The organism is Pseudomonas syringae KCTC 12500 (assembly GCF_000507185.2).
GTDB classification, from domain to species: Bacteria; Pseudomonadota; Gammaproteobacteria; order Pseudomonadales; family Pseudomonadaceae; genus Aquipseudomonas; species Aquipseudomonas syringae.
Genome location: NZ_AYTM02000002.1, coordinates 2,879,670 through 3,110,355, shown reverse-complemented (window position 1 = coordinate 3,110,355; position 230,686 = coordinate 2,879,670). Strand labels below are relative to the sequence as shown.

Below are 230,686 nucleotides of genomic sequence, written 5' to 3'. Positions count from 1 at the left end.
TGCCCTGTTGACCAGATGGGTGCCGCCGAACATTTTGTAGTACACCCGGCTGAGGAAGCTTTTCGGCGACACGAAGTCAGTCGCCTGGAACGGCTCGCCCAACAGCCTGATCACGTTGGTGGTCTTGCCACGGGTATGCAGCTCGATGCGTCCGCCAGTGGCCTTGTAGAAACCGGTCAGGCAGTTGAAGACCGTGGTCTTGCCTGCACCGTTGGGGCCGATCAGGGCGAAAATCGAATTGCGACGGACCTTGAGGCTGACGTCGCTGAGGGCCTTGATGCCGCCAAAGTGCATCATCAGGTGCTCGACGGAGAGAATCACTTCAGTGCTCATCGCGCAGCCCCCTCTGTCACCAGCGCGCCTTTGCGCGGTTTCACCCCGGTGCGGCTGATGCGAATCAGGCCGCGTGGTCGCCAGATCATCATCAGCACCATCAGAATCCCGAACAGCAGCACGCGGTACTCGGAGAAGCTGCGCAACAGTTCAGGCGCAACGGTCAGCACGAACGCGGCGATCACCACACCGACGGTCGAGCCCATGCCGCCCAGCACCACAATCGCCAGAATCAGCGCCGACTCGAAAAAGGTGAATGAGGTCGGGTTGACGAAGCCCTGGTAGCTGGCAAAAAACACCCCGGCAAGGCCTGCGGTCGATGCGCCAATCGTGAACGCCGACAGCTTGACCAGCACGTGATTGAGGCCCATCGAACGACAGGCGATCTCGTCCTCGCGCAAGGCTTCCCAGGCACGCCCGATCGGCATGCGCGTCAGGCGATGCTTGATGAACAACACCGCCAGCACGACCAGGAACAGCACGGCGTAGATGAAGATGAATTTCAGGTCCGGGTTGTAATCGAAGCCGAAATATTCATGAATCGGCACCCCGCCATCCTTGGCGCGTCGGCCGAATTCCAGCCCGAGGAAGGTGGGCGCGGGCACCGGCACACCGTTCGGGCCGCCGGTGAACGACAGCCAGTTGTTCAGCACCAGGCGAATGATCTCGCCGAACCCGAGGGTCACGATGGCCAGATAGTCGCCATGCATGCGCAACACCGGGAAGCCGAGAATGCATCCGGCCAGCGCCGCCGCAATCGCCGCCAGCGGTAACGCCGACCAGAAGCCCAGGCCCAGATACTGATAGCCCAGCGCCAGACCATAAGCACCGATGGCGTAAAACGCCACGTAGCCAAGGTCGAGCAGCCCCGCCAGACCGACCACGATGTTCAGACCCAGGCCGAGCAGCACGTAGATCAGACCGAGGATGACCACGGTCAGAATGTACTTGTTGGCGAAGATCGGGAACACGATGGCAATCACGATCAGCAGCGGAATGATCCAGTACAAGCGTGATCGATGATCCGGTTTGAGCACATGCACGCCGGAGTCGGAGCTTTCGAAGCTCTGGGAAACACGCAGGCCTCTGGGTGTTTGCAGAAACAGACTGATCAGAAAGCGACCGATCATGACCACGCCCACCAGCCAGGCCACGCGGGTCGGCTGCAGGTTGAAGCTGTAGCCATCGAGCACGATCCCGACGATGGGGCCAAACACGATCAGCGCCAGCAACCCGGCAACCCGGCAACCACGGCGTCTATCAGACTCTTCTTGATTTCAACAGGTTTGGAAACTGGAACAGCAACAGGAGCGGACATACTTATACCTTCGCCACGAGTGGGCGACCCAGCAGGCCTTGGGGACGGAAGATCAGAATCAGCACCAGCAGGCCGAAACTGAACACGTCTTTGTAATCGGAGTTGATCAGACCGGAGAACTGCGACTCGGCAACCCCCAGGATCAAACCGCCCAGCATGGCACCCGGCAACGAACCGATCCCGCCCAGCACGGCCGCAGTAAACGCCTTGATGCCGATGATGAAGCCGGCATAGAAGTCGAACGTGCCGTAATTCATGGTGATCAGCACACCGGCCAGCGCCGCCATGGCAGCGCCGATGATGAACACATAGGAAATGACCCGGTCGGTGTTGATGCCGAGGATCGAGGCCATCTTGCGGTCTTGCTGCGTGGCCCGGCACATGCGGCCCAGCTTGGTGTACTTGATGATGTAGGTCAGCACGCCCATGCCGACGAAGGCGGCAATGAGGATGAAGATCTTGGTGTAGGTGATCTGCACGAAGCCGCTGCCGACTTCAAAGCGCCACGCACCTTCGAGCAGCGTCGGCACGCCTTGCTGGCGCGCGCCCTGGCTGATCTGTGCGTAGTTCTGCAGGATCAGGGAAATGCCGATGGCGCTGATCAGCGGCGCCAGACGGGTCGAGTTGCGCAGTGGCTTGTACGCCACACGCTCGATAACGAAGCCGTAAACGCCAGTGACCACAATGGTAAAGATCAGCGTACCGAGAATCAGGAATGGAAAGGATTCCACGCCGAAGAAAGACAGAACCGCGAGGCCGATGGCGGCCAGGTAGGCGGAAATCATGTACACGTCGCCATGGGCGAAGTTGATCATGCCGATGATGCCGTAGACCATCGTATAACCGATGGCGATGAGGCCGTAGACAGACCCGAGAGTGAGTCCGTTGACCATTTGTTGCAGGAAGATTCCATCCATCACGCACACTCACACAAAAAGGCAGCTCAGCACCCCCCCAGTCACACCCTCGTGAGGCATGACCGACAGGTCCGAAAACGATAGAAGAGATGCAGGCTCGCTCTTGGGCGAGCCCATCATCGGGTCAGCGCCTGACGCGCAGGGCCGACGCGAGGTCTATCTCACTTCTGTTTTTCGAGTTGCTTGTATTTGCCGGCGGCGTCCCACTGGTAAACCACGTAGTCGGAGACTTTCAGGTCACCCTTGGCATCCCAGGCTTTTTCACCCATGACAGTCTTGACCGGGCTGGCCTTGAGCCAGACGGCGGCTGCGTCACCCTTGTTGGACTTGGCGCCGTTGAACCCGGCCGCCAGGGCCTGTACCGAAGCGTAAGCGTACAGGGTGTAACCTTCAGGCTCGTAACCGGCCTTGCGGAACTGTTCCACGACAGCCTTGCTGTCTGGCAATGCGCGCGGGTCAGCGCCGAAGGTCATGTACACGCCATCGACGTACTGTGCGCCACCCGCAGTGGTGACCAGTTCGTCGGTCACGACGCCATCATCGGACATGAACTTGACGTCCTTGAGGCCCTGCTCGCGCATCTGCCGAACCAGCGGACCGGCTTCCGGGTGCAGACCGCCGAAGTACACGACGTCAGCGCCCACCGAACGAATCTTCGTCACCAGCGCACTGAAATCTTTCTCGCCACGGGTCAGACCCTCTTCGAGGATCGGCTTGACGCCACGCGCGGTCAGTTGCTTGGCCGTTGCGTCAGCGAGGCCCTTACCGTAAGTGTCCTTGTCATTGATAACGGCGACTTTCTTGCCTTTGAGCACGTCGACGATGTAGTCACCGGCAACGATACCCTGCTGATCGTCACGACCGCACATGCGGAACATTTCTTTCATGCCTCGCTCGGTCACGGTAGGGTTGGTCGAGCCTGGCGTGATGGCAATCACCCCTGCATCGCTGTAGATATCAGAAGCCGGAATGGTCGACGATGAACAGAAGTGTCCGACCACGCCAATCACCTTGTCCTGATCCACCAGGCGGTTGGCAACCGCCACGGCCTGCTTGGGCTCACAGGCGTCATCGCCCGCGACCAGTACGATTTTCTCCCCGTTGACACCACCTGCCGCATTAATCGCATCGGCTGCTGCCTGCGCGCCCTTCATGTATTGCTGACCAAACGACGCATTCGCGCCGGTCATCGGGCCCGCTACGCCGATTTTCACGTCCGCCTGTGCAAACGAAGACACGCCCAATGCAGTAGCCACTGCAATTGCCAGAAAACCTTTCCTGTAAAACGTATGCGACATAAGTGGTGCTCCTGAGGATATTTTTTTAGTTGGCACTTTCATGATCGAACAGATACAGAGTTGCTCAGAGCAAGGCGCGTGCCATCGCTTTTTAGTTGAAGGAGATGTCGCGTTTTTCGTGTCGATCCATCATGCAACGCCGCGCAACAGGGCACTCTGGTTGCTTCGAGCGCGCAAGGTGCAACCCCGGAAGAAAAAAGAGCAACCCGTGCGCACTCGAGTAGCAACCAGCACATGCCATGATGGGCAACCCACCTGTAACAGCCCACGTCACCGAATTGCACACGCCCGGTGCGCGAACGCTACGAGACGCACCATTTGAGGCTAGCGGATTAAACGCGGCCTGCCGCAGCCATCGTCAGATTCTGAAACGCGCGTCACGCGACGCCAGTAATAACGTCCCTGCATACGCCCGACAAACGACCTTTAAGCGAGATATCATTCCGATAATTCATATTGCTTACGCCAGCCCCTTCGCGCCGCAAACAGAGAAGTCATCATGCTGAACAAACGTCATCTGCCCTCGATAGCCGCATTGCAATGCTTTGAGGCAGTGACTCGGCACCTGAGCTTCACGCGCGCAGCAGAAGAACTCAACCTGACCCAGAGCGCTGTCAGCAAGCAGGTCGCGCAACTCGAAGAGCTGGTTCAGCACCTGCTGTTTCAGCGCGTGCGCCGCCGTCTGCAACTGACGCCAGCCGGGGCGCTGTATCTGGCCGAAGTGCGCAAGATCCTGACCCAGATCGAGATGTCCACCCACTTCCTGCGCTCCTACGGCGGGGAAACCGAGGTGCTGCGGGTCTCCACCCCGTCGACATTCGGCGCCCGCTGGCTGGTGCCGCGCCTCAAGGGCTGGCGCTTGCGTCACCCGCACATTCACCTGGACCTGATCAACGAGCAGGAATCCGATGACCTGATCAAGGGCCGCTGCGACGTGTCGTTCTATTTCGGCCAGGCCGCCATGCCCGGTGCAGAAAGCGTGAAGTTGTTCGGCGAGGAACTGGTGCCGGTGTGCGCCCCCGAAAGCCTGCCCGACGAGCCGCTCGGCGACCCGACGCAACTGAGCGAGCTGGTCCTGCTGCAGAATGCCTTCCGCCCCGAAGCGTGGCATGAATGGTTCGAAAGCCAGGGCTATCACACCGACCACAGCTATCACGGGCCACGCTTTGAAACTTTCTATATGTGCATCCGCGCAGCCCAGGTCGGCTGCGGCGTTGCGCTGCTGCCACGCTTTCTGGTCGAGGAGGAACTGGCCGAGGGCAAACTGGTGATTGCCTGGGATTACGCATTGCCCAGCACTAACAGCGCCTACTACCTGTCCTATCCGGAACACACCGCCGACGTGCCCAAAATCCGGGTTTTTCTACAGTGGATGCTGGAACAGTTGGATCAACCCCCCGCTTAAGGGCGACAATGCACCCCCATCCGGCCGTGAGCCTTCCATGGTGACAGACAGGAAGTCACGCGCCCCACTTTATCCGGCTGCTCTGGAGAGCCTGATTAAATGAGCGAGAGCGCCTTTTCCAATCGCATCGTGCAAAGCCTGCTCGATACCGATTTCTACAAGCTGACCATGATGCAGGCCGTCCTGCACAACTACCCGAACGTGGACGTCGAGTGGGAGTTTCGTTGCCGCAACGGGGAGGACCTTCGCCCCTATCTGGATGAAATCAAGCACCAGATCGAGCTGCTGTGCGAGCTGTCGCTGAGCCCCGAACACCTGGCTTTTCTGGAGCGCATCACCTTCATTAAACCGGATTTCCTGCGCTTTCTCGGGCTGTTCCGCTTCAATACCCGCTACGTGAAAACCACCATCGAGAATGACGAACTGTGCATTCGCCTGCACGGACCGTGGCTGCACGTCATCCTGTTTGAAGTCCCGCTGCTGGCCATCGTCAGCGAAGTGCGCAACCGGCATCGTTACCCGGACACCCTGCTCAGTCAGGCGCGGAATCGTCTGTATGACAAGTTCGAGTGGCTGACCACGCATGCCACGACGGACGAACTGGCCGAGCTGAAAGTGGCAGACTTCGGCACGCGCCGGCGGTTTTCCTACCGCGTGCAGGAAGAAATGCTTGGCGTCCTGAAAAACGACTTCCCCGGGCAGTTCGTCGGCACCAGCAATGTGCATCTGGCGCGCCAGCTCGATCTGAAGCCGCTTGGCACGATGGCCCATGAATGGATCATGGCGCATCAGCAGCTGGGACCGCGCCTGATCGACAGTCAGATTGCCGCGCTCGATTGCTGGGTCCGCGAATATCGCGGCCTGCTGGGGATCGCGCTGACCGACTGCATCACCACCGATGCTTTCCTGAACGACTTCGATCTGTACTTCGCCAAGCTGTTCGACGGTTTGCGCCATGATTCGGGCGATCCGGTGAAGTGGGCCGAAAAATGCATCTCGCATTACCAGAAGCTCGGTATCGATCCGATGAGCAAGACCCTGGTGTTTTCCGATGGGCTGAACCTGCCCAAGGCGCTCGATATCTTTCGCGCACTGCGCGGACGCATCAATGTCAGCTTCGGGATCGGCACCAACCTGACGGCCGACATCCCCGGCATTGCGCCGATGAACATGGTATTGAAAATGACGGCGTGCGCCGGTCAGGCCGTAGCGAAAATCTCTGACGAGCCCGGCAAGACGCAGTGCAAGGACCCGAACTTTGTCGCCTACCTGCGGCATGTGTTCAAGGTGCCGAATTTGCCTAGCCCGGAAAAACCCGCTTGAATTGTCCTATCTACGAGGAGTGAATCATGCACGCCGTACAGCGCCAGATTGCTGAACAGCTCAAGGTCCAGCCACCTTTCGCGGACCAGAACGCGCTGCAGGCCGAGGTCGCCCGCCGCGTCAACTTCATCAAGGAGTGCTTGCAGAACGCACGGCTCAAGACCCTGGTGCTCGGCATCAGCGGCGGGGTCGACTCACTGACGGCGGGTTTGCTCGCCCAGCGTGCGGTCAAGGAGCTACGTGAAAGCACGGGGGACAACGCCTACCGCTTCATCGCAGTGCGCCTGCCTTATGTGGTGCAGGCCGATGAGCACGAAGCCCAGGCCTCTGTCGACTTTATCGAGCCAGACGAGCGCCATACCATCAACATCGGCAGCAGCGTCAAGGCACTGGCCGCCGAGGTGAAGGCATTCGACGGGCTTCCAGCGACCTCGGTGGATTTCGTGCTCGGCAACACCAAAGCACGCATACGCATGGTCGCGCAGTACACCGTCGCCGGGGCGTACCAGGGGCTGGTGATCGGCACCGATCACGCGGCCGAAGCGGTGATGGGTTTCTTCACCAAGTTCGGCGACGGCGCCTGCGACCTGGCACCGTTGAGCGGCCTGGTGAAAAACCAGGTACGCGCCATCGCCCGCCATTTCGGCGCACCGGAATCACTGGTCGAGAAAGTGCCGACTGCGGACCTGGAAGACCTGTCACCTGGCAAACCGGACGAAGCCTCGCACGGCGTGACCTACGCCGAGATCGACGCCTTCCTGCACGGCGAGCCGGTACGCGAGGAAGCCTTCCGGATCATTTGCGAAACCTACGCCAAGACCCAGCACAAACGCGAATTGCCTTACGCACCATGAGTGATCTGCGCGGCACGGATTTGTGACGCTCATTGCTGGCTATCGTGCCGACGCTCTGCGTCGGCATGCAGTTCTGGACGCTACGCGTCCGATCCTGAATCTGCGCAGCAGCTCAGATCTGTGACGCAGAGCGTCACGAACGGCATTCCCACGCGTAGCGTGAGGAACGATACTCTCAGACGCTCCGGAGACCTGCCGTTACTTCAGGGTCACAGCGCCTTTCATCATGCTGATATGGCCCGGGAAGGTGCAGAAAAACTGGTATTTTTCCGCCGGATCAAGCTTCGACACGTCAAACGTCACCGAATCCTTTTCGCCAGCACCGATGACTTTGGTGTGGGCAATGACGCGGGTATCGTCCGGTTTCACGTAATCCTTGTCGATGCCAACCGACATGCCGTCAGTGGTGATCGCCTGAGCGTCGGCTTCTTTGCCCAGTACCCAGTTATGCCCCATGACATTCTTCGGCAGGCTGCCGGAGTGAGTCAGGTTGACGGTGAATTCCTTGCAGCCCTTGTCGATCTCAATGGCTTTGGTGTCGTACATCATTTGATCGGTCGAATCGACTGTGACCGAGCACTCGGCAGCCAGCAATTGACCACTGGCCAATGACAACAGCGAAATCGCTACAAGCTTGCGAATCATTTGAATCTCCAGGGCAGGACTTGATTAACGTAAAACTGATGTAAGAAGAGAGTGCCCGATCAGGGCAGGGGTTCCAAGAACGTGCGTCAAATGGTCCCGCGGACGCTCGCGAGAGAGCGCCCTTTTGAAGAACGATTCACGGGACCCGGTAATTAGCCGCTGACCGGCATCACCGTGACCCGCACATCCGGATCATGCGTGCCGCCGCCCAGAATCACGCCACGCAACGGCGAGACATCGGAGAAATCGCGCCCCCAGGCCAGGCTGATGTGTTCCAGCGCAGGCTGCACATTGTTGGTGGGGTCGAAGTCGACCCAGCCAGAGGCCGGGCAGAATACCGAGACCCAGGCGTGCGAGGCATCGGCACCGATCAGCCGGGGCTGGCCCGGTGGCGGCTGGGTGAGCAGATAGCCGCTCACATAGCGCGCTGCCAGGCCCCGGGAGCGCAGACACGCCAGCATCAAATGGGCGAAGTCCTGGCACACGCCACGCCGCCGCTCCAGCACTTCCACCAGCGGCGTAGCGACCTGAGTGGCCTCTCCATCGAAGGTGAATTCCTCGAAAATCTTTTCCATCAAGGCCTGTACGCACAGCAACAACGGGCGGCCAGGCGGGAAACAGACCTGCGAGAATTCGACGAACGAGCGCTTCAGGTGAACGTAGGGGGATTCGAAGCGATAGCGGCAGGCCTCCAGAATGTCCTCGGTCATCGGCTTGGCGCTGTACGTCAGCGCACTGCGGGTCACCTCCCATTCCGGCGACAGATTGAAGTCCAGAAACGGCTTCTCCATGACCTCGATACGCAACCGCGCATTGACCTGCAACTCATCGTGCGGACGCTCGAAGGCCAGACGAGTCAGCGGGTTGCCGAACACATCCAGCTCATCGCGACGCGTAGTGGGTTCAGGAAGAATCTCCAGCGCCTGCTCGGTGCAACGCTGCCAGGGACTGCTGCGCGGCCACAGGTGCGCCAGTTGCTGGGCCAGCGAAACCGGGCTGTCGTACTTGTAATGCGTGTCATGGAAAATCTGGTAGAAAGCGCTCATCAGACAGACACCGTGCGTTGGCTGACATCATCGACGTGGGCAAAATGGCGCAACGCCAGGCGATCGGACGCCAGGCCACTGCTGTCGCCAATGCTTTGCAGCAAGTCCGCCAGCCCGTCGAGCACGGCATCGATACTGCTCTGGCCAAACAAAGGGTTCTCCAGGCTGCCCAGGTCGAACGCGGCAAGACGCTGCGCCAACACCGACAGGCTGCTGTCGCGTGGCGCATCGAACTCGTCGTTCAAGCGGCGCAACGAGCGCTGCACCAGCTTGAGTTGGAACAGCACCGCATGCGGGTTCTGATCGTCGAGCAGCAACAGGTCGAGCACCGGAATCAGGTGCGGCACGGCCATGTAGCGCGAGCGATAGGTGATGCTGCTGTTGCCCAGCTCCAGCAACCACTCCAGCCCGGCCCGTTCGAAAACCACCAGCCCGCGCAAAAACGCCGACAGACTGGTGCTGAGAAACTTCAGGCGCTCGATCCGTCGCCCGATCATGAGGAAATTCCAGCCTTCGTCACGGGTCATGTCGTCCAGCGCAAAACCGGACAGCGCCGCCAGCGACATCACCAGGCGGTTGAGAAAATCCAGCAGCTCGCCGAAATCCGGCTCTTCGCTTTCCAGGCTCAAGGCTTCGCGCTGCAACTCGACCAGCGCCTGCCAGTTTTCCTTGGATAACTTGCCACGCACTTGCGAAGCGGCCCATTGCAGCCGCTGCAAATTGGCCCGAAGGCTGAACGGCCACTCGTCCCCCAGCAGCGCGACAAGCAGGCGATCCTTCAGCTCTTCGCCCTCCTGCGCCTCGGGCAGCATGCCCAGGCTCTCGGCCAGCGCGACGGCGGCTTGCAGCGCGAGAGGGTCATCATCGTCGACGTAGCGCGTCAGCATGATGCGCAGCAGGCGCGCACTGTCGTCGCAGCGCTCGCAGTAACGTCCGAACCAGAACAGGTTTTCCACCACCCGTGACGGCAGATAAGGGTCGCGACGGATCAAGTCGTAGACACCCAGCTTACGCTGGCCCTTCCACGGCTCGCCGAGGTGCGAGCGCTCGCCCAGCACCCAGGTGTCCTTGCTCGCCCCACCACGCTGCATCGAAACCACGTCGGCATCGGCTTCGGCGGCCACACGGGTCAGGCCGCCCGGCAGCACGCGATAGCCGTCGAGGCTGGCCACTGCATACACCCGCATGCCGATGGCGCGCGGCTGCAAACCGGAGCCATCAGCCTGCAGCACCGGAGCATGGGACAACTGCGCTAGCTCCTGAGCGACGTAGGCATAGGGCCGCGACTGCATGCGCTGGGCAAGTGCAAGGCGTTGCGCCTCATTCAAGTCACGGCCGAACACCGGCGCGAAGTGCTGTGAGGGGAACGCCGGCTTGATCAACAGATCCGGCAGCTTTTCCAGCGCCTGAGCCAGCACCGGCGGCTCTCCGCACCACCAGGTCGCTACCGAGGGCAGAATCAGATCCTCGCCGAACAAGTACTGACTGATTTTCGGCAAAAAGCCCAACAGCCCTGGGGACTCCAGCACACCACTGCCCAACGCGTTGGCGACCAGCACATTGCCCTGACGCACCGCCTCAAGCAGCCCCGGCACACCCAGCGCAGAGTCGGTACGCAATTCCAGAGGGTCGCAGAAGTCATCGTCCAGCCGGCGCATGATGGCGTGAACCCGACGCAAGCCGCTGAGGGTTTTCAGGTAGACCTTGGCATCGCGCACCGTCAGATCGCCACCCTCGACCAGCGGATAGCCCAGTTGCCGCGCCAGGTACAAGTGTTCGAAGTAGCTCTCGTTGAAACGGCCCGGCGTCAGCAGGACGATCAGCGGCGCCTCGTTGCTGGTCGGCGCCTGACGGGCCAGGGTCTGCTGCAGCGCGTCGAAGAAACCCGACAGGTGCCGGACTTGCAGGTCGCGATAGGTTTCCGGCAGGGCACGCGCGACGCTCTGGCGGTTTTCCAGCGCATAACCGGCACCCGAGGGCGCCTGGGTACGGTCGGCAGTGACCCACCAGCGCCCGTCCGGGGTGCGCGCCAGGTCGACGGCATACATGTGCAGGAACGTGTCTTCAGGGGGCTTCACGCCCTGACATGGCCAGAGAAAGTTGTTGTGGCCAAACACCAGTTCGGCGGGCAAAAGGCCATTGGCGATCAGTGTCTGCGGGCCGTAAAGGTCCGCGAGCACTGCGTTGAGCAGCCGTGCACGCTGGGCAATCCCTGCCGCCACGTGCTGCCATTCATCCGCTGCAATGATGTGCGGCAGCAAGTCCAGCTCCCACGGGCGGTCAGCGCCCTTGGGGTCGGCATACACGTTGTAGGTGACACCGTTTTCCTGGATCTGCCGGGTCAGCAGGGCTTGACGCTGGATCAGTTGCGCCGCGCTGCTGCGCCGCATGTGCTCGTACAGACGACGCCAGTGCGGGCGAACGGCTCCGTCGGCGTCGAGCATTTCGTGGTAAGTACCCTCGGACAGCGGGTAGTGGTCAAGCAGGTCGGGCATGGAAGGCTCGGCAGGCAACGTAAGGACTTCAGATTAGTGCAGTCAGATGTCACGTCCGTGTGCATCTGACGCACAGAGCCACTGTTTTTTTAATGCAGACGCATATCCAGCGTCATCGGCAGCTCATCGTTAATGTTGAGCGACGGAACGTCCAGTTTGCCGGGGGTATGGCCGATGCGGAAGAAACGTGACAGGCGACGGCTTTCCGCTTCGTTGGCGTTGACCGGCAAGGTTTCGTAGTTACGGCCGCCCGGATGGGCGACATGATACTCGCAGCCGCCCAGCGAGCGATGCATCCAGGTGTCGAGCAGATCGAAAACCAGCGGCGCATGCACGCCGATGGTCGGTTGCAGGCAGTTGGCCGGCTGCCATGCGCGATAACGCACTCCGGCAACGAACTCACCGGCCCGCCCGGTCGGCTGCAAAGGCACTGCCACGCCGTTACAGGTCAGCACGTAGCGCTGCGGCGGCAACCCGCTGACATGCACTTGCAGACGCTCAAGCGAGGAATCGACGTAGCGTACCGCGCCACCGGCCGAGCCCTCTTCACCCAGGACATGCCAAGGCTCAAGCGCCTGACGCAGTTCCAGTTCGATACCGTTGACGGCGTAATCGCCCACTTTCGGAAAGCGGAATTCCAGGTGCGCAGAGAACCAGTCGGCCTGCACCGGGTAGCCTGCCGCGTTGAGGTCGGCGACCACATCGGCAAAATCCTGCTCGATGAAGTGCGGCAGCATGAAGCGGTCATGCAGTTGCGTGCCCCAGCGCGCCAGCTTGGCGGGTGCATAGGGTTCACGCCAGAAGCGCGCCACCAGCGCGCGCAGCAACAACTGCTGCGCCAGGCTCATGCGTGCATGCGGCGGCATCTCGAACGCACGCAGCTCCAGCAGCCCCAGCCGTCCGGTTGCACCATCGGGCGAGTAAAGCTTGTCGATGCAGAACTCGGCCCGGTGGGTATTGCCGGTGACGTCGATCAGCAGGTTACGCAGCAGACGGTCCACCACCCACGGCGCAACCTCCTCGCCTGGCGCCGGCATCTGCGCAAAAGCGATTTCCATCTCGTAGAGCGAGTCGTTGCGCGCCTCGTCGATGCGCGGAGCCTGGGACGTCGGGCCGATGAACAGGCCGGAAAACAGGTACGACAGCGAAGGATGGTTGTGCCAGTAGCTGATCAGGCTGCGCAGCAGGTCCGGACGCCGCAGAAATGGCGAGTCCGCCGGCGTCGCGCCGCCCAGGACGAAATGGTTGCCCCCGCCGGTGCCGGTGTGACGGCCATCGATCATGAACTTCTCGGTGGTCAGACGCGTGAGGCGTGCCTGTTCATAGAGAAACTCGGTACGCTCGACCAGTTCGTCCCAGCTCGCCGAAGGCTGCACGTTGACCTCGATCACACCAGGGTCCGGGGTGATCCGGAAATTGCACAGCCGCGGATCGCTTGGCGGCTCGTAGCCTTCCAGCAGGACCGGACACTGCAGTTCTTCTGCAGCCGCTTCGATCACAGCCACCAGCTCAAGGTATTCCTCAAGCTTTTGCAGCGGCGGCATGAACAGGTACAGCCGCCCTTCCCGCGCCTCGGCGCACAACGCCGTGCGGGTCAGCCAGTCGGCCGATTCATCGATCTTCGGCGCGCGCTCGGCGTCCGTGTCTGTGGACTTGAGCGCCGAGGCCAACGAGTCGCTGTCGGCCAGTTCGGGGAAGTCCTGGTTATGGTCGGTCGGGTGAATGAACGGGTATTCCGCCGCCTTGACCCAAGGCTGCGACGCCAGCGGCAATCGATAGCCCAGCGCAGAATCCCCTGGCACCAGACGGCAATGCTCGTCACGCAGGTACCAGCGGCCACTCTGCCAGCTGTCACCGTTCGCGTTGCGAGCCAGCGGCAGGACCTGACCGATCATCTTGTCCAGCCCCTGGGCAAAGACCTTGCGCAGGCGTGCACGCTCCAGCTCATCGCCAAGTTGCGAATCTTCGGCCGTGACGTTGACCGGCAACGCGCCTTCGCGCCATAAGTAGTAGAAATTGTCTTCGTAAGCCGGGAAAACGAAGCGCGCCGGCAGCTTCAGGCGCTCGGCAACACTGGCCAGAAAACGCCCCGCCAGTTCGCCGGTCGCGCCGTAGTCACGAGTCTCATCGGCGATCAGCGTGTTATTGCGCCACACCGGCTGGCCGTCCTTGCGCCAGAAGCAGTTCAGCGACCAGCGCGGCAACTGCTCACCCGGATACCATTTGCCTTGCCCGAAATGCACGATGCCCAGCGGCGCGTAATGCCCGCGCATGCGCTGAAACAGCTCGGCGGACAGCTCACGCTTGCGCGGCCCCAGCGCGGCGGTGTTCCATTCGGCACCATCGCGGTCGTCGATGGACACGAAGGTCGGCTCGCCGCCCATGGTCAACCGCACATCGTCGCGCAGCAGATCGGCGTCGATCTGTCGGCCCAGGGCCTGTATGTCCTGCCATTGCGCTTCGGTGTAAGGCTTGGTGACGCGCGGCGCCTCCCAGATGCGCTCGACCGACATTTCGTGGCTGAAATCGGTTTCGCACGGCTCGACCAGTCCACTGATCGGCGCTGCCGAGGAAGGCTCGGGGCTGCACGCCAGAGGAATGTGTCCTTCGCCAGCGAACAGACCGGAAGTGGCATCCAGCCCGACCCAGCCCGCGCCCGGCAGATAGACCTCGCACCAGGCGTGCAGGTCGGTGAAGTCGACATCCGTACCCGACGGCCCGTCGAGCGCCTCGACATCGGCCTTGAGCTGGATGAGGTAGCCCGACACGAACCGCGCCGCCATGCCCAGATGACGCAACAGCTGCACCAGCAGCCACGCGGAGTCACGGCACGAGCCCGATGCGTTTTGCAGGGTGAATTCCGGGGTCTGAACGCCCGGTTCCATGCGGATCAGGTAAGCGACGTCCTGACTCAGGCGCTGGTTGAGGCCGACCAGAAAGTCGATGGCCGGAATCGGCTCGCGACTGATGCTGTCCAGATACGCCTGAAACCTCGGGGTCAGCGGCAGTTTTTCGAGGTACGGCGCCAGCTCGCGCTGCTCTTCGCTGGCATAGGTGAACGGGATGTTCTCGGCGTAGGGCTCGAGGAAGAAGTCGAACGGATTGAACACCGCCATCTCGGCGACCAGATCGACTTCGACGCGGAATTCATCGGTCTTTTCCGGGAAGACCAGGCGCGCCAGGTAATTGCCTTGAGGGTCCTGCTGCCAGTTGATGAAATGGTTTTCAGGCAGGACTTTCAGCGAATACGACAGCACGCGTGTGCGGCTGTGCGCGGCCGGGCGCAGGCGAACGATCTGAGGACCCAGTTCGACCGCGCGGTCGTAGCGATAGTGCGTGACATGGTGCAAGGCAATATGAATCGACACGGCGTGCCTCCTGCGAGCCTGAACGGTAATTGAGCCGCGCAAGACTTATGCCATCCGGTCAAAGTCGTGCGCCAACGAGAGTGGCATTCCCCGCCTGAACAGGCGCAGCACCAAAATCGTGCCGGCCGAAGCCAACGGTGCAAGGGTCGCACAGTAATAAGGCAGACAGTGTGGCAGAGGGATCGAATGGGGGGTGAAGAATTGTGAGCGGTGTGGGTGGGTGGCGTTGATGGATAGAGCGGCGCGGCGCAAGTGGTGTGACGCGGAGCGTCACGAACGGCATTACCACGCTGGAGTGAGGAACGATGATCTCAACTATCGTGCGACGCTCCGCGTCGACATGCCGTTCTGGACGCTCTGCGTCCGCCCCTCTACGAGCAGGCGGCGCTATCGCTGAGCGTTAGCGTGGCACCACTGGCTTGCGCTTGGGCGGTTTGGTGCCTTTGCCTTTGGCTGCATCCATACGCTCCTTGGCGGCCTGCTTGTTGCGCGCCATTGCGGCAGCCTTGGCCTCTTCGCGCTTGTCCCACGGCTTGCTGCCATCGCTTCCACGTGGCGGCAGGCCGGTGTGCTGGGTCTGAATCAGCGTGGTCTTGGCAGTTTTCGCAACCTTGTGGCTGCCCGCCGGCGTCGAGTTCTTGCGGCGCGCACTCTGGTAGCTGTCAGTAACCGGCTGATGCAACGGGATCAGTTGATCCTTGCCCGGCCCGATCAGATCGGCACGACCCATGCGCTCCAGTGCCTCGCGCAGCATCGGCCAGCCTTTCGGGTCGTGATAGCGCAGGAAAGCCTTGTGCAGACGACGCTGCGCTTCGCTCTTCACGATGGTGACCGCATCGCTCTTGTAGGTGACCTTGCGCAGCGGATTCTTGCCCGAGTGGTACATGGCCGTGGCCGTGGCCATCGGCGACGGGTAGAACGCCTGCACCTGGTCCGCGCGGAAACCATTGCCCTTGAGCCACAGCGCCAGGTTCATCATGTCTTCATCAGTGGTGCCCGGGTGGGCAGCGATGAAGTAAGGAATCAGGTACTGCTCCTTGCCAGCTTCCTTGGTGTACTTCTCGAACATGCGCTTGAACTTGTCATAGCTGCCAATGCCCGGCTTCATCATCTGATTGAGCGGACCTTCCTCGGTGTGTTCCGGGGCGATCTTCAGGTAACCACCTACGTGGTGAGTAACCAGTTCCTTGACGTACTCCGGCGACTCGACCGCGAGGTCGTAGCGCAGGCCAGAGGCGATCAGGATCTTTTTCACGCCCGGCAAGGCGCGCGCGCTGCGATACAGCTGGATCAGCGACGAGTGATCGGTATTCAGGTTCGGGCAGATACCCGGGAATACGCAGGACGGCTTGCGGCAGGCCGACTCGATCTCCGGGCTCTTGCAGGCGATGCGATACATGTTCGCGGTCGGCCCGCCCAAGTCGGAAATGACCCCGGTAAAGCCTGGCACCTTGTCGCGGATCTCTTCGATTTCGCGAATGATCGACTCTTCGGAGCGGTTCTGAATGATCCGCCCTTCGTGCTCGGTGATCGAGCAGAAGGTACAGCCACCGAAGCAGCCACGCATGATGTTCACCGAGAAGCGAATCATGTCGTAGGCAGGGATCTTTTCCTTGCCGTACGCAGGATGCGGGACGCGCGCGTAAGGCATGCCAAACACGTAGTCCATTTCTTCAGTGGTCATCGGAATGGGCGGTGGGTTGAACCAGACGTCCACCTCGCCATGCTTCTGTACCAGCGCGCGAGCGTTGCCCGGATTGGTTTCAAGGTGCAACACGCGGTTGGCGTGGGCATACAGCACAGCGTCGTTACGGACCTTTTCTACCGATGGCAGACGGATGACCGTCTTGTCACGGGTCATGCGCGGGCTGGCAAGAATCTGCACCACCTTGGCTTCGTTGGGGTCCTCGACGTTGCCTTTTTCCTGCTCGATGGCGCAGGCCTCGGTGTCCTGGGTGTTGACGTACGGGTTGATGATCTTGTCGACCTTGCCCGGACGGTCGATACGCGTGGAATCGACCTCATACCAGCCCTGCGGCGTGTCACGACGAATGAACGCCGTACCGCGCACGTCGGTGATGTCTTCGATCTTGTGGCCGTAGGACAGACGCTGGGCAACTTCGACAATCGCACGCTCGGCGTTGCCGTACAGCAGGATGTCGGCGCAGGCGTCGATCAGGATCGAGTTGCGAACCTTGTCCTGCCAGTAGTCATAGTGCGCAATGCGGCGCAACGAAGCTTCGATACCACCTAGCACGATTGGTACATGCTTGTAGGCTTCCTTGCAGCGCTGGCTGTAGACCAGACTTGCGCGGTCCGGACGCTTGCCGGCCATGCCGCCCGGGGTATAGGCGTCATCGGAGCGAATCTTCTTGTCCGCGGTATAGCGGTTGATCATCGAGTCCATGTTGCCGGCAGCGACACCGAAAAAAAGATTCGGCTCGCCGAGCTTCATGAAGTCGTCTTTGGACTGCCAGTTGGGCTGCGCAATGATCCCGACCCGAAAGCCCTGGGACTCGAGCAGACGACCGATGATCGCCATGCCGAAAGACGGGTGATCCACGTACGCATCGCCGGTAACGATGATGATGTCGCAGGAATCCCAGCCAAGCAGATCCATTTCTTCCCGGCTCATGGGCAGGAAAGGTGCTGGTCCGAAACATTCGGCCCAGTACTTGGGATAGTCAAATAACGGCTTGGCTGATTGCATGTTCAGGACCTACGTTTGCACGTTGGAAAAATCGCGGGCGCGGAATATAGCACATTTTTTGATCAAGTCCGACCACGGTGGTCGGATTTGATCGGCTCGACCCGAAGTCAATCGTCGTCAAAGTTGTAACTGCCCGGCGCCAGGTTCTCGAAGCGCGTGTATTTACCGATGAACGCCAGACGCGTGGTGCCGATGGGGCCGTTACGCTGCTTGCCGATGATGATCTCGGCAATGCCCTTGTGCTCGGTTTCCGGGTGGTACACCTCGTCCCGGTAGACGAACATGATGACGTCGGCGTCCTGCTCGATCGCTCCGGATTCCCGGAGGTCAGAGTTGATCGGGCGCTTGTTGGGACGCTGTTCAAGGGAACGGTTGAGCTGCGACAGGGCAATGACCGGGCAGTTGAATTCCTTGGCCAGCGCTTTCAACGAGCGCGAGATCTCGGAAATCTCGTTGGTACGGTTGTCACCGCTGGAACCGGGGATCTGCATCAGTTGCAGGTAGTCGATCATGATCATGGCGATGTCGCCATGCTCACGCACGATCCGCCGTGTCCGCGCACGCATTTCAGACGGGCTGATACCGGCCGTGTCATCGATGAACAGTTTGCGGTCATTGAGCAGATTGACCGCCGATGTCAGACGCGGCCAGTCATCGTCATCAAGCCGGCCGGCCCGCACCTTGGTCTGGTCGATGCGCCCCAGCGAGGACAACATACGCATGATCAGCGATTCGCCTGGCATCTCCAGCGAGTAGACCAGCACCACCTTGTCACTGCGCAGTACCGCGTTCTCGACCAGGTTCATGGCGAAGGTGGTCTTACCCATCGACGGACGTCCGGCAACGATGATCAGGTCGGAGGGTTGCAGTCCGCTGGTCTTTTCATCGAGATCGGTATACCCGGTCGACAAGCCGGTAATGGCGTTGTCGCTGTTGAACAGCGTGTCGATACGGTCGATGGCCTTGGTCAGCAGGTCGTTGACGCTGACCGGACCGCCGGTCTTGGGGCGCGCTTCGGCGATCTGGAAGATCTGCCGTTCAGCCTCGTCAAGAATCTCTTCGGCGGTCCGGCCTTCGGGGTTGAACGCACTGTCGGCGATTTCGGTACTGATGCCGATCAACTGCCGCAGCGTGGCCCGGGCCCGGACGATCTGCGCATAGGCCTTGATGTTGGCGACAGAAGGCGTGTTTTTTGCCAGCTCGCTGAGGTAGCCCAGCCCGCCCACTTGCGAGGTCTGCCCTTCCTTGTCCAGCTGTTCAGCCAGGGTGACCACGTCAATCGGGCTGTTCTGATCGGCCAACCGGGCGATGGCGCGGAATATCAGGCGGTGGTCATGTCGATAGAAATCACCATCGGAAACTTGATCGAGCACCCGCTCCCAGGCGTTGTTGTCCAGCATCAGTCCACCGAGTACAGCCTGTTCGGCCTCGATGGAATGTGGCGGCACCTTCAGGGCAGCGGTTTGCAGATCGTATTGTTCGGGGGCGGAAATATCGTTCATGGCCACTTCAATTCGAGGTTTGCAGAATGGGGATGGCACAAAGACAAAGGGCACGACCTGTAAACAGGATCGTGCCCGATGTTAATCCTCTGACGACAATGTCACCAGACGATTACGTGTTGCTTAAGCAGCCACTACGACAACGCGTACGGTCGCTTCTACGTCGCTGTGCAGGTGCACGGCTACGTCGAATTCACCAACGTTGCGGATAGTGCCGTTCGGCAGACGAACTTCGCTTTTTGCAACTTCAACGCCAGAGGCGGTCAGTGCATCAGCGATGTCGTGGGTGCCGATCGAACCGAACAGCTTGCCTTCGTCACCAGCGGTGGCAGTGATAGTCACTTCCAGCTCAGCCAGTTGGGCAGCGCGAGTTTCGGCAGATGCTTTCTTGTCTGCAGCCAGTTTTTCCAGCTCGGCACGACGCTCTTCAAACGCAGCCACGTTGGCAGCGGTTGCAGCGGTTGCTTTGCCGTAAGGCAGCAGGTAGTTACGACCGTAGCCGGCCTTAACGTTTACTTTGTCGCCCAGGTTGCCCAGGTTGGCGACTTTTTCCAGAAGGATCAGTTGCATGTGGAAATCCTCTTAACTTTTAACCTTCACCGTTCGCAGGACCATTGCCGGAATCTTTCGAGCTCCGGCGACCGCGAAAATCAATCAGGCTGTCGACAATGGCAATTACCACGAGCAACGGATAAATCAGCTGCATGAACACCAGCAGCGTGATGTACATCCCCACCAGCCAGAACCTGGACAGACGCTTTTCAGCGGCCAGTCCGTGAATCAGGGCCAGACCCGCAAAGACCAACGGTACGCTGCACAGCGGTGTAAGCATCGCTATCTGCGGACCGAAATTCGGCCCCACCAGCATGCACACCACCAGCACCAACGCCGGCACCAGCGGGAGTTTCACGGCGCGAAATTCACGCCCGAAACCACCAGGGTTGTACATCATCGCTTGCCAGTACCGCCCAAGAATCAGGCACAGCACACTGACGATTTGCAGCACAGCCGCTATCAGGCCATTCAGGACAGGTGCAATCAGTGCCCCCAGACGCGCTCGCTCTTCTACGTTCAACTGCTCGTAGAGCCCGGCCAGCATTGTCGGCAGATGTTTCTGCAACTCCTGCGACATTGCTTCCAGAGGTTCGCGAAAAACCGTGCCCAGAATTACTGCATACACCACACCCAACGCCACGCTGACCAGCAGCACACGGACCCAGGACTCGCTGGCACGCAAAACCATTGCCAAACTCAGTGAACCCGCCAGCACCATGGCTGTACGAGGTTCACCGAAATACCACCAGACCAAAGCCGGCAGCAGAGCCCAGGACAGGACACCAACGGCATCACTGAACCCGCGTCGCAGGAGCACAAGGCACCCTGCGGCAGCACTCAACCAGAACAACAGCGGCAATGCCGCACATCCAGCCACTACGAGAGTGGCCTGCATACGGCCGCGCATGATGAATTCAGCCAGGGCACGCATGCTTTCTATCCTTTGTTACGTTTTGTCGACTACCTGGTCTCAGCGGCCGTGGCTGTCGGTGTAGGCCAGCAGGGCCAGGAAGCGGGCACGCTTGATAGCGGTGGCCAGCTGACGCTGATAACGTGCTTTGGTACCCGTGATACGGCTTGGAACGATTTTGCCGGTCTCGGATACGTAGGCTTTCAGAGTGTTGAGATCTTTGTAATCGATCTCTTTGACGTCTTCAGCGGTGAAGCGGCAGAATTTACGACGACGGAAGAAACGTGCCATGTAATTGGCTCCTCAAAAGGTCCGTGGATTACTCGTCAGCGTTATCGCTAACGTCGCTGTTGTCGCCGTCATCGCCATCGGCGCTGTCGGAGTGCTCAGGACGGTCACGACGCTCACGGCGCTCACTGCGGTTCTCTTCAGCCTTGAGCATCTCGGACTGGCCGGTTACGGCTTCGTCGCGACGGATGACCAGGTTACGGATCACAGCATCGTTGTAACGGAAGTTGTCTTCCAGCTCGGCCAGAGCCTTGCCAGTGCACTCAACGTTCAGCATCACGTAGTGAGCCTTGTGAACATTGTTGATTGCGTAAGCCAGTTGACGACGGCCCCAATCTTCCAGACGGTGGATTTTGCCGCCGTCTTCTTCGATCAGCTTGGTGTAACGCTCTACCATGCCGCCGACTTGCTCGCTTTGATCCGGGTGGACCAAAAAGATAATTTCGTAATGACGCATGAATGCTCCTTACGGGTTGTAGCCTGCCGCTCAAATAGCGGTCAGACAAGGAGTGAATGACACTGTTGGTCTTGCTCAGGGACAGGCACATGCGCGCCTGCCGTGACAGCAAGGGGCGCAAGTGTAGAGAAGGCAGCTGCAAGCTGCAAGTGGAAAGCTACAAACAGGGAAGCAGTTGCAAGCTGCAAGTGGAAAGCTGCAAGTAGAAGCAGTCCGCTTTTAGCTTGAGGCTTGAGGCTTGAGGCTTGCAGCTTTTAGCTTGCAGCTGCTGCTAAGCAGGCTTCCGCTTGGCGGATCGCTGGCGCAGCGCTTCAAACAGACACACGCCGGTCGCGACCGACACATTGAGACTGCTGACACTGCCCGCCATCGGCAGGCGCACCAGATAATCACAATGCTCACGGGTCAGGCGGCGCATGCCCTTGCCTTCCGCGCCCATGATAATGATGGTCGGCCCGGTCAGGTCCTGCTGATACAGCTCGACCTCGGCCTCGCCCGCAGTACCCACTACCCACAATCCGCGCTGCTGCAGTTTTTCCAGCGTACGCGCCAGGTTGGTCACTGCCACAAGCGGGATAACCTCGGCGGCACCGCAGGCGACCTTTCGCACGGCTGGCGTCAGGGTTGCGGATTTGTCCTTGGGCACGATGACCGCCAGCGCACCTGCCGCATCGGCGGTACGCAGGCAAGCGCCGAGATTGTGTGGATCGGTCACGCCGTCCAGCACCAACAACAGCGGCGAGCCTTCACTGCGGTCCAGCAGCTCGTCGAGCATCGCCTCGCCCCAGACCTGACTCGGGCTCACATCGGCAACAACGCCCTGATGCACGCCTTCGACCCAGGCATCCATTTCGCGGCGCTCGGCCTGACCGATAGTCACGCGATTCTCGGCTGCCAGCGCCACCAGCGTCTGGACGCGAGGGTCATTACGACCCTCGGCCAGCCAGATATGCTTGACGCGTTTCGGATGATGACGAAGTAACGCTTCTACGGCGTGAACGCCGTAGATTTTTTCCAGCTGACTCATGACTTGGCCTTGGGTTTACGAGCGCCACTGCTTTTCGCAGCTGGCGCGGAGCCCGTTTTTGACGAGCCTTTACGGTGTTTGCTGGCCGGCTTGCCCGATGAAGGCGCAGAGCCCGACCTGTCAGACTTTCCCGACGATGCCTTGCTACCACCCTTCGCGTCTGCCAGAAGCGCTTTTTTCAGCTCACGGCTTTTACGCACTTCTGCGTTTTTCGCGGCGGCATCGCTCGGGCGATACGCTTCGGGACTGTTGTCCTTGGTCGAAGCGCTACGGCGCGCGGACTTGGCAGGCGCCTTGTCCTTTTCAGCCGTGGCTGTGGCAGCAGGTGCCGCGGTGTCATTACCACGACGCTTGCGAGCCGTCGGCTTCGCAGCCGCTGCCGCTTCGGAGATCTCGAAATCGATCTTGCGTTCGTCCAGATCGACGCGCATGACCCGCACTTCAACGGTGTCGCCCAAGCGGAAGTTACGCCCGGTACGCTCGCCGGCAAGGCGGTGATGCAGCGGATCGAAATGGTAGTAATCGCCTGGCAGAGCCGTGACGTGGACCAGACCTTCGACATAGATGTCGGTCAGCTCGACGAACAGACCAAAGCCCGTTACAGCGGTGATCACGCCCGGGAACGACTCGCCGACGCGATCTTTCATGTACTCGCACTTGAGCCAGTTGACCACGTCGCGCGTAGCCTCGTCGGCACGGCGCTCGCTCATCGAGCATTGTTCGCCCAACTGGTCGAGCAGCGCGTCGTCGTACGGGTAAATGCGCGCCTTCGGAATCGTGGCCGCGCCGGCACGACGAACGTGCGGCGTATCCTGCTTGGAGCGAATGACACTGCGAATCGCGCGATGGGTCAGCAGGTCCGGATAACGACGGATAGGCGACGTGAAGTGCGTGTACGCTTCGTAATTCAGACCGAAGTGACCGTTGTTGTCCGAGCTGTAGACCGCCTGGCTCAACGAACGCAGCATCACGGTCTGGATCAGGTGGTAGTCAGGACGATCGCGAACGGTTTCAAGCAGCGCCTGATAATCCTTCGGTGTCGGGCCTTCCTTGCCTTTGTGCAACGTCAGACCCAGCTCGCCGAGGAACGCACGCAGTTTTTCCAGGCGCTCTGGTGGCGGACCATCGTGAACGCGGTACAACGCAGGAATTTCGTGCTTCTTCAGGAACTGCGCGGTGGCCACGTTGGCAGCCAGCATGCATTCCTCGATCAGCTTGTGGGCATCATTACGGGTGGTCGGACGGATTTCGGCAATCTTGCGCTCGGAACCGAAGATGATCCGGGTTTCCTGAGTTTCGAAATCGATCGCACCACGCACATGACGCGCGCCCAGCAATACCTTGTACATGGCATAAAGCTGTTTGAGGTGCGGCACCACATCGCCGTATTCGCCGCGCAGGCTTTTCGCCTCGGCGGTTTTCGGCTGCTCCAGAATCGTGCTGACCTTGTTGTAGGTCAGGCGAGCGTGGGAGTGGATGATGCCTTCGTAGAACACGTAGTCAGTCATCTCGCCGGTCTTGGAGATGGTCATCTCGCAGACCATGGCCAGACGATCGACATGCGGGTTCAGCGAGCACAGGCCGTTGGACAATTGCTCAGGCAGCATGGGCACGACGCGCTCGGGGAAATACACCGAGTTGCCGCGCACCTGGGATTCAGCATCCAGCGCCGAGCCGATCTTCACGTAGCTCGATACGTCGGCAATCGCCACGTAGAGCTTCCAGCCACCAGAGAACAAACGCAGTTTGCCCGGCTTGGCTTCGCAGTAGACCGCATCGTCGAAGTCACGAGCATCTTCGCCGTCAATGGTCACGAACGGCAGATGGCGCAGATCGACGCGGTGTTCCTTGTCCTTCTCTTCGACTTCCGGTTTGAGCTTGGCAGCTTCCTTGAGGACAGCTTCGGGCCACACGTGCGGAATGTCATAGGTACGCAGCGCTACATCGATCTCCATGCCGGGCGCCATGTAGTTGCCCACCACTTCGATCACGTCACCTTGCGGCTGGAAGCGCGGCGTCGGCCAATGGGTGATTTTCACCTCGACGAACTGGCCGATCTTGGCGCCGTTGTTACGACCCGGCGTCACCAGCACTTCCTGCTGGATTTTCGGGTTGTCGGGCACCACGAAGCCGATGCCGCTTTCTTCGAAATAGCGACCCACGATGCTTTCGTGAGCACGCGAGATCACTTCGACGATCACACCTTCGCGGCGACCGCGACGGTCAAGACCGGAAACACGGGCCAGTGCCCGGTCACCATCGAACACCAGGCGCATTTGCGCCGGGCTCATGAACAGGTCGTCGGAGCCGTCGTCCGGCACCAGAAAGCCGAAGCCATCACGATGCCCGGAGATGCGACCCAGGATCAGGTCAAGCTTGTCTACCGGTGCATAAGTGCCGCGACGCGTGTAGATCAACTGGGCGTCACGCTCCATCGCCCGCAGGCGGCGGCGCAGAGCCTCGAATTGATCTTCGGTGGTCAGGCCGAACTCTTCGACCAGTTGCTCGCGACTGGCCGGCGAACCGCGCTCGGCAAGGTGCTGCAAGATCAGCTCGCGGCTGGGAATAGGGTTTTCGTATTTTTCCGCTTCACGAGCGGCCTCGGGATCGAGGGACTGCCAATCGGCCATTAGATAGTTTTCACCTTGTATATATAGGGGTTAGTTTGGCATAGACCTCATGAAACGGGAAATTTCACGCTCAATCCGCTGGACAAAAAGCCTCTTGGACTCCGCTGAAACACCCGAAACACGCCGTCCGCGATTTTTTTCGAGCTTTTTTGCACTGCCGGGCTTTACAGCCTAAAAGACGCTCCGTATAGTGCGCGCCATCGACAGGTTGATGCCTGTCGATACTGCCCAGATGGTGAAATTGGTAGACACGCCAGCTTCAGGTGCTGGTGACCGCAAGGTCGTGGAAGTTCGAGTCTTCTTCTGGGCACCAATTCAGGCGACAGACTACAACAGTCTCAAGCCTCACAAAAACCCGCGAAAGCGGGTTTTTGCATTTTCAGGGTTTGATTATTAAATCAAAACAGGGGTTTACAGAGTAAAACGATCGCCGTATAGTGCGCCCCATCAACGGCGTACACGCTGCTGATGCTGCCCAGATGGTGAAATTGGTAGACACGCCAGCTTCAGGTGCTGGTGACCGCAAGGTCGTGGAAGTTCGAGTCTTCTTCTGGGCACCAATTCAAAAAAACCGAGCCAATGGCTCGGTTTTTTGCTTTCAGACTCCCGAAAGCTCTCCTCCTGCAGACAGTGCAGCGCCACATTTGCAGCGCCGCACCTGACACTCAAGCCCGAAACTGCCCCAGGCTCGCCTTCAACTGTGCAGCCAGCCCATCGAGCACTTTGCCGCTGGCGGTCGTTTCCACCACCGCCTTGGCAGCACGCTCGGCCTGAGCATGGATCACCTCTACTCGACCACGCACCGCCTGAGCGCCTTCAGCCTGATGAACGGCCGCCCTGGTCGCCAGACCAATGGCCGCATGCACCTGCTCCACGGAAGCTTGCACCGTCTGCTGCCGCTTGGCGCTGTCGCGCAGCACCTCAAGACCTTCCTTGGCCTGGCGCCCGGCGATGCCGATGGCTGCGACCGCCTCTTTCGCGCCGCGCTGCAAGGCCACGATGTGCTCCTGAATATCGCCCGTCGAGCTTTGGGTCTTGCTGGCCAGCGCACGCACTTCGTCAGCCACCACGGCAAAGCCTCTGCCCGTCTCACCTGCGCGAGCCGCTTCGATGGCTGCGTTCAACGCCAGCAGGTTGGTTTGCTCGGCAATACCATGAATGACTTCCAGCACCACCTCGATCTGCTGGCTTTGCTGCGCCAGACGCTCGATCACTTGCGCCCCCGTCTCAACCTGCCCGGCCAGCGCTTCGATCAACCCGCCAACCTGACTGGAGGTACGGGTGTTTTCATCGGTTGCCTGCTTGATATCGATCACCTGACGCAGGGCTGCCTGCATCGCATGGCTTTCCGACTGCGCCTCGTCGGCCATCTGCTCCAGCGCTTTGAGGCTGGCCGCCACTTCGTCCCGCTGCAATTCGGCCGCCGCATCGGCACCGGCGTTACGCTCGCTCATGACACCGATTTCCTGCCCGGTGCGCTGCGCCACCTCACCCGCCTCGCGGACGATAGGTTGCAGCTTGTCGATGAAGCGGTTGACCGCGGCCGACATATCACCAATCTCGTCATTACTGTCCAGCTTGACGCGCTTGGTCAGATCGCCCTCGCCCGCCGCCAGGTCATTGAGTGCCGCGATCAGCAGATGCAGCTTGCTGACGACCCGGCGCCCGAGCACCACCGCCAGTAACAGCAAGACACACAGGCCGACCAGCGCCAGACCCATGCCGATTCTCCAGCGCAGTGTTTCGGCAGCTTCCTGAACCGCAACACGCGTGTTGGCGGTCATCGCCACCCCTGCCGCCTGAGCCGACTGCAGACGCGTGCGCAAGGCCGTCGAGCTGTCTTTCGAGGCACTGGCAAGGCTGTCGGACACCAATTGTTCACCACTGGTGATCAGGGTCGCGAAACGCTTGTCCAGGGCGGCAAGGTTCTCTTCGACCGTTGCCGTGGACACACCCATGCGCACCTTGCCGATCTCGACACCGTTAGGGCTGATGGAAGCTTCAACGTAATACACGGAAGGATCGTTTTTCGCCGCATTGAGGACCTTGTCCATCGCCCGCTCGCCCTCGCCCTTGGCCAGCAGGGCCTTGACCAGCGGATTGTCGCGATTCATGTAACGCGTAAGGTGCTCACCTGCGGCGTCGTCATAAACGACGAACAGTACGTTGGGATTGCGCTGGGCACGGCGTGCGAATTCGGAAAGCGTCGGAGTGTCGTTGTCCCACATGGCGCGCGGAGCGACGGCAGCCAGCAGTTCGGCCATGTCGGTCGCGGACTCGCGAAGGTCTTTCTCCAGCGTGGCACGCAGTTGAGCCTGCTCGTCCTTCAGGCGGGTAGAAAGCCCGACACTCAGGCGCTGACGAGTGCTGGATGACAACGCATCGAGGCTCGATGTCACTTCGCTACTCGCCGACTCCAGCTCTGCGGAAAGATGTTGCGAATCTACCCCGAGACGGTTGGCGAGATCAGCCTCAAGCGCGGTGACCGTGCTCCGGGTAAGCGCAACCGCCACGATGACCTGCACCAAAAGGGCAATGCCCAGCGCAGTAAAGACCGGGCGCAGCAGACGACTTTGCAAGAGAGACAAGACTGCAGACACAGGAGAATCCTTCCACCCACAGCGCCATTAAAATGATGGCACTTTTCTGTCATCTTTGTAGCAAGCGCCGTGCCGTGACACAAGTCTCACTTTTTGCCGGATTGAATCCAACCGACGCGGAACGCAAAAAGGGCCGCAAATGCGGCCCTCTTTGTGGTGCTCGGCGATGGATCAGCCGAACGGATGACGCAGTACGATGGTTTCGTTGCGGTCAGGACCGGTCGAAATGATATCGATAGGCGCACCGACCAGCTCTTCGACGCGCTTGATGTAGGCGCGTGCAGCGGCCGGCAGCTCTTCAAGGGTCTTGGCACCCAGTGTGGACTCGCTCCAGCCCGGCATTTCTTCGTAGACCGGACGCAGGCCGAGGTAGCTGTCCGCGTCGGTAGGCGCGTCGATAACCGCGCCTTCTTCGTTCTCGTAGCCGATGCAGATGTTGATGGTTTCCAGACCGTCGAGCACGTCCAGCTTGGTCAGGCACAGACCCGAAATGCTGTTGATTTCGATAGCGCGACGCAGGATGACAGCATCGAACCAGCCGCAACGGCGGGCTCGACCGGTGGTAGCACCGAACTCGTGACCGCGCTTGGCCAGGAAGGCACCGACATCGTCAAACAGTTCGGTCGGGAACGGACCCGACCCCACGCGCGTGGTGTAGGCCTTGGTGATGCCCAGGATGTAATCCAGGTACATCGGACCAAAACCGGAACCGGTGGCAATGCCGCCCGCAGTGGTGTTGGAGCTGGTGACGTACGGGTAGGTACCGTGGTCTATGTCCAGCAGCGAACCCTGGGCACCTTCGAACATGATGTCTTTGCCGTCGCGACGCATTTCATGCAGCGCAGCGGTGACGTCAAGCATCAGCGGCTTGAGCATGTCAGCGTATTCCATGCACTCGTCGAGTGTCTTCTGGAAGTCGATGGCAGGCTCTTTGTAGTAATTGACCAGCACGAAGTTGTGGTAGTCGAGCAGTTCGCCCAGCTTGGCGGCGAAACGCTCGCGATGGAACAGGTCGCCGATGCGCAGACCGCGACGTGCAACCTTGTCTTCGTAAGCGGGGCCGATGCCGCGACCGGTGGTGCCGATCTTGAACTCGCCACGGGCCTTTTCACGCGCCTGGTCGAGTGCCACGTGATACGACAGGATCAGCGGGCAGGACGGGCTGATGCGCAGGCGCTCGCGCACCGGAATGCCTTTCTCTTCCAGCTTGATGATTTCGCGCAGGAGCGCGTCGGGAGCAACCACCACACCGTTACCGATCAGGCACTGCACGCCTTCGCGCAGCACACCGGACGGAATCAGGTGCAATACGGTTTTCTCACCGTCGATCACCAGTGTGTGGCCAGCGTTGTGGCCACCCTGATAGCGAACTACGGCGGTAGCATGTTCGGTCAGCAGATCAACGATCTTGCCTTTGCCCTCATCACCCCATTGAGTGCCCAGGACTACGACATTCTTACCCATAACACTTGTCCTCATTCACGCAAACTTGGTGCCGGCGGCGGCCGGCAGGAATACTCAAGAAGCCAGCGGCATTACCTGCCAGTGCTCGCCATGCTGAATCAATTGCCGGTCACAGTCGGCTTCACGCGCGGCGCTCGCCTGCTGCCCAGGCAAGGCCTGAACCACACGCTGACCTTCACTGCGCAACTGGCAAACCATCTGCCAGAGTGCCGCATCCGTACTGTCCGGCACCCAGATGCCACCAGACGGTAGGACGATTTCTGCCTGCCCCAGGGTAACCAGGGTTTTCAGGTCGGTGGAAAAGCCGGTCGCCGGGCGGGCACGACCGAAGTCGGCGCCGATGTCATCGTAACGACCGCCCTGAGCGATCGACTGGCCCACGCCCGGTACGAATACCGCGAACACCACACCGGTGTGGTAGTGGTAGCCGCGCAGTTCGCCGAGATCAAAGTACAGCGGCAACTGCGGGAAACGCGCAGTCAGACGCTCGGCGATCGACAGCAGGTCATCCAGCGCGGCCAGCACCGGCGCAGGTGCGCCGGCCAGACGATCACGTGCGGCGTCCAGCACTTCACGACCACCGCACAGATCGACCAGTGCGCGCAGCATCGTTGCCAGCTCTCGCGGCAGATCGGCGGTCAGGGCAATCACCTCATCGATGGCCTTGCGCTGCAGCGCATCGAACAGCTGCTGCTCGACTTCACCCGACAGGCCGGCGGCACGCGCCAGACCACGGTAGATACCGACATGCCCGAGGTCCATGTGCACATCCGGCACATCGGCCAGTTGCAGCATGGCCAGCATCAGGCTGATGACTTCGACGTCGCTGCTCGGGCTCGCATCGCCGTACAACTCGGCACCCAGTTGTATCGGGCTGCGCGAGGACGACAGCGCGCGCGGCTGGGCATGCAGAACGCTGCCCGCGTAGCACAGACGGCTCGGGCCTTCACGTTTCAGGGTGTGAGCATCGATGCGTGCAACCTGCGGCGTGATGTCGGCGCGAAAGCCCATCTGCCGGCCCGATTGCGGGTCGATAACCTTGAAGGTGCGCAGATCCAGATCCGAACCCGCGCCAGTCAGCAGCGACTCGAGATACTCGATATGCGGGGTGACGACAAACTCATAGCCCCAGCTCTGAAACAGATCCAACACCTGACGGCGCGCTACTTCAATGCGCGCCGCTTCCGGTGGCAGTACTTCTTCGATGCCATCTGGTAGCAGCCAGCGGTCGACCGTTGCCATTACGCCATTCCCCTGTGATCCAGGCGGCCAGCCTACGGGCCGACCTTGAGTGAAGCAGAAAGTGGTGCGCCGTATGACGGGCACGACAAATGCCCGAGACAGGCCTTGTAGACCACTTTCCTCGAAAAATCTTGCCGCGTTCCGATTCAGATACGGCCAATCAATCGTGCAGACGCAAAAAAGCCGGGAATTTCCCGGCTGCCGCATGATACACACGTTTCACCGTACGTTCACCCCACCGGGCGGTTTTGCCGCCCGGCGGATGATTAATTACGGCTTGGCTTTTTCCATGTAGCGAAAGAATTCGCTGTTCGGATCAAGCACCATCACGTCGCTCTTGTTCGCAAAGCTTTCGCGGTAGGCACGCAGGCTGCGATAGAACGCGTAGAACTCCTGGTCCTGACCATACGCCTTGGAGTAGATCGCGGCAGCCTGGGCATCACCATCACCACGCGCTTCTTCCGACTCGCGATAGGCTTCGGCCAGCAGCACACGACGCTGACGATCGGCGTCGGCACGGATGCCTTCAGCCAGCTCGTTACCCTTGGCACGGTGCTCGCGCGCTTCACGCTCACGCTCGGTGCTCATACGTTCGAAAACGCTGCGATTCACTTCCTTCGGCAGATCGATGGCCTTGACCCGGACATCGACGACTTCGATACCCAGCTCCTTCTCGGCCATGCGGTTCAGCGAACCGGTGATATCGGCCATCAGCGCGTCTCGCTCACCCGACACGACTTCGTGCAGGGTGCGCTTGCCGAACTGGTCACGCAGGCCGGATTCCAGACGACGCGAAAGACGCTCGTCGGCAATCTGCTTGAGGCCGGAAGTCGCGGTGTAGAAACGCTCCGCATCCTTCACACGCCACTTGGCGTAGGCATCGACCATGACCGCTTTCTTTTCCAGTGTCAGGAAGCGCTGGGTCGGTGCATCGAGGGTCAGCAAACGACCGTCGAACTTGCGCACCTGGTTCACGTAAGGAACCTTCACATGCAGACCCGGCTGAACGTCAGCCTGGACCACACGACCGAATTGCAGCAGGACCGCACGCTCTGTCTGGGACACGATGTAGAAGCTGTTCCAGGCAATGACGGCCAGTATCACGCCAACAATGAGGGCGATCAGCGATTTGTTACTCATCAGCGAGTCTCCCTGGTACGTACTTCACCACGCTGCTGAGCCTCATTCGCCCGGGCAGCGGCGGCAGCAGCGGCAGCATCATTGGCCGACTGCGATGGCGTACCTGAATTGGAGCCATTGCCGTTACTGCTGCGGCTGCTCTCGATCATCTTGTCGAGCGGCAGATAAAGCAGATTGTTCTGCCCCTTGTCGCCGGTCACAAGCACCTTGCTGGTATTGCTGAAGACTTCCTGCATGGTGTCCAGATACAGACGCTGACGGGTGACTTCAGGAGCCTTGCGGTACTCGGCAACCAGTTTGGTAAAGCGATCCGCCTCACCCTTGGCACGCGAAACCACTTCATCGCGGTAACCGTTGGCATCTTCGAGAATACGCTGAGCCTGACCACGGGCTTCCGGGATCACACCATTGGCGTAGCTTTCAGCCTGGTTGCGTGCACGCTGCTCGTCTTCACGGGCGCGGATCACGTCATCAAAGGCTTCCTGCACTTCACGCGGCGCGGCGGCGCTCTGTACGTTCACCTGGGTCACGGTGATGCCGGTGCGGTAGGTATCCAGGAAGCGTTGCAGACGCTCCTTGATTTCGCTGGCCATCAGTTCGCGGCCTTCAGTCAGCACCTGATCCATCGCCGTGGAACCCACGACATGGCGCAACGCACTTTCAGTCGCGTGCTGCAGGCTGATTTCAGGCTGATCGACGTTCAGCACGAACGCCTGAAGATCGCTGATCTTGTATTGCACGGTCAGCGGCACTTCGACGATGTTCTCGTCTTCGGTGAGCATCTGGCCCTGCTTGCTGTAGGCACGCTCGCGAGTCACGTTCTCCATGTACTTGCGATCGAACGGCGGGAAGTAGATGTTAAGACCCGGGCCCACGGTCTCGTGGTACTGACCGAAACGCAGCACGACAGCCTGCTCTTGCTCGTCAACCACATAGATAGCGCTGTAAAGCCAGAAAGCGACGAGCACGACCAGGCCGATGCCGAGCAGGCCGAAGCCGCCGCCCTTGCCTGAACCGCCGCCACTGCCACTGCCGCCGCCATCACTGCCGCGTTTGTTACCGCCGCCGAACAACCCCTTCAGGCTTTCCTGCAGCTTACGGAAGGCCTCGTCGAGATCAGGTGGTCCCTTGCGGTCGCCGCCACGGCGTTTGCCACCCCAGGGATCTTGATTATTCGAGTTGCCACCCGGCTCATTCCAAGCCATAGCGCTCTCCATCTGATAAAGCAAAGACGCGCCCGCGGCGCGCCGACCAATGCTACAGAATGCTCGGGAAAGCCGTACAACGGCTTTCTCGTGCTTTTATTGCAAAGTGTGTTGCTCGATGAACTCCAGCGGCTGCAATCCTTCGCGACTCACCAGTCGATTGAGTTCAACGCGCGGCAGTCGTACGGCCAGCACACTGGCACCTTCCTCATCATGCGTTTCGCTCTGCACCGCACCCAGTTCAAAGAACTGGGCACGCAGCCGGGCAAGACTTTGAGGCAGAAGCAGCGTGCCGACGAACAGGTCGTCGCCGAGCAATTCGGCGATAGCCTGTTTGAGCAGATCAAGCCCTCGACCATCACGGGCAGAAACCCAGACACGCTGCGGCTTGCCGTCGGCATCGCGCTGTATCTGAGGCTCTACGCCTTCAAGCAGATCGAGTTTGTTATAGACCTCGAGGATCGGCAAGCCCTCGGCGCCGATCTCGCCAAGCACCGCCATGACCTGCTCGATCTGCGACATGCGATCCGGCTCGTGGGAGTCGATCACATGCAGCAGTAAATCGGAGTTGCTCGATTCTTCAAGCGTCGCGCGGAAGGCCTCGACCAGCTTGTGCGGCAGATGGCGAATGAAGCCCACTGTATCGGCCAGCACGATAGGGCCCAGGTCATCGAGTTGCAGACGACGCAGGGTCGGATCGAGCGTGGCGAACAGTTGGTCTGCCGCAAACACATCCGAATCGGTTACCGAGTTGAACAGGGTCGATTTGCCGGCGTTGGTATACCCCACCAGTGAAACCGATGGAATATCCGCGCGACGACGCCCGCGACGGGCCTGATCACGCTGGCTGCGAACCTTCTCCAGCCGTCCCTTGATCTGCCGCAGGCGAACCCGCAATAGACGTCGGTCGGTTTCAAGCTGGGTTTCGCCCGGACCGCGCAGGCCGATACCACCTTTCTGTCGCTCAAGGTGGGTCCAGCCACGGACCAGACGGGTACTCATGTGCTCAAGCTGGGCCAGTTCGACCTGAAGCTTGCCTTCGTGAGTACGCGCCCGTTGCGCAAATATATCGAGAATCAGACCGGTGCGATCAAGTACACGACACTCGAAAACGCGTTCGAGGTTGCGTTCCTGACTGGGCGTCAGGGTGTGATTGAAGATGACCAGATCGGCCTGTTCGGCCTTGACCTGATCGCGAAGCTCTTCGACCTTGCCAGAGCCGATCAGATACTTGGCCGAAGGCCGATGACGCGGCACGTTGATAAACGCAACGGTATCGGCACCGGCCGAGATGGCCAATTCCTGAAACTCCTGCGGATCTTCGCGCGCCTCAGGGTCCTGACCATCCAGATGAACGAGAATTGCACGTTCACCACCACTGTGGCGCTCAAAGAACAAGGCAGACTCCTATCAGGCGTTACCTGGCTCGGCGTCCGCACCGTCAGCGTCTGTAGCGCTTGGCAGGCGAATCGGGCGAACCGGTACGACGGTGGAAATAGCGTGTTTGTAGACCATCTGGCTGACCGTGTTCTTCAGCAAAATGACGAACTGGTCGAAAGACTCGATCGTACCCTGCAGCTTGATACCGTTGACCAGATAGATCGATACCCCGACCTTCTCTTTACGCAAGGTATTCAGGTAAGGGTCTTGTAGCGAATGCCCTTTTGACATGTGCCGCACTCCTTTAAGGATCAATAAAATAAAAAATCGAATTCGATTAGCTTGACCGACCACCCCCCAAGGATAGACGGCTATTGCAGGGACTCAGCTCAATATGGAGACCGATCCCAGGTATTTCAAGGCGCGCGACAGATTGTCGCTGGCCAGGCTGTCCAGCCAGTGCAAGTCCTCCCAGCTGCGTAGCCAGGTGAACTGCCTTTTGGCCAGCTGGCGCGTTGCAATGATGCCGCGCTCCTGCATTTCATCCCGCGTCAGCTTCCCATCCAGGTGATCCCAGACCTGGCGATAACCGACGGCTCTTATCGATGGCAACCCCGAATGCAGGTCACCTCTTGAGCGCAATGCCAGTACTTCGTCCAGAAACCCCTGATCCAGCATTTGCTCGAAACGTAGCGCGATGCGTTGGTGCAGCACCTTGCGATCAGCCGGAGCGATGGCAAGGTTCGCGACAGTATAGGGCAATTGCTGGCGCCCTGATGCGGCTGCTTCGGTACTTTGCGCAGTTTGTTGCTCGCGATGTGCCGTCATGCTCATTCCGCTGACGCGATACACCTCGAGCGCCCTGATCAGCCGTTGCGGATCGTTGGGGTGAATACGTGCCGCCGAAACGGGATCGACCACCGCCAATTGATCGTGCAATGCCTGCCAACCGAAGGCCTGTGCATCGGCCTCAAGCTGCGCCCTGACCTGTGCATCGGCCGCCGGCATGTCTGCCAGCCCGTCCAATAGAGCCTTGAAATACAACATAGTGCCGCCGACCAGCAAAGGAATATTTCCGCGTGCGGTAATTTCCGCCATGGCCGCCAGGGCGTCACTGCGAAAATCGGCTGCGGAGTAGCTTTGCGCCGGGTCGAGAATATCGATCAGACGGTGAGGATGTTCAGCCAGCTGCGTCTTCGACGGCTTGGCGGTGCCGATGTCCATGCCGCGATAGACCAGCGCAGAATCGACGCTGATCAACTCGCAGGGCAGCACTTTGGTCAGTTCTATCGCAAGGTCGGTCTTGCCTGCAGCAGTAGGCCCCATGAGAAAGATGGCCGGAGGTAAAGCGTTCATTCATTGACCGCGCAGGAATAATTTATCCAGGTCATTGAGACCCATCTGGGTCCAGGTAGGACGACCGTGGTTGCATTGCCCGCTGCGCTCGGTGTTTTCCATGTCACGCAGCAGGCCGTTCATTTCCGGGATGGCCAGACGCCGATTGGCGCGAATCGCGCCGTGGCAGGCCATGGTGCCGAGCAGCTCGTTCATGTGCGCCTGCACCCGGTCGCTGGTGCCGTATTCCATGAGGTCAGCCAGTACATCGCTGACCAGCCGGTTGGCTTCGGCCTGTTTGAGCAATGCAGGGATCTGGCGGATCGCCAGGGTTTCCGGGCCGAGCCGCTGCAGTTCGAAGCCCAGGCGCTGAAAAGTCGCAAGGTGCTCTTCGGCACAATCCGCTTCACGCTGGCTGACCGCGATGGATTCGGGCACCAGCAATGGCTGGCCGCTCAGGCCTTCGTTGGCCATGGCTATTTTAAGGCGCTCGTACATGATCCGCTCGTGAGCGGCATGCATGTCCACCAGCACCAGGCCGTGGGCATTTTCAGCAAGAATGTAGATACCCTTGAGCTGCGCCAACGCATAACCCAGCGGCGGAATGTCACCGGGCGATTCAGGCAGCGACGCGGGCGCGGCACTGGGCAGCGGCGCGAAGAATTCACGATAAGCGCTTTGTGCTTCGGCCACCGGCACGCCAGCGGTGGGCCGAGGCGTGTATTGATACTGATAACCGCTGCCAGCGCCGCCACCGGCAGCAGGCCGGGAAAACGGCTCGCCCTGGGGCTGCTCCAGCACATTGTTGGCCAGACGCATTTCACCCTGCGGCCCGAATTCACCCGCTTCAGGTCCGCTCGGGCGGGTCTCGGCGACAACCGGCGCGCTGCCACCCAACTGATTTTCAGGGCGCACATCGCCCAGCGCGCAGTAGAGCGTGCCATACAGAAAGTCGTGCACCATGCGCCCGTCGCGGAAGCGCACTTCGTGTTTGGTCGGGTGAACGTTGACGTCCACAGCGGCCGGATCGACCTCGAAGAACAGCACAAAGGTCGGATGACGGCCATTGAACAGCACGTCGCGATACGCCTGACGCACCGCGTGTGCGACCAGCTTGTCGCGCACTGCCCGGCCATTCACGAAGAAGTATTGCAGGTCGGCCTGGCTGCGCGAGAAAGTCGGCAGCCCTACCCAGCCCCACAGATGCAGGCCATTGCGCTCGATCTCGATGGGCAGCGCCTGCTCCAGAAAGCCCGGCCCGCAGATTGCCGAGACACGTCGCGCTCTGGCGGTGTCGTCATGCGCTTCATGCAGGCTCAGCACGGTCTTGCCGTTATGACGCAGGTGGAAGGCCACGTCGAAACGCGCCAGCGCCATGCGCTTGATGACTTCCTGCAAATGATCGAATTCGGTTTTTTCGGCTTTCAGAAACTTGCGTCGGGCCGGCGTGTTGAAGAACAGGTCGCGCACTTCAACGGAGGTGCCTACCGGATGCGCGGCTGGCTGCACGCGTGGCGCCATGTCACGACCTTCGGTTTCGACCTGCCACGCCTGATCGGCGTCGCGGGTGCGCGAGGTCAGGGTCAGACGCGCCACGGAGCTGATCGAAGCCAGCGCTTCGCCGCGAAACCCCAGGCTCATGACCCGCTCGAGGTCTTCCAGGTCGCGAATCTTGCTGGTCGCGTGGCGTGCCAGCGCCAATGGCAGATCGTCCGAAGAGATACCGCCGCCATCGTCACGCACTTTCAACAGTTTGATACCGGCCTGCTCGACGTCGACATCGATGCGCCGCGCGCCGGAATCGAGGCTGTTTTCCAGCAGTTCCTTGATCACCGAAGCCGGACGCTCGACAACTTCGCCCGCCGCAATCTGGTTGGCCAGACGCGGACTGAGCAGTTCGATGCGTGCTGCGTTCAGGGCAGTCTGAGCGTTATCGGCTTCGGCGCCGTCGAGCAGGAGATCGGTCATTACTGAGTCGCCACCTCGGAACTTGGAATACGCAGATCCTGGCCGATCTTCAATTCATCGGACTTCAGATTGTTGGCGCTGCGCAAAGTGGCGATGTTCATGTCGTAGCGCGCGGCGAGCATGGCCAGGGTTTCGCCGGAACGAACGACGTGATTGCGCGGCCCCTGGGCCAGCTTGCCGTTATCACGCAGCCAGGCGATATAGGTGCCCTGCGGCGGGTTCTGCTGGAAGAACTGTTTGACGCCCGACGTGATCGAACGCGCCAGCGCCTGTTGATGCGACGCAGAACCGAGCTTGTTGGCCTCATTGGCGTTGGAGATAAAGCCGGTTTCCACCAGAATCGACGGAATATCCGGCGACTTGAGCACCATGAAGCCCGCCTGCTCGACACGTGACTTGTGCAGCGAGGTCACGCGGCCAATATTGCTCAATACCTTTTGGCCAACGTTCAGGCTCGAAGACAGCGACGCGGTCATGGACAGGTCCAGCAACACGCCCGCGAGCATGCGGTCCTTGTCGTCGAGGCTGACCGCGCCGGCACCACCAATCAGGTCGGAACGGTTTTCACTGTCCGCCAGCCAGCGTGCGGTTTCGGAAGTAGCCCCCCGATCGGACAAGGCAAACACAGATGCGCCGAACGCAGCGGAGGACGGCGCGGCGTCGGCGTGGATCGACACAAACAGATCGGCACCCTTGGAACGGGCGATCTCGGTACGTTTTCGCAACGGAATAAAGTAGTCGCCGGTGCGCGTGAGTTCGGCGCGGTAGCCTTTCTCGGCATTCACCTGGCGCTGCAACTCCTTGGCAATCGACAGCACCACGTTTTTCTCTTTCTGACCGGCACCGCCCGAGGCACCAGGGTCTTCCCCGCCGTGCCCGGCATCGATCACCACGACGATGTCGCGCTTGCCGTTCGGCACCGGGGTCAGCTTGATTTCAGGCTTGGCCGGGCTGACCGGAACCGCGGGCGCGGTGTTGGCTGCGGTGTCGGGAATCACAGGTGTCGGATTGGCATCGGCGGCGTTGTCGTACAGGTCGACCACCAGACGGTTGCCGTATTGCTGATTAGGCGCCAGCGTGAAGCTCTTCGGGGTCACACCCTTTTTCAGGTCGATGACCACGCGCAGGTCGGTAGGCGTGCGCTGCGCAGAACGCATGCTGCTGATCGGCGTATTGGCCGTCGGTACGTTCAAGGGGCCGCCAAGCGTCGCACCATTGATATCGATCACCAGACGGTCAGGCGAAGTCAGGGTAAACAGGCTGTGCTGGACCGGCCCAGTCAGGTCGAAGACCAGACGAGTGTTATCCGGCGCACGCCATAAGCGGACACTTCGTACTTGCGTAGCGGCAACCGCCTCGACAGCCAGGGCCATCAACAGCAGACCAACTACAGTAACCAGCGCGCGCATGCGCATACCTAACCCCATATCTATTTGAATTCCAAAGCCAAAGTGGCACACCAACGTTCGCCACGCGAGCCCAGCGGGCTCAATATCACGGACCGACCTTCTCCGTGCGGCCCAATGGTAATGGTCAGGTCAGGCTTTGGCAAAAAGCCTGCACCACGCTGGGGCCATTCAATCAGACAAAGTGCGTCGCCGTCGAAGTAATCACGCACGCCCATGTACTCGAGTTCTTCCGGATCGACCAGCCGGTAAAGGTCAAAGTGAAACACCTTTATCGCGCCGATTTCGTAAGGTTCGACCAGCGTAAAAGTAGGACTCTTGACGGCCCCGACATGCCCGAAGCCGCGAATCAATCCCCGCGAAAGCGTGGTTTTTCCAGCGCCCAGATCGCCATCCAGAAAGATGACGCCAAGGCCTTCAGTGACCTTGGCCAGACGTGCACCAAAATCCATCATTGCCTCTTCGCCCACCACATGCAGCGTTAAATCAGACACGGTTGCAGCTCCTCCAATAACTGACGAATGGCAGGAATAATATCGCTGGCGGCCAGCCCTCGACCGCACTCACCGACTTTCTGACCGGCGCTTGCGTGGAGCCACACGGCCAGACAGGCCGCGTCGAACGGCTTGAGATGCTGCGCCATCAGCGCGCCGGTCAATCCGGCCAGCACGTCACCCAGCCCCGCGGTGGCCATGGCCGGATGACCGCGGTCGCACAGCGCCAGTTGCCCGCTCGCATCGGCAATCAGGCTGCCGGAGCCCTTGAGCACACAAACCGTATCGAATTTACGCGCCAGCGCCCGCACTGCAGCAGCCCGGTCAGCCTGAACGTCCTTGATGCCCACGCCCAGCAACCGCGCCGCCTCGCCCGGATGCGGGGTGATGACACTGCCTTTGGGCAGGCTGACCAGCCCGGCGGCCAGCATGTTCAGCGCATCGGCGTCCCACACCTGCGGACGATCCGCATTGGCAGCCGCCGACAGCAGGCTGCGCCCCCAGGCCGCCTGCCCCAGTCCGGGACCGACCACCAACACGCTGGCTGGCTCGATCAAGCCCATCAGCTGGTTGGCCGAATGAATCGCCGCGCTCATGATCTCCGGCATGCGCGTCAGGGCGGCCGGAACATGTTCGGGCCTTGTCGCCAGCGTCAGCATGCCTGCACCGCTGCGCAGGGCGCTTTCGGCGCTGAGCAACGCTGCGCCACCAAAACCGTGATCGCCACCGATGACCAGCACCCGGCCAAACATACCTTTATGGGCGGTTCGCGGGCGTGCTGCCAGTTGCGGCAGGTTGTGTTTATCGAGGCGCTTCGCACTGAACGGCGCCTGCGCCACCAACGCCGGGTCTGTACGCAGGTCGTCGAAAATCAGCTCACCTACCAGATCCGCCGCATCGCCCGTCAACAACCCCACTTTGAGGCCGATGAACGTAACGGTCACATCGGCACGCACCGCGACACCCAACGTCTGGCCGGTATCTGCGCTCAAGCCAGACGGAATATCCACCGCCACGACGGGCAGACCACTGTCGTTGATAGCGTTGATGGCCGAGACATAGGGCTCGCGCACCTTGCCTTCGAGCCCGGTGCCGAGCAAGGCATCCAGCACCACACCGGCCAGCGGCTGCCCGGCCCATGCCTGAATATCAATACCGAAAGCCGCAGCATGCGCCGCCGCGGCATCCCCCGTCAGTGCGGCCGGATCGCCGACGGCCAGCACCCTGACCTGCCAGCCGGCCTTGTGCGCCATGGCAGCCACCAGATACCCGTCACCGGCGTTGTTGCCACGCCCGGTCAAGACGGTCAGCTCGTTGGCCTCCGGCCAGCGCCGAAGCAAGGTGTGCCACAACGCTTGCGCAGCACGCAGCATCAATTCCAGGCCGGGTGTACCGGCCGCAATCAGCCGTGCGTCGAGGTCGCGGACCTGCGCAGCGCTGTACAGCGCGTCGGGTAAATGAGGTTTAGTGTCGAACATGCGTCTATGGGCTCCGATGTCTGGCAGAATTATACGCACCTTGGCCCCGGTTTCTCTCTGCGCATGTCCGCTATTACTGCTGTAGTTCCCACTTCCGATGATCTTGCCGCCCTTGCCGTTTCAATCAAGGCGTGGGGGCGTGAGTTGGGCTTTCAGGAAGTCGGGATCAGCGGCCTGGACCTGGCAGAGCACGAGCAGCATCTGCAACGCTGGCTCGATGCAGGCTATCACGGGGAAATGGACTATATGGCAGCCCATGGCAGCAAACGTTCCCACCCCGATGAGCTGGTGCCGGGAACGCTGCGCGTGGTGTCGCTGCGCATGGATTATCTGCCGGGCGACACCGAGATGGCGCAGCGCCTGACCGAGCCGGAAAAAGCCTATGTCTCACGCTACGCGCTGGGCCGTGATTATCACAAACTCATCCGCAAGCGCCTGCAGCAACTGGCCGAGCGTATTCAGCAGGCCATCGGACCGTTTGGCTTTAGGGCCTTCGTGGACAGCGCGCCTGTGCTGGAAAAGGCCATCGCCGAACAGGCCGGGCTGGGCTGGATCGGCAAGAACACGCTGGTGCTCAACCGCAAGGCGGGCAGCTTCTTCTTTCTCGGCGAGCTGTTTGTCGATATCCCGTTGCCGGTGGATGCGCCCCATGCGACCGAACATTGCGGTCGCTGTACAGCCTGCCTGGACATCTGCCCGACCGCCGCGTTTATCGGCCCTTACGTGCTGGACGCGCGGCGCTGCATTTCCTATCTGACCATCGAGCTGAAGACGGCGATCCCCGAAGAGCTGCGGCCATTGATCGGCAACCGGGTGTTCGGGTGCGATGATTGCCAGATCGTCTGCCCGTGGAACCGCTTCGCCCGGCCAACCGAGCAGAGCGACTTTCAGCCGCGTCATAATCTGGACAACGCCGGGCTGGCCGAGCTGTTCCTCTGGGATGAAGAGAAATTCCTCGGCAGCACCGAAGGCTCGCCACTGCGCCGGGCAGGTTATGAGCGCTGGCTACGCAACCTGGCCGTGGGGCTGGGCAATGCGCCCTCTACCATCCCGGTGATCGAGGCCCTGCAAGCACGGCGCGACTATCCTTCGGAACTGGTCAGGGAACATGTGGAATGGGCGCTGCAGAGGCACGGCGTGGCGCCGCTTTAAAGGTACCCCCTGGATATTCCTGTGGGAGCCAACTGCTCGCGAAGAGGCAGGGACAATCGCCGGAGATTTATGCCTCTGTCAGTCAGCCTTCGCGAGCAAGCGAAGCGTAGCCCGGCTCGCTCCTACATGGTTATGACTGAACAACATTGCCTCCCACAAGACTAGCTTGGGCATGCCGCTCGTGGCCTTCTCCCCTCTTCAAGGCTCGTCTTTATAGACAAACTTGGGCATTTCCCAGCGGAAACGAATCGCCAGGAGGCGCAGCAGCAGGCCGCCGAACAGGGTGATCAGCACCGCTTGCTCGTTCGGCAACTGCAGGTACTGGCACAGCAGAAAACACCATGCGGCCAGAAACGACACGCTGGCGTACAGCTCGCGGCGGAAGATCAGCGGGATGTCGTTGCAGAAGATGTCACGCAGGATGCCACCGAAAACCCCGGTGATCACGCCGCAGACTGACGCGATCAGCAGACCGTGCCCGGCCTCCAGCGCGGTCATGCAGCCGATCAGGGTAAAGGCCACCAGCCCCAGTGCGTCGAGCACCAGAAACAGTGAGCGCAGGTGACGCATCAATGGCGCGATGAAGATCGTCACCAGCGCCGCCACACTGGTCAGAACCAGATACTCCGGGTGCTTGACCCAGGTCAGCGGGTAATGACCAATCAGCACGTCGCGCACCGACCCGCCCCCCAGCGCCGTGACGCAGGCAATCAGCACCACGCCGAACCAGTCCATCCCGCGCCGCCCTGCAGACAGGGCTCCCGTCATGGCTTCAGCAGTGATAGCGATCAGATAAAGCATCAGCAACATGGCGGGGACTCTGCGACAAAGGCGCGCAGTCTAACCAGCCGACCAACGCACTGAAAGAGTGCAGCGAAGATTATTCACTGCACGCGCGAGTCTCGATCAGGCCTTGATGAAGTGCTCACGATAAAAGCGCAGCTCGGCAATCGACTCGCGGATGTCGTCGAGCGCCAGGTGGGTGCTGCCTTTCTTGAATTTCAGCTCGGGAGACCAGCGCGCAGCCAGTTCCTTGAGGGTCGAGACATCCAGGTTGCGGTAGTGGAAGTAGTTTTCCAGCGTCGGCATGTGACGATACAGGAAGCGGCGATCCTGGCAGATGCTGTTGCCGCAGATCGGCGAACTGCGCTCTGGCACCCACAGTTTAATGAACTCAAGGGTCTGCGCCTCGGCTTCAGCCAAGCTGACGGTACTTTCCCGCACGCGCTGGGTCAGGCCAGAACCGCCGTGCTGGCGAGTGTTCCACTCGTCCATTTTCGCCAGCGTCTCGTCGCTCTGATGCACAGCGATCACCGGACCTTCGGCCAGGGTGTTCAGCTCGCTATCGGTGATGATCGTGGCCATTTCGATAATGACATCGGTATCAGGGTCCAGACCGGTCATTTCCAGATCGATCCAGATCAGGTTCTGCTTGTTCTGCATGTGTCGACTCCTCAGCGTAGGCGCGCAGTTTAGCTCACCCTGCCGTGCTAGACTCCTGCCGATCCATCGTACTGCCTAATTCATCGGTTACATCACATCGGAACACCCATGGCCAAACGCCAACTCAATCGTCGTCAGAACTGGCGCATCGAAAAAATTCAGGGCGAGCGTGCTGCCCGCGCGGCAAAACGCGAGTCCGCTACGCTTGAAACACTTGAGGGTGGCGACCTCGGCCCCGAGCAGACGGGCCTGGTGATCGCTCACTTCGGCGTGCAAGTCGAAGTCGAGGCCCAGGAAGGCGAAGCGACCGGTCAGGTCTTTCGCTGCCACCTGCGCGCCAACCTGCCTGCATTGGTGACCGGTGATCGCGTGGTATGGCGCGCCGGCAATCAGGGCATTGGCGTCATCGTCGCGCAATTGCCTCGCACCACCGAACTGCGCCGCCCGGATTCACGCGGCCAGCTCAAGCCTGTGGCTGCCAACGTCGACCTGATCGTGATCGTCTTCGCGCCGATGCCCGAGCCGCACGCCAACCTGATCGACCGCTATCTGGTGGCCGCCGAGCATGCCGGGATTCGTCCGTTGCTGCTGCTCAACAAGGCCGACCTGATCGACGAACAGAATGCGCCCGCGCTCAATGCGCTGCTGGCGGTCTACCGCACGCTGGGTTACCCGGTGCTGGAAGTGTCCGCACACCACGGTGATGGCATGCAGAGCCTGCAAAGCCAGCTTGACGGGCACATCAGCGTGTTCGTCGGCCAGTCCGGCGTCGGCAAGTCCTCGCTGGTCAACAGCCTGTTGCCGGAAACGGACACTCGGGTCGGTCCGCTGTCCGAAGTTTCCGGTCAGGGCACACACACCACGACCACCGCCCGCCTGTTCCACTTCCCGCGCGGCGGCGATCTGATCGACTCGCCGGGCATCCGGGAGTTCGGCCTGGGGCACGTCAGTCGTGCCGACGTAGAGGCAGGTTTCATCGAGTTCAACGACCTGATCGGTACCTGCCGCTTTCGTGACTGCAAGCATGACCGCGAACCGGGCTGCGCCCTGCTCAAGGGTCTTGAGGACGGCAGTGTGCAACAGCAGCGCATGAACAGCTACCGCTCGATCATTGCCAGCCTGCCGCAAGACAGCTACTGAAGACCGAACGCCGCACGCAAAAACGCCGCGATGATCGCGGCGTTTTTGTAGCGGTTACCGCTCAGTTCTGGGCCGGCTCGACCCGCAACTTGCCATCGTCAAAGATGTTCAGCTTCTGGCGGATCTCGTGCGGCTGGGCGTAGGCCTGCGGATCGGGCGGCGCCGCTGTCGAAGCCCCCGGAGCAGCAGGTACCGCCGGAGCCGCGGGTGTCGCAGGCGCTGGCGCGGCAGGTGTGACTGGCGCACCACCGGAGTTCTGATCGCCCTCGATGCGGTGTTGGGCCTTTTTGGTCAGCACCACGATATCGATGCGGCGATTGATCGGGTTGGTCGGGTTCTGGTGGTCATAAAGAGCAGACGACGCGTACCCCACTACCCTGGCCACTTGCGAGTCCGGATACGTGCCGGCTACCAGCGCACGGCGTGCAGCGTTCGCACGGTTGGCCGAAAGCTCCCAGTTGCCGAACCCGCCACTGCCCACAAAAGGCGTTGCATCGGTGTGGCCGCTGATACTGACCTTGTTTGGCACGCTTTTAATGGTGTCAGCCAGGGCCAGCAGAATGTCTTCGAAATAAGGCTTGAGGCGCGCGCTGCCCGAGTCGAACATCGGCCGGTTTTCCGCATCCATGATCTGGATACGCAACCCGTCCTGAGTGATCTCGAACAGAATCTGGTCCTTGAACTTCTGCAGTTGCGGATTTTCCTGGACCTTGTTCTGCAGTTCCTGGAGCAGCATCTCCAGACGCTCTTGCTCCACTGCTTCAGCCTTGGTCTCGGCATTTTCCGCTTCGATCGGCACCGTATCCGGCGACGGCGTGGTCTGAACCTCAGGGTTCAGCGTCTGGTTTGGCGACATCTCCGGCGAACCGCCCAGATCGATCACATACGGCGAACCGCTGTCCGAGAAGCCGACCGGGTCTTTGAAATAACCGGCGACCGCGAGCAACTGCTCGGGGGTGGCAGACGACATCAGCCACAGCACCAGAAAGAACGCCATCATCGCGGTCGCGAAGTCGGCAAACGCGATTTTCCAGGCACCGCCGTGATGTCCGCCACCGAAGCGCTTTACGCGCTTGATGATAATCGGCTGATTATTTTCCATGACTTAGCGACCGCGAACCGCTTGTTCCAGCTCGCTGAAGCTGGGGCGATGCAGCGGATAGAGAACCTTGCGGCCGAACTCGACAGCCAGCGAAGGCGGCATGCCGGAGGCCGAAGCAACCAGAGACGCCTTGATGGCCTCGTAGACGTTCATTTCTTCCTTGGCATCATGCGCAAGGCTGGTGGCCAGAGGACCGAAGAAACCGTAAGCCGCGAGAATACCGAAGAACGTACCGACCAGCGCCGCACCTACGTGCATACCGATCGCAGCCTTGTCGCCCGAACCCAGCGACGCCATGGTCACCACGATACCCAGTACCGCAGCCACGATACCGAAGCCGGGCATACCGTCGGCGATACCGGTAATGGCGTGGGATGGATGCTCGAGGTCTTCTTTCATGCTCAGCAGTTCCATGTCGAACAGACCTTCCAGCTCATGGGGAGCCATGTTGCCGGACGACATGATGCGAAGGTAGTCGCAGATGTACGCAGTCATGCGCTCATCCTTGAGCACACCCGGGTATTTGGCGAAGATTGGGCTGGAGGCAGCGTCTTCGATATCCCCTTCGATCGCCATCATGCCTTCACGGCGGCTCTTGTTGAGGATTTCGTACACCAGCCCCAGCACTTCGAGGTAATAGGCATGTGTGAAGCGCGAACCGAACATCTTCAGCGACTTCTTGAACACGTGCATGAACATGTAGCCAGGGTTGGCCTGGAGGAACGCGCCCAGTGCAGCACCGCCGATAATCAAGACCTCGTACGGTTGGAACAGCGCCATGACCTTGCCATGGGACAGCACATATCCGCCGATGACACTTGCGAGAACGACAATGATGCCGATGATTTTAGCCATAGGAAAAAATACTTTACTGAGTCGGGTTCAGGGACAGTCCGGAAGTTGTTGAATCTCTTCTTCTCCTTATCGGCCTAACTGGGCCAGACTATAGCCGGTTCTTTTGAAAAACCCATTTATGCGCCTCCATAAAAGGAGGAAAATGGCCTCAGCACCCCGTACGCTGGCGGTTTCCCAGCTCAGATAATCAGCCGCACAGGCCCTCGAATGCCGACAGTACACGCAGCACATCACCTCGTTCCGAAGACGCTGGATGCCTGGGTCAAACTGCTTGACGGCATCGCGTTGCCGGTCCCTGCCGTCAATCATGGACACGTCCGCGCAGCACTGAACGACAGTCGTCGGTCGCTGCGTGAAATTGCCGAAATGATGCAGGAAAGTCCTGCGCTGGTGCTCAGCGTGATGCGCGAAGCCAACCATCACACCCACGGTTTGACCGAGCAGGCCGAGAGCCTCGAAATTGCGATCAACCGCCTGGGGCTGGCGCGTACCGAAGTCCTTCTGGGCCGTTTGCCGGCCAAGCCGCCCGAAGAAATCCCTGCGGCCTATCGCCAGCTGATTCTGGTCAGCCAGCACGCCACGCAACAGGCCAACGGTCTGTTTGCCAGCCGCCTTGCGCGACTCTGGCAGGACATCCACATGGGCAGCCTGCTGTTTCTGTCGCCGCTCTGGCCAATGGCGCTGGCCTATCCGAAGCTGCTTGAAGAACTGGAACTGCGGGTTATCCACAAGGGCCATTCCAGCGCTGCAGTGGAAAAAGAGCTGTTCGGCGTCAACCTGCTGGAATTGTGCCTGGCACTGGCCGAGTTCTGGCGTCTGCCGATCTGGGTCACGCGTGGCTATAAACTGTTGATCAACGAGCGACGCGATCTGGCCAAGGCGCTGCGCATCGCCCGCGAAGACAACAGCCCGCTGCAGCAGCAACAACTGATGGACGACGACCCCAACCTGCGCCGCTGGCTGAACCAGCCCGCCAATACCGTGTTGCTGGGCAACGGCCTGGCGCTGGCTGCACAACAGGCCTGGAACAGCCCGCATTGCCTGCGCTGGGAACGGCTGACCAGCCTGTACCTGCAACAGTCGATGAGCGAAGTACAGCAACAGGCGCACCAGAATGCTGCCAGCAGCGCCCGCATCCACGCGGAAAAAGACCTCTGGCACCCGGCTGAATCGCTGATCTGGCCGTGGGAAGCACGCCGCGTAAGGCGCGACAATGAACCTGCACCGCCGCCATCGGCCGACGCCCTGCAACTGTGGCGCAAGCAATGCGCCGAGCTGCTGCAGGATCCCAGCCCGTTCATCAATGCCATGCACCTGACCACCTCGGCGCGCGATGCGTTTATCTCGTGTGGCATGGAGCGGGTCATGCTGCTGATGCTGGACAAGACCTCAACGGTGCTGCGCGTCAATCAGACTGCCGGGCTGCCGAAGGACGCCGCAACCTTGCAGCTGTTCATCAAGGAAAGCACCGTGCTGCAACGCCTGCTGACCCAGCCGACGCAGTTACGCATGACACCCGCCAACAGTGCGCAATTTGCCGCGCTGCTGCCCCCGCAGCTGAAAACCCTGTTCAGCGGCCAGCACTGGCTGATCCGCTCGCTGAGCAACAATGGCAAAGTCATGCTGCTGGTGGTCGCCGACCAAGGCGGCGGGGCCTTGTCGGAAATTTCCGTTCAGGCATTCGGAAAAACCGCGCAATGTATTGAACGGGCACTGGGCATCTTTAGTCATCGCAAAGCCTGAGGCCTGGCGTACAATTCGCCCCTTTCCTTTCATCGGAGGCTGCAAATGTCCGCATTCACTGGCTTGTCGCTGGTCATCGAACCCAACGATCTGCTTGAGCGTCTAGACGCCCCGGAACTGATCCTCGTGGATCTGACCAGCAGCGCTCGCTACGAAGCCGGGCACATTCGCGGTGCCCGCTTCGTCGATCCGAAACGTACACAACTGGGCAAGCCTCCTGCCCCCGGCCTGCTGCCCGACACTGCCAGCCTTGAGCAACTGTTCGGCGAGCTGGGCCACAATCCCGACGCCGTGTATGTCGTCTACGATGACGAAGGCGGCGGCTGGGCCGGGCGTTTCATCTGGCTGCTGGATGTCATCGGCCACAGCCGTTATCACTATCTGGACGGTGGACTGCTGGCCTGGGAAGCGCAATTGCTGCCGCTGAGCACCGACGTTCCGCCTGCTGCCGATGCCCCGGTAACGCTGACGCTGCACGACGAACCTACCGCCACGCGTGAGTACCTGCAAAGCCGTCTGGGCGCCGCCGACCTGGCGATCTGGGATGCTCGCGCGCCGACCGAGTATTCGGGCGAAAAAGTGGTCGCGGCCAAAGGCGGGCATATACCCGGCGCCGTCAATTTCGAGTGGACGGCGGGCATGGACAAGGCGCGCAACCTGCGTATTCGCCAGGACATGCCGGAGATCCTTCGCGAGCTGGGCATCACGCCCGACAAGGAAATCATCACGCACTGTCAGACCCATCACCGCTCGGGCTTCACCTATCTGGTGGCCAAGGCGCTGGGCTATCCAAGGGTCAAGGCCTATGCCGGCTCGTGGGGCGAATGGGGCAATCACCCGGAGACACCGGTAGAACTGCCGGACGTGGCCGCCGCGCCCGTCGAGGCAGTCGAGCTTGCGCAACCCGTCGCGCCTGCGCAGCCAGCACCAGCACCAGCACCAGCCGAACGCGTCGAACCGGTCCGCGCCACCGAACCGGGACGGACCTCACAGAAATATTCAGGACACTCATCCTCAGGACCTTCAATGAAAGACCGCTTGTTCATCATCAGCCAGTACCTGCTGCCGCATCACCTGCTGTCCCGACTGGCAGGCTGCGTTGCCGAGTGCCGCGTACGCTGGTTCAAAAACGCTTTCACCGCGTGGTTTGCGCGCCGTTATCAGGTAGACATGTCGCAGGCACTGGTCGAAGACCTGACGTCCTACGAGCACTTCAACGCGTTCTTCACCCGCGCATTGAAAGCCGACGCCCGCCCGCTCGATACCACTCCGGGCGCGATTCTTTCGCCAGCCGACGGTGCCGTCAGCCAGTTGGGCTCCATCGACCACGGCCGGATCTTCCAGGCCAAGGGCCACAGTTTCAGCGTGCTCGAACTGCTCGGCGGTGATCCCAAGCTGTCAGCGCCGTTCATGGGCGGCGAGTTCGCGACCGTTTACCTGTCGCCGAAGGACTATCACCGCGTACACATGCCACTGGCTGGCACGCTGCGCGAGATGGTCTACGTACCGGGCCGCATCTTCTCGGTCAACCAGACCACGGCTGAAAACGTACCCGAGCTGTTCGCCCGTAACGAGCGAGTGGTCTGCCTGTTCGACACCGAGCGCGGGCCAATGGCAGTGGTACTGGTGGGCGCGATGATTGTGGCGTCTGTCGAAACGGTATGGGCCGGGCTGGTCACGCCGCCCAAGCGTGAACTGAAGACGTTCAGCTACGACGAAGCGGCGCGTGCACCGATCCACCTGGAAAAAGGTGCCGAAATGGGTCGGTTCAAGCTGGGCTCTACCGCCATCGTGCTGTTCGGTCCAGGTCAGGTGAAATGGGCCGAACAACTGACCGCTGGCTCCAAGGTTCAAATGGGCCAGGCACTGGCTGTTCCGGCCCAGGCATGATGGAGGCCTGAGCCTCGATGCATGAGTGTCCGATGATGGACAGTGGCGCTCATGCAACGTGCCGCCGGACGGTAATGGCTTAGAGCCATAACTGCTGCGAAGCGATGTCGATACTGGTAAAGTCGTCCGATTGATACTGTAGGATACTTCGCACTTTCATGGGCGTATGCTCGGCACATCGCGGGTGCGCGATAACCTCGGCCCCCTATGAAGCCATCGTCCGCGCCAGTGAGTTGTTGGAGCTTGCCTGTCACATGAGTAATTTTAGCCTCCCTCTGCTATTGCGTGCCCCCACGCCAACGCAGTCGAGCCTGACATTCAGTGAAGCCAACCCCCGCGACCTCAAACGCTGGATCTCCAGATTGCCCAAGGCAAACCTCGGAGAAATGGCGCGCCAGCTCTATCAAGGGCTGACCGAGCTGAACCAGTTGATCACCCCGAGCGAAAACCGCCTGCAACTGCTCGAGCTACTGCGGCCCGAGGTGTACTTCGTCTGCAAGCACCTCGAACGTCACTTTCTCAATCAGGCCATTGTGCTGGACGAGCGACCACGCAAGGTTGCCAACCTCTGCCAGGCGCTGCAAAACCACCTGGCGACCGGTTACAAGCAAATCATTCAGCAGGTCGCCTCGCGCTACACGCGAGACCAGGCCGGGCTGTTCAGCATGGCGCTGCAACGCGCACTGCACGGGCTAAACGGGCCGCTGATTCGCGCCAACCAGCTTTACTGTCCCGTTCAGGACGGCCTGTGGCTCGAACTGCACCAGATCTACCAGATTGCCCGTCAGTACCAGCTACACAACACGCCGGTCGAAGAACCCCTGGCCCATCACAGCAAGGTGCTGAGCGTAGAACAGACCTACGTGATCGCGCTGCTGATGGGCTGCTCGCGCTGCAATCAGATGCGCCAACTGAACATCGGCAAACTGGCCGATGCGCTGGAGGCCTGGAGCCCGCTGGTAAAGCTGCAGTCGCCTGCCACGCAAAGCAGCCTCTTCGCCCTGGACCCGACGGTCGACAAACCGCCGCTGTATCGCACACTGTTCAGCGACGAACAATCGCCTCGGCTGCTGGGTATCAATACCTTCGCGCTGGCGGAAGCGATCAATCAGTACCTGGCCCTGCCGGATGACCAACGCACGCCCTCGCCGCTGCTGATTCCAACTGGCATCAACACCGACCTGCTGCAACATCTGGCGGTCGCCTGGGGCGATGTGGCCGAACGCACCTTTCAACGCACGCCTGGTAAGGGCACGCTGAGACTGTGCATCGGCATGAGCGCGCTGCATTTCTATGTCGCGGGCCAGAAGTCGTTCAGCGAGCTGTTGCAGTTGAACAGCGCCACCAGTGCAGCGAGCTTTTCGTTGAAGATGGCCAATGATGACGTGGACGATCCGTGGGCCTCGGCTTTTGATACGCAGCGCGGCAAGAGCTCATCCGTTCTGCTGCCCTACGAAGAGATCGAATACCCGAAAAATGACGGCGACAGCGAATCGCTTTCCAACAACCAGCACACGTTTCCGACCTTCGACCTGAATATTGTCAACCACAGCCCGGGCGGTTACTGCCTGGCGTGGCAGAAGGACGTGCCTCAGCAATTGCAGGCTGGCGAGCTGGTGGGTATTCAGGATGACGCAGGCCAGGGCTGGAGCATTGCCATGGTGCGCTGGATCCGTCAGGTACGCAGCGGCGGCACACAGATGGGGATCGAACTGATCGCCCCGTTTGCCCTGCCGTGCGGTATGCAGCTGATTCGCGAACAGCAGAACAGCCAGTATCTGCGAACCCTGATGCTGCCCGAAGTACGTGCCATGGGAAAACCGCCCACCGTGCTTGCTCCGCGCCTGCCGTTTCAGGAGGGCAACAAGGTGATGATCAACGTCAACGGTGAGGAGCGCCGCGCATCACTGAGCAATCGGCAGGTCAGCAGCGCCAGTTACAATCAGTTCGAGTATCAGATGTACGACGCCCCGAAAGCCGCCGAGATCGAAAAGGCCAGGCCGGATCAGGAATTCGATTCCTTGTGGGGCACGCTGTAGCGGTCATTGCGGCAGCCGTCGCGATTGGCCCCTCGCCATCAGGGGCAGACCACGACGGCCCCAGCGTCAGTGCTGTCCTTCGCGGTCGCGGAAACCCAACAGGTACAGCACGCCATCGAGTCCCAGCGTCGAAATGGCCTGTTTGGCCGATTGTTTGACCAAAGGCTTGGCACGGAACGCTACACCCAGTCCGGCAATCGCCAGCATCGGCAGGTCATTGGCACCGTCGCCGACCGCGATGGTCTGCTCCAGGCTCAACCCTTCCTTGTGGGCCAGTTCGCGCAACAGATCGGCCTTGCGCTGCGCATTGACGATCGGCTCGACGGCTACGCCGGTTACCTTGCCGTCAACCACTTCCAGTTCATTGGCAAAGACGTAATCGATGCCCAGCTTTGCTTGCAGCTGTTTGGCAAAATAGGTGAAGCCACCCGACAGAATCGCCGTCTTGTAACCTAGTCGCTTGAGCTCGGAGAACAGCGTTTCAGTGCCTTCGGTCAGACGCAGAGAGGCGCCGATTTCATCCAGCACGCTCACATCGAGCCCCTTGAGCAGGGCCAGGCGCTCTTTGAAGCTTTCGCTGAAATCCAGTTCGCCGCGCATGGCACGCTCGGTAATCTCGGAAACCTGCTCGCCGACGCCCGCAGCCTTGGCCAGTTCATCGATAACTTCGGCCTCGATGAGGGTCGAATCCATGTCGAACACCGCCAGGCGTCGGTTACGACGGAACAGCGAATCCTGCTGGAACGCGATATCGACGTTGAGATCCTGGGCAACCGCGAGGAATTCGGCCTGCATGGCTTTCGGGTCGGCAGGCTCGCCGCGCACGGTGAACTCGATGCAGCCCTTGCCCTTGTCGGCCGGAGTGTCGAGCGGCATGCGACCGGACAACCGATCGATCTGATCGATATTCAGCCCATACTTGGCAGTGATGGCGCTGACGCACTGCAATTGCTCGGCCGTGACCTTGCGGGTCAGCAGCGTAACGATGTGACGCGCCTTGCCCTGGCCGTCGACCCAGTGTTGATAGTCGGTTTCGGACACCGCCGTGAAACGGACTTGCTGATCCAGTTCGTAGGCGGTGAACAGGATGTCCTTGAGCACCGAGGATCCCTGCACGGTATCCGGAATTTCAACCAGGATGCCGAACGACAGGGTGTCGTGGATCACCGCCTGACCAATATCGAGAATGTTCACGCCACCCTGGGCGAGGACGCCGGTGATGGCCGCAGTGAGACCGGGACGGTCGACACCAGTGATGTTAATCAGGACGATTTCGCGCAAGGCGCACCCCCGCAGTGGAAAAAAACCGCATTCTAACCACATTCAGTGACCACCGGGCACAGGCAGCGCTTTGCCGCCACTGGGTCGCTCGTTATACTGCGCGACAACTTCACCGAAAGAACCGTGCTCTGTGAACCGGCCCACGCCCGTTAAAACCGATAATTTCTTCCTGCTCATCTTTCGTGCCCTGCGTCATCGCCGTGTACCGATCGCTTTGCGCATTGCCAGCCATAACGTGATCCTGGTCGCTTTGGCGCTGGTGATCTACGCCGGTGTCATGGGCCTGCAGTTCAAGCAGGCCATGCATGAACAGGCTGATGCGCTGGGGCAGGCCCTGACCACCCAGACTGCCACCTCGGCTACCGAGCTGTTGGTGTCCAACGACATCCTCAGTCTCAACGTGCTGCTGGGTAATCTGGTCAAGAATCCGCTGGTAGCGCATGCCGCTATCTACAGTGTGGATAACCGCATCCTCGCGGAGGCCGGCCAGCGCCCGAAAAACGGGCTACTGGGGGAAGCTCAGGGTCTGTATGAAATCAAGATCACGTTCCAGGACGTGATGGCGGGCCATCTGCGCATCAGCCTCGACATGTCGCAGTTCCAGCAGCCGCTGACCATCAGTCTGCAGAGCATGGGCATTCTGGCCGGCATCCTGCTGGCCCTTGCGCTGGCCCTGAGCCTGCGCCTTGGCCGCCATATCTCCACGCCACTGATGCAGATGCGTATCTGGCTACGGAATATTGACCCGTACACACCAGCCACAGATCGCCAGGATGAAATCGGCGATCTGGCGCGGCAGTTGCGTACCTCGTTCGCGCCGCCTGTGCCGGAGCCAGAACCGCTGCCCGAGCCCGAATATGAAGGCGAGGAAGACGACAGCGAAGATCCTTATCTGGAGCCGGAAGAGAAGCCCGCGCCAAAGGTTTCGGCACGCAGCAGCGAAGCAAAACCGCGCTTGCCGGCACCACCTGTGCAGCGCCGCATCGTTGCCGAAGAAGATGAAGACGACGATGACGAGGATCCGTTCGCCGATCTGCGCGACCAATCGGACAACTCGCCAGCCGTTCGCCCGGTGGCTGCCTCGGCAGCGCCGGTCGAACCGCACAACAGCGCAGTGCTGGCCGTGCAGCTCGGTGCGCAGGATCAATTGCGCCGCCTGCCCCGCGCACGCCTGACCGAATTGCTGCAACGCTACCGCGACTGCCTCGATCAGGCCGCTTCGCTGTATGAAAGCGAGCTGCATACGCTGAATGACGGCAGCACGCTGATGCTGTTCCATAGCCACGAAAGCGGTGATGACTACCTGACCAACGCGATCTGCTGCGGCGAGCTGTTGCGCGCACTCAGTCATGCCTTGCAGATCGAGGTGGCCGACAGCGGCATCACCTTGCAACTGCAACTGGGCCTGACGCTGGGCGAAGGCTTGAGTGGTCTGAGCCAGATCGATCTGTTGCTGACCGAAACCGCGCAGGATGCATTGGCACTGTCTCAGCACAGTCGCAACCTGCTGCTGGTCGAGCGCCGCATCAACGACGACCCGCTGATCCGCCAACGCGCCCGCATCCGCCCGATTGCCAGTCCGGAAGGTGCCTGCTGCGTAGAACGCCTGATGGAGCCCTACCCGTCGATGCTCGAACGCCAGTTGGCGCGCATGCACGAATCCAACAAGGCCTGATCGCCTCCTCCGCTCACTCCTCCCTCGTGCCCATGCTCTGCATGGGCACGCCGCTCTGGACGCTCTGCGTCCTATCCTGACGGTGCGGCGCATCAGGAACGCCGAGGTGTGGGAACCAGAGATGAGCGCCCAACAAAAAGCCCGCATCGCTGCGGGCTTTTTGTTGGGCCGATCCTAGAAGCGGAACACTTCAAGATCGGTGCGTATAGGGGACGCCAGTGGAATTCTTGGCTTGTCAGGCTCTTTGGCCTTGGCGACAGGTGTTTTTTTCGGCTCTTCGAGCGCCTGCCAGGAAATCGGCTTGATGGCTGTGCTGACCTGATCAGCCAGGCGCTGCAGCAGCATACCCTGGGCCTTGACCTGATCGGCAGAGCTGCCGGCATGGACTTGTTCCAGGTGGACCAGTCGGCTGTCACGCACATGGCCTTTGCGGTCCACAAGTCGCCATTGTGCGTCCAGTACTGCGGGCTGTTTGGCACCGGAGTCCAGGCGAGTGATGGACAGCACGACCTGAACATCGGGCGTGAAGCTGGCCGTTGCGGGCGCCATGACGACGCGCTGGCTGTCCAGCTTCCAGGCCAGCTGACGCAATAGCAACTGGTCGATATCCGAAGACAGGTTACCTGCCCAGCGCCCATCGGACGAGGCGGTCAGGGTACCGTCAGGCTGGCGTTGCAGCAGGGTTTCGCGTTGCAGATAGTCGGCCACCGAAACAGGACCCAGCAGTACTGCCAGACCACTACTCTGTTTCGGCTGACCAGGCTCACCACTATCGAGCTGATAAAGCGCGGTCGGCTGGTGCACACTGCAACCAGCCAGACCCAGAACGCCAGTCATCAGCAGGATCAAGGGAAGGCGTAGAAAATTCATCATCCCATCCAGGTGGCCGTCCAGAGACAAGCCACAGTATAAGTACTTTCAAGACCCATGCAGGCACTGAGCCACGCATGCACCCCAAGACCCCATATCATCCGTGAATATGCACCATGACTCCAGCGATTATGCATCGTACTTCATGGCAAAACGAAGAACCTTGGTGCCAGATCAATGTTTTCAGCTATTTTCCACCAATAATGCGTCGACCCTCTGGAAGCCCCTTGGCAGTTTATTGCCTCGTCGGCCACGTTCCCCCTTGTAATGTTCGAGGTCTTCAGGTTTCAGCGACAGCGTTCTTTTGCCCGCCTGAAGTACCAGCGTAGCGCCTTGTCCGATCACCGCAAGATCAGTCACATACTCTTCACGGCTGGCTACCCGCTCACCCGGAATACCGATGATCTTGTTGCCCTTGCCTTTGCCCAACTGCGGCAAATCGCTGATCTTGAACACCAGCAGGCGGCCTTCGGTGGTCACCGCAGCCAGCCAGTTCTGCTCACGATCAGGCACGGGGCGAGGCAGGATGACTTTCGCCCCGGCCGGCAGGCTCAGCAGCGCCTTGCCCGCCTTGTTCTTGGCTTGCAGGTCTTCGCCTTTGACGACAAAACCATAACCGGCATCCGACGCGATCACGTACAACGCATCATCTTCCGGCAGCAAAACGCACTCGAAGGTCGCACCCGGTGGCGGTTGCAGCTTGCCCGTCAGCGGCTCGCCCTGGCCTCGCGCTGATGGCAGGGTGTGGGCCGCAACCGAGTAGCTGCGCCCGGTCGAGTCGATGAACACGGCGAACTGATTGGAGCGGCCGATGGACGAGGTCTTGAAACCGTCCCCGGCTTTATAGGAAAGCCCGGTAGCGTCGATGTCGTGGCCCTTGGCACAGCGTACCCAGCCTTTTTCCGACAGGACGACAGTCACCGGCTCGGTCGGCATCAATTCGTTTTCAGACAGCGCCTTGGCTTCGGCACGGGCAACGATGGGCGAACGACGGTCGTCGCCATAGGTTTCCGCGTCGGCAATTAGCTCGGCACGCACCAGCTTGCGCAGCTTGGACTCGCTGCCCAGCAACGCCTGAAGCTTGGCCTGCTCCTTGCGCAAGGCGTCCTGCTCGCTGCGCAGTTTCATCTCTTCCAGACGCGCCAACTGACGCAGACGGGTGTCGAGGATGTAATCGGCCTGAATTTCCGACAGATCGAAACGCGCAATCAGCTCCGCCTTCGGATGCTCGGCGGTACGGATGATGTGAATCACTTCATCGAGGTTCAGGTAAGCCGTGAGCAAACCGTCCAACAGGTGCAGACGATGCTCTACCTTGTCCAGGCGGAATTGCAGGCGGCGACGCACCGTACCGATACGGAACGTCAGCCATTCGCCCAGCAGTGTCTTGAGGTTCTTGAGCTGCGGCTTGCCATCCAGACCGATAATGTTGATGTTAACCCGGTAACTGGATTCCAGCTCGGTGGTCGCGAACAGATGCTGCATCAGCTCGTCCAGCTCAACCCGGTTGGAGCGCGGGATGATCACGATACGGCAAGGGTTCTCGTGGTCCGACTCGTCGCGCAGGTCGGCAACCATCGGCAGCTTCTTGGCCTGCATCTGCGCGGCGATCTGTTCCAGCACCTTGGCACCGGATACCTGATGCGGCAGTGAGGTGACGATAATGTCGCCATCTTCGATGCGATAAACCGCACGCATGCGCACCGAGCCACGTCCGGTCTCGTAGATTTTCAGCAGGTCGGCACGCGGCGTGATGATTTCCGCTTCGGTCGGATAGTCCGGCCCCAGAATGTGCTCGCACAGCTCGGCAACCGTGGCCTTGGGATCGTCCAGCAGGCGAACGCAGGCACTGGCGACTTCGCGCAGGTTATGCGGCGGCACATCGGTCGCCATACCGACGGCGATACCGGTAGTGCCATTGAGCAGGATGTTCGGCAAACGTGCCGGCAACACCGCAGGTTCGTCCAGGGTGCCGTCAAAGTTCGGCACCCAGTCAGCAGTGCCCTGACCCAGCTCGCTGAGCAGGACTTCCGAGTAACGCGACAGACGCGCCTCGGTGTAGCGCATGGCCGCAAAGGACTTGGGATCATCCGGCGCACCCCAGTTGCCCTGCCCGTCCACCAGCGTGTAGCGGTAGCTGAACGGCTGAGCCATCAGCACCATCGCTTCGTAACAGGCCGAGTCGCCGTGCGGGTGGAACTTGCCGAGCACGTCGCCGACGGTACGCGCCGACTTCTTGTGCTTGGCGTCGGCACCCAGGCCCAGTTCGCTCATGGCGTAGATGATGCGTCGCTGAACAGGCTTCAGGCCGTCACCGATATGCGGCAAGGCACGGTCCATGATCACGTACATGGAGTAGTTGAGGTAGGCCTGTTCGGTGAAGTCCGCCAATGATCGGCGTTCTACACCATCCAGGCTGAGGTCAAGGGAGTCGCTCATGCGGGCCTCATTATTTCGTTGACTGGCGCAGCAGCAAATTGCCGCCACGCTGTGTGAATTCGAGTTGTTTCATTGCGCTCATACCCAGCAGCACCTGTTCACCGTCCAGACCGGGCGCCACCAGGGCACGCACATTGGTCAGGACGATATCGCCCAGTTGCAAGCGGTCAAGCGTGGTCCGAAAACCCTGACTGTTGCCATTGGCCGTGCTGACCGTGACAGGAAAGCCACGCTTGAGCCCCAGGCGGTCAGCCATATCTCCGGGTACGGCCACATCGGTCGCCCCGGTGTCAATCATGAACTCCACTGTCCGGCCGTTGATCTGGCCGGTGGTGACGAAGTGCCCCTGACGATTGCCTGCCAGCTGCACCTCTATATAGCCGTCACCGTGTTGCGAGGTGACCACGGCGTTGGGGTTCTGCTGCCGGTCTTCCCAATCGCCGAAAAAGCGCGTCGCGAGAAACAGACCGGCCGCCCAGGCCACGATCATCAGCACCTTGCCAGCGCGCTTGCCAGGCTGCACGTCGCTCACTGCCCGGCACCCCAGCCCGCCTCAGGTGCAGCGAAACGCCAGACGATCGGGCGCTTCTCACCGTCGGCACGCACACCGAAGTTATTGTCGATGCCGATCCACGCGCCCGTCTCGTCCACCACCAGTGCCTCGGTCAGCCCGTAGGGTTGATCGTAACGACGCGACGGCACCATGGCTTCCTTGGCAAACGACCAGCAACGCTCGACCTGCCCGGTTTCGAGATCACGCCGACAGATGCGATACACCGCGCGTTCCAGCGTGAACAGCTTGCCGTTGTACAACGACACATCGGAAAAATCCGTCGACACCTTTTTACTGCCCTGCTCTGGCGGCAACGCGTCCAGACCGGACTCGGACAGCAGCACGCAGCTTTGCCCGCAGGTCCACTGCTCCTTGTCGCGTTGCACCACCAGCAAGCCGCGCTTCTCGCGTTCGGCCGCCAGCCACAGACGGTCGCCCGCAGGATTCACGGCAATCCCTTCGAAAATCGCGTTGAAACGCTGCAACATGCCCTGAGTCTGCGCCTGATCCACCAGCGCTTGCGGCAAATCCAGCCAGAACGGTTTACCGCTGACCGGAACCTTGAGCACTGCGCCGTAAGCCTCGCTGACCAGATAGCGATTGCCGGCTGCATCACAGCTGACACCCTCGAAATCCAGACTGCCGCCACGTATCAGCGCGGAAAGACCCGCCATGAAACGCAGCTTAAGCGGCAGATAGCTTTGTGGTGCCGGTGCGTCAATGTGATGTGACTGAGCCTTCCAGGTGTCTTGCGACACATCCAGGCTGTACAGCACATCGTCGTCACGGTCGGACACGGTCCACAACTGGCCGTTGCACATTGCCAGACCTGACAGATTGCCACCGGCCATGTCGTCTACCGGGTGCTCGGATTGCAGCTTAAGGGCCTCGAGTGGCGCAGCGACAACCGGCGCGGCAATCAGGATCAGGGCGGCGAGCCAGGCTCGTATCAAGTCAGGACCTCGGCAAGGTTGCCCTTCGACTCGAGCCAGGACTTGCGATCACCTGCACGCTTCTTCGCCAGCAGCATGTCCATCATTTCCGAGGTGGCGGCGAAATCGTCCAGCGTGAGCTGCACCAGGCGCCGGGTGTTCGGGTCCATGGTGGTTTCGCGCAACTGCGGCGGGTTCATCTCACCCAGCCCCTTGAATCGGGTGACCTGCGGCTTGCCACGTTTCTTTTCAGCGACCAGACGGTCAAGGATCCCGTCACGCTCGGCTTCGTCCAGCGCGTAGTAGATTTCCTTGCCCAGGTCGATCCGGTACAGCGGTGGCATGGCGACGTACACATGCCCGGCGTCGACCAGCGGGCGGAAGTGCTGCACAAACAACGCACACAGCAGCGTCGCAATGTGCAAACCGTCCGAGTCGGCGTCGGCCAGGATGCAGATCTTGCCGTAACGCAACTGGCTGATGTCGGCTGCGCCCGGGTCAACCCCGATGGCCACGGCAATGTTGTGGACTTCCTGACTGGCAAGCACTTCGCCGCCGTCCACTTCCCAAGTGTTGAGGATTTTGCCGCGCAGCGGCAGGATCGCCTGGAATTCCTTGTCGCGAGCCTGCTTGGCGGAACCGCCGGCAGAATCACCCTCGACCAGAAACAGTTCGGAGCGTGCCGGATCCTGTCCGGCACAGTCGGCCAGTTTGCCCGGCAACGCCGGCCCTTGAGTGATGCGCTTGCGCTCGACCTTTTTGCTTGCCTTGAGGCGCCGACCGGCGTTGTTGATCGCCAGATCGGCCAGTTGCAGGCCCAGCTCGGAGTGCGTGTTGAGCCACAGGCTGAACGCATCCTTGACCACACCGGAAACGAAGGCCGCCGCTTCACGGGACGACAGACGTTCTTTGGTCTGCCCGGAGAACTGCGGCTCCTGCATTTTCATCGACAGGACGAAGGCAATGCGTTCCCAGACGTCTTCCGGGGCCAGCTTCACACCACGCGGCAACAGGTTGCGGAACTCGCAGAACTCGCGCATGGCATCCAGCAAGCCCTGACGCAAACCGTTCACGTGGGTGCCGCCCTGCGCGGTCGGGATCAGGTTGACGTAGCTTTCCTGAACGCTGTCGCCCCCTTCGGGCAGCCAGAGCAACGCCCAGTCGACCGCTTCCTTGTTACCGGTGAAGCTGCCGCAGAACGGCTCGTCCGGCAGGCGCAGGAAGTCGGTGACCGAGTCCTGCAGGTAGGAGCGCAGGCCGTCTTCGTAATGCCACTCGACTTTCTCGCCGCTGGATTTGTCTTCGAAGCTGACCAGCAGACCCGGGCACAGAACCGCCTTGGCCTTGAGCACATGCTTGAGACGGCTGACAGAAAACTTCGGTGTATCGAAATACTTCGGATCGGGGGCGAAATAGACGCTGGTCCCGGTGTTGCGCTTGCCAACGGTGCCGACGACCGCCAGTTCGGTGGCCTTGTAGCCGTCAGCGAAGGTCATTTCATATTCGTTGCCATCACGCTTGACCCGCACCCGAACCTGAGTGGACAGCGCGTTGACCACGGAAATGCCCACGCCGTGCAGGCCGCCGGAGAACTGATAGTTCTTGTTGGAAAACTTGCCGCCTGCGTGAAGCTTGGTGAGGATCAGCTCGACGCCGGACACGCCTTCTTCCGGGTGGATGTCCACTGGCATGCCGCGGCCGTCGTCGGAGACTTCGAGCGAATTGTCGGCATGAAGGATGACCTGTACCGAACGCGCGTGCCCGGCCAGGGCTTCGTCGACGCTGTTGTCGATGACTTCCTGAGCCAAGTGGTTGGGCCGCGAGGTGTCGGTGTACATGCCCGGACGTTTGCGAACCGGATCGAGGCCCGAGAGGACTTCGATGGCGTCTGCGTTATAAGAGCTAGCGCTGGGAGTGGCCATGGGTTCTCGTTATCAATCTTTCATGGAGTTTCGGGGGTTCAATGTTCTTGCATTCATGTGACCGGGCATCGATCGCCTACAGCGCCGACAGATCGATCTTCTGCAACAGATCGGGGGCAAATCCGGCAAACGTCAGCAGTGCCGGCATGCGCTCGGCAAAACCCTGAAAACTGTGGTCGCCGCCCGCCTGAATGCGCAAGGCACAGGCCCGGTAAAACTTCTCGGCGCGACGATAATCGAGCGTCTCGTCACCGGTCTGCAGCCACACCTGAAACTGCTGCGGGTCCTGCGGCACGGGTACTTCGAGCTCGGCCAGCGCCCGGATATGGTCTTCGGTCAACTGCCACTGCTCGCCGGTGTACAGGTTCTGTTGCACGCCGAGAAACCCGTCGAACAGCTGATGCGGATTGACTGCCGGGTTGATCAGCACCGCCTTGAGGCCGTGCCGCTGCGCCAAATGAGTCGCATAGTAGCCGCCGAGGGAGCTGCCGACCAGTAATGGCCGTCCCAGCGCCGTGATAGCCGCTTCAAGCTGGAGCATGGCCTGACGCGGATGGTGATGCAGTTCAGGGACTTGCAAACGATCAGCCAGACCCAGGGATTTCATCAGCGCGCTTAATTGACAGGCCTTTCTCGACAAGGCCGAGCTGTTCAAGCCATGGATGTATAGCAGTGAAGGTGTGTCGCTCGTCACGCTGTCGCTCCCGGGTGCAAGGCAAAGCCGTGTAGTTTACAGGGACTTACGCTACAGCACCTCACCGGAAACGTATCCGCCTGCCCGATCAATAGCCGGTGCCGCCGTAATCGACCTCGAATTCCAGGCCGACCACTCGGGAAACAGCCGTTTCCAGCCGTCCATCGTCGTGCAGTCGCAGCCAACGATAGCCCGGCGCCGTGGTGTCCACCTTGAAATCCACACTGCCCGGGGCGAACTGAATGCAGGTCGAAGGCGACGCCAACAGGCGCACGCCGTTACGCATCTGGTCGAACTCTTGATGCACATGCCCCCACAGTATGGCGCGAACCTGCGGAAAACGATCGAGCACGGCAAACAACGCATCGGCATCGCGCAAGCCGATCGGCGCCATCCACTCACAACCAATCGCCACCGGGTGATGGTGCAGGCAGACCAGGTGATGCCGGTCAGGCGCTTCGCTCAGCGACTGTTCCAGCAACTGCAATTGCGCAGCCGCGAGAAAACCCGGCACCGAACCGGGCACCGCTGAATCCAGCAGCGTCACCCGCCATTGACCGATATCCACCACAGGGTCGAGCAGCCCATGATGCTGCGCAACCTGTTCCATCTGCGGCAGTTCGTCGTGATTACCGGCGAACCAGCGCGCTGGCGCATCGATCCGCCCGCTTATCTGACGAAACGCTTCGTAAGACTCGACACTGCCGTCCTGGGAGATATCGCCGCTGGCGACCACAAGATCGATGTGCGGCTGCTCGGCCAGCACCCGATCAACGACTTTTTCCAGACTGTCCCGCGTACTCATGCCCAACAACGCCTCGTCCGCCTCGGCGAACAAGTGGCTATCGGATATCTGCACCAGCAAAACTGACGATGAAAGGGCTGTGCTCGGCAAGACCGTCTCCCAGAGAGGATTCAGCGCGATTATGTGATGCGGCAACGGGCGGGTAAACCGGGAATGTGCGTGCGGACGAGCATTTGGTCACATTTGCTGATTCGCTCGGTGCTTGAGCACAATTGAAGCAATAAGTCCGGCCGACACCATGCCTGCCAGTCCCGCACCCAAGAGATAGCTCAGCACGCGCTCATAAGGCATTCCGGGCCAGAGATATCCCGCCAACAAAAGCTCCAGGGCAACGCCAAGAATCATTCCTGCCAATCCAGCCAGATGAACGATCCACGGCATGAGCCTCAAAGACAGAATACCGATGACCGCTCCGATAATGGCTGCATACAGAGAGTGCTCCCCACGCAGAGCGCTGCCTGTCAGGGTTATCACCTCGATATAGCTGAAAAGGCTGAAAGTGATTCCCGCGAAGCACGCTAACTGACGCCGAGGAGTGCCTAAGTAACTCATTCGTTATACCTGCAAATCAATTCAGGCCGAATGTAAGGCATTGGGTTTCAAATCCAAGGTGCCGGGGTATTTTCAGAAACAACCTACAGGACCGAAGCACACCCACTGTCAGTTGATGTCACTTGCTGGTCAATCAGATGTGGGAGAAATCCAGAGCGAAGCCGGGAAGCGGTAGTACGAGAACAACTGAGGAAAGGAGTTAACGCACCGCCTCAAACTCATGCCCACACGCCAGGCAATGACTCAGCCATTCGCCCAGAAACAGGTTGAGCTGGGCTTTTTCGTCTGGTTGGTGCATGTCGGCGTTGGGGTAGGGATAGATGCCCCGGAAGCGCCGTGCATGTTCGGCGCCGATGACTTCGGCCATGCGTGCGTCGTGATAGACCTGTACTTCGAGCTTGGGCACCGGTAGCCAGGGCAGGCTGTGTTCCTGGCAGACCTGCAAGGTGGTGGTGTACGGGCAGTCGAGCAGTACTTCGACTGCCAGCACGCCCAGCATCTGATCACCCTGGGTAACGGCGACGCGGCGTGAGCGCTGTTCGTTGCGCATGTCGGGCAGCAGGCGCATCAGGCGCGCGTAGTTGGCCTCGCACGCGGCCTGCAGTCCGGCAAGATCGACACGGTAGCGTTCGCGCACTGGACTCACGACCATAAACCCCTTATCTCTGCACGATTCAGCGCCAGCCATTGCAAGGCGATGATCGTCGATGCGTTCTTGATTATTCCGTCTTTCATCGCCTGCATGGCGTCATCGAATGACCAGACCGTGACCCGGATGTCTTCGCCTTCAGATTCCAGCCCGTGCAAGCCGCCCGCGCCTTCGCTCGTGCAGCGCCCCAGAAACAGGTGAACATACTCGTCGCTGCCACCCGGCGAAGGGAAGTATTTGGTGATCGGCCACAATGCTTCGAACTTCAGTCCAGCTTCCTCTTCCGCCTCGCGATGAGCAACTTCTTCCGGCTGCTCGTCCTTGTCGATCAGACCTGCGACCAGTTCGACCAGCCAGGGGTTGTTGGTCTTTTTCATGGCGCCTACGCGAAACTGCTCAATGAGCACGACTTCGTCACGTTTGGCGTCATAAGGCAGCACGCAAACGGCGTCGTGGCGAACGAACAGTTCGCGGCTGATTTCCTTGCTCATCCCGCCCGCGAACAATTCGTGGCGCACATGCAGCTTGTCCAGCTTATAGAAGCCCTTGAAGCAGTTTTCACGCTTTATGGTTTCAAAAGCGCTTGGTGCAGATCGTGTGGTCTGGGTCATGGGTTTCTCGCTTGCCGCCGTGTTTGACATCGGGCCATCCTAACGCGCATCGGCAGTCAGATGCAGCCCCCTTGAAGATGCAGGGTAGACGGCCGGGACTTAAAACAATTCTAATCTGCCATGATCGAACCGAAGACGTTGTTTACAGTCCAACCAGCCTGCATACGTACAACGCAACCGCCTTTACTGACACTGCCAAGGATCAACATGTCGTTATTGAGGATCACTTCACTGGCTTGCCTGGCCCTGTTGCTCGGCGCCTGCCAAAGCCTCTTCACGCCCAACATGCGCACACCGCTGCAAGTCCAGCGCGATGCTTCCGAGCTGATCAAGCCGGGCTGCACCACGGTCGACTGCCCGTTGGTGAACATCGATACCGTGCACTTCCCCGATGAGCCGCGCCTGGACGCCATCGTTCAGAAGACGTTGCTGCAACTGACCGTTGCCGACAGCAGCGAATCGCCGCCTGTGTCGATCAAAGCCTATCAGGAACAGTTTCTGAGCCAGGCCCAGGGTCGCAACGCCAGCTATTTGCAGGCCAAGGTACGCGAGCAGCATGACGGTATCGTAGTGGTCGAACTGTCCAGCTATCTGGAGACCGGCGGTGCCCACGGCAACCCGGGTCGGGCGTTCATCAACTATTCGCGTCAGCAGCAGAAAGTCCTGACCCTGGCTGACATGATCATCCCGGGCAAGGAAGGCGAGTTCTGGCAGAAAGCCCAACTGGCCCACCAGGGCTGGCTGGTATCGACCAAGATGAATGAAGACAGCGAGTTCATGAAGACCTGGCCGTTCAAGCGCACGCCCCACATTGCGCTGACCTACGGTGCAGTGATCCTCAAGTACTCGGTCGATACGATCGCGCCGTATTCGATGGGTCACATCGAGCTGAAGATTCCTTACCCTCAGCTCAATGGCATTCTCAAGCCGGAACTGTTCCCCGGCCGCGGTTGATCGCACCGCCGATCAGCAGCTGCAACACGCCAGCGACAATGAGCGCTGGCAGTGTTGCGCCCACTTCAGGATAAAGATTGGCCAGCAGATGATAGGTGCTGAGCCCGCCGAGCCACGCCAGCAGGCTCATCCAGCGCAAACCGCCCTCCGCTACCTGACCACTGCGACCACGCAGGATGAAATGGTCAACCAGCACGACGCCGAACAGCGGCGCGAATACCGAGCCGATCAATAACAGAAAGTTCTGATACTGCGCCAACGGTGCCAGACAGGCGATCAGCGTACAGACCACGCCAATCGCCAATGCCAGATGCTCGACTTTGATGCGTGACAGCAGAGCACTGGAGACTGCAGCCGAGTGAATATCGGCGAACGCATTTTCCGTCTCGTCCAGCAGAATCAGGAGCAGCGGGATACCCAGGCCTGCGCCGGCCTGCGCCAGCAGCAAGGCATTGACCTCGCCGCTCGGGGCGAACGCCAGGGTGTAGGCGACGCCCAGGCTCATGAGCCAGAAGTTGCCGATAAAAAAGCCAGTAGCGGTGCCAGCGAAGACACTTTTCGCGCGCTGCCCGAAGCGTGAGTAGTCGGCAATCAGCGGCAGCCACGACAGCGGCATGGCGATGGCAATGTCGAACCCGGAGGCAAACGGCAGCGAACCATCGCCGGAGGTTGCCCACAGCGCGGGCAGATCAGCCTTGGTCAGCAGGTTCCAGGTCAGCCATGCACACGCCGTCAAGAGTATCCACAGGCCCCACTTGCGCAGAAACCGGCGCACGAAGGTCAAGGGTCCGCTGACGGCCAACAGCGTGGCCAGTGCGCCGAACAACAGCGTCCAGAGCAGCGGACTGCTCCACAGGCTGCCCTCTGCAAAGGCCCGAGCGCCGAGCAGACTGGCTGCGTCGCGCATGACGATGATCTCGAACGCCCCCCAACCGATCAGTTGCAGCAGGTTCAATACAGCGGGTAGCGACGCGCCCTTGCTGCCCAGGCTGAGTTTGAGCGCAGCCATGGACGACAGGCCGGTATCGCTGCCGATCACGCCAACGCTGGCGAGCAGCAAGACGCCCACCAGCGTGCCGAGGAAGATCGCCAGCATCGAGCCGGACATGCCCAGCCCTGGTGCCAGCAAGGCCCCGGTCTGCAACACCATCAGGCCAATGCCGAGGGAAAACCACAGGGAAAACAGATCCCGCCCGCCGAACACGCGCTGGCTGGCGGGGACTGGGGTATCGGGAGAATAGGTGCCGGGTGTGTTCACAGGGGTGTCTCGTGTGGAAAGTCTAGGAACCGGGTGCAGCGGCACTGCACCTTCAGAATCGGACGCAGAGCGGGCTTCTGGCCGTAGGCCGTAGGAGCGAACTTGTTCGCGAAAGGGTCGTTACATCCGCTGAAGATGTATCGCCCGGAATAAAGCTTTCGCGAACAATGCGGATCGCCGCCCCGGTCGCTCCTACGCCCTTCGGGCAGAAGCGTGCTCTGCGTCCGATGCATCGCTATGCACAAGTCCGCTTCTGATTCTGGCCGAAGGCCGTGGGAGCGAACTTGTTCGCGAAAGGGTCGTTACATCCGCTGAAGATGCATCGCCCGGAATAAAGCTTTCGCGAACAAGTTCGCTTGTATGGTAAGACTTGAAGGGAGGAGGAGGGACTTAGTTCGCTTCTGACTGTTCGCGCAGTACAGACCCGTAGGAGATTTCACCCCTCCTCCTTTCACCCAAGCGCCGATAAAGAATGCTTAAGGCTCACAACCTACGATAGAAACAAGCCTGCGCCTCTGGGTGGCCCCTTCAAGTCTGTAAACCTTATCCCCGAGGAGGCGTTATGGCAATGCGGGTTACTCTGCAAAAACCGATCATCGGTGTAGATGTCGCCAAGAATGAGCTGGTGATCTACCACGATCAATATGATCGACTTGAGGCAATCCCCAATACCAAAGTCGCCATCACCCAATGGCTGAAGGCCTTGGCGAGCAGCTGCGCCATCGCCATCGAAGCCACTAACGTCTATCACGTCCTGTTCGCGGATGCGGCCCACGAAGCAGGCTGTGACATTTATATGGTGGATGGCTATCAGCTCAGTCATTACCGTAAAGGCGTCAACATACGCGCCAAAACCGATGCCCAAGATGCTCGTTTGTTGGCCCGATACCTGAAAAACGAGCTTGATGAGTTGCGGCCCTGGATACCTGCGAGCCCGCTTTATCGGCAGCTTCTGAGCCTGTTCCGACGTCGTGCAGCCTTGGTTCAGGCTCGTACTGGCCTGGTGCAAAGCTGGACCAACGAGCCTTTTCTGAGAACAGCGTTCGCCAATCAGGTCAACTCGATGAAACGATTTGAGGCGCTCGTTGAAAAGAAGATTCGCGATGTACTGCAGGAAGCCGGTCTGATGAGGCAGGTCAACCGCTGTATGAAAGTAGAAGGGATCGGCTTTCTGACTGCAGCTCGTTTGGTCACTTCTTTTCAGCGAGGCGAGTTCAGCGGAGCGAACGCCTTTATCGCGTTTCTTGGGCTGGACCTGAGAGTATCCAAATCAGGGCAAAGTGATGGACCTCGTCGATTGACCAAACGCGGCGATCCAGAAGCCCGACGGTTGCTGCACAACGCGGCTATGTCCGGGAGCCGTACGCCGGCCTGGAAGCCTTTTTATGAAGAGCAGAGAAAGCGTGGCTTTAGTACAACTCAAGCGCTGGTCATGCTCTCCCGAAAGTTGGCTCGAGTAGTCTTCGCTCTGTTAAAGAACCAGAGCGAATATCAAACAAAAGTGGCTTGAGGGCTTTGCCAAAACCATAGAATCTCCTACGCCCTTCGGGCAGAAGCCAAGTATCTCTCCCGGAGTGGCTATCGCTCTCTACACCTTCTTGTACAACTGGCTGCCTTCCTGCTTGAAGCGCTCGGCCTGTTCGGCCAGTCCCTTGGCGACGTCGACGTCTACCGCTTCAATCCGCTGATTGGCGGCGTACTCGCGGACTTCCTGAGTGATCTTCATCGAGCAGAATTTCGGCCCGCACATGGAGCAGAAATGCGCGACCTTGGCCGAATCCTTGGGCAGGGTTTCGTCGTGGTACGAACGCGCAGTGTCCGGGTCCAGGCCGAGGTTGAACTGATCTTCCCAGCGGAACTCGAAACGCGCCTTGCTCAAGGCGTTGTCGCGGATCTGCGCACCCGGATGGCCTTTGGCAAGGTCCGCTGCATGGGCTGCGATCTTGTAGGTGATGATCCCGGTTTTGACATCATCCTTGTTCGGCAACCCCAGATGTTCCTTGGGCGTGACGTAACACAGCATGGCGCAGCCGAACCAGCCGATCATGGCCGCCCCGATGCCCGAGGTGATGTGGTCGTAACCCGGCGCGATGTCGGTGGTCAGCGGGCCAAGGGTGTAGAACGGCGCTTCGTCGCAGCATTCCAGTTGCTTGTCCATGTTCTCCTTGATCAACTGCATCGGCACATGGCCAGGGCCTTCGATCATGGTCTGCACATCATGCTTCCAGGCGATCTTGGTCAGTTCGCCCAGCGTTTCCAGTTCACCGAACTGCGCCGCATCGTTGGCATCGGCAATCGAGCCCGGACGCAGGCCGTCGCCCAGCGAGAAGCTGACGTCGTAGGCCTTCATGATTTCGCAGATGTCTTCGAAATGCGTGTAAAGGAAGTTTTCCTTGTGGTGCGCCAGGCACCATTTGGCCATGATCGAACCGCCACGGCTGACGATACCGGTGACACGCTTGGCAGTCAGCGGCACGTAACGCAGCAGCACCCCGGCATGGATGGTGAAGTAATCGACGCCCTGCTCGGCCTGCTCGATCAGCGTGTCGCGGAACAGCTCCCAGGTCAGGTCCTCGGCTGCACCCCCCACTTTTTCCAGCGCCTGATAGATCGGCACCGTACCGATCGGCACTGGCGAATTGCGGATGATCCACTCACGGGTTTCGTGAATGTGCTTGCCGGTGGACAGGTCCATGACCGTGTCCGAGCCCCAGCGGATGCCCCAGGTCAGCTTGGCGACTTCCTCTTCGATGGAAGAGCCCAGTGCGCTGTTGCCGATGTTGCCGTTGATCTTCACCAGGAAGTTGCGACCGATGATCATCGGCTCAAGCTCGACGTGGTTGATGTTGGCCGGGATGATCGCGCGGCCCCGGGCAATCTCTTCACGCACGAACTCGGCAGTGATTTCTTTCGGAATGCTCGCGCCAAAGCTGTGCCCGGCATGTTGCTGGGTCAGCAGACCTGCGGCGCGGGCTTCCTGGAGCTTCATGTTCTCGCGGATGGCGACGTATTCCATCTCGGCAGTAATGATGCCCTGACGCGCGTAGTGCATCTGGCTGACGTTGGCGCCGGCCTTGGCCCGGCGCGGGTTGCGTACATGAGCAAAGCGCAGCGCGGTGAGTTCGGCATCGCTCAGGCGTTGCTGGCCGAAGTTGGAGCTCAGGCCCGGCAGACGCTCGGTGTCATTGCGCGAGTCGATCCATGGCGAACGCACGTCAGCCAGTCCTTTGCGCACGTCGATGATCACATTGGGGTCGGTGTAGGGGCCGGAGGTGTCATAGACCGTGACCGGGGCGTTAATCTCGCCGCCAAAGTCAGTCGGGGTGACGTCCAGGGTGATTTCGCGCATCGGCACGCGGATGTCCGGGCGCGAGCCCTGAACGTAGATTTTCTGCGAACGGGTAAACGGCTGTACCGATCCGGAATCGACCTGCGCCGACTCACTCAAATGGGCTGCGTTTTTTGCTTTTATACTCATCACGGCTCTCCAGACATCCAGTTGCGGATTTATTGTCGGAGTGACCTGACATGACGGACGGGTGCACCAATGCTGGTGCTGAGTATCGAAAGGAGGCGAAACTGTTCATTATTTGAACAATCGACCCCGGACGGCACTCAAGAGGACTCGCCGGGAGACGAGAAATCTTGTTCCCTACGCAGGCGCTAACCTGATCAGGTTCAACGGGATCCGGTTTAACCGATCTCAGCCTCATAGCAAGGCACCCCGACAAGAACGCCGCCAGTCTATGACGGGGTGCCGTCGCAACGCCAGCCTATTTGCACGGGGCTCGATAAATGGCGCAAATCGACGATTGTTGCCAAAAGCGTCTGACTCTACACTCCCTAGCCCGGTTTCTCTTCAACCCGAGCTCTAATTACTTTCTTCATGAACAGGGAATGCCTCATGTTGCGCAAACTTTCGTTGGTCGTGGCTGTTTCGTTTTCGTCCAGCGGGTTGACCTGGGCAGCCGAATTGCCAAGGCCAACGCAGACAGGGCTGTTGAGCGTTTATCAGCAGGCAGTGGACAACAACGCCGACCTCGCAGCCTCACGCGCCGATTACGATGCACGCAAGGAAGCCGTGCCGCAGGCCCGCGCCGGTTTGCTGCCGAACATTTCCGGCAGCGCCCAGAACAGCAGTACCCGGACCAGCATCGATCAGCCCAGAGCCGTGGCCACCCGCAGCGGCAACCTCTACCAGGCCACGCTGAGCCAGCCAATCTTCCGCGCCGACCGCTGGTTCCAGCTGCAGGCTGCCGAAGCGAGCAACGAACAGGCGGCGCTCGAGCTATCGGCTACCGAGCAGAATCTGATCCTGCAATCGGCGCAAAGCTATTTCAGCGTACTGCGTGCACAGGACAATCTGGCCTCGACCAAGGCCGAGGAAGCGGCCTTCAAGCGCCAACTGGATCAGGCCAACGAGCGCTTCGATGTCGGCCTGTCGGACAAGACCGATGTACTGCAGGCGCAGGCCAGCTTTGACACGTCACGCGCCAGCCGACTCATTGCCCAACGCCAGGTCGACGATGCCTTTCAGGCGCTGGTGACGCTGACCAACCGCGAATACAACTCGATCGAAGGCATCGTGCATACCCTGCCGGTGCTGGCACCGACGCCCAATGACGCCAAGGCCTGGGTCGATACCGCCGCGCAGCAGAACCTCAATCTGCTGGCCAGCAACTACGCAGTCAATGCCGCCGAAGAAACCCTGCGTCAACGCAAGGCCGGACACGCGCCGACGCTCGATGCCGTGGCGACCTATCAGCGTGGCGATAACGATGCACTGGGTTTCAGCAACCCCAACTACACCGGCCGCAACTACGGCGGCGACGTCGAGCAGCGCAGCATTGGCGTGCAGTTGAATATCCCGATCTACAGCGGCGGGCTGACCAGCTCACAGGTACGTGAAGCCTATGCGCGCCTTAGCCAGAGCGAGCAACGCCGTGAAAGCCTGCGTCGTCAGGTGGTGGAAAATACGCGCAACCTGCATCGCGCGGTGAATACCGATGTGGAGCAGGTCCAGGCCCGCAAACAATCGATCATTTCCAACCAGAGCGCGCTGGAAGCCACTGAAATCGGTTATCAGGTCGGCACCCGCAACATCGTCGACGTGCTGGATGCGCAACGCCAGCTGTATGCCTCGGTGCGGGACTACAACAACACGCGTTACGACTACATCCTCGACAACCTGCGCCTCAAGCAGGCAGCAGGCACCCTGAACCCGGGCGACCTGCAGGACCTGTCGCGCTACCTGAAGGCCGACTACAACCCGGACAAGGACTTCCTGCCGCCAGACCTGGCGACTGCCGCGCAGAAGAACTTCGAGCGACCTGCAAAGCGCTGACAGGTGACGCAGAGCGTCACGAAATGCATTCCCACGCTGGAGTGTGAGGAACGAGAATCTCAACTATCGTGCCGACGCTCTGCATCGGCATGCCGTTCCGGACGCTCCGCGTCCTCCCCGACTCAGCGCCTGCTCATCAACCGCCCGATCCCGTCGAGCAGGCGTTGCAGTGCGCCCTGATTGGCTTTCATCACCGCAAGCCCGGCATCGGCCATGTTGCGCGCCTGCTGCGGCTGGTCGAAAAGGCCCTGCACGGCGGCGGCCAGCGCTGCTGCATCGTTGACCTCTTGCAATGCACCGGCCTTGCGCAGCATTGCGGCAATCTCAAGAAAGTTGAACAGGTGCGGACCGCTGAGTACCGGCATGGCCAGTGCTGCAGGCTCCAGCAGGTTGTGCCCGCCGTTGGGCACCAGGCTGCCGCCAACGAAAGCGATGTCAGCCAGCGCATAGAGAAACAGCAATTCCCCCATGGTATCGCCCATCAGCACCGAGACGTCAGGCGTGACAGCCTGTGCGGAGGAACGCCTTACCGTCGCAAAACCCTGTTGCTGACACAACGCATGCACGCTGTCGAAACGTTCGGGGTGGCGCGGCACCAGAATCAGTAGCGCATTGGGGTGACTGGTCAGTAACGTGCGATGAGCCGCCAGCACGCTTTCATCCTCGCCTGCATGCGTGCTGGCCGCGATCCAGACCGGACGCTGCGTGGTCTGCCATTGTTCACGCTGCTGGGCGGCACGCTGCAGAAGCTGCGGGTCGATGCTCAGGTCGAACTTGATCGAGCCGGTCACCGCCACGCACTCGGGGCGTGCGCCCAAATCACGAAAGCGCTGCGCCTCAGCTTCAGTCTGCACCGCGAACCAGGCCATTTCCGCGAGCATCGGTCGCGTCAGCCCGGCAAAGCGCGCGTACCCCCGCGCCGAACGCTCCGACAGCCTCGCATTGGCGAGCACCACGGGGATCCCGCGCAGGGAACACTGGTGGATGTGGTTGGGCCACAGCTCGGTTTCCATGATGATCCCCAGCCGTGGCTGTACCTGATCGAGAAAACCCGCGGCCGCCCACGGCAGGTCGTAGGGCAGGTAGCAATGCTGAATTCGCGGCTCACTGGCGAACAGCGCCTTGATTCGCTCCGAACCTGTGGGCGTCATACAAGTCACAGTGATCGGCAATTGCGGATATTGCACCAGCAGCGAGCGAATCATCGGCGCGGCGGCGATGCTTTCCCCCACTGACACCGCATGCACCCAGATGCCGCCCCGCTGCATGACCGGCAAGCCGCGGGCGAAGCGCTCGCCGATGCGCTGGCGATACGCCGGAGCCTTGCGCGCACGCAACCACAGACGCAGGGCAACCAGCGGCAGGCCGAAATGAAACAGTACGGTATAAAGAGTTCTATTCATGGGCGCGGAGTTTATCAGCCCGCCATCACAAGTCGCTAGAATGCGCAGCCTGACGAAAAGGAATGCACCATGAACGCTTATTACCTGTTGGCTATCGCCGTTTGCGCGGAAGTCATCGCCACCACGTCCATGAAAGCCGTGAAGGGATTCAGCACCCCGCTGCCCCTGGTGCTGTTGATTACCGGCTATGCGATCGCGTTCTGGATGCTGATTCTGGTGATGCGCACGATCCCGGTGGGCATCACTTACGCCATCTGGTCGGGCATGGGCATCGTCATGGTGAGCATCGCGGCGTTCTTCATCTACGGCCAGAAACTCGACCTGCCCGCGCTGCTGGGCATGGGCATGATCGTGGCAGGCGTGGCAGTCATTCAGCTGTTCTCGAAAACCGCCGGGCATTGAAAACCCGATCCTTTATAATGCTGGTACTTTTCGCTCACTGAGGTGCTCATGCCATCGGTTATTTCCACTGACGTGCTGATTGTCGGGGCTGGCGTCGCCGGTCTCTGGCTCAATGCCCGGTTGCGTCGTCAAGGGTTCTCGACAGTGCTGGTAGAAAGCGCCAGCCTGGGTGGCGGGCAAAGCCTCAAGTCTCAGGGGATCATCCACGGCGGCGCCAAGTACGCGCTGCACGGCGCGCTGTCAGGTGCCTCCGAAGCCATTGCCGACATGCCGCGTCGCTGGCGTGAGGCCCTCGATGGCAAGGGCGAGCTGGACCTGTCCGGTGTACGCCTGCTGTCCGAGGCCCATTACCTGTGGTCGCCAGGCACCATCGCCGGCAACCTCACCAGTTTCTTCGCCAGCAAGGCCGTGCGCGGCCGTGTGGATCAGGTCAAGGGCGAGCAACTGCCGCCAGCCCTGCAAAACCCCAAATTCAAAGGCAAGGTCTATCGACTGGCCGAGCTGGTGGTCGATGTACCCAGTCTGATCGGGCGGCTTGCCGAGCTGGCCGGTGACAGCCTGCTGGCCGGTCAGCACATCGAGCCGCTCTTCGAGGGCGATGAACTGATCGGTCTGCGCGTCGATGGTCGCGATATCCATGCGCAGCGCATCGTGCTCAGTGCCGGTGGCGGCAATGCCGATCTGCTGAACGCACTGGGCGTTTCGCAACCGCAGATGCAGCGCCGTCCGTTGCACATGGTGCTGGTCAAGGGGCCGACCTTGAAGCCACTGTACGCTCATTGCCTGGGTGGCGGCCCCAAGCCACGCATTACCGTGACCACGCACCCGGCCGCAGATGGCCAGTGGGTGTGGTATCTGGGTGGCGATCTGGCCGAAGCCGATGGCGTGGCGCGCCAACCGGACGCGCAGATCGCCGTCGCCCGTAAAGAACTTGAGGCGCTGCTGCCGTGGGTCGACCTGAGTCAGGCGCAGTGGGCGACCCTGCGTGTTGATCGTGCCGAGCCGGCTCAATCAGGGCTGGTGCGCCCGGACAACGCCTTCCTCGACAGCCAGCAACGCCTGATGATCGGCTGGCCGACCAAGCTGGCGCTGGCACCGGACTTCGCCGACCGGGTCCTGTCGCAGCTGTCCAGAGACGGCATCCACCCGACCCCGCAAGCTGCGCTGAGCGATGTGCCACGGCCTCCGATGGCCATACCTGTCTGGGATGAACTGCTGCCATGAGCCTGAAAACCCTGCACGATCTGCATCGCCCGCTGGGCAGTACCGGCCTGAACGTATCGCCGCTGGGGCTGGGCACCGTCAAACTGGGGCGCGACCAGGGCGTCAAATACCCCAGCGGCTTCAAGATTCCCGATGACCAGCAGGCGCAGATGCTGCTGCGCATGGCCCGCGACATGGGCATCAACCTGATCGACACGGCACCCGCCTACGGCACCAGCGAAGAGCGCCTGGGGCCGTTGCTGCGCGGTCAGCGCCAGGACTGGGTGATCGTCAGCAAGGTTGGCGAGGAGTTCGTCAACGGCCAGTCGAGCCATGACTTCAGCGCCGCCCATACACGCACATCGGTCGAGCGCAGCCTGAAACGTCTTGAAACTGACTTTCTCGATCTGGTTCTGGTGCATTCGGACGGCAACGATCTGGCGATCCTCAACGACGCCGGGGTTTATCAAACGCTCGCCGACCTCAAGCGCGAAGGCAAGATTCGCGGCTTCGGCTTTTCCGGCAAGACCGTCGAAGGCGGCCTGCTGGCGCTGCTTGACGGTGACTGCGCAATGGTCACTTACAACCTCAACGAGCAGGATGAAAAACCGGTACTGGATTACGCGCAGGCGCATGGCAAAGGCATTCTGGTCAAGAAAGCGCTGGCCAGTGGTCATGTCTGCCTGACACCCGGCATGGACCCGGTCCACGCCAGTTTCCAGCTACTGTTTGAACATCCGGCGGTTGCCAGTGCTATTGTCGGCACCATCAACCCGTTGCACCTGGCACACAACGTTGCAACTGCCGCTGCCGTGATTTGCCGTCAAGCCTGATTGAGGCGGCCGACCCCAACGCAAGAAGGAGCCGTTATGCCGCGAACACTGATCCGGAAGAACCCCAGCAACTTCAAGACCCTGCCGCTGTTTGTCGAGGCCACTGCGGAAAGCCTGAGCTACCAGAGTGTCGGCATGCCGATGAACTTCGCGCAGACCTTGCAGCGGCGGCGCAAGATCGACGTGCCGGACACCGAACGTTTCTCCACCGAACTGGCCAATCTGGGGGTCTCCGTTCGCCTGACCGTCAGTTGGCAGAATCGCGATTACTGGGTACTGGTTCGCCAGCGTCGTCAGGATCGCGGCGACGTCGTGCTCAAGCTGATCTCGGGTTATGTCCCGGCCCATGAGCTGACACTGCCGCTGCACACCGCGATTCAGGAAGTGGCCGAAGAGTGCCTGATCGAAACACCGCAGGGCTGGCTCAGCGGACTGTTCAAGGAGACCTGGCTGCCTGCGCCCTACGCCGCCGCGCTGCACTATCGCGAGGCCATGCCCTTTCGCCTGAGCCCCCTCTCTGGCGCCGCGAGACCGGTGCGAACCGGCAGCCTGACCCTGCTGGAACGTCCACGGGCCTATGTGCATTTGCCCACGGCGTCCTTGCAACTGATTTACGACATGCGCCTGGAAATCCCCAAGGAGGCGCGCCCGGTCAGCCTTTTCCATGTCGACGAAGCTCTGGAAAACGATCAACTGGTCGCCCGCCTCAACCGCAGCAAACCTGACCTGTACCTCATGCCGCTGGAGAATGGCGCGCCCCTGCCCGAGCTGTACACGCTCAAACGCGACAAGCTGATTCCGGCCGGCACGAGAGGGTTGTACCTGGCCGAGAGTTTCGCCGCGCAGGATGGCTGGGTGGTGCGTGAAGAGCGGATTCGCTGGAAAGACTGGCTACGTCAGCAGGGCATGGCCCCGCCAGCGAAGAAGTCAGGGCTGAAACGCCTGACCGGCAAGGCGCGAGAGCTGTTGCACTCCATTAGTGGCAAGCTGTAAGCCTCAAGCCTCAAGCCTCAAGCCTCAAGCCTCAAGCCTCAAGCCTCAAGCCTCAAGCCTCAAGCCTCAAGCCTTTTGATTTGATCTGCTTTGGCTTGCAGCTTGCAGCTAACCCCTACCCCTACCCCTGCCCTCGAATCTTTTCGACGATCGCGGTAGTAGAGCTGTTTTCCACCAGCCCCAGCACACGCACTTCGCCACCGTACGCCTGAACGATATCGGCACCGACCACCTGATCGACACCATAATCACCGCCCTTGACCAGCACGTCGGGCTTGACGTGGGTCAGCAGGTTTTCAGGGGTTCCTTCCGGGAAGCTGATGACCCAGTCCACGGCCCCCAGACCTGCCAGCACCGCCATGCGCCGCTCAACGCTGTTGATCGGTCGGCCTGGCCCTTTCAGGCGGCTGACGGACGCATCGTCGTTGACGGCAACGATCAGGCGATCACCCAGGGCGCGCGCCTGCTCCAGGTAGGTCACATGACCGGCGTGGAGAATGTCGAAGCAGCCGTTGGTGAAAACGATCCTTTCCTTGTGCGCGCGTGCGTCATCGACCGCCAGCAGCAGTTGCTCCAGGCCCAGTACACCGCGCTCGGAGCCCTCTTCACGCTGAATGGCCCGGCGCAATTCAGGGGCACTGATGGCCGCGGTACCCAGCTTGCCGACCACAATGCCCGCCGCCAGGTTGGCCAGAGCCACCGCATGCGGCAACTCTTCGCCGGCAGCAATCGCTGCCGCCAGGGTAGAGATCACCGTATCACCAGCACCGGTCACATCGAACACTTCGCGGGCACGGGCCGGCAGATGCAGCGCCTGCTGATCAGGACGCAGCAGGGTCATGCCATGTTCGCCACGGGTCACCAGCAGCGCGCCGAGATCGAGCTCCTGCATCAACTGCGCACCCTTGGTGACCAGTTGCGCCTCATCGACGCAATGACCGACGATGGCCTCGAATTCGCTGAGGTTCGGCGTGATGAGGCTGGCACCGCGATAGATCGCGAAGTCCTTGCCCTTGGGGTCGGCCAGCACCGGAATGCCGCGCTTGCGGGCGGCCTGAATCAGCGCCTGATGGTTTTTCAGTGCGCCCTTGCCGTAATCCGACAGGACCAGCACCTTGATGCCATCCAGCAGGCTGTAGACCTCTGCACTCAGGGCCAGCGGGTCAGTCCTGAACGGTTCTTCGAAATCGATACGCAACAATTGCTGGTGGCGACTCATGACACGCAGTTTGACGATGGTCGGCTGATCGGCGATGCGCTGAAAGCGCGCCAGCACACCAGCAGCCTTGAGGCTGTTGGTCAGACTCTCGGCAGCTTCGTCATCCCCCGTCACGCCGACCAGCGAAGCGGGTGCGCCCAGCGCAGCGATGTTCAAGGCCACGTTGGCAGCGCCACCCGGACGGTCCTCGATCTGATCGACCTTGACCACAGGCACTGGCGCTTCAGGGGAAATACGCGAGGTACCACCATGCCAGTATCTGTCGAGCATGACATCGCCCACCACCAGGACAGGGGCCTGATCAAAGCGCGGCATGGATAGCTTCATGGAACAACCCGTACTTGAAAAATGGACAGGGGCGGAATCTTAGCACAGGGGTTTGCAACCGACAGGCTGTTGAATCACGCCGCTCAAAAGGCAGGCGGACCGCCTGGGTCCGCCCGGTGAAAGTCAGGTCAGACAGCGCCGACCGGAGCCGGCTCGTCCAGCCCCATGGCATGCAGGCGGGCGTAATAGCCGTTCTGCGCCAGCAGCTCCGAGTGCGTACCGCGTTCGACGATCTGCCCGGCGTCCATGACCAGAATCAGGTCGGCCTTCTCGATGGTCGAAAGGCGGTGGGCGATGACCAGCGTGGTACGGCCCTTCATGACGTGATCCAGCGCCGCCTGAATGTGCCGCTCGGACTCGGTGTCCAGCGCCGAGGTGGCTTCGTCGAGAATCAGCAACGGGGCGTTCTTGAGCAGCGCGCGGGCAATGGCCAGACGCTGGCGTTGACCGCCTGACAGCAGCACACCGTTTTCGCCCACCTGGGTATCGAAACCCTGCGGCAACTGGTCGATGAACTCCTTGGCGTACGCATCAGCGGCGGCCGCTTCGATGTCGGCACGCGGCGCACCGGCCAGATCGCCGTAGGCAATGTTGTTGGCAATCGTGTCGTTGAACAGCGTGACGTTCTGATTGACCTGAGCGATGTGCCTGCGCAGGTTACGCAAGCGATAATCGTTGATCTCGACGCCATCGAGCAGGATGTTGCCCATGTCGTGCCCGTAGAAACGCGGAATCAGGTTGGCCAGGGTCGACTTGCCGCTGCCGGAGCGTCCTACCAGGGCAATCATCTGTCCCGGCGCGGCGGAGAAACTGATGTCGTTCAACACCTGACGCGCCGTCTGCGGGTAGAAGAAGCTGAGGTTCTTCACCTCGAGGTGGCCGGTCACGCGCTCACGCTCGATGGTGCCGGTGTCGACTTCCTCTTCCACATCCAGCTGTTCGAAGATGCTTTCGGCACCGGCGACGCCTTTCTGGATCGTCGAACTGACTTCCGACAGCTGACGAATCGGCTTGGGCAGCAGGCCCGCAGCGGTGATATAGGCGACCAGATCACCCGCAGTCGCTTCACCACGCAGGAACAGCACGAGGAACATCAGCACCGCCATGGCGCTGTAGATCACCAGTTGCAGCATCGGCGTGTAGATGGCGCCGGTCTTGGTCATGCGCAGCTGCTTTTTGGTGTTGCTGTTGCTGGCCTGGGCAAAGCGCGCCTGCTCGTAGGACTCGCCACCGAAGCTGCGGACTACGCGATAGCCCTGAATGGTTTCCGAGGCAACATGCGTGACATCGCCCATCGCCACCTGGATCTTCTTGCTCTGCTTGCGGAATTTCTTGCTCGCGGTGCCGACCATGACGGCAATCAACGGCAAAATCGCGAGCATCACCAGCGTTAGCTTCCAGTTCATCATCAGCAGATAGATGAACAGGAACACCACGGTCAGGCCTTCGCGAATCACCACCTTGATGGCATCGGTGGCTGCACCGGTCACCATCGTGACGTTGAAGGTGATGCGCGAGATCAGATGGCCGGAATTGGTCGTATCGAAGTAGCGATTGGGCAACACCAGCAGCTTGTTGAACAGCTCTACGCGCAGGTCATGCACCAGCCCGAGGGAAACCTTTGCCAGGAAATAGTTGCCCAGAAACGAGCCCAGCCCCTGCCATGCGGCGATCAGCACGATCAGCAGCGGCACGGCCTGCAACAGCTGCAACTCGCGCAGATAAGGAACATTGGGAAACAGCACCGCTTCAGGATTGGTCAGGCCATCGACGAAATATTTCAGGATGCCGGCGAGCATCGGCTGGGTCGAGGCGAAGATCACGAAACCAATGATGCTGAGCAGGAAAATGCCCACATACGGACGCACATAAGACAACAGGCGGAAATAGATTTTCACGCTGGAGGTTGCGGACGATTCGGAGGTTGTCATGAGAATCCGTCGTGTTAAAAAGAGGCCGAATTGTATCACAGCGGTTTTCGCGGCTGCCTGCTGCGGTAACATAGGCGGCTCGTCCATTACCAAGGGCGTAAAAACCGGAGTATCGATGCAAGCGCTTGACCACGCCCATTACCTTGAACAGGTTCAAGGTGCCGAAGTACTTGAAGCCGACGGCACGGGCGACAAGGTACTCCGCCTGCGTGACGGCTCCATGCTGAAACTGTTTCGGCGCAAACGCCTTGTCAGCTCAGCAGCCTGGTACCCCTACGCGCAGCGCTTCGCAGACAACTGTGAAACGCTGGCCAAACGCGACATTCCCTGCCCACGCATACGCTCGGTCAGCCGCATCGCCGAGATCGAGCGCGATGCCGTGCATTATGATCCGCTGGCTGGCTTCACCCTGCGCCAGCTACTGGGCAGTGCGGTGGCCGACGACAAGCTGCGCAGGCAACTGGGAAGCTTTATTGCCGGGCTGCACGAAAAAGGCATCTACTTTCGCTCGGCCCATCTTGGCAACGTGATCCTCACGCCCGAAGGCAGCCTCGGCCTGATTGACATCGCCGACATGAAAACCTATCGCCGCGCCTTGCGCAAAAGCCTTCGCTTGCGCAACTTCAAGCACATGCTGCGCTATCAGGAAGACCGTCAATGGCTGCTAGACAACGGCAACCCGGCCTTTCTCGATGGTTACATGAGCGCTCAGACCCTCTGCGACACCTCTGAACTGGCGCAGGCTGTTCAATAACCTGCCCCATGAAAAATGGCCGCTTTCGAAGCGGCCATTTTTTTGAGGCTATTGCTGCTGCCTGAGCCGATGCGTCTGCACCACTCGCCCCAACACCATGGACGCCGGTAACAGCACCAGTACCCAGAGCTCGTCTGGATTGCCGACCAACTGGGCTCCGTCGAAGTTAAGCATGACCAACGCGCACACAAGGTAAAGACCCCAGGCATCTCCATTGCGCACGGAGTCCCACAGCGTTATCGCCATCACGACCAGAAACATCACCAGCGAAGCGGCGCCGGTGTACAGCCCCAGCGACACGAAAATATTGTGCGGGTGCTGGATCGGTATGCCGCCCGTCAGGGTCTGGGTCGTGTAGAAATCCACACCGCAGCCCAGCATCCAGCCACAGCGACGCCATTCACCGGTCATGATTTCAAACAGCTCGATGCGATAGGAATCACCTCTGACCATCAGCAGGGCGACCCACTGTTCATCCTTGACGAACCAGAAGGCGGCTGCCGCCACGACGCCCAGCGCCAGCAAGACCACTGTCGTGCGCAGCGGGAAACGGTAGAGCGCATAGGCGGTGCAGACAGCAAACAGAACGGCGCAACCCACCAGCGCAGTACGTGTCTGCACGATAAAGGCGGTTATCACCAGCGTGACAAGAACGGCGCAGACGGCCTCGACCCAGCGACGCTCTTTTGCCCACAACGGCATGGCCAACGCGAGGCTGCAGACCAGCCAGGCACTGGCGTAGATCACGTTCTCCATTCGCCCAGGCAGAATCGCCACACGCTGGCCGAACTCGAACTGCCCGGTCACCCAGCTGTGAATACTGCTCAGCAGAATGTACAGGCACAGCGCCCAGAACATGCTGCGCACGAAAACCCCGCGTCTGAAGAAGCCGTTGTCGGTAATCCCGGCGACGACAAAGACAAACAGGCTGACGTAGATGATGTGCTTGTAATACTGGAACTCCTGCGCCTGTAGCGCGGGGACCAGAAAGCAGGCCATGAACACCGCCCAGGCAATGCCCAGAGGCTTGGCAAACACGCCAGCGCCGCGGTACTTGATCAAGAAGAATAAGCCCGGCAGCGCCGTGAATGCATAAAACAGATTGTTGGTGATCTTGGCTGAGGGGTTGAGGATGAAACTCAGCAGGAAGATGACGATGGCAGCCGTAAAATACTGCTGTACTTTGCTGCCGGGCATTCTTATCGGGTCAACTGACATTATTAAGCAACCAACCTGCTACTAGGCCAGCGAGCACAGCGACGATCAGCTTGACGCGATCCCGACGTTTGCGACGCTGTTTGTCAAGCCGCTCCTGCGGCAACTCCACGTGCTCACCAAACCCGGTGTGCAACACGGCATCATTTTCCAGAATCAGAGCGTAACGGTTTTGCGCAGCGAATAATTGTGAAAGTTTCTTCTCACCACCGTGCCCGGCATAAGGCGCATGCTGCAGGTAATCAGCCAGGCGGCGCAGCCCCGGATTGAAGGAAAACCCCTGCCATTCAGGCTTGTGCGAGCCCAGCTTGTAAAACGCAATACCCTCGACCACTTCACGCTCGTTGAGGTAAACGTAAGGGCTGTGGATACGCAGATCGTGATTGTAGCTGCGCAACCAGACCTGTAAGGCTTGCGGATCGTGTTTCAGCAGCGTCATCGACTCTTCGATGAAGTGCGGACGGTAGAAATCCCAATCGTCTTCGCAATGGAACACCCAGGACGTTTCGATCAGCGAATAGGCCGCGTCGACAGAGCGCATCTGCCCCAGCTTGGGGTTGTTGATGATGAAACGCGTATGCGGGTGCCAGTGCTCGGGAATGCACGCCTGGACACGGGCATCGCCGGAGTCTTCGGTAATCAGCACATGGCGTATGGGCGCAGTGTTGAAATGGTCGAACGTTTCCAGGGTGCGCTTCAACAGGTCGAATCGACCACAGCTGGTGACCACCAGCGTAATGTCGCTGTTTTCGCTGAATACCATCATTCGTTCCCAATCATTGAATATTCATAATTCCCTACCATCCCAATCGTGAACGCAGACGATCGATCCAGCTCGCCGCCGGCATGCTGCGCAGTGGCGCATGCATGGCGTCCACGATGGCTTTTCCGAGGGCATGGAATGTAAAGCGTTCCTCGACCAAAGTCTGCCCATTACGAGATATTTCACTGGCCAGTGTGACGTTATCGCGCAATTTCGCCAGCTTTTCGCGAAGTTCGGGAATGTCGCGATAGAGCACGATGTTGTGCATGTCGACAAAGCCCAGCGCGCGGTTTTCTTCAGCGCCCTGATCGAAGGCAAGCAGCACGCAGCCGCACGCCATGGCCTCGAAATTCTTGATCATGTACTCGCCCATGCCCACGTCGGCACTGACGAAAAAACGGATGCGGTTCAGGGTGTCGCAATACTCTTCGCCGGACTTGGTCCGCGTGACGAGCAGATTCTCGACCTGGCCCAACTCATCCAGCAACGCCTTGCGACCGCTGTAGGCCACGCTGTTGGTGCTGCCCACGAAAGCCAGTTCGATGTCACGCTCGCGTGCCTGCAACTGCAGCAGGCTCTGGTCATAGCCCTTGGGCACGAACACCGCATCGAAGCCTTCCTGGCGCAGCCGTTCGCTGACCATGAACCCCGAGCAGATCACTCGCGCCCAAGGCAGCTTGCGATAGTGCGCGCTGAACTTGCCGGTGTATTTGCACGGAATGTAGTTCTGGTAGGCATCGTGTTCGAGGATGACCAGATTGGGAATCGTGCGGATGAAGCCGACCTGACGCACTTCCTGCTTGAAACGCAGGAAAAACACGATCCGGTCATAGCGGCTGACGTCCACCTCACGGCGGAAATAACCACGCAGGTTGCGTTGCTCCGCAGAGCTCAGCCAGCGCACTTCGCATTCACAATGTGCGGCGATGCCGTCATAGAGACGGTCCAGAATCGCACGCTGCTCTTTCTGGACCAGCAGTAGAACTTTCATGGTTTTCCTTGCAGTACTGCGCCTGCTGAATCAGAGATCACGGTTGCACCAGAACAACTCGTGTCGTCGCACCGCCTTGCGGAAGAATTCGTTTTCGCCCTCGGCCGGCCAGTGACGACCGGCCAGAACCCGCTGCAGCGCACGGCGCACACGGCGCTTGAACGGCATCGGCGGCAGCAGGTCATGCATCATCCCCAGCGCCATCGCCTTGTCGCGTTGCGCGGCGACCGACAATTGAAGGCTGTACGGCACCAGCGCCAGAGTGGCATCGAATACCGGCGGCAGGCTGATGCCGCTGTAGGCATCGCCCATCGGCCAGCGGTCGTTGTCGTGCAGGTGATTGGCATAACCGAGCACCACGTCCGGCTGCCATTCGAGCCCGAGCAGGGCTTCACGCACCGCAGCCTGGGCGCAGATGTGATCGGGATGGGGGTCGATGGCAGGGTGCGGCATCACCACAACCTGCGGCCGGGCCTTGAGAATCAGCGCGCGCAGGTCGGCGAGCAGGTTATTCCAGGTCGGCTGGCCGTTGTCGCCGGGCAATGGCAGGGTATTGAACTGACGGAACAGGCGGGTATCGGTCAGATCCGCCTCACGCGAACCAATCGGCGTATCCGGCGCGGCCTGCATGGCAGGCAGTTGCAGGCAGAAATAGCCCAATTGCACACACTGCGACTCGGGCACCCCGCCCCAGCGCGCCACGGCGATACTGTCCCAGGCCCGCAAGCGGCCTTTCATGCGCGCAGCTTCGGCGCGCTCCATGCCCATCTGCTGATAATGCTCGGCCTCGATCTCACCGGCGGTCAGTGTGATGATCCACGCTTCCTCGGCCTGGCTGTAAAGCCCGAAAGCGGCCAGCTCGGCATCGTCGGCGTGCGGTGCGATGACCATGACACGCTGTTTTCGCGCATCCGGCTGACGAAACAGCCAGAGCCGCGGCGTGCCGGCCAGACGGCAGCAACGCCCGCGCAGTTTCAGCACACCTGCGGCCAGCGGCTCGCCCAGCCCGGTGAGGTTCAGATAGCGCACGCCGCAGACGCCACGCTCGAATGCCTGCTGGTCGTTCAGGCCCTGGCCTTGCAGCTCGACCACAGGGTCGAGAAAACGCCCGAGCCAGGTACTTTTGACCGTCAGCGCCAGTATCAGCGTCTCGTCGCCGTTCAGCTGCAAAGCGGGGTCGATCAGCAACGTGCCGCCGTCCAGGCGTACACCCGGCACTTCGCTTTCGGCAGCAAAGGTGTACTGATAGCCGTCAGACGGCGAATAGAACAGATGATCGGCGAACCAGGCCTCATGAGCGACCCAGGCACACACGGCCAGCAGCGGGGCCAGCCACCAAGCCACCAGCACGCCCACCGCGATCAACAGGAGCAGCCCACCCAGCAACGCCAGCCGCTTGTTACGGCGATGGCGTTTGAGCAATTGCTGCTTGCGACTCAAATCTGGAACACCGGAACGGGGTTGCACCATCGGTCCTTGTACTCGCGGTCGGCACGACCGAAGGAAAAACGCAGTGATTTGCCCTGCGCACGGGCGTTCTCCCAGGCGGACTGGGTATTGACGAAGCTGAGCACGCTGCCAGGACTGAAATCACGGGTTTCGGGATCGACACCGCCGTTGACGTACTCGATGCTGACCCACTGCGGCGCTTCGACGCGATACACCAGTTGAATGGCAATAGGCGCATCGTTGAGAAACACCACCGAACCGATCAGCAGCTCGCGCAACAGCTCAATGACCTCGGCCTTGTGCCGGGCACCGGTCGCCTCGAAGCCCCAGCGCCGCTGAAACAGATCGCAGTACATACTTGCCAGCTCGGCGCTACTGAACTCGCTGACAGGCCTTACCGTCCCGCCAGCCTCTTCCAGCAAGCGAAGCTCACGACGCTGGTTGTAACGAAATTTCTTGGACAGCTCTTCAGGCGTACGCGCCATCGCCAAGGATTCGGTCTGTGGCTTGAAGGTACTGATGCGGCCTTCGTTGAGCGACGACACATAGCGGGCCCGGTGCCGGACCGGCACCTCGATATCGTTGGCCACCGGCAGAATCAGCTCGGCATTACCCAGGTCGAACAACCCTTTCTTGCCGTGGCGCTTGAGCTCGTCCTTGGACAGCGCCAGCGAGCGCCCCCAGGTGGCAATCGCCGCCTTCACTTCACCGCCCTGCTCCCAGGCCAGGTAACGCACAGCGATGCCGGAAAATGCCGACAGACGCGCGACCACCAGCGGATGAGTGGCGACGCTGCCGCCAAACCGCTGCCAGGCCTGCTCGTAGGCAGCCGCATCGATCTGCACCCAGCCACGCTCGCGCCAGCCCTTGAATCGATTGAGCATCAGGCCCCCGCTGTCAGGCTGGAGACTTGCGGCAGACGCCAGAAGACATTACGCACAGCGTGATCGGAAAAACGTTCGCGCAAGCGCAACAGCATGCGCTCGGCACAATCCTGACGTTGTTCGGCATCGAGGCCGGCCATATGCACCAGGCCGTGTGCCAGGCTGTGCACATCACCGAGCGGAAACAGCAGGCCAACGTCTTCGACCACTTCCTTCGCGCCGCCGCATGAGGTTGCAACCAACGGGACACCGGCGACCATCGCTTCCAGCAGGACCATGCCGAACGGTTCGTGGTCCGAGCTCAAGGCGAACACGTCGAAGGCCTTGAAGTAGCGGCGCGCGTCAGGCACCTGGCCGAGGAACAGCACCTGCGGGCCGATGCCCAGCTCCAGCGCCAGTGCCTTGAGGTCTTCTTCCAGGCGACCCTTGCCGAGAATCACCAGTTGGCTGTTCTCGGGAAGATCGGGCAGCGCTTCGGCAAAACCGCGCAACAGCGTGGCCTGATCCTTGTCGGGATGCAGGCGACCGACATTGGCGACGATCCAGGCCGACGCCGAAAGGCCCAGCTCTGCGCGGGCATCTTCAGCGGAAAACTGACTGCCCTGCAGTTGCTCGACATCGATCCGGTTGTACAGGGTCTGAATGCGCTCGGCCGGCCACTTGGGCAGGCTGCTGCGCATGTCGTCGCGAACCGCGTCGGAAACCCCCAGCAGGCTCAGGCGCTTACGAAACAGGTTGGCGAACAGCTTGCGACTGCGCCGGTGGTAATCGCCGAACGCATGATGCACACCGATCACCGGCAGCTTCGTTGCCAGCAGGGCGATGTACACCGGCTTGAAGCGGTGCGCGATGCAAAAGCTGAACGAGCGCGTCGCGGCGATCTTGCGCAGGTCGCGGATGGCGCCCAGCTTCAGGCCACGAATGGCACTGGAGCTGTACTCCATGAACAGCACTTCGTCCGAACCGCAGTCAGCCACGACATCCGGATCGGCGGCACCGGTCAGAAACACTGTCGTTACGCGATAGCCCTTGCCGGCGAACAGGCTGGCGTATTGCCGCGCGCAGTCCAGAAACGGCCCGTCATAGCCGTGACAGAACTGCAGTACGTGTCGTTCAACCGAGCGTGTCATAAGCCTCGACGCCCTCTTTGACCACCAGGATGTCTTCCATGATCAGGTACTCGAGGTCCGAGCCGAAGAACATGTTCAGCGCATCGGTCGGCGAGCAGATCATCGGTTCGCCACGGCGGTTCAGCGAGGTGTTCAGGGACACGCCATTGCCGGTCAGGTTTTCCAGCGCTTTCATCATGTCGTAGTAACGCGGGTTGTATTCGCGCTTGAGCACCTGAGCACGGGAGGTGCCATCTTCATGGACGACTTCCGGAACGCGGGTTTTCCACTCTTCGGCCACTTCGAAGGTGAAGGTCATGAACGGCGCCGGGTGATCGATCTTGATCATCTGCGGGGCGACGGTGTCGAGCATCGACGGGCAGAAAGGCCTCCAGCGCTCGCGGAACTTGATCTGATGGTTGATGCGGTCGGCCACGCCGGTGACGCTCGGGCAACCGATGATGGAACGACCGCCCAGCGCGCGCGGACCGAACTCCATGCGCCCCTGGAACCAGGCAACCGGGTTGCCCTTGACCATGATCTCGGCAATCCGCTCCGGCGTGTTGTCGATCTGGCGCCAGACCGGCTTGCTCGGGTGACGGGCACAGGCCGCGATCACGTCTTCGTTGCTGTACGCAGGGCCGAGGTAGACGTGTTCCATCTTCTCGACCGGCACACCGCGGGCGTGCGATACATAAGCCGCAGCACCCACCGCCGTACCCGCATCGCCGGACGCAGGCTGCACGAACAGCTCTTTGACTTCAGGGCGGGCGATGATGCGCTGGTTCAGTTTGACGTTCAGCGCACAGCCACCGGCGAAAGCGATCTTGCCGGTCTCCTTGAGGATGTCGCCCAGGTAGTGATCCATCATCTGCAGCGCGAGCTTTTCGAACAGCGCCTGCATGCTCGCCGCGTAATGAATATAGGGTTCGTCGGCCACGTCGCCAACGCGTTTCGGGCCGAGCCATTCGATCAGCTTCGGCGAGAAGTAGAAGCCCTTGCCGTTCTCTTTGTAGCGACGCAGGCCGATGACGTTGGCCAGCTCGGTATTGATGACCAGTTCGCCATTCTCGAAGGTCGCCAGACGCGAAAAGTCATACTTGCTGGCATCGCCGTACGGCGCCATGCCCATGACCTTGAATTCGCCATCGAGCATCTCGAAACCGAGGAACTCGGTAATCGCGCCGTACAGGCCGCCCAGCGAGTCCGGATCGAAGAATTCCTTGATCTTGTGGATCTTGCCGTTTTCGCCATAGCCGAAGAAGGTCGTGGCGTACTCACCCTTGCCGTCGATGCCCATGATCGCGGTTTTCTCGGTGAAACCGGAGCAGTGGTAGGCGCTGGAAGCGTGGGCCAGGTGGTGCTCGACCGGCTCGATCTTGATCTTCTTCGGATCGAAGCCCAGTTGTTCGAGGCACCAGACAATCTTGTTGCGGTAGCGCTTGTAACGGCGGTTGCCCATCAGCAGCGCATCGAGGGCGCGATCCGGCGCGTACCAGTAACGCTTGGCGTAATGCCAGCGGGCCTTGCCGAACAGGCTGATCGGGGCGAACGGAATCGCGACCACGTCGACGTCCGAAGGCTTGATGCCTGCCTGTTCCAGACAGAACTTCGCCGACTCGTAGGGCATGCGGTTCTTTGCGTGCTTGTCACGAACGAAGCGCTCTTCTTCGGCCGCGGCAATCAGCTTGCCGTCGATGTAAAGCGCTGCGGAAGGATCATGGCTAAGGGCGCCGGACAGGCCAAGGATCGTCAATGCCACTAGTGTCTAGCCTCTTTAGTCTGCATGCAGGCGCAGGGCGCCCGAGAAAAGGTGTGCCCCCGCACAGCGGGCTGAGGGCAGCTAAAGGGCGGGATTATAGCGTAATGACCAACGATTGGCTCGACGCGCTGAAATGTCACCCAAGGCGGCCCGCCAGACGGTGTACGAAACGTCTCTTTCGCCACGCAGCATATTTATCTACGGCGTTGCTGCCCGTTGCATCTGATTAATTGAGGCCTTTAGTCGCAGCCCCCAAGGCCGTCGATCAAACCTCAGCGCCTGGCGCAATGGAAAGCCTGTCATGACACATACACCACTCTCTCTGGATTTCACCCTTTCAACGCCGAGCCCTGTGCCGATGACGCCCGGCGATACTTGGCCTGACGCGTCCGCAGCGCTGAAAAGGCTCGACGAACTGCGCACCCTTCTGGCCAGGGAGCTAAACGCATTGCCCCAGGCTGGCGAAGCCTTGCTAAGCGCACTCACCGGCGCTGACGTGTCCGAGCGCGAACTGGAAATCTTCAGCCTGTTGCAACAGATCGACGACTACTGGACGGACCCGGGCGAAACCGGTGAAAGCCGTCGCGACCGCCTGGTACCGGCCTTGCAACGGGCCATGCTTGACGAAGCCCGCGTCAGGGTTCATGAGCGCGATCTCGACAGTGTCTACCTGGCCTGTTTGCCCGAGTCACCCGAGCAGGCGCACGGCCCGGCGCTCGCCTGCTCGACGCTGTGGGTGCAGCTGCATGATGACGAACAGATTGAAATGGCCGGCGTACTGGTGATTTCCCAGGATCAGGGGCGCACGTTATTGATGCTGCCAGGTCTCGGCATCACCGGTTTTGCCACACAGGCCATGCTGCTCGAAACACTTGCGCAGTGGCTCAACACGCCAACGTTGCGCGATACGCTGCTCGGCAACGCGCAACGACAGCATCAGGAGCGGCTGGCCGAGATAGTTCAGGACGCCGACCTGTACCTGGAGCCCTTCACCGCTGCCGACGTGCAACTGCAGCCCGTTACCACGGCACCGTTCAAGCACGCGTTCGACCGGTTGCTGAACAAGCAGCGCAACGACATCCGTTACGCCTGCGAACAGCCGGGCACGGAGGATCGGCTCAAGCGTCAGTCGCTGATCCAGCAGGCCATCGACATGCCTGGCCTGCTGGGCCCCGCCGCCATGCTTGAACTGCGGGAACTGAGCAACAGACAACGTCAATACCAGCGAGACTTGCCCGAATGGATGAAGATCGCCAGCGCGGCTGACCTGCAGACCTATGCCTTGCACCTGCAACGCTACGACGCGGCACATGCTGCGATGCTGAGCGTACTGGGCGGCGCAGCTTCCCCGGAGCAGTTTGCCGAAATGCAGTTGCGCACGCGCCTGGCCAATGATCTGGGCGAGGATCTGGACCCGCGGGCCTTGACCATCGACACCCGTCGCACGCTGCCAGCGACGAGCGAGACCTACCGCGTGACGCTGCCGCTGACCGAACTGGCGCTCTATGGCCTGCATCCGGGTGACGAGACAGCAGGCTCGGACTTCCTCGACCAGACGCTCATCACCCTCGATGGCCAGCCGCTGGACGCCGCCTACTCGGCCTTGACCCCGGCCTACCTTGCAGGCGTGATTGATGAGCTCAACCTGCGCGCGGTGTTTGCCACGTTTCAACGCGAGGCCTATCAGCAGGAACACAATCAACAGATGCTGCGCGCACTGGCGCGGACCCGACTGACTACGCTGGGCTGGGCGGCGAAGATGCAGGGGCATATCCAGCCCGAGGATTTTGCCATTGTCGCAGCGCTGACCAGCACGCCAGAGAGTGCGCCTGATCCCACGATGCGCGTGCAGCAGATCAAACTGAACGACCGCAACGTGATGGCCAGATTGCTGGTGTTTCGCAAGCAGAATGCTCAAGGCCAGACGCAACGGCTGATCATGTTCGCCAGCGAGGCGCCCGGACACCAGTATTTCAAGGCTTTCGACACCCAAACCCAACTGCTGCATGAGGTGATTGGCTGGACCGCATCGCCCACAATGACTACCTGGCTGCTCGATCAGGTAGAGGTCACTGCGCGCCCGGAACTGGACGCGCAACTGACGGCCCTCCGCGAGAAACCCCAGCCTGCAAAGGAATTTCTGCAGTTCATCGATCACCCCGATTGCGAGACGGCATTGCGCAGTTTTACCGACGAACAGACTCGCGTATTGCTCTCCGAACAGGCCCGCCATACCCCGGACTGGTACCTGCGCGCCAGCCGCGCCCAGCGCCGGGAATTACTCGCCGTTGAACACGCCATCGAGGGCGCCCTCGGCAACTATCAGGCCCAGCCGCACACCAGGGTTCAGCCGTTCCAGGACTACGTACACCAGCGTGCCAGCCAGCAGATCGGCAAACTGCTGGGTGTCCCTGCCGGCACGGTAGACCCTGACCTGATCGTGATCACCAGCGAGCGCGAAACGCTGACCTACACCGACATGCTGCTCAAAGGCTACAACGACAGCATCGACCCCTTGCGCACGTCAGCAGCCACCGACGCCACGTTCAGCGGCCCGGAGGGTATCGACCTGAGCGCGCTGTCACCCGCAGCTGTTGCAGGCTCGGTGCGTGGCCAGTGGCTGGCGGACGAGTACATTGCGCTGATCAGAAACACCCTGCTGAACAGCGAAAACGATGGCTATGCCTACCGTCGCCAGTACAGCGTCATGATCACCCAACTGCAGATGAAGGCGGCTGCGCTGCGCAGCCTGCTGAAAGGTCATGTCGAGCCTGCGCAGTATGTCTGGCTCAAGCAATCACTGGATAACGCACACCTGAGCGACTCGGCCTCACGGGAGCGCTTCCCCCTTTACCCCCTGCAAATACACGTGGATAAACCCCTGATCGCCTCGGGACTGACCGATGTCGATCAACTGGTTATCCCCAGCCCGCTGCTGACCCACATCGAAACCGTTCAGGGTTGCCTGATCATTTTGCCGACGCAGATCCGTCACGCCGCGCTGCTTTATACGCCGCAGGCACCTGACGGTATCGAATTCCGTTTGTTCAGCGATTTCGTGAGCTCGCTGGATAGTGAAGGGATGATCGATTACTACAAGGATCGCTGCCGCATCAAGGCACGCCGCACCCTGTCGTTCTTCCTGCGGGACATGCAGAAGGGCAACGCCAACAAGCCTCCGGCCATCCCCAGGGCATTCATTTCAGACGTTGCCGATACCTGCTTCAACCGGCCGCTGGAGCGCAGGTTGCGCGATGTGGAAGAAACCACCAGCGGCCGCCACGACATGCTGGCCAAGCTGATCTGGGTCAGTGTCGAAATCATTGCCACGGCCCTGACCCTGCCCTTTCCGCCGGCAAGCTTTGCGGTGGGCAGTCTGGTTTCATTGCATGACAGCGGGCAGGCACTGGCAGCGCTGAGCGCAGGCGACCGGGAGCGCGCCACGAACTACATGCTGTCGGCACTGTTCAACGGCCTCGGTGCAGGCAGCGATTTGCTGGTGGGTCTGAAAGGACTGGGCGTTTTGCACCAGCTTGAGAACGGCCAGCATTCGACCCCGGTGTTGCGCTCGTTCCAGCGCCAGCCTTCCCTGCCGCGTTACGAGGACCTGTACCCGGTAGAGCTGCAAGAGCAAGTATTTCTGCTCGGCAAGCCCAACGTTCATGGGCATGCTGCGGTTTTCCAGGCGTCCCATGTCGCCTCGGCACCGCCGCTGGCAACCGGCCAGTTCGCTGCGCGCGATATCGGAGGCGCCTGGCAGCCGCTGCTCCCGTTGCCCCCGACTGCACAGCGCGCGCCATCAGGTTTGCGCATCGATCTGGCCGTCGACATCTCTCTGGAGAACGTGCCACGTATCGCCGAGGGTCACGCAAAAGGCGTGCATGCGATCAATGGAAAATACTATATCCAGCTCTCAGACCAGGCCTTTGAGGTTCAGTACGACGCCTACTGGCGGTACTGGCAGATCATCGACCCGGCCAATCCGTTCGCCTTCTTCGGCAAACAGCCGGTTCGCCTGAATGATCAGGGTCAGTGGCTGCTTGTCGAACGACAGCGCCTGCGCGGCGGCGGGCTGGACACTCCGGGCACTTATCGACCGCTACCTGAGGAAGCCAGCGCAAGCTCAAGCTCGCTGAATACCTTGAGCGACTATGAGATGCCGAGCGGCATGCGCGCGCACCTGGACATTGTCATCAACAAGGAAGTGTTCGACCCGACCGGCGCAGGCCTGGAAGTCTATTTCGAAACGTATTTCACCGAGGTGCGCCAGACCTTCACGGCGCGTCGGGAACAACTCTATCAGGACGCCCAGGCCTTTTTTGCCCGATTCACGCCTCCACCCAGGCCGACCCTGCCCGCCTATGGCCTGCCCGGCAGTGTCGACACGCTCATCAAGCACATCTTCAGTCACAGTAGCGGACTGGTGTTCAGCGAGGCCCCGAAATCGGTGGCCAGCAAGCGTCTGCTGCTGCTCAACATGCCCTTGCTCGCCGAGCAGCGTGTCGAGGTGCTGTACATCGAGCACCTGCTGACCGACAAACACCTGCGCAAGCTGGCCCGGTATCGCCAACTCGGTAAAAAAAGCCGCTCTGGCTCTCATGAACTCAAGTATTACCTGCAAGAGGCCAATCGCGGCGCCCTGAACAACGCAAGTAGCGAATTCGATTACTACCACCTGATCAAGGCAGCCCACCTCTACGGGATCGAAGTGCGCCCGTTCAGTTCGTCGATCAGCTATCCGTTTCTCGGCCACAGCGTGCTGGCGGCTGCCGATGACCCGACAGCGGCCATGAAAATGAGCAATTTCTTCGGGCACAGGCTCATCAGCCACGATATCGAGCCGGCCTCTGCCAAGCGCTGGGTAGCGCTGCTCGACCAGAAGCTGGCCACGACTCACGATCAGGTGCCCGGCATCGCCGAAATGCAGGGAGCCGTCAGTGTTCACGTCAAGGACATTCCCGCCGGACGTCCGACCCGCATCAGGCAAGGCGCGAGTGGGGCGCATGAACACACACCGACGCGCTGCGACTTCAGCATAGCGTTTGCCGACCCGACGCTGCCCGCCAAGCCACTGCCCCCTGCTACCGCTCTGGATAACCTGTTGATCCGCGAGCTGGGCGACCCGACCGCGGTTGCCGAGGGTGAGCGCTGGGCGGGCGAGTACGGGTTTGTTCTGGACGAAAACGATACCTGGCTGCGCGTCGACCCCGATGACTGGAGCGTTGACAGGCCGATGACGGCCATTCAGCAATCGCTGACCGATGCCACCTATGAAATGCCGCTGGAGACCAGAGCAACGCTGCATAACCTGGCGAACTTCGAAAAGAAGGGCCTTGATATGGAGTATTTTTTTGAAGACATCGAACTCGACACTGTGCGTAACACATTCGACCTGCTGCGCAAGAATCTACAACAGGACGCCGCCCGGATCAGCTCAGCTCAACTGCCGCCTCGCCCGACGTTACCAGCCATCGCACCGCAGACAAGCACTGCCGGACTGCTAGAAACCCTGTATCGCCATGCCGAAGGCCTGGTCATTGGCGAGTCACACGCTTCGGTCGCCAGCAAAAAGCTGATCATCGACAACCTGCCGTTGCTGTCACAGCAGAACGTCAAAACGCTGTACATGGAGCACCTGTTGAGCGACCTGCATCAGGCAGATCTGGATCGTTTCCTCGAAACCGGGCAAATGAGTAAAACCTTGCTGCATGACCTGAAAACCCTGGACCGCGGGCATCATACCGATCCGGACGGCATCTACACCTTCGAGCGGCTGATTATCGGGGCGCGGCAGCAGGGTCTGGAAATTCGTGCCATCGATTGCGCAAGCAGTTACCACCTCAAAGGCATTGCCGGGGAACAGTCCATTACCCGCCAGCAAATGATGAATTACTTTGCCTCGCGCACGATCCGCAGGCATCAGGAGGTGATGGGCTCGCACAAGTGGATCGCGCTGGTCGGTAACAGCCATTCCAATACCTATCAGGGCGTCGTGCCTGGCGTCGCCGAACTGCAAGGCGGGATCGGCCTGCGGGTCGTCGATGTGACACAGGGGCATTCGAGGGGGATAACGCTGGATCCGGGGGAGCTCGTCTCGGGTGGCATAACGGATGACAAGGTCTACATCAAAGCTGATTATCGGGTGGAGATGGAGGTGCTGCGGTCACAGCCGGTCAGGCTGCCGAGCATCGAAAACCGCCTTTCCAGGCCGGGAATGTTTCTGGTGCAGGAGGGTGAAGGCAATCTGCCAACCATCATTCATCGCGCACGCGACACCTGGATTCACCACACACCGGTGCTGCGCAATGCCGAAGGCAAGCTGTACATCGAACGCCTGCGCTGGCCGCGCATCCACCTCAAACCCTTCGACGACATCGATGCACTGGTGGCAGCACTCGAAGCGATGAACCTTACGCGCATTACCTGAGGATACCGATGCTCCGCGTCACACAGAGGACGCGGAGCGTCCGGAACGGCATGCCAACGCGGAGCATTGGCACGAGAGTCAGCCACTACGGATGAGCGCTCCGCGCTGGCACGAGGGTCAGCCGGGCTCAGTCCGTCACAAGCTTCGGCAAGCGCTGCTCCAGCAACTGGTGCAGCGCGCTCTGCGTTGGCCAGTTGCGCATGAAGCGGGCCCGGTCACGGGCGTAGGCCGCAGCGAATGACGACTGCGAGTTGTGCTGCTGCATGGCGTCCAGGTCGATCATCGCCCAGCGATCGACGTGCCAGAACAGGTTATGCCCCTTGAAATCACCATGGCTGATGCGCGCCTGGATAAGCTGCGCAAAAAGCCGATCCAGCGCCAGCAGTTCGACCTCTGGTGCATCACCGTTTTCCACATACGGAGCGAAGCGTTCGATGATGTCCGGCCCATCAATGAACTCGGTCACCAGCCAGGCCTTGCTGCGCAAGCCGAGAAAACGCTTTTCCTGCACGGCCAGCGGTTTGGGTGTGGCGATGCCGAGGAACATCAGCCGGTTGCCTTCGCGCCACGAATGCCAGGCCCGGCTGGGGCGCCAGAAGCGCTTGAGCCAATGGCTGAAATTCTTGATGTTGTAGCGCTTGATGACCAGCGGACGACCATTGATCTCAACCCGCCCGACACTCGCAGCGCCACCGGTCTTGTACAGATGGCCCTTGTCGAGCAAGGCATCCGCCTGACTCAGCACCGGCAGCATCGCGGGTTCTTCCTCGCGACGAATAGCGCGGAACACCGAAGCGCTGTCCTCGACACTGAACAGACTGCAGTCGCGCACGGTCTTGCTCATGAAGTCCTTGAGCCGCCAGCTGCGAACCTTGTCGATCTGCTTTTGCAGCGCTTCCATCGGCAAACCATGCTCGGCATTGCTCAACAGGTAATGCACCAACAGCTCTTCAGTAAACGGTTCGAAAGACCTGGGCAACTGGGCAAAGAACACGCCGAGATTTTCCAGAACTTTTTGCCGGGACAACGGCGTACCGGCCTGTTCAGCACGAATGCCGGCGCCATCGATCAGGTACAACTGCCCCTTGTGGCGCAGCAGGTTGTCCAGGTGCAGGTCTTCCTGCCACAGGCCTTTTGCGTGCTGCCGGGTAATGGCCGATAGCGCCTCACCGAGCACCGCTTGCTGCTCGTCTGCCAGCGGTGGCAGGTGCTTAACAGCATTCCAGGCATCGCCCAGGCTTGGCGCCTGCTCCAGAAACTCGAACAACAGCCAGCCACCCTCACCGTCCTGCAAACCGTCGGCCAGCAAAAGCGGTGTGGTCAGGCCCTGTTCGGCAAGCAGCCTTACGCCGGCCAGCTCACGCTGAAAGTGTCGGGCCGCCTTGTCGCCCACCAGCAGTTTTGCCAGCACCGTTCGGCCTCGCCAGACACCGGCGCCGACATAGCGCTGCCCCGGCAATACCCGCAGCAGGGTCAGCAATTGCAGTTCAGCCGATCCGGCAGCATCGGCCAGCGTCAGGCTCATCGGCAACTCGGGGGTACGTCCGGCGGTCTTGAGTTCAGACAGGCGCATCAACGGGTCTCTTTATCATCGCGGTGTTGAAGGTCTCGTTTGTGAGCGCCGCGCTTGCCCAGGCGCGCACTCCAGGCGTCGACCAGCAGGCTGTTCGGCGTGGCTTGCAGATAAGCCGCCAACAGCTCGCGCCGATCGGCCTCATTCCACATGGGCGCGCGGCGCAGCAGCGGTTCGAGGTCGCGGGCAAGGTCACGCTTGCCGAAGATCACCGGACGGGTTTTTTCCAGGTCGATCAGTTGCGCCTGATACCCCGTACCGGCTGCCTGAAGAAAAATATGCTTGGGGTAGAAGCAGCCATGCACCTGTCCGGCGCCGTGCAGCGTGCGCGCCAGCTGGCCGCAGGCGTGCAGTATTGCCTGACGCTGAGGGGCCTCCATCTGGTTCCACTGCTGCAACAGTTCGTCAAGATCGGTCCAGCCGTCCAGCGCACGCGTCATCAGGATCGCCCGGCGTTCGCCGGCGACCTTGCGCTCGCCATAGAACACCGCCTGCAATGCCGGGATGCCCAGTTTGCGATAGCGACTGATGTTACGAAACTCGCGCGAGAACGACGGTTCGCCAAACGGGTGATGCAACGTGTGAGTCAGGTAGTTGCTCTGACGCTTGAGGTAAAACCCCTGACCGTCCAGATCGAGGCGGAACACACTGCTCCAGCCGCCGCGCCCGGTATTGGGCTCATCGACCGCATCGAGTCGGATGTTCCAAAGCGATTCAAAATCAGCCAGGTTGTGACGCGCCAGTAAAGGCTGGTCGGCACTGGCAATAAAAACGCTCATTCACGGCCCTCGAAAAAGCTGACGATATGTCGAATACGTTTTTTGTCGGAGGCGTTCAAACGCGTTCGCTGGCGGTATTGCAGGTAGAAGCGCAGGCGCTGGGTGGCCGATAAGTGATACTTGGCGACCTTGTCCAGGCAGGCCAGATCCTTGGTGATCCGATAGCGCAGCATGAAGCTCCACCAGAATGCACCATTGGGGCAGTCGATGAAAAACAGCTTGCCCTCGTTATCGACCAACAGGTTGCGCCATTTCAAATCGTTATGTGTGAAATGGTTGTCGTGCATGATCCGGGTAAAGGCAGCCAACTGGCGGCTGAGCGCGTCGACCCAGTGGCGATCGGCCAGTCGCGGATCCTTGCGTTGCGCCAGTGCCGACAAGTCTTCGGTGTTCGGCAAGCCACGTGTGATCAGTGCGCCGCGATCATACGCCGCGCCGTTGCGCTCCAGGCCCCAGGCCACGACTTCTGCGGTGGGGATGCCCCATTTAGCAAAGCGCTTGAGGTTCTGCCATTCGGACTTGACCCTCGGCTTGCCCATGTAGCGACGCAGCCCCTTGCCCGCGCCCACGTAGCGTTTGACATAGTAGTAAACCCCGGCGCGCTCGATGCGGATGACGTCGGACAGCGGATCGCGGGTCAACTGCTGTCCCTGCAAGGCAAATACGGCATCCAGGCTGCCAAATTCCGGTTCCAGGAACGCGTACTCGGGCTCGAGCTTCCAGCCCGCCATCAGAGTGCGTCTCCGTAGCGCACTTTACGCTGATACAACTTGTCGGCTTTTTTATCCAGCCAGGTCAGCAGCGTCGCTTCCTTGAGCAGGATTTCGCGCAACGGCTTCTGGAAATAGCCCTGGAGAAAACGCAGTTTGTCGCGGCGGGTCAGGCCGATGTCCAACGCTGAAAAATACAGCGCGGCCAGGTCCTTGTTGCGCCAGCGTGGCGTGATCGCACGGCGGGTCTGGGCACGGTGCAGGTCGATGACCGAGAGTTTGAAATCGTCAGCGGTCACCGGCTTGTCGGTGTGCAGCAAAAAATGGCAGATGTAGCAGTCGCGATGATTGACGCCTGCGCGGTGCATCATGCCGACCAGGCGGGCGACTTCGGCAATGAAGGCTCTCTTCAGACGCGGCTCGGGCGGCTCGTTGCGCCAGTTGAGGCTGACGTCTTCGAGGCTGGTGGTCGGTGCCAGTTCTTCGGTGACGATGAACGAGTGCTGCGCGGCAGGGTTGCTGCCACGCTCGCCATAGGCCACGGCGGTCATGGTCGGGACGCCGACTTCATGCAGGCGCTCGATGGCGTCCCATTCCTTGCCCGCGCCGAGTACCGGCAGCTTGGCGGTCGCCAGGTTCTTGGCGATCTCGCCCCAGCCAATGCCGCGGTGGATCTTGACGAAGTAACCGCGCCCATCGACCTCGGTGCGCAGTGTGCGGCGCCCTTCCAGCTCGCGGTAGACCTCACCGCTCAGGCCTTCGACCTCGACGAACGCATCGCGCCCCGCCCACAGGTTCTTGAACGGCTCAGCAAGGAACAGCTTCATCAATAGTGCTCCGCCAGAATCACATCCGCAGCGTGTTGCGGCATGCTGTAAAGGTCTGCCGTGTCGGCAAAGGTCAGGCCATTGCGCGACCACGCGCTGCGTGCGGCATCGTCCTGAAGCATCTGCGATAGGTAGCGATTGAGCTGCGCCTGCTCGAACGGCTCATCCAGCACCCGCCCGCAATCGGCCTCGGCAATATAGTGAGCGTAACCACAGACCGCACTGACCAGGACCGGCAAACCGGCAACCAGCGCTTCGAGCAGCACGGTCCCGGTGTTTTCGTTATAGGCCGGATGAATCAGCAGGTCGGCGCCCAGCAGAAAACGCGGAATATCGCTGCGCCCTTTCATGAAGGTCACCTGATCACCCAGGCCGAGCGCCGAGCTCTGCAGTTGGAATACTTTGGGGTCGTCCTGCCCGATTACAAACAGTCGCGTGCGTTTCTTCAGCCCGGCGGGCAGAGCCGCGAGCGCCTTTAGGCTGCGATCCACGCCCTTGGTCTTGAAACCGGAGCCGATCTGCACCAATAACAGGTCATCGTCGGCAAGGCAGAACTCCTTGCGAAAGCCTGCACGGATCTCAGGTGCATCCGGCGGCGCACGGCGATCCAGGGAAATCCCCGGCGGCAGCAGATGAAAGCGCGACGGCGGGGTGTCGTAATGCTTGATGAACAGCGGCTGCTGCACTTCGGAAATCATCAGCACCTGGGTTTTCGAGTCCTTGGCGAACACTGCGCGCTCGTAGTCGGCAAAGTGGCGATAACGGCCCCACTTGCGATACAGCGGGCTGCGCAGGTTCTGCGCCTTGTCCTCGAAACAGCCGTCGGCGGCGTAATACACATCCAGGCCGGGCATCTTGTTGAAACCGATCAGGCGGTCCACCGGGCGTTTGGCCAGGTCTGCTTCCATCCAGGCGCTGAGCTTTTCGTTGCGCCGATGATTGAAGAACGCCTTGACCGGCGCCACCAGCACCTCGAAACCGGGAGGCACATCGCCTTCCCAGATCAGGGTATAGACGCGGATCTGATGGCCGCGCTGCTGGCACTCCAGCGCGATGCGCATGAAGTCGCGTTGCAGGCCGCCGAACGGAAAGTATTTGTAGAGTACAAAAGCCAGTTGCATCAGCCAGGTTCCTTTGCCAGCAACAGCGCGCCCAATTGGCTCGCTACTCGCTCGGGATTCAAGCGAGTGAAGCACATCGGCCACTCGCGCTTAAGGTCGAACCGGCGCTGATCGTCGGCGCTCGGTTGGTACGTGCATTTCTTTTGCAGGCACGGCGTACAGCCGGGGTAGTCGCTGGCCAGATGCACCTGCGACTTGCCGTAGGCCCCGGTCAGGCCCGGATTGGTCGGGCCGAACAGGGAAATGGTCGGCACATCCAGTGCAGCAGCCAGGTGGCCGATGCCAGTGTCTACCGCGACGCACGCCTGCGCGCTGGCCAGTACCCGCGCAACCCCTGCCAGATTGAGCTTCGGCAGCACGTGCGCACTGCTCAGACCCTCGGCAATACGCTCGGCACGAGCTTTCTCTGCCGGATTGCCCCACGGCAACTGCACTTGCAGACCGCGCGCTGCCATCAATTCGGCCAGTTGCCGCCAGTACAGCTCGGGCCAGTGCTTGGTGTCCCAGGTCGTGCCATGCAGGAACAGCACGAACGGGGCCTGCAAACTGTCATCCAGGGTCGCCAGTGGCTTGAGACCGTAATCGCCCATGCCGGACGGCTGTGGATAACCCAGCGCCTGAGCGAACAGCTGACGCAGCCGCTCGACCGCATGCTGCCCGCGCGCCACTGGAAAAGCGCGATCATAAGAGCGACTGGCAACCGGCTCGCGTGCCGAATCGCGGTCCAGACCGGCCACCGGCGCATCGACATAGCGTGTCAGCCAGGCACTTTTGAACAGGCCCTGCGCATCGATCACCAGATCATAACGCTGTTCGCGCATCTGCTGTTTGAAACGCCGCCATTCCCCGGACCTGAAGGTCTGCCAGAGGTGCTTGCGCCAGCGGCGAATCGCTACCGGGATGACCCTGTCGACCGCCGGATGCCAGGCGGGAATTTCCGCGAAGCCTTCCTCGACCACCCAGTCGAAGCGAATGCCGGGCAGCGCGCGCGCCGCATCGGTCAGCGCGGGCAAGGCATGGATCACATCACCCAGTGAAGACGTCTTGATCAGCAGTACCCGCAAAATCAGGCAACCTCCACCGGCGTGCTACTCAGGCGGCTGAGCGCCTGAATCACGGCGTCCGGCTCAAGCAGACGCATGCAGTTGTAATGGCCGAAACGGCAGGTGCGCTCGAAGCACGGGCTGCACTCGATGCCGAGTCGCACCACCTCGACTGCGTCGGCCAGCGGCGGCGTAAAGCCCGGCGAGGTCGAGCCGTAGACAGCCACCAGCGGACGGTTCAATGCTGCGGCCACGTGCATCAGGCCGGAATCGTTGGACACCACAGCGTCGGCGCACGACAGCAGGTCAATGGCTTCGGCCAGCGAGGTCTCGCCACTGAGGTTGACGGACTCCTCACGCAGGCCGGGAATCAGTTCCTGGCGAATGCTCTCACCGACCGGGTGATCCTTTTTCGAGCCGAACAGCCAGACCTGCCAGCCTTCGCGAATACTCGCGTCAGCGACCTGTGCGTAATGTTCGGCGGGCCAGCGCTTGGACTCGCCGAACTCCGCGCCGGGGCACAGCGCCAGTACCGGGCGATCCAGCGTGAGGCCGAATTTGCTCAGTGCGGCATCGCGCGTGGTCGGGTCGATGCGCAGGCTCGGTTGCGGGTAAGGACGCGGCAACTCGGCGCCCTTGTCGAAGGCCAGGGCCATGAAACGCTCGATCATCAGCGGGTAACGCTGCTTGTCGAGGGTTCGTACGTCGTTGAGCAGGCCGTAGCGAAACTCCCCGCGCCAACCGGTGCGCTTCGGGATACCGGCAAAAAACGGCACCAGCGCCGATTTCAGCGAATTGGGCAGCAGGATAGCCTGATCGTATTGGCCAGCCAGAGATTTGCCGATCCGGCGACGGGTCGCCAGTTCCAGGGCACCGTGCCCCAGCGGAAAACTGAGCGCAGCACGAACCTCCGGCATGCGCTCCAGTATCGGACGGCTCCATTCAGGGGCCAGCACGTCGATTTCGCACTCGGGATGACGCTGTTTCAGACACTGGAACAGCGTTTGTGCCATCACCATGTCACCGACCCAGCTAGGCCCAACGATCAGAATTTTCATGTTCTATCCAAAAACGACCAGAAACGATCAGGGAGGCCGATCAGACTGCGTGACGTTCCCACACAACCTGTCGCCTCCCTGTCATAGCTTTATAGAGTGTTGCAGCGGAATGTGCCGTTGCCGTGAGGCTCAGCTCAACCCCATCTGCGTCCAGATCCGCATCACCTCACGCCGCTGGGCATGAAACTGATCGCCGCTGACCACGCCCGCCTGCTTCTGCAAGGCCTGGCGATGTGCCGCCGAGCGATACGCCTTATAGGCTTCGCGCAGCAGGCCGGCATCCGTATCCGGCAGCAGCCCGGCCTCTTCCAGCCCTTCGAGAATCCGGATGTTGTCGGTGTATTGCAGCAGCGCGGGATGCTCTCTGGACCACGCCAAGGCGGCGTATTGCACCATAAATTCGATATCGACGATACCTCCGGCGTCCTGCTTGAGGTCGAATGGCACCGCCGCCTCGAAGGCATTGGCCGCCCTGCCGGCCGCTGTCGCGCGGGTCCCGAGGTTGTCACGCATCTTGGCGCGCATTTCGCTGACTTCGGCGCGCAGCTTGTCCAGATCGCGTTCGCGCCCCAGCACATCGGCACGGACCTTCTCGAATTGCTCGCCGACATCCCGACTGCCGGTCATGACCCGCGCACGGACCAGTGCCTGATGCTCCCAGGTCCAGGCTTCATTGGCCTGATAACGGGCGAAAGCGCCCAGAGAGCTGACCAAAAGGCCAGACGCCCCCGAAGGCCGCAGGCGCATGTCGACGTCATACAGCTGACCGGAGTTGGTTTGCGTGGTCAGCAAATGGATCACCCGCTGCCCCAGCCGGGTGAAGAACTGCGCAGTGTCGATCGGTTTGGCACCGTCGGTCTCGGCCTCCAGATCGCCATCATGAATGAACACCAGATCCAGATCGGAGCCGTGCCCCAGCTCGATACCGCCGACCTTGCCGTAGCCGACGATCACGAAGCCCGGATCGCACAACGTGCCGTCCGGACGCAAAGGCGTACCGTGGCGGGCCACGCTGTAGCGCCAGGCCAGCGCGAGCACCTGATCGAGAATCGCCTCGGCCAGCCAGGTCAGGTAATCACTGACTTTCATCAACGGCAGGCTGCCGGATATCTCGGACGCCGCGACGCGCAGGCTGTGCGCCAGCTTGAAATGCCGCAGGGCCTCCATCTGTTGCTCGAGATCGTCCTCGGGGATACGAATCAGCCGCTCGCGCAGCTCGGCCGCCAGTTCCGGGGCCAGCGGCGGATTGAACAGGCGCCCCTCGTTAAGCAACTCATCGAGCAGCAACGGGAAACGCGCGATCTGTTCAGCAATCCACGGGCTGGCGGCACACAGGGTCAGCAGCTGTCGCAGCGCGTCGGGGTTTTCCGTGAGCAGCACCAGGTACGCCGAGCGCCGCGCGACGGCCTCTACCAAGGGCAGCACGCGCTCCAATACCAGGTCGGGCTTCTCATGTTCCACCGCCTGAGCCAGCAGACGGGGGATGAATGCGTCCAGCCGCTCACGGCTCAGACGCTGCATCGAACGCAGGTTGGGACTGCTGCGCAGGTTGGCCAGATGTTTCAGCGCCCTCTCGGCATCGACGAAACCGGCCTGCAACAGTTGGCGACCTGCGGCTTCTTCGTCTTGGGACTCTTCCCACAACGGCAGCCATTCGCCTCCCACCACCACTTCGTCATCTTCATCTTGCTCGTCGTCCGGATCAGCATCGGGGTCAGCAATGACCTGACGGAAGTGCCAGGCCACACGGCCACGCCAGTACATCAGCCTTTCGTGAAAGGCAGCCCAGTCAGCGAAGCCCATGATCAGGGCAACGCGCGCCTGATCCTGTTCGTTGTCCGGGAGCATCTGCGTCTGACGGTCGGCGATCGCCTGAATGGCGTGCTCGGTATAACGCAGAAACTCGTAGCCCTCACGCAGCTCTTCGGTCACGGCCGAGGGCAGATAACCCTGCCCCTCGAGGGTTTTCAGCACTTTGAACAGCGGCCGCTGCTGCAGACTCAGGTCGCGGCCGCCATGAATCAGTTGAAAGGCCTGGGCGATGAACTCCACCTCGCGAATGCCGCCGGCACCCAGCTTGATGTTTTCCGCCATGCCCTTGCGCTTCACTTCCTGCTGAATGAGCTGCTTCATGGTGCGCAGCGCTTCGATGGCCGAGAAGTCCAGATAGCGGCGATACACGAACGGACGCAGCATCGCCAGCAATTCGGCACCGGCCGCCTGATCGCCCCCGACCACGCGCGCCTTGATCATCGCGTAACGTTCCCAGTCCCGGCCTTGGTCCTGGTAATACTGCTCCAACGCATTGAAGCTGAGCACCAGTGCCCCGGAAGAACCGTAAGGGCGCAGGCGCATGTCGACCCGGAACACGAAACCGTCGACGGTCACCGGGTCGAGCGCCTTGATCAGCCGCTGGCCCAGGCGAATGAAAAATTCCTGATTGTCCAGCGCACGCTTGGTGCCGACGGTTTCGCCGCCCTCCGGGTAGCCGAAGATCAGGTCAATGTCCGAGGACAGGTTCAGTTCGACCGCGCCAAGCTTGCCCATGCCCAGAATGACCATGTGCTGCGGCTTTCCGGAATGACGACCGGTCGGGGTGCCGAACTGCTGGCAATGCCGGGGGTACAACCATTGGTAAGCCAGATCGATCGACGCATCGGCCATGTCCGACAGGTCACGGCAGGTTTCGATGAGGTTCGCCTGACGGGTCAGGTCGCGCCAGATAATCCGTACTTGCTGGCGTGCGCGCTGTCGACGTAGATTACGCCCCAGTTCATCCTCGCTGGCGGCGCTCGACAGCGCGTCGGCAAGCTGACCGCGCAATTGGCCGGCAGAGAAGCTACGCTCCAGCTCGCCCGAATCGGCCAGCTGCAGAAGCATCTGCGGATCACGGCAGACTTGTTCGGTTACAAAATCACTGGCGGCGCAGACCCGGTCGAAGGCTGCCTGTCGCGCCTCGGGCCAAGCGTTGAAAGAAGCCAGCGCGTCCTCGGACAGGGCAGTCAGCGCAGCCTGAAACATCTGGCGGGCGCGGCTGATCGATGGCAGTAGAATGGCCGGAAATTCGGCCAGTAAAGGTAGGCTCATGGTCTATCCTTGATCGGCGTGCAGACGCCCGTCCGTCGTTACGGCGAGACGCGTCTGCCAGCACCGCTTGTCGAACAAAGGTTATAAATTGCTGGAAAAATCAAATTAGAAGCATAAAAATCCGCTTTTTACCTGCAAGATATTCAATAGCGATCAACAGTAACGTTTTAAGCTACACGACAACAGGAGCGATTGAGTCGCTTCTCTGTAGTTTTACTACTGGGTCCGATACTCGGAGGGCTGAAATCGTCGTCGATTTGTAGTAAAACTACACGCCGCCGGATCCCACCCTCCGGAAATCCAAGAATTTATGTCGTCTGCCCACAAGGCCAGTCGCAAACTCAGGCAACCGATTCTGGAAGCCTTTCCGCCCTGGAGCAAGCCATGCAAGACCTCGATCCCGTCGAAACCCAGGAATGGCTGGACGCCCTGGAATCGGTTCTCGACAAAGAAGGCGAAGACCGCGCTCACTACCTGATGACCCGTTTGGGCGAGCTGGCCACCCGTAGTGGTTCGCAGCTGCCGTACGCCATCACCACGCCATATCGCAACACCATTCCTGTCACCCACGAAGCACGCATGCCTGGCGACCTGTTCATGGAACGCCGCATTCGCTCGCTGGTGCGCTGGAACGCATTGGCCATGGTTGTCAAAACCAACATCGGCGACCCGGATCTGGGCGGCCACATATCCAGCTTCGCCTCCAGCGCCACGCTGTACGACATCGGCTTCAACTATTTCTTCCAGGCCCCGACCGACGAACACGGCGGCGACCTGATCTACTTCCAGGGTCATGCATCGCCAGGCGTTTACGCCCGTGCATTCATGGAAGGCCGCATCACCGAAGAGCAAATGACCAACTTCCGTCAGGAAGTCGACGGCAATGGCCTGTCGTCTTACCCACACCCGTGGCTGATGAAAGATTTCTGGCAGTTCCCGACCGTATCGATGGGCCTTGGCCCGATCCAGGCGATCTACCAGGCGCGCTTCATGAAGTACCTGGAGCACCGCGGTTACATCCCGGAAGGCAAGCAGAAAGTCTGGTGCTTCCTGGGTGACGGCGAGACCGACGAGCCGGAATCCCTGGGCGCCATTGCCCTGGCCGGTCGCGAGAAGCTCGACAACCTGATCTTCGTCGTCAACTGCAACCTGCAGCGCCTCGACGGTCCGGTTCGCGGCAACGCCAAGATCATCCAGGAACTCGAAGGCGTGTTCCGTGGCGCCCAATGGAACGTCACCAAAGTCATCTGGGGCCGTTTCTGGGACCCACTGCTGGCCAAGGACGTCGACGGTATCCTGCAACGTCGTATGGACGAAGTCATCGACGGCGAATACCAGAACTACAAGGCCAAGGACGGCGCGTTCGTCCGCGAGCACTTCTTCAACTCGCCTGAACTCAAGGCCATGGTTGCCGATCTGTCCGACGACGAGATCTGGAAACTCAACCGTGGCGGCCACGACCCGTACAAGGTCTATGCGGCCTATCACGAAGCCGTCAACCACAAGGGTCAACCGACCGTGGTTCTGGCCAAGACCATCAAGGGTTATGGCACCGGCGCCGGCGAAGCGAAAAACACTGCGCACAACACCAAAAAGGTCGATGTCGACAGCCTGCGTCACTTCCGTGACCGTTTCGACATCCCGGTCAAGGACTCCGAACTCGAAGCCCTGCCGTTCTACAAGCCGGAAGAAGGCAGCGCCGAAGCCCGTTACCTGAGCGAGCGTCGTGCTGCGCTGGGTGGTTTCGTACCGCAGCGTCGTGCGCAGAGCTTCAGCCTGCCGACCCCGCCACTCGAAACCCTCAAGGCCATCCTGGATGGCTCGGGCGATCGCGAAATCTCCACCACCATGGCCTTCGTGCGCATCCTGACGCAACTGGTCAAGGACAAGGAAATCGGCCAGCGCATCGTGCCGATCATCCCGGACGAAGCGCGTACCTTCGGTATGGAAGGCATGTTCCGCCAGTTGGGCATCTACTCGTCGGTCGGCCAGCTCTACGAGCCAGTCGATAAAGAACAAGTGATGTTCTATCGCGAAGACAAGAAAGGCCAGATCCTCGAAGAAGGCATCAACGAAGCGGGCGCCATGTCCTCCTTCATCGCTGCCGGCACTTCGTATTCCAGCCACAACCAGCCGATGATTCCGTTCTACATCTTCTACTCGATGTTCGGTTTCCAGCGTATCGGCGACCTGGCCTGGGCCGCTGGCGACAGCCGCACCCGTGGCTTCCTGGTTGGCGGCACCGCCGGCCGTACCACGCTGAACGGTGAAGGCCTGCAGCACGAAGACGGTCACAGCCACATCCTGGCATCGACCATCCCGAACTGCCGCACCTTCGACCCGACTTACGGTTACGAACTGGCAGTGATCATCCAGGACGGCATGCGCCGGATGTTCGAAGAGCAGCAGGACGTTTTCTACTACCTGACCGTGATGAACGAGTCCTACGCCCAGCCAGCCATGCCGGCCGGTGTGGAAGAAGGCATCGTCAAGGGCATGTACCTGCTCGAAGAAGACACCAAGGAAGCGGCGCACCACGTCCAGTTGCTGGGCTCGGGCACCATCCTGCGTGAAGTTCGCGAAGCGGCGAAGATTCTCCGTGACGAGTTCAACATCGGTGCCGACGTGTGGAGCGTCACCAGCTTCAACGAGCTGCGTCGCGACGGTCTGGCTGCAGAGCGCAACAACCGCCTGCACCCTGGCCAGAAGCCGCAGCTGAGCTATGTCGAGGAATGCCTGAACGGTCGCAAAGGTCCGGTCATCGCATCCACGGATTACATGAAGCTGTTCGCTGATCAGATTCGTCAGTGGGTTCCAACCAAGGAATACAAAGTCCTGGGCACCGACGGTTTCGGCCGTAGCGACAGCCGCAAGAAGCTGCGTCACTTCTTTGAAGTCGATCGTCACTTCGTGGTGCTGGCAGCCCTGGAAGCCTTGGCTGATCGTGGCGATATCGAACCTAAAGTCGTGGCTGAAGCCATCGCCAAGTTCGGCATCGATCCTGAAAAACGCAATCCACTGGACTGCTAAGAGTCTGCTTCAAGAGCGCTGATCAGAGCGTAAACAGCCGAGGATGCGGAATTTACTCGACGTAAATGAGCATCCAACGCTGTTTCGTTGTAACTGAACCAGCGTATTCGTGAGTGAACAGGTTCTCCTAAGGAGAGACATAGTGAGTGAGTTAATTCGTGTACCCGACATCGGCAACGGTGAAGGCGAAGTCATTGAATTGATGGTCAAGGTCGGTGATCGCATCGAAGCCGACCAGAGCGTTCTGACGCTTGAGTCGGACAAGGCGAGCATGGAAATCCCTGCGCCCAAGGCTGGCGTCATCAAGACCATGAAGGTCAAGCTGGGCGACCGCCTGAAAGAAGGCGACGAGCTGTTCGAACTGGAAGTGGAAGGCGAAGCGGCTGCGGCCCCGGCGCCTGCTGCCGAACCTGCCGCAGCCCCTGCTGCTGCCGAAAAGCCGGCTGAAGCGGCACCTGCACCTGCGGCCGCCGCAGAGCCTGCTCCGGCAGCCAGCGCCAGCGTTCAGGACATCCACGTGCCGGACATCGGCTCGTCGGGCAAGGCCAAGATCATCGAACTGATGGTCAAGGTTGGTGACAGCATCCAGGCCGATCAGTCGCTGATCACCCTGGAATCCGACAAGGCCAGCATGGAGATCCCGTCTCCGGCAGCAGGCGTTGTCGAGAGCATCGAAGTCAAGCTGGACCAGGAAGTCGGTACCGGCGACCTGATCCTGAAACTGAAAGTCGAAGGCGCCGCGCCTGCCGCAGCTCCGGCCCCTGCCGCCAGCGCACCCGCTGCTGCCCCGGCCAAGGCTGAGGCCGCAGCTCCTGCTCCCAAGGCAGAGGCAGCACCTGCGCCGGCCGCTTCAGCGGCTCCGGCAAAAGACGGTGCCAAGGTTCATGCAGGCCCGGCCGTTCGTCAGTTGGCTCGCGAATTCGGCGTCGAGCTGAGCGCAGTCAGCGCCACCGGCCCGCACGGCCGCGTGCTGAAAGAAGACGTTCAGGCTTACGTCAAAACCATGATGCAGAAGGCCAAGGAAGCTCCAGCAGGCGGCGCAAGCGGCGGCTCGGGCATCCCGCCGATTCCGGAAGTCGATTTCAGCCGTTTCGGCGAGATCGAAGAAGTACCGATGACGCGCCTGATGCAACTCGGCGCTTCCGGTCTGCACCGCAGCTGGCTGAACATTCCTCACGTCACGCAATTCGACCAGGCCGACATTACCGACCTGGAAGCTTTCCGTGTCGCGCAGAAAGGCGCTGCCGAGAAGGCTGGCGTCAAGCTGACCGTTCTGCCGCTGCTGCTCAAATCCTGCGCCCACCTGCTCAAGGAGCTGCCGGACTTCAACGCGTCGCTGGCACCTAGCGGCAAGGCAGTGATTCGCAAGAAGTACGTGCACATCGGCTTTGCCGTGGACACCCCGGACGGCCTGCTGGTCCCGGTCATCCGCGACGTCGACCAGAAGAGCCTGTTGCAACTGGCCGCCGAAGCCGCCGCACTGGCCGAAAAGGCGCGCAACAAGAAACTGACTGCGAACGACATGCAGGGCGCGTGCTTCACCATCTCCAGCCTCGGCCACATTGGCGGCACCGGCTTCACGCCGATCGTCAACGCGCCGGAAGTGGCGATCCTCGGTGTGTCCAAGGCAACCATCCAGCCCGTCTGGGACGGTAAAGCCTTCCAGCCGAAACTGATGCTGCCGCTGTCGCTGTCCTACGATCACCGCGTGATCAACGGCGCAGCTGCTGCCCGCTTCACCAAGCGCTTGAGCGAATTGCTGGCGGATATCCGCACAATCCTGCTGTAAGCCCTGCAGGCCCGTCCCCGGACGGGCCTTGCTGTACACCTTTGCGAGCTGCCACGCTCGAACCTCAACCCCGCCCTCCAGCGGGGATTTTTTTGTCTGGCTATCGCGCCCATGCTCCGCGCTCATTGCTGGATCCTGTGGGAGTGACCGGGGCGGCGATCCGCATTGCTCACGAAGACCATGGTCCAGACGCCCCATCTTCTGGGACTGTAAGGGCCCCTTCGCGAGCAAGCTCGTTCCCACGCCCTTTATCGCGGTGCCAGGTCTGACTGGCGGGTGATACACTACGCGACATTTTTGTTTTGCAGGTTCACCGTCGTGACTAACACCGCTTTCAATTCTCTGCCTCTGTCCGCTGCCATGCTGGCTAACCTGGAGTCGCTTGGTTATGCCGAAATGACACCGATTCAGGCGCAGAGCCTGCCGGTGATCCTCAAGGGCATGGACCTGATCGCGCAAGCCAAGACCGGCAGCGGCAAGACCGCTGCGTTCGGCATCGGCCTGCTCAACCCGATCAACCCGCGTTTCTTCGGTTGCCAGGCACTGGTCATGTGCCCGACTCGCGAACTGGCGGATCAGGTGGCCAAGGAAATCCGCCGCCTGGCGCGCTCCGAGGACAACATCAAGGTCCTGACCCTGTGTGGCGGCGTTTCGTTCGGCCCGCAGATCGGCTCGCTGGAGCATGGCGCGCACATCATCGTCGGTACTCCGGGTCGCATACAGCAGCACTTGCGCAAGGGCTCGCTGGTCCTGGACGGCCTGAACACGCTGATTCTCGATGAAGCCGACCGCATGCTGGACATGGGTTTCTACGACGCCATCGCCGACATCATCGAGCAGACCCCGCAGCGCCGCCAGACCCTGCTGTTCTCCGCGACCTATCCGGTCGGCATCAAGCAGTTGTCCTCGAAATTCATGCGTGATCCACAGACCGTAAAAGTCGAGGCACTGCACGCCGACAGCCAGATCGAGCAGATTTTCTACGAGATCTCCCCGGAGCAGCGCCTGGAAGCCGTGGTCAAGGTACTCGGCCATTTCCGGCCGACGTCCTGTGTGGCGTTCTGTTTCACCAAGCAGCAGGTGCAGGAAGTGGTCGATCACCTGACCGCCAAGGGCATGTCTGCCGTCGGCCTGCATGGCGATCTGGAACAGCGTGACCGTGATCAAGTGCTGGCGATGTTCGCCAACCGGAGCACTTCGGTACTGGTCGCCACTGATGTGGCCGCGCGCGGTCTGGATATCGACGCGCTGGACATGGTGATCAACGTCGAGCTGGCGCGTGATTCGGAAATCCACATCCACCGTGTCGGCCGTACCGGTCGTGCAGGCGAGAAAGGCATCGCGGTCAGCCTGGTGGCCCCGTCGGAAAGCCAGCGCGCCCGTGCCATCGAAGAGTTGCAGAAAGCGCCGTTGAACTGGCAGCAATACGACAGACTGAGCATCAAGGAAGGCGGCAAACTGCTGCCCGCCATGACCACGCTGTGCATCGGCTCGGGCCGCAAGGACAAGCTGCGTCCAGGCGACATCCTCGGCGCATTGACCGGCGAGGCAGGCATTCCCGGCACTCAGGTCGGCAAGATCGCGATTTTCGACTTCCAGGCCTACGTTGCCGTCGAGCGCAGCATGGCCAAACAGGCCCTGGAACGTTTGAACAATGGCAAGATCAAGGGCAAGTCGCTGCGCGTGCGGATTTTGTAAAGTTTATCGTTGACCCTGATAGTCCCTACACGCCGCGCCGAGCGTCATATACAGGCCCCGAAGGTCCTGAAAACGCGGTTTTCAGGCTTCTGCCCGCAGGGCGTAGGAGCGAACTTGTTCGCGAAGACGGTAGTTCAGACGATAAATCTTCGGAGAATATACCGGCCCTTTCGCGAACACGTTCGCTCCCACGGCCTTCGGCCAGAAAAAAAAAGGCTTGTGCATAGCTTGGTGCGGAGCATGGGAACGATCGTGACCTGAAGATCGAGGAACCACGCTGTGCCCGTTACTGACGTTGTAATCATTGGCGCCGGCGCTGCCGGTCTGATGTGTGCGTTCACCGCTGCCGCTCGCGGGCGCAAGGTGATGTTGATCGACCACGCCAACAAACCCGGCAAGAAGATCCTGATGTCCGGTGGCGGGCGGTGCAACTTCACCAATATGTACACCGAGCCGGCCAACTTCCTGTCGCAGAACCCGCATTTCTGCAAATCGGCCCTGGCCCGCTACACCCAATGGGATTTCATCGCGATGGTCGCCAAACATGGCGTGCCTTATCACGAGAAAAAGCTCGGCCAACTGTTTTGCGACAACAAGTCCAGCGACATTCTGGAAATGCTTCTGGAAGAGTGCCGCCAGGCTGGTGTCAGCCTGCACATGGACACCTCCGTGCAGCAGATCGAAAAGACCGACGCCGGCTACAGCCTGCAGACCACGCTGGGCACCCTGAACTGCCAGTCGCTGGTGATTGCCACGGGCGGGCTGTCTATTCCGACGCTGGGCGCCACCGGCTTTGGCTATCAGGTCGGCAAGCAGTTCGGCCACACGCTGCTGCCGACCCGCGCCGGGCTGGTGCCGTTCACCATCACCGATCAGCTCAAGGAGCTGTGCACCGAGCTGTCAGGCACCTCGGTGGATTGTCTGGTGAGCTGCAACGACACCAGCTTCCGCGAAAACATCCTGTTCACCCACCGCGGCCTCAGTGGCCCGGCGATCCTGCAGATCTCCTCGTTCTGGCAGCCCGGTGACACCGTGGAGATCAACCTGCTGCCCGATCATGACGTGCCCGCCTGGCTCAACCAGCAGCAGGCCGAGCGCCCCAACAGTGAACTGAAAACCTTGCTGGGCGAGATTTTCACCAAGAAGATGGCCAACCTGATCGCCGAACACTGGTTCGTTTCCAAACCGATGAAGCAGTACACCCACGCCGAACTGGCCGAGATCGCCGAAAAGCTGGTGAGCTGGCAGGTGGTCCCGGCGGGCACCGAGGGTTATCGCACGGCCGAAGTGACGCTGGGCGGTATCGACACCCGTGAAGTGTCGTCCAAGACCATGGAATCGCTGAAATCCCCCGGCCTTTATTTCGTGGGCGAAGTGCTGGACGTGAGCGGTCATCTGGGCGGCTTCAACTTTCAGTGGGCGTGGGCGTCAGCCTATGCTGCCGCACATTACGTGTGACGCAGTCGCTGATACGCAACATCACCACACTACAAACCGGTATAAATTTTGCGAGGCGGATGTACAGCCAGTCATTTGGTCTGTACATATCCTCCTGCACGATCGATCAATTGCGAACAGGGCCGTCAAGCTAACCCATGGCATCGAAATCTCTCCGTCATACATTCCGTCGATTGTGGGCGCTGGATAAATTCAGCTATAGCGTTCGAGTCTTTATCGCACTGACCGGCAGCATGGCGCTGTGCTGGTATCAAAACGAAATGGCGTTACTGATCCCGCTGTTTCTGGGGATTATCGCCTGCGCCCTGGCCGAGACCGACGACAGCTGGCAGGGCCGACTCAACGCACTGGCCGTGACACTGGTGTGTTTCAGCATCGCCGCCCTTGCCGTCGAATTGCTCTTCCCCTACCCCATCCTGTTTGTCTGTTCACTGGCGCTGGCCAGCTTCTGCCTGACCATGCTGGGCGCGCTGGGTGAACGCTATGGCGCGATTGCCTACGGCACGTTGATCCTTTCGGTCTACACCATGATCGGCGTCGATCAGCGTGGCGGTGAAGTGCTGGACTTCTGGCATGAACCGATGCTGCTGGTGGCGGGCGCAGCCTGGTACGGCCTGCTGTCGGTGCTGTGGCAGATGCTGTTTTCCAACCAGCCGGTGCAACAGGCGCTGGCGCGACTGTTTCGCGAGCTGGGCCAGTACCTGAAACTCAAGTCGACCCTGTTTGAACCGATTCGCACACTCAACGTGGAGGCCCGTCGCCTGGAACTGGCGCAGCAGAACGGCAAAGTGGTCGCCGCGCTGAACTCCACCAAGGAAATCATCCTGCACCGCGTCGGCAGCGGCCGCCCCGGCTCCAAAGTCAGCCGCTACCTGAAGCTGTACTTCATCGCCCAGGACATCCACGAGCGCGCCAGCTCGTCGCATTACCCCTACAACTCACTGGCCGATGCGTTTTTCCACAGCGACGTGCTGTTCCGCTGCCAGCGCCTGCTGCGTCAACAGGGCGTTGCCTGCCAGGCGCTGTCGGAATCCATCCAGCTGCGGCAGCCGTTCGTGTATGACCCAAGCTTCGCCGAAGCTATGGAAGACCTGCACGCGTCGCTTGAGCACCTGCGCATCCAGAGCAACCCTGCGTGGCGCGGCCTGCTGCGTTCGCTGCGCGCGCTGGCCGCCAACCTTGGCACTCTGGATCGTCTGATCAGCGACGCCAGCAACCCGGACGCCGTGGCCGATGCCACCGACAGCAGCCTGCTGGACCGCTCGCCGCGCAACCTCAAGGATGTCTGGACACGCCTGCGCCTGCAGATGACCCCGACTTCGCTGCTGTTTCGTCACGCGCTACGCCTGCCGCTGGCATTGACCATCGGTTACGCGATGGTGCACCTGATTCACCCGTCACAGGGCTACTGGATCATCCTGACCACGGTGTTCGTCTGCCAGCCCAGCTACGGCGCTACCCGGCTCAAGCTCGGCCAGCGGATCATCGGCACCGCGATTGGCCTGACGGTCGGCTGGGTGCTGTTCGATCTGGTCACCAGCCCGATTCTGCAATCGATGTGCGCCGTGCTGGCCGGGGTGGTGTTCTTCGTCAATCGGACCACGCGCTACACCCTGTCGACTGCCGCCATCACGGTGATGGTGCTGTTCTGCTTCAACCAGGTCGGCGACGGTTACGGCCTGTTCCTGCCGCGGCTGTTCGATACGTTGCTGGGCAGCCTTATTGCTGGCCTGGCAGTGTTCCTGTTTCTGCCGGACTGGCAGGGGCGGCGCCTGAACAAGGTGCTGGCCAACACCCTGACCTGCAACAGCATCTACCTGCGGCAGATCATGCAACAGTACGCCAAGGGCAAGAGTGACGATCTGGCCTACCGACTGGCGCGGCGCAATGCCCACAACGCCGATGCCGCGCTGTCGACCACGCTGGCCAACATGCTCATGGAGCCCGGTCACTTCCGCAAAGAGGCCGACGTGGGCTTTCGCTTTCTGGTGCTGTCGCACACGCTGCTCAGCTACCTTTCAGGCCTCGGCGCGCATCGTGATACGCAATTGCCGAGTGATGTGCGCGAACACCTGATCGATAACGTCGGCGCCACGCTGGCCGCCAGCATCGACGAGATCGCTGCAGGGCTGGCCGAGAAAAAGCCGGTTGCGGTGCAGAGCGATGTCGAGGAAGGGTTAGCCGCGCAACTGGAGCAACTGCCCGAAGACATGGACGAAAGTCAGCGACTGGTGCAAGCCCAACTGGCGCTGATCTGCCGCCAGCTGGCCCCGCTGCGCACCCTCGCCGCGCACTTGATCAAAGCTCCGGAGGCTACTGCAACCCATGCAGTCTGAGCAGTTCATCATAGGTGCCATCCGCTTTCATGGCGGTAATTTCGCGATCGAAGTCGGCGACGATCTTGTCGTGGTGGGGATTTTTCAGGCTGACCAGAATATGCAGGCTGTTCTCGCTCAGCGAGCCCGGTAGAAACTCAACCCGGTCACGAACCTCGTCCGGTTCCATCGCCAGGTTGTAACGGGCGACGTATTCGTCTTCCAGGGTCAGGTCGACACGCTCGGCAGCAAGCATGCGTATGGCGGTGGAGAAGTTTTGCACAGGGACTTTCTGCAACTGGGTGTCGCTGTCAAAAGCAGGGGTATAAGCGTAGCCGCGCACCACAGCGATGACGTACTTGTGCAATTGCTCATGGGTCAGGGCACCAATCGGCGATTCCTTGCGCTTGATGAAGCGCACCCGATTGAGCAGGTATTGCGCAGAAAACTGGCCAACTTTCGTACGCTCCTCGCTGAACCAGGCATTGATCAGCACATCGTGACGCCCTTCACTCAAGCCCAACATCGCTCGCGCCCATGGCACTTGCTCGTACAGCGTGATGTATCCAGCACGGCGCAGCGCCGTATTGACGATATCGGTCGCCAGCCCGCCGTTGAGCAGCAGCGCGTCGGTAAAGGGAGGCCAGGGGTCGGCGACAAGACGCAGCTTTTCAGCTGCGTTGGCCTGAGCCATCAGCAGAACGACCAGCAACCCCACCGCTCGAAGCGACTGCGACATGCTCAGGTTCCTGAAAGGGGCGGCATACCCAATTTAATCCTATCGGCAGGGAAACGCTCGCGCGTTAAGGCGCCTGCCGTTTTTAATTGAAGACCTCAAGCAGGCAGTAGACAAGCCGGGCAAGCAACATGATCAACCGGCGCCCCCTTCAGAACGTTGACGGCGTTTATTGGGAATGTCGCCGGATACGTTTAGACTTCGCTTCTGGTTTCCCTGCGAGTCTGCGACATGTCTATCAAATGGATCTGCAAACATCACACCGAGCTAAGCATCGAGCAACTCTATGCCGTGCTGCAACTGCGTGCCGAAGTGTTTGTGGTCGAGCAGCAATGCGTGTATCTGGACGTCGACGGACAGGACCTGACGGGCGATACCTGCCATCTGATGGCCTGGCAGGAAGACAAGCTGGTCGCCTACCTGCGTTTGCTCGACCCCATCCAGCAAGGCGGCGACGTGACCATCGGCCGGGTGGTGACAGCGCCTTCGATTCGCAGCAGGGGCATCGGCCATGAGCTGATGGAGCAGGCCCTGGAAAACGCCGAACGCAAATGGCCCGACCAGCCCATCTATCTATCGGCCCAGGCGCATCTGCAAGGCTATTACAGCCGCTACGGCTTCAATCCGGTGGGCGAGGTCTACCTGGAAGACGACATTCCGCATATCGGCATGCGTCGCGATCTGGACTGAAAACCGCTCAGGGATACTCCAGCACGGCCTTGATGCGTGGCAGATTGTCGGCAATCCAGCCCTTGTCAACGGCGCCCCAGTCACGGATCCGGTAGCTGCCGGCGTGATTGCGGCCGCCTTCGAGCTGTTCGAAGTCACACACAATATCCAGATCGGCGAGCGCACTGATGGTGTCCTGCGCGGTACGACGCGGCATGCCGGTTGCCGCCATCAGCTCCGGAACGCTGCTGGCGATCTGAGAATCGATCAGGTAAGCCACGTACAGGCGGCGATAGAAACTGCTTTTGGTCTTGCTGACCTGCATCTTCGAATCCTTTTTCAGTGCCTGGCTCAGCATGGCGCTCGTGCGGCCTGCAGATCACGGTACGTCAGGTACACGCGCAAATCGAACTCCAGTTGGTGATAACCGGGCAACATGTACTCGCACAACTGGTAGAACGCCTTGTTGTGATCCGACTCACGAAAATGTGCAAGCTCGTGCACAACGATCATTTTCAGAAATTCCGGCGGTGCTTCTTTGAACAGCGCGGCCACACGAATTTCGTTACTGGCCTTGAGCTTGCCGCCCTGCACTCTGGATATCTTGGTATGCAGGCCCAGCGCGCGATGGGTCAGGTCCAGGCGATTGTCGAAAAGCACCTTCTTGATGGCTGGCGCGTTGCGCAGGTGATCCTGCTTGAGCGCCAGCGCATAGGCGTAAAGGGCCTTGTCGCTCTGGACCTGATGCCGCGCGGGGTAGCGCTGCTGTAGATAATCTGCCAGGCGATCCTCGGCAATCAGCTGCTGCACTTGATCCTGCAGGGCCTGCGGATAGGCCTGCAGGTATTTGAGCGGAGCATGGCTGGATGCAGTCATAGGGCCTTTGCGTGAGATCGAAAAACGCCATTCTACAACAATCCGCTCTGCCTCAAGCCCGCCACGTCAAAGTGCCCGGGAAAGCGCAACGCGTCCTCCGGCACCATCGGATGAGCGATCAGAAAGCCCTGTATGACCTGACAGCCGTTGTCGGCCAGCCACTGATACTGCTCGGCTGTCTCGACGCCTTCGGCAATGACCAGCATGTCGAGGTTGCGGCTCAGGTCGATGATACTGCTGGCCATCGCCGCCTCGCGCTTTGACCCGACGATGTTGGCCACAAAACGCCTGTCCAGCTTCAAGGTGTCGAGTTGCAGATTGCGCAGGTGCGACAACGAGCATTCGCCCGTACCAAAGTCGTCGAGCGCAATGCGCACACCGACCTCATGCAGCAACTTCAGCTGTTTGTGGCTGTGTGTCAGGTTGTTGACCAACGCGGTTTCAGTGATTTCCACTTCTATTTGCCCAGGTTTCAGCTCGAAGCGATCCATGGCGCGTTTTAATTCCGAAGCCAGATTGGGCAGACAGAATTGCGTGGGACTGACGCAGACACTCAGCACCATGTCGGGCGCGAAGATGTGGCTCCATGCCTGACGCTGCTCGGCGCCCTGATCAAAGATCCAGCTGCCGAGCCGATTGATTAGCCTGGTCTCTTCCAGCAGCGGAATGAACAGCGCAGGCGGGACCTCTCCGACCGCAGGATGCTGCCAGCGCAGCAAGGCCTCGAAACCACGCAAGCGACCATCCGCCACGTGAATCTGGGGCTGGTACACCACTGAAAAATCCCGACCGTCGATGGCCGTACGCACGCTTTCCTCAAGCATCAGGCGCGAGCGGGCGCGCCCGTTCATGTTCTGATCATAGAATCGATATTGCTGCCGCCCGGCACGCTTGGCTTCGTACATGGCGATATCTGCCGCGCGCAGAAGACCGTCCAGATTCGAGCCGCAGTCCGGAAAGGTTGCAATACCGACGCTGGCACCCAGCGTGATCTCGACGCCGTCGACCTGGCGCCTTCCGGATACCCGCTCAATGAGCTTTTCGGCGATCTTGGCCGCCTGTTCGGGGTAATCCAGCCCGTCGATCACGACAGTGAATTCATCGCCGCCGATGCGTGCCAGCACATCATAGGGGCGCATGCTGTCCTTGAACTGCTCGGCGACCCAGAGCAATACCTGATCACCCGCTTCATGGCCCAGTGAGTCGTTGATTTGCTTGAAGCCATCCAGATCCATGAACAGCACGACCAGGTATTTATCGGCACGCTCGTTGCGCAATAGCATGCTTTCAACGGCCTGATAAAGCCCTCGGCGATTGAGCAGGCCAGTCAATGCATCGGTGACAGCCTGCTTTTCAAGCTGCTGATAAAGATCACGGACCACCGACATATCGAGAACCGTCAGCACCATTGCCTTCTGTTCGGCAGGCAGCGCCGCGCAGGACAACGCTACGGGCAGTTGCGTGCCTTGCGCCGTACGCAGAATGGCGTCGTGCACGCGATAGGTGTCGGACTTGCGATAGTGCTGGTAAAAACCCGAGTCCAGCCAGTGCCCCACCTTCGGTTCGATGATGTAGTCCAGCACCTGGGTGCCGCGTAGGTGATCGACTGAAGTGTTCAATAACTGACAGATAGCCGGATTGGCAAAGCTGATGGTGCCCGCTTCGTCAACGACCAGAATGCCTTCGGCGACATTGGCCAGCACCGATGCGTTGAACGCACGGGCCGACTCCAGCTCCAGCGACAGCTGTTGCAGCGCACGGCGGTTGCGTTGCTGCTCGAGCAGGGTCTGCACCTTGGGCTTGAGCACATTCGGGTCGAAAGGTTTGAACAGATAGTCCGTCGCACCATTCGCATAGCCCTTTTGCACCGCATCCTGGGTCTGCTCATTGGCGGTGAGAAAGATAATCGGCGTAAGACGGGTGCGCTGACTGCCGCGCATCAGTCGCGCGACCTCGAAGCCGTCCATGCCCGGCATCTGCACATCCAGCAAAACCAGGTCGACTTCCTGCTCGAGCAGTACGGTCAATGCTTCTATTCCGGAACTTGCAGTCACAATGTGCCAGTCCGTTCTTTGCAGAACAGCACACATCGTCACCAGATTTTCCGGGTAATCGTCTACAACAAGTAAAACTGAAGAGCCATCATCTGGCTGGTTTGGCACGCGTTCCATGCTGCTTCTCTTTGTGGGCATGACGCCTGAGACTCAGGACGACCGTCATACTTTGGAATAACTCTAGCCTCGTCTCGCCAAAAGCAGAAGCAAGGCGCCTCTTCCCTACTGTCAAAGTTCGATCTAGCCGACTAACGGTCATTCTCTACACCCCTTGCAGGCTCTGCCCTGCAGAAGAAGTGACAGCACTTTGACGCCATCCGTTCGACATTTTTTTATTAACAAATTGTCCTACAAGTCGTATAAAAGTCGGCTGAAGCCTCGCGCCAGAGGCTTTTTCTATGAGCGATACAAAGACATTTAGGGACGGAGACAAAAATGGTAGATCTTGGATCGTGGAATCTCAGCATCCCGGTGGGGTCACCCCCCAAGACCATCGAAACCGCTCAGTTAGTAAAAGGCTACGACGGTAAATATTTCAAATCCAAAACCGACGCCATTGTGTTCTGGTCGCCCGTCACCGGCAGTAAAACCGAGAACGCAAAATATTCCCGTAGCGAACTTCGGGAAACATGGGCAGACGGCTCTCTGCATAATTGGGTCTATCCGGACGCCGACAACTATCTGAACGCCAAACTGGAAGTCGACCAGGTGCCGTCCAGCGGCAAGATTGTCATCGGACAAATACATGCATACGAAAGCACAGAGCCGCTCCTGAAAGTCGAGTTCCAATACAAGGAAGACACCAAGACCGGCGACATCGTTGCAAAAGTCCGCAACCGCTATGACGACGACGAAAGCAAGGTTTACACCATCGTAGAAGGTGTGAAGCTGAATGAGACATTCAGTTACGTGATCAACCTGAGCAAGGGCGGAAAACTGTCCGTCAGCGCCAAGGATAAGGACTGGAGCACGCGCATCAGCGAGACCTGGCGGGACAAGCCTCTGTACTTCAAGGCGGGGGTGTATACCCAGGACAATACCGGGTACACCTCGGAGGGCGGCAAGGCGACGTTCTACAACCTCGACATCGATCACAACCAGAGCTGATCGGCACGCTGTTCACAGCCCGCATACAAAACGGCCCGCGCTTCACGAAGAAGAACGGGCCGTTTGTGTTTCAGTCAGACCTGTCAGCGGTTAGCTTTGAAATCCTGTTCGGCTGCCAGGAAACGGGTCTGCATGGACGCAGAAGCGGGCTTGCCGATCAGGCTGAACACCACGATAGCGATGCTGGCCAGGATGAACCCGGGGATGATTTCATACAGCCCCATCGTACTGAACTGTTTCCAGAGCACCACAGTGGCCGCCCCCACAATCACCCCGGCCAGTGCGCCGTTACGGGTCATGCCCTTCCACAGTACCGAAATCAGCACCACAGGGCCGAAAGCTGCGCCGAAACCGGCCCAGGCGTAACTCACCAGACCCAGCACGCGGTTTTCAGGATTGGCCGCCAGCAGAATGGCAATGATCGCGATCAGCAGTACCATTGCCCGACCTACCCAGACCAGTTCGACCTGCGAAGCGTCTTTGCGCAAATAAGCCTTGTAGAAGTCCTCGGTCAACGCACTGGAGCACACCAGCAACTGGCAGCTCAGCGTACTCATCACCGCAGCCAGGATGGCCGACAGCAGCACGCCCGCAACCCAAGGGTTGAACAGCAGCTTGGCCAGCTCGATGAACACCCGCTCCGGGTTTTCAGTCACCGGCCCGGCAACATCCGGGTGCGCCGAGAAATAGGCGATGCCGAAGAAACCCACCGCCACGGTGCCGCCCAGGCACAGGATCATCCAGGCCATCGAGATGCGTCGGGCGCTGGCAATCGACTTGACCGAATCGGCCGCCATGAAACGCGCCAGGATGTGCGGCTGGCCGAAATAACCCAGGCCCCAGCCGAGCAGGGAAATGATGCCGATGAAAGTCGTGTTCTTGAACATGTCGAAGCTGGTCGGATCTTTCGCTTCAATTGCCAGAAAGGTGGTATCGACACCGCCCGTTGCCAGCAGAACGATGATCGGCGTAAGGATCAGCGCGAAGATCATCAGCGTGGCCTGCACGGTGTCTGTCCAGCTCACTGCCAGAAAACCACCGACGAAAGTGTAGGCGATGGTCGCCGCAGCACCGGCCCACAGGGCGGTTTCATAGGACATGCCGAAGGTACTTTCAAACAGACGCGCACCCGCAACGATGCCCGATGCGCAATAGATGGTAAAGAACACCAGAATCACGATGGCCGAGATGATGCGCAGCAGGCCACTGTTGTCTTCGAAACGGCTGCTGAAGTAATCCGGCAGGGTCAGTGCGTCGCCGTTGTGCTCTGTCTGCACGCGCAGACGGCCGGCCACGAACAGCCAGTTCAGGTAGGCGCCGATGATCAGGCCAATGGCGATCCAGCTTTCCGACAGGCCGGACATATAGATGGCACCGGGCAAGCCCATCAACAGCCAGCCGCTCATGTCAGAGGCACCTGCTGAAAGAGCGGTGACCACGCTGCCAAGACTGCGTCCGCCGAGGATGTAATCCGAAAGGTTGTTGGTAGAGCGATAGGCCATCAGGCCGATCAATACCATTGCCGCTATATAGATCACGAACGTGATCAAGGTAGGGTTGCTGACACTCATGAGTTCTGCCTTGGCATTATTTTTATGTTGGCACCCGATGCCAAAGGGAATAGCGACCGAAATTCGGCACATCCCTGCTTTTGCACCCGACACCGCGTTGACTGATCGCTCCGCAAGGATTGGCAATCAATGACTGGCGGTTGCACCGCGGGAACGAATCCTATTAAACAAAGCAAACAAGGTGCAACCCATTTCATCATGCAAGTTACACCTGTTACAAAAAACCCGGCGCAGGTGCATTTACGCGCCATCTTAGGGCGTTTTCCGCGCAATCTACAAAAAATCACGCACCAGCATTGAGCGTCGCGCTGGTTTTATGGGGCACTCGCCGGAAACGTCACAAAATATTCTGAAAATATGGTTGCACCCGGTTGCACCTCACCCCGTCCCGAGGCTAATCTGCGCCAAAGCCGATGCCACCTTCGCGTGCCTATAAAGCCTATAAAGAGGACAACACATGGCCACCACCACTCTTGGCGTCAAACTTGACGACCCGACCCGCGAGCGATTGAAAGCCGCAACCCACTCTATCGACCGTACACCGCACTGGTTGATCAAGCAGGCGATCTTCAATTACCTGGAAAAGCTCGAGAGTGGTGCAACCCTGTTGGAGCTCGACGGTGCTGCCGGCAAGGAAAACGAAGACCGCGGCGAGCTGGCAGAAGACGCGGGACTGCAATGCTTTCTGGATTTTGCCGAGAGCATTCAACCGCAGTCCGTATTACGTGCAGCCATCACTTCCGCCTACCGCCGCCCCGAGCAGGAAGTGGTGCCGATGCTGCTCGAACAGGCCCGCCTGAGCGCGCCTGTTGCCGAAGCAACCAACAAGATGGCCGCGTCGATTGCAGAGAAACTGCGTAACCAGAAAAGCGCGGGCGGTCGCGCAGGCATCGTTCAAGGCCTGTTGCAGGAGTTTTCGCTGTCCTCTCAGGAGGGCGTTGCGCTGATGTGTCTGGCCGAAGCGCTGCTGCGTATTCCGGACAAGGGCACCCGCGATGCCTTGATTCGCGACAAGATCAGCAACGGCAACTGGCAGCCGCACCTGGGCAACAGCCCGTCGCTGTTCGTCAACGCCGCCACCTGGGGCCTGCTGCTTACCGGCAGGCTGGTTGCCACTCACAATGAGGCGGGCCTTACGTCCTCGTTGAGCCGCATTATCGGCAAAAGCGGCGAACCGATGATCCGCAAGGGCGTCGACATGGCCATGCGCCTGATGGGCGAGCAATTCGTCACGGGCGAAACCATCGGTGAAGCCCTGGCCAACGCCAGCCGCTTCGAAGCCAAAGGCTTCCGCTATTCCTACGACATGCTGGGTGAAGCGGCGCTGACCGAACATGACGCGCAGAAGTACCTCGCGTCCTACGAGCAGGCTATCCACTCCATCGGCAAGGCCTCCCACGGTCGCGGCATCTACGAAGGCCCGGGGATTTCCATCAAGCTGTCGGCACTGCATCCACGCTACAGCCGTGCCCAGTACGAGCGGGTGATGGATGAGCTGTACCCGCGCCTGCTGTCGCTGACCCTGCTGGCCAAGCAATACGACATCGGTCTGAACATCGACGCCGAAGAAGCCGATCGCCTGGAGCTGTCGCTGGATCTGCTCGAGCGCCTGTGTTTCGAACCACAGCTCACCGGCTGGAACGGCATCGGATTCGTCATTCAGGCGTATCAGAAGCGCTGCCCTTATGTGATCGATTACGTGATCGACCTGGCACGCCGCAGTCGCCATCGTCTGATGATCCGCCTGGTCAAGGGCGCGTACTGGGACAGCGAGATCAAGCGCGCCCAGGTCGAAGGCCTGGAAGGCTATCCGGTGTACACGCGCAAGGTGTACACCGACGTGTCCTACATTGCCTGCGCCCGCAAGTTGCTCGCGGCACCGGAAGTCATCTACCCACAATTCGCCACGCACAACGCCCATACCTTGGCGGCGATCTACCAGATTGCCGGTCAGAATCATTACCCCGGTCAGTACGAGTTCCAGTGTCTGCATGGCATGGGCGAGCCGTTGTACGAGCAGGTCGTGGGCAAAGTCGCCGACGGCAAACTGAATCGCCCTTGCCGCGTGTACGCCCCGGTCGGCACTCATGAAACACTGCTGGCCTATCTGGTGCGTCGCCTGCTGGAAAACGGCGCGAACACGTCGTTCGTCAACCGGATTGCCGACCACTCGATCTCCATTCAGGAACTGGTGGCCGATCCAGTCAGCCAGATCGAACGCATGGCGACCCAGGAAGGCGGTTTCGGCCTGCCGCACCCGCGCATTCCGCTGCCGCGTGATCTGTACGGAACCGAACGCGCCAACTCCAGCGGCATCGACATGGCCAACGAGCATCGTCTGGCTTCGCTGTCTTCGGCCCTGCTGGCTACCGCGCACAACGACTGGAAAGCCGCCCCGATGCTGGGCTGCCCGGCCAGCGCTGGCACGCTGAGTGCTGCGCTGAACCCATCGGATCTGCGCGACGTGGTCGGTCATGTGCAGGAAGCGTCCCTGCCAGATGTCGATAACGCCATCCAGTGCGCCTTGAGCGCCGGTCCGATCTGGCAGGCCACTCCGCCTGGCGAGCGCGCTGCGATTCTGGAGCGTGCCGCTGACTTGATGGAGGCTGAAATCCAGCCGCTGATGGGCCTGCTGGTCCGTGAAGCGGGCAAGACCTTCGCCAACGCCATCGCAGAAGTGCGCGAAGCCGTGGACTTCCTGCGTTACTACGCCGTGCAGGCGCGCAACGACTTCACCAACGACGGCCATCGTCCGCTGGGTCCGGTGGTCTGCATCAGTCCGTGGAACTTCCCGCTGGCGATTTTCAGTGGTCAGGTGGCTGCTGCGCTGGCTGCGGGTAACCCGGTGCTGGCCAAACCTGCCGAGCAGACACCACTGATCGCTGCACAGGCCGTGCGCCTGCTGCTTGAAGCGGGCATTCCGGAAGGCGTGGTGCAATTGCTGCCCGGTCGCGGCGAAACCGTGGGTGCCGGTCTGGTCGGCGACGAGCGTGTCAAAGGCGTCATGTTTACCGGCTCCACCGAAGTCGCCCGGCTGCTGCAGCGCAATGTGGCAGGTCGCCTCGACTCTCAGGGTCGCCCCATTCCGCTGATCGCCGAAACCGGTGGCCAGAACGCGATGATTGTCGACTCTTCGGCGCTGACCGAACAGGTGGTGATCGACGTGGTGTCTTCGGCGTTCGACAGCGCCGGTCAACGCTGCTCGGCACTGCGCGTGCTGTGCCTGCAGGAAGATTCTGCTGACCGCGTCATCGAAATGCTCAAGGGCGCGATGGCCGAGAACCGCCTCGGCAATCCGGAGCGCCTGTCCGTGGACATCGGCCCGGTGATCGACGCAGAGGCCAAGGCCGGTATCGAAAAACACATCCAGGCCATGCGCGACAAGGGCCGCACGGTTTACCAGGTGGCCATTGCCGACAGCGCCGAACTCAAGCGCGGCACTTATGTGATGCCGACCTTGATCGAACTGGAAAGCTTCGATGAGCTGCAACGCGAAATCTTCGGTCCGGTGCTGCACGTGGTGCGCTACAAGCGCAAGGAGCTTGGCCTGCTGATCGATCAGATCAACGCTTCCGGTTATGGCCTGACCCTGGGCGTGCACACCCGCATCGACGAGACCATCGCCAAGGTCATCGACAACGTCAATGCCGGCAACGTCTACGTCAACCGCAACATCGTCGGCGCGGTGGTGGGTGTTCAGCCATTCGGCGGCGAAGGCCTGTCCGGCACCGGCCCCAAAGCCGGTGGCCCGCTGTACCTGTATCGCCTGCTGTCGACGCGCCCGCAGGACGCTATCGAGAAATCGTTCGTCCGCAGCGACGCGCTGTCTGCACCGGATACGCGCCTGCGTGAAGTTCTGGGCAAGCCGTTACAGGCACTCAAGGCCTGGGCTGCCAGCAATCAGCAAAGCGATCTGGACGCCCTGTGCAGTCAATACGCCGAGCAATCGCAAAGCGGCATCACCCGCCAGCTGGCGGGCCCGACCGGCGAACGCAACAGCTATGCGATCCTGCCGCGTGAACACGTACTTTGCCTGGCTGACGACGAGAACGACCTGCTGATTCAACTGGCAGCCGTACTGGCGGTCGGCAGCTCTGCCGTGTGGCCGGAAACCGACATCAGCAAACCGCTCCGGGCTCGCCTGCCAAAGGACGTTCAAGCGCGCATCAAGCTGGTACCTGACTGGGCCAAGGACGAAGTCACCTTCGACGCCGTCCTGCACCACGGCGACTCCGATCAGCTACGTGCCATCTGCCAGCAGATCGCACAACGCAGCGGTGCCATCGTCGGCGTCAACGGCCTGTCCCACGGCGAAACCAACGTGCCACTGGAACGCCTGGTGATCGAGCGGGCATTGAGCGTCAACACTGCGGCGGCGGGTGGCAATGCGAGCCTGATGACGATCGGCTGATGCCGCTCGGTAACAGATGACGCGGAGCGTCACGAACGGCATTCCCACGCTGGAGCGTGCGGAACGAGAGGTGTCCGAAAGACACCGACCGTTCCCATGCTCTGGACTATCCGCGTCCGCTCTCGATACCCCCTGCACACGCTCGACCATCACCCGAATCAATCTTGCTACCCTCCCCCCTCAACCCGACCTAGACTTGAGCCATTCCAAGAACAGGTACGCCATCATGTCCGAGTCGCTGCTCAGTTCCAGAAATCTGGCTTTCGAGCTGTATGAAGTGCTGGACGCCGAAGGTCTGACGCGTCGCGAGCGCTTTGCCGAGCATTCGCGGGAAACCTTTGATGCGGCGCTGGGAACGGCGCGCGCCATTGCGGAAAAGTACTTTGCACCGCACAACCGCAAGGCCGACGAAAACGAGCCACGCTATGAAAATGGCGAAGCCATCCTGATACCGGAAGTCAAACCCGCGATAGACGCGTTTCTCGAGGCCGGCTTTCTCAATGCATCACGCGATTTCGACGCAGGCGGCATGCAGTTGCCTACCCTGCTGTCGCAAGCCTGTTTTGCCCACTTTCAGGCGGCCAATGTCGGGACCACGTCGTACCCGTTTCTGACGATGGGCGCGGCCAATCTGATCGAGAGTTTTGCCGACGACGAGCAGAAGCAGCGTTTTCTGCAACCCATGATCGAAGGCCGCTTCTTCGGCACCATGGCGCTGACCGAGCCGCATGCCGGTTCGTCGCTGTCAGATATCCGCACACGCGCCGAACCGGCAGGCGACGGCACTTATCGGCTGCGTGGCAACAAGATATTCATTTCCTGCGGGGATCATTCGCTGTCGGAGAACATCGTGCACATGGTCCTGGCAAAACTGCCGGATGCGCCGGCCGGGGTCAAAGGTATCTCGCTGTTCATCGTGCCCAAGTTTCTGGTCAACGATGACGGCAGCCTCGGCCAACGCAATGATGTGCTGCTGGCGGGTCTGTTTCACAAGATGGGCTGGAAAGGCACCACCTCCACCGCGCTGAATTTCGGCGATAACGGCGAGTGTGTCGGCTATCTGGTGGGCAAGCCTCATCACGGCCTGAATTACATGTTCCAGATGATGAACGAAGCGCGCATCGGCGTCGGGCTTGGCGCGGCGATGCTGGGTTATTCCGGCTACCTTTATTCACTGGAGTACGCCCGCGAGCGGCCGCAAGGGCGCTTGCCGGACAGCAAAAGCCCGGACAGCAAACCGGTATCCATCATTGAGCATGCTGATGTGCGGCGCATGCTGCTGACCCAGAAAGCCTACGTGGAAGGCGCGTTTGACCTGTGCCTGTACGCCTCGCGGCTGTTCGATGACACACAGACCGGCGAAAGCGAAGACGATCGCAGGCACGCGCATGAATTGCTGGACCTGCTGACCCCGGTGGTCAAGTCATGGCCGTCGGAGTTCTGCCTGAAGGCCAACGAACTGGCGATCCAGGTCCTGGGCGGCCACGGTTACACCCGCGAATACCCGGTCGAGCAGTATTACCGGGATAACCGCCTCAACGCAATTCATGAAGGCACTCACGGTATCCAGTCGCTCGACCTGCTTGGCCGCAAGCTGGCGCAGAATGGCGGCACTGGCCTCAAGCAACTGCTGCGCCTGATCTCCGCGACCTGCGAACGCGCCCAGGCCCATCAGACACTCGACGAACTGCGCCAGCCCCTGCAGCAACTGGTCGCACACGTGCAGGCCGTCACACTCGGGCTGCTGACCGATCTGGCGCAGGGCAGAATCGCCAGCACGCTGGCCAACTCGGCGCTGTACCTCAAGGCATTCGGCCACACGGTAGTCGGTTGGCGATGGCTCGAACAGGCGATCCGCGCAGAAGAAGGTTTGATTGGTGGCAATCAGGCCGACGGCGACTTTTATCGCGGCAAACTGCAGGCAGCCAGGTACTTCCTGACGTGGGAAGTACCGGGTTGCCATCATGAACTGACGATTCTAGAGAACCGCGATGACACGTGCCTGGCAATGCGCGACGACTGGTTCTGATGAAAACCTGGCCAGCGCTTGATCAGTGAAAGCCGAACAGGTCAGCCAGTGGCTCCTGCGGGAAAAACCGGTCGACCAATGGCTTGGCATCATTACCCAGTTTGAGTGCGTACTGATCTCGGCTGAAGGGCTCGCCCGTGCGCATGTCGTAAAGCGCACGCCCTTGAGCCGGACGATCCACCTCCTGCATCTGGATTTTCATGATGCGGTAAAACTCGCCACTCACCTCTTCGATGCTGTCGATCTGAAAGTAGCAGCCGGGCAAAAAGATCGATTCGGCTTCCTCGGGCGAGGCTGAAAACGGTGCAATCGGCGTGGCCCTCAGGTAACGGCCCTTGGGCAACACGAAGACCACCGACGTGTCATCGAAAGTTACCGGGCCAATCATGGCGTTAATGGGCGCACCGGCCCGACTGCTGGCGAAGGCGCTGACCACATAGGGATTTTCGCTGAACGAGGTGACATCGGTATTGACCAGCACATCACCCACCTTGATCTGCCCGTTGCGAAACACGGCGCCCGAAGTCCCTCGATCACCGCTGCCGCCGCGGTACAACTCGACATCATTGTTGTACCCCACCACATGGATGTCATCGGCCAGTCGTTCGATGAGTTGTACCTGATTGGCCCTTTTGCTCTCGCCCGTGCGCAGGAACTGATTGAATTCAGCGTCATCCTGGGTATAGAGCATGATATTTCTGCCGTAATAGTCGTCCTCACCGAGCCTGAAAACCCGATGTTTGCCATGCCAAGGGTCTTTGTACACTTCGTCGCCGTCAGGTGATGAGTCCGACACGGGAGCCTCTTCAGGGTCTGGCTGCCAAATGCTCATGACGCCTTTCTGCCGGGCCAAGGCCACTTCGGCATAGTGCTGCTCACTGAACAGATCCGTTTGCAGATACCTGTCCCAAAAGGCCGAGTGCACGGTCACGTAAGGCTTGCCCGTCGCGGTGGATGCGCTGCTTGACGGCATCGGCACATCCATCGGGGCACCGCCCTGCAGACCGGGCGAGTCAAGTAACGCCCACTCCCCGTCGGTACTCAGACGCACCGGCTTGCTGCCTGCGAATGCAAACGGGTTGTTTGGGTTGACGATAAGCCAGCATTGCTGCTGCTCATTGAACATCACGCGATAGGGCAGTTGCGCAAGCTTGATCCAGGTTTCGCCATTGCCCAGCGTGTAGATGCCGCGAAATCTGCCCTCCGCAGCTGAAGGCGTCAGGCTGTCGAGCAGCAGGTTGCCTTCCATATTGTCCAGTGGATGGGCCGGCGCGCTGCTGCTTTCCAGCACCTCGCTGGAGATCGGTAGGCCTTCGGTTGCGGCCACCGGCACAGGCTGAGGGACAGCACGCAGGGACATCAACAGCGGCAGGTTGAAGAGCAGATAAATAATGTTGTTGATCGCGCCCAACACGCCAGCCTTGCGCTGCGCTGCGGTCTTGCCATTGACCGCCTGATCAATGCTCAAACCGGTATTGGCGAGACTTGCGCCAACCAGCGTCAAGGCGATCGGCCAACCCAAAGCCGCAAGCCCGCCAAACGCCTGCATGAACGCGCCCAGGTAGCCGATCCACATCTGCTTGCGCAGATCCGCGTTGGAAGTCAGCCGTTCACGCGCATCGGCGGTCATGCCCTGTCGAACGACGTCTCGCAGATACACGAAGGGGTCACCCACAATAGGAGCCTGCCCCAGGTTGACGAGTGGGATGTCGGCACGCCAGTCGTGCGCGAGCAACTGGCTCACCGCGCGAAAGAATCGCTCACCGTCCTTTTTACGGGACGTCTCACCACGCAGAAACTGACGTGTTATCGCCTTGTCGGCGTGCTCGCCCATGAACCGGGCCTTGAGCCAGCGGTACACCGCACGTTCGCTATCGAACGCCATGAACGGCTGCTCGGCATCGGGCCAGTAGATGATCTCGCGGCCAGCGGCGGTGACGATACGCAGCATGTCATGGGCCTTGATGCCATCGATATCCAACGTGTGTACCGTAACACCGGGAGTTGCAGGAAGCGGGCCCAGCAAGGCTTTCAGCGTAGGGGGCTGCAAGGGGTCGGCGGTGACGACGCTCGTGACATGCTTGAAATCGACGGCTGAAAGCTGGCCCTTGCGCAGACAATGACTGGCTGCAACCTGATAGCGTGCCTTGGCCAAGGTGCAGAAGTTCTCGCTGTGCAGGCTCCAGAATCGCTCCATACGGCGGGTGTACAGCGTGCTGAAATCAAGTGTCCACATGTCTTTGAGCACGTCCTGAGGCAGCATGGGCACCTCATTGCGCTCGTCGAAAACCCCATGATCCGGGCCATCGGTATAGAAACCGCCGTACAGGGAAAGCTCGTCGCTGGCTTCCTGGTCGTGGGCGCTGAAGTGCCGCATGAGCAACTCGATCAAAGTCATCGACTGCACCGGCACTCCGGAATGCTGCCAGCCGGTAAACGTGCGCGGACTGCTGCTGGCACTGCTGAAACGATGCCAATACACCCGCTCCGGAGCGAACACGCGCTGGGTGTGCTGAAGAATGATCCTGCTGGCGGCGGTGTGGGCCAGATCGTAAAGATCGGGGTAATCCAGAACGAACTGCTGCGCACGTTCGCGCAGCAGTTGCTGGTCGGTTTTAGGTGTTTTCAGCGGGTTAGGTGTCATGACGTCTTCCTGTACGAGAGAAGTCATGCACGTAATCATTCATCAGGGCGTTCGTGGCGCTAACTATCTATACCGCCGCGGACGTGTGAATGCAGGTGGCGGCTCAGCCGACGAGCCGCTGCAAACACTGAAGCCTTACCAACCATTCTCTGAGCCCGGGGAAATTTTCGCCCTGCCCTTGAATGGAAAATAAAAGTCCACGGCCTCGTTCAGGTGTTCGATGTACAACACGGACAAGACCTCATCGACCGGCAAATAGGAACGCTCCAGCAGATCGAAATAGTCAGGTCGCAGCTTTCTCAAGACGTCTGACATGAGTTTGGGACCGGTCAGATCGGAAATGCGCGTCATGTACGGTGTCATTCGGTCTCTGGAGGCGCTACGCGAGGCTTCGCTGCTGTGATCGATGAAAGGTCTGCGCGTACTGAAAAACGCCTTGTTGGTCTGTTTTTCATTCTGGAAACGCATGTTTATTTCTTTCAGGATCCTCTTCAGCACCGGGTTGTCCGGGTGGCTGGCGAAATGGCTGTTACCCGGGCCGGTGTAGCTCAGTTGCGGCGCGTCCAGACGCCTGCCCAGCAATACATCATTGGGCCCTGCTTTCAATGGCGTGCCTGCGAAAGGGACATTGATGGTGTCATCGCAATCCAGATAAATGCCGCCGTATTCGTTGATCAGCCGATAGCGCAGAATGTCCGACGCCGCCGCATAATTACGATTCTCCGAGTGCATGAAATAGTTGAACGCCTCGCCATTTTCACCCTTCAGGAACGTGGGGAAAAACGCTTCTTCCTTGAGCCTGGAAATCCGCATCTGCGGATGTTCGCTGAAGTAATCCAGCAACTGCTGATGCGCCGTCGGGTGGTGGACGTCGATATGCAGTTCGAAGCGCAAGTCCGGGCTGGTGCGCATGTTATCCAGCATCTTTTCCAGCAGGTTATCGCCCGGCATGCGTTCGCCCAGCCATATGTGATGAATCACTCGGCTGATGGGCTCGGCATCTGCAGACAACCTGGGCACGCGAGGGAAAGAATAGATTTCGAACCGGCGGCTCTGTGGCAGTTTTGCCTCTACCTTCCTGAATGCATCCTCCGACCCACTGTTCCAGAAACCGTTGCGGTCCAGCCAGACAAGGCCATTTGAAGACGGGTCAGTGCGCCAGCACGGAATATCGGCATCGTAATAGACGTTCTTCCTGATCCCTCCGATCTGAATGAAGTACTTCTCTACGACCGTCCCTTTTGCCTGGCTCTGTACCTCCTCGACCATGATCTGATCCAGTGGCAACTCGACCTGTACCTTGGGGCCCCAGCGCTGCACCTCGATTGCGGGCTCGTCAGGTATGACCGCCACCACCGCGCTGTCTGCCTCACTGGCCGGCGGTAATCGCGAGCCGTCAAAGCTCTCCCCGCCACGCAAACCAAGCTTGAGGTCCAGATCCCAATAGCCGGCGTCGATAGTCTTCACGTAAGGCCCCCAGACACGCGGATCAGAATCAGAGCGAATCCGGTACTGCTTTTCCTGTGGCACCCACTCGACCCGAAACGCCTGATCATGCAGCTCGATGTAACTTTTGCCTTGCAGCGGATAAATGCCTGCCACTTCTCCCGAGGCCAGCCCTGGCAGGTCTTGAGTCACTTCGAGCGCGCGCAACAGGCGGCGCATTTTGGCATCGAGCGAACGCAAGGCCGGCGGCTCTTCCCTGAACACCGGAATCGGCTCGACCTCGATAACAGGGTCGATCGGTGTGGTGGGGCCAGAAACCTCATAACCGCCTCCCGCCTCGTCAATCAGCCCGGTTTCGGCGCCAGCCTCGACCGCAGCGCCCTCCTCGGCAAGAATCGGCAGCGCGTTCAATACGCCGAAGACAATCCGCCCAAGCCCTGCCTGGCGCTCGTCCAGCGTGCGGCCATTGACCGCCGCGTCGACACCCAGCCCGACCAGTGCAAGGGACAGCCCCGCGATGACCGGAATCAGTTCGGGAAAGACGATGGCAACACCGCCCAGAACAGACACACACTCGCTCAAGCCACTGCTGGCTTCCTCTTTCCAGTAATCGCTATGGCTGCGTATTTTTTGCAGCGCGTCCGCTTCAGACTTCGCCTTGACCCGATCCTTGAAGTGCGAGAACGGCCAGGGCTGTAGCGGCTCGCCGAACTGCACCAGTTTGCGCGGGTTCCACCCGCCGGTCGCCGCGTCCAGCAGTTTCGGGTAGACAGCGAAGCCTCTGAGGGCGGTGGCAACGCCGCTGTAGAAAAAGCCATCGACGTCATCCGCAGCACTGAAATGCCCCTCGAAAGACCGACGTTTGCCTGGATCCTTGCACATCAGCGCGATCCAGTCCTTGAGCGCGTCGGCGTTGGCGAAGGTATGAATCGGTGACGAGTTGCCAGGGATGTAGAGCAGCACGGTCGGCGAATCGGCACTGCGTATGACCATGATGTCGGCGGCGCTGTAGCCATGCACCTGCAACTCGGAAATCGTCACGCGAGTGGAAATCGGCGCGGCGACAAAAGCGTCGAAACTCAGCTGTTTCCAACCCTGATCGGCAGGCAGCCCGAGCGCCTCCAGCACCATGTCCTTGTGCTCGGCCTTGAGCGTGTTTTCCTCGGCTTGCAGCCAGGCCGCCCTGAACAGACCGGCCTTGAGCATCAGGTTGTAGTCGTCGGCGTGCGCCTGCCAGAACTGTTTCAGGTAGGCGAGATAGCCGGCTTGCAGGTTGTGATCCCAGATGTACTGCTTGAACGCCTCGGCAGTCAGGTGCAGTTGCGTCGTCGAATCGTAGTGCTGCGGAGCGGTTTTCCGGTACACCGCTTCATAAGCGACGCAGTCATAGGACGGCAGTTTTTCATCCACGACCTGACAGTCGAGACCGTCCTCATGATGGGGCTGCAAATGCCCGAGGTGATCAAACCAGTCGCCATTACCGTTTTGCTGCCAGTTGCGCAGCAGCGCCTCGGTCAGCGTCATCGAGTGAGCGACATTGGCGCGGTGAGGAGCGGGATAGAGCTTCGGGTCCTCGATATACAGCGTGGCGATCAAAGTGTCGTCCGGATCGATCTCGATACCCCACCTTGACTGGCATTCCTGTGCCACATCCCGCGCAGCAAGGGCGGCAGGTGACTGTAGGCTGATCGGGTTGAGGCGGAAGTAATCGCTGACCGAAGAGTCTTCGTCTACCCGCGCCCAGAACTCTGCGTCAGAGTCATCATCGCCAGCCCTGTCGTCATCGCCGAAGTCGTACTGTGCTGCAAATTCATCGTCCATGATGAAAACCTTCTTGGTGGTTGGAGCCCCTACAGTAGGGGGCAAGAAGGCCTGGTCTGCGGTATATAACTATGTGTCAGCCGCTGGATTGCAACCAATCGTGAGCCCGGAAGCGCCGGTCTGGGTCAATCGCTCGAAATTGCTCTTTGACAGCCAAGCAATTCAACAGGTTAAATCCCTTGGCACGCGGACTGCATGGTCAGCTTTCGCCCTTCCCGCTTCAATTCAGTTTTCTACGGAGTACCGCCTTTGGACGCCACCACCATCAACAGCCTGTTCCTGATCGGCGCGTTGCTGGTAGCCGCGAGCATCCTGGTCAGTTCTCTTTCGTCACGCCTCGGCATTCCGATCCTGGTCATCATCCTCGCAGTGGGCATGGTCGCAGGCGTCGATGGCGGCGGGATCATCTTTGATAACTACGCGACCGCCTACCTGGTCGGCAACCTTGCGCTGGCGGTCATCCTGCTCGACGGCGGGCTGCGAACGCGGGTGGCCAGTTTCCGGGTTGCGCTATGGCCGGCCTTGTCGCTGGCGACGGTGGGCGTGCTGATCACCACGGTACTGACCGGCATGATGGCTGCGTGGCTGTTCAATCTCAGCGTTATTCAGGGCCTGTTGATCGGCGCGATCGTCGGCTCCACAGACGCCGCGGCGGTGTTCTCACTGCTGGGGGGCAAAGGCTTGAACGAGCGCGTTACCGCCAGCCTCGAGATCGAGTCGGGCAGCAACGACCCCATGGCCGTGTTCCTGACCGTCACCCTGATCGGCATGCTGGCCAGTGGGCAGACCGGCTTGCACTGGGGACTGCTGGGGCACCTGATCCAGGAATTCGGTATCGGCAGCTTTATCGGTCTGGGCGGCGGCTGGATCCTGCTGCAGCTGGTCAACCGCATCAATCTGGCCGCCGGCCTCTACCCGATTCTGGTGATTGCCGGTGGCCTGGCAATCTTCGCCCTGACCAACGCCATCCACGGCAGCGGCTTTCTCGCGGTCTACCTGTGCGGTCTGGTGCTCGGCAACCGGCCGATTCGCAGTCGCCACGGCATCCTGCACATGCTCGATGGCATGGCCTGGCTGGCGCAGATCGGCATGTTTCTGGTGCTGGGCCTGCTGGTCACGCCGCACGATCTGCTGCCGATTGCGATACCGGCGCTGGGTCTGGCGCTGTGGATGATTCTGGTGGCACGTCCACTGTCGGTGATGGTCGGCCTGCTGCCGTTCAAGGCCTTCCATGATCGCGAAAAAGCCTTTATCGCCTGGGTCGGCCTGCGTGGCGCGGTACCGATCATCCTCGCGGTGTTCCCGCTGATGGCCGGCCTGCCCAACGCACAGCTGTACTTCAACCTGGCGTTCTTTATCGTGCTGGTTTCGCTGTTGCTGCAAGGCACCAGCCTGCCGTGGATGGCCAAACTGCTCAAAGTGACGGTTCCGCCTGATCCCGCGCCGATTTCCCGGGCCGCGCTGGAGGTGCACGTCACCAGCGAATGGGAGTTGTTCGTCTACCGCCTGGGCGCCGAAAAGTGGTGCATTGGCGCGGCTCTGCGTGAACTGAAGATGCCGGAAGGCACGCGTATCGCGGCACTGTTCCGCGGCCAGCAACTGCTCCATCCGTCCGGCAGCACGACGCTGGAAGTGGGTGATCTGCTGTGCGTGATAGGCCACGAACATGACCTTCCAGCGCTGGGCAAATTGTTCAGCCAGGCACCGCAGCGTGGGCTGGACCTGCGTTTCTTCGGCGACTTCGTGCTTGAAGGCGACGCAAGGCTGGGTGAAGTGGCGGCCCTGTATGGCCTGAAACTCGACGGCATCGACCCAGGCATGCCGCTCAGCCAGTTCATTGTGCAGAAGAACCGTGGCGAGCCGGTGGTGGGCGACCAGATTGAATGGAATGGAACTATTTGGACAGTTGCCGTCATGGACGGGAACAAGATCCAGAAAGTGGGCGTCAAATTCCCCGAAGGAACCCGCCCGGGCCCCGGACTGTTCCTTTAAACTGCCAACCCACACGTATCATCATGCGACCGGTGTCTATGTTTTCCCTGCGTTCCTTTTGTGCTGCCGCACTGTTTGCGCTCTGCCTGTCTTCCTTCCCGGTGCTCGCCGCCGACCCGCCCAGCAGCGACGCTGTTCAGCAAAGCCTCGACAAGATTGCCGACCGCAAGCTGCCAGACGCCGAGCAAAAGGCACTGCAACAAGTCCTCGAGCAGACACTGGCTTTCCTGGCCAGCAAGAAGGACAGCGAACAGAAACTCGAAGCGCTCAAACAGCAGCTTGCCCAGGCGCCAAAACAGACGTCGGAAAACCAGCGTGAACTGGCCCGCCTGAAAGAAAGCAAAGTGGTGCCCGTGGCCCAGCGTTATGGCGGCCTCGACGTACCGCAGCTGGAGCAACTGCTCAGTCAGCGCAGCACCCAGCAAAGTGATCTGCAGAGCGAACTCAACGACGCCAACAGCCTGGCCATTACCGCGCAAACGCGGCCGGAGCGTGCGCAGACTGAGATCAGCGCCAACCAGACGCGCATCCAGCAGATCAACGCCATCCTCAAGAATGGCAAGGACAACGGCAAACCGCTGAGCGCCGACCAAAGAAACCTGCTCAATGCAGAGCTGGCCTCGATCAACGCCCTCAACCTGCTGCGTCGCCAGGAACTGGCCGGCAACAGCCAATTACAAGACCTGGGCAACAGCCAGCATGACTTGCTGACCGAGAAGGTCGCGCGCCAGGAGCAGGAAATTCAGGACCTGCAGACCCTGATCAACGACAAGCGTCGTGCCCAGTCGCAAAAAACGGTCGCCGACCTGTCCCTGGAAGCGCAGAAGTCCGGCGGCAGCAGCCTGCTGGCCACCGAGAGCGCCGCCAACCTCAAGCTGTCGGACTACCTGTTGCGCGGCACCGATCGCCTCAACGAGCTAACTCAGCAGAACCTCAAGACCAAGCAGCAACTCGACAACCTGACCCAGACCGATCAAGCCCTCAGCGAGCAGATCAACGTACTGAGCGGCAGCCTGCTGCTGTCCAAGATTCTCTACAAGCAGAAGCAGGCGTTGCCGCATCTGGAGCTGGACAAGGGCCTGGCCGACGAAATCGCCAACATCCGCCTGTATCAGTTCGACATCAACCAGCAACGCGAACAGATGAGCACGCCGACTGCTTACGTCGAGCGGCTGCTCGCTACCCAGCCGCCTGAAAACGTCACCCTGCAACTGCGCCGGACGCTGCTGGACCTGGCCATCACCCGCAGTGACTTGCTGGAGCGCCTCAATCGCGAGCTAAGCGCGTTGCTCAACGAATCCATCACGCTGCAATTGAACCAGAAACAGCTGACCAGCACCGCTCAGGGGCTGCGCGCCACACTCGACGAGCAGATGTTCTGGATCCCCAGCAACAAGCCGCTGGACGTGGAATGGTTTCAGAATATCTGGCCACGCCTGCAAAAGCAGGTCTCCACCCTGCCCTGGACGTCCAGCCTAAGCGAACTGTCAGACGGCCTGACCCAGCGCCCGCTGCTGTTCCTGCCCTTGCTGCTGTTGATCGGCATACTGACCTGGAGACGCAAGGCGCTGTACCAGAAGCTCAATCGCCTGCACGCCGATATCGGTCACTTCAAGCGTGACAGTCAATGGAAAACGCCACTGGCGCTGTTGTTCAACGTACTGCTGGCCATGCCCGTCGCACTGGGACTGGCCCTGTGCGGCTACGCCCTGCAGATCGACGCCCGCGGTCAAAACGCCAACCTCGGCGAGGCCTTGCTGCAGATCGCACTCGCCTGGCTGGTGTTCTACACCGCCTATCGCGTACTTGCACCGCAAGGCGTTGCGCAGTTGCACTTCCGCTGGGAGACCGCGCAGGTCGAGTTCCTGCGTGGCTGGGTACGGCGTCTGGGGCTGGTCGTTCTGGCCCTGGTGGCGGTGGTGGCCGTTGCTGAACACCAGCCTGCCGCACTGGCCGACGACGTACTGGGGATCGGCGTAGTTCTGACCTGTTACGCCCTGATGACCTGGCTGCTCGCCCGCCTGCTGATCTCCAGCCCCACGCATCACAATGCCTCACTGTTCCGCAAAACCGTCGGCGTGGTGTTCACGGCATTGCCGGTCGCGCTCTTCCTCGCGGTTTGCTTTGGCTACTATTACACCGCGCTCAAGCTCAGCGACCGCCTGATCGACACCCTGTACCTGATGATGATCTGGCTGATGGTCGAGGCGACGTTCGTCCGTGGCCTGAGCGTGGCCGCCCGGCGTCTGGCCTATCAGCGCGCGCTGGCCAAGCGTCAGGCAGCCAGAGAAAACGGCGACAGCGACATTCCGGTCGAAGAACCCAAGCTGGACATTGAACAGGTCAACCAGCAGTCGCTGCGCCTGATCCGTCTGGCCCTGTTGGCAGGATTCGTCGGCGCGCTGTACCTGGTGTGGGCCGAGCTGATCACCGTGTTCGCCTACCTGGACAACATCATTCTCTACGAATACACCAGTGGCACCGGGGCCAACATGAGCATGGTGCCGATCAGCCTGAGCGACTTCCTCGGCGCGGGGGTGATCATCGTCATCACCTTCGTACTCGCCGGCAACCTGCCCGGCCTGCTGGAAGTGCTGGTGCTGTCACGCATGAACCTCGCGCAGGGCAGTGCCTACGCGACAACCACGCTGCTGTCATACACCATCGCCGGCGTCGGCTTCGTCACCACGCTGTCGACGCTGGGCGTGAGCTGGGACAAATTGCAGTGGCTGGTCGCGGCGCTGTCGGTGGGTCTGGGCTTCGGCATGCAGGAAATCTTCGCCAACTTCATTTCCGGCATCATGATCCTCTTCGAACGTCCGGTGCGGATCGGCGACACCATCACCATCGGCGCCCTGTCGGGGACGGTCAGCAAGATCCGCATCCGTGCCACGACCATCACCGACTTCGACCGCAAGGACATCATCGTCCCGAACAAGACGTTCATCACCGGCCAGCTCATCAACTGGTCGCTGACCGACACCGTCACCCGCGTAACCCTCAAGCTGGGCGTGGATTACGGCTCGGACCTGGACCTGGTGCGCTCCCTGCTGCTGCAAGCCGCCCGGGAAAACCCTCGGGTGCTCAAGGAGCCAGAACCGATCGTCTACTTCCTGAACTTCGGCGAAAGCACCCTCGACCACGAACTGCGCATGCACGTACGCGACCTGGGCGACCGCAACCCGGTGCTCGACGAGATCAACCGCTTCATCAATCGCGAGTTCAAGAAGCAGCACATCAACATCTCGTTCCGCCAGATGGAGATCTACCTCAAGAACACCCAGGGCCTGGAATACAAACTGGTGCCCGCAGAGCCCGGTGACAAGCACGGCGCACCGGCTGGGCAGACGACCCTGCAACCGGTGAATACCCAAGTGACCCCGGCGACCAAAGATGCGCCCGAGCCGCCTGAGTTGCGGCTGGATTGAGAAGAGTGAAAGTGTGTGTCGACCGGGCTACAGCACGGTCGACACACTAGCGATTAGCGATTAAATCAGGCCTCAACCCGCCCAATCACCACCTTCGCCTCCAGATACCCCCCAGGCTCCTTGCTGATCTGCACGGTTCCGGCACACGGTGCCAGTATCGATGTTTCCATCTTCATCGCCTCCATGATGGCGATCACCTGTCCCTTCTCTACCGTCGCACCGTCTTCAACCGCCCAGGCATGCAGGTTGCCCGCGACCGGTGTCAGCACTGCGTGCGGGTCCTGAGCATCGGCGACTGGCTGGCTGGCGTCAGCCGGGGCGGCAGCGTTCAGGCTCATGCCGGCCAGCAGCGCAGCAGGCAGGCCCAGTTCGTGGCGTTTGCCGTCGATTTCAACGAAGGTACGCAGCACGCCGGGGTCGACCGGTTCTGCGTTGCGCGGGGCGATGGTGACGTGCTCGGCGAAGTCGGTTTCGATCCAGCGGGTGTGGACGGCGAAGGTATTGGCCGCGGTGAAGTCGTCATGGTCCATGACCGCCCGGTGGAACGGCAGCACGGTGGCCACGCCTTCCACCTTGAACTCGGCCAGCGCACGGCGGGCGCGGCTGATGGCCTGTTCGCGGGTTGCGCCGGTGACGATCAGCTTGGCGATCATCGAGTCGAAGTTCGGTGAGACCCTTGAGCCTTCTGCAACGCCGGTGTCCAGGCGTACGCCCGGACCGGACGGCGGCTGAAATAAAGTGATAGACCCCGGCGTCGGCAGAAAGCCGTTGCCCGCGTCCTCAGCGTTGATACGGAATTCAAAGCTATGGCCGCGTGGCACAGGCGTGCCATCGAACGACAGCGGCAGGCCGTCGGCGACGCGAAGTTGTTCGATGACCAGGTCCACGCCGCTGGTTTCTTCCGTCACCGGGTGCTCGACCTGCAAACGCGTGTTGACCTCCAGGAACGACAGGGTGCCATCGCCGCTGAGCAGGAACTCCACCGTACCGGCACCGACATAGCCCGCTTCGGCGCAGACCGCGCGAGCCGACTCGTGAATGCGCTGGCGCAGTTCGTCATTCAGATAAGGCGCTGGCGCTTCTTCGATCAGCTTCTGGTTGCGACGCTGCAACGAGCAATCACGGGTGCCGACCACAACCGCCCGGCCATGACGATCGGCGATGATCTGCGCTTCGATGTGCCGTGGGCGGTCCAGAAAGCGCTCGACGAAGCACTCGCCACGACCGAACGCGGTCACCGCTTCACGCACCGCAGACTCGTACAGCTCGGCGACTTCATCGAGCTTCCAGGCGACTTTCAGGCCGCGACCACCGCCGCCAAAGGCTGCCTTGATGGCAATCGGCAGGCCGTGCTGCTCGGCAAACGCGACCACTTCAGAGGCATCTTTTACCGGGTCTTCTGTACCGGCCACCAGCGGTGCGCCGACTTTCAGGGCAATGCGCCGGGCCTGGACCTTGTCGCCCAGTGCGTCGATGGTCGCTGGATCGGGACCGATCCAGATCAGACCGGCGTCGATCACCGCGCGGGCGAATTCGGCGCGCTCCGAGAGAAAGCCGTAGCCTGGGTGAACCGCGTCGGCACCGGCGCGCGCGGCAACCGCCAGCAGCTTTTCGATGTTCAGGTAGGTGTCGGTCGGGCGCTCACCCTGCAGCCCATAGGCTTCATCGGCCTGACGCACGTGCAGCGCGTCGATATCGGCATCGGCGTACACCGCCACCGAGGCGACTCCGTAGTCACGGCAGGCACGGGCAATACGAACGGCAATTTCGCCACGATTGGCAATCAGAACCTTTTTCATCTGTTCTTGGTCTCGTCTGAAGTGGCGGGGCGCACTGGCTCGAAGGCGCTCAGCGGGTTGAAGCGAATGCGGGCATTGACCGGAATCTGCCCGGCCTTGTCCAGGTGGTAGGTGGCGACTGCGCCGATGACCGGGTAACCGCCGGTCAACGGGTGATCGGCCAGGAACAGCACCGGCTGGCCACTGGGCGGCACCTGAATGGCGCCGACCGTGGTGCCCTCGCTGGGCAACTCGCCATCGACGGCACGTTGCAGCGATTGCTCGCCTGCCAGGCGAATGCCGATACGGTTGGATTGCGGCGTGACCAGCCAGGTCTGTTGCGCCAGCAGTTGCTGGGCTTCGGCGCTGAACCAGTCACTGCGCGGGCCCATGACCACATCCAGGATGATGACCTCATCGCTACGCGGCATCTCGAAGGCCGGTTGTTCGGCAGTCGACACCGCAGGGCCACCGGTTCTGCGCGTGAAGCCCAGCCGGTCACCCGCGGCCAGCGCGGCGGGCCCAACCTGGGCCAGCGTGTCTGTGGACAGACTGCCAAGCACCGGCTCATGAATGAAACCGCCACGAACCGCCAGATAATTGCGCAGGCCGGCGCTGGGCGAACCGATGCTCACCTGATCGCCGTTCTGCAAAGCCAGCGGTGCATACAAGGGCGCCTGCAACTTTTGCCCTTCGGCGGTCTGCACTTCTACGCGGGCCTGAGCACCGGTAATCGCCACAACGGTCTGCCCCTGACAGGTGAAGGTCAGGCCGCCCATGAGAATTTCCAGACACGCCGTCGCCGGATCGTTACCCACCGCGCGGTTGGCAGCGCGCAAGGCGCCGCGATCCAGCGCGCCCGATGCGGAAACACCCTGCCCCGCCCGACCGGGACGCCCCATGTCCTGAAACAGGGTTTGCAGACCTGGCGTCTCGATCTGCAGATAGTCTTCGCTGACCGTCGTCGCCTGCGGTCGGACAGGTGCAGCAACCTGCACACGGGTCTCCGGGAGCGGACCGGCATCCTGGAAACGCACGCGGTAGCCAGGCTGGAGCAAGGCGGGCTCGTCGCGGCCCAGATCCCACATGGTTGAGGTGGTCACCCCGATAATCTGCCAGCCGCCGGGGCTGGCCTGAGGATAAATGCCACTGAAACCACCGGCCAGTGCCACGGCGCCAGCCGGAATACGTGTGCGCGGCGTGCTGCGCCGTGGCACCACAAACCCGGCACCGCCGCTGAGGTAGGCAAAACCGGGTGCAAAGCCGCAGAAGGCAACGTTGTAGTCGCTGCCGGTGTGGCGCTTGATCACTTCCTCGACGCTGATGTCCAGCTCGCGGGCGACATCGGCCAGGTCTTCGCCGTTGTAATGCACAGGTATTTCGATCAGCTTGCCCGCCTCGCGGGCCTTGCCACGAATGTCGCGCGAGGCGATCTGTGTGGCGAGCGCTTTGAAACCGATGGCTGACGGACGAAAGTGCACCAGCAACGTTCGGGCGGCCGGGACGATTTCCTCGACGCCAGCGATGGGCATCTGCTGTAACGATTCGAACAGGGCCAGGGTCTCGTCCAGATTCGACAGTTCAACCAGGAGTGCATCCAGGTTGGCCGGGTAGAAACGCATGAGCCTCTCCTATACGTGGTAGTAGCTGTCCGGAATATCGGTAATGAACATGTGGCCCGGCGCGTGGGAAACCGCAAACGGCACACGGGACGCCATGACCACCGCCTGCGGGGTCACGCCGCAGGCCCAGAACACCGGAATCTCGCCGGGCCTGATCGTCACCGCATCACCAAAATCAGGGCTCGCCAGGTCGTTGATGCCGAGCAGTCCAGGCTCGCCGACATGTACCGGCGCGCCGTGCACACCGGGGTAGCGACCGGTGATGCGCGCCGCTTCGGCAACCCGGTCCGCGGCGATCGGGCGCATCGACACCACCATGTTGCCCTGCAGGCGTCCGGCCGGGCGGCAGACGCGGTTGCTGCGGTACATCGGCACATTGCAGCCTTCGCTGATGTGGCGCACATCGATGCCGGCGTGCATCAGGTCGGTTTCGAAGGTGAAACTGCAGCCAATCAGAAAGCTGACCAGATCAGTGTGCTGCGCCCAGATGTGGCTCACGTCACTCAGTTCTTCGGCGAGTTGCCCGTCGCGCCAGACCCGGTACAGCGGCAGGTCGGTGCGCAGATCAGCCTGCTCGGCCAACAGCGTGGTGTGGCTGCCGGGCTCGGTCACATCCAGCACCGGGCAGGCTTGCGGGTTACGCTGCGCGAACAGCAGAAAGTCATACGCCCATTCACGCGGCAGCGTGATCATGTTGCACTGGGTCAGACCGGGCGCTTGGCCAGCGGTCGGCGCGACGAATCCCTGGCGATAACGGGCACGGGCGGCGCTGGCTGCCTCGCGGGCGAGTTGCAGTGAATTCATGATCAGCCTCGATTGAATGCGCGGACAGTGACGCCTGCGTCGTGCAAACGGTCTTTCAGAATACGCGCGATGTTCACCGCGCCCGGACTGTCGCCATGCACGCAGATCGAATCGGCCTGCAGGCTGATTTCGCGGCCATCTTCAGCCTCGATGACGCCTTCGCGCACCAGGCGCAGCATGCGCTCGGCGATCCGTTCGGCGTCGTGCAGCACGGCACCGGGCCGCGAGCGCGAGACCAGCTTGCCTTCAGCGGTATAGGCGCGGTCGGCGAACGCTTCGGCAACGCAGGAAAGCCCGGCTTCGCGTGCCCAGTCGAGCAGCGGCGAGTTGGCCAGGCACACCAGCTTCAGCGCGGGATCAATGCGCAGCAGCGCCTGAATGACCGCCGCGGCCTGACGCTGATCACCAGCGATGGTGTTGTACAGCGCGCCGTGGGGTTTGACGTAGCTCACGCGGGTCCCGGCGCTGCGGGCCAGGCCCTGAAGCGCACCGATCTGATAAATGACATCGGCGGTCAGCTGGTCGGACGGGACGTCCATGTTGCGGCGGCCAAACCCTACCAGGTCCGGGTAGGCCACATGCGCGCCGATGGCAACGCCCCGGGCCGCAGCGGCCTCGAGGGTACGCAGGATCCCGGCCGGGTCACCGGCATGGAAACCGCAGGCCACGTTGGCGCTGCTGACCACATCGAGAATCGCCTCGTCATCGCCCATGCTCCAGGCGCCGAAGCTTTCACCGAGATCACTGTTGAGGTCTATTGCAGACATTTTTATTCTCCGAAATCAGGCTGCATTGATGAAGGCAAAGATAGGACCGACTGATTTGAACGCCATGTACCACGACAGCAGACAGGTCAGCACGCCCAGTACCAGCAGCCAGCGCGGGTAGTGGTAGCCGTCCATCATGTCGGACCGGCGCCAGCCGACGTACATGAAAATGCTCAGGCCCAGTGGCAAGATCAAGCCGTTGAAGCCCCCGGCAAAGACCAGCAGCGCGGCCGGTGGTTTGCCCCACATGACGTATACGACCACGGTGATCAGGATAAAGCCGACAGTCGCGAGGTTGCGCGCGCGTTCGGTGATGCGCTTGGAAAACACCGTGATGAACGACATCGACGTATAGGACGCGCCGATCACGCTGCTGATGCCGGCCGCCCAGAGCACCAGGCCGAACATGATCAGGCCGAAGTTGCCAGCGGCAGCGGTGAACGCCTGGGCTGCGGGGTTTGCACCCTTGCCGGACACATCGATGACGACGCCGCTGGCGACCACGCCGAGGATCGCCAGAAACAGTATGTAACGAACAACGCCGGTGACCAGAATACCGGTCAGCGCCGCCTTGGACACCACATCGATGTTCTCGACCCCGACGGTGCCGCGATCCAGCAATCGGTGAGCACCGGCGTAAGTGATATAGCCGCCGACCGTGCCACCGACAATGGTGGTGATGGCCGCGAAATCGACCATGTCCGGCAGGATGGTCTGGCGCAGCGCTTCACCCAGCGGCGGGTGCGAGGCAAAGGCAGCGAACAGAATCAGGCAGACCTTCAGGGTGCCCAGCACCATCATGATGCGGTCCATGGCGATGCCGGCGCGGTGCGACGAGAAGATCGCAATGGCGATCAGCGCGCTCAAGGCGCCACCCCATTTGGGGTCAAGACCGGTCAACGCATTCAAACCCAGACCCGCACCCGCGATGTTGCCCAGACTGAACACTAGGCCGCCGAAGATGACCAGTACCGCGAGCAGATAACCGCTGCCCGGAATCGCCGCGTTGGCCAGATCGGCCGCGCGCATTTTGGTCAACGTGACGATGCGCCAGACATTCAGCTGCACCACGAAATCGATCAGGATCGAGGCCAGGATGCCGAAAGCGAACGCCGCCCCCAGCGTCGCAGTAAACGTAGCTGTCTGGGTCAGAAAGCCAGGACCGATGGCAGACGTCGCCATCATGAAGATCGCGGCGATCAAAGAGGCGCGGCGCGCCTTGGTGAACTCATTGGCAGTCTGTGTCACGGCGGCATTCCTGAGATGAGAGGTATTATGCCAGAGCAATGACCATGCCAAAGGTCATTCAAGTACGCCAACTTGTAGATACATAAAGATAGTATTGTTGAACAATACAAGCGATATAGATCAACCACATGCACCATGTTGTTACGCAGGGACTCAGATGTGCTACCTGATGATGCATCTGCTGACCTTCGTCCTTGCCAGCCAAAGAGCTGTCGTGGAATATCGACCTGGCTTTTCTTTCTCTGGACCCTTTATGAACGACGCTGCCTCTGCCCTCCCTCGCACCCTCGGAGAATCGATCACCACTGAGCTTCGCAGAATGCTAGTCGAGGGCGAGCTGGTACCTGGTCAGCGCCTCTCGGAAGCCGCTCTCGCCGAGAGTCTGGATATTTCCCGTAACACCCTGAGAGAAGCCTTCAGAGTGTTGACCCGCGAAGGGCTGCTGACCCACGAGCCCAATCGCGGGGTCACCGTGGCCAAGCCTGATATGGCTTCGATCATCGATATCTACCGCATTCGACGCTTCATCGAATGTGGAGCGATTGCCCAGGCTTATCCACAGCATCCCGGTGTGCTGCACATGCGCAATGCGGTCGAGGCCGGCGTGCAGGCGCGTCAAGCGAAGGACTGGATTGCCGTGGGCACCGCCAACATGATGTTTCACAAGGCCATCGTCGAGCGGTCCGACAGCCCGCGACTGGTGGCGTTTTATGCGCAGATATCGGCAGAGTTGCGGCTGGCCTTCGGCTTGCTCAACAATCCGGAGCTTCTGCATTCGCCTTATCTGGACATGAATGCTGCGGTACTCGGGCGCCTGGACGCGGGCAAGACCGATGAGGCGACGCGCATGCTCGAGGATTATCTGGTGCAATCGGAACGAACGATTCTGGCCGCCTTCGAGCGAAGCCGGAACCGGTAGTCCGGGCGCAGGCCCGATCACCAGAACTACCACCCAGGGACCCGGTCTACGGGTTCTGACCGTTGCAACACGCCCGACGAGCCAGGCAGGCCGCCGCTTCGTTGAAAGCCTGAAATTCCCCTCTGGAGGCGATACGCTTTGAAAGCACTCGACGAACTCATTTTCGACAACCGCTTTGCCCGTCTGGGCGATGCGTTTTCTACTTCCGTGCTGCCTGAGCCCATCGATGCGCCGCAGCTTGTGGTTGCCAGCCAGTCAGCGCTGGCACTGCTGGACCTGGCGCCTGGACAGGCCGATCTGCCGTTGTTCGCGGAAATCTTCAGCGGCCACAAGCTGTGGTCCGAAGCAGAGCCTCGGGCGATGGTGTATTCCGGGCATCAGTTCGGCTCCTACAACCCGCGCCTGGGGGATGGCCGTGGCCTGCTGCTAGGCGAGGTGTACAACGACGCCGGCGAGCACTGGGACCTGCACCTCAAGGGCGCCGGCCGCACGCCGTATTCGCGGATGGGTGACGGGCGCGCCGTACTGCGCTCGTCGATCCGCGAGTTTCTGGCTTCCGAGGCGCTGCACGCACTGGGCATCCCCAGCAGCCGCGCGGGGTGTGTGGTCAGCTCCAGCACGCCGGTATGGCGCGAAACCCAGGAACATGCCGCTATGGTGCTGCGTCTGGCACAGAGTCATGTGCGCTTCGGCAGTCTGGAATACTTCTTCTACACCAAGCAGCCAGAGCAGTTGAAGACCCTCGCCGAGCATGTGCTGACGATGCATTACCCGCATTGCCAGGAGCAGCCGGAGCCGTATCTGGCGATGTTCCGGGAAATCGTCGAGCGCAACGCCGAGCTGATTGCCAAGTGGCAGGCCTACGGCTTCTGCCATGGTGTGATGAACACCGACAACATGTCGATTCTGGGCATTACCTTCGATTTCGGACCGTTCGCGTTTCTGGACGATTTCGATGAGCACTTCATCTGCAACCACTCCGATCACGAAGGTCGCTACTCCTTCAGCAATCAGGTGCCTATCGCGCAATGGAACCTCAGCGCGCTGGCACAGGCGCTGACCCCGTTCATCAGCGTGGAAGCGCTGCGTGAGGCCATCGGTTTGTTCCTGCCGCTGTATCAGGCCCACTACCTGGACCTGATGCGCCGCCGACTGGGCCTGACCGTTGCTCAGGAGCAGGATGAACAACTGGTCAGCCAGTTGCTGAAATTGATGCAGAACAGCGGCGTGGATTACACCCTGTTCTTCCGCCGCCTGGGTGATCAGCCAGCCGCCGAGGCGTTGCGCACGTTGCGTGACGACTTTGTCGATATCAAGGGCTTCGATGGCTGGGCGCAAGCGTATCAAGCGCGTATTGCCCTTGAGGACAACGGCACCGAGCAGGAGCGTCAGACCCGCATGCATGCAGTCAATCCGCTGTACATCCTGCGCAACTACCTGGCGCAGAACGCCATCGCTGCTGCGGAAAAAGGCGACTACGAAGAAGTCCGCCGCCTGCATCAGGTGCTCTGCACCCCCTTCACCGAACAGCCCGGCATGCAAGGCTACGCCCAACGCCCGCCGGACTGGGGCAAGCACCTGGAAATCAGCTGTTCGTCGTGAGGCTTTGATTCCCTATCGTGCCCATGCTCAGCGTGCTCCGCGTCCTGCCTTGAGTGTGCGGCGCGGCGCAGATCTGTGACGCGGAGCGTCACGCACGGCATTCCCACGCTGTGCGTGAGGAACGATCATCACCCTATCGTGCGGCGCTACGCGTCGCATGCCGTTCTGGACGCTCCGCGTCCTCTTTAACTATGACAGCCCTGCATCCACCAACCATTGTTCCAGCCCTTCGAGGTCGGGAATGCGGGCTACGGTTTCGCCGATCTGTACGGCGGCCAGTTCCAGTTCGGCCAGCGGGACGTCGACGTAGCTCAACTGGCTGTCGACCTTGCACGAGCGCGGGATGCCCTGAGTCAGCAGGGCGATGAATCTGACATCGTTGCGTCCGCCCAGCGCGTTGAGCACCACGATCCGGGCTCGACCGCCAACGCGGGTGCGGCCTCCGCAGGCAGCTTCGAAGCTGAGCAGTGGCAAGGTCAGTTCGCGCCAGCTGATCGGCCCGAGGTACCACTCAGGGGCATCCGGCTCTGCGCTGCAATCCTGATAATCGATCAACTCGGCGACCGCGACATTGGGCAGCAGCAGATGCCGGTCACTCAACGGCACCAGCAAGCCGGTCAGGCTGGTCAGACGGCTTGTCTGAAACGTGCCTTCAGACATGTGCCGGGCTCCAGTAAGCGATGCTCTCCAGCAATACGGTTTCCTGATACGGCTTGCTCAGGTACTCGTTGACGCCCACCGCCATCGCCCGATCGCGATGCTTCTGGCCCGAGCGGGAGGTGATCATGATGATAGGCAATTCCTTGAGCTGTTCGTCCTGGCGGATCTGGCTGGCGACTTCAAAGCCGTCCATGCGCGGCATTTCGATATCGAGCAGCATGATGTCAGGCGTGTGCTCCTGCAACAGGGTCATGGCATCGACACCGTCCTTGGCGGTCAGCACGTGCATGCCGTGGCGTTCCAGCAAGCGGCTGGTAACTTTGCGCACCGTCACCGAATCGTCCACTACCATCACCAACAGCGGTCTGGCGTGCTCGGCTTCGTGGTAGGCAGGCGCCATGCCTCCTCTTAAAGGCAAGCCCTGCAAGGTACGAATCTTCGCCATCAGATCAAGAATCAGCACCACTTGCCCGTCACCCAGGATGGTCGCACCGGAAATGCCCTGCACCCTGGAGAACTGCGGGCCGAGGCTCTTGACCACGATCTCGCGCGAGCCTGCCAGCGCATCGACCTGCACCGCCACCCACTGATCCTGCAGATGCACCAGCAGCACCGGCAGCGGCTGCAATTGCCCGGCCAGCCGGGGCGGACTGCTGCCCAGCAACTCGCCCAGATAGCGCAACTCGTAACTGCGCCCACCATATTGATAGCGCGGCGGGGTGGTCTGGTAATAGCCGTCCAGTTCATTGGCCATGACGCGCACGATGCCATCGACGGTATTGAGCGGCACCGCATACTGTTCTTCGCCGCACGTCACCATCAACGCCCGGTTGACCGACACCGAAATCGGCAGTCGAATACGGAAGCGCGTGCCCTGGCCCGGTACCGAGTCGATGACCATCGAACCGCCCAGTTGCTTGACCTCGGCGTGCACCACATCCATGCCCACGCCACGGCCGGAAATCTGGGTGATGATCTCGCTGGTGGAAAAACCCGCCTGCAGGATGAACGGCAGCACTTCATGGTCGGACAGATCGGCATCCGGATGGATCATGCCGCGCTTGATGGCCTTGCGGCGTACCGCTGCGAGGTCAACGCCCGAGCCGTCATCGCTCAGTTCGATGACCATATCGCCGCCTTCGTACATCAATTCCAGACTGATATGGCCCTGTTCCGGCTTGCCGGCAGCGATGCGTTTTTCGGTGCTTTCAAGCCCGTGATCGACGGCATTGCGCAGCATGTGCTCCAGTGGCGCGACCATTCGTTCCAGCACGTTGCGGTCCATTTCACCGTCGGCGTTGCCCACTTCGAAATGGACTTTCTTGTGCAGTTCCGAGGCCACCTGGCGCACCACGCGACGCAGGCGCGGCACCAATCGTTCGAACGGCACCATGCGCGTACGCATCAGGCCTTCCTGAAGCTGGGTGTTGACCCTGGCCTGTTGCGACAGCAGCGTTTCCGCGTCGCGGGCGCGCGCACCGAGGGTTTCCTTGAGGTCCATCAGGTCGGACGCCGATTCGAACAAAGCGCGCGACAACTGCTGCAACTGGGAATGGCGGTCCATTTCCAGCGGGTCGAACTCTTCATAGCCCAGCCGCTCGGCCTGAACCTGCTCACGGCTGAGAATGCGCCCCTGGGTTTCCATATCAAGACGACGCAACTGATCGCGCATCCGCTCGATGGTGGTTTCCATCTCTACCAGGGCGATCTGTGAATCAATAATCTGCTGTTCAATACGTCCACGGAAGATGGAGGTTTCGCCGGCCAGGTTGACCAGGTCTTCCAGTTGCTCGGCAGGCACCTTGACCATTTCCGGGCCGCTGCGCTCGACCTCGCCCTCGGCGACCGGGGCCACGGCGACCACCGACTCCGGATGGATCTCCAGGCCCTGCGCAGCCAGCACTGCGCCCGACGGCTCGTCGGTGGCCAGTCTGCGAATGCTCTCAATCAGCAAGGTCGCGTCAGGCAGCGGCTTGTCACTGCGCACGGCATCAAGCATGTCGGCCAGCACATCCTGGCCGCTCTGCAACAGCCCCATCATCAACGGCGCGGGCTGCAGGCTGCCGGCGGAAAGCCCCTCGTAAAGCGTCTCCAGCTCGTGGGCGAGGTCGCCTATCGGAGCAATTTCCACCATCCGCGCGCCGCCCTTGAGGGTGTGCAGGTCGCGCAGCAGGTTTTCGACTTCCAGCATGTTGTGCGGATCGGCCTGCCAGCGCGCCAATGCCGCGCCCGAGCTTTCCATGATGTCGAAACCTTCCTCGAGGAAGACTTCACGCAGCTCGGTGTCATGCTCTGGAGGATCTTCACTGGCGGCAGGCGAGGCCTGCGCCTCAGGCCCGGCGCTCTCGAGCGTGCGGCAGCTGCGCAGCGCCTCGATCAAGGCCGAAGGGTCGCTGAGCGCCTCCTGCCGATACAGTTGCTCGAGCAGAATCGCCAGATGGTCGTGGCTCTCGTGCAGCAGCTCGGCCAGCGTCGGCGAATGGTTGAAGCGCCGGTCGATCAAGCCTTCGTAGAGGTTTTCCAGTTCGTGGGCCAGATCGCCCACCTCGGCCACCTCAGCCATCCGCGCACCGCCCTTGAGGGTGTGCAGGTCGCGCTGCAGCGAGGCCAGCGGCGCGGGGTTTTCCGGATCGGCCAGCCAACGCTGCAAGGCTTGACCGGCGCTGTCGAGGATATCGACGGCCTCTTCCAGAAATATCTCGACGATTTCGTCGTCCGGCCCGGCAACCTCAGTCTCAGTGTGCCCGGCCTCGCTGGCCAGCTGCGCGGTGGCGGCGTTGAGCTCGGTAACGCTCAAGGTGCGGTGGCCGTCGCTCTTGACCAGCCCGGTCGCCGAAGGGTCAAGCGCCTGATCCAGCAACTGGTTCAAGGCACGCACGCATTCGGGACGTGGCTCGACATCCTGACCAGCGGCCACCTGATCAAGCATGTTGATAAGCGCTTCGTGAGCATTTTCTGCCACATCGAAAAAGCGCTCGCTGACTGCCAGACTGCTTTCCTCGACCGCGCCGTAGAGGTCGAGCAAGGCCTCGCACAGCTCATCGACCTGCGGCAGGTCGGCCAGATGCGCGCCATGACCGAGGGTGGTCAGCTCGTCGAGCAGCGCGCTCAGTTCCTGGCGTTCGCCGGGGTGCTGCCGCCAGCCCCGCAGCAGGTTTTCCGCATCCAGCACGATGTCCATGCCTTCGGCCAGAAAACTGGCAAGCAGCGTGGGGTTGCGCTTGATACGCAGGCCGCTGTCCGACTCACGCAGCACCACGGTGAGGCGGTCGTTGAGCATCGCCAGGGCAGCCTCGATCAGCGGCGCGGCGCCCGGAATATCGGCCAGCGGCGTGCTGTCCAGTTGTTCGAGGCCCTTGTGCAGCAACGGTTCGGCGCTGCGCAGCAGGACGAGCTCCGGTGAACCGATATCGATCAGGTTGGCCTTGTATTCACGCACTAACTGGTCGAGCGGGCTGGCCAGTTCGGCAATCGGCAGCACCCCGGCCATGTGCGCGCTGCCCTTGAGCGTATGCAACGCACGCAGCACCGCGTCGCTGATCGCCGGCGACGCTGATTGTTCGGCATTGTCGAGGAAGCGGCCGAGGGTATTCAGATGGCCGAGCGCTTCCTGACGGAAAATCTCCAGCAACTGTGGATCGAGCGGTTCGTCGGCAACAGGTTTGCCTGGCGCGGGATCATCCACGGCCGGCAGCGTCGGTGGCTCCAGCCCATTGGCCAACGCATGGGCGCGAGCCGCCAACAGGTCGACATCGTCGCGCTGGCGCTGCGCATCTTCGGCAAAATCGCGGATGACCGACGGCAGAAGCGCCTGCACTTCGCTCATCAGTTGTTGCACTTCGATGCCCGGCAGCACATCGCCTTCCAGCACCCGGTTGAGCAGGTTTTCCACCGACCAGGCCAGTTCGCTGAGGATCAGCGCACGCACCATACGGCCGCTGCCCTTGAGGGTATGAAACGCACGACGCACTTCGGTCAGCGCCGTGCTGTCCCAGTGGCCGTCGCGGCCGAGCGAGGTGAACCAGCGCGGCAGGTACTCGCGCAGCGCGTCGAGCACCTCGTCGGCCTCTTCGAGAAACACATCGCGCAACTCGTCGTCCACCGCCTCTTCCCCGGCGGAGGGCGGCAACAGGCTGGTGGGTACGTTACGGGCGGGAGGGTTGACGGCCGAGACCGGACTGGCGAGGACCTGGGCAATGGTTTGCGTGGGGCTGACCAGCGCCTTGCGGTCATCCAGTTCCAGCAACTCGTCCTGAGTGATGATCTCTTCGAGCAACGGCACTTCGAGGGTGTCCGCAGCAGGCGTATAGCCCAGCCGTGCCAGGCTTTGCTGGGCCATATCCAGCACTTGGTCGCCCGGCGCCTGATGGTCTTCGAGCATGCGTTCCAGGTAATACTCGATACCGGTGATGGTGTCGGCCAGGCAATCGAGCTGAACCCAGGTGGGACGGGTTTCGTCCACCAGCAGGTGTTCCTGAATGTATTCGTTGCAGGCGGCCAGCAGGCTGGCCGCACGGGCCAGCGGGATCATGGCCAGCGCACCACGAACCTGCACGATCAGCGCGCACAGCGGATCGAGCCGCTGCCGGTCCCACTCGCCGTCGATGTAATCGAGGATCACATCCTTGGCCTGCTGCAACACGGTGCGGGCTTCGCGAATCACCAGTTGATGAATCTGCGTCAGGTCGGTGGTCGGCAGGCGGCTTTCTTCGCGGCTGACCTGCTCGTGGCTCCCGGCCATGCCGGCAAGGGTCGATTCGACGTAGAGCAAGGCACCCGCGACATCCATCAGCGCCGCGTCGCTGGGTTCGCGCTGCCCCTGCGCCAGACCAAGGACCACAGACAACTGATCAATGATCACCTTGCGCGGCTGGCCGAAACCCAGCACCGCCAGGGTATCGGCAATCTGCCGCAACGGCGGCAGCAACGCGTTCAGCTCGCTGACATGCTGACGGTCGCCGCGCACGAACACGTCGAGCCGTTCCTTGACCCTGACCAGCCCTTCGCACAAGGCCACGATCACCGAACGCATGGCGTCTCGGTCCGGACCGGCCATGCGGGCGCGCTCTTCGTTGACCACGTCGTTGCCGGGCAAGGCATCGGCCAGCGCGTACTGATCCTTTAGGTCGAGCATCTTCGGCGCCAGGCTGTCGGACTTGGCGATGTAGAACAGTAGGCTTTTCAACAGCTCTTCGGGGGCGGGCTGATTGATGCCGATGACGCCCTGCTCGGCCAGACGCTTGAGTTCCTTGTCGGCGTCCTTCAACAGACTGCGCAGCGCCGGACTGTTGGTGAAGTTGCCGTTGAGCATGGTTTCGACCAGTGCCGAGGCGATCCGCCAGAGCGCACCGAGCGGCGCGTCTTCGCACAACTGCTCAAGCCGGGCAAACACCTTGGCCATGTAACCGAGCTGGGTCTGCACGCCCTGCTCGCGCATCAGGCCGGCCAGCGCCGCCTGCAGCGTCTGGCGCAGCTTGCGCAGCAGGTTGGGCAATTCCGGGGTATTGCGCCGCGCCAGCTCCTGCTCATCAAGCGGCGGCACGACGACCAGCTGCGGGGCGAACAGGCTGGTTTCCGAGAGCAGACTTTCGCCCCGCGCGCTGCGCAGGTCATTGAGCAGTGGCAAGACCACCAGCGGCAGATCGCGGCGCGCGGAATGAATGCGTTCCAGGTAAACTGGCAACTGACTCATGGCCTGGATCAACAGCTGCTCGGACTCGACCGGATGGCTGACACGGTTCTGCTGGACCGCCAGCGCCAGTTGCTCGATTTCCTCGGCCAGCAACGCGGCGCCGTAGAACTCGATCATCTGCAGACTGCCGTGAACCTGATGCACCAGTTTCAGGCACTCGGCCATCGCAGCAGCATTGGCCGGGTCTTCGATGAACAGGTCCAGCGCCTGACGGGCCTGGCGCAACGTTTCGGCGATCTCGCCCTTCAGCCACTCAAGAGCAACGTAATCGTGACGATCAGCCATGACGAGTACCGTCCGTTACCCAATCAAGGTTGTTCATGTGCGGTACATCATCCGGCTTTCTTCGATGACGGCAGGGCAAAGCCCGATACCGAGCGCCGCATTTCGCTGGCCATTTTCGCCAGGTTGCCAATGCTTTCAGCAGTGGCCGAGGTGCCCGAGGTGGTCTGCGAAGTGGTCTGTTGAATGACGGTCATGATCTGCGAAATCTGCCCGGCAGACTCGGCCTGTTGGTGGGCGGCATCGGTGATACTTTCGATCAGTTCGGCCAGCACCCTGGACACCCCTTCGATTTCCCCCAGCGCCACCCCGGCGTCCTGCGCCAGGCGTGCGCCGCGTACCACTTCGCTGGTGGTCTGCTCCATGGAGATAACCGCCTCGTTGGTGTCGTTCTGGATGGCCCGGACCAGCGTTTCGATCTGCTTGGTCGCAGAGGACGAACGCTCGGCCAGCCGTTGTACTTCGTCGGCCACCACGGCAAACCCTCGTCCGGCATCACCGGCCATCGACGCCTGAATGGCAGCGTTCAAGGCCAGAATATTGGTCTGGTCGGCAATGTCGTCGATCAGGCTGACGATGTCGCCAATCTCCTGGGATGACTCGCCCAGACGTTTGATGCGCTTGGAGGTGTCTTGAATCTGCTCGCGAATGTTGTCCATGCCGTGAATGGTGTTTTGCACGACCTCGTTGCCTTTATTGGCAATCGTCACGGAACGCTCCGCCACGGCCGAGGACTCCGAGGCGTTGGTCGACACCTGATCGATGGACGCCGCCATGTCGTTGATCGCTGTCGACGCCGCACTGATCTGCAACGCCTGATGCTCTGAGGCAGCCGACAACTGCATGGCCGTCGCCTGGGTTTCGGTCACCGCAGCGGCTACCTGCTCGGCGGTCAGGTTGATGGTCACCACCAGCTCGCGCAACTGGTCGATGGAGTAATTGATGGAGTCGGCAATCGCCCCGGTGAAGTCCTCGGTCACCGAGGCCGTGACCGTCAGGTCGCCGTCGGCGAGGTTCTCGATCTCGTCCAGCAGGCGCATGATCGCCGTCTGGTTGCGCTCGCTCTTCTGCGCGGTTTCGCGCAACTGGCGATTGGTCTCGCGCACCATGACCAGACCGATGAGGATGATCGAGGCCAGTGCCAGCAAGCCCAGCACATAGCCGCCGACGGTGTTCACGGTGCGGCGCTTGGCGAGGTTTTCCAGGCTGTTGGCGAGTACCGAGGTTTCATCCAGCAGGGTTTGTGAAGTGTTGAAGATGTTGCCCGAGGCCTCGCGCACCTGATACAGCTCGGGCGAGGTTTCGAGAATCTCGTCCACGGAGCCTGAGACGAATTCGAACAGTTCAGCGATCTCCGCCAGCCGCGCCCGCGCATCGCGGTCCTCGACCTGGGAGATGCGCAGCGTGGCGTTGCCCTCCAGCATGCCGTTAAGCACACGCCCGAACTGGCTGGCATCGCGGCCAAAGGCATCGGCGGCCTGCACAGCCGTTTCATCGCCAGCCAGCACGGTGTTGACCGAGCCGAGAATTCGTTCTGCGAGCAATGCCTGACGTTGCGCAACCACCACCTGTGCGGCAGGGGCACGGCTTTGCAGGAGGTTCTCGACGACTTTTTCGTATTCGGCCTGCAATTGCGGAATGGTTTCGGCCAGCGTCGCCGCCACTTGATGCAGCGACAGAACGGTTTGTTCGCTGGCCAGAATCACGTCGGTGCTCTTGCGCAGCCCTTCCCAGTCACGTTGCACGGTGCGCAATTCGTCGCGTATCAGATCAGGAGCCGCAGGCAGGCCGGTGGCCGGGTCGCCTTTTCTCAGGTAGCCCCAGCGCACGTCGAAATCATTGCGCGCATCGGCCAGCAACTTGAACGCCTGGGTTTTGCCGGCAGCCGCTTCGGTGGCGTTTTTCGCGATACGTTGCGACAGGACGCGCAGCTCACCAGCGTGCCCGATGTACTGTTTGTCGTAGTTGGACTGAGTGTTGAGGTAGGCGAAGTTGGCGAACAGCAACATGATGAAAACGATAAGCGCCACGAACAGCAGAATAATCTGCGTCCGGCTTCTTGCGCCGTCCCTTGACCGGTCTGTACTACTCATTAATCAGGCCCCCGCCTGGATCAATTGTGAAACACACCAGGCCCGACATGCTAGGACGCCAGGTCCATGAAATCCGCAGACTGCACCAGCGCCCACGGGCTGAATATCTGCCACGCCTGCTCGCGGATAAATTGCCCGCGCAGGAACGGCACCATACGCTGATCCATGTCCTGCGAGGTCTGGGGTATGAGGCTCAACTGACTGAAACGTTGCATGCCGAACACTTCATCGACCAGCAGACCGGCAAATACGTCATGGTGCTCGACCACCAGCACCCGGCGCTGTTTACGCACCGGCGCCAGTTCGTGGCCGAAAAACCCGCACAGATCCATGAGTGGCAGCAACCGACCGCGCAGATTGGCGATACCCGCCACCCAGAACTTCACCCCGGGCATTACCGCATGATGGGGTTCGTGGAGGATTTCGGCGATCTCGCCAATCGGCGCGACAAAGCGTTGCTCGCCCATGCGAAAACCGATGCCGACCCAGTCCTGCTGATGGGCTTCCTGCAGCGGCAGGCCCGCCGCCAGCGAACGACAGCGTCGATCCATATCCAGAAGCAGTTCAAAAGCGGTGCGCGGCTCGGCCATGGCGATTCCGGCAATCAGCCGGCCAGCACCGCATTCAGGGTTTTCATCAGGGTTTCTTCGTCCACCGGCTTGGTCAGGTAATCCCGCGCGCCCTGGCGTTTACCCCAGACCTTGTCGGTCTCCTGATCCTTGGTGGTGATCATGATCACCGGGATCATGCTGGTGTCGGCATCCTTGGTCAGCTGGCGCGTGGCCTGAAAACCGTTGAGCCCCGGCATGACGATATCCATCAGCACGGCATCGGGCTTTTCCTGACGGGCCAGGGCCACGCCATCAGCGCCGTTTTCGGCCTTGAGCACTTCATGACCGTGCTTTTCCAGCATGCCGGTGAGTTTGTACATTTCAGTCGGCGAGTCATCGACGATCAATATTCGAGCCATGGGTGTTCCCCGTCAGATTACGAGCGCGCTACATCAGGCGCGGGCGTCATGATATGTGTTGTTCTGCTGCAACGAAGCCCGGCACATGAGCCTTGATCGCGCTGAGCAGTTCTTCCTTGCTGAAAGGCTTGGTCAAAAACTGATCGGAACCGACAATCCGCCCCTTGGCCTTGTCGAACAGACCGTCCTTGGAGGACAGCATGATGACCGGCGTCGACTTGAATGCCCGGTTGTTCTTGATCAGCGCGCAGGTCTGATAACCGTCCAGACGCGGCATCATGATATCGACGAATATGATTCGCGGGTGGTTATCGGCAATCTTGGCCAGCGCGTCGAAACCGTCTATCGCAGTGATGACTTCACAACCTGCGTTCTTGAGCAGTGTTTCGGCGGTGCGGCGGATGGTCTTCGAATCATCGATGACCATGACTTTCAGGGCGGAGGCGTGTTGTTCCATAGCTGCTCTTCCATCGCCGCAGCGAATTTTTGCGCATTCTGCGAGGCACTGGGAGCCTGACGGTATCGCTTCGTTGATCGACTGGGACCGAAGACCGGATGCCGAGCCTTTTTAGCACACTCTCCAGACGCAATCCATAAAGTGCACCTTGGCGCATCGCGGCAGGCCTGCCCCTTGACCGGGAGCAATCGGAGCGCCACCCTGATGCCAATTTTACGGCCGTTGCGGCCCTTACCGATCAGAGGATATTGCCCATGAGCGTTCGCCTAGGGATTGTCATGGACCCCATTGAGCGCATTTCCTATAAAAAGGACAGCTCGCTGGCCATGCTGCTTGCCGCCCAGGAACGCGGCTGGTCACTGTTCTATATGGAACAGAAAGACCTGTATCAGAACGCTGGTCAGGCCCGCGCACGCATGAAGCCGCTCAAGGTATTTGCCGATCCGGCCAAGTGGTTCGAGTTCGAAGCCGAAGTCGACGCAGGTCTCGAAGACCTGGACGTGATCCTGATGCGCAAGGATCCGCCGTTCGATATGGAATTCGTCTACGCCACTTACCTGCTGGAGCAGGCCGAGCGTGCCGGGGTACTGGTGGTCAACAAGCCTCAGAGCCTGCGCGACTGCAACGAGAAGCTGTTCGCCACACTGTTTCCGCAGTGCACGCCGCCGACGCTGGTCAGCCGCCGCGCGGACATCATCCGTGAATTCGCCGAACAGCACGGCGACGTGATCCTCAAGCCGCTGGACGGCATGGGCGGCGCGTCGATCTTCCGCCACCGTGCGGGCGATCCGAACCTGTCAGTGATCCTCGAAACCCTGACCGCCCACGGCACGCAGCAAATCATGGCGCAGGGTTACCTGCCGGCCATCAAGGACGGCGACAAACGCATTCTGATGGTCGATGGCGAACCGGTCCCGTATTGCCTGGCGCGCATCCCGGCAGCCGGCGAGACGCGTGGCAACCTGGCGGCCGGTGGACGTGGCGAGGCCCGTCCGTTGAGCGACAAGGACCGCTGGATCGCCGAACAGATCGGCCCGACCCTGCGTGAAAAAGGCCTGCTGTTCGTCGGCCTCGACGTGATTGGTGAGCACCTGACCGAAATCAACGTCACCAGCCCGACCTGCATCCGCGAGATCGACAACGCCTTCGGCACCAACATTGGTGGCCTGCTGATGGACGCGATCGAGAAGAAGCTGCAAGCGCGCAAGGGCTGATCAGCCGCTGACGCCGCTGGCCACGGGCAACACCGTGCGCCACGGCGCCAGATCGATTCCCTTGGTCCGATCCGCAGCAGAGCGGCGCGGCACATTGCGTTATCATGCGCCACCTGTAACACGACACGGATTTTGACATGCAGGCTGACGAGATGCTGAACCGCCAATGACATCCATGGCCAACAACGACCTCCCCCCGGAACTCGCCAACGCCGGTGTGCGCCCTGCCGATCGCCTGGGTTTTACCATGATGATCGCGGCGCTGATTCACCTCGCGGTGATCCTTGGCGTGGGCTTCACCTATGTAAAGCCGGAGCAGATCTCGCAGACGCTGGAAATCACCCTGGCCAGCTTCAAAAGCGAAGAAAAGCCCAAACAGGCTGACTTTCTGGCGCAAGACGATCAGCAGGGCAGCGGCACTCTGGACAAGGCCGAAACGCTCAAGACCACTGAGCTGGCGCCCTATCAGGACACCAAGGTCAACAAGGTCACGCCGCCCCCGGCCAGCAAGCCGGTGGTCAAACAGGAAGCACCGAAGACCGCCGTCGCGACCACCGCGCCCAGCCAGCAGAAAACCGTTGCCAAGCGCGATGAAGTCAAGCCCGAGCCCACCACCAAGGCCGCACCGACCTTCGACAGCTCGGAACTGAGCAACGAAATTGCCAGCCTCGAAGCCGAACTGTCGACCGAACAGCAGCTTTACGCCAAGCGCCCGAAGATCCACCGCCTCAATGCGGCCTCGACCATGCGCGACAAAGGTGCCTGGTACAAGGATGACTGGCGCAAGAAGGTCGAGCGGGTCGGAAACCTGAACTATCCTGAGGAAGCACGACGCAAGCAGATCTACGGTAATTTGCGACTTCTTGTGTCAATCAATCGGGACGGCTCGTTGTATGAAGTGCTGGTGCTCGAATCTTCAGGACAGCCTTTGCTGGATCAGGCCGCACAGCGGATCGTGCGTCTGGCGGCGCCTTTTGCGCCGTTCACCGGCGATCTGGCGGATATCGATCGACTGGAGATCATTCGCACCTGGAAATTTGCACGCGGAGACAAGCTGTCAAGCAACTGAACTTTTTGCCAGCTGACGCCCGACACACACACGTGTCAGTTGTCAGCCGGGCAAGGCAACGCCAAACTAGGGCTCATGAAAAAAGTCTCTCCGAGTTATCTCAAGCATCATTTCCTCATCGCCATGCCTCATATGCACGATGAGAACTTTGCTCAGACCTTGACCTACATTGTCGAGCACAACGCCAATGGCGCCATGGGGCTGGTGATCAACCGCCCGCAAAGCCTGACCCTGGCCGATGTGCTCGAACAACTGCGACCGGAGCTTCCGGCGCCGAGACACTGCCAGGACATCGTCATTCATACCGGCGGGCCGGTGCAGACCGATCGGGGCTTTGTCCTGCATCCCAGCGGCCAGACCTTTCAGGCGACGGTCAATCTTCCGGGCGGGATTTCCTTGTCGACCTCTCAGGATGTGCTGTTCTCCATCGCCGATGGCTACGGGCCTGATCAAAATGTGATCACTCTGGGCTACGCGGGATGGGATGCCGGTCAACTGGATGCTGAAATGGCCGACAATGCCTGGCTGACCTGCTCGTTCGACCCGGCCATCCTGTTCGATGTCGACAGCGAGCAGCGTCTGGATGCTGCCGCCAGACGCCTGGGCATCAACCTCAACCTGATCTCGACCCAGGCGGGGCACGCTTGATGGTCGCCTTACGGCTGCTGCTGGGCATTGATTACGGCACCAAACAGATCGGCGTTGCGGTCGGCCAGGCGATTACCGGCCAGGCACGTGAACTCTGTACGCTCAAGGCGCAGAATGGCGTGCCGGACTGGGACAAGGTCCAGGCGCTGATCAACGAGTGGAAACCTGATGCGATCGTGGTCGGCCTGCCGTTGAACATGGACGGCACGCCCAGCGACATGAGCGCGCGCGCGGAAAAGTTTTCGCGCAAGCTCAACGGACGCTTTGGTGTAACGGTCTACACCCATGATGAACGCCTGACCACCTTCGAAGCCAAGGGCGAGCGCATGGCGCGCGGCGGCCAGAAAGGCAGCTATCGCGACAATCCGGTGGACGCCATTGCCGCTGCGCTGTTGCTGCAAGGCTGGCTGGATGAGCACCCAGAACTGTTGAATGTGTGACTTTTTCTGCCTTTATCGCTTCGAGATACCCGGATTCCACGTTATCGCTTGAGCATCGCGCCACGGACCGACGCTGCCCGAGCCTCTAAGGAGCAACCATGAGCCTGCCCGATCCCGCCGAACTGATTCGTCAGATGGCCACTGACCTGAACGCTCACCTGAGCAAGCGCGGCATCAGCGACCCTCGTTTCATCGGCATCCGCACCGGCGGTGTCTGGATTGCCCAGGCGCTGCTCAAGGCACTGAACAACCCCGCTCCGCTGGGCACGCTGGACGTTTCGTTCTATCGCGATGATTTCAGCCAGAACGGCCTGCACCCTCAAGTGCGCCCTTCTGAACTGCCGTTCGAGATCGAAGGCCAGCACCTGGTGCTGATCGATGACGTGCTGATGAGCGGCCGTACTGTCCGTGCCGCACTCAACGAACTGTTCGATTACGGCCGCCCGGCCAGTGTCACGCTGGTCTGCCTGCTGGACCTGGACGCCGGTGAACTGCCGGTACGTCCGAACGTGGTCGGCGCCACCCTGGCGCTGGCACCGAATGAACGCATCAAGCTGTCCGGCCCCGAGCCGCTGGCGCTCGAACTTCAAGACCTCTCCACCGCCCTTTAAGAGTCCATTGCGATGACGCCTCTCGACGCCAAGCGCCCGCTGCAGCTCAACCACCTGGGCCAGCTGCGCCATTTCCTGTCTCTGGACGGCTTGCCCCGCGAGCTGCTCACCGAAATTCTCGACACGGCCGACTCGTTCCTCGAAGTCGGCGCCCGGGCGGTCAAGAAAGTCCCATTGTTGCGCGGCAAGACGGTGTGCAACGTGTTCTTCGAGAACTCCACGCGCACCCGGACCACTTTTGAGCTGGCGGCCCAGCGCCTGTCAGCCGACGTGATCACGCTGAACGTCTCAACCTCGTCCACCAGCAAAGGTGAAACGCTCTTCGACACCCTACGCAACCTCGAAGCGATGGCCGCCGACATGTTCGTCGTGCGCCACGCGGATTCAGGTGCGGCGCACTTCATTGCCGAGCACGTCTGCCCGGACGTCGCGATCATCAACGGCGGCGACGGCCGCCATGCTCACCCGACCCAGGGCATGCTCGACATGCTGACCATCCGCCGCCACAAGGGCGGTTTCGAGAACCTGTCGGTGGCCATCGTCGGCGACATCCTGCATTCACGGGTGGCACGCTCCAATATGCTTGCGCTCAAGGCGCTGGGCTGCCCGGATATCCGCGTGATCGGGCCGAAAACCCTGCTGCCGGTGGGCGTCGAACAATACGGGGTCAAGGTCTACACCGACCTCAACGAAGGTTTGAAGGACGTGGACGTGGTCATCATGCTGCGTCTGCAGCGCGAACGCATGACCGGTGGCCTGCTGCCCAGCGAAGGCGAGTTCTATCGCCTGTTCGGCCTGACCACTGCGCGTCTGGAAGCCGCGAAGCCGGATGCGATAGTCATGCACCCCGGCCCGATCAACCGCGGCGTGGAGATCGAATCGGCAGTGGCCGACGGCGCGCATTCGGTGATTCTCAATCAAGTGACTTACGGTATCGCGATCCGCATGGCGGTGCTGTCCATGGCCATGAGCGGACAGAACGCACAACGCCAATTCGAACAGGAGAACGCCCAGTGAAGCTCAGCATCCTCGGCGCTCGCGTCATCGACCCGGTCAGCGGGCTGGATCAAATCACTGACCTGCACCTCGAAGCAGGCAAACTCAGCGCCATCGGTTCGGCACCGGCGGGTTTCGAGCCCACCCAGACCATCGACGCTACCGGGCTGGTTGCAGCACCGGGCCTGGTCGACCTCAACGTATCCCTGCGCGAGCCGGGCTACAGCCGCAAGGGCAGCATTGCCAGCGAAACCCGCGCGGCGGTGGCAGGCGGCGTGACCAGCCTGTGCTGCCCGCCACGTACCAAACCGGTGCTCGACACCTCGGCGGTGGCCGAGCTGATCCTGGATCGCGCCCGTGAGGCCGGGTTCAGCAAGGTGTTCCCCATCGGGGCGCTGAGCAAGGGCCTGGAAGGCGAACAGCTGGCAGAACTGATCGCCCTGCGCGACGCAGGCTGCGTGGCCTTCGGCAACGGCCTGAGCAGCTTCAGCAACACCCGCACGCTGTGCCGGGCGCTGGAATATGCGGCGACCTTTGACCTGACGGTGATTTTCAACTCGCAGGATCGTGATCTGGCCGAAGGCGGTCTGGCGCACGACGGTCCGACGGCCAGTTTCCTGGGCCTGGCGGGCATTCCCGAGACGGCCGAGACCGTGGCGCTGGCTCGCGACCTGTTGCTGGTCGAACAGAGCGGTGTACGCGCGCACTTCAGCCAGCTGACCAGTGCACGTGGCGCGGCGCTGATCGCCCAGGCGCAGGCGCGCGGTCTGCCGGTGACGGCGGACGTCGCGCTGTATCAGTTGATTCTGACTGACGAGGCGCTGATCGACTTCTCCAGCCTCTATCACGTGCAGCCGCCACTGCGCACCCGCGCTGATCGCGATGGCCTGCGTGAAGCGGTGAAGAGTGGTGTCATTCAGGCGATTTCCAGCCATCACCAGCCGCACGAACGCGATGCCAAGCTGGCACCGTTTGGCGCTACGGAACCAGGCATCAGCAGCGTCGAACTACTGCTGCCGCTGGCCATGACGCTGGTGGATGACGGCCTGCTGGACCTGCCGACCCTGATCGCCCGCCTGAGCAGCGGCCCTGCCGCCGCGCTGCGCCTGCCAGCCGGCAAGCTGAGTGCAGGAGCGCCGGCCGACATCGTCCTGTTCGACCCTGCCGCCTCGACGGTTGCCGGCGAGACCTGGCTGTCAAAAGGCGAAAACTGCCCCTTCATCGGCCACTGCCTGCCCGGCTCGGTACGCTACACACTGGTGGATGGACGGATCAGCTACAGCCGTTGAGCCCGCTCCGGGCTCTCGCTCCCGCACAGAGTGCTCATCGTTATGCACAAGTCCGCTTTTGATTCTGGCCGAAGGCCGTAGGAGCGAACTTGTTCGCGAAGGGTTTCGACTATCGTGCGACGCTCCGCGTCGGCATGCAGTTCTGGACGCTCTGCGTCCGGTCTTGAGCATGCGGCGCGGCGCAGATTTGTGACGCGGAACGTCACGACAGGCATTCCCACGCGAGCGTGAGGAACGATAGGTGTCCGGGCCGCGCTCTGCGTCAGCCCTTCGTCCCAGCCTTACCCGCGTCGGGCGTTCTTCATCGAGATCTGGTCATTCAATGTCCAGAAGTCATAGAGGATACCGACCAGAAACAACCCGCCGGTAAACAGGTAGATGATCCCGGTGATCCACTTGCCCTGGTACATGCGGTGCACACCGAACAGGCCGAGGAAGGTCAACAGCACCCACGCCACGCTGTAGTCGGTGGAGCCAGGTGTAAAGCGCAGGTCGGCGTCACGGTCCATCGACGGGATCAGGAACAGGTCGATCAGCCAGCCGATGCCAAACAGACCGAATGTGAAGAACCAGATGGTCCCGGTGACCGGCTTGCCGTAGTAGAAGCGATGCGCTCCCAGGAAGCCGAAAATCCACATCAGGTAGCCCATGACCTTGCTGTGTGTGTCTGAACGATAGGCGTTCATTTTTGCCCTCTTTGTGCTGATAGAAAAAAATACATAACAAAATTGTGACTTGGTTTCCCTATTCCGACGTATGGCACATGAGGCGGTTTAATGCCGCCAAGCCCTTGTCGCTAAAGGGATTGGGCCAAAAAAAGAAAGAGTCTGTCGCATAAAACGCAATGATGCCACTGTGATGCGCTCGACAAATGGGGTCAGTTTTTTTCAAAAAGCTGTTATAAAGTTGCGCGCTGACCACCATGAGCCCTGCCGAATGCGTCCTTTTTTCAAGACATGGCTAACCATTTGCCTATTTATGCCTCTGGCCGCCCACGCCACCAATCGTGAGCAACAACTTCCTGCGAGCTTCTCGGGCTACACCGCCAAAAGCCACTCTTCACCGGCACTCGCGACTCGCAATGCACCCCAGGAAGCCACCACCACCCGAACTCAGTACGGCACTGGTACCCACGCCGTCCAGAAGCCGCTTTCACGCAAGAACGCCAAGAAAGTCGCGGCCTTGCAGGCTTCTGCCCCTGCCAAGCAAGGCAACGCCGTTGTAAAGCGCGCCTTGCAGGCTGTGGGCACGCCTTATCGCTGGGGCGGCAACACGCCCGGTAAAGGCCTGGATTGCAGCGGACTGGTCAAATACGCCTACACGGATGTCCGTGAGGTCGACCTGCCACGCACCTCCAATGCCATGGCCCAGGGTCATGGTCAAACGGTGGATCGCAAGGATCTGAAACCCGGTGATCTGCTGTTCTTCAACATCAAGAGCCGCAACATCAACCACGTCGCCATTTACCTGGGCGACAACAAGTTCGTTCATGCGCCGCGCCGTGGCAAGGCCGTAACTGTCGATACGCTGAACAAACCGTATTGGAACAGCCACTACAAGATTGCCAAGCGTGTGTTGCCCAAGCAACCAGGGCAGATGCGTGTGGTTCAGCGCTGATCCTGGCCTGAATCTACGGTCTGCAAGCTGCATCTGAAAAAGGGGTCTTGAACGCGTTCAAGACCCCTTTTTCGTTCCTGCAGCATCCCTGTGATCAGAAGTTATCCGGCACCTTGGCGCGTTCGCGTGCGCTTTCGCGGGTGATCAGCCCCTTCTTCACCAGATCGGCCAGGCACATGTCCAGCGTCTGCATGCCCATCGAGCCGCCCGTCTGGATCGACGAATACATCTGCGCCACCTTGTCCTCACGGATCAGGTTACGAATCGCCGGGGTGCCCATCATGATTTCGTGCGCCGCCACGCGTCCGCCGCCGACCTTCTTGAGCAACGCCTGCGAGACCACGGCGTGCAGCGATTCGGAGAGCATCGAGCGAATCATCGATTTTTCCTGAGCAGGAAACACGTCGACGATCCGGTCGATGGTCTTGGCCGCTGACGTGGTGTGCAGCGTGCCGAATACCAGATGGCCGGTCTCAGCAGCGGTCAGCGCCAGGCGGATGGTCTCCAGGTCACGCATTTCACCGACCAGAATCACGTCCGGGTCTTCACGCAACGCCGAGCGCAGCGCCTCCGAGAAGCCCAGCGTGTCGCGGTGCACCTCGCGCTGGTTGACCAGGCACTTCTTCGACTCGTGGACGAATTCGATCGGGTCCTCGATGGTCAGGATATGGTGATGCTTGTTGCAATTGAGGTAGTCGATCATCGCCGCCAGGGTGGTCGACTTGCCTGAGCCGGTCGGACCGGTGACCAGGATCAGGCCTCGCGCCACGTCGGTAATCTTGCGAAACACATTGCCCATGCCCAAGTCTTCCATGCTCAGGATTTTCGAGGGAATGGTCCGGAATACCGCGCCGGCACCGCGATTCTGGTTGAAGGCGTTGACCCGAAACCGCGCCACGCCCGGCACTTCGAAGGAAAAGTCGGTTTCCAGACGCTCTTCGAAGTCTTGCCGTTGCTTGTCGTTCATGATGTCGTAGATCAGCGCCTTGACCTCCTTCGCGTCCAGCGGGGGCAGGTTGATACGCCGTACATCGCCGTCGACGCGGATCATCGGCGGCAGACCTGCAGAGAGGTGCAAGTCCGACGCGCCCTGTTTGGCACTGAAGGCCAGCAGCTCGGTAATATCCATACAGCTCCTCAATCACATAGAATGCCGCAGACTTTAGCCCTGCTGGCGCAAATCAATGTCTACGATAGCAGCGAACATTTCAACGCTCGAACAGCGAATTCGCGACGCAGCGCTTGCCGCTGAGCGCGATCCGGCGTCCGTCGGCCTGCTGGCGGTGAGCAAAACCAAGCCCGCCAGTGACCTGCGTGAAGCTTACACCGCAGGTTTGCGCGATTTTGGCGAAAATTATCTACAGGAAGCACTGGGCAAACAGCTCGAACTGAGCGACCTGCCCTTGTGCTGGCACTTCATTGGCCCCATTCAATCGAACAAGACGCGAGCTATCGCCGAGAACTTCGACTGGGTACATTCCGTGGACCGCCTGAAAATCGCTCAACGCCTGTCCGAGCAACGCCCCGAAGCGCTTGAACCGCTGAACATCTGCATTCAGGTGAACGTCAGTGGCGAAGCCAGCAAGTCGGGCTGCACGCCTCAGGACCTGCCTGCACTGGCCGCGGCCATCATCGCCCTGCCGCGACTCAGGTTGCGCGGCCTGATGGCCATCCCCGAGCCCACAGACGATCCTGCGGCGCAGGATGCATCCTTCGCCGCAGTGCGCACGCTGCAGGAGCAGTTGAACCTGCCGCTCGACACACTTTCCATGGGCATGAGCCACGACCTGGAAGCCGCCATTGCACAAGGCGCGACCTGGGTACGCATCGGCACCGCTCTTTTTGGTGCCCGCGACTATGGCCAGCCATAACCTCTTCATAAGGACCCCTTCATGAGCAAGACCCGTATTGCCTTCGTCGGTGCCGGAAACATGGCCGCCAGCCTGATCGGCGGCCTGCGCGCCCAGGGCGTGGAGGCGGCACTGATCAGTGCCAGTGCGCCGGGTGCCGAAACCCGCGAGCGCATCGCCAACGACCACGGTATCAAGGTATTCGCTGACAACGCCGAGGCGATCCAAGGCGCCGACGTGGTGGTGCTGGCGGTCAAGCCGCAGATGATGAAAGACGTCTGCCAGGGCTTGAAGTCCAGTCTCGAACCTCACCAGCTGATTGTTTCGGTCGCGGCCGGCATCACCTGCGCCAGCATGACGCAATGGCTGGGCGAGCAGCCGGTGGTGCGTTGCATGCCCAACACGCCCTCGCTGCTGCGTCAGGGTGCCAGCGGGCTGTACGCGACCGACAACGTCACGTCCGAGCAGCGTGAACAGGCCGAGACGTTGTTGGCCGCGGTCGGCGTCGCGGTCTGGGTCGAGCAGGAAAAACACATGGACGCTGTTACGGCAGTGTCCGGCAGCGGTCCGGCGTATTTCTTTTTGATGATGGAGGCGATGACCGCGGCAGGCGTGAAACTGGGGCTGCCGGAGGACATCGCTAAAAAGCTGACCCTGCAAACAGCGCTGGGCTCGGCCTTGATCGCGACCGGCAGTGATGTGGACGCAGGCGAACTGCGGCGGCGTGTCGCCTCACCGGGCGGGACCACCGAGGCCGCCATCAAGGCATTCCAGGCGGGCGGTTTCGAGGCACTGGTGGAAACGGCACTGACCGCCGCAGACCATCGTGCAGCCGAGCTGGCTGAACAACTGGGCAAATAATTTTCGGGTTTTCTGGAGCAGATCGATGATCGGATTGAACACCGCTGCAATTTACGTCCTGCAGACGCTTGGCAGTCTTTACCTGCTGATCGTGCTGTTGCGCTTCGTCCTGCAACTGGTACGGGCCAACTTCTACAACCCGCTGTGCCAGTTCATCGTGCGCGCCACCCAACCGCTGCTCAAGCCGCTGCGGCGCATCATCCCCAGCCTGTTCGGGCTGGACATGTCGTCGCTGGTGCTGGCGATCATCGTGCAGATGATCCTGATGGCTCTGACCCTGCTGCTGATGTTCGGCACCACGGGCGACCCGCTGCACCTGCTGCTGTGGTCGATCATCAGCGTCACCGCGCTGTTCCTGAAGATCTTCTTCTTTGCCCTGATCATCAGCGTGATTCTGTCGTGGGTCGCACCGGGCAGCCATAACCCTGGCGCGGAACTGGTCAACCAGATCTGCGAACCGGCACTGGCACCGTTCCGCAAGATCGTCCCGAACCTTGGCGGTCTGGATATCTCGCCGATCCTCGCATTCCTGGTGCTCAAGCTGCTGGACATGCTGGTCATCAACAACCTCGCCGCCATGAGCGGCATGCCGGATGTGCTGCGGCTGTTGATGTAAGCATTCCTGTTCCCACGTTCCAATGCTCGACGTTACACACAAGTCCGCTTTTGATTCTGGCCGTAGGCCGTAGGAGCGAACTTGTTCGCGAAGGGGTAGGTACATCCAAAGAGGATATATCGACCCAAGCAACGCCTTCGCGAACAAGTTCGCTCCTACAACAGCCTTAACTATCGTGCCGTTGATTTACGCCTCACAACATCCCTTATTGCCGCTGCACCCCGCGGTCTTTAGACTTACGCCTCATTCACGCGAGAGCAGGGTCGATGCCCACGGTATTCCCCCACGATTCTGTCGGACTGGTCACACCGCAAACGGCGCATTTCAGCGAGCCTCTGGCGCTGGCCTGCGGTCGTTCGTTGCCAGCCTATGACCTGATTTACGAAACCTACGGTCAACTCAACGCCGCACGCAGCAATGCCGTGCTGATCTGTCATGCGCTGTCCGGGCATCACCATGCCGCAGGCTTCCACAGCGCCGATGATCGAAAACCCGGTTGGTGGGACAGCTGTATCGGTCCCGGCAAGCCTATCGACACCCAAAAATTCTTTGTCGTCAGCCTGAACAATCTGGGCGGTTGCAACGGTTCGACCGGGCCGAGCAGCATTGATCCGGACACCGGCAAGCCGTTCGGCGCCAACTTCCCGGTGGTGACCGTGGAAGACTGGGTCAACAGCCAGGCCCGGCTGGCCGACCTGCTCGGTATCGACACCTGGGCTGCGGTGATTGGCGGCAGCCTGGGCGGCATGCAGGCGCTGCAATGGACCATCAGCTATCCGCACCGAGTGCGCCACTGCCTGGCGATCGCCTCGGCGCCCAAGCTGTCGGCACAGAACATCGCGTTCAACGAGGTGGCCCGCCAGGCCATTCTTACCGACCCGGAATTTCACGGTGGTTCGTTCCAGGAACGCGGCGTGATTCCCAAACGCGGCCTGATGCTGGCGCGGATGGTCGGGCACATCACCTACCTGTCGGATGACTCGATGGGCGAAAAATTCGGCCGTGGCCTGAAGAGCGAAAAACTCAACTACGACTTCCACAGTGTCGAGTTCCAGGTCGAAAGCTATCTGCGCTATCAGGGTGAGGAGTTTTCCGGGCGTTTCGACGCCAATACCTACCTGTTGATGACCAAGGCACTGGATTACTTCGATCCTGCGGCGAACTTCAACGACGACCTGGCCAAGACATTTGCCAACGCCACCGCCAAATTCTGTGTGATGTCGTTCACCACCGACTGGCGCTTCTCGCCGGCCCGCTCGCGGGAACTGGTGGACGCGCTGATGGCCGCGCGCAAGGACGTCTGCTACCTGGAAATCGACGCACCGCAGGGCCACGACGCCTTTCTGATCCCGATTCCGCGCTACTTGCAGGCTTTCGGCAATTACATGAACCGAATTTCGTTGTGAGGACGCCATGAGAGCCGATCTGGAAATCATTCAGGAATGGATTCCCGCGGGCAGCCGCGTGCTCGACCTGGGCTGCGGTGACGGCGAATTGCTGACCTGGCTGCGTGACCACAAGCAGGTCACTGGCTACGGACTGGAAAACGACGCGGCCAACATTGCCGAGTGCGTCGCCAAGGGCATCAACGTCATCGAGCAGGACCTCGACAAGGGGCTGGGCAACTTTGCCAGCAACAGCTTCGACGTCGTGGTCATGACCCAGGCCCTGCAAGCGGTGCATTACCCGGACCGAATCCTCGACGAGATGCTGCGCGTCGGTCGCCAGTGCATCATCACCTTCCCGAATTTCGGTCACTGGCGCTGCCGCTGGTACCTGGCGAGCAAGGGCCGCATGCCAGTGTCCGAATTCCTGCCGTACACCTGGTACAACACGCCGAACATTCACTTCTGTACCTTCGGCGACTTCGAAGAGCTGTGCCGCGAGCGCGATGCGCAGGTGCTCGACAGGCTGGCGGTCGACCAGCAGCACCGTCATGGCTGGGCCAGCAAGCTCTGGCCCAATCTGCTCGGCGAGATCGGTATCTACCGCGTCACCAGCCCCGGGTTGACGGACCACAGGATTGCCGTTTAATCGACCGTTTTCATGCACCACGACAGGCCAACCATGAACCTCACACAACTCGTACTGGCCAGCCACAATGGCGGCAAACTCAAGGAACTCCAGGCCATGCTCGGCGGCAGCGTAACGCTGCGCTCGGTCAGCGAATTCAGCCTGATTGAGCCTGAAGAAACCGGCCTGTCATTCGTCGAGAATGCAATCCTCAAGGCACGCAACGCCGCGCGCCTGTCCGGCCTGCCTGCGCTGGCCGACGACTCGGGGCTGGCAGTGGACTTTCTCGGCGGCGCGCCGGGTATCTATTCCGCCCGCTACGCCGACGGCCAGGGCGATGCTGCCAACAACGCCAAGCTGCTGGAGGCGCTGAAAGACGTGCCGGACGACCAGCGTGGTGCGCAGTTCGTGTGCGTGTTGGCGCTGGTACGCCACGCCGACGACCCATTGCCGATCCTCTGTGAAGGGCTGTGGCACGGGCGCATTCTGCATGCCGCCAGCGGTGAACACGGCTTCGGCTATGACCCGCTGTTCTGGGTGCCGGAGCGCAACTGCTCGAGCGCCGAACTGGGCCCGACCGAGAAAAACCAGCTCAGCCACCGCGCCCGCGCCATGGTCCTGTTGCGGCAACGCCTGGGTCTGCAATGACCCACGACTCGCCTGCGCAGCCGCTGTTTCTCGGCGAGAGCGGCTTCTCGTCAGAGAGCCCGCGCCCTGCACTGCCGCACCTGCCGCCGCTGTCGCTGTACATCCATATTCCGTGGTGCGTGCGCAAATGCCCGTACTGCGACTTCAACTCGCACACCGCCAGCCCGGTGCTGCCGGAACAGGAATACGTCGACGCCCTGCTCGCCGACCTTGACCTTGACCTGCCGCACGTCTATGGCCGCGAGCTGCAATCGATCTTCTTTGGTGGGGGTACGCCAAGCCTGTTCAGCGCCGATGCGCTGGGGCGCCTGCTAAAAGGCGTCGAACAGCGCATCCGCTTTGCCAGCGACATCGAGATCACCCTGGAAGCCAACCCCGGCACCTTCGAACAGGCCAAGTTCAGCGCCTATCGCGGCTTGGGCATCAATCGACTGTCGATCGGCATCCAGAGCTTCGAAGAGTCCAAACTCAAGGCGCTGGGCCGCATTCACAACGGCGACGAAGCGATTCGTGCTGCCGACATGGCGCGCCAGGCCGGTTTCGACAACTTCAATCTGGACCTGATGCACGGCCTGCCGGATCAATCCCAAGACGAAGCGCTGGCTGATCTGCGCCAGGCCATTGCCCTCGCACCGACCCACCTGTCCTGGTATCAACTGACCCTGGAGCCCAACACGGTATTCTGGAATCAGCCACCGGTGCTGCCCGAAGACGACATTCTCTGGGACATTCAGGAAACCGGACAGCAGTTGCTGGCCACTCATGGCTACGCGCAATACGAAGTGTCGGCTTATGCACAGCCCGGGAAACCGGCGCGGCATAACCTCAACTATTGGGCGTTCGGTGATTTCATCGGCATCGGCGCAGGCGCACACGGCAAGCTGAGCCACCCGGACGGGCGCATCATGCGCACCTGGAAAACCCGGCTGCCCAAGGATTACCTGAATCCGGACAAGCCGTTTCAGGCCGGTTCCAAGCTGTTGCCGCTCGATGAATTACCGTTCGAATTCCTGATGAACGCACTGCGACTGACAAATGGTGTGGACGCTGCGTTATTTCGCGAAAGAACCGGTCTAAGCCTCGATTCGCTGGCCGAGGCGCGTCGACAGGCTGAACAAAAGGGGTTGCTGCACCAGGACCCGACACGCCTGATCGCCACGCCACAAGGCCAGCTGTTCCTCAACGACCTGCTGCAATACTTTCTGATCTAAGGACCCTGCATGGATTTCGTACTCGATTTGCTCGCCACCGTCTCGCGCTGGAGCCGCAGCAATCTCTCGGAAATCGCGCTCGCGTTGGTGGGCTGCCTGCTGGTGCTGTTCGGCTCGGACATCAAAGGCTGGCTGGAACAGCGAATCAGCGGCATTACCGGAGCCCTGCGCATCCCGCTCATCGCCCTGCTGTGCGCAGTCGGCAGTGGCGCAGCGCTGATCTACGCCACGCCGTGGGTGGTACGCGGCCTCAGCCAGTTCAACAACTACAGCCTGGCGCCAGTGCTGCTGGTGGTGCTGGTGTTGATCGGGGTGATTGCGGACAGGAAGTGAGCCTTTTCTGGATCAACCTTCTGTCGCACTACTGAACGATGAGGCAACTGGCAAACGTGCATGCCCCGGATTTTCCGGTAAATGTCACAAACTTTATGCTCGGTGTGCCACTGACAGGCGTGATACTCAGTGGGTAAGTGGCGGCGCTACTGACGACGTAGGTGCCTTTGCTCGCCACGTCCTGCTTCACGCCCTTCTGTATGACGTAGATCGCGAACGCACTGTTATTGCGTACCTGTACCGCAGTATCCACTTCCTGAGGCGGCGCAACTTGAGCAGTATCGGGGGGCGGCGCTGTTTCGTTCTGGACAGCGTCTGTTGAATCGAGTGCGTATGCGCCGAGGCAGACGCTCATGAACAATGTTGGTGCCAATAGCCATGCTTTCATCACGCTCTCCATAAAAGTCGATAGCGGTTAACCGCGGCAGATCACACGCGGCTATTGGCCCAATATATAGCGCCCACGCGCGCTCGACAGCTGTCAGAAATAGCAGTAAGAAAGCCCGCCGGTCGTTCTCTCCAGACAAAAAAACACCCCGACTGGCGGGGTGTTTTCGCTGCGTCGCCGAACGTTACGGCACCAGCTTGTCCAGCAACGCCTTGTCACGCACCGCGCCCTTGTCGGCGCTGGTCGCCAGCAGGGCATAGGCCTTGAGGGCGGTGGTCACTTTGCGTGGACGCGACTCGACAGGCTTCCAGCCTTTCTTGTCCTGTTCGGCGCGACGCTCGGCCATTTCGGCATCGTCAATCAGCAGGTTGATCGAGCGGTTGGGGATGTCGATCAGCACCTTGTCACCGTCGCGCACCAGACCGATCGCTCCGCCTGCCGCAGCTTCCGGTGAGGCGTGACCAATGGACAGGCCGGACGTACCGCCCGAGAAGCGGCCGTCAGTCAGCAGCGCACAATCCTTGCCCAGTCCCTTGGACTTCAAGTAGGACGTCGGGTAGAGCATTTCCTGCATGCCCGGACCGCCTTTCGGGCCTTCGTAGCGGATGATGACAATGTCGCCCGCTTTGACTTCGTCAGCGAGAATCCCGCGCACCGCGCTGTCCTGGCTTTCGAAGATCTTCGCGTTGCCTTCGAAGACGTGGATCGACTCGTCGACACCAGCGGTTTTCACCACGCAGCCGTCCAGTGCGATGTTGCCGTACAGCACGGCCAGGCCACCTTCTTGTGAATAGGCGTGCTCGACACTGCGGATGCAGCCGTTTTCACGGTCGTCATCCAGGCTTTCCCAGCGGGTCGACTGGCTGAACGCGGTCTGCGTCGGGATGCCCGCCGGGCCTGCCTTGAAGAAGGTGTGCACGGCTTCGTCGTCCGTCTGGGTGATGTCCCATTTGGCGATGCCTTCGGCCAGGGTCTTGCTGTGTACGGTCGGCAGGTCGGTGTGCAGCAGACCGCCACGGGCCAGCTCGCCGAGGATGCTGAAGATCCCGCCCGCGCGGTGCACGTCTTCCATGTGGTACTTCTGGATGTTCGGCGCGACCTTGCACAGCTGCGGCACCTTGCGCGACAGATGATCAATGTGGCGCAGGTCGAAGTCGATCTCGGCTTCCTGAGCCGCCGCCAGCAAGTGCAGGATGGTGTTGGTCGAACCGCCCATGGCGATGTCCAGCGTCATGGCGTTCTCGAACGCCTTGAAGTTGGCGATGTTGCGCGGCAACACCGAGTCATCGTTTTCCTTGTAGTACTGACGGCACAGGTCAACGATGGTGCGGCCGGCCTGCAGGAACAGTTGCTCGCGGTCGCTGTGGGTGGCGAGTGCGGAACCGTTGCCTGGCAGGGCCAGGCCCAGTGCTTCGGTCAGGCAGTTCATCGAGTTGGCGGTGAACATGCCGGAACACGACCCGCAGGTCGGACAGGCGCTGCGCTCGTACTCGGCGACTTTTTCATCGCTGGCGGTCGAATCGGCGGCGATGACCATCGCATCGACCAGATCCAGGCCGTGGCTGGCCAGCTTGGTCTTGCCCGCTTCCATTGGCCCGCCGGAGACGAAGATCACCGGAATGTTCAGGCGCAACGACGCCATCAGCATGCCCGGGGTGATCTTGTCGCAGTTGGAAATGCACACGATGGCGTCGGCGCAATGCGCGTTGACCATGTATTCGACCGAGTCGGCGATGATCTCGCGGCTCGGCAGCGAATAGAGCATGCCGTCGTGGCCCATGGCGATGCCGTCGTCGACCGCAATGGTGTTGAATTCCTTGGCCACGCCACCGGCGCGTTCGACTTCACGCGCGACCAGCTGGCCCATGTCCTTTAGGTGGACATGGCCCGGTACGAACTGGGTGAAGGAGTTGGCGATGGCGATGATCGGTTTCTTGAAATCTTCGTCTTTCATGCCCGTGGCGCGCCACAGGGCACGGGCGCCGGCCATGTTGCGGCCGTGGGTAGACGTTTTCGAGCGGTAATCAGGCATTGGAGCACTCCGGCAAACATTAAGGCTATCAGGAAGGGAGTGAGCTTCTATTGACGTCGCAGGCGTGCGGCAGTGACCGCAGGCAGCGAAGAAACCGAACACCACGGGATCACCGTGTACTCGGCCTGAGCTCATAAACCCGCCGGGGGATGACTGGCGATGAATAACGCCGATTCTACACCGCCGAATCATTCGATGGGGTCCGAATATCGCCACCGGCCATGCGCTGCAAATCCCGGTGGACAAAAGGCTATCAGCCCATCTATCTTCCTCGGCAGGCCGCCTCATGTGGCCACGTCGCTCGGACGGTTCCGGGCGCTTACGTACGCGAGATACTCATGGCAGACCAAGGTTCGCCGCGCCGCTTTGCGCGCATCGATCGACTCCCCCCTTACGTGTTCAACATCACCGCCGAGCTGAAAATGGCTGCTCGTCGTCGCGGTGAGGACATTATCGACCTGAGCATGGGCAACCCCGATGGGGCCACACCGCCGCACATTGTCGAAAAACTGATCACCGTCGCCCAGCGCGAAGACACCCACGGCTACTCCACCTCGCGCGGCATTCCACGCCTGCGTCGGGCGATTTCCAACTGGTACAAGAAGCGCTACGAGGTCGACATCGACCCCGAAAGCGAAGCGATCGTGACCATTGGTTCCAAGGAAGGCCTGGCCCACCTGATGCTCGCCACGCTGGATCAGGGCGACACGGTGCTGGTGCCCAACCCCAGTTACCCGATCCACATCTACGGTGCCGTGATTGCCGGCGCCCAGGTGCGATCGGTGCCGCTGGTGCCAGGCGTGGACTTCTTCGACGAACTGGAAAAAGCCATTCGCGGCTCGATCCCCAAGCCGAAGATGATGATTCTGGGCTTCCCGTCCAACCCGACCGCGCAATGCGTGGAGCTGGATTTCTTCGAGCGCGTGGTGGCCCTGGCCAAACAGTACGACGTGCTGGTGGTGCATGATCTGGCGTACGCCGATATCGTCTACGATGGCTGGAAAGCCCCGTCGATCATGCAGGTGCCGGGTGCCAAGGACATTGCCGTCGAGTTCTTCACCCTGTCCAAGAGCTACAACATGGCAGGCTGGCGGATTGGCTTCATGGTCGGCAACCCCGAGCTGGTGAATGCACTGGCGCGGATCAAGAGTTACCACGACTACGGTACCTTCACGCCACTGCAGGTGGCGGCGATTGCCGCACTGGAAGGCGACCAGCAATGCGTGCTCGACATTGCCGAGCAGTATCGCCAGCGCCGCAATGTGCTGGTCAAGGGCTTGCACGAGCTGGGCTGGATGGTCGAGAACCCCAAGGCTTCGATGTACGTCTGGGCGAAGATCCCCCAAGCTTATGCACACCTGGGTTCGCTGGAGTTCGCCAAGAAGCTGCTGGCCGAAGCCAAGGTCTGTGTCTCGCCGGGCATCGGTTTCGGCGAGTACGGCGACGATCACGTGCGCTTCGCCCTGATCGAGAATCAGGACCGCATCCGCCAGGCCGTTCGTGGCATCCGCAGCATGTTCAGGGCCGACGACAAGCTCAAGTCCTGAGTGCCTTCTGATACACCGCGCCTGCTGACCGACTGCGCTCGGCAGGCGCGGACGCTGCAGCCGACTGCCTGCCCACACCTGACCGACAGTCGCCTCGGCAATTTTTGATTTCTGCAAATCGCTGCAGACCGGTATGATCGCGCGCCCCGATACACCCGGAAGCCTGACATAAAATGAAACCCACCTTGATCGCCGCCGCAGAACTCGATCGCATCGACACCTGGGCCAAATACTCCAGCCACATGTGCGGGGGCTGCGTGTCCAGTTGCTGCACGTTGCCGGTCGAAGTGAAGATCAAGGACCTGATCCGCATCGGCATCGTCGATGAGTTCGAACGCGGCGACCCGGCGAAGAACATCGCCAAGCGGCTGCAGAAAGAAGGCATCGTCGAGCGCTACAACCAGAAGTCCGAGATCTTAACCTTGCAGCGCATGAGCAACAACGACTGCCTGTACCTGGACCGCAAAAGCCGCCTGTGCACCATCTATGACAAGCGCCCGGACACCTGCCGCAACCACCCGAAAGTCGGGCCGCGCCCCGGTTATTGCGCGTACAAGCCCAAAGAAGTCGTGCGTCAGGAAAGCGGCTCACTGCGAAATGCCACCAGCGCGCCAGTGCCGAAATTCTGATTCGTGAAAGACGGCGCAGCACGCCGAACATCATGGTTTTCAATCAAGCCCCGCACAGGGGCTTTTTTGTGCACGATGGAAAAAGCCTATCGATGTTAAATTTTGTGAAAAATAAAAATACTTAACATTATTTACTCATTGATTCACTATCCGATTCACAGATCAGAACAATAACGTCCGAATGCCGGCTTCACAGGCATCGGCACTGACTTCGAGGATTACTGCATGACTGGCAAGAACGTTGGCGTTATCGGCCTGGGTGCGATGGGTCTGGGCATTGCCCGCTCGTTGCTACGTAGCGGCTTCACTGTGCATGCCTGTGATGTGCGCACCAGCGTGACCGAAGCATTCGCCCAGGAAGGCGGGGTTGCCTGTGATTCTCCGGCCAGCATGGCCGCTGCCTGCGATGTGATCATCACCGTTGTGGTCAACGCCGAGCAGACCGAAACCGTGCTGTTTGGCGAGAACGGCGCCATTGCCGCGCTACGTCCGGGCTGCCTGGTCATCGGTTGCGCCACCGTCGCGCCCACCTTCGCCGTCGAACTGGGCGAGCGTCTGGCCGCACAGAACCTGCTGTACCTTGATGCGCCTATCTCCGGCGGTGCCGCCAAGGCTGCCGCTGGCCAAATGACCATGATGACCTCCGGCCCGGCCGAGTCCTACGCCAAGGCAGAAGCCATCCTCAACGGCATGGCCGGCAAGGTCTATCGCCTGGGCGACGTCCACGGTCTGGGCTCGAAAGTCAAAATCATCAATCAGCTTCTCGCTGGCGTACACATCGCAGCCAGCGCCGAAGCCATGGCCCTCGGCCTGCGCGAAGGTGTCGACGCTGACGCGCTGTATGAAGTGATCACCAACAGTGCCGGTAACTCGTGGATGTTCGAGAACCGCGTGCCGCACATCCTCAATGCCGATTACACGCCGCTGTCGGCCGTGGACATCTTCGTCAAGGACCTGGGTCTGGTGCTGGATACCGCACGCAGCAGCAAATTCCCGCTGCCACTCTCGGCCACCGCGCACCAGATGTTCATGCAGGCATCCAGCGCCGGCTTCGGTCGTGAAGATGACTCGGCCGTGATCAAGATTTTCCCGGGCATCGAGTTGCCGAAAGCCAAGCCAGAAAAAGCCTGAGGAGCGACTGATGAGCCTGAATAACGCTCGCCCGCTGCTGGGCTGCATTGCCGATGACTTCACCGGCGCCACCGACCTGGCCAACATGCTGGTGCGGGGCGGCATGCGCACCGTGCAGAGCATTGGCATCCCCAGCGCCGAGATGGCTGCCGGTCTGGACGCCGACGCGATTGTCATCGCGCTGAAATCGCGTACCACGCCCAGCGCCGACGCGGTGGCTGAATCCCTGGCGGCTCTGGAATGGCTGCGCGAGCGCGGCTGCGAGCAGATTTTCTTCAAATACTGCTCGACCTTCGATTCCACTGCCGCGGGCAACATCGGCCAGGTCAGCGAAGCACTGCTGGAGCAACTGGGCAGCGATTTCACCCTCGCCTGCCCGGCCTTCCCGGAAAACGGCCGCACGATCTTCCGTGGTCACCTGTTCGTGCAGGACCAGTTGCTCAGCGAATCGGGCATGCAGAACCACCCGCTGACGCCCATGACCGATGCCAATCTGGTGCGTGTGCTGCAAGCGCAGACCCGCCACAAGGTCGGCCTGTTGCGCTATGACAGCATTGCCCAGGGCGTCGAAGGCGTGCGTAACAGAATTGCCGAGCTGCGCGCCGAAGGTGTGAGCATGGCAATTGCCGATGCCCTGTCGGATGCGGATTTGTACACCTTGGGCGAAGCCTGCGCCGACTTGCCGCTGCTGACCGGTGGCTCGGGGCTGGCGCTGGGCCTGCCGGGCAACTTCCGCAAAGCGGGCAAGCTGCGCGATATCGATGCCGCCAAACAGGTCGCCATCAGTGGCGGCGAAGTGGTACTGGCGGGTAGCGCATCGGTCGCCACCAATGGTCAGGTTGCGGCCTGGCTGGAAGCTGATCGCCCTGCGCTGCGCATCAATCCGCTGGACCTGGCCGCTGGCAAGCCAGTGGTCGAGCAGGCGCTGGCCTTCGCCAAAGATGCCGGGCAGACCGTATTGATCTACGCCACCAGCACCCCGGACGAAGTCAAAGCCGTGCAGAAAGAACTGGGCGTTGAACGCTCCGGGGCCATGGTCGAAGCCGCACTTGGTGAAATCGCCAAAGGGCTGCTGGACGCAGGCGTACGCCGTTTCGTGGTGGCCGGTGGCGAAACCTCCGGTGCCGTGGTTCAGGCACTGGGCGTGCAGTTGCTGCAAATCGGCGCACAGATCGATCCGGGCGTTCCGGCCACCGTGAGCAGCGGCGCACAACCGCTGGCCCTGGCCCTCAAATCCGGCAACTTCGGTGCGCGCGACTTCTTCGCCAAGGCGCTCAAGCAACTGGCGGGGGTTGCCTGATGATCGATGAAAACGCACTGCGTCAGGAAATCTGCGACGTCGGCCGTTTGCTGTATGGCCGTGGCTATACGGTTGGCAGCGCCGGCAACATCAGCGCACGACTCGACGACGGCTGGCTGATTACCCCGACCGACGCCTGCCTGGGCCGCATGGACCCGGCCGATATTGCCAAGGTCAATCTGGCCGGTGAATGGGTGTCCGGCAGCAAGCCGTCCAAGACCCTGGCCCTGCACCGCGAAGTCTACGACCGCAACCCGCAGGTCGGCGGCGTGGTGCACACGCACTCGACGCATCTGGTCGCCTTGACCCTGGCCGGGGTGTGGCAGGAAGACGACATTCTTCCACCACTGACGCCGTATCAGGTCATGAAGGTTGGGCACATCCCCTTGATCCCTTACGAACGTCCGGGCTCGCCGAAAGTCGCCGAGCGTGTGGCGGAACTGGCCAACAGCGTGCGCGGCGTGATGCTCGAGCGCCTCGGTCCGGTGGTCTGGGAAAGCTCGGTGGCCAAGGCTTGCTATGCCCTGGAAGAGCTGGAAGAGACTGCCCGCCTGTGGCTGATGAGCAACCCCAAACCTGCACCGCTGGACCCGGCGGCGCTTGAAGAGCTGCGTCAGGTGTTCGGCGCCAGGTGGTAACGAACACACGGTGATCGGGGAGTGCATTGCGCCTCCCGGTCGAACAACAATAACAACAGGAATCGAGAGCATGACTCACCCCTACCCCGCTGTTTCGTTGTCAGCCTTTACCGCTATTGACCGGAGTGCGCGGGTATGACGCCGCTCATGTTGATGGTCGTGGCCGGTGCGGGCATCGCACTGCTGTTGTTTCTGGTGCTCAAGTACAAATTCCAGCCCTTTGTCGCCCTGATGCTGGTCAGCATTATCGTGGCGCTGGTCGCCGGCGTTAAACCGGCCGACCTGGTTGCCACCATCGAAGGCGGCATGGGCAAGACGCTCGGCCATATCGCGATCATCATCGCCTTGGGTGCAATGATCGGGCGCATCATCGAGCTGTCCGGCGGGGCCGAAGCGCTGGCCAAGACCCTGATCAACCGCTTCGGCAACAGGCGCACGCCTCTGGCGCTGACCGTTGCCGGCTTCATGGTCGGTATTCCGGTGTTCTTCGAGGTCGGCGTGATCATCCTCATGCCGCTGGCCTACGGTGTCGCACGGGCGGCACGCAAGCCGCTGCTGATTTTCGCGCTGCCGATGTGCGCCGCACTGCTCGCCGTGCATGCGTTTCTGCCGCCGCATCCGGGTGCTGTCGCCGCCGCCAGCCAGTTGGGCGCGGACCTGGGCCGGGTGCTGATGCTGGGCATTCCGATCGTTGCCGTGCTGTGCATGATCGGCTACTTCGTCGCGGGTCGCATGACCCGCAAGACTTACCCGATGACCGATGACATCCGTACCGAAGTCTATGGCCCGCATGTGACCAACGAAGATCTGGAAGCCTGGGCGCGCAACGATTATTCCGCTGTGCGCGAAGCGACCGAAACCCGAACAATGGACGTCGAAGAGAGCGCCAGCAGCCTGGCAAGCAAGCTGCCGCCCGCGCCCGCACCGGGTTTCGGACTGATCATCGCGCTGATCCTGCTGCCGATCGTGCTGATTCTGATGGGCACGCTGGCCACTACCATGTTGCCGGACACTTCCACGCTGCGTGCTGTGCTGACCGTGCTCGGCGCGCCTCTGGTTGCGCTGCTGATCGATACTCTGTTGTGCGCCTGGCTGCTGGGCTCGCGTCGCGGCTGGAGCCGTACTCAGGTGTCCGATGTGATCGGCTCGGCCTTGCCGGGTGTGGCGATGGTGATCCTGATTGCCGGCGCCGGTGGCGTATTCGGCAAGGTGCTGGTCGACACCGGCATTGGTGCCGTGGTCTCCGAGGCGCTGCGCAACACCGGTCTGCCGGTACTCGCGCTGGGCTTCCTGTTGACCCTGCTGCTGCGCGCCGTTCAAGGATCGACCACCGTTGCACTGGTCACCACCGCAGGCATTCTCAGCCCGCTGATCGCCACGCTGGACCTGAGCGCCAACCACCTGGCCCTGCTGTGTCTGGCCATGGGCGGTGGCGGTCTGGCCATGTCGCACATCAACGATGCCGGTTACTGGATGTTCACCAAGCTGGCGGGCCTCAACGTCGCCGACGGCTTGCGCACCTGGACTGTACTGGTCACGCTGCTTGGCACACTGGGCTTCGTGATCACCCTGCTGCTTTGGCCATTCGTCTGACCTTTTGAAGACTGGAGTTAACATGCCTCGTTTTGCCGCCAACCTCAGCATGCTGTACCCGCAGCATGATTTTCTTGAGCGCTTTGCCGCAGCCGCTGCCGATGGTTTCGGCGCGGTCGAGTATCTGTTCCCTTACGCCTACAGCACTCAGGAACTCAAGCAGCGCCTGAGCGACAACGGTCTGGTGCAGGCGCTGTTCAACGCTCCGCCGGGCGACTGGGAGGCAGGCGAGCGAGGCATTGCCACGCTGCCGGGCCGCGAAACGGAATTTCGCAGCGGTATCGAGCGGGCGCTGGAATATGCGCAGGTGCTGGGCAATGACCGTGTGCACGTCATGGCCGGCCTGCTGCCCAATGAAAGCTTGCGTGAGCGTCATCAGGCGGTCTACCTGGAAAACCTGGCGTTCGCGGCTGAGCAAGCCAAGGGCGCAGGCGTCACCATTCTCATCGAGCCGATCAACACCCGCGACATGCCGGGCTTCTTCCTCAACCGTCAGGATCAGGCACAGGACATCTGCAAGCTGGTGGGCGCCGACAACCTGAAAGTGCAGTTCGACTGCTATCACTGCCAGATCGTCGAAGGCGACCTGACCAGCAAGCTGCGTCGTGACTTTGCAGGCATTGGCCACATCCAGATCGCCGGGGTGCCGGATCGCCATGAGCCGGACCTGGGTGAGCTGAACTACGAGCACCTGTTCAACGTCATCGACGAACTGGGCTACAGCGGCTGGATCGGTTGCGAATATCGCCCGAAAGGCGATACCAGCGCGGGGCTCGCGTGGTTGCGCGCGTTGCAGGCCAGGGGCTGAAACCTGCTTTTATGGATGACGCGGAGCGTCATGAAAGGCATTCCCACGCGGAGCGTGAGGAACGATCATTCTGTAACGGTCGTGTCGGACGCTATGCGTCCGATGTTCAGCGACCTGAGCGTCAGTCCTCTACGTCGAACTGGTCCTTGATGTAGCGGATTTCAGTCCGGCCATGCGGCGCAGGCTGGCCGTCTTCGTCGAGGTTGACGAAGACGATCTTGTCGACGGTCAAAATGCTTTTGCGGGTGATCTTGTTGCGCACCTGGCATTTGAGGGTGATCGAGGTGCGACCGAAATCCGTGGCGGTGATGCCCAGTTCGATGATGTCGCCCTGACGCGAGGCACTGACGAAGTTGATTTCAGAGATGTACTTGGTGACCACCCGCTGATTACCCAGTTGAACGATCGCGTAGATCGCCGCCTCTTCATCGATCCAGCGCAGCAGGCTGCCGCCGAACAATGTGCCGTTGGGGTTGAGGTCTTCGGGCTTTACCCACTTGCGGGTGTGGAAATTCATAGTCACTCCTGAGCGTCTGGCCGATGGATAGCTGCATGATGGCAGAGCTGGCGACCCGCGCCCATGCCTGCGTCATAGCGACTGTGCATCGACCCTATTACAGAAAGATGGTAATTGGATGGCCTTTAAACCGACAGAAAGCCTTGGGTAGAATCGCGAGCACCGCTATACTGCCAAACGTTTCAAAACGGTCATCTACGCTTGATACCGTTCCCGCCACCTGTCCGAGGGGCGCTGCAGCAGGTTTTCCCTGTCAGGCTCGGATGGGGCGTTGTTTGCCAGGACGATCCTCGACCGGCAAACCTTAAACGCACAACGGCGCCCATTCGCATTTTTATGGAATGGAGACTCTCAATGAGTGCTGTAATGACGCCCGCAGAATTCAATGACTACAAGGTTGCCGATATTTCCCTGGCTGCCTGGGGCCGCCGCGAAACCATCATCGCCGAATCCGAAATGCCTGCCCTGATGGGTCTGCGTCGCAAATACGCCGGTGATCAGCCGCTGAAAGGCGCGAAGATTCTCGGCTGCATCCACATGACCATTCAGACCGCCGTACTGATCGAAACCCTGGTTGCCCTCGGTGCCGAAGTTCGCTGGTCGTCGTGCAACATTTTCTCCACTCAGGACCAGGCTGCTGCGGCCATCGCTGCTGCCGGCATTCCTGTGTTCGCCTGGAAAGGCGAAACCGAAGAAGAGTACGAGTGGTGCATCGAGCAGACCATCCTCAAGGATGGCCAGCCATGGGACGCCAACATGATCCTCGACGACGGCGGCGACCTGACCGAGATCATCCACAAGAAATACCCGGCGATGCTGGACAAGATCCACGGCGTCACCGAAGAAACCACCACTGGCGTGCACCGCCTGCTGGACATGCTGGCCAAGGGCGAGCTGAAAATCCCGGCCATCAACGTCAACGACTCGGTGACCAAGAGCAAGAACGACAACAAGTACGGCTGCCGTCACAGCCTGAACGACGCCATCAAGCGCGGCACCGACCACTTGCTGTCCGGCAAGCAGGCGCTGGTGATCGGCTATGGTGACGTGGGCAAGGGCTCGGCTCAGTCCCTGCGTCAGGAAGGCATGATCGTCAAAGTGACCGAAGTCGACCCGATCTGCGCCATGCAGGCCTGCATGGACGGTTTCGAGCTGGTCTCGCCGTTCATCGACGGTGAAAACGACGGCACCGAAGCGAGCATCGACAAGGCCCTGCTGGGCAAGATCGATCTGATCGTGACCACCACCGGTAACGTCAACGTTTGCGACTCCAACATGCTCAAGGCGCTGAAAAAGCGTGCTGTGGTGTGCAACATCGGTCACTTCGACAACGAAATCGACACCGCTTTCATGCGCAAGAACTGGGCATGGGAAGAAGTGAAGCCACAGGTTCACAAGATCCATCGTACCGGCCCAGGCTCGTTCGACGCACAGAACGACGACTACCTGATCCTGCTGGCCGAAGGCCGTCTGGTAAACCTGGGTAACGCCACTGGCCACCCAAGCCGCATCATGGATGGCTCGTTCGCCAACCAGGTTCTGGCGCAGATCTTCCTCTTCGAGCAGAAGTACGCCGACCTGGCACCTGCCAAGAAAGCCGAGCGTCTGACCGTTGAAGTACTGCCGAAGAAGCTCGACGAAGAAGTGGCCCTGGAAATGGTCCGCGGCTTCGGTGGCGTTGTGACCAAGCTGACCAAGACCCAGGCCGATTACATCGGCGTGACCGTCGAAGGTCCGTTCAAGCCAGACGCTTATCGCTATTGATAGATAGCTGCAAGCGATAAGCTTCAAGCTGCAAGCAAGTGCATTTCTCTTGTTTGCAGCTTGAGCTTGACGCTCGTTTCTTTATCGTTATTACACAGCCGTGAGCGGTAAGCATAAGGCTGCAGAGCCAGGCATACAGCCCTCTTGCAGCTTGTAGCTTGCAGCTAAAAGCTGGAGGCCTCCTCCCCCATGTCTCAAGAACGCCGCTTCAGCTTCGAGTTCTTTCCTACCAAAACCGACGCTGGACACGAAAAGCTGCTGACCGTCGCTCGTCAGTTGGCCACGTACAACCCCGATTTTTTCTCCTGCACCTATGGTGCCGGTGGCTCGACCCGCGACCGCACGCTCAATACCGTGCTACAGCTGGAAAACGAGATCAAAGTCCCTGCTGCGCCGCATTTGTCCTGCGTGGGCGACAGCAAGGACGACCTGCGCAACCTGTTGGCGCAGTACAAGGATGCGGGCATCAAACGCATCGTGGCACTGCGCGGCGACCTGCCTTCCGGCATGGGCATGGCCAGCGGTGAGCTGCGTCACGCCAATGACCTGGTGAGCTTCATTCGCCAGGAAAGCGGCAGCCATTTCCACATTGAAGTCGCCGCCTACCCGGAAATGCATCCGCAGGCGCGCAATTTCGAAGACGACCTCAAGCACTTCGTCAACAAGGCCAATGCCGGCGCCGACAGTGCGATCACGCAGTACTTCTTCAACGCCGACAGCTATTTCAACTTCGTCGAGCGGGTCGAGAAGATGGGCGTCAGCATTCCGATCGTGCCGGGCATTATGCCGATCACCAACTACAGCAAGCTGGCGCGTTTCTCGGATGCCTGCGGTGCGGAAATCCCGCGCTGGATCCGTAAACAGCTGGAAGCCTACGGCGATGACGTGCAAAGCATCCAGGCGTTTGGCGAAGAAGTCATCACGCAGATGTGCGAACGACTGCTGCAAGGCGGCGCCCCCGGTCTGCACTTCTACACGCTGAACCAGGCAGAACCGAGCCTGGCGGTGTGGAACAACCTGCAACTGCCACGCTGAAAACGGCTGTGGCACCGCGATCCAACCGGCAGTTTCCGGGGGATCGCGGCCTCATACACCGTTGGGCAGCAGGAAAGCGGCGTATTGCGCTCGCTCTGTTATACTCCAGCCTTCCCGCCAGGCTTACGCCCGGACGCCCGGTCTTGCAATCGTCATCCGTTCACGCCAACAGCGCAATTTTCATCAAGCGCAGACGTCACGGAATGCACTGAAGACCCGGCAGGACCGGACGGGATCGCGTTGTCTTTACACGCCATTCGCGCCAGGCAAGACATCCCTTGAGCTTAAGCTCCAACAGAACAGGATTACTCATGTCCTTTGCTTCCCTCGGTCTCTCCGAGGCTTTAGTCCGCGCCATCGAGGCAGCGGGCTATACCCAGCCTACCCCCGTGCAACAGCGGGCCATTCCCGCCGTGTTGCAAGGTCGCGACCTGATGGTTGCGGCACAGACCGGTACTGGTAAAACCGGTGGTTTCGCCCTCCCTATTCTGGAGCGGCTGTTTCCCAATGGTGTTCCGGACAAATCCCAGCGTCACGGCCCGCGTCAACCACGCGTCCTGGTCCTGACCCCGACCCGCGAACTGGCCGCACAGGTGCACGAGAGCTTCAAGCTCTATGCCCGCGACCTGAAGTTCGTCAGCGCCTGCATCTTCGGCGGCGTCGGCATGAACCCGCAGGTTCAGGCCATGTCCCGTGGTGTGGACGTCCTGGTGGCCTGCCCTGGCCGCCTGCTCGACCTGGCCGGTCAAGGCAGTGTCGACCTCTCCCACGTCGAAATCCTGGTGCTCGATGAAGCAGACCGGATGCTCGACATGGGCTTCGTGCATGACGTCAAGAAGGTTCTCGCGCGGCTGCCGGCCAAGCGCCAGAACCTGCTGTTCTCGGCTACCTTCTCCAATGACATCACGTCGTTGGCCGGCAAGCTGCTGCACAACCCCGAGCGCATCGAAGTCACGCCGCCGAACACCACGGTCGAGCGTATCGAGCAACGGGTTTTCCGCCTGGCAGCCAACCACAAGCGTTCGCTGCTGGCGCACCTGATTACCGTCGGTGCCTGGGAACAGGTGCTGGTCTTCACCCGCACCAAGCACGGTGCCAACCGTCTGGCCGAGTACTTGGACAAGCACGGCCTTGCGGCTGTCGCGATCCACGGCAACAAGAGCCAGAACGCCCGGACCAAGGCGCTGGCCGACTTCAAGGCAGGCGATGTACGCATCATGGTCGCGACCGATATCGCCGCACGCGGCCTGGATATCGATCAGTTGCCGCATGTCGTCAACTTCGAGCTACCCAACGTCGACGAAGACTACGTTCACCGTATCGGGCGTACCGGCCGTGCCGGTCGCTCTGGTGAAGCCATTTCGCTGGTTGCGCCGGACGAAGAGAAGCTGCTCAAAAGCATCGAGCGCATGACCAAGCAGAAGATCGCCGACGGCGACCTGATGGGCTTCGACATCACTGCAGTCGAGGCTGAGAAGCCGGAAGTGCGTGAGCGTCCGGATGTTCGCAACTCGCGTGGCGCACGTCCTGCACGTGGCGATGGCGACAAGAACAACGGTGGTCGTCGCGACAAGGGCAAGGATAAAGGCAAGGAAAAACCTGCTGCTGCCTCCGCCACTGGCGAACGTCCTGCAAGGCAGCCACGCGAAAAAAAACCTCGTGAGGGCACGCCTCGCAGCGAACAGCGTGCATCGCAACCCGCCACACCGCGTCCGGCAGCCGATCGCGCCCCTGACGAGTTCCGTGACGATGAAGTAGACAACTTTGGCAACCGTGCTGACTACGTCAGTCCTTATCAGGGCAAAGGCCAGAACCGTGGTCGTCGCCCTGCTGCCGCGCCTGGCGCAGCCGCACCGGCCGCTGGCGGCGCTGCTCGCCCGGCCAATCCGGGTCGCCCTGCCGGTGGCGCTCGCAACGGCTCGGGCAGTGGCGCGCCAAAGCGCAACGGCTCGGGTTCATCGGCACCCCGCTCGCGTGATGGTCAGCCACGTGGCCGTCGCCCGGCACGTGAAGAGCAACCCTTGCCACGTGAAGGTCAGGAGCCAGTCGCACGCGCACCCCGCGACGGCCAGCCTCAGCCGAAGATCGTGCACAAGGAGTCCAAGATCGACCGCTTCCCTTCTGCCGAGCAACTGGACCAGTTGCCAAGCCGTCCACGCGGTGAAAAACCGGCCCTGCTGACCCGCAATCGCGACAGCTGACAGCCACGCAACACTAAAAACGCCCCGACTTGCTCGGGGCGTTTTTGTTTGTTGTATCGATGATCGTCGTGCGAGATGATCGCTCCCGCACTCTGCGTATACGTAAATCTGTTTTTGATTCTGGCCGAAGGCCGTAGGAGCGAACTTGTTCGCGAAGGCTTCAGCTCAGACGATGCATTTTCGGTGAATATACAGGCCCTTTCGCGAACAAGCGAAGCGTCGCCCGGTCCGCTCCCACGCCCTGCGGGCAGAAACCTGAAAGCGCCGTCCTCCGAGCTTTTCAGGGCTTGTATATGAAGATAAGCGCTCCGCGTAGTAGCGCAGCCTTGGACGCTCCGCGTTCGATCCAGGGCAGCACCAACAAAAACGCCGACCCAAGGGTCGGCGTTCTGTCGATCAAGCGTGCAATTACTTCTTCTGTACGCCTTCGAAGCTGATGTCCAGATCCAGCGTCTGCGACGTCGGGCCTGGGCCTTTGATGCCGAAGTCGTTCAGATTCAGCGTCGAAGTACCGTTGAAGCCGGCACGGTAGCCGCCCCATGGATCCTTGCCTTCGCCGTTGAAGGTTGCCTTGATGACGATTGGCTTGGTCACGCCGTGCAGGGTCAGGTCGCCAGTGACGTCAGCCGTTTTCTCGCCAGTCGATTTGACTGCGGTGGAAACGAATTTGGCCTCAGGGTATTTGGCAACGTCCAGGAAGTCTTTGCTGGAGATGTGTTTGTCGCGCTCAGCGTGGTTGGTGAACAGGCTGGCGGTTTTCAGATCGACGTTGATTTTACTGGCTTCAGGCTTGGCAGCATCGAAGCTGAACGTGCCGTCCCAGTCCTTGAAGGTACCGTGGATGAAGCTGTAACCCAGGTGGCTGATCTTGAAGTCAACGAATGCGTGTTGACCTTCCTTGTCGATAACGTAGTCGGCAGCCATGGCCTGGCCAGCAGACAACAATGCGGTACCCAGAGCCAGAGCGGCGAGAGACTTCTTCAACATGCGTTTATTCCCGTTTTGGTTGAACAATCAATTACGACCCAGCATACGCTTGAGGGTCACATCGCGATCGATGAAGTGGTGTTTCAATGCAGCAAGACCATGGAGCCCCGCGAATATCACGATGACCCAGGCCAGATACAGGTGAATCCAGCCAGCCGTTTCTGCCTGATCAGGAAGGCCCGAAACCAGCGCGGGCACATCGAACAGGCCGAATATCGGAATCCCCACGCCATCGGCGGTGGAAATGAGATACCCGGCGAACATCACGGCAAACAGTGCGACGTACAAAAACAGATGGCCGAATGCGGCACCGATGCGCGTCAACTTACTGTAGCTGGTCAACGGCGGCGGTGGCGGACTGAGCAGACGCCAGACCACGCGGATCAACATGACCGCAAACAACGTGATGCCGATGCTCTTGTGCAGATCAGGACCCGCCTTGCGCCACGTGTCGTAGTAATCCAGCCCAACCATCCACAGCCCCAGCGCAAACACTCCAAACACGACAGCTGCCACACCCCAGTGCAGCACTATGCTGACCAGACCGTAGCGAGAGGATGAATTACGTAGCTGCATTACCAGTACCTTGTCAGAAGTGTTACCAGACTAGCTTTTTATCTATCGAATGAAAGCGCAAAATTTCGCTCGGACGCATCGAACAATACGATAGGTCTGGTGGGCAGTTCGTACCTCGATTCTGTTGCTTCCCTCAACACCTGAACCTCTGTTCAGCGGTGTCAGGCTGTCCGCGCTGCAGCAGCATCCCGATAATTTGCCGTCAGTAACACTTTGCAATGACCATCGGCCTTTCGATACCGATGAACGGCACGATCAGGCCCGACAAGGGCTACCCACAGGGATAGAACGAATCGAGCGCGCATAAAAAAAGGGATGCGGTATGAACCGCATCCCTTTCAGTCAGCCATCGGACGGTCAGTTATTGGCGTCTGCAGGCGCTGCTTCAGCAGGGGCCTTGGCTGGCGCCGGTTTGCTCTGAGCCTTTTTCGCGGCCTCTTTTTTGGCCGCTTCCTTCTTCGCAGCCTCTTTTTTAGCCGCTTCTTTCCTGGCCGCTTCCTTGCTTTGCACTTTCTTCGCAGGCTCAGCCTTGGTCGCTGGTTTCTTCGCTGGCTCGGCTTTTACCGGCGGTTTGGCAGGCTGGACAACCGGCGCAACCACGGGTGCCGGAGGGGCAGCCGGTGCAGGCGCTGGAGCAGGCTCTACAGCTTTCTCTGCCGGAGCAGGTGCCGGGGCCGGTTCTTCACCGCCACCGAACATGCGCGAGAAGAAACCTGGCTTGCCAGCCTGCGGCTTGGCAGGTTCAGCCGGTTTGTCGGAGGAACCGCCGAACAGGTTGCTGAAGAAATTGCCATCGGACTTCTGCGCAGCAGGGGCCGGTGCTTTCGGCGGTGCAACCTTGACCGGCTCGAACGACTTGCCAGCGGCCAGATCCTGCACCTGACCGGCTGCACGCTGACCGCTGCGCAGGGCGCCTTCCAGAGTGCCGGGGTACAAGGTGTCGGTGTGCTCGCCAGCAAAGGCTACGCGCAGGATCGGCCGTTCCCACAAGCGCCAGTATTTGCTGATCTGGCCGGGACCGAACGCCAGGTAAGAACCGCCGGTGGAAGGATCGACGCTGTAACGGCGGATTTCATAGCCGGTGTAGGCGCCGCGTGCCTCAGGGTAGAACGCATGCAGACGGATCAGCACCTGATCGACCATCTGCTTGTCACCGAAGGCCTGCATGATGCGTGCGTTGTCGCCAGACAGGTTGATCACCACGTTGGCGCCACCTTTAAGCGCCGGCTCTACCCACAACATGCCCAGACCGGTGTTACTGAACACTTCACCGGACATGCGCGCCTTGCTGTCCCAGACCGGAGTCTTGAACTTGAGCATGATCTGGTCGCGCCAGCCGTAGTTGGTACTCTTGATCGCGCCCATGTGCTGCGCGTCCAGTGCAGGCGTCATCTGGATCTTGCCCAGCGAACGCAACGGCACGGCCATCACTACATAGTCTGCTGTATAGCTGGTGGCGCCAGCCTTGACCGTGACCTTGTCCTTCTCTTGAATGACTGCCGTCACCGGCGAGTTGGTCTTGACGGTCTTGAGTTGCTTGACGAACGCCTGGGTCAGCACCGCACTGCCACCGGGCAGGCGCGCAGCACGCAAGTCACGCTCGTCGACCGAGCGATAAACCCGCGATTGCTGGGCGAGGTACAGCAGCGACAGGCGCGAAGGCTCGTCGTAGCGGGTACGGATCTGCTGATTGATTAACTGACGCGCAGTGACAGGCAGGTTCAGGCGGTCCAGCCAGTTGGCAACGTTGATCTGGTCGAGCGCAAACAGCGTGCTGTTGGACGCCGGGTTTTCCGGGTCGTCAACTGAACGCGCGAGGTTATCCAGCGTGTCGTTGTAGCGCTTGATGGCTTCGGCGGTCGCCGGCTGTTTGACGGCCAGGTCAGCCTGGGTGAAGTACACACCATCGATCAGGTAACTGGGCGTGCGCACGAATTCAGGCGCAGGCACGGTAGACAGCTTGAAGCTGTCCAGATAGCGGTTCAGCACAGGCTGAGCCTTGGTGTTGCCGATCCACTCGCTGGTCGCCAGACCGGAGCGGCCACCCAGGCTCGGCTTGGCTTCCAGCACCGTCACCTGCCAGCCTTTGGCCTGCAGTTCATAGGCGGCAGTCAAACCTGCCAGACCACCACCGACGACAATGGCGGTTCGTTGTTTTTCATCGGCGAGCGTCGAAACGCTGACCAACCCTGCCACTATCAGCGCACACGCGCGCAGCCAACCAGAAAGCATTCGGCGAACTCCAGAAAACATAGGGAAGATAGGGCAAGTCAGCCCGACACATCGACTCGCTGCGCAGGATACGCGAGCCATCAAATAGCCGCCAGCAATGTCCATCGACCGTTAAAACTGCATCAAAGGTTGTTCCGCAGGCGGGCATTGCATAGGCTTGCGCGATTGTTCGTCCTCGCATCAGGCGAGTCGCTACCCGGAGATTGAAAATGGGCCTCAATGACCAGTGGATGCAACGTGACCTGAAGGTCCTGTGGCACCCCTGCACCCAGATGAAAGACCACGAAAATCTGCCGTTGATACCGATCAAGCGCGGTGAAGGCGTATGGCTTGAAGACTTCGAGGGCAAGCGTTATCTGGACGCTGTCAGCTCCTGGTGGGTCAACGTTTTCGGACACGCCAACCCGCGCATCAATCAGCGCATCAAGGATCAGGTCGACCAGCTGGAGCACGTGATCCTCGCCGGTTTCAGCCATCAGCCGGTGATCGAGCTGTCCGAGCGGCTGGTCAAACTCACGCCTGACGGCCTGACCCGCTGCTTCTACGCCGATAACGGTTCTTCGTGCATCGAAGTTGCGCTGAAAATGAGCTTTCACTACTGGCTCAATCGAGGTCAGCCGGACAAGAAACGCTTCGTCACCCTGACCAACAGCTACCACGGCGAGACCGTGGCGGCGATGTCGGTCGGTGACGTGCCGCTGTTCACCGAAACCTACAAGGCGCTGCTGCTCGACACCATCAAGGTGCCGAGCCCCGATTGCTACCACCGCCCGGACGGCATGAGCTGGGAAGAGCATTCGCGCAACATGTTCGCCGCCATGGAGCAGACCCTCGCCGAACACCACGCCAGCGTTGCGGCAGTGATCGTCGAACCGCTGATCCAGGGTGCAGGCGGCATGCGCATGTATCACCCGATCTACCTCAAGCTTCTGCGCGACGCCTGCGACCGCTATGGCGTGCACTTGATCCACGATGAAATCGCTGTCGGTTTCGGCCGTACCGGGACCATGTTCGCCTGCGAACAGGCCGGCATTCGTCCGGACTTCCTGTGCCTGTCCAAAGCGTTGACCGGTGGCTACCTGCCGCTGGCCGCCTGCCTGACCACCGATGATGTATACGACGCGTTCTACGACGACTACCCGACCCTGCGTGCGTTCCTGCACTCGCACAGTTACACCGGCAACCCGCTGGCCTGTGCGGCGGCGCTGGCGACCCTGGATATCTTCGAGCAGGACAACGTCATCGAAAACAACAAGGCTTTGGCGCAACGCATGGCGACGGCCACTGCGCATCTGGTCGATCACCCGCACGTCGCGGAAGTGCGTCAGACCGGCATGGCCATCGCCATTGAAATGGTTCAGGACAAGGCCACCAAGACCGCCTACCCGTGGCAGGAACGCCGCGGCATGAAAGTCTTCCAGCACGCACTGGAGCGTGGCGCACTGCTGCGGCCGCTGGGCAGTGTGGTGTATTTCCTGCCGCCGTATGTGATCACGCCGGAGCAGATCGACTTCCTCGCCGAAGTGGCCAGCGAAGGTATTGATATCGCGACACGCAGCAGTGTCAGCGTTGCCGTGCGCGAGAACTTTCATCCGGATTTCAGGGATCCGGGTTAAGGCTGGAAATTGCGGCGTCATGACTGACGCCTTCGCGGACAAGTCCGCTCCTACAGGGGCCTGGCTGCACATGCGGGAGCGAGCCGGGTGACGGCGTCATCACAAAACGAACACTGGAACCGAGACACACCATGAGACTGTCCCGCTTTTTTACTGAAACGCCGCTGAGTCTGGGCGAGCATGAACTGCCTGAGGCCCAGGCGCATTACATCAGCCGCGTGCTGCGCATGACCGAAGGTGACGCGCTGCAACTGTTTGACGGTTCGGGTCAGGAGTTTCGCGGCACCTTGCTGGAAGTCGGCAAGAAGCGCGTGCATGTGCAGCTCACTGAAAGCTTCGCGGGCCAGGTAGAGTCAGGCCTGCGCATTCATCTCGGTCAAGGCCTGTCGCGGGGCGAGCGGATGGACTGGGCCATTCAAAAGGCCACCGAACTGGGCGTCAGCGAAATCACGCCGATTGTCAGCGAACGCTGCGAGGTGCGCCTGAAAGACGAACGTGCCGAGAAGCGTCAGGCGCACTGGCAGCAGATCGCGATCAGCGCCTGCGAGCAATGTGGCCGCTCCGTGGTGCCGGTGATTCATGCGCCGATGCCGCTGGCCGAGTGGATCAAGCACACCGAGGCCGACCTGAAACTGGTCCTGCACCCGGTGGCCGAACCCCTGACCAGCCATGACAAGCCCGCCAGCCTGGCCTTTCTGATTGGTCCGGAAGGCGGTCTGAACGATGCGGAAGTCGCCCAGGCGCAAGACGCCGGCTTCCACGCCGCGCGCCTCGGCCCACGCGTGCTGCGCACTGAAACCGCTCCCGTTGTCGCGCTCAGCGTGGCGCAGCAGTTGTGGGGCGATTTCTGATCGCTGATGATGGTCCCCACGCTCATGCGCTCATCGTTATACACAAGTCCTGATGGGCTTCTGCCCGGAGGGCGTAGGAGCGAACTTGTTCGCGAAGACAGTTATTCAGGCGATGCATTTTCGACGAATATAGTGGCCCTTTCGCGAACAATGCGGATCGCCGCCCCGGTCGCTCCTACGGCCTTCGGCCAGAATCAGAAGCAGACTTACGTATAACGCAGAACGCTGGAGCGTGGTAACGGGTGTCAGGTCCCGACCGCCCCTCCTCACAGCACATAAAAACAAATCGCCACGAAGTGCATCAAACTGCCGCCGATGACGAACAGGTGCCAGATGCCGTGAAAGTGGCGGATCTGGTCGTAGGCGAAGAACAGGATGCCGACGGTGTACAGCACGCCGCCTCCGGCCAGCCAGATGAAACCCGATACACCGAGCGCAGCCAGCAGTGGCTTGACGGCCACCAGCACGATCCAGCCCATCACCGCGTAGATCACGATGGACATGATGCGCGCTTCGGAGCGCGGTTTTATCTCTTGCAGGATGCCGATCAGCGCCAGCCCCCAGACAATTCCGAACAGGGTCCAGCCCCACGCGCCGCGTAATGTCACCAGACAAAACGGGGTGTAGCTGCCGGCAATCATCAGGTAGATCGAAAAATGATCGACCTTCTGCATGATCGATTTCGAGCGTCCCTTGACGCTGTGGTAGACCGTCGAGACGCTGTACAGCGTCACCAGACACACTCCATAAATGGCCATACTGACCACTTTCCAGACATCACCATGCAGACACGCCATGACCAATAACCAGATCGCACCGACGGCCGCCAGTACAGCGCCAACCAGGTGCGACCAGGCGTTGAATTTTTCTCCGTAGTACATCCGCTCAATACCCCTCTCAATGGCGAAAACACTGGAAACAGAGACTCCGGGTTATTGAAACAAACCGCAACACCCGTGTCAGTGACGGATATTTTAAGCAGCTATCGACGTATGAGTTGTGCACAATCAGCGCACCTCAACCATAAGCGCCACGACATGCAGATCGATGACGAACTGACGCTCAAGAAACTGGAAATATTCCTGGCCTTCATGCGCACCGGCAATCTGGCGCGGGCGGCGGAGGAGTTGCAGACCAGTAACGTCAGCGTACACCGCGCCATTCACTCGCTGGAAAGCGCGCTGCGTTGCCCGTTGTTCAAACATGAGGGACGCAACCTGACGCCGCTGGAAAGCGCGTATGTGCTGGAAGAACGTGCACAAAAACTGGTCCAGGATGTGCTCGCCACGGTAGAGCTGACCCGTCAGGCGGCAGGCTTCTCAGCGGCGCGGTTTCGCCTGGGGGCGTTGTATTCGCTGACGGTCAAGACGGTGCCGCAGTTGATCATGGGCCTGAAGATCCGCCGCAGCGAGCTGAATATCGACCTGATTCTGGGCTCGAACATGGACCTGCTCTACAAGCTCAAGAACATGGAAGTCGATGCGATGCTGGTGTCGCTGGATGAAAGCACCCATGACCCGGACTGCGAGCACCTGGCGCTGTTTTCCGATGACATCTTTCTCGCCGTCCCCACCGACTCACCGTTCGCCGAACACCCTGAAGTGGACCTGGGCGACCTGCGCGAAGCGACCTTCATCACCCTGACCCAAGGCTTCGCCACGCACCGCGACGGGATCCGGGTGTTTCAGCAGGCCGGTTTCGAGCCCAAGGTGGCGATGCAGGTCAATGACATCTTCACCCTGCTGAGCATGGTCAGCTCCGGCGTCGGCTATGCACTGCTGCCGGGAAGAATCGCCGCAGTCTATGAAAACCGCGTGCGCCTGATCCCGTTGCAGAGCCGCTACCGGATGCAGCAACACATCGGCATTGTTTTTCTCAAGTCCAAACAGCGCGATCCCAACCTGCTCGCGCTGTTGGCCGAGTGCCGGATGTACACCAACCGGCTGCTGGAACAGACGACCTGACCTTGGCTCTGTACGAAAAGTCGGCGAGCGAAGGTCAGGCGAGGCAAAAACAGGCGAGGAAGCGGAGTCTACGTGTTGTAAATGAGCATTCCGAGCCTGTTTTTAACGAAGCATCACCGAGCGCAGCCACTTTTAGTACAGAGCCTAGCCGACGATGGCGCGCACGATGAAATACAGCACCGATGGCCCGAGCAGGCAGCCCAGACCAGTGTGGAACGTGGCGGTCAGCGCGCCATAGGGCACCAGACGCCGGTCGGTTGCCGCCAGCCCTGCGGTAACGCCACTGACAGTACCCGCCAGACCACCGAAAACCATCGCCGAGCGCGGATTGTCCAGCCCCATCCAGCGCGCCGCCATGGGCGTGCCGACCATCACCAGAATTGCCTTGATCAGGCCGGTGGCAATCGATAGCGCCATCACATCGGAGGTGGCACCCAGCGCAGCACCGGTCACCGGGCCGACAATGTAGGTTACTGCCCCGGCACCGATGGTGGTCATGCTGATCGCGTCCCGATAACCGAATACCCAGGCAATGCTCGCGCCGACGATAAACGGCAGAATCGTGCCCAACAGCAAGGCAATCACACCGATCAGTCCGGCCTTGCGCGCTTCGGTGGCCTGCACTTCGAAAGCAGTGGCAACGATGGCAAAGTCACGCAGCATCGCCCCGCCCATCAGGCCTATGCCCGAGAACAGCGTGATATCCGCCAGCCCTTTCTGGCCGCCGGTCAGGGTGCCGCCGACCCAAGCCAGAATCAGCCCGATGACAATCGCAATGGCCGAACCATGCACCCGGCCAAACGTCAGGCGTCTGGAAAACACCACCGAGACCCACATGATGATGCCGACGAAGGCGAAAGCGGTGATCAGGCCGTTGTGTTCAAGTCCCTTCTCGATGAGGTCCCACATATCAGCGACCTCCGGCCGGGGCGATTTCAGGCGTCAGCAGCGGCTCTTCCTTGGGTAACGGCTCACCGCGATTGGTGCGGCTGATCACTGCGATGGTGCAGGCACACAGCACCACCGAACCCACAGCGGCCAGTACCGCCACCGGCCCGCCCTTGAGCGCGGTGACAACGTTTTGTTGTGCGGCCATCGCCACGACGACCGGAATGTATAGCGCGCCCCAGAAACCCACGCCCATTTCGCAGTCCTTGGTCATACCGCCGTGTTTCTGCATCCACAGACGTGCGCAGATCAACAGGATCATGGCGATCCCGACCCCGCCCACATTGGATTTCACGCCCAGCAGAACGCCGAGCATGTCGCCGAGAATCACGCCCGCAAGCGTGCAGATGGCCAGTAGTGCAACACCGTAGATAATCATTGTTGTTATTCCTCTGTTTGCATTGCTGAAGTTGTTGTTTTTGTCCTTCGTAGCAGCTGCACGGCGGCTCTATGGAGTGCGGCGACCCTCCTCGTGCGACAGCGCGACCAGGCTGTCCAGACGCGCAGCCTGAAAAGCCAGCGCGGTGCCCTGCTGGAATACCTTGCGCGCCAGCCCGGTCAGCACGCTGCCGGGCGGCAATTCGATGTGCAGGCGCACGCCCCGCTCCCAGGCGGTTTCCACGGTGCTGCGCCAGTCGATGACCCGGCACATGTTGAACGCCAGGTCGTCACGCAGCTTTTCGGCATTCAACACAGGTCGCGCCGTGCTGCCGCTGAGGTAACGTATCGTGGGTGCCTGCAGCGCAACGCTCGAAAACGCCTCGGCCAGTTGCTGCGCGGGAGCGTCCAGCAAGGCGCAATGCGACGGCACGCTGACCGCAAGACGCTTGACCGCTGCCGCGCCGGCGGCCTTGGCCAGTTGACCGACCTGCTGCATCGCCTCGGTACTGCCGGAGATCACCATCTGGTTGTCGGCGTTGATGTTGGCGAGAAATACCGGCGTCTTCGCGCTGTGTACCTGCGCGATCAGCGCTTCTACCTGCGTCTGGTCCAGACCGATGAGCGCGGTCATGCCGTAACCCTGCGGCCAGGCGCTTTGCATCAGCTCGCCACGCAGCGCGACCAGGCGCACGGCGTCGTCAAAGGCCAGCGCACCCGAAATCACTGCTGCCGGATAAGCGCCGATGGACAGCCCTGCCAGGTAGTCCGGCACACAATCACGCGCCTGCAGTACGCGCGCGCATGCGACGCCAGCGATCAGCAGGCAAAGCTGAACGGCACGGGTGGCTTGCAGTGCCTCGGCGGTGTCCAGCGCAAGCACGTCTTCGCCCAGCGCATCGGCGGCTTCCTGCAGGCAGTCGCGCACCGCAGCATCGTCCGGTAACTGATGCAGCATGCCGGCCTGTTGCGCGCCCTGGCCGGGAAATACCCACAGGCTGCTCATGCGCACACCTGACCCAGGTGCCATGGGTCTGCAACCAGCCGCGCGCCAGTGGCGGTCTTGAGCAGCACGCGCCCCGATGGCCGTGCCCACTCACGCAGCGCCACGGCACCCTGTTCGAGTTGCAGCTGGACGTCGACCCGACAGACCGAGGTTTCCAGCGCCTCGACCAGCTCGGCGGCACAGCGGCGATTCAGGCGCACAGGGGTGCGCAGAATCAGATCCAGATCGCTGTCCTGATGCAACGCTGCAATACCGCTGGCCAGCTCGAATCCGGCACTGCCGCCGACGCCCCAGTCCAGCTCCAGCGCCTCCATGACTGGACGGATCTGGCGCAAAGCATGCAACGCCGGCCAATGCTGATGGCGCTCGGTCGGGGCGTCGATCAACTGCTCGGGCACGACCCTTCGGCAGACGTCGGCCAACGGCATGCTCGCGGCATAGCGCTGCTCCCGACCACGACCGCGCAAGCCCACGGCCACCTGACCGACGGGCATTGCCTGACGCCGGACCACCACCGGGTGCCCTGCAAGCACGGCGTCGACCGCCCATTTGGGCGCATCATCCGGCAACGCAGTCAGCGGCATGCCCCACAACAAATCATGGGGCTGCACTGCGCCAGTGTTGCTGATCACCATTGCGCGCGCAGCAACTGGCGCACATTGGTCGACGCCGCACGGTTGCTCGCGCCCAGGCGGCTACTCAGATCGACGCCACGGGCCTGCACGTCCTTGATCGCCCTGCTCAGCACATCGAGCACCTGGGTGAGATCATCAGCAGCGGGCTGTTCGATCTGGCTGACCGCCAGGGTTTCCCAGAGCAGACCGAGACTGGCGTAGCTGTCGATGTCGTAAGCCATCGGCGGGATGCTGGCGGCGAGCTTTTCCAGATCCTCGACGCTGCGCAGGGTTACGCGGGCTGCCGAGGCCTTGCCCATCGCATGCACCATCACGCCGGGATCACGCAGCGCGATCAATCGATTGGCTTGATAGCCGTGGGCCAGGAATGCGCCGGACATCGCTTTGCCGACCAAAAGGCCGATCACCGGGTGCCCCGCCAGACGTGCTCGCGCGTAACTGTCCACGGCACCGGCCAATGCCTGATGGATACCGAGCGCTTCCTCGCGACGCCCGTAGGCCTGGCTCGGTACGTCAACGATGGCAATCAGCGCGCGCTTTGCGGCGCGGTCACGATCCTGCTCGATGGCCTCGTCCACCGCCTTGGCCAGGCCCCAGCCTTCCAGCAGACCGACTTCACCCTGACGCGCCCGGGGAAAGCGGTTGTCGGTATCGGCAATCACCGCAACTAAACGCACCTCCTGCTCGCCGAGAAAACCGTCGGCTACCTTGAGTGAGGCAGGCAGGCCAGCGACTTCACGGGCGCCAGCGCTCAAGGCGTTGAACCAGTTCAAACCCCGCTGTGAAAGACTCATGACCGGGCTCCTTGGTAGAGGGTGCGCACACTTTGCGGATCGATTTGCGGCTCAGTGTCGAGGCTGGCCAGGCGTTGCAGGAACAGTGGGTACTGACTGCTGCGATGCGTGTCGGGCATACCCTGCTTTAGCCAGCCGCTGACCTGCTGGCGGACATCGGCGACATCATCGGCAGCAAAACCATCCACCAGAGCGCTGGCAAAGCGTTGCTCGCCACCGGTAAGGCTCCAGATGAACGGACGGTCGCGGGAGTCGTATTCTTCGATGCCGGCTTCCTGCTCGATCACCTGCGGACCGTTCAGGCCCAGACGCGCTTCCTGTGTCACCAGTAGGTAACTGCACAGCCCTGCGGCGATGGACATCCCGCCAAAGCAGCCGACGCTGCCGGCCACCACGCCAATCACTGGCTGGTACTGACGCAGGTCGACTATCGCGGCATGAATCTCGGCAATCGCCGCCAGGCCCAGATTGGCTTCCTGCAAACGCACGCCACCGGTTTCCAGCAGCACGATCGCGGCAGTGGGAATGCCGTTGCGGTTGTCTTCGGCGGCCAGTTCCAGCGCGCCGGCCATCTTCGCGCCGCCGACTTCGCCCATGCTGCCGCCCTGAAACGAGCCTTCGATGGCGGCAATGACCACCGGCCGACCATCGACAGTACCTTTGGCGACCACCACGCCATCATCCGCCTGGGGCACCACGCCCTGCATGGCCAGCCATGGCGACATGACCCGATCGAACGGACCGAGCAATTCGCGGAAGCTGCCAGCATCCAGCAAGGCGCGGGCGCGCTGTCTGGCACCCAGTTCGATGAAACTGTGCTGATTCAGCAAACGTGCATTATCAGTCATGACCGATCTCCTCGAAGCCTTGCTCCAGGCGCAAACGCACGACGCCGGGCGTCGCGCCGAAGTCATGAATATCGATGCTCAGCGCAGGCGGGGTCTGACCGTCGAACATGCGCTGGAACAGATGCTGCCAGCGCAGCGCGGCACCGTTGACCGACGTCACCACCTGAATCGACAAGGTGCCCGGTTTGCCGGGTTCCAACAGCACCTCCAGATCACCGGAGCCCACCACACCCACCAGCGCACGACCCTTGGGCGGCTGTCCGGCAGGAAATTCAAAAGACAGGGTTTCCATTTCAGGCACTCCTCGAAACAGGGCCGAGCGCAGGCTCAAGGCCATCGATGAACAGGCAGGCAGCCAGCAGATCCGCCGCGCCACCGGGCGAAGCATTGAGGGCCAGCAGGTGCTGATCCAGCGCGTTCAGTGCGCGGCGGCCCGCCAGACTGGCGCTGCCTCCGGCGTCCAGCACGCGCTGTGCTCCGTGCTGCATGGCGTTCAGCCCTTCGATGCCGGCGCGATGCAGCACGCAGGTGTCGTCCAGCGTAGTCATGATTGCCAGCAGCGCGTCCAGCCGGGCGTTCTGCTCGCCGCTGCCTGCCGCACGGCTGCGTTGCAGTTGCGGCAAGGCGAACAGCCTGACCGCCGGGAAACCTTGCTGTGCCTGCTCTCTGGCGCCCATGACACCGTAACGACGAACCACCTGATCACCGTGGCTGTTTTGCCTGAGCACCTGGCGGTCCTTGATCTGGGCCAACGCAGCAGCGCGCGCACAGATGGCATCGGGCGCGCATTCCTGAGGATCCAGCGCGGCAGCGGTTACCAGCAGGCCCAGCGCCCAGATCGCGCCGCGATGCGTATTCACCCCACTGGTGGTGCGCAGCATCGTGGCTTCGCCTTCACGGCCCAGCCTGCCCAATGCCTCACGCAATGGCTGGCCCACGGCACCGAACTGCGTGGCGGCATCCGCCATCCACTTGAAAGTCGGCCACAACGACAGCGCCGAAGAATGCATCAACCCCAGGTGCAGGTCGCTGTGCGCGCCGCTGCCACGTCGGTCCACCAGAGCCGGTTTGGGCGACAGATCGGCTTCGTCGATCAAAGCATCGACCGCCAGATCGGCCAGTCGTACTGCCAGCGAGGCCGATTGCAGTGTCCATTGAAGTGCGCTCATTACCAGCTCCTGAATTTGGCGGGCGGGTTGTAAAGGCCGCCGGACCACTGAACCAGGTCGGCAATGCTCTTGGCGGCCAGCAGTTCACGGCTGGCATCGGTGCGCCGGATACCAAGGTCTTCAGGCAGCGCGATCAGCCCTTCACGGCGCATGCGCGCGGTGTCCTTGGGGTTATGGCGCAAACCGATCACGGTCACGCCCGCCACTGCCGCAATCATCGCCTGGCGTTCCTCAAGGCTTCGCGCCTTGTAGAGGTAGGCGATGCCTTCTTCCGTCAGCAGGTGAGTCACGTCGTCGCCGTAGATCATGATCGGTGCCAGCGGCATGCCGCTTTTCTTCGCCACCTCGACGGCGTCCAGGGTTTCGACGAAGGTCGGTTTGCCACCCTCCTGGAACGTCTCGACCATCTGCACCACCAGTTTCTTGCCGCGCTCCAGGTAGGCAGCAGGGCCGTCATCGTGCTGCTGACGCATGTCGAGCCAGGCGGGCGTGGCATGACGCCGGCCGCGTGGGTCATGGCCCATGTTCGGCGCGCCACCAAAGCCGGCCAGACGACCACGGGTGACCGTCGAGGAATGCCCGTCGCCATCGACCTGCAAGGTTGCGCCGATGAACAGGTCCACCGCGTACTGCCCGGCCAGCTGGCAGAGCTGGCGGTTGGAACGCAGCGAGCCGTCGCGTCCGGTGAAGAACACATCCGGGCGCGCGGCGATGTAGTTCTCCATGCCCAGCTCGGTGCCGAAACAATGCACGCTCTCGACCCAGCCGCTTTCGATGGCCGGGATCAGCGTCGGATGCGGGTTGAGTGTCCAATTGCGACAGATCTTGCCCTTCAGGCCCAGCGACTCGCCGTAGGTCGGCAGAATCAACTCAATGGCGGCGGTATTGAAACCAATGCCGTGGTTCAACGACTGAACGTTGTGTTTCTCGTAAATGCCACGAATGGCCATCATCGCCATCAGCACATGCACCGGCTTGATGTGGCGCGGGTCGCGAGTGAACAGCGGCTCGATATAGAACGGCTTATCGGCGACCACCACAAAGTCGACCCATGAGGCCGGGATGTCCACGCGTGGCAGCTCGCTGACGTCATCGACCAACTGATTGACCTGCACGATGACGATGCCGTCGCTGAATGCCGCCGGTTCGATAAGTGCGGGGGTGTCTTCGGTGCTGGGCCCGGTGTAGATGTTGCCGGCACGGTCGGCCATGAAGCCTGCCGCCAGCACCACGTTGGGGATGAGGTCCACCACCAGCCGTGAATAGAGTTCGATGTAGGTGTGGATCGCACCGATTTCCAGCAGGCCGTCTTCCAGCAGCTGACTGATGCGCAGGCTTTGCGTACCGGCGAACGAAAAGTCCAGCTTGCGCGCAATGCCCTGCTCGAACAGGTCCAGGTGCTCGGCACGGCCGACGCTCGGCATGATCATGTGCAGGTCATGCACCTTGCCCGGATCGACTTTGGCCAGCGCGCGGGAGAGGAAGTCCGCCTGCTTCTGGTTGTTGCCTTCAAGCACCACGCGGTCGCCGGAAACCAGCAGGGCCTCCAGCGCAGCGACGATGTTGTCGGTCGGCAACACCACACCGTCGGCCAACGCCCGCACTTGCTCCAGACGCCGCTGCTTCTCGCTGCGACGACGTGTCCAGCGCGCGTCGGGGGAAGTTGTTGTTGTCATGATCGCTCCACGATTTTGCTGTCGTCGGCCACCTTAGGAGCCAGGGTGTGTAAAAACGTCACGAGCGAAGGCAAGACAAGGCAAAAACAGGCGAAAACGGCCGGGGTCGCGATCGACTCTAGGTGTTCTAAATGAGCATTTTTCGCCTGTTTTTAACGCAGTATTGCCAAGCGCAGTAGTTTTTACACATCCTGGAGCGATAGCGGTCGGGCATCAATCAAGCAGCGCGTCGAATCATTACGGCTGGAGTAACGATAATGGAACGGACATTTCGCCGAGCGCGTCGTTGCGCGTGCAACATGCTCGAAACGCCCGGCTGGTAATTGCGTAGGACCGGTCCTTAAAGGACCTGGGGTGCTATCGGAATCTGTGTTTGCGCCTAGCCTTGAGGTTTTCCGTAACCCAGAGGCAGTAGCGCGATGTCATTTATAGTCAGGGAAGGCGATCTCACCACCACCGGCGGCTTCGTGCTGGCCGCATCGGCAAGCGAAGTCATCGAACGGCGTCGTGTGGCGCGTATGGGGGACCCGGTGTGGTGCCCAGCCTGCAAGCAGATTGGCTTCATCGCCCAAGGCAACCCCACCTACATAGACGAACGTGTGGCGGTCGCCACTCAGGGTCATGAAGTGCAGTGTGGCTGCACACCCGGCAGCAACACGCTGACCACCTCGCAGGAGCATGTCCAGGCCGACATGGACGCGACCATCACCATCCCCGAAGAACTGGCCAACACTGCCCGCCAGCATGCCGAACACCTGGCCCGTTCGATGAAGGATGGCAGCTTCACGCCTGATGTATTGAGGCCGCTGACGTAGCGAGAGTTGCGCGGTAGAAACGCACGTCAAAGGGCTTAGGGGCGAACCGGGAGTTTGCGGTGCCCTGTAGGAGCGGACTTGTCCGCGAAGAGGGCGTCATAGTCGATGGATTTTCTGCGTCAGGAATATAGCCTTCGCGAACAAGGCGGGTCGCCGCCCCGGTCGCTTCTGCGGGTGTTTGCGGTGTCCTGTAGGAGCGGACTTGTCCGCGAAGAGGGCGTCACAGTCGATGGATTTTCTGCGTCAGGAATATAGCCTTCGCGAACAAGGCGGATCGCTGACCCGGTCGCTCCTGCGGGTGTTTGCGGTGTCCTGTAGGAGCGGACTTGTCCGCGAAGAGGGCGTCACAGTCGATGGATTTTCTGCGTCAGGAATATAGCCTTCGCGAACAAGACGGATCGCTGACCCGATCGCTCCTGCGGGTGTTTGCGGTGTCCTGTAGGAGCGGACTTGTCCGCGAAGAGGGCGTCATAGTCGATGGATTTTCTGCGTCAGGAATATAGCCTTCGCGAACAAGGCGGGTCGCCGCCCCGGTCGCTCCTACGGCCTTCGGCCAGAATCAAGAGCGGACTTGGGTATGACGAGTGCTCTCACCGTGGCTCATCACGGATGGGCGTTGGTCTCGAGCAAGTGATGCAGTTCCACGAACTGCTGCGTCAGTTTGTGCCGTGGGTCGAGGTGGATCAGCGGCAGGTTGGCCTGATGCGACTCGCGCATTTTTACCGAGGCGTTGAGGTATACCGGCAGCACCGGCAAGCCTTCGGCAATCAGTTCGTCGAGCATTTGCTGCGGCAGGCTGGCCCTGGGCTGGAACTGGTTGACGATGATGCCTTCCACCTGAAGGCCTTCGTTGTGGTCCTCTTTCAATTCCTCGATCTCGCGCATCAGCCCGTACAGCGCCTGTCGCGAGAAGCTGTCGCAGTCAAAAGGGATCAGCACCCGATCCGACGCGATCAACGCCGAAACCGCATAAAAATTCAGCGCTGGCGGCGTATCCAGATAGATACGCTCGTAATCTTCGCTCAACTCGTCGAGCAGTTTGCGCAGCTTGTTGATCTTGTGCTTGGCCTCGAGCTTGGGCTGCAGGTCAGCAAGCTCTGCAGTCGCGGTCACCACATGCAGGTTGTCGAACGGTGTTTCGTAGATATCGACATGGTTCTTCTTCGCGACCGGTGAGCCGGACAGCGTGTTCTTGAAGAACTCGGCAATCCCCATCGGAATATCCTGACCGGTGAGGCCGGTGAGGTACTGAGTCGAGTTGGCCTGGGCATCGAGATCGATCAATAACGTCCGATAGCCTTCGTGAGCGCTGACTGCAGCCAGATTGCAGGCGATGCTCGATTTGCCGACACCGCCCTTCTGATTGAATACCACGCGACGCATGCTTTGGATTCCTTGAAAGATGAAGAAACAGCAGCAGTGGCCGATAACGACCGTAAGAGGAGGTCGATTCTAGACAGCGCATATGACAACGGTGAGCTTAACGCAAAACAGTTGCCAGCCGGTTGTCATACAGAAAAACGACTTCAACCTTAAAATACACGCCTGTAAACGGTTTTTATGTAACAAATTTGCTAGTAATGAGCCCCATCAGGATAATGCGCGCACTGGTCAATTACCGCACCCAGGCTGATATCGACCTGATATCGATGTAGCGAGAAACAAGCCCGCAGGGGCGGGAAGAGAAGCCTTGATCACCTTCAACATTGCACGATGGCAAGCCTGGGCGCCGGGCCTGGCGAGCGCGGAAGACTGGCAGAGATGGAGCCTCGATCCGACGTTGCTGGAAACCAGTGACGCAGCGCCAGACGTGTCTTTTCTTCCTGCGATGCAACGCCGCCGCCTGGGCCGTATGGCAAGAATGGCGTTTGCCGTCGGCTGGCCGTTGACCGAAGGGCTTGAGCGCGTCCCGCTGGTGTTTGTCTCGCGCCACGGAGAAACCCCGAGGACCTTTGAAATCCTGCGTGATCTGGCCGCCAACGAGCCGCTTTCACCGACGCAGTTCAGCCTTTCAGTGCATAACGCCGTCATTGGTCTGTGGTCGATCATGCGCGGTGAAACAAGTGAGATGACAGCCCTGGCCGCCACAGGCGACGGGCTGGAGTATGGAGCATTCGAGGCCGCAGCGTTGCTGGCCGAGGGAGCAGAAGCAGTATTGCTTGTGGTGACTGAAGAACAGCCGCCGCAAGCCTATGCCCAATGGATTGATGACGTGCCCTTTCCCTACGCGGTCGGCTTGCTGCTGACACCGGGGAATGAGTGGCAACTGTCTCTGAACACCGATACGCAAGGCACAAAGCGCACTCAGTGGCCTCACGCCCTGAACCTGCTGCGGGCCTTGCACACTGATCAATCCGTCTGCCTGCACCCTTGGAATAACCGGTTATGGAACTGGCAACGCAGTCACTGAAGAAAGGTCGGGACGCCTATTACTGGCGTCTGCTGGCAACAGGCATCAGCTTTGCCCTGTTCGGGTTGAGCGGTTTATGCCTGCGGTTGTTCGTTTTTCCAGTATTGGGTTGCCTGCCTGGCAGTGTGGCCAGCCATCAGCGTCGCGCGCGGCGGACCATCAGCCGCCTGTTCTGGCTGTTCATCCGCATCATGGCGCGCATGCGTGTGCTGACCTATGACGTTCAAGGCGCCGAAAAGCTTGGCCGTCCCGGGCAGATGATCATCGCCAACCACCCGTCACTGATCGATGTGGTGTTCCTGATCGGGCTGGTGCGTGACGCCAACTGCGTGGTCAAACGCAGCCTCTGGGAAAACCCGTTCACCCGCGGCCCTGTGCGCTCCACCGGTTACATCAGTAACGACGGCAGCATGGACATGCTCGACGCCGCCGTAGAGCGCCTGCAAAGCGGCCAGACACTGATCATCTTCCCGGAAGGCACGCGCACCCAGCCGGGTCAGCCGCCGGTCTTTCACCGCGGCGCGGCAGCCATTGCGCTGCGTGGCGCAAGCGTCATCACCCCGGTGACGATCAAGGTCCAGCCGACCACCCTGACCAAGGCCGAACCCTGGTATCGCATTCCGCAACGCCGCGTGCACTTCACTTTGCGCGTCGGTGCCGATATAGACCCAACCGCCTTCAGTGCGCTAGGCCCACCACCCCTGGCGTCCCGCAAGCTCAACGATTACCTGCATGACTATTTCACCAAGGAGCTCGCCTCAGATGAGCGATCTGCACCAGGACATTAAATTGTTGATCATCGATGCCCTGGGCCTCGAAGACATCACCCCGGAAGATATCGGCAACGATATGACGCTGTTTGGCGAAGGACTGGGACTGGACTCGGTGGATGCACTCGAATTGGGCCTGGCCATCCAGAAGCGTTATGGCATCAGAATCGATGCCGATGCAAAGGACACCCGTAACCATTTCGCCAGCGTCGACAGCCTTGCGGCCTTCGTCAGCGCCAGACAACCGGCCTGAGAATTGAACATGCAAACCCGTGAAGACATCTTCGAAATCCTGCGCACCGCAATGGTGGAACTGTTCGAACTGGAGCCTGAGCGAGTCACGCTTAAAGCCAATCTGTATCAGGACCTGGAAATCGACAGTATCGATGCCGTGGACCTGATCGATCACATCAAACGCAAGACCGGCAAGAAGATTGCAGCTGAAGAATTCAAGTCGGTGAGAACCGTAAACGACGTGGTAGAGGCCGTCTACAAACTGGTCAACAGCGCCGAATGAAGCGGCTGATTGGCCTGATTCTGGTGCTGGCCGGCGTGCTCTATCCATTCGCCGTCTATTGGGGGACCGAGCATTTCGCCCCCTGGCAGTTCGCGCTGCTACTCGGCAGCCTGTGGCTGGCGCGCGCCCTGACCGGAGAGCGCAAGCAAGGCAGCCTGGCGATGGCGATTGTCGCGCTGATCTTTTGCGTGGTGCTCGGCGCCCTCGACAGTCACATGATGCTGCGCTGGTACCCGGTACTGGTCAGCACCTTCATGCTCGGCCTGTTCGGCTCAAGCCTGGTCTACGGCTCGCCGATCGTGGAAAAGATGGCGCGCCTGAACCGCCCCGATCTGCCTGAGGCCGGTATCCGCTACACCCGTAGAGTCACGCAGATTTGGTGCCTGTTCTTCCTCGTCAACGGCCTCACCTCAGCCATCCTGACGCTGTGGGCACCGTTGTCATGGTGGACGCTGTACACCGGCCTGATTTCCTACGGCCTGATGGGCGTGTTGTTCGCTGTCGAATGGATCGTCCGCCCACCCTCTGCGGGCGGCAAATGAAATGGATCGCATGAACTGGTTGAACCTGGAACACCTGCTGCTCGATGCGCTGCCCGACCGGCTGCTGACGCTGGCCCCGAGCCTGGACCACGCGCAGTTTCGTGATCAGGCGCTCAGCGTGGCCGCTGGACTGCAGGCGCGTGGCATCACGCACCTTGCAGTGCACCTCGAAGATGCCGCCGACCTGGCCATTGCGTTGTTCGCGGCCTGGCGCGCAGGTGTGCACGTGTTGCTGCCCGCCGACTTGCAGGGCCAGACCCGCGAGCGCTGGGCGAATCAGGTCGACCTGTGGCTGACCGACCTGCCGGGTGACACCCACCTGAGCGATCTGCGTGCCGCGCCTCTCCCTGCGGCAGCGCTGGACCTTGACCAGTGCCGGCTGAGCCTGTGCACCTCAGGCTCCAGCGGCGAACCCAAACTGATCGAAAAACGCCTGCGGCAACTGGCCAACGAAGTCTGCGGGCTGGAGCAACTGTGGGGCGCGGAGCTGGGCTCGGCATGCATGATCGGCAGCGTGGCGACGCAACATATTTACGGGCTGCTGTTTCGCTTGCTATGGCCGCTGTGCGCGGCACGCCCGTTCGTGCGCCGTCAGTTGCCGTTCGCCGAAGACCTGCAACGCGCCAGCCGTGAATACCCGTCATTCGCCTGGGTCGCCAGCCCCGCGCTGCTCAAGCGTATGGGCGACAATCTCGACTGGCCGGGTCTTGCGGCCGTGCGCCGGGTATTCTCTTCCGGTGGTGCATTGCCGGCCGAAGCCGCACAAAGCCTGCAGCAACGCCTCGGTCAGTGGCCGACTGAGATTCTCGGCAGTTCGGAAACCGGCGGCATCGCCTGGCGTCAGGGCGGGCAACGCTGGCAGGCCTTCGACGGCGTAGATCTGAGTCAGGATGCGCAAGGTGCGCTGCGCATCAGCTCGCCCTATCTGCCGCCCGGCCATGTCGAGCAGACCGCCGATGCGGCGCTGATCGGTGCAGACGGGCGCTTCGAACTGCTGGGCAGGCTCGACCGCATCGTCAAACTCGAAGAGAAGCGCGTGTCCTTGCCGCTGATCGAGCAGGCCCTTGCGGCTCACGAATGGGTGAGTGAAGCGCGCCTTGGTGTGGTGCAGGCAAACCGTGCCTCGTTGGGCGCGCTGCTGGTGCTGAGCGACGCGGGCTTGCTGGCCCTGCGCAACCAAGGCCGTCGGGCGCTCACTGAAGCCTTGCGACACTACCTGCAGCCGCATTGCGAAACCATCGCCCTGCCGCGTCGTTGGCGGCTGCTGCGGCAGATGCCGCTCAACGCCCAGGGCAAGCTGCCGCAAGCAGACGTCGAGGCGCTGCTGCTGGCGCCACGCTCGAAACAGCCGGAAGTGCTTGAGCAACAGAACATCGAAGGCGAGTTGCACCTGCAATTGAGTGTCCCGCCCGATCTGGCGTTTTTCAGCGGCCACTTTCCCAAGGCGCCGATTTTGCCGGGCGTGGTGCAGGTCGACTGGGCGATCAGCCTGGGCCAGCGACTGCTCGACCTGCCATCGGGATTTGCCGGTATGGAGGTGCTCAAATTCCAGCAACTGGTGCGCCCCGGCGACCGCCTCACGCTGACGCTGCGCTTCGATGCAGCACGCTCCAAGCTGCACTTCGCCTTTCGCAATGCCGACAATGCGCCCTGCTCCAGTGGCCGGATCCTCCTGGAAGACGACCATGCATAAGCCTTGCGTGATCATTCCGGTGTTCGACCACGAGCGGGCCGTGCCCAACGTGGTCAAGGCCGTGCGTAACGCCGGGTTGCCGTGCATCCTGGTGGACGATGCCAGCAGCCCGGCCTGCGAAGCCGTGTTACAGCAGTTGGCGCAGGGTGAGGCTATCTATCTGCTGCGCCTGCCGATCAATCAGGGCAAGGGCGGCGCGGTCATGGCCGGCTTCCGCGAGGCGATCCGGCTGGGTTTCAGTCATGCGTTGCAGGTCGATGCCGATGGCCAGCATGATCTGAGCGATATCCCGGCGTTTCTGGAGCAGTCACGCCAGCACCCGGATGCGCTGATCTGCGGCTATCCGCAATTCGACGAGAGCGTGCCCAAGGGCCGCCTGTATGCGCGTTACCTGACCCACGTCTGGGTGTGGATCAACACCTTGTCGTTGCACATTCGCGATTCCATGTGCGGCTTTCGCCTGTATCCCCTGGCCCCTGTCCTGGCGCTGATCGACAGCGTGCAGATCGGCAGGCGTATGGATTTCGACTCGGAAATCCTCGTGCGCCTGTCCTGGCGCGGTCAGCCGATGCGCTGGCTGCCGACCCGCGTTCACTACCCGCAGGACGGCCTGTCGCATTTCCGCCTGTTTCACGACAACGCCCTGATTTCGAAAATGCACGCCAAACTGTTCTTCGGCATGCTGCTACGTCTGCCAATGATCCTGTGGCGACGGTGGCGGCCATGAGCATCGACAAGTCGCCCAAGGAGCACTGGGCCAGTCATCAGGAACGCGGCAGTTTCATGCTCATGAAACTCACCGCCTGGGGCATGCGGGTGCTCGGTCGGCGCCTGCTCAGCCCGGTGCTGTATGGCATCGTCCTGTACTTCTTTGTCTTCGGCCGACGTGCCCGGCACAGCATCTGGCAATACCAGCAGCACCTGGCGGACTGGAGCGGTAAGCCCGAACTGCGGCCCAGCCAGCGCCGGGTGTTCGGGCAGTTCATGGCATTTGCCGATTCCTTGCTCGACAAGCTCGACGTGTGGAACGGCAGGCTGGGCATCGATCAGATCGAGATCGTCGACCAGGCCCTGCTGCGCCAGAACCTGCGTGGCCAACGCGGACAGATGCTGGTCGGTGCGCACCTGGGCAACCTCGAAGTGTGCCGGGCGCTGGCCGAACTCGGCGAAAAGGTCACCATGAACGTGCTGGTGCACACCAAACACGCCGAACGTTTCAATCGCCTGCTCGGTGAAGCCGGCGCGACCCATCTGCGCCTGATTCAAGTCAGCGAGCTGGACCCGGCCATCATGCTGCAATTAAGCCAGCGCCTGGACGAAGGCGAGTGGCTGGCCATCGCCGGTGACCGCGTCGCGCTGCACGGCGGGCGCAATGTGCGGGTCGACTTTCTCGGCCAGCCGGCGACCTTCCCGCAAGGCCCCTGGCTGCTGGCCGGGCTGCTCAAGTGCCCGGTCAACCTGTTCTTCTGCCTCAAGGGTGCGAAAGGCTATCGGGTGATTCTCGAACCGTTCGCCGACGCCATCGAATGGCGGCGCAGCGACCGTGCTCAGGTCATCGAGCAATGGGCCACACGTTATGCCGAGCGTCTTGGGCACTATTGCCTGGAAGCGCCGCAGCAGTGGTTCAATTTCTACCCATTCTGGGAGTCTGCCGATGAATCGGGCTCATGAGCTGATCGCGCTCGGCGATCATGTGCTGCGTTGTAAAATCAGCGCAGGTCGCCACAGGAGGTTACATGCGCAGTAAGGGTTTTCTGCACATCGACACTGAAATCGTCGTGCCGTTTTTCGACGTCGACATGATGAACATCGTCTGGCACGGGCACTACGTGAAATACCTAGAAGTGGCGCGTTGCGCGCTGCTCGATCATATCGGCCATAACTACATGCAGATGCTCGAATCCGGTTATGGTTGGCCGGTGATCGATCTGCAGTTGCGCTATGTGCGCAGCGCCGTGTTCGGTCAGACACTGAACGTGCGCGCCAGCCTGGTGGAGTGGGAGAACCGTCTGAAGATCAATTACCTGATCACCGATGCACACACCGGTGAGCGCCTGACCCGCGCCAGCACTGTGCAGGTCGCCGTCGACAGCCAGAGCCGGGAAATGCAACTGGCCTCGCCGCAGGTGTTCATCGATGCCGTGAAAAATGCCCTTGAGAGCACAATAGAGAGCGCCTCGCCATGAACCGCCCGCTTCGTACTTTGATCCTGCTGGGTCTGCTGTGCCTTTCTTCCCTGGCGCAGGCGTTCGACCTGCAACAACTGAGCGACCAGCTGGCCAAACCTGCGGTGGTGCAGGGTCGTTTCGTCCAGGAAAAACATCTGCGCGCCTTGCCGCAACCGCTGCTCAGCAAGGGCCGCTTCGTGCTCGCCAGGGATTTCGGGCTGCTCTGGCTGCTGGAAACACCGCTCAAGCAGGATTACCGCATCAATGCCGACGGTATTGCCCGTCGTGAAACCGATGGCAATGTCAGCACCTGGAAGCCGGTGCCGAACAAGAACGCCGGTGCCGAGCAGAACCGTCTGTTCCTGGCGGTCCTGCAAGGCGACAGCAGCGGCCTGCAACGGGATTTCGACTTGCAGCTCAAGGGCGAGGCGAATGCCTGGCACCTCACCCTGACGCCACGCTCGATGCTGCTGCAACAAGTGTTCAAGCAGATCAACATCGACGGCGGCGAACTGGTGCAGCGTATCGAGCTGCTGGAAACCCAGGGCGACAGCACGGTCCTGAAAATGATCGACAGTAGCAGCGCTCCGACCCTGACCGATGCGCAGCGTAATGACTTCAAAGACTGAGCGGCTGTTGCCGCGACTGTTCCTGCTGATTCTGGCAGGCGTACTGGCGCTCGCTGGCTGGCAGTGGCACGACCGCTCGCCGCTGTCGGCCAACCTGATGGAGTTGGTGCCGGGCACCGATAACGACGAACTGGTCGTAAGCGCCGAAAAGCGCATGCAGGAACCGCTCAACCGCGAAATGCTGGTGCTGGTGGGCCACAGCGATCGGCAGAAGGCCGTGGAACTGGCGCGCACGCTGGCTGAACAATGGCAGTCGACTGGCCTGTTCGAGAAGGTCCAGTGGTCGCTGCAGGCCGACCTGCCCGCGTTGCGCACCCAGTTGCTGAAAGGGCGCATCGCCATGTTGCCGACAGCGGACCGCACACTGCTGATCGACGACCCGAAAACTTTTATCGAACAGCGCGTACAGACGCTGTTCGACCCGTTTGCCGGGTTCAGCCTGGTGCCTGGCCAGGATGACTGGCTGGGGCTAACCGGACGTATCCAGAACGGCCTGCCGAAACAGGGCTCGGTCGAGGCAGATCTGGCCAGCGGTGCGCTGGTGGCCAGCGCCGAGGGTAAAAGCTGGGTACTGCTGCGTTCGCGAACCCGAACCGATGCCTTCGATATGCACCTGCCCGGCCAGGTTGCCGACCTGCTGGCGCAAGCGCGGGTGCAGGCCAGTCAGGCAGGTGGTCAATTGCTCGCGGCCAGCGGGCTGCTTTACGCTGCCGACGGGCAGAAGCAGGCCAGCCGGGAAATCACCTGGGTCGGCGGTGGCGCAACGCTCGGTATCCTGTTGTTGCTGTTGCTCGCCTTCCGCCGCTGGAGCGTGCTGCTGGCATTCGTGCCGGTGGTGGTCGGCATGCTCTTCGGCGCGGTGGCCTGCGTCGCGCTATTCGGCAGCATGCACGTCATGACGCTGGTGCTGGGCTCGAGCCTGATCGGGGTGGCGGTGGATTACCCGCTGCATTACCTGTCCAAAAGCTGGAGCCTCAAGCCCTGGCGCAGCTGGCCCGCCTTGCGCCTGACCCTGCCGGGCCTGAGCCTGAGCCTGATCACCAGTTGCATCGGCTACCTGGCGCTGGCCTGGACGCCGTTCCCGGCACTCACGCAAATTGCGGTGTTCTCGGCGGCCGGTTTGATCGGCGCCTACCTGACGGCGGTGTGCCTGCTGCCCGCGCTGCTCGCAAAAGTCGAGATCAGCCCTGCCCAGTGGCCGCTGAAACTGGCGCAATTGATGCTCGATTGCCGCGCCGCCTTGCTGCTGCGCATCAGCACACCGATCCTGCTGGTGCTGCTGTTGGCCTTCTGTGGCGGCGGACTCTGGCACCTGACCACCAAGAACGATATCCGCCAATGGGTGGCAGCGCCTCAGGCGTTGACCGATGAAGCCCAGGCCATCGCGCGGATCACCGGTTATCAGCCCACCAGCCAGTTCTTTCTGGTGCGCGGCAAGGACCAGCAGCAGTTGCTGGATCGGCAGTCCGAATTGACCCAACGGCTCGACCAGTTGGTCAGCATGGACAAGCTGCAAGGCTACATGGCGCTCAATCAGCTGCTCGATTCGCCTGCCGAACAACAGGCCACCCGCGATGCACTGGGCAAATTGCCGCAATACTGGGCGCCGCTGGTAGAACTTGGCGTCCCGGCCAGCGCCTTGAAGGCTGAACTGGCGCAATTGCAGGCACTGCCGACGCAAGATATCGATCACGCGCTTCAAGGCCCGCTGAGCGAACCGTGGCGCACGCTCTGGCTGGGACCGACCCGCGATGACGACGGCGATCAAGGTGTCGCCAGCATTGTCAGCCTGCGTGGCATGAACAGCATGGCGTTGCTGCGCGTGCAGGCCATCGGGCTGGAGGGCGTGCAACTGGTCGACCGCCTGGGTGAGCTCAACGAGGTGTTTGCCCACACGCAGATCAGCGCAGCGCAATTGAAGCTGGCATCGTGCGTCCTGATCGTCCTGCTGCTGATCGCTCCGTTTGGCTTCGGCGGTGCATTGCGCATCGTCGCCCTGCCCCTGCTGGCGGCGCTGTGCAGCCTCGCCAGCCTGGGCTGGCTCGGTCAGCCGCTGACCCTGTTCAGCCTGTTCGGCCTGTTGCTGGTCACGGCGATCAGCGTCGATTACGCCATCCTGATGCGCGAGCAGATAGGCGGCGCGGCGGTCAGCCTGCTGGGCACGCTGCTGGCCGCGCTCACCACCTGGCTGTCGTTCGGCCTGCTGGCCGTTTCCAGCACCCCGGCGATCAGCAACTTCGGCCTGTCGGTCAGCCTGGGGCTGGCGTTCAGCTTCCTGCTGGCGCCCTGGGCCAGCCCGCGTAAAGCGCTTCATTCGCCAGCCAATGCTGAAGGGCCACACGCATGAATCTTGCAGCGCTGTCGTCACTCCCCGCCACCGCCCAACCGAAAAGGAATACCTGTGCCCATCACTGATAGGGAAATTCGTCAGGTCGTCGTCATCGGTGCCGGCCCGGCCGGTTCAATAGCGGCTGCCCTGCTCAAACGCCAGGGCCATGACGTGCTGATCATCGAGCGCCAGCTGTTTCCGCGCTTCTCCATCGGCGAGAGCCTGCTCTGCCATTGCCTGGACTTCGTCGAAGAAGCCGGGATGCTGGAGGCCGTGCAGGCCGCCGGTTTCCAGCCCAAGAATGGCGCAGCCTTCGCGCGTGGCGAGCAATACAGCGATTTCGACTTCAGCGATACGTTCAGCAACGGCAAGCCGACGACCTTTCAGGTGCAGCGCAGCGAGTTCGACAAACTGCTCGCCGATCAGGCCGCACTGCAAGGCGTGGACATCCGCTACCAGGAAGAGATCGTCAGCGCCGACTTCGAGGGCCCGCAGCCGGTTTTGCGTGTGAGGCGTGAGGACGGCAGCGAATACAGCGTGCAGGCCAGCTTCGTACTCGACGCCAGCGGCTATGGCCGCGTGCTGCCGCGCTTGCTGGATCTGGAAGCGCCGTCAGGTTTCCCTGTGCGCCAGGCGGTGTTCACCCATATCGAAGACCGCATCGAAAGCCCGCCCTTCGACCGCCGCAAGATTCTCGTCAGCATCCATCCGCAGCACAGCGATGTGTGGTTCTGGTCGATTCCGTTCAGCGAAGGCCGCTGTTCGATAGGCGTGGTCGCCTCGGCCGAACGCTTCAAGGACAAGCCCGAGGATCTGGATACCTGCCTGCGCGCCTTTATCGATGAAACACCGCAACTGGCCAGCGTGCTGAAAAACGCGGTCTGGGATACGCCAGCGAGAACCATCGGCGGCTACTCGGCCAACGTCAAGACCCTGCACGGCAAGGGCTTTGCGCTGCTGGGCAATGCGGCGGAATTCCTCGACCCGGTGTTTTCTTCGGGCGTGACCATCGCCATGCGTTCGGCGAGCATGGCGGCTGGCGTGCTGAGCCGGCAGTTGCAGGGCGAAAACGTGGATTGGGAAAGCGAGTTCGCGGTGCCGTTGAAGCGTGGCGTCGACACCTTTCGCGCCTATGTCGAGGGCTGGTACGACGGTACGTTCCAGAACGTGATTTTCTACCCCGGCAGCGCTCCGGACATCCGCCGCATGATCAGCTCGATTCTGGCCGGCTATGCCTGGGACGAACGCAATCCATTTGTCAGCGAGCCCAAGCGCCGCCTGCGCACGCTCTCGGAAATCTGCGCGGACAGTGGCCCATGAATCGACCGTTCCTGAGTGACAGTTATGTTGAGGAAACCCGCTTCGGCCTGTGGTTTCTGCGCAGCAACATCTGGCAGTACCGCGTGCTGCGCGTGGCGATAGACGACTTGCGCAGCCTGTTCGCCAGCCCACCGCCGGTTGCGCCGGTAGTGCTCGACGCCGGGTGCGGGCAAGGCCGGTCGTTTCAGCAGTTGAACAAGGTATTTCAGCCGTCCAGGCTCATCGGTGTCGACGCCGACCCGCACAGCCTCGACATGAGTCGTGAAGAGGCGCGGGCCAGAGGCGTAGAGGTCGAACTGATCGGCAGCGACTGCGCAGCCCTGCAAGTACCCGATGCCAGCGTCGATCTGCTGTTCTGCCATCAGACTTTCCATCATCTGGTCGAGCAGGAACAGGCACTGGCCGAGTTTTATCGTGTGCTCAAGCCGGGCGGCTACCTGCTGTTTGCCGAGTCGACCGAAGCGTACATCGACACCTGGGTGATTCGCTGGCTGTTCCGCCACCCGATGCACGTTCAGAAAAGCGCGGCGCAGTATCTGCAGATGATCCGCGACCAGGGTTTCGAGTTCGATGCACAGAATGTTTCGTACCCTTACCTGTGGTGGAGCCGCGCCAAGGACTTCGGGCTGCTCGAAGTCTTGAAACTGCAAAAGCCCAGGCCGTTCGGGCAACGTGAGGAAACGCTGGTCAATGTCGTGGCCCGCAAACCCCTGGAAGTTGGAGCATCATGATTCGCTTACTGTTTTTAGCCTTCCTGCTGCTCGGCGGCTGTGCGGCACAAGCCCCGCTGCCGACCAGCGCACCGACCATGCAATTGCCGATGCAACTGCACATCGAACGTCGCCAGGCCGATCAGCATCAGGACTGGCTGCTGATCATCCAGCGCGAAAACGGCGGATTGCGCTGGTCGATGATGGACCCGCTGGGCATTCCCCAGGCGCGCCAGTTGCTGATCGACGGAAAATGGCAGGCCGATGGTTTGCTGCCGCCCAATCCGGAAGCCCGCGAGCTGTTCGCTGCGCTGATGTTCGCCATGACCCCGGACCTGGAAATGCATGGCCGCTACCCGACGGCTTACCGCCAGGGCATGCAGCGTCGCCTGGATGACCGCTGGCTGGTCGAATACCAGTCGGCCAACGCGTTCACTATCCGCCTCAAGGACAGGCTGAGCTACAAAGTCACACCGCTGAACAACGAGAGCCTGCCATGACCGCCTATCTCAACGCGCTGGGCGTGATCTGCTCGCTGGGCGACAGCCGTGAAGAGGTGTCGCGCAGGCTGTTCGCAGGCGACAGCTCGGGCATGGTGTTCGAAAGCGGCTGGGTGCCGGAACGCGCGTTGCCGGTCGGTGCAGTCAAATCCGCATTGCCACCCATTCCGCCTGCCGTGCATTTGCATCGCAGCCGCAATAACCAGATGCTGCTGGCCGCCGCCCTGCAGATCGAGGAGGACATCAGCCAGGCCATCACCCGCTTCGGCGCCGGGCGGATCGGCGTGATCATCGGCACCAGTACTTCGGGCATTGATGAAGCGAGCGAGAGCATGGCCGTCTGGCTGCGTGAGCGTACCTTCCCCGACGATTACGATTATCGGCAACAGGAACTGGGCGCACCGGCGAATTTTCTCGCCGCCTGGCTGCAATTGAGCGGCCCGGCCTACGTCATCTCGACAGCCTGCACGTCCAGCTCGCGAGCGTTGCTCAGTGCGCGTCGGGCGCTGGACATGGGCCTGTGCGATGCCGTGCTGTGCGGCGGCGTCGACAGCCTGTGTAAGCTGACTCTGCAGGGGTTCTCGGCACTCGAGGCCATGTCGCCGCAACTCTGCAACCCGTTCTCCAGCAACCGCAACGGGATCAATATCGGCGAGGCGGCCGCGCTGTTCCTGATGACTCGTGAAGCCGACAGCAGGCACTCGATTGCCCTGCTGGGCGCGGGTGCCAGCTGCGACGCTCACCACATCTCGGCCCCCGAACCCACCGGACGTGGTGCGCGTGATGCCATGCTGCAAGCGTTGCGTAACGCCCGGCTCGAGGCGGAGCAGATCGGTTATCTGAACCTGCACGGCACCGCCACGCAGCACAACGATGCGATGGAGAGCCTGGCCGTGCAGAGCGTATTTCCCAGCGGCGTGCCCTGCTCGTCGACCAAACCGCTCAGCGGCCACACCCTGGGCGCGGCGGGCGCGCTGGAGGCGGCGTTTTGCTGGCTGAGCCTGGCCCCGCAGAATACCGAACAGGCCCTGCCCCCGCACCTGTGGGACGGCGAGGCCGATCCGCTCTTGCCTGCGCTGCAATGGACACACGCAGGCTCGCGCCTGACACCTGAAAACGCTCGTTACATGATGAGCAATTCGTTTGCCTTCGGTGGCAACAACATCAGCCTGATTATCGGAGATGCCCCATGACCGAGTGGCCGCTCGCCGAACTCATCCCCCATGCCGGCGACATGATTCTCATCGATCAGGTGTTGAGCGTTGACGAAGAACAGATTCGAACCCGCCTGACCGTCCGCGCCGACGGCCTGTTCAATCAAGCCGACGGCAGCCTGCCGGCATGGCTGGGCATAGAGCTGATGGCGCAGAGCGTCGCGGCCTATGCCGGTTGCAAGGCGCGCAACAAGGGCGAAGCGGTCAAGCTGGGTTTTCTGCTTGGCAGTCGCAAGTTCGACTGCAACGTGACGCGCTTTCCGCTGGGCAGTGAACTGCACATCCATGCCGTGCGCTCCCTGCAGGACGACAACGGCATGGGCATGTTCGAATGCACCCTCACCGGACCGGGTATCGAGGCTTTTGCCCGACTCAATGTATATTGCCCGCCCAACACTGCTGACTACCTGGCTGAAGGAGCCCCGGCATGACTGAATCGATACTGGTCACCGGCTCCAGCCGTGGCATCGGCCGCGCCATCGCCCTGCGTCTGGCGCAGGCCGGATACGACCTGATCCTGCATTGCCGCACCGGCCGCAGCGAAGCCGAAGCGGTGCAGGCCGAAGTCGTTGCGCTGGGCCGCCAGGCACGCGTGCTGCAATTCGATGTCTCGGACCGGGCCGCCTGCAAGGCCATTCTGGAAGAGGACGTGGAGACGCACGGCGCCTATTACGGCGTGGTACTCAACGCCGGGCTGACCCGCGACGGCGCGTTCCCGGCACTCAGCGACGATGACTGGGATCAGGTGCTGCGCACCAATCTGGACGGTTTCTATAACGTGCTGCACCCGTTGACGATGCCGATGATTCGCCGTCGAGCAGCAGGGCGCATCGTCTGCATCACCTCGGTTTCCGGGCTGATCGGCAATCGCGGCCAGGTCAATTACAGCGCTTCCAAGGCAGGGCTGATCGGTGCCGCCAAGGCGCTGGCCATCGAACTGGGCAAGCGCAAGATCACCGTCAACTGCGTCGCGCCGGGGCTGATCGATACGGCCATGCTGGACGAGAACGTGCCCGTGGACGAACTGATGAAAATGATCCCGGCACAACGCATGGGCACGCCCGAGGAAGTGGCGGGTGCGGTGAACTTTCTGATGTCGGCCGAAGCGAGCTACATCACTCGTCAGGTTCTGGCCGTCAATGGGGGACTGTGCTGATGAAGCGTGTGGTAGTGACCGGCATGTCCGGCATCACCTCGGTGGGCAGCGACTGGCCGACTATCGATGCCAGCTTCACGGCCAATCGCAGCGGCATTCGCCGGATGGACGAGTGGAACCGTTTTGCCGAGCTCAATACCCGCCTGGCTGGCCCCATCGACGATTTCGCCGTGCCGGGGCACTGGACGCGCAAACAACTGCGCAGCATGGGCCGCGTGTCACGTCTGGCCGTGGCGGCTGCGGAGCAGGCCCTGATCGACGCCGGGCTGCTGAATGACCCGATCATTCGCGATGGCCGCATGGGCACGGCCTGCGGCTCGTCCACCGGCAGCACCGACGAGATCAAGGCCTTCGGCAACATGCTGATCAACTCGGTGGCTGTGGGCCTGAACGCCAACTCCTACGTGCGCATGATGCCGCACACCACGGCCGCCAACATCAGCATTTTCTTCGGCCTGACCGGACGCCTGATTCCGACCTCCAGCGCCTGTACCAGTGGCAGTCAGGGCATCGGCTATGCCTATGAGGCGATCAAGTTCGGCCGTCTGCCGCTGATGCTGGCGGGCGGGGCCGAAGAGCTGTGCCCGACAGAGGCCATGGTCTTCGACGCGCTGTACGCTACCAGCCTCAAGAATGACGCGCCACACACCACGCCACGCCCCTACGACAGCGGACGCGACGGCCTGGTGATCGGTGAAGGTGGCGGCATGCTGGTGCTTGAAGAGCTTGAGCATGCCCAGGCACGTGGCGCGCACATCTACGCCGAGATCGTCGGCTTCGGCAGCAACGCCGACGGCGCCCACAGCACTCGCCCCGAGCAGGCCACCATGCGCCGCGCGATGGAACTGGCCCTCGAAGACGCCGACCTGTCGCCTGACGCCATCGGTTACGTCAACGGTCACGGCACCGCCACCGAACAGGGCGACATCGCCGAGACCCTGGCCACCAGCAGCCTGTTCGGCCCGCGCATGCCGCTCAGCTCGCAGAAAAGCTTTCTCGGTCACACGCTGGGAGCGTGCGGCGCGCTGGAGTCATGGTTCAGCATCGAAATGCTCAACAGCGATCGCTATATCCATACGCTGAACCTGGTCGACATCGACTCACAATGCGGCGAACTGGACTACATCGTCGGCGAACCAAGGCACATGAGCAACGAATACGTGATGAACAACAACTTCGCATTTGGCGGCGTGAACACCTCGCTGATCTTCAGGCGCTGGAGTTGAGCGGCGCCTTCCCGAGCACCTATCGTTCCCTACGCGGCAGCGCAAAGTCATGCTTTGCCTGTAGTCACTGCACATAAAAGCGCTTTTTTCTCGCAGTGGCACTGACGACGCAGAGTGCGACGTCAGTGACGGCTGAGTCCTGGCGCTCAGTGGTCAACAGCCAGAAGAGCCGACAGAACGCACAGAAACAGTACCTTCAGGCTTCTCCTGCTGGCCGCACTTGTCATTTGCAATGATGTTCGTGATCCAGTCCTTGTAGAACGAAATTCGAGTCATCTGACTAGCGTCGAGCAAACCACGACTTACCAGCGCAACGCCGACGTAGCCGCTCTGCGTTTTGAAGAGCAACGGCCCGCCTGAATCGCCGCCGCCAGAAATCTTGCTCGAACACACATTCAAGAGAGGATCAAAGTAGGTAGGTGGATAGCCCGGCGGCACGTCTATGCATTTGCGATCTTCCAGAATCGAGCCGTCAACATGATAAAGCTCGTTCGGCATGGTGCCGGTTTCTCTCATTCCGAAGCCTGCCAGCGTGACGGGCATCCCGACTTCGTGCGCAACCACCTGATCAATGCCGTCCAGCTTGAGGATGTCTTTACTTTCGGTTGGACGCTCAAGTTTCAATAGCGCAATGTCGTAAAGCCCCGATCCCTTTTCGTCGCCTGTTTTAGAGTAAACCTGCCAGTCTTTGAAATCCGCAGGAATAAACGCTTCAGCGATCCTGATCTTGTCCCGGCTGACGACGGGAGGCCCGTACTTCTCTATAGCAATCTGGACAAACGCAGGCGACTGACCACGTATGCAGTGTGCCGCAGTAAGCACCCATTGCGCGGCGATCAATGCGCCCCCGCAGAGGTGCTGGCCATCCTCCTTGGTCAATGAAGTGAAAAAAGGATAAGCACCTGCGGGTGCGGGCGTACCACCGATAATTTTCTCGTCTGCCGCCACTGTCAGCGACAGGCTCAATAAAGCCATCAGCCATATTTGTTTGCGCATGCTTCTCTCCCTGTTCCTGTCATTCCGTCCTGGAGCATCAGGTGCACATAAGATTCAACGCAAAAAACACTGAGCTGCCTACTGTCAATAATGATAGTGAGTACCGGATATACGCCAGGCATTCACCCGACGTTACGCGTTAACAGCTCGGTGAACGCCTTGGCCATGGGCGATTGTTCGTCCTTGCGTTGCACCAGCCACACCGCGCTGGTTGCGCCTGGGTCGAGGACGTTGCGGTAGACCACGCCGTCGATGCGCATTCGCCGGTAGGACGCAGGCAGTACGGTGACGCCCAATCCTGCTGCGACCAGGCCGATGATGGTCATCACTTCGCCCGCTTCCTGGGTGATCAGCGGGCTGAACCCTGCGGCGCGCGCCAGGCTCAGGACTTGCGCGTAGATGCCGCTGCCATAAGTACGCGGGAAGAACACGAACGGCTCGGCGGCCAGCGCCGCCATGTAGATCCCCTCCTCGCTTTCTGCCGCCAGCGGATGGTCGGCACGCATGATCGCCACCAGCGGTTCACTCAGCAATTCGAATACCACCAGTGAATCGGGCAATGCCAGCGGGCGCATGATGCCGACCTGAATGGTTTTGTCCTCAAGACCTGCCGCCACTTCCTGACTGGTGATCTCGGTCAGGGTCAGGTGCACGTCCGGGTAGGCTTGGCGGAAGGCGAAAATCGCCTGCGGGATACTCGACGTAAACGGCGCAGACGAAGTGAAGCCGATCTTCAGCTCGCCGATTTCGCCCAGTTGCGCACGCCGAGCTACGTCGGTGGCTTTGTCGACCTGCGCCAGCACCAGCCGTGCCTCGTCGAGAAACAGCCGCCCGGATTCGCTCAACTCGACGCGCCGGTTGGTGCGCTCGAAAAGACGCGTGCCCAGTTCCTGCTCCAGCGTCTGAATCTGCTGGCTGAGCGGCGGCTGAGAAATCCCCAGCGCCTGCGCTGCGCGGCCAAAATGCAGCTCTTCGGCAACCGCGATGAAGTAACGCAGATGACGCAATTCCATGCGGCCTCCATTAAGTCGTTTTACCTATCAAACAGGTCGAACAATATATTGGATGGAATGATTAGCGAGCTATATGATTTTTTCATTGCCTGCTCAACCTTGCCCTGAGGTCCTTGTGAACCCTGCCGTCGCCCCGTCCACTCCCGACTTGAACACCTCGCCCGTACAGTCGTCGACACTGCCCGGCGATACCTACATCGAAAAGAACACGCCGCTTTTCAAACGCACGGCATTGGCGCTGTTCGCCGGCGGGTTTTCGACCTTTACCCTGCTGTACTGCGTTCAGCCGATGATGCCGACGCTGTCCAGCGAGTTTTCCCTGACAGCGGCGCAAAGCAGCCTGATCCTGTCCGTGGCCACGGCAATGCTCGCCATCGGCCTGCTGATCACCGGGCCGATATCCGATCGGCTGGGGCGCAAGCCGGTGATGGTCATGGCGCTGTTCTGTGCCTCGCTATTCACCATCGCCAGTGCCTTGATGCCCAGCTGGGAGGGCGTACTGATTACCCGCGCCCTGGTAGGCCTGTCACTGAGCGGCCTGGCGGCAGTGGCGATGACCTACCTGAGCGAGGAGATCCACCCCACCCATCTGGGCCTGGCGATGGGGCTGTATATCGGCGGCAGCGCCGTCGGTGGCATGAGCGGAAGGCTGATCGTCGGGGTGATGATCGACTACGTCAGCTGGCACGCGGCGATGCTGGTGGTCGGCGGGCTGGCGCTGATCGCCGCAGCGGTGTTCTGGAGGATCCTGCCGGCGTCGCGCAACTTCCGCCCGCGCTCGCTGCACCCTCGCAGTCTGCTCGACGGGTTTGTCGTGCAGTTTCGCGATGCAGGCTTGCCGCTACTGTTTCTGACCGGCTTCCTGCTGATGGGCGCATTCGTTACGCTGTTCAACTACATCGCCTACCGCTTTCTGAGCGCACCCTACAACTTGAGCCAGGCCGTGGTCGGCGTGTTCTCCGTGGTGTACCTGTCGGGCATCTACAGCTCGGCAAAGATCGGCTCACTGGCTGACCGCCTTGGCCGCCGACAGGTGCTGTGGGCGGTGATCGTGATGATGCTGGCCGGCCTGCTGCTGACCCTGTTCACCCCACTGCCACTGGTGATCGTCGGCGTACTGATCTTCACCTTCGGCTTCTTTGGCGCACATTCAGTGGCCAGCAGCTGGGTCGGACGCAGGGCCACCACCGCCAGAGGCCAGGCCGCGTCCCTTTACCTGTTCTGTTACTACGCAGGCTCGAGCGTGGCCGGAACCGGCGGCGGAGTGTTCTGGCACTACGCGGGCTGGAACGGCATCGGGGTGTTTATCGGCGTGTTGCTGCTGATCGCCCTTGGTGTGGCGTTGAGGTTGGCAAGGTTGCAGCCGCTGGGGGCGCAGGTTTAGACGCACATCGGGCGATGGCAGGTGGGTTGAACCAGAGCGCACTGACGCATCCGCCTATGCTGGCGGACAAGCCCTGCATGGGCTGTTGATCGTAAAAACCGGCGTCTGCGGAGATTCTTTCACAGCGTGTCGTAATGCATTCGTTATTTCTTGGTGGGCGCTACTGTAGCTTGCCAGCCATTAACCAATTGCATGTTTTGAGCGACGATTCGACAGGCTTTACCCGTTGCAACGCGGCAATTGCCGAGCGCTCTTTGTCGGGCTGTCTTGATTGAACGCGCGCCGTAAAACCAGAAGAGCCCATCTGCTTCTGCGGACTTTGCCATGGCCTTTTCGGTAACACTCAGCAGATACGCATTAGCTTCTGCACGGTCGGCGGGGGACAGTTTTGAAAGCAACGGCATTAATGCTTCATCGTCCATACCAGGAAGACGATTGGCCTTTAAGAAGTCCTCGATGTGGGGTTTCAACAGTTTATTGGCCCCATTTTTATAAAGTGTATGACCATCCTGACCAAACGGTGGCAGCGCCACATAATCTGCGTGACCACCCTGCGAGCGATAGCCAGCAACCATCCGTGTAACCAGGTCGGGGCTGAAATACGGATCATTTTCAGCATACATCCAGAGCGTCGGCGTCGGGTTATTTGTGCCGAAGGTGGTGAAGTTTCGTACCAGATCCGCCTGATACAGTGAGCAGTCAGCTTCAGGAGAACCCATCGTGGAGTAGTGATAAACACCGCCGGAGATGTTGATCACCGCTGCCAATGGATGATCAGGTCGAGCGGCCAGGTCCAGCATGGAAGCTCCGCCGATCGAAATCCCTACACCCAGTGCCAAGGATGGATCGACATCCGGACGCTTGCGCAGAGCTGCCAATGCGGCTCCAAGCTCTTCTCCATGTGTATCCAGAAATCGAGCCACATCGGGGTTGGTGCAGCTGCCGGCTTCATCCATGAAGCGTCCGGTCGAGCGGCCATAACCGGGCCACACAATCGATGCGGCAAGCCAGCCCCGGTGCGCAAAGTCATGAGCGATGTGAGCGAGCCAGTCGGCATGTACAGACGAAGGCTGTGCGGCTGAGCCATTAATGATCAATGCAACAGGGAACTTTCCGGCGCGCGCAGGACGGACAATCAATGCTTCGACTTTTTCACGGTGGGCGTTGATGTGAATAGGCAAAAGGAGTTGCTGTTCACGTACTGCTTCATCGGCACAGGCCTGGCCTGAATAAACCAGCAACGCACACACGAGGGTCATCAAACGCAGCATCGATTGCATGATAGAAAACTCGCCCAGGCACTCACCAACTCTCTTCAAGCTAACCCAGATCGTCTTCTGCGGCTTGTGAAGCTTTCGAACAAGTTCTTTCCCAAAGCGCTGCGTCAGGCCTGTCTCATAACACCGGCCTGCCAGCGCCGATGCAGAGGCGACTCAGGATGTGCGCCTACCTGCGCATACTCAAACGAAGACAGGAAAAGAAAGTTATTTTCATATATTTGTTTATATTTCATTTTCGTGTAATTTATTTTCATCACGAAAACAGAGATAAAAATAATGAATACCTGTGATCGCCCTGAAACGCCCCTGCTCCATCTTATTGCGTCGTCCCTGCCGAGTACTCCCGAGTCGCCTTCAGGCTGACAGCTTCAGCTGTTGGTGTTGCGCCCTCGCCTACCCACTTTGCAAGGAACCGTCGCTATGTCGCCGTCACCCGGTATTTCGCTATTGGTCTACGCCGCTGTCGCCATCATCGCCTTGATCGTGCTGATCGCGCGTTACCGCCTCAATCCGTTTATCGTCATTACGCTTGTTTCGGTCGGTCTGGCCCTGGTCGCTGGAATGCCGGCCAGTGGCGTGGTCGCCTCTTATGAAGCGGGGGTTGGCAAAACGCTGGGTCATATCGCGCTGGTCGTGGCACTGGGCACCATGCTTGGCAAGATGATGGCCGAGTCTGGCGGTGCCGAGCAGGTGGCGCGCACCCTGGTCGACCGCTTTGGCGAACGCAACGCGCACTGGGCCATGGTCTGCATTGCGTTTCTGGTGGGCTTGCCACTGTTCTTCGAAGTCGGCTTCGTTCTGCTGGTAC

At 60.8% G+C, this 230,686-nt stretch carries 185 protein-coding genes, 2 tRNA genes, 1 pseudogene and 2 riboswitches (2 of these 190 only partly in view); of the genes and pseudogenes, 85 read left to right on the top strand and 103 right to left on the bottom strand.

Annotated features, from left to right (window positions below):
* The 4 genes from V476_RS14055 to V476_RS14040 all read right to left on the bottom strand — a co-directional run.
* Positions 1 to 333: the 5' end (the start) of an ABC transporter ATP-binding protein gene (locus tag V476_RS14055; RefSeq protein WP_003317225.1), read on the bottom strand. Its footprint begins 543 nt before the window's first position; the window shows 333 of its 876 coding nt (coding positions 1–333); it begins with the start codon at positions 331 to 333; the stop codon falls past the left edge of the window.
* Positions 330 to 1,565 (bottom strand): high-affinity branched-chain amino acid ABC transporter permease LivM, encoded by a 1,236-nt coding sequence (livM, locus tag V476_RS14050; RefSeq protein ID WP_373365901.1) that lies wholly within the window; start codon positions 1,563 to 1,565, stop codon positions 330 to 332. The genes V476_RS14055 and livM overlap by 4 nt, the downstream gene beginning before the upstream one ends.
* An 88-nt stretch (positions 1,566 to 1,653) precedes the next feature.
* Positions 1,654 to 2,568, bottom strand: a complete 915-nt coding sequence (locus V476_RS14045) for an ABC transporter permease subunit (RefSeq protein ID WP_003317221.1) — start codon at positions 2,566 to 2,568, stop codon at positions 1,654 to 1,656.
* Positions 2,569 to 2,729: 161 nt separating this feature from the next.
* Complete coding sequence (locus V476_RS14040; protein WP_024960661.1) at positions 2,730 to 3,866, bottom strand: branched-chain amino acid ABC transporter substrate-binding protein; 1,137 nt, start codon at positions 3,864 to 3,866, stop codon at positions 2,730 to 2,732.
* A gap of 499 nt (positions 3,867 to 4,365) precedes the next feature.
* Here V476_RS14040 and V476_RS14035 point away from each other — a divergent pair, with 499 nt between their 5' ends.
* The 3 genes from V476_RS14035 to nadE all read left to right on the top strand — a co-directional run bounded on the left by V476_RS14035 (position 4,366) and on the right by nadE (position 7,448).
* Entirely contained in the window at positions 4,366 to 5,271 is a 906-nt protein-coding gene (locus tag V476_RS14035; RefSeq protein WP_003393513.1) for a LysR substrate-binding domain-containing protein, read from the top strand.
* Between the two features lie 99 nt (positions 5,272 to 5,370).
* Positions 5,371 to 6,594, top strand: coding sequence for a nicotinate phosphoribosyltransferase (pncB, locus tag V476_RS14030; RefSeq protein ID WP_003393514.1), 1,224 nt, complete (start codon positions 5,371 to 5,373; stop codon positions 6,592 to 6,594).
* 26 nt (positions 6,595 to 6,620) lie between these two features.
* The gene (nadE, locus tag V476_RS14025; protein ID WP_024960662.1) at positions 6,621 to 7,448 is read left to right on the top strand and encodes an NAD(+) synthase; all 828 of its coding nucleotides are present in this window, start codon (positions 6,621 to 6,623) and stop codon (positions 7,446 to 7,448) included.
* A 198-nt stretch (positions 7,449 to 7,646) separates the two neighbouring features.
* Here the strand turns inward: nadE and azu are convergent, their stop codons facing one another.
* The 12 genes from azu to rnr form a co-directional block, all read right to left on the bottom strand.
* A complete protein-coding gene (azu, locus tag V476_RS14020; protein ID WP_003319566.1) occupies positions 7,647 to 8,093 on the bottom strand; it encodes an azurin in 447 nt (148 codons plus the stop codon).
* A 152-nt stretch (positions 8,094 to 8,245) separates the two neighbouring features.
* Positions 8,246 to 9,139, bottom strand: a complete 894-nt coding sequence (locus V476_RS14015; protein WP_024960663.1) for a transglutaminase family protein — start codon at positions 9,137 to 9,139, stop codon at positions 8,246 to 8,248.
* Positions 9,139 to 11,634 (bottom strand): circularly permuted type 2 ATP-grasp protein, encoded by a 2,496-nt coding sequence (locus tag V476_RS14010; protein ID WP_024960664.1) that lies wholly within the window; start codon positions 11,632 to 11,634, stop codon positions 9,139 to 9,141. The genes V476_RS14015 and V476_RS14010 overlap by 1 nt, the downstream gene beginning before the upstream one ends.
* An 89-nt stretch (positions 11,635 to 11,723) precedes the next feature.
* The gene (locus V476_RS14005; protein ID WP_024960665.1) at positions 11,724 to 15,002 is read right to left on the bottom strand and encodes a transglutaminase family protein; all 3,279 of its coding nucleotides are present in this window, start codon (positions 15,000 to 15,002) and stop codon (positions 11,724 to 11,726) included.
* Positions 15,003 to 15,402: 400 nt separating this feature from the next.
* On the bottom strand, positions 15,403 to 17,712 hold the full coding sequence (locus tag V476_RS14000; RefSeq protein ID WP_003422338.1) for a YgiQ family radical SAM protein: 2,310 nt from the start codon (positions 17,710 to 17,712) through the stop codon (positions 15,403 to 15,405).
* Between the two features lie 107 nt (positions 17,713 to 17,819).
* The gene (dnaB, locus tag V476_RS13995; RefSeq protein WP_016567072.1) at positions 17,820 to 19,214 is read right to left on the bottom strand and encodes a replicative DNA helicase; all 1,395 of its coding nucleotides are present in this window, start codon (positions 19,212 to 19,214) and stop codon (positions 17,820 to 17,822) included.
* 123 nt (positions 19,215 to 19,337) lie between these two features.
* On the bottom strand, positions 19,338 to 19,784 hold the full coding sequence (gene rplI / locus V476_RS13990) for a 50S ribosomal protein L9 (RefSeq protein WP_003317208.1): 447 nt from the start codon (positions 19,782 to 19,784) through the stop codon (positions 19,338 to 19,340).
* A 19-nt stretch (positions 19,785 to 19,803) separates the two neighbouring features.
* Positions 19,804 to 20,700: a YybS family protein gene (locus tag V476_RS13985; RefSeq protein WP_024960666.1), complete on the bottom strand. Its 897-nt coding sequence runs from the start codon at positions 20,698 to 20,700 to the stop codon at positions 19,804 to 19,806.
* 39 nt (positions 20,701 to 20,739) lie between these two features.
* Positions 20,740 to 20,970 carry a 30S ribosomal protein S18 gene (gene rpsR / locus V476_RS13980; protein WP_002551829.1) on the bottom strand — a complete coding sequence of 77 codons (231 nt, stop codon included), beginning with the start codon at positions 20,968 to 20,970 and terminating at the stop codon, positions 20,740 to 20,742.
* A 28-nt stretch (positions 20,971 to 20,998) separates the two neighbouring features.
* Positions 20,999 to 21,424: a 30S ribosomal protein S6 gene (gene rpsF, locus V476_RS13975; protein WP_002551828.1), complete on the bottom strand. Its 426-nt coding sequence runs from the start codon at positions 21,422 to 21,424 to the stop codon at positions 20,999 to 21,001.
* 271 nt (positions 21,425 to 21,695) lie between these two features.
* On the bottom strand, positions 21,696 to 22,451 hold the full coding sequence (gene rlmB / locus V476_RS13970) for a 23S rRNA (guanosine(2251)-2'-O)-methyltransferase RlmB (RefSeq protein ID WP_003414481.1): 756 nt from the start codon (positions 22,449 to 22,451) through the stop codon (positions 21,696 to 21,698).
* Positions 22,448 to 25,081: a ribonuclease R gene (rnr, locus tag V476_RS13965; protein ID WP_024960667.1), complete on the bottom strand. Its 2,634-nt coding sequence runs from the start codon at positions 25,079 to 25,081 to the stop codon at positions 22,448 to 22,450. The genes rlmB and rnr overlap by 4 nt, the downstream gene beginning before the upstream one ends.
* Before the next feature lie 226 nt (positions 25,082 to 25,307).
* Here rnr and V476_RS13960 point away from each other — a divergent pair.
* Together V476_RS13960 and V476_RS13955 are read left to right on the top strand one after the other, a co-directional pair.
* Positions 25,308 to 25,394, top strand: a tRNA-Leu gene (locus V476_RS13960).
* A 160-nt stretch (positions 25,395 to 25,554) separates the two neighbouring features.
* Positions 25,555 to 25,641: transfer RNA gene (locus V476_RS13955), tRNA-Leu, on the top strand.
* A gap of 105 nt (positions 25,642 to 25,746) precedes the next feature.
* Here the strand turns inward: V476_RS13955 and V476_RS13950 are convergent.
* The 12 genes from V476_RS13950 to V476_RS13895 all read right to left on the bottom strand — a co-directional run bounded on the left by V476_RS13950 (position 25,747) and on the right by V476_RS13895 (position 40,793).
* On the bottom strand, positions 25,747 to 27,681 hold the full coding sequence (locus V476_RS13950; RefSeq protein WP_024960668.1) for a methyl-accepting chemotaxis protein: 1,935 nt from the start codon (positions 27,679 to 27,681) through the stop codon (positions 25,747 to 25,749).
* A gap of 171 nt (positions 27,682 to 27,852) precedes the next feature.
* Positions 27,853 to 29,145 carry an adenylosuccinate synthase gene (locus V476_RS13945; RefSeq protein WP_003422343.1) on the bottom strand — a complete coding sequence of 431 codons (1,293 nt, stop codon included), beginning with the start codon at positions 29,143 to 29,145 and terminating at the stop codon, positions 27,853 to 27,855.
* Positions 29,146 to 29,199: 54 nt separating this feature from the next.
* Positions 29,200 to 30,387, bottom strand: a complete 1,188-nt coding sequence (locus V476_RS13940; protein ID WP_024960669.1) for an ATP phosphoribosyltransferase regulatory subunit — start codon at positions 30,385 to 30,387, stop codon at positions 29,200 to 29,202.
* A gap of 270 nt (positions 30,388 to 30,657) precedes the next feature.
* Entirely contained in the window at positions 30,658 to 31,527 is an 870-nt protein-coding gene (gene hflC / locus V476_RS13935) for a protease modulator HflC (RefSeq protein ID WP_003393535.1), read from the bottom strand.
* Positions 31,527 to 32,732: an FtsH protease activity modulator HflK gene (gene hflK / locus V476_RS13930; protein ID WP_003393536.1), complete on the bottom strand. Its 1,206-nt coding sequence runs from the start codon at positions 32,730 to 32,732 to the stop codon at positions 31,527 to 31,529. The genes hflC and hflK overlap by 1 nt, the downstream gene beginning before the upstream one ends.
* Positions 32,733 to 32,828: 96 nt before the next feature.
* Positions 32,829 to 34,130 carry a ribosome rescue GTPase HflX gene (gene hflX, locus V476_RS13925; protein WP_002551820.1) on the bottom strand — a complete coding sequence of 434 codons (1,302 nt, stop codon included), beginning with the start codon at positions 34,128 to 34,130 and terminating at the stop codon, positions 32,829 to 32,831.
* Positions 34,131 to 34,142: 12 nt separating this feature from the next.
* Positions 34,143 to 34,403, bottom strand: a complete 261-nt coding sequence (hfq, locus tag V476_RS13920; protein ID WP_002551819.1) for an RNA chaperone Hfq — start codon at positions 34,401 to 34,403, stop codon at positions 34,143 to 34,145.
* 93 nt (positions 34,404 to 34,496) lie between these two features.
* On the bottom strand, positions 34,497 to 35,468 hold the full coding sequence (gene miaA / locus V476_RS13915; protein WP_003393538.1) for a tRNA (adenosine(37)-N6)-dimethylallyltransferase MiaA: 972 nt from the start codon (positions 35,466 to 35,468) through the stop codon (positions 34,497 to 34,499).
* The gene (gene mutL, locus V476_RS13910; protein ID WP_024960670.1) at positions 35,469 to 37,415 is read right to left on the bottom strand and encodes a DNA mismatch repair endonuclease MutL; all 1,947 of its coding nucleotides are present in this window, start codon (positions 37,413 to 37,415) and stop codon (positions 35,469 to 35,471) included.
* On the bottom strand, positions 37,415 to 38,842 hold the full coding sequence (locus V476_RS13905) for an N-acetylmuramoyl-L-alanine amidase (RefSeq protein WP_198702760.1): 1,428 nt from the start codon (positions 38,840 to 38,842) through the stop codon (positions 37,415 to 37,417). Before V476_RS13905 ends, mutL begins: the two co-directional genes overlap by 1 nt.
* 2 nt (positions 38,843 to 38,844) lie before the next feature.
* Entirely contained in the window at positions 38,845 to 39,315 is a 471-nt protein-coding gene (gene tsaE / locus V476_RS13900; protein ID WP_003317192.1) for a tRNA (adenosine(37)-N6)-threonylcarbamoyltransferase complex ATPase subunit type 1 TsaE, read from the bottom strand.
* Entirely contained in the window at positions 39,303 to 40,793 is a 1,491-nt protein-coding gene (locus tag V476_RS13895; RefSeq protein ID WP_024960671.1) for a bifunctional ADP-dependent NAD(P)H-hydrate dehydratase/NAD(P)H-hydrate epimerase, read from the bottom strand. The genes tsaE and V476_RS13895 overlap by 13 nt, the downstream gene beginning before the upstream one ends.
* A gap of 63 nt (positions 40,794 to 40,856) precedes the next feature.
* Between V476_RS13895 and queG the strand changes: the two genes are divergently transcribed.
* Positions 40,857 to 41,945 carry a tRNA epoxyqueuosine(34) reductase QueG gene (queG, locus tag V476_RS13890; protein ID WP_003317191.1) on the top strand — a complete coding sequence of 363 codons (1,089 nt, stop codon included), beginning with the start codon at positions 40,857 to 40,859 and terminating at the stop codon, positions 41,943 to 41,945.
* A gap of 198 nt (positions 41,946 to 42,143) precedes the next feature.
* Here queG and V476_RS13885 read toward each other — a convergent pair whose 3' ends face one another.
* Positions 42,144 to 42,755 carry a trimeric intracellular cation channel family protein gene (locus tag V476_RS13885; RefSeq protein WP_003343002.1) on the bottom strand — a complete coding sequence of 204 codons (612 nt, stop codon included), beginning with the start codon at positions 42,753 to 42,755 and terminating at the stop codon, positions 42,144 to 42,146.
* Between the two features lie 96 nt (positions 42,756 to 42,851).
* Positions 42,852 to 43,388 (bottom strand): oligoribonuclease, encoded by a 537-nt coding sequence (gene orn / locus V476_RS13880; RefSeq protein WP_024960672.1) that lies wholly within the window; start codon positions 43,386 to 43,388, stop codon positions 42,852 to 42,854.
* 108 nt (positions 43,389 to 43,496) lie between these two features.
* Here orn and rsgA point away from each other — a divergent pair, with 108 nt between their 5' ends.
* Entirely contained in the window at positions 43,497 to 44,528 is a 1,032-nt protein-coding gene (rsgA, locus tag V476_RS13875) for a small ribosomal subunit biogenesis GTPase RsgA (RefSeq protein ID WP_024960673.1), read from the top strand.
* A gap of 61 nt (positions 44,529 to 44,589) precedes the next feature.
* Here rsgA and motB read toward each other — a convergent pair whose 3' ends face one another.
* Together motB and motA are read right to left on the bottom strand one after the other, a co-directional pair.
* Positions 44,590 to 45,630, bottom strand: a complete 1,041-nt coding sequence (gene motB, locus V476_RS13870) for a flagellar motor protein MotB (protein WP_003393549.1) — start codon at positions 45,628 to 45,630, stop codon at positions 44,590 to 44,592.
* 3 nt (positions 45,631 to 45,633) lie between these two features.
* Positions 45,634 to 46,485 carry a flagellar motor stator protein MotA gene (gene motA / locus V476_RS13865; RefSeq protein WP_003342993.1) on the bottom strand — a complete coding sequence of 284 codons (852 nt, stop codon included), beginning with the start codon at positions 46,483 to 46,485 and terminating at the stop codon, positions 45,634 to 45,636.
* Positions 46,486 to 46,692: 207 nt separating this feature from the next.
* On the opposite strand from motA, the gene V476_RS13860 reads away from it, so the two are divergent.
* The 4 genes and pseudogenes from V476_RS13860 (at position 46,693) to V476_RS13850 (ending at position 52,157) form a co-directional block, all read left to right on the top strand.
* Entirely contained in the window at positions 46,693 to 48,228 is a 1,536-nt protein-coding gene (locus tag V476_RS13860; RefSeq protein ID WP_024960674.1) for an HDOD domain-containing protein, read from the top strand.
* Positions 48,229 to 48,273: 45 nt separating this feature from the next.
* Positions 48,274 to 49,086 (top strand): annotated as a pseudogene (locus V476_RS28915) (rhodanese-like domain-containing protein); the annotation flags it as partial.
* A 168-nt stretch (positions 49,087 to 49,254) separates the two neighbouring features.
* Positions 49,255 to 50,118 carry an archaetidylserine decarboxylase gene (gene asd, locus V476_RS28910; RefSeq protein WP_003317183.1) on the top strand — a complete coding sequence of 288 codons (864 nt, stop codon included), beginning with the start codon at positions 49,255 to 49,257 and terminating at the stop codon, positions 50,116 to 50,118.
* A gap of 254 nt (positions 50,119 to 50,372) precedes the next feature.
* Positions 50,373 to 52,157, top strand: coding sequence for a hypothetical protein (locus V476_RS13850; protein WP_004414828.1), 1,785 nt, complete (start codon positions 50,373 to 50,375; stop codon positions 52,155 to 52,157).
* 66 nt (positions 52,158 to 52,223) lie between these two features.
* Here the strand turns inward: V476_RS13850 and serB are convergent, their stop codons facing one another.
* The gene (serB, locus tag V476_RS13845; protein WP_024960675.1) at positions 52,224 to 53,438 is read right to left on the bottom strand and encodes a phosphoserine phosphatase SerB; all 1,215 of its coding nucleotides are present in this window, start codon (positions 53,436 to 53,438) and stop codon (positions 52,224 to 52,226) included.
* A gap of 130 nt (positions 53,439 to 53,568) precedes the next feature.
* Between serB and V476_RS13840 the strand changes: the two genes are divergently transcribed.
* Positions 53,569 to 55,113 carry a HAMP domain-containing protein gene (locus V476_RS13840; protein ID WP_003317180.1) on the top strand — a complete coding sequence of 515 codons (1,545 nt, stop codon included), beginning with the start codon at positions 53,569 to 53,571 and terminating at the stop codon, positions 55,111 to 55,113.
* Between the two features lie 174 nt (positions 55,114 to 55,287).
* On the opposite strand, the gene V476_RS13835 is transcribed toward V476_RS13840, so the two are convergent.
* The 10 genes from V476_RS13835 to V476_RS13790 form a co-directional block, all read right to left on the bottom strand.
* Positions 55,288 to 55,983, bottom strand: coding sequence for a PqiC family protein (locus tag V476_RS13835; RefSeq protein ID WP_016567056.1), 696 nt, complete (start codon positions 55,981 to 55,983; stop codon positions 55,288 to 55,290).
* Positions 55,984 to 56,166: 183 nt separating this feature from the next.
* Positions 56,167 to 58,422, bottom strand: a complete 2,256-nt coding sequence (gene parC, locus V476_RS13830) for a DNA topoisomerase IV subunit A (RefSeq protein WP_003317178.1) — start codon at positions 58,420 to 58,422, stop codon at positions 56,167 to 56,169.
* A gap of 10 nt (positions 58,423 to 58,432) precedes the next feature.
* Complete coding sequence (locus V476_RS13825) at positions 58,433 to 58,912, bottom strand: retropepsin-like aspartic protease family protein (protein ID WP_153222477.1); 480 nt, start codon at positions 58,910 to 58,912, stop codon at positions 58,433 to 58,435.
* Positions 58,913 to 58,950: 38 nt separating this feature from the next.
* Positions 58,951 to 59,928, bottom strand: coding sequence for an esterase-like activity of phytase family protein (locus tag V476_RS13820; protein WP_003342974.1), 978 nt, complete (start codon positions 59,926 to 59,928; stop codon positions 58,951 to 58,953).
* Entirely contained in the window at positions 59,925 to 61,829 is a 1,905-nt protein-coding gene (parE, locus tag V476_RS13815; RefSeq protein WP_003414454.1) for a DNA topoisomerase IV subunit B, read from the bottom strand. Before parE ends, V476_RS13820 begins: the two co-directional genes overlap by 4 nt.
* 76 nt (positions 61,830 to 61,905) lie before the next feature.
* On the bottom strand, positions 61,906 to 62,523 hold the full coding sequence (locus V476_RS13810; protein WP_024960676.1) for a YqiA/YcfP family alpha/beta fold hydrolase: 618 nt from the start codon (positions 62,521 to 62,523) through the stop codon (positions 61,906 to 61,908).
* Between the two features lie 88 nt (positions 62,524 to 62,611).
* Positions 62,612 to 63,418: a 3',5'-cyclic-AMP phosphodiesterase gene (gene cpdA, locus V476_RS13805; protein ID WP_032629449.1), complete on the bottom strand. Its 807-nt coding sequence runs from the start codon at positions 63,416 to 63,418 to the stop codon at positions 62,612 to 62,614.
* 87 nt (positions 63,419 to 63,505) lie between these two features.
* The gene (locus tag V476_RS13800; RefSeq protein WP_003317172.1) at positions 63,506 to 63,880 is read right to left on the bottom strand and encodes a hypothetical protein; all 375 of its coding nucleotides are present in this window, start codon (positions 63,878 to 63,880) and stop codon (positions 63,506 to 63,508) included.
* Between the two features lie 199 nt (positions 63,881 to 64,079).
* Entirely contained in the window at positions 64,080 to 64,532 is a 453-nt protein-coding gene (locus V476_RS13795) for a DUF1249 domain-containing protein (RefSeq protein ID WP_003393560.1), read from the bottom strand.
* Complete coding sequence (locus V476_RS13790; protein WP_003342963.1) at positions 64,523 to 65,140, bottom strand: NUDIX domain-containing protein; 618 nt, start codon at positions 65,138 to 65,140, stop codon at positions 64,523 to 64,525. Before V476_RS13790 ends, V476_RS13795 begins: the two co-directional genes overlap by 10 nt.
* A gap of 207 nt (positions 65,141 to 65,347) precedes the next feature.
* On the opposite strand from V476_RS13790, the gene V476_RS13785 reads away from it, so the two are divergent.
* On the top strand, positions 65,348 to 66,094 hold the full coding sequence (locus V476_RS13785; RefSeq protein ID WP_024960678.1) for an RsiV family protein: 747 nt from the start codon (positions 65,348 to 65,350) through the stop codon (positions 66,092 to 66,094).
* Here the strand turns inward: V476_RS13785 and cytX are convergent.
* Entirely contained in the window at positions 66,063 to 67,352 is a 1,290-nt protein-coding gene (gene cytX, locus V476_RS13780) for a putative hydroxymethylpyrimidine transporter CytX (RefSeq protein WP_024960679.1), read from the bottom strand. The genes V476_RS13785 and cytX overlap by 32 nt on opposite strands.
* 562 nt (positions 67,353 to 67,914) lie before the next feature.
* Between cytX and V476_RS13775 the strand changes: the two genes are divergently transcribed.
* Positions 67,915 to 68,862 carry an IS110 family RNA-guided transposase gene (locus V476_RS13775; RefSeq protein ID WP_024961480.1) on the top strand — a complete coding sequence of 316 codons (948 nt, stop codon included), beginning with the start codon at positions 67,915 to 67,917 and terminating at the stop codon, positions 68,860 to 68,862.
* A 78-nt stretch (positions 68,863 to 68,940) separates the two neighbouring features.
* Here V476_RS13775 and thiC read toward each other — a convergent pair whose 3' ends face one another.
* The gene (gene thiC / locus V476_RS13770; protein ID WP_010407496.1) at positions 68,941 to 70,830 is read right to left on the bottom strand and encodes a phosphomethylpyrimidine synthase ThiC; all 1,890 of its coding nucleotides are present in this window, start codon (positions 70,828 to 70,830) and stop codon (positions 68,941 to 68,943) included.
* A gap of 154 nt (positions 70,831 to 70,984) precedes the next feature.
* Positions 70,985 to 71,089, bottom strand: a riboswitch (TPP riboswitch).
* Positions 71,090 to 71,256: 167 nt separating this feature from the next.
* Here thiC and V476_RS13765 point away from each other — a divergent pair.
* Positions 71,257 to 72,696, top strand: coding sequence for a TolC family outer membrane protein (locus V476_RS13765; protein ID WP_024961506.1), 1,440 nt, complete (start codon positions 71,257 to 71,259; stop codon positions 72,694 to 72,696).
* A gap of 122 nt (positions 72,697 to 72,818) precedes the next feature.
* Here the strand turns inward: V476_RS13765 and waaA are convergent, their stop codons facing one another.
* Entirely contained in the window at positions 72,819 to 74,099 is a 1,281-nt protein-coding gene (waaA, locus tag V476_RS13760) for a lipid IV(A) 3-deoxy-D-manno-octulosonic acid transferase (RefSeq protein ID WP_024961505.1), read from the bottom strand.
* A gap of 69 nt (positions 74,100 to 74,168) precedes the next feature.
* Here waaA and V476_RS13755 point away from each other — a divergent pair, with 69 nt between their 5' ends.
* Genes V476_RS13755 through V476_RS13740 form a run of 4 tightly spaced genes read left to right on the top strand, consistent with a single transcriptional unit; the run spans position 74,169 to position 77,530 of the window.
* A complete protein-coding gene (locus tag V476_RS13755; RefSeq protein WP_003346798.1) occupies positions 74,169 to 74,501 on the top strand; it encodes an SMR family transporter in 333 nt (110 codons plus the stop codon).
* Positions 74,502 to 74,549: 48 nt separating this feature from the next.
* Entirely contained in the window at positions 74,550 to 75,725 is a 1,176-nt protein-coding gene (locus V476_RS13750) for an NAD(P)/FAD-dependent oxidoreductase (protein ID WP_003414437.1), read from the top strand.
* The gene (locus tag V476_RS13745) at positions 75,722 to 76,537 is read left to right on the top strand and encodes an aldo/keto reductase (protein WP_024961504.1); all 816 of its coding nucleotides are present in this window, start codon (positions 75,722 to 75,724) and stop codon (positions 76,535 to 76,537) included. The genes V476_RS13750 and V476_RS13745 overlap by 4 nt, the downstream gene beginning before the upstream one ends.
* A gap of 36 nt (positions 76,538 to 76,573) precedes the next feature.
* Positions 76,574 to 77,530 (top strand): hypothetical protein, encoded by a 957-nt coding sequence (locus V476_RS13740; protein ID WP_003414433.1) that lies wholly within the window; start codon positions 76,574 to 76,576, stop codon positions 77,528 to 77,530.
* 121 nt (positions 77,531 to 77,651) lie between these two features.
* Here the strand turns inward: V476_RS13740 and hldE are convergent, their stop codons facing one another.
* Together hldE and msbA are read right to left on the bottom strand one after the other, a co-directional pair.
* Positions 77,652 to 79,076 carry a bifunctional D-glycero-beta-D-manno-heptose-7-phosphate kinase/D-glycero-beta-D-manno-heptose 1-phosphate adenylyltransferase HldE gene (hldE, locus tag V476_RS13735; protein ID WP_003404685.1) on the bottom strand — a complete coding sequence of 475 codons (1,425 nt, stop codon included), beginning with the start codon at positions 79,074 to 79,076 and terminating at the stop codon, positions 77,652 to 77,654.
* Between the two features lie 128 nt (positions 79,077 to 79,204).
* Positions 79,205 to 81,007, bottom strand: a complete 1,803-nt coding sequence (gene msbA, locus V476_RS13730) for a lipid A export permease/ATP-binding protein MsbA (protein WP_003346807.1) — start codon at positions 81,005 to 81,007, stop codon at positions 79,205 to 79,207.
* Between the two features lie 115 nt (positions 81,008 to 81,122).
* On the opposite strand from msbA, the gene V476_RS13725 reads away from it, so the two are divergent.
* A complete protein-coding gene (locus tag V476_RS13725) occupies positions 81,123 to 81,761 on the top strand; it encodes a BUD32 family EKC/KEOPS complex subunit (RefSeq protein ID WP_003346808.1) in 639 nt (212 codons plus the stop codon).
* A gap of 48 nt (positions 81,762 to 81,809) precedes the next feature.
* Here the strand turns inward: V476_RS13725 and V476_RS13720 are convergent, their stop codons facing one another.
* Genes V476_RS13720 through V476_RS13690 form a run of 7 tightly spaced genes read right to left on the bottom strand, consistent with a single transcriptional unit; the run spans position 81,810 to position 89,934 of the window.
* Entirely contained in the window at positions 81,810 to 82,979 is a 1,170-nt protein-coding gene (locus tag V476_RS13720; RefSeq protein WP_004414793.1) for a hypothetical protein, read from the bottom strand.
* On the bottom strand, positions 82,969 to 83,742 hold the full coding sequence (locus V476_RS13715; RefSeq protein WP_024959651.1) for a glycosyltransferase family 2 protein: 774 nt from the start codon (positions 83,740 to 83,742) through the stop codon (positions 82,969 to 82,971). The genes V476_RS13720 and V476_RS13715 overlap by 11 nt, the downstream gene beginning before the upstream one ends.
* A 31-nt stretch (positions 83,743 to 83,773) precedes the next feature.
* Positions 83,774 to 84,730 (bottom strand): glycosyltransferase family protein, encoded by a 957-nt coding sequence (locus V476_RS13710; RefSeq protein ID WP_003414423.1) that lies wholly within the window; start codon positions 84,728 to 84,730, stop codon positions 83,774 to 83,776.
* 30 nt (positions 84,731 to 84,760) lie between these two features.
* Entirely contained in the window at positions 84,761 to 86,170 is a 1,410-nt protein-coding gene (locus V476_RS13705) for a PIG-L family deacetylase (RefSeq protein WP_024959650.1), read from the bottom strand.
* Positions 86,167 to 87,063, bottom strand: coding sequence for an antimicrobial resistance protein Mig-14 (locus V476_RS13700; RefSeq protein WP_024959649.1), 897 nt, complete (start codon positions 87,061 to 87,063; stop codon positions 86,167 to 86,169). The genes V476_RS13705 and V476_RS13700 overlap by 4 nt, the downstream gene beginning before the upstream one ends.
* Positions 87,063 to 88,193: a glycosyltransferase gene (locus V476_RS13695; protein ID WP_004409426.1), complete on the bottom strand. Its 1,131-nt coding sequence runs from the start codon at positions 88,191 to 88,193 to the stop codon at positions 87,063 to 87,065. The genes V476_RS13700 and V476_RS13695 overlap by 1 nt, the downstream gene beginning before the upstream one ends.
* Positions 88,177 to 89,934 carry a carbamoyltransferase family protein gene (locus V476_RS13690; protein ID WP_003431977.1) on the bottom strand — a complete coding sequence of 586 codons (1,758 nt, stop codon included), beginning with the start codon at positions 89,932 to 89,934 and terminating at the stop codon, positions 88,177 to 88,179. The genes V476_RS13695 and V476_RS13690 overlap by 17 nt, the downstream gene beginning before the upstream one ends.
* Before the next feature lie 301 nt (positions 89,935 to 90,235).
* Between V476_RS13690 and V476_RS13685 the strand changes: the two genes are divergently transcribed.
* The gene (locus tag V476_RS13685; protein WP_024959648.1) at positions 90,236 to 96,361 is read left to right on the top strand and encodes a membrane-targeted effector domain-containing toxin; all 6,126 of its coding nucleotides are present in this window, start codon (positions 90,236 to 90,238) and stop codon (positions 96,359 to 96,361) included.
* Positions 96,362 to 96,488: 127 nt separating this feature from the next.
* Here the strand turns inward: V476_RS13685 and V476_RS13680 are convergent, their stop codons facing one another.
* The 8 genes from V476_RS13680 to glnE form a co-directional block, all read right to left on the bottom strand.
* Positions 96,489 to 97,934, bottom strand: coding sequence for a lipopolysaccharide kinase InaA family protein (locus V476_RS13680; RefSeq protein ID WP_024959647.1), 1,446 nt, complete (start codon positions 97,932 to 97,934; stop codon positions 96,489 to 96,491).
* The gene (locus tag V476_RS13675) at positions 97,934 to 98,713 is read right to left on the bottom strand and encodes a lipopolysaccharide kinase InaA family protein (RefSeq protein ID WP_024959646.1); all 780 of its coding nucleotides are present in this window, start codon (positions 98,711 to 98,713) and stop codon (positions 97,934 to 97,936) included. Before V476_RS13675 ends, V476_RS13680 begins: the two co-directional genes overlap by 1 nt.
* Positions 98,710 to 99,444: a lipopolysaccharide kinase InaA family protein gene (locus V476_RS13670; RefSeq protein WP_003392143.1), complete on the bottom strand. Its 735-nt coding sequence runs from the start codon at positions 99,442 to 99,444 to the stop codon at positions 98,710 to 98,712. Before V476_RS13670 ends, V476_RS13675 begins: the two co-directional genes overlap by 4 nt.
* Complete coding sequence (gene rfaP, locus V476_RS13665) at positions 99,444 to 100,250, bottom strand: lipopolysaccharide core heptose(I) kinase RfaP (protein WP_003318176.1); 807 nt, start codon at positions 100,248 to 100,250, stop codon at positions 99,444 to 99,446. Before rfaP ends, V476_RS13670 begins: the two co-directional genes overlap by 1 nt.
* Positions 100,250 to 101,371 carry a glycosyltransferase family 4 protein gene (locus tag V476_RS13660; RefSeq protein ID WP_024959645.1) on the bottom strand — a complete coding sequence of 374 codons (1,122 nt, stop codon included), beginning with the start codon at positions 101,369 to 101,371 and terminating at the stop codon, positions 100,250 to 100,252. The genes rfaP and V476_RS13660 overlap by 1 nt, the downstream gene beginning before the upstream one ends.
* On the bottom strand, positions 101,371 to 102,435 hold the full coding sequence (waaC, locus tag V476_RS13655; protein ID WP_024959644.1) for a lipopolysaccharide heptosyltransferase I: 1,065 nt from the start codon (positions 102,433 to 102,435) through the stop codon (positions 101,371 to 101,373). The genes V476_RS13660 and waaC overlap by 1 nt, the downstream gene beginning before the upstream one ends.
* A 2-nt stretch (positions 102,436 to 102,437) precedes the next feature.
* Entirely contained in the window at positions 102,438 to 103,472 is a 1,035-nt protein-coding gene (waaF, locus tag V476_RS13650; RefSeq protein WP_003318174.1) for a lipopolysaccharide heptosyltransferase II, read from the bottom strand.
* 129 nt (positions 103,473 to 103,601) lie between these two features.
* Positions 103,602 to 106,559, bottom strand: coding sequence for a bifunctional [glutamate--ammonia ligase]-adenylyl-L-tyrosine phosphorylase/[glutamate--ammonia-ligase] adenylyltransferase (gene glnE, locus V476_RS13645; protein ID WP_024663067.1), 2,958 nt, complete (start codon positions 106,557 to 106,559; stop codon positions 103,602 to 103,604).
* A gap of 384 nt (positions 106,560 to 106,943) precedes the next feature.
* Between glnE and aceE the strand changes: the two genes are divergently transcribed.
* The 5 genes from aceE (at position 106,944) to yccS (ending at position 116,870) form a co-directional block, all read left to right on the top strand.
* A complete protein-coding gene (gene aceE / locus V476_RS13640; protein WP_003392156.1) occupies positions 106,944 to 109,589 on the top strand; it encodes a pyruvate dehydrogenase (acetyl-transferring), homodimeric type in 2,646 nt (881 codons plus the stop codon).
* Positions 109,590 to 109,731: 142 nt separating this feature from the next.
* Positions 109,732 to 111,378, top strand: a complete 1,647-nt coding sequence (aceF, locus tag V476_RS13635) for a dihydrolipoyllysine-residue acetyltransferase (RefSeq protein ID WP_024959643.1) — start codon at positions 109,732 to 109,734, stop codon at positions 111,376 to 111,378.
* A gap of 318 nt (positions 111,379 to 111,696) precedes the next feature.
* On the top strand, positions 111,697 to 113,076 hold the full coding sequence (dbpA, locus tag V476_RS13630) for an ATP-dependent RNA helicase DbpA (protein WP_003432003.1): 1,380 nt from the start codon (positions 111,697 to 111,699) through the stop codon (positions 113,074 to 113,076).
* Between the two features lie 279 nt (positions 113,077 to 113,355).
* Positions 113,356 to 114,534 (top strand): BaiN/RdsA family NAD(P)/FAD-dependent oxidoreductase, encoded by a 1,179-nt coding sequence (locus V476_RS13625; RefSeq protein WP_024959642.1) that lies wholly within the window; start codon positions 113,356 to 113,358, stop codon positions 114,532 to 114,534.
* Positions 114,535 to 114,671: 137 nt separating this feature from the next.
* Entirely contained in the window at positions 114,672 to 116,870 is a 2,199-nt protein-coding gene (gene yccS / locus V476_RS13620; protein WP_032607524.1) for a YccS family putative transporter, read from the top strand.
* Here yccS and V476_RS13615 read toward each other — a convergent pair.
* Positions 116,848 to 117,588 carry a substrate-binding periplasmic protein gene (locus V476_RS13615; RefSeq protein ID WP_024959641.1) on the bottom strand — a complete coding sequence of 247 codons (741 nt, stop codon included), beginning with the start codon at positions 117,586 to 117,588 and terminating at the stop codon, positions 116,848 to 116,850. The two genes, yccS and V476_RS13615, sit on opposite strands and share 23 nt — an antisense overlap.
* 228 nt (positions 117,589 to 117,816) lie before the next feature.
* On the opposite strand from V476_RS13615, the gene V476_RS13610 reads away from it, so the two are divergent.
* Positions 117,817 to 118,275 carry a GNAT family N-acetyltransferase gene (locus V476_RS13610; RefSeq protein ID WP_003305636.1) on the top strand — a complete coding sequence of 153 codons (459 nt, stop codon included), beginning with the start codon at positions 117,817 to 117,819 and terminating at the stop codon, positions 118,273 to 118,275.
* 7 nt (positions 118,276 to 118,282) lie between these two features.
* On the opposite strand, the gene V476_RS13605 is transcribed toward V476_RS13610, so the two are convergent.
* From V476_RS13605 to V476_RS13595, 3 genes are read right to left on the bottom strand one after another with little or no spacing between them, the layout of a single operon-like run.
* Positions 118,283 to 118,579 (bottom strand): winged helix-turn-helix domain-containing protein, encoded by a 297-nt coding sequence (locus V476_RS13605; RefSeq protein WP_003392169.1) that lies wholly within the window; start codon positions 118,577 to 118,579, stop codon positions 118,283 to 118,285.
* A gap of 26 nt (positions 118,580 to 118,605) precedes the next feature.
* Positions 118,606 to 119,130, bottom strand: a complete 525-nt coding sequence (locus V476_RS13600; protein ID WP_003392171.1) for a M48 metallopeptidase family protein — start codon at positions 119,128 to 119,130, stop codon at positions 118,606 to 118,608.
* A gap of 32 nt (positions 119,131 to 119,162) precedes the next feature.
* Positions 119,163 to 121,301 (bottom strand): two-component system response regulator, encoded by a 2,139-nt coding sequence (locus tag V476_RS13595; RefSeq protein WP_016567028.1) that lies wholly within the window; start codon positions 121,299 to 121,301, stop codon positions 119,163 to 119,165.
* Between the two features lie 318 nt (positions 121,302 to 121,619).
* Between V476_RS13595 and V476_RS13590 the strand changes: the two genes are divergently transcribed.
* Positions 121,620 to 122,291 carry a polysaccharide lyase family 7 protein gene (locus tag V476_RS13590; protein WP_024959640.1) on the top strand — a complete coding sequence of 224 codons (672 nt, stop codon included), beginning with the start codon at positions 121,620 to 121,622 and terminating at the stop codon, positions 122,289 to 122,291.
* An 83-nt stretch (positions 122,292 to 122,374) separates the two neighbouring features.
* Here V476_RS13590 and putP read toward each other — a convergent pair whose 3' ends face one another.
* Positions 122,375 to 123,862 carry a sodium/proline symporter PutP gene (putP, locus tag V476_RS13585; RefSeq protein WP_010419844.1) on the bottom strand — a complete coding sequence of 496 codons (1,488 nt, stop codon included), beginning with the start codon at positions 123,860 to 123,862 and terminating at the stop codon, positions 122,375 to 122,377.
* A 129-nt stretch (positions 123,863 to 123,991) separates the two neighbouring features.
* Here putP and V476_RS28215 point away from each other — a divergent pair, with 129 nt between their 5' ends.
* From V476_RS28215 to V476_RS13575, 3 genes are all read left to right on the top strand, one after another.
* Complete coding sequence (locus tag V476_RS28215; RefSeq protein WP_154218214.1) at positions 123,992 to 124,162, top strand: hypothetical protein; 171 nt, start codon at positions 123,992 to 123,994, stop codon at positions 124,160 to 124,162.
* Between the two features lie 157 nt (positions 124,163 to 124,319).
* Complete coding sequence (gene putA / locus V476_RS13580; protein ID WP_024959639.1) at positions 124,320 to 128,273, top strand: trifunctional transcriptional regulator/proline dehydrogenase/L-glutamate gamma-semialdehyde dehydrogenase; 3,954 nt, start codon at positions 124,320 to 124,322, stop codon at positions 128,271 to 128,273.
* A 226-nt stretch (positions 128,274 to 128,499) separates the two neighbouring features.
* The gene (locus V476_RS13575; protein WP_024959638.1) at positions 128,500 to 130,302 is read left to right on the top strand and encodes an acyl-CoA dehydrogenase; all 1,803 of its coding nucleotides are present in this window, start codon (positions 128,500 to 128,502) and stop codon (positions 130,300 to 130,302) included.
* 22 nt (positions 130,303 to 130,324) lie between these two features.
* Here the strand turns inward: V476_RS13575 and V476_RS13570 are convergent, their stop codons facing one another.
* Positions 130,325 to 132,946, bottom strand: coding sequence for a dermonecrotic toxin domain-containing protein (locus V476_RS13570; protein ID WP_024959637.1), 2,622 nt, complete (start codon positions 132,944 to 132,946; stop codon positions 130,325 to 130,327).
* A 135-nt stretch (positions 132,947 to 133,081) separates the two neighbouring features.
* Positions 133,082 to 136,213, bottom strand: a complete 3,132-nt coding sequence (locus V476_RS13565; RefSeq protein ID WP_024959636.1) for a dermonecrotic toxin domain-containing protein — start codon at positions 136,211 to 136,213, stop codon at positions 133,082 to 133,084.
* Between the two features lie 249 nt (positions 136,214 to 136,462).
* On the opposite strand from V476_RS13565, the gene V476_RS13560 reads away from it, so the two are divergent.
* Together V476_RS13560 and mscK are read left to right on the top strand one after the other, a co-directional pair.
* The gene (locus tag V476_RS13560; protein WP_003422423.1) at positions 136,463 to 138,205 is read left to right on the top strand and encodes a potassium/proton antiporter; all 1,743 of its coding nucleotides are present in this window, start codon (positions 136,463 to 136,465) and stop codon (positions 138,203 to 138,205) included.
* A 38-nt stretch (positions 138,206 to 138,243) separates the two neighbouring features.
* Positions 138,244 to 141,633: a mechanosensitive channel MscK gene (mscK, locus tag V476_RS13555; RefSeq protein WP_024959635.1), complete on the top strand. Its 3,390-nt coding sequence runs from the start codon at positions 138,244 to 138,246 to the stop codon at positions 141,631 to 141,633.
* 65 nt (positions 141,634 to 141,698) lie between these two features.
* Here the strand turns inward: mscK and V476_RS13550 are convergent, their stop codons facing one another.
* Genes V476_RS13550 through V476_RS13530 form a run of 5 tightly spaced genes read right to left on the bottom strand, consistent with a single transcriptional unit; the run spans position 141,699 to position 147,852 of the window.
* Positions 141,699 to 143,432, bottom strand: coding sequence for an acetyl/propionyl/methylcrotonyl-CoA carboxylase subunit alpha (locus V476_RS13550; RefSeq protein ID WP_024959634.1), 1,734 nt, complete (start codon positions 143,430 to 143,432; stop codon positions 141,699 to 141,701).
* The gene (locus V476_RS13545; protein WP_024959633.1) at positions 143,429 to 145,033 is read right to left on the bottom strand and encodes a 5-oxoprolinase subunit B/C family protein; all 1,605 of its coding nucleotides are present in this window, start codon (positions 145,031 to 145,033) and stop codon (positions 143,429 to 143,431) included. The genes V476_RS13550 and V476_RS13545 overlap by 4 nt, the downstream gene beginning before the upstream one ends.
* A 9-nt stretch (positions 145,034 to 145,042) precedes the next feature.
* Positions 145,043 to 145,837, bottom strand: coding sequence for a putative hydro-lyase (locus tag V476_RS13540; protein ID WP_024959632.1), 795 nt, complete (start codon positions 145,835 to 145,837; stop codon positions 145,043 to 145,045).
* 2 nt (positions 145,838 to 145,839) lie between these two features.
* Positions 145,840 to 146,604, bottom strand: a complete 765-nt coding sequence (locus tag V476_RS13535; RefSeq protein WP_024959631.1) for a LamB/YcsF family protein — start codon at positions 146,602 to 146,604, stop codon at positions 145,840 to 145,842.
* 15 nt (positions 146,605 to 146,619) lie between these two features.
* On the bottom strand, positions 146,620 to 147,852 hold the full coding sequence (locus V476_RS13530) for an NRAMP family divalent metal transporter (protein WP_003345192.1): 1,233 nt from the start codon (positions 147,850 to 147,852) through the stop codon (positions 146,620 to 146,622).
* 253 nt (positions 147,853 to 148,105) lie between these two features.
* Between V476_RS13530 and V476_RS13525 the strand changes: the two genes are divergently transcribed.
* Positions 148,106 to 148,771: a GntR family transcriptional regulator gene (locus V476_RS13525; RefSeq protein ID WP_080278458.1), complete on the top strand. Its 666-nt coding sequence runs from the start codon at positions 148,106 to 148,108 to the stop codon at positions 148,769 to 148,771.
* Positions 148,772 to 148,909: 138 nt separating this feature from the next.
* Complete coding sequence (gene selO, locus V476_RS13520; protein WP_003316751.1) at positions 148,910 to 150,373, top strand: protein adenylyltransferase SelO; 1,464 nt, start codon at positions 148,910 to 148,912, stop codon at positions 150,371 to 150,373.
* A gap of 189 nt (positions 150,374 to 150,562) precedes the next feature.
* Here selO and V476_RS13515 read toward each other — a convergent pair whose 3' ends face one another.
* From V476_RS13515 to pilG, 6 genes are read right to left on the bottom strand one after another with little or no spacing between them, the layout of a single operon-like run.
* Entirely contained in the window at positions 150,563 to 151,033 is a 471-nt protein-coding gene (locus tag V476_RS13515) for a chemotaxis protein CheW (protein WP_003392217.1), read from the bottom strand.
* Positions 151,026 to 157,010, bottom strand: a complete 5,985-nt coding sequence (locus V476_RS13510) for an Hpt domain-containing protein (protein ID WP_024959629.1) — start codon at positions 157,008 to 157,010, stop codon at positions 151,026 to 151,028. Before V476_RS13510 ends, V476_RS13515 begins: the two co-directional genes overlap by 8 nt.
* 47 nt (positions 157,011 to 157,057) lie before the next feature.
* Positions 157,058 to 159,100, bottom strand: coding sequence for a methyl-accepting chemotaxis protein (locus V476_RS13505; RefSeq protein ID WP_024959628.1), 2,043 nt, complete (start codon positions 159,098 to 159,100; stop codon positions 157,058 to 157,060).
* 50 nt (positions 159,101 to 159,150) lie between these two features.
* Complete coding sequence (locus tag V476_RS13500) at positions 159,151 to 159,690, bottom strand: chemotaxis protein CheW (RefSeq protein ID WP_024959627.1); 540 nt, start codon at positions 159,688 to 159,690, stop codon at positions 159,151 to 159,153.
* Positions 159,691 to 159,704: 14 nt separating this feature from the next.
* Positions 159,705 to 160,070: a twitching motility response regulator PilH gene (gene pilH / locus V476_RS13495; RefSeq protein ID WP_003316741.1), complete on the bottom strand. Its 366-nt coding sequence runs from the start codon at positions 160,068 to 160,070 to the stop codon at positions 159,705 to 159,707.
* 46 nt (positions 160,071 to 160,116) lie between these two features.
* Entirely contained in the window at positions 160,117 to 160,527 is a 411-nt protein-coding gene (gene pilG, locus V476_RS13490; RefSeq protein WP_002551738.1) for a twitching motility response regulator PilG, read from the bottom strand.
* A 254-nt stretch (positions 160,528 to 160,781) separates the two neighbouring features.
* Here pilG and gshB point away from each other — a divergent pair, with 254 nt between their 5' ends.
* The 7 genes from gshB to V476_RS13455 all read left to right on the top strand — a co-directional run bounded on the left by gshB (position 160,782) and on the right by V476_RS13455 (position 166,794).
* Positions 160,782 to 161,741 carry a glutathione synthase gene (gshB, locus tag V476_RS13485; protein ID WP_024959626.1) on the top strand — a complete coding sequence of 320 codons (960 nt, stop codon included), beginning with the start codon at positions 160,782 to 160,784 and terminating at the stop codon, positions 161,739 to 161,741.
* A 166-nt stretch (positions 161,742 to 161,907) separates the two neighbouring features.
* Positions 161,908 to 162,810 (top strand): energy transducer TonB, encoded by a 903-nt coding sequence (locus V476_RS13480; RefSeq protein WP_024959625.1) that lies wholly within the window; start codon positions 161,908 to 161,910, stop codon positions 162,808 to 162,810.
* Between the two features lie 75 nt (positions 162,811 to 162,885).
* Entirely contained in the window at positions 162,886 to 163,458 is a 573-nt protein-coding gene (locus tag V476_RS13475; protein WP_003392236.1) for a YqgE/AlgH family protein, read from the top strand.
* Positions 163,458 to 163,898, top strand: coding sequence for a Holliday junction resolvase RuvX (ruvX, locus tag V476_RS13470; RefSeq protein ID WP_024959624.1), 441 nt, complete (start codon positions 163,458 to 163,460; stop codon positions 163,896 to 163,898). Before V476_RS13475 ends, ruvX begins: the two co-directional genes overlap by 1 nt.
* 98 nt (positions 163,899 to 163,996) lie before the next feature.
* Positions 163,997 to 164,509, top strand: a complete 513-nt coding sequence (gene pyrR / locus V476_RS13465) for a bifunctional pyr operon transcriptional regulator/uracil phosphoribosyltransferase PyrR (protein WP_024959623.1) — start codon at positions 163,997 to 163,999, stop codon at positions 164,507 to 164,509.
* A 12-nt stretch (positions 164,510 to 164,521) separates the two neighbouring features.
* Positions 164,522 to 165,526 (top strand): aspartate carbamoyltransferase catalytic subunit, encoded by a 1,005-nt coding sequence (locus V476_RS13460; RefSeq protein WP_003316734.1) that lies wholly within the window; start codon positions 164,522 to 164,524, stop codon positions 165,524 to 165,526.
* Complete coding sequence (locus V476_RS13455; protein ID WP_003366140.1) at positions 165,523 to 166,794, top strand: dihydroorotase; 1,272 nt, start codon at positions 165,523 to 165,525, stop codon at positions 166,792 to 166,794. The genes V476_RS13460 and V476_RS13455 overlap by 4 nt, the downstream gene beginning before the upstream one ends.
* A gap of 281 nt (positions 166,795 to 167,075) precedes the next feature.
* Here V476_RS13455 and V476_RS13450 read toward each other — a convergent pair whose 3' ends face one another.
* Positions 167,076 to 167,480, bottom strand: a complete 405-nt coding sequence (locus V476_RS13450; RefSeq protein WP_003345171.1) for an NINE protein — start codon at positions 167,478 to 167,480, stop codon at positions 167,076 to 167,078.
* A gap of 250 nt (positions 167,481 to 167,730) precedes the next feature.
* Between V476_RS13450 and V476_RS13445 the strand changes: the two genes are divergently transcribed.
* Complete coding sequence (locus V476_RS13445) at positions 167,731 to 168,411, top strand: C40 family peptidase (protein ID WP_050428319.1); 681 nt, start codon at positions 167,731 to 167,733, stop codon at positions 168,409 to 168,411.
* 94 nt (positions 168,412 to 168,505) lie between these two features.
* Here V476_RS13445 and V476_RS13440 read toward each other — a convergent pair whose 3' ends face one another.
* Entirely contained in the window at positions 168,506 to 169,540 is a 1,035-nt protein-coding gene (locus V476_RS13440; RefSeq protein ID WP_003345166.1) for a type IV pilus twitching motility protein PilT, read from the bottom strand.
* Positions 169,541 to 169,595: 55 nt separating this feature from the next.
* Between V476_RS13440 and V476_RS13435 the strand changes: the two genes are divergently transcribed.
* The 8 genes from V476_RS13435 (at position 169,596) to V476_RS13400 (ending at position 175,943) form a co-directional block, all read left to right on the top strand.
* A complete protein-coding gene (locus V476_RS13435) occupies positions 169,596 to 170,282 on the top strand; it encodes a YggS family pyridoxal phosphate-dependent enzyme (RefSeq protein WP_003422448.1) in 687 nt (228 codons plus the stop codon).
* 21 nt (positions 170,283 to 170,303) lie between these two features.
* Positions 170,304 to 171,122 carry a pyrroline-5-carboxylate reductase gene (gene proC / locus V476_RS13430; RefSeq protein ID WP_024683364.1) on the top strand — a complete coding sequence of 273 codons (819 nt, stop codon included), beginning with the start codon at positions 170,304 to 170,306 and terminating at the stop codon, positions 171,120 to 171,122.
* A gap of 25 nt (positions 171,123 to 171,147) precedes the next feature.
* On the top strand, positions 171,148 to 171,738 hold the full coding sequence (locus V476_RS13425) for a YggT family protein (RefSeq protein WP_003345162.1): 591 nt from the start codon (positions 171,148 to 171,150) through the stop codon (positions 171,736 to 171,738).
* A 266-nt stretch (positions 171,739 to 172,004) separates the two neighbouring features.
* Positions 172,005 to 173,144, top strand: a complete 1,140-nt coding sequence (gene metX, locus V476_RS13420; RefSeq protein ID WP_003316725.1) for a homoserine O-succinyltransferase MetX — start codon at positions 172,005 to 172,007, stop codon at positions 173,142 to 173,144.
* Between the two features lie 7 nt (positions 173,145 to 173,151).
* Entirely contained in the window at positions 173,152 to 173,772 is a 621-nt protein-coding gene (gene metW / locus V476_RS13415) for a methionine biosynthesis protein MetW (RefSeq protein ID WP_003316724.1), read from the top strand.
* Positions 173,773 to 173,805: 33 nt separating this feature from the next.
* Entirely contained in the window at positions 173,806 to 174,399 is a 594-nt protein-coding gene (gene rdgB / locus V476_RS13410) for an RdgB/HAM1 family non-canonical purine NTP pyrophosphatase (RefSeq protein WP_003422453.1), read from the top strand.
* Positions 174,396 to 175,610 carry a radical SAM family heme chaperone HemW gene (gene hemW / locus V476_RS13405; RefSeq protein WP_003316722.1) on the top strand — a complete coding sequence of 405 codons (1,215 nt, stop codon included), beginning with the start codon at positions 174,396 to 174,398 and terminating at the stop codon, positions 175,608 to 175,610. The genes rdgB and hemW overlap by 4 nt, the downstream gene beginning before the upstream one ends.
* A 9-nt stretch (positions 175,611 to 175,619) precedes the next feature.
* Positions 175,620 to 175,943, top strand: coding sequence for a DUF3392 domain-containing protein (locus V476_RS13400; protein ID WP_002551720.1), 324 nt, complete (start codon positions 175,620 to 175,622; stop codon positions 175,941 to 175,943).
* A 28-nt stretch (positions 175,944 to 175,971) separates the two neighbouring features.
* Here the strand turns inward: V476_RS13400 and V476_RS13395 are convergent, their stop codons facing one another.
* On the bottom strand, positions 175,972 to 176,331 hold the full coding sequence (locus V476_RS13395; RefSeq protein WP_024959622.1) for a hypothetical protein: 360 nt from the start codon (positions 176,329 to 176,331) through the stop codon (positions 175,972 to 175,974).
* Positions 176,332 to 176,515: 184 nt separating this feature from the next.
* Positions 176,516 to 178,363 carry a dihydroxy-acid dehydratase gene (gene ilvD / locus V476_RS13390; RefSeq protein WP_003316721.1) on the bottom strand — a complete coding sequence of 616 codons (1,848 nt, stop codon included), beginning with the start codon at positions 178,361 to 178,363 and terminating at the stop codon, positions 176,516 to 176,518.
* Between the two features lie 338 nt (positions 178,364 to 178,701).
* Between ilvD and alaC the strand changes: the two genes are divergently transcribed.
* The 7 genes from alaC to otnI all read left to right on the top strand — a co-directional run bounded on the left by alaC (position 178,702) and on the right by otnI (position 186,009).
* On the top strand, positions 178,702 to 179,910 hold the full coding sequence (gene alaC / locus V476_RS13385; protein WP_003346356.1) for an alanine transaminase: 1,209 nt from the start codon (positions 178,702 to 178,704) through the stop codon (positions 179,908 to 179,910).
* A gap of 173 nt (positions 179,911 to 180,083) precedes the next feature.
* Positions 180,084 to 180,539, top strand: a complete 456-nt coding sequence (locus V476_RS13380) for a YkgJ family cysteine cluster protein (protein WP_024959621.1) — start codon at positions 180,084 to 180,086, stop codon at positions 180,537 to 180,539.
* Positions 180,540 to 180,764: 225 nt separating this feature from the next.
* The gene (gene ltnD, locus V476_RS13375; RefSeq protein ID WP_003316718.1) at positions 180,765 to 181,670 is read left to right on the top strand and encodes an L-threonate dehydrogenase; all 906 of its coding nucleotides are present in this window, start codon (positions 180,765 to 180,767) and stop codon (positions 181,668 to 181,670) included.
* Between the two features lie 10 nt (positions 181,671 to 181,680).
* Entirely contained in the window at positions 181,681 to 182,970 is a 1,290-nt protein-coding gene (gene otnK, locus V476_RS13370; RefSeq protein WP_024959620.1) for a 3-oxo-tetronate kinase, read from the top strand.
* On the top strand, positions 182,970 to 183,608 hold the full coding sequence (gene otnC, locus V476_RS13365; RefSeq protein ID WP_003392253.1) for a 3-oxo-tetronate 4-phosphate decarboxylase: 639 nt from the start codon (positions 182,970 to 182,972) through the stop codon (positions 183,606 to 183,608). The genes otnK and otnC overlap by 1 nt, the downstream gene beginning before the upstream one ends.
* A gap of 135 nt (positions 183,609 to 183,743) precedes the next feature.
* Positions 183,744 to 185,201, top strand: a complete 1,458-nt coding sequence (locus tag V476_RS13360; protein WP_024959619.1) for a GntT/GntP/DsdX family permease — start codon at positions 183,744 to 183,746, stop codon at positions 185,199 to 185,201.
* Positions 185,202 to 185,223: 22 nt separating this feature from the next.
* Positions 185,224 to 186,009: a 2-oxo-tetronate isomerase gene (gene otnI / locus V476_RS13355; protein WP_003392256.1), complete on the top strand. Its 786-nt coding sequence runs from the start codon at positions 185,224 to 185,226 to the stop codon at positions 186,007 to 186,009.
* A gap of 121 nt (positions 186,010 to 186,130) precedes the next feature.
* On the opposite strand, the gene V476_RS13350 is transcribed toward otnI, so the two are convergent.
* Positions 186,131 to 186,526, bottom strand: coding sequence for an acyl-CoA thioesterase (locus V476_RS13350; protein ID WP_003316713.1), 396 nt, complete (start codon positions 186,524 to 186,526; stop codon positions 186,131 to 186,133).
* A 220-nt stretch (positions 186,527 to 186,746) separates the two neighbouring features.
* A riboswitch (S-adenosyl-L-homocysteine riboswitch) is annotated at positions 186,747 to 186,857 on the top strand.
* A 23-nt stretch (positions 186,858 to 186,880) separates the two neighbouring features.
* On the opposite strand from V476_RS13350, the gene ahcY reads away from it, so the two are divergent.
* From ahcY to rhlE2, 3 genes are all read left to right on the top strand, one after another.
* Positions 186,881 to 188,290, top strand: coding sequence for an adenosylhomocysteinase (gene ahcY, locus V476_RS13345; RefSeq protein ID WP_003392259.1), 1,410 nt, complete (start codon positions 186,881 to 186,883; stop codon positions 188,288 to 188,290).
* A 189-nt stretch (positions 188,291 to 188,479) separates the two neighbouring features.
* Entirely contained in the window at positions 188,480 to 189,325 is an 846-nt protein-coding gene (gene metF, locus V476_RS13340) for a methylenetetrahydrofolate reductase [NAD(P)H] (protein WP_003346344.1), read from the top strand.
* A 311-nt stretch (positions 189,326 to 189,636) separates the two neighbouring features.
* The gene (gene rhlE2, locus V476_RS13335) at positions 189,637 to 191,526 is read left to right on the top strand and encodes an RNA helicase RhlE2 (RefSeq protein ID WP_003316710.1); all 1,890 of its coding nucleotides are present in this window, start codon (positions 189,637 to 189,639) and stop codon (positions 191,524 to 191,526) included.
* A 408-nt stretch (positions 191,527 to 191,934) separates the two neighbouring features.
* Here the strand turns inward: rhlE2 and V476_RS13330 are convergent, their stop codons facing one another.
* The 3 genes from V476_RS13330 to V476_RS13320 all read right to left on the bottom strand — a co-directional run bounded on the left by V476_RS13330 (position 191,935) and on the right by V476_RS13320 (position 195,321).
* Positions 191,935 to 192,513, bottom strand: a complete 579-nt coding sequence (locus tag V476_RS13330; protein WP_003346342.1) for a YceI family protein — start codon at positions 192,511 to 192,513, stop codon at positions 191,935 to 191,937.
* A gap of 27 nt (positions 192,514 to 192,540) precedes the next feature.
* Entirely contained in the window at positions 192,541 to 193,089 is a 549-nt protein-coding gene (locus V476_RS13325) for a cytochrome b (protein WP_024959618.1), read from the bottom strand.
* 357 nt (positions 193,090 to 193,446) lie between these two features.
* Complete coding sequence (locus V476_RS13320) at positions 193,447 to 195,321, bottom strand: flavin monoamine oxidase family protein (protein ID WP_024959617.1); 1,875 nt, start codon at positions 195,319 to 195,321, stop codon at positions 193,447 to 193,449.
* Positions 195,322 to 195,530: 209 nt separating this feature from the next.
* Here V476_RS13320 and V476_RS13315 point away from each other — a divergent pair, with 209 nt between their 5' ends.
* Positions 195,531 to 196,937: an adenosylmethionine--8-amino-7-oxononanoate transaminase gene (locus tag V476_RS13315; protein ID WP_024959616.1), complete on the top strand. Its 1,407-nt coding sequence runs from the start codon at positions 195,531 to 195,533 to the stop codon at positions 196,935 to 196,937.
* Between the two features lie 131 nt (positions 196,938 to 197,068).
* Entirely contained in the window at positions 197,069 to 197,788 is a 720-nt protein-coding gene (locus tag V476_RS13310; protein ID WP_003346339.1) for a 16S rRNA (uracil(1498)-N(3))-methyltransferase, read from the top strand.
* Positions 197,789 to 198,054: 266 nt separating this feature from the next.
* Here the strand turns inward: V476_RS13310 and trhA are convergent, their stop codons facing one another.
* Complete coding sequence (trhA, locus tag V476_RS13305; RefSeq protein ID WP_003414317.1) at positions 198,055 to 198,669, bottom strand: PAQR family membrane homeostasis protein TrhA; 615 nt, start codon at positions 198,667 to 198,669, stop codon at positions 198,055 to 198,057.
* 156 nt (positions 198,670 to 198,825) lie between these two features.
* Between trhA and V476_RS13300 the strand changes: the two genes are divergently transcribed.
* Positions 198,826 to 199,752 (top strand): LysR family transcriptional regulator, encoded by a 927-nt coding sequence (locus V476_RS13300; RefSeq protein ID WP_024649800.1) that lies wholly within the window; start codon positions 198,826 to 198,828, stop codon positions 199,750 to 199,752.
* 144 nt (positions 199,753 to 199,896) lie between these two features.
* On the opposite strand, the gene madM is transcribed toward V476_RS13300, so the two are convergent.
* From madM to mdcA, 9 genes are all read right to left on the bottom strand, one after another.
* Positions 199,897 to 200,661 carry a malonate transporter subunit MadM gene (gene madM / locus V476_RS13295; protein WP_016567000.1) on the bottom strand — a complete coding sequence of 255 codons (765 nt, stop codon included), beginning with the start codon at positions 200,659 to 200,661 and terminating at the stop codon, positions 199,897 to 199,899.
* Position 200,662: 1 nt separating this feature from the next.
* Positions 200,663 to 201,079, bottom strand: a complete 417-nt coding sequence (gene madL / locus V476_RS13290; protein WP_003316699.1) for a malonate transporter subunit MadL — start codon at positions 201,077 to 201,079, stop codon at positions 200,663 to 200,665.
* A 69-nt stretch (positions 201,080 to 201,148) separates the two neighbouring features.
* Positions 201,149 to 202,084: a malonate decarboxylase subunit epsilon gene (gene mdcH, locus V476_RS13285; protein WP_024959615.1), complete on the bottom strand. Its 936-nt coding sequence runs from the start codon at positions 202,082 to 202,084 to the stop codon at positions 201,149 to 201,151.
* The gene (locus V476_RS13280) at positions 202,081 to 202,719 is read right to left on the bottom strand and encodes a malonate decarboxylase holo-ACP synthase (protein WP_024959614.1); all 639 of its coding nucleotides are present in this window, start codon (positions 202,717 to 202,719) and stop codon (positions 202,081 to 202,083) included. Before V476_RS13280 ends, mdcH begins: the two co-directional genes overlap by 4 nt.
* Positions 202,713 to 203,513 carry a biotin-independent malonate decarboxylase subunit gamma gene (gene mdcE, locus V476_RS13275; protein WP_024959613.1) on the bottom strand — a complete coding sequence of 267 codons (801 nt, stop codon included), beginning with the start codon at positions 203,511 to 203,513 and terminating at the stop codon, positions 202,713 to 202,715. Before mdcE ends, V476_RS13280 begins: the two co-directional genes overlap by 7 nt.
* Positions 203,510 to 204,361, bottom strand: coding sequence for a biotin-independent malonate decarboxylase subunit beta (locus V476_RS13270; protein WP_024664187.1), 852 nt, complete (start codon positions 204,359 to 204,361; stop codon positions 203,510 to 203,512). The genes mdcE and V476_RS13270 overlap by 4 nt, the downstream gene beginning before the upstream one ends.
* On the bottom strand, positions 204,354 to 204,653 hold the full coding sequence (locus V476_RS13265) for a malonate decarboxylase subunit delta (protein WP_024959612.1): 300 nt from the start codon (positions 204,651 to 204,653) through the stop codon (positions 204,354 to 204,356). The genes V476_RS13270 and V476_RS13265 overlap by 8 nt, the downstream gene beginning before the upstream one ends.
* Position 204,654: 1 nt before the next feature.
* Positions 204,655 to 205,530: a triphosphoribosyl-dephospho-CoA synthase gene (locus V476_RS13260; RefSeq protein ID WP_024959611.1), complete on the bottom strand. Its 876-nt coding sequence runs from the start codon at positions 205,528 to 205,530 to the stop codon at positions 204,655 to 204,657.
* The gene (gene mdcA, locus V476_RS13255; RefSeq protein WP_003402963.1) at positions 205,530 to 207,206 is read right to left on the bottom strand and encodes a malonate decarboxylase subunit alpha; all 1,677 of its coding nucleotides are present in this window, start codon (positions 207,204 to 207,206) and stop codon (positions 205,530 to 205,532) included. The genes V476_RS13260 and mdcA overlap by 1 nt, the downstream gene beginning before the upstream one ends.
* A gap of 419 nt (positions 207,207 to 207,625) precedes the next feature.
* Between mdcA and V476_RS13250 the strand changes: the two genes are divergently transcribed.
* Entirely contained in the window at positions 207,626 to 208,021 is a 396-nt protein-coding gene (locus V476_RS13250) for a PAAR domain-containing protein (protein ID WP_003316692.1), read from the top strand.
* Between the two features lie 603 nt (positions 208,022 to 208,624).
* Here V476_RS13250 and V476_RS13245 read toward each other — a convergent pair.
* Positions 208,625 to 209,404 carry a ParA family protein gene (locus V476_RS13245; RefSeq protein WP_003304810.1) on the bottom strand — a complete coding sequence of 260 codons (780 nt, stop codon included), beginning with the start codon at positions 209,402 to 209,404 and terminating at the stop codon, positions 208,625 to 208,627.
* A gap of 307 nt (positions 209,405 to 209,711) precedes the next feature.
* Here V476_RS13245 and V476_RS13240 point away from each other — a divergent pair, with 307 nt between their 5' ends.
* The 18 genes from V476_RS13240 (at position 209,712) to V476_RS13155 (ending at position 225,205) form a co-directional block, all read left to right on the top strand.
* A complete protein-coding gene (locus V476_RS13240; RefSeq protein ID WP_024662404.1) occupies positions 209,712 to 210,431 on the top strand; it encodes a beta-ketoacyl synthase chain length factor in 720 nt (239 codons plus the stop codon).
* Positions 210,407 to 211,219 carry a lysophospholipid acyltransferase family protein gene (locus V476_RS13235; RefSeq protein WP_003392280.1) on the top strand — a complete coding sequence of 271 codons (813 nt, stop codon included), beginning with the start codon at positions 210,407 to 210,409 and terminating at the stop codon, positions 211,217 to 211,219. Before V476_RS13240 ends, V476_RS13235 begins: the two co-directional genes overlap by 25 nt.
* Positions 211,194 to 211,454 (top strand): phosphopantetheine-binding protein, encoded by a 261-nt coding sequence (locus V476_RS13230; RefSeq protein ID WP_003316688.1) that lies wholly within the window; start codon positions 211,194 to 211,196, stop codon positions 211,452 to 211,454. Before V476_RS13235 ends, V476_RS13230 begins: the two co-directional genes overlap by 26 nt.
* A gap of 9 nt (positions 211,455 to 211,463) precedes the next feature.
* Positions 211,464 to 211,718, top strand: a complete 255-nt coding sequence (locus V476_RS13225) for an acyl carrier protein (RefSeq protein ID WP_024959610.1) — start codon at positions 211,464 to 211,466, stop codon at positions 211,716 to 211,718.
* Positions 211,715 to 212,260, top strand: coding sequence for a COG4648 family protein (locus V476_RS13220; protein WP_024959609.1), 546 nt, complete (start codon positions 211,715 to 211,717; stop codon positions 212,258 to 212,260). The genes V476_RS13225 and V476_RS13220 overlap by 4 nt, the downstream gene beginning before the upstream one ends.
* A 10-nt stretch (positions 212,261 to 212,270) precedes the next feature.
* Complete coding sequence (locus V476_RS13215) at positions 212,271 to 213,953, top strand: acyl-CoA synthetase family protein (protein ID WP_024959608.1); 1,683 nt, start codon at positions 212,271 to 212,273, stop codon at positions 213,951 to 213,953.
* Positions 213,946 to 214,680, top strand: coding sequence for a glycosyltransferase family 2 protein (locus V476_RS13210; protein ID WP_024959607.1), 735 nt, complete (start codon positions 213,946 to 213,948; stop codon positions 214,678 to 214,680). The genes V476_RS13215 and V476_RS13210 overlap by 8 nt, the downstream gene beginning before the upstream one ends.
* Positions 214,677 to 215,624, top strand: coding sequence for a lysophospholipid acyltransferase family protein (locus V476_RS13205; protein ID WP_024649407.1), 948 nt, complete (start codon positions 214,677 to 214,679; stop codon positions 215,622 to 215,624). The genes V476_RS13210 and V476_RS13205 overlap by 4 nt, the downstream gene beginning before the upstream one ends.
* A 65-nt stretch (positions 215,625 to 215,689) precedes the next feature.
* Positions 215,690 to 216,139 carry an acyl-CoA thioesterase gene (locus V476_RS13200; protein WP_003316680.1) on the top strand — a complete coding sequence of 150 codons (450 nt, stop codon included), beginning with the start codon at positions 215,690 to 215,692 and terminating at the stop codon, positions 216,137 to 216,139.
* The gene (locus V476_RS13195) at positions 216,136 to 216,750 is read left to right on the top strand and encodes an outer membrane lipoprotein carrier protein LolA (protein ID WP_003346305.1); all 615 of its coding nucleotides are present in this window, start codon (positions 216,136 to 216,138) and stop codon (positions 216,748 to 216,750) included. Before V476_RS13200 ends, V476_RS13195 begins: the two co-directional genes overlap by 4 nt.
* Positions 216,734 to 219,097 (top strand): MMPL family transporter, encoded by a 2,364-nt coding sequence (locus V476_RS13190; protein ID WP_024959606.1) that lies wholly within the window; start codon positions 216,734 to 216,736, stop codon positions 219,095 to 219,097. The genes V476_RS13195 and V476_RS13190 overlap by 17 nt, the downstream gene beginning before the upstream one ends.
* Positions 219,098 to 219,151: 54 nt before the next feature.
* Complete coding sequence (locus tag V476_RS13185) at positions 219,152 to 220,399, top strand: NAD(P)/FAD-dependent oxidoreductase (RefSeq protein WP_024959605.1); 1,248 nt, start codon at positions 219,152 to 219,154, stop codon at positions 220,397 to 220,399.
* Entirely contained in the window at positions 220,396 to 221,130 is a 735-nt protein-coding gene (locus tag V476_RS13180; RefSeq protein WP_024959604.1) for a class I SAM-dependent methyltransferase, read from the top strand. The genes V476_RS13185 and V476_RS13180 overlap by 4 nt, the downstream gene beginning before the upstream one ends.
* On the top strand, positions 221,127 to 221,609 hold the full coding sequence (locus tag V476_RS13175; protein ID WP_024959603.1) for a hypothetical protein: 483 nt from the start codon (positions 221,127 to 221,129) through the stop codon (positions 221,607 to 221,609). The genes V476_RS13180 and V476_RS13175 overlap by 4 nt, the downstream gene beginning before the upstream one ends.
* Entirely contained in the window at positions 221,606 to 222,802 is a 1,197-nt protein-coding gene (locus tag V476_RS13170; protein WP_024959602.1) for a beta-ketoacyl-[acyl-carrier-protein] synthase family protein, read from the top strand. The genes V476_RS13175 and V476_RS13170 overlap by 4 nt, the downstream gene beginning before the upstream one ends.
* Positions 222,799 to 223,254 (top strand): hotdog family protein, encoded by a 456-nt coding sequence (locus V476_RS13165; RefSeq protein ID WP_003392291.1) that lies wholly within the window; start codon positions 222,799 to 222,801, stop codon positions 223,252 to 223,254. The genes V476_RS13170 and V476_RS13165 overlap by 4 nt, the downstream gene beginning before the upstream one ends.
* Complete coding sequence (gene fabG, locus V476_RS13160; RefSeq protein WP_003346294.1) at positions 223,251 to 223,979, top strand: 3-oxoacyl-ACP reductase FabG; 729 nt, start codon at positions 223,251 to 223,253, stop codon at positions 223,977 to 223,979. The genes V476_RS13165 and fabG overlap by 4 nt, the downstream gene beginning before the upstream one ends.
* Positions 223,979 to 225,205 carry a beta-ketoacyl-ACP synthase gene (locus V476_RS13155; protein ID WP_024959601.1) on the top strand — a complete coding sequence of 409 codons (1,227 nt, stop codon included), beginning with the start codon at positions 223,979 to 223,981 and terminating at the stop codon, positions 225,203 to 225,205. Before fabG ends, V476_RS13155 begins: the two co-directional genes overlap by 1 nt.
* A 153-nt stretch (positions 225,206 to 225,358) precedes the next feature.
* On the opposite strand, the gene V476_RS13150 is transcribed toward V476_RS13155, so the two are convergent.
* Together V476_RS13150 and V476_RS13145 are read right to left on the bottom strand one after the other, a co-directional pair.
* Positions 225,359 to 226,201: a S1 family peptidase gene (locus V476_RS13150; protein ID WP_024959600.1), complete on the bottom strand. Its 843-nt coding sequence runs from the start codon at positions 226,199 to 226,201 to the stop codon at positions 225,359 to 225,361.
* A gap of 122 nt (positions 226,202 to 226,323) precedes the next feature.
* Complete coding sequence (locus V476_RS13145) at positions 226,324 to 227,214, bottom strand: LysR family transcriptional regulator (protein ID WP_003316669.1); 891 nt, start codon at positions 227,212 to 227,214, stop codon at positions 226,324 to 226,326.
* 115 nt (positions 227,215 to 227,329) lie between these two features.
* Here V476_RS13145 and V476_RS13140 point away from each other — a divergent pair, with 115 nt between their 5' ends.
* Positions 227,330 to 228,598 carry an MFS transporter gene (locus V476_RS13140; protein ID WP_024959599.1) on the top strand — a complete coding sequence of 423 codons (1,269 nt, stop codon included), beginning with the start codon at positions 227,330 to 227,332 and terminating at the stop codon, positions 228,596 to 228,598.
* 143 nt (positions 228,599 to 228,741) lie between these two features.
* Here the strand turns inward: V476_RS13140 and V476_RS13135 are convergent, their stop codons facing one another.
* Positions 228,742 to 229,878: a hypothetical protein gene (locus V476_RS13135; RefSeq protein ID WP_024959598.1), complete on the bottom strand. Its 1,137-nt coding sequence runs from the start codon at positions 229,876 to 229,878 to the stop codon at positions 228,742 to 228,744.
* A gap of 420 nt (positions 229,879 to 230,298) precedes the next feature.
* Here V476_RS13135 and V476_RS13130 point away from each other — a divergent pair, with 420 nt between their 5' ends.
* Positions 230,299 to 230,686, top strand: the start of a protein-coding gene (locus V476_RS13130; protein ID WP_024959597.1) for a GntT/GntP/DsdX family permease. It continues 962 nt past the right edge of the window; 388 of the gene's 1,350 nt are visible here — the first part of the coding sequence; the start codon lies at positions 230,299 to 230,301; its stop codon lies beyond the right edge, outside the window.

What these genes read in the sequence shown, in the direction of transcription:
- V476_RS14045 (WP_003317221.1), bottom strand. Translation starts at nt 2,568, where the DNA reads ATGGATGGAATCTTCCTGCAACAAATGGTCAACGGACTCACTCTCGGG.
- V476_RS14040 (WP_024960661.1), bottom strand. Translation starts at nt 3,866, where the DNA reads ATGTCGCATACGTTTTACAGGAAAGGTTTTCTGGCAATTGCAGTGGCT.
- V476_RS14035 (WP_003393513.1), top strand. Translation starts at nt 4,366, where the DNA reads ATGCTGAACAAACGTCATCTGCCCTCGATAGCCGCATTGCAATGCTTT.
- pncB (WP_003393514.1), top strand. Translation starts at nt 5,371, where the DNA reads ATGAGCGAGAGCGCCTTTTCCAATCGCATCGTGCAAAGCCTGCTCGAT.
- nadE (WP_024960662.1), top strand. Translation starts at nt 6,621, where the DNA reads ATGCACGCCGTACAGCGCCAGATTGCTGAACAGCTCAAGGTCCAGCCA.
- azu (WP_003319566.1), bottom strand. Translation starts at nt 8,093, where the DNA reads ATGATTCGCAAGCTTGTAGCGATTTCGCTGTTGTCATTGGCCAGTGGT.
- V476_RS14015 (WP_024960663.1), bottom strand. Translation starts at nt 9,139, where the DNA reads ATGAGCGCTTTCTACCAGATTTTCCATGACACGCATTACAAGTACGAC.
- V476_RS14010 (WP_024960664.1), bottom strand. Translation starts at nt 11,634, where the DNA reads ATGCCCGACCTGCTTGACCACTACCCGCTGTCCGAGGGTACTTACCAC.
- V476_RS14000 (WP_003422338.1), bottom strand. Translation starts at nt 17,712, where the DNA reads ATGCAATCAGCCAAGCCGTTATTTGACTATCCCAAGTACTGGGCCGAA.
- dnaB (WP_016567072.1), bottom strand. Translation starts at nt 19,214, where the DNA reads ATGAACGATATTTCCGCCCCCGAACAATACGATCTGCAAACCGCTGCC.
- rplI (WP_003317208.1), bottom strand. Translation starts at nt 19,784, where the DNA reads ATGCAACTGATCCTTCTGGAAAAAGTCGCCAACCTGGGCAACCTGGGC.
- V476_RS13985 (WP_024960666.1), bottom strand. Translation starts at nt 20,700, where the DNA reads ATGCGTGCCCTGGCTGAATTCATCATGCGCGGCCGTATGCAGGCCACT.
- rpsR (WP_002551829.1), bottom strand. Translation starts at nt 20,970, where the DNA reads ATGGCACGTTTCTTCCGTCGTCGTAAATTCTGCCGCTTCACCGCTGAA.
- rpsF (WP_002551828.1), bottom strand. Translation starts at nt 21,424, where the DNA reads ATGCGTCATTACGAAATTATCTTTTTGGTCCACCCGGATCAAAGCGAG.
- rlmB (WP_003414481.1), bottom strand. Translation starts at nt 22,451, where the DNA reads ATGAGTCAGCTGGAAAAAATCTACGGCGTTCACGCCGTAGAAGCGTTA.
- rnr (WP_024960667.1), bottom strand. Translation starts at nt 25,081, where the DNA reads ATGGCCGATTGGCAGTCCCTCGATCCCGAGGCCGCTCGTGAAGCGGAA.
- V476_RS13945 (WP_003422343.1), bottom strand. Translation starts at nt 29,145, where the DNA reads ATGGGTAAGAATGTCGTAGTCCTGGGCACTCAATGGGGTGATGAGGGC.
- V476_RS13940 (WP_024960669.1), bottom strand. Translation starts at nt 30,387, where the DNA reads ATGGCAACGGTCGACCGCTGGCTGCTACCAGATGGCATCGAAGAAGTA.
- hflC (WP_003393535.1), bottom strand. Translation starts at nt 31,527, where the DNA reads ATGAGTAACAAATCGCTGATCGCCCTCATTGTTGGCGTGATACTGGCC.
- hflK (WP_003393536.1), bottom strand. Translation starts at nt 32,732, where the DNA reads ATGGCTTGGAATGAGCCGGGTGGCAACTCGAATAATCAAGATCCCTGG.
- hfq (WP_002551819.1), bottom strand. Translation starts at nt 34,403, where the DNA reads ATGTCAAAAGGGCATTCGCTACAAGACCCTTACCTGAATACCTTGCGT.
- miaA (WP_003393538.1), bottom strand. Translation starts at nt 35,468, where the DNA reads ATGAACGCTTTACCTCCGGCCATCTTTCTCATGGGGCCTACTGCTGCA.
- mutL (WP_024960670.1), bottom strand. Translation starts at nt 37,415, where the DNA reads ATGACCGATCTCCTGCTCGACGGCGCCGAAGCCGATAACGCTCAGACT.
- V476_RS13905 (WP_198702760.1), bottom strand. Translation starts at nt 38,842, where the DNA reads ATGGGGTTAGGTATGCGCATGCGCGCGCTGGTTACTGTAGTTGGTCTG.
- V476_RS13895 (WP_024960671.1), bottom strand. Translation starts at nt 40,793, where the DNA reads ATGTTCGACACTAAACCTCATTTACCCGACGCGCTGTACAGCGCTGCG.
- queG (WP_003317191.1), top strand. Translation starts at nt 40,857, where the DNA reads ATGTCCGCTATTACTGCTGTAGTTCCCACTTCCGATGATCTTGCCGCC.
- V476_RS13885 (WP_003343002.1), bottom strand. Translation starts at nt 42,755, where the DNA reads ATGTTGCTGATGCTTTATCTGATCGCTATCACTGCTGAAGCCATGACG.
- orn (WP_024960672.1), bottom strand. Translation starts at nt 43,388, where the DNA reads ATGCAGAACAAGCAGAACCTGATCTGGATCGATCTGGAAATGACCGGT.
- rsgA (WP_024960673.1), top strand. Translation starts at nt 43,497, where the DNA reads ATGGCCAAACGCCAACTCAATCGTCGTCAGAACTGGCGCATCGAAAAA.
- motB (WP_003393549.1), bottom strand. Translation starts at nt 45,630, where the DNA reads ATGGAAAATAATCAGCCGATTATCATCAAGCGCGTAAAGCGCTTCGGT.
- motA (WP_003342993.1), bottom strand. Translation starts at nt 46,485, where the DNA reads ATGGCTAAAATCATCGGCATCATTGTCGTTCTCGCAAGTGTCATCGGC.
- V476_RS13860 (WP_024960674.1), top strand. Translation starts at nt 46,693, where the DNA reads ATGCCGACAGTACACGCAGCACATCACCTCGTTCCGAAGACGCTGGAT.
- asd (WP_003317183.1), top strand. Translation starts at nt 49,255, where the DNA reads ATGAAAGACCGCTTGTTCATCATCAGCCAGTACCTGCTGCCGCATCAC.
- V476_RS13850 (WP_004414828.1), top strand. Translation starts at nt 50,373, where the DNA reads ATGAGTAATTTTAGCCTCCCTCTGCTATTGCGTGCCCCCACGCCAACG.
- V476_RS13835 (WP_016567056.1), bottom strand. Translation starts at nt 55,983, where the DNA reads ATGAATTTTCTACGCCTTCCCTTGATCCTGCTGATGACTGGCGTTCTG.
- parC (WP_003317178.1), bottom strand. Translation starts at nt 58,422, where the DNA reads ATGAGCGACTCCCTTGACCTCAGCCTGGATGGTGTAGAACGCCGATCA.
- V476_RS13825 (WP_153222477.1), bottom strand. Translation starts at nt 58,912, where the DNA reads ATGATCGTGGCCTGGGCGGCCGGTCTGTTTCTCGCGACGCGCTTTTTC.
- parE (WP_003414454.1), bottom strand. Translation starts at nt 61,829, where the DNA reads ATGGCCACTCCCAGCGCTAGCTCTTATAACGCAGACGCCATCGAAGTC.
- V476_RS13800 (WP_003317172.1), bottom strand. Translation starts at nt 63,880, where the DNA reads ATGAGTTACTTAGGCACTCCTCGGCGTCAGTTAGCGTGCTTCGCGGGA.
- V476_RS13795 (WP_003393560.1), bottom strand. Translation starts at nt 64,532, where the DNA reads ATGGTCGTGAGTCCAGTGCGCGAACGCTACCGTGTCGATCTTGCCGGA.
- V476_RS13790 (WP_003342963.1), bottom strand. Translation starts at nt 65,140, where the DNA reads ATGACCCAGACCACACGATCTGCACCAAGCGCTTTTGAAACCATAAAG.
- V476_RS13785 (WP_024960678.1), top strand. Translation starts at nt 65,348, where the DNA reads ATGTCGTTATTGAGGATCACTTCACTGGCTTGCCTGGCCCTGTTGCTC.
- V476_RS13775 (WP_024961480.1), top strand. Translation starts at nt 67,915, where the DNA reads ATGGCAATGCGGGTTACTCTGCAAAAACCGATCATCGGTGTAGATGTC.
- thiC (WP_010407496.1), bottom strand. Translation starts at nt 70,830, where the DNA reads ATGAGTATAAAAGCAAAAAACGCAGCCCATTTGAGTGAGTCGGCGCAG.
- V476_RS13765 (WP_024961506.1), top strand. Translation starts at nt 71,257, where the DNA reads ATGTTGCGCAAACTTTCGTTGGTCGTGGCTGTTTCGTTTTCGTCCAGC.
- waaA (WP_024961505.1), bottom strand. Translation starts at nt 74,099, where the DNA reads ATGAATAGAACTCTTTATACCGTACTGTTTCATTTCGGCCTGCCGCTG.
- V476_RS13755 (WP_003346798.1), top strand. Translation starts at nt 74,169, where the DNA reads ATGAACGCTTATTACCTGTTGGCTATCGCCGTTTGCGCGGAAGTCATC.
- V476_RS13750 (WP_003414437.1), top strand. Translation starts at nt 74,550, where the DNA reads ATGCCATCGGTTATTTCCACTGACGTGCTGATTGTCGGGGCTGGCGTC.
- V476_RS13745 (WP_024961504.1), top strand. Translation starts at nt 75,722, where the DNA reads ATGAGCCTGAAAACCCTGCACGATCTGCATCGCCCGCTGGGCAGTACC.
- V476_RS13740 (WP_003414433.1), top strand. Translation starts at nt 76,574, where the DNA reads ATGCCGCGAACACTGATCCGGAAGAACCCCAGCAACTTCAAGACCCTG.
- hldE (WP_003404685.1), bottom strand. Translation starts at nt 79,076, where the DNA reads ATGAAGCTATCCATGCCGCGCTTTGATCAGGCCCCTGTCCTGGTGGTG.
- msbA (WP_003346807.1), bottom strand. Translation starts at nt 81,007, where the DNA reads ATGACAACCTCCGAATCGTCCGCAACCTCCAGCGTGAAAATCTATTTC.
- V476_RS13725 (WP_003346808.1), top strand. Translation starts at nt 81,123, where the DNA reads ATGCAAGCGCTTGACCACGCCCATTACCTTGAACAGGTTCAAGGTGCC.
- V476_RS13720 (WP_004414793.1), bottom strand. Translation starts at nt 82,979, where the DNA reads ATGTCAGTTGACCCGATAAGAATGCCCGGCAGCAAAGTACAGCAGTAT.
- V476_RS13715 (WP_024959651.1), bottom strand. Translation starts at nt 83,742, where the DNA reads ATGATGGTATTCAGCGAAAACAGCGACATTACGCTGGTGGTCACCAGC.
- V476_RS13710 (WP_003414423.1), bottom strand. Translation starts at nt 84,730, where the DNA reads ATGAAAGTTCTACTGCTGGTCCAGAAAGAGCAGCGTGCGATTCTGGAC.
- V476_RS13700 (WP_024959649.1), bottom strand. Translation starts at nt 87,063, where the DNA reads ATGCTCAATCGATTCAAGGGCTGGCGCGAGCGTGGCTGGGTGCAGATC.
- V476_RS13695 (WP_004409426.1), bottom strand. Translation starts at nt 88,193, where the DNA reads ATGACACGCTCGGTTGAACGACACGTACTGCAGTTCTGTCACGGCTAT.
- V476_RS13685 (WP_024959648.1), top strand. Translation starts at nt 90,236, where the DNA reads ATGACACATACACCACTCTCTCTGGATTTCACCCTTTCAACGCCGAGC.
- V476_RS13680 (WP_024959647.1), bottom strand. Translation starts at nt 97,934, where the DNA reads ATGCGCCTGTCTGAACTCAAGACCGCCGGACGTACCCCCGAGTTGCCG.
- V476_RS13675 (WP_024959646.1), bottom strand. Translation starts at nt 98,713, where the DNA reads ATGAGCGTTTTTATTGCCAGTGCCGACCAGCCTTTACTGGCGCGTCAC.
- V476_RS13670 (WP_003392143.1), bottom strand. Translation starts at nt 99,444, where the DNA reads ATGGCGGGCTGGAAGCTCGAGCCCGAGTACGCGTTCCTGGAACCGGAA.
- rfaP (WP_003318176.1), bottom strand. Translation starts at nt 100,250, where the DNA reads ATGAAGCTGTTCCTTGCTGAGCCGTTCAAGAACCTGTGGGCGGGGCGC.
- V476_RS13660 (WP_024959645.1), bottom strand. Translation starts at nt 101,371, where the DNA reads ATGCAACTGGCTTTTGTACTCTACAAATACTTTCCGTTCGGCGGCCTG.
- waaF (WP_003318174.1), bottom strand. Translation starts at nt 103,472, where the DNA reads ATGAAAATTCTGATCGTTGGGCCTAGCTGGGTCGGTGACATGGTGATG.
- glnE (WP_024663067.1), bottom strand. Translation starts at nt 106,559, where the DNA reads ATGAGCCTACCTTTACTGGCCGAATTTCCGGCCATTCTACTGCCATCG.
- aceE (WP_003392156.1), top strand. Translation starts at nt 106,944, where the DNA reads ATGCAAGACCTCGATCCCGTCGAAACCCAGGAATGGCTGGACGCCCTG.
- yccS (WP_032607524.1), top strand. Translation starts at nt 114,672, where the DNA reads ATGGCATCGAAATCTCTCCGTCATACATTCCGTCGATTGTGGGCGCTG.
- V476_RS13615 (WP_024959641.1), bottom strand. Translation starts at nt 117,588, where the DNA reads ATGTCGCAGTCGCTTCGAGCGGTGGGGTTGCTGGTCGTTCTGCTGATG.
- V476_RS13610 (WP_003305636.1), top strand. Translation starts at nt 117,817, where the DNA reads ATGTCTATCAAATGGATCTGCAAACATCACACCGAGCTAAGCATCGAG.
- V476_RS13605 (WP_003392169.1), bottom strand. Translation starts at nt 118,579, where the DNA reads ATGCAGGTCAGCAAGACCAAAAGCAGTTTCTATCGCCGCCTGTACGTG.
- V476_RS13600 (WP_003392171.1), bottom strand. Translation starts at nt 119,130, where the DNA reads ATGACTGCATCCAGCCATGCTCCGCTCAAATACCTGCAGGCCTATCCG.
- V476_RS13595 (WP_016567028.1), bottom strand. Translation starts at nt 121,301, where the DNA reads ATGGAACGCGTGCCAAACCAGCCAGATGATGGCTCTTCAGTTTTACTT.
- V476_RS13590 (WP_024959640.1), top strand. Translation starts at nt 121,620, where the DNA reads ATGGTAGATCTTGGATCGTGGAATCTCAGCATCCCGGTGGGGTCACCC.
- putP (WP_010419844.1), bottom strand. Translation starts at nt 123,862, where the DNA reads ATGAGTGTCAGCAACCCTACCTTGATCACGTTCGTGATCTATATAGCG.
- V476_RS28215 (WP_154218214.1), top strand. Translation starts at nt 123,992, where the DNA reads ATGACTGGCGGTTGCACCGCGGGAACGAATCCTATTAAACAAAGCAAA.
- putA (WP_024959639.1), top strand. Translation starts at nt 124,320, where the DNA reads ATGGCCACCACCACTCTTGGCGTCAAACTTGACGACCCGACCCGCGAG.
- V476_RS13575 (WP_024959638.1), top strand. Translation starts at nt 128,500, where the DNA reads ATGTCCGAGTCGCTGCTCAGTTCCAGAAATCTGGCTTTCGAGCTGTAT.
- V476_RS13570 (WP_024959637.1), bottom strand. Translation starts at nt 132,946, where the DNA reads ATGACACCTAACCCGCTGAAAACACCTAAAACCGACCAGCAACTGCTG.
- V476_RS13565 (WP_024959636.1), bottom strand. Translation starts at nt 136,213, where the DNA reads ATGGACGATGAATTTGCAGCACAGTACGACTTCGGCGATGACGACAGG.
- mscK (WP_024959635.1), top strand. Translation starts at nt 138,244, where the DNA reads ATGTTTTCCCTGCGTTCCTTTTGTGCTGCCGCACTGTTTGCGCTCTGC.
- V476_RS13550 (WP_024959634.1), bottom strand. Translation starts at nt 143,432, where the DNA reads ATGAAAAAGGTTCTGATTGCCAATCGTGGCGAAATTGCCGTTCGTATT.
- V476_RS13545 (WP_024959633.1), bottom strand. Translation starts at nt 145,033, where the DNA reads ATGCGTTTCTACCCGGCCAACCTGGATGCACTCCTGGTTGAACTGTCG.
- V476_RS13540 (WP_024959632.1), bottom strand. Translation starts at nt 145,837, where the DNA reads ATGAATTCACTGCAACTCGCCCGCGAGGCAGCCAGCGCCGCCCGTGCC.
- V476_RS13535 (WP_024959631.1), bottom strand. Translation starts at nt 146,604, where the DNA reads ATGTCTGCAATAGACCTCAACAGTGATCTCGGTGAAAGCTTCGGCGCC.
- V476_RS13525 (WP_080278458.1), top strand. Translation starts at nt 148,106, where the DNA reads ATGAACGACGCTGCCTCTGCCCTCCCTCGCACCCTCGGAGAATCGATC.
- V476_RS13515 (WP_003392217.1), bottom strand. Translation starts at nt 151,033, where the DNA reads ATGTCTGAAGGCACGTTTCAGACAAGCCGTCTGACCAGCCTGACCGGC.
- V476_RS13510 (WP_024959629.1), bottom strand. Translation starts at nt 157,010, where the DNA reads ATGGCTGATCGTCACGATTACGTTGCTCTTGAGTGGCTGAAGGGCGAG.
- V476_RS13505 (WP_024959628.1), bottom strand. Translation starts at nt 159,100, where the DNA reads ATGAGTAGTACAGACCGGTCAAGGGACGGCGCAAGAAGCCGGACGCAG.
- V476_RS13500 (WP_024959627.1), bottom strand. Translation starts at nt 159,690, where the DNA reads ATGGCCGAGCCGCGCACCGCTTTTGAACTGCTTCTGGATATGGATCGA.
- pilH (WP_003316741.1), bottom strand. Translation starts at nt 160,070, where the DNA reads ATGGCTCGAATATTGATCGTCGATGACTCGCCGACTGAAATGTACAAA.
- pilG (WP_002551738.1), bottom strand. Translation starts at nt 160,527, where the DNA reads ATGGAACAACACGCCTCCGCCCTGAAAGTCATGGTCATCGATGATTCG.
- gshB (WP_024959626.1), top strand. Translation starts at nt 160,782, where the DNA reads ATGAGCGTTCGCCTAGGGATTGTCATGGACCCCATTGAGCGCATTTCC.
- V476_RS13480 (WP_024959625.1), top strand. Translation starts at nt 161,908, where the DNA reads ATGACATCCATGGCCAACAACGACCTCCCCCCGGAACTCGCCAACGCC.
- V476_RS13475 (WP_003392236.1), top strand. Translation starts at nt 162,886, where the DNA reads ATGAAAAAAGTCTCTCCGAGTTATCTCAAGCATCATTTCCTCATCGCC.
- ruvX (WP_024959624.1), top strand. Translation starts at nt 163,458, where the DNA reads ATGGTCGCCTTACGGCTGCTGCTGGGCATTGATTACGGCACCAAACAG.
- pyrR (WP_024959623.1), top strand. Translation starts at nt 163,997, where the DNA reads ATGAGCCTGCCCGATCCCGCCGAACTGATTCGTCAGATGGCCACTGAC.
- V476_RS13460 (WP_003316734.1), top strand. Translation starts at nt 164,522, where the DNA reads ATGACGCCTCTCGACGCCAAGCGCCCGCTGCAGCTCAACCACCTGGGC.
- V476_RS13450 (WP_003345171.1), bottom strand. Translation starts at nt 167,480, where the DNA reads ATGAACGCCTATCGTTCAGACACACACAGCAAGGTCATGGGCTACCTG.
- V476_RS13445 (WP_050428319.1), top strand. Translation starts at nt 167,731, where the DNA reads ATGCGTCCTTTTTTCAAGACATGGCTAACCATTTGCCTATTTATGCCT.
- V476_RS13440 (WP_003345166.1), bottom strand. Translation starts at nt 169,540, where the DNA reads ATGGATATTACCGAGCTGCTGGCCTTCAGTGCCAAACAGGGCGCGTCG.
- V476_RS13435 (WP_003422448.1), top strand. Translation starts at nt 169,596, where the DNA reads ATGTCTACGATAGCAGCGAACATTTCAACGCTCGAACAGCGAATTCGC.
- proC (WP_024683364.1), top strand. Translation starts at nt 170,304, where the DNA reads ATGAGCAAGACCCGTATTGCCTTCGTCGGTGCCGGAAACATGGCCGCC.
- V476_RS13425 (WP_003345162.1), top strand. Translation starts at nt 171,148, where the DNA reads ATGATCGGATTGAACACCGCTGCAATTTACGTCCTGCAGACGCTTGGC.
- metX (WP_003316725.1), top strand. Translation starts at nt 172,005, where the DNA reads ATGCCCACGGTATTCCCCCACGATTCTGTCGGACTGGTCACACCGCAA.
- metW (WP_003316724.1), top strand. Translation starts at nt 173,152, where the DNA reads ATGAGAGCCGATCTGGAAATCATTCAGGAATGGATTCCCGCGGGCAGC.
- rdgB (WP_003422453.1), top strand. Translation starts at nt 173,806, where the DNA reads ATGAACCTCACACAACTCGTACTGGCCAGCCACAATGGCGGCAAACTC.
- hemW (WP_003316722.1), top strand. Translation starts at nt 174,396, where the DNA reads ATGACCCACGACTCGCCTGCGCAGCCGCTGTTTCTCGGCGAGAGCGGC.
- V476_RS13400 (WP_002551720.1), top strand. Translation starts at nt 175,620, where the DNA reads ATGGATTTCGTACTCGATTTGCTCGCCACCGTCTCGCGCTGGAGCCGC.
- V476_RS13395 (WP_024959622.1), bottom strand. Translation starts at nt 176,331, where the DNA reads ATGAAAGCATGGCTATTGGCACCAACATTGTTCATGAGCGTCTGCCTC.
- ilvD (WP_003316721.1), bottom strand. Translation starts at nt 178,363, where the DNA reads ATGCCTGATTACCGCTCGAAAACGTCTACCCACGGCCGCAACATGGCC.
- alaC (WP_003346356.1), top strand. Translation starts at nt 178,702, where the DNA reads ATGGCAGACCAAGGTTCGCCGCGCCGCTTTGCGCGCATCGATCGACTC.
- V476_RS13380 (WP_024959621.1), top strand. Translation starts at nt 180,084, where the DNA reads ATGAAACCCACCTTGATCGCCGCCGCAGAACTCGATCGCATCGACACC.
- ltnD (WP_003316718.1), top strand. Translation starts at nt 180,765, where the DNA reads ATGACTGGCAAGAACGTTGGCGTTATCGGCCTGGGTGCGATGGGTCTG.
- otnK (WP_024959620.1), top strand. Translation starts at nt 181,681, where the DNA reads ATGAGCCTGAATAACGCTCGCCCGCTGCTGGGCTGCATTGCCGATGAC.
- otnC (WP_003392253.1), top strand. Translation starts at nt 182,970, where the DNA reads ATGATCGATGAAAACGCACTGCGTCAGGAAATCTGCGACGTCGGCCGT.
- V476_RS13360 (WP_024959619.1), top strand. Translation starts at nt 183,744, where the DNA reads ATGACGCCGCTCATGTTGATGGTCGTGGCCGGTGCGGGCATCGCACTG.
- otnI (WP_003392256.1), top strand. Translation starts at nt 185,224, where the DNA reads ATGCCTCGTTTTGCCGCCAACCTCAGCATGCTGTACCCGCAGCATGAT.
- V476_RS13350 (WP_003316713.1), bottom strand. Translation starts at nt 186,526, where the DNA reads ATGAATTTCCACACCCGCAAGTGGGTAAAGCCCGAAGACCTCAACCCC.
- ahcY (WP_003392259.1), top strand. Translation starts at nt 186,881, where the DNA reads ATGAGTGCTGTAATGACGCCCGCAGAATTCAATGACTACAAGGTTGCC.
- metF (WP_003346344.1), top strand. Translation starts at nt 188,480, where the DNA reads ATGTCTCAAGAACGCCGCTTCAGCTTCGAGTTCTTTCCTACCAAAACC.
- rhlE2 (WP_003316710.1), top strand. Translation starts at nt 189,637, where the DNA reads ATGTCCTTTGCTTCCCTCGGTCTCTCCGAGGCTTTAGTCCGCGCCATC.
- V476_RS13330 (WP_003346342.1), bottom strand. Translation starts at nt 192,513, where the DNA reads ATGTTGAAGAAGTCTCTCGCCGCTCTGGCTCTGGGTACCGCATTGTTG.
- V476_RS13325 (WP_024959618.1), bottom strand. Translation starts at nt 193,089, where the DNA reads ATGCAGCTACGTAATTCATCCTCTCGCTACGGTCTGGTCAGCATAGTG.
- V476_RS13320 (WP_024959617.1), bottom strand. Translation starts at nt 195,321, where the DNA reads ATGCTTTCTGGTTGGCTGCGCGCGTGTGCGCTGATAGTGGCAGGGTTG.
- V476_RS13315 (WP_024959616.1), top strand. Translation starts at nt 195,531, where the DNA reads ATGGGCCTCAATGACCAGTGGATGCAACGTGACCTGAAGGTCCTGTGG.
- V476_RS13310 (WP_003346339.1), top strand. Translation starts at nt 197,069, where the DNA reads ATGAGACTGTCCCGCTTTTTTACTGAAACGCCGCTGAGTCTGGGCGAG.
- trhA (WP_003414317.1), bottom strand. Translation starts at nt 198,669, where the DNA reads ATGTACTACGGAGAAAAATTCAACGCCTGGTCGCACCTGGTTGGCGCT.
- V476_RS13300 (WP_024649800.1), top strand. Translation starts at nt 198,826, where the DNA reads ATGCAGATCGATGACGAACTGACGCTCAAGAAACTGGAAATATTCCTG.
- madM (WP_016567000.1), bottom strand. Translation starts at nt 200,661, where the DNA reads ATGTGGGACCTCATCGAGAAGGGACTTGAACACAACGGCCTGATCACC.
- madL (WP_003316699.1), bottom strand. Translation starts at nt 201,079, where the DNA reads ATGATTATCTACGGTGTTGCACTACTGGCCATCTGCACGCTTGCGGGC.
- mdcH (WP_024959615.1), bottom strand. Translation starts at nt 202,084, where the DNA reads ATGAGCAGCCTGTGGGTATTTCCCGGCCAGGGCGCGCAACAGGCCGGC.
- V476_RS13280 (WP_024959614.1), bottom strand. Translation starts at nt 202,719, where the DNA reads ATGGTGATCAGCAACACTGGCGCAGTGCAGCCCCATGATTTGTTGTGG.
- mdcE (WP_024959613.1), bottom strand. Translation starts at nt 203,513, where the DNA reads ATGAGTCTTTCACAGCGGGGTTTGAACTGGTTCAACGCCTTGAGCGCT.
- V476_RS13270 (WP_024664187.1), bottom strand. Translation starts at nt 204,361, where the DNA reads ATGACTGATAATGCACGTTTGCTGAATCAGCACAGTTTCATCGAACTG.
- V476_RS13265 (WP_024959612.1), bottom strand. Translation starts at nt 204,653, where the DNA reads ATGGAAACCCTGTCTTTTGAATTTCCTGCCGGACAGCCGCCCAAGGGT.
- V476_RS13260 (WP_024959611.1), bottom strand. Translation starts at nt 205,530, where the DNA reads ATGAGCGCACTTCAATGGACACTGCAATCGGCCTCGCTGGCAGTACGA.
- mdcA (WP_003402963.1), bottom strand. Translation starts at nt 207,206, where the DNA reads ATGACAACAACAACTTCCCCCGACGCGCGCTGGACACGTCGTCGCAGC.
- V476_RS13250 (WP_003316692.1), top strand. Translation starts at nt 207,626, where the DNA reads ATGTCATTTATAGTCAGGGAAGGCGATCTCACCACCACCGGCGGCTTC.
- V476_RS13245 (WP_003304810.1), bottom strand. Translation starts at nt 209,404, where the DNA reads ATGCGTCGCGTGGTATTCAATCAGAAGGGCGGTGTCGGCAAATCGAGC.
- V476_RS13235 (WP_003392280.1), top strand. Translation starts at nt 210,407, where the DNA reads ATGGAACTGGCAACGCAGTCACTGAAGAAAGGTCGGGACGCCTATTAC.
- V476_RS13230 (WP_003316688.1), top strand. Translation starts at nt 211,194, where the DNA reads ATGAGCGATCTGCACCAGGACATTAAATTGTTGATCATCGATGCCCTG.
- V476_RS13225 (WP_024959610.1), top strand. Translation starts at nt 211,464, where the DNA reads ATGCAAACCCGTGAAGACATCTTCGAAATCCTGCGCACCGCAATGGTG.
- V476_RS13220 (WP_024959609.1), top strand. Translation starts at nt 211,715, where the DNA reads ATGAAGCGGCTGATTGGCCTGATTCTGGTGCTGGCCGGCGTGCTCTAT.
- V476_RS13215 (WP_024959608.1), top strand. Translation starts at nt 212,271, where the DNA reads ATGAACTGGTTGAACCTGGAACACCTGCTGCTCGATGCGCTGCCCGAC.
- V476_RS13210 (WP_024959607.1), top strand. Translation starts at nt 213,946, where the DNA reads ATGCATAAGCCTTGCGTGATCATTCCGGTGTTCGACCACGAGCGGGCC.
- V476_RS13205 (WP_024649407.1), top strand. Translation starts at nt 214,677, where the DNA reads ATGAGCATCGACAAGTCGCCCAAGGAGCACTGGGCCAGTCATCAGGAA.
- V476_RS13200 (WP_003316680.1), top strand. Translation starts at nt 215,690, where the DNA reads ATGCGCAGTAAGGGTTTTCTGCACATCGACACTGAAATCGTCGTGCCG.
- V476_RS13195 (WP_003346305.1), top strand. Translation starts at nt 216,136, where the DNA reads ATGAACCGCCCGCTTCGTACTTTGATCCTGCTGGGTCTGCTGTGCCTT.
- V476_RS13190 (WP_024959606.1), top strand. Translation starts at nt 216,734, where the DNA reads ATGACTTCAAAGACTGAGCGGCTGTTGCCGCGACTGTTCCTGCTGATT.
- V476_RS13180 (WP_024959604.1), top strand. Translation starts at nt 220,396, where the DNA reads ATGAATCGACCGTTCCTGAGTGACAGTTATGTTGAGGAAACCCGCTTC.
- V476_RS13175 (WP_024959603.1), top strand. Translation starts at nt 221,127, where the DNA reads ATGATTCGCTTACTGTTTTTAGCCTTCCTGCTGCTCGGCGGCTGTGCG.
- V476_RS13170 (WP_024959602.1), top strand. Translation starts at nt 221,606, where the DNA reads ATGACCGCCTATCTCAACGCGCTGGGCGTGATCTGCTCGCTGGGCGAC.
- V476_RS13165 (WP_003392291.1), top strand. Translation starts at nt 222,799, where the DNA reads ATGACCGAGTGGCCGCTCGCCGAACTCATCCCCCATGCCGGCGACATG.
- fabG (WP_003346294.1), top strand. Translation starts at nt 223,251, where the DNA reads ATGACTGAATCGATACTGGTCACCGGCTCCAGCCGTGGCATCGGCCGC.
- V476_RS13155 (WP_024959601.1), top strand. Translation starts at nt 223,979, where the DNA reads ATGAAGCGTGTGGTAGTGACCGGCATGTCCGGCATCACCTCGGTGGGC.
- V476_RS13150 (WP_024959600.1), bottom strand. Translation starts at nt 226,201, where the DNA reads ATGCGCAAACAAATATGGCTGATGGCTTTATTGAGCCTGTCGCTGACA.
- V476_RS13145 (WP_003316669.1), bottom strand. Translation starts at nt 227,214, where the DNA reads ATGGAATTGCGTCATCTGCGTTACTTCATCGCGGTTGCCGAAGAGCTG.
- V476_RS13135 (WP_024959598.1), bottom strand. Translation starts at nt 229,878, where the DNA reads ATGCAATCGATGCTGCGTTTGATGACCCTCGTGTGTGCGTTGCTGGTT.